Below are 230686 nucleotides of genomic sequence, written 5' to 3'. Positions count from 1 at the left end.
AACGGGCGACGCAGTCGTCCCGAGGCGATGCAGTCGCCGCAATCGAGCAAACCAAGAAGAGAAACAAGGAGTTGGGAACAATGAAGAAACTTGCCATTCTGGCCGGCGTCGCCGGCCTCGCGCTGACCTCCATGCTCGCCGCCACGAGCGCGGGTTCGGCCGACGACAGCAAGCTCGAGCAGTTGAAGACGCAGGGCTTCGCCCGCCTCGCCATCGCCAACGAGCCGCCCTATACGGCGGTGGCCGCCGACGGCAAGGTTTCGGGCGCGGCTCCGGACGTTGCGCGCGAGATCTTCAAGCGGCTCGGCGTCGCGGATGTCGTGGCCTCCATCTCAGAATATGGCGCCATGATCCCCGGCCTGCAGGCGGGCCGCTTCGACGTCGTCACCGCGGGCCTGTTCATGAAGCCGGAGCGCTGCGCGGCGGTCGCCTATTCCGAGCCGGTGCTTTGCGATGCCGAGGCGCTCCTGGTGAAGAAGGGCAATCCGAAGGGTTTCAAGAGCTATGAGGATATCGCCAAGGATACATCGGCGACCGTCGGCGCGCCTGGCGGCGGCACCGAGGAGAAGCTGGCGCTGAATGCCGGCGTGCCGCGCGACCGCGTCATCGTCGTGCCGGACGGCCAGAGCGGCCTGAAGATGGTGCAGGACGGCCGCATCGACGCCTATTCGCTGCCGGTGCTCTCGATCAACGACCTGGTCAAGAAGGCCAACGACCCGAACCTCGACGTGATCGCCCCGGTGGTCGGCGCGCCGGTCTATTGCGACGGCGCCGCCTTCAAGAAGGGCGACGAGGCGCTGCGCGACGCCTATGACGTCGAGCTCGCCAAGATGAAGAAGTCCGGCGAGTTCGCCAAGATCATCGAGCCTTACGGCTTCTCGGCCGCGGCCGCGATGTCGACGACGCGCGAGAAGCTCTGCTCGGCGAAGTAAACGCTCTTTTGCCTTTTCCCCGCCTGCGGGGAGAAGGCGGCTCGAAGAGCCGGACGAGGGGCGGCGCAAGCATTTCAAGGTTAGCGCTGCCCCCAATCCGCCTGCCCGTCCTGCGCAGCAGCTGTGCTGCAGCTACGGAGGGCAAACCGGCATCTTCTCCCCGTTTACGGGGAGAAGGAAGCTAACCGCAAACGTTGGAACCCTATGACCCAGTGGTCCGGCTATCTCGGCCTGATATTGCAGGGAGCGCTTGTCACCATCGAGCTGACGCTGATGGGGTCGGTGCTCGCGCTGATCATGGCCTTCCTTGCCGGCATGGGGCGCGTGTCGCGCTTCTTCATCCTGCGCGCGATCGCCACGGTCTACATTGAATTCTTCCGCGGCACCTCGATCTTCGTGCAGTTGTTCTGGGCCTATTTCGTGTTGCCTTTCGCCGGCCTGTCGCTGACACCGCTGCAGGCGGGCGTGCTGGCGCTGGGCTTGAATGTCGGCGCCTATGCGGCGGAGGTGGTGCGCGGCGCCATCCTGTCGGTCGGCCGCGAGCAATACGAGGCCTGCACGGCGCTCAATCTCGGCCGCTGGCAAGGCATGCGCCACGTGATCCTGCCGCAGGCGCTGCTGGTCATGCTGCCGACCTTCGGCAACAACGCGATCGAACTGCTCAAGGCGACGTCGGTCGTCTCGCTGATCTCGCTCGCCGACCTGACCTTCCAGGCGCAGGTAGTCCGCTCGCAGACCGGCAGCACGCTGATGCCCTTCGTCTGCGTGCTGGTCATCTATTTCGCGCTGGCGCTGATCATCTCCTGGGGCGTTCGCACGCTGGAACGCCGCATGGCGCGCGGGCTTGATGGGGTGCGTGTCTGATGGACTGGGATTGGAACTTCGTCTGGGAGATCATGCCGACCCTGATCCAAGGGGTGAAGATCACCATCCTGGCGACGGTGCTCGGCTCGATCCTGGCCGCGATCGTGGGGCTTGGGATCGCGCTGGCGCGGCGCTCGGAGAACCGGATCGTCGCACGCGGGGTCGGCTGGTTCGCCGAGTTCATCCGCGGCACGCCGCTCCTGGTCCAGCTCTATTTCATCTTCTACGTGCTACCCGACATCGGCATCCTGCTGCCGCCGCTGGTGGCGGGCGTCATCGGGCTTGGCCTGCACTACGGCACGTATACGGCCGAGGTCTATCGCGCCGGGATCGACAATGTGCCGCGCGGCCAGTGGGAGGCGGCCAAGGCCTGCAATCTCAATGGCCGGCACACCTGGACGCATATCATTCTGCCGCAGGCGATCCCGCCGATGATCCCGGCCCTAGCCAACTATTTCATCGCCATGTTCAAGGAGACGCCGCTGCTTTCGGCGATCACGGTGCTGGAACTGATGAACCAGGCCAAGAGCGTCGCCAACACCTATTACCGCTACATCGAACCGATGACGCTGGTCGGCGCCTTCTTCCTCGTCATCAGCCTGTGCTCGGTCGTTCTGCTGCGCTGGCTGGAGCATCGCTATGGCAGGATCGAAAGATGAAAGTCATGAAACCTTTGCCTGAGATCCGCCTCGAAACGGCGCGCCCCGCGCTGGACGCGCGTCCGCTGCAAAAGCGCGTCGGGCTGATTGCGCTTGCGACCGACCACACCAGCGAGGTGGATTTCCGCCGCATGGTGGCGAGCGAGCGCGTCGGCGTCTATGTCGCGCGCATCCCCTACGCCAACCCGACCACGCCGGAGAATTTGCGCAAGATGCAGCCGTCGCTTTCGGCCGGCGCGGCGCTCATCCTGCCGGACGAGCCGCTCGATGCGATCTGCTACTCCTGCACCTCGGCCTCGGTGGTGATCGGCGATGCCGAGATCGAAGCTGCCATCCAGGCGGCCAAGCCCGGCGTTCCCGTCGTCACTCCGCCGATGGCCGGCATGCGCGGCCTGAACGCCTTCGGCGTGAAGCGCATCAGCATCCTCACGCCCTACACCGTCGAGACCAGCCGGCCGATGGCAGCCTATTTCGCGTCACACGGCTTCGACATCCAGAGCTTCTCTTGCCTCGGCTTCGAGGACGACCGCGAGATGGCGCGGATCACGCCGGTGTCCCTCGTCGAGATGGCGCGCAAGGTCATGCATCCCCAGGCCGATGCGCTGTTCGTCTCCTGCACCGCGCTGCGCGCCGCGCTCGCCGTTCCCGGCATGGAAGAGGCGATCGGGCGTCCGGTCGTCACCAGCAACCAGGCCAGCGCCTGGAACTGCCTGCGGCTGTGCGGAGACGACACGCCGCGGCCGGAGTTCGGCCGGCTGTGGACCAAGCCCCTGGCGCAGTGATCGAAATGCCAGTTACGCTTCAGCATATTCGCGCAGCGCGCGAACGCATTGCCGGCAAGATCGAGCGGACACCCTGCGTGCTGTCGCAAAGCCTGTCGGAGCGCACCGGCAGCCCGGTTCATCTCAAGCTGGAACACCACCAGACCACCGGCGCGTTCAAGCTGCGCGGCGCCTCCAACGCCATCGCCGCGTTGAGCCCGCATGAGAAATCGCGCGGCGTCGTCGCTGCCTCGACCGGCAATCATGGTCGCGCGCTGGCCCATGCGGCGAAGCTCGAAGGTATCCGCGCGGTGATCTGCATGTCGAGGCTGGTGCCGCAAAACAAGCTCGACGCCATCCGTCGCCTCGGCGCGGATGTCCGCATCGTCGGCAACAGCCAGGACGACGCCCAGCACGAGGTCGACCGCTTGGTGGCCGAGGAAGGGCTGGTCATGCTGCCGCCCTTCGATCATCCCGATATCGTTGCCGGCCAAGGCACGCTTGGCCTGGAGATCATGGAGCAGGTTCCAGATACCGCGGCGGTGCTGGTGCCGCTCTCCGGCGGCGGGCTGGCGTCCGGCGTCGCGGCGGCGGTCAAGGGGGTGAGTCCAGGCACCAAGGTCATCGGCATCTCGATGGCGCTGGGTGCCGCGATGAAAGCCAGCCTCGATGCCGGCCGCCCGGTGCAGGTCGAGGAACTGCCGACACTGGCGGACTCGCTCGGTGGGGGCATCGGCCTCGACAACCGGCTGACCTTCGCCATGTGCCGGGACCTGCTCGACGACGTCGTCCTGCTTGCCGAGGACGAGATCGCCGCCGGTATCCGCCATGCCTATGAGCATGAGCGCGAGATCGTCGAAGGCGCCGGCGCCGTCGGCATCGGCGCGCTGCTTGCCGGCAAGGTCTCGACGAACGGCCCGACTGTCCTCATCCTCTCCGGCCGCAACATCGACATGGCTCTGCATCGTCGCATTGTCTGCGGCGAGGCGGCCACAGCAACGGAGCGCGCCGCATGAGCCGGACGACAATTCTCAGCGAGAGTGATCTGCGCAAGATCGTGACACTCGACCTCGACGCCGTTGCCTGCGTCGAGAACGCTTTTCGTGTCCTGGCCACGCTGCCGGTGGCGATGCCGCCGATTCTCAGGCTCGACATTCATGAGCATCGCGGCGAGGTCGACGTGAAGTCCGCCTATGTGCCCGGCACAGACGGTTTCGCCGTCAAGATAAGCTCCGGCTTCTTCGACAATCCGGCGCTGGGCCTGCCGAGCGGCGGCGGCATGATGGTGCTGCTTTCGGCCAAGACCGGTGTGGTCGAGGCGTTGCTGCTCGACAACGGCTATCTGACCGATATCCGCACCGCCGCCGCTGGTGCGGTCGCGGCCAGGCATCTGTCGCGCGAAGACTCCAAGGTCGCGGCGATCTTTGGCGCCGGTTTGCAAGCCGGCCTGCAATTGGAAGCGCTGCGGCTCGTGCGGCCGATCGAGGAAGCACGCATCTGGGCGCGCGACGCCGCCAAGGCGGAGGCGACCGCCGCGCGCTTGCGCAAGAAACTGGGCATTGCCGTGCGGGCCGAGCCGGATGCGGCGAACGCGGCAGCCGGCGCCGACATCATCGTCACCACCACGCCGGCGACCGAACCGCTGATCAAGGCCGGTTTCGTCACCGCCGGCCAGCACATCACCGCCATGGGCTCGGACGCCGAGCACAAGAACGAGATCGCGCCGGCGATCCTGCGCATGGCCGATCTCTATGTCGCCGACAGCGCCAAGCAGACGCGGCGCCTGGGCGAACTTCATCACGCCATCGAGGCTGCCGTGATGACGGCCGACGCCGAGGTCACCGAACTCGGCGAGATCATCGCCGGCAGCAAGCCCGGACGGCGCTCGGCCAGCGACATCACCATCGCCGATCTCACCGGCACCGGCGTGCAGGACACGGCAATCGCCACTTTGGCTCGCGACCGTGCGCGCGCCACCAATGCCGGGCTCAATTTCGAAAGTTGATGCTGGCCGCCAGGCCCAACAAACGAGGACAACAAAATGCAGCCAAACCTGAAATTCTCGCGGAGCGAATTTGCCGATCGCCTCGCCAAGACGCGAAAAGCCATGGAGGCTAAAGGCGTCGATCTGCTGATCGTCAGCGATCCTTCCAACATGGCCTGGCTGACAGGCTATGACGGCTGGTCATTCTATGTGCATCAGGCCGTCATCGTGCCGCCTTCCGGCGAGCCGGTCTGGTACGGCCGCGGCCAGGACGCCAACGGCGCCAAGCGCACCGCCTATCTCGCGCATAACAACATCATCGGCTACGCCGACAACTATGTGCAGTCGACCGAGCGGCATCCAATGGATTACCTCGCCAGCGTGCTGGCCGAGCGTGGCTGGGACAAGCTCACCATCGGCGTCGAGATGGACAATTACTGGTTTTCGGCCGCCGCCTTCGCGGCGCTGCAGAAGCATTTGCCCAATGCCCGTTTCTCCGACGCCACCGCGCTGGTCAACTGGCAGCGCGCGGTGAAGAGCCCGACCGAGATCGAGTACATGCGCAACGCCGCCCGGATCGTCGAGGCGATGCACGAGCGTATCGTCGACAAAGTAGAAGTCGGCATGCGCAAATGCGATCTGGTCGCCGAGATATACGATGCCGGCACGCGCGGCGTCCCCGGCATCGGCGGTGACTATCCGGCGATCGTGCCGCTCTTGCCGTCGGGAGCGGACGCCTCGGCGCCGCATCTCACCTGGGACGACAAGCCGATGAAGGTGAACGAAGGCACGTTCTTCGAGATCGCCGGCTGCTACAACCGCTACCACTGCCCGCTGTCGCGCACCGTCTTCCTCGGCAAGCCGACGCAGGAATTCCTCGATGCCGAGAAGGCGACGCTGGAAGGCATGGAAGCAGGCCTTGCCGCCGCCAAGCCCGGCAATGCCTGCGAGGACATCGCCAACGCATTCTTCGCCGTCTTGAAGAAATACGGCATCGTCAAGGACAACCGCACCGGCTACTCGATCGGTCTGTCCTACCCGCCGGATTGGGGCGAGCGCACCATGAGCCTGCGTCCCGGTGACCGCACCGAGCTCAAGCCCGGCATGACCTTCCATTTCATGACGGGCCTGTGGCTGGAGACGATGGGGCTGGAGATCACAGAGTCGATCCTGATCACCGACACCGGCGTCGAATGCCTGGCCAATGTGCCGCGCAAGCTCTTCGTGAAGGACTGAGCCGATGTCCGCTTTGCGTCCGTCGCCGATCGCACCGACCGTCGACTTCGAGCGCGACGGCGTCCAGCACGGCTTCCTGCGCCTGCCCTACAGCCGCGATGATTCCGCCTGGGGCTCGGTGATGATCCCGGTCTGCGTCGTGCGCAACGGCAAGGGGTCGACGGCGCTGCTGACCGGCGGCAATCACGGCGACGAATACGAGGGGCCGTTGGCGCTCTACGAACTCGCCCGCACGCTCGATCCGAGAAACGTCTCCGGCACGGTCATCATCGTGCCGGCGATGAACTATCCTGCGTTCCGGGCCGGCACGCGGACCTCGCCGATCGACAAGGGCAATATGAACCGCTCCTTCCCCGGCCGCCCGGACGGCACGGTGACCGAGAAGATCGCCGACTATTTCCAGCGTAAGCTGCTCCCCCGCGCGGACATCGTCTTCGACTTCCATTCCGGCGGCAAGACGCTGGATTTCGTGCCCTTTTGCGCCGCGCATACGCTGCCAGACAAGGCGCAGGAGAAGAAGGCCTTCGCCGCGGTCGAGGCTTTCTCGGCGCCATTCTCGATGCGCATGACCGAGATCGACGCGGTCGGCATGTACGACACGGCCGCCGAGGAGATGGGCAAGGTCTTCGTCACCACCGAGCTCGGCGGCGGCGGAACGTCTCGCGCCGAGACGGTGCGGATTGCCAGGCGCGGCATTCTCAACGTGCTCCGCCATGCCGGCATCGTCGACGGTGCGGTCGAGAAGAGCAGAACCCAGTGGCTGGACATGCCGTCGGGCGATTGCTTCGCCTTCGCCGAGGATGACGGCATGATCGAGACGATAGTCGATCTCGGCGAGCCCGTGGAGGACGGCCAGGTCGTGGCGCGCATCTATCCGGTCGGGCGCACCGGGCAGGCGCCGCGGGAGATCAGGGCCAGGATGTCGGGGCTGCTCGCCGCGCGTCACTTCCCGGGCCTGGTCAAGGCGGGCGACTGCGTCTCGGTGCTGGGCGTGGCCGTTCGGGGATAATCTTGGCGCGGCGTCGGACGGGCGCCGTGCAGCGGATAGGCCGGCCCGGTTTAACCGGGCCGGCCGCGTGATCAGAATGCCGGTTCGACCGAGCCGACATTGTCCTTGGTGACGACCGTCAGCGGGATCGGCAGCCGGTCCTTGACCTCCTTGCCGTCGATGATCTCGGCCATGGTGTTGATCGCGAGGCGGCCGTCCTCGACCGGCGACTGCACGATGGTCGAGTACATCTCGCCGCTCTTGATCGACTCGAACGCATCCTTCTGACCGTTGATGCCGACGATCGGCGGCGTCGGCTTGGACGGATTGGCTTCCTTCCAGGCGTCGATGAAGCCACGCGCCATGGTGTCGTCATTGGCGTAGACGCCGGTGATCTGGTCGCCGAAGCGGGTGATCAGGTCGCGGCTGACGACCAGCGCCTTCTGCTGGTCGAAGTCGGCGTTGACCGTATCGAGCACCTTGATGTCGGCGTTGGTTTCCTTGAGGCGGTCGGTGAAACCGTTGACGCGGCCGATGGTGGTGCCGTTGCCGGCCTGGCCGGCGATGATGACCACCGAGCCCTTGCCGCCCAGCGCCTTGCTCAGCGAATCCGCCGCCAGCTTGCCTTCCTCATAGACGTCCGGTCCGGTGAAGGACTTGATGAACGGCTTGGCATCGTCGCTCATCGGCGAGTTGATGAGGATCGCCGGGATGTTCGCCTGCTGCGCGCGGGCAAGGCCCGGGATGTAGGCCTGCGGGTCGAGCGGCCACAGGATGATGCCGTCGACCTTGCGCGCCACGCAGGTGTTGAGCTGCTCGGTGCCCTTCTGTACGTCGAAGTCCTGGCTGAGGCTGAGGATCTCGACGCCAAGCTCCTTGGCGCGGGCCTCGAGCGCCTTGTTGGCCGGCGTCGCATAGGCATGCGAATCCGCCGCCGTGACGTAGCAGACGGTCTTGGCGCTGGCCCATCCGGTCGAGGACAAGAGCGCCACGGCGGCGATCTTGAGCATGCTTTTCTTGCCAATCATAGGTTTCCTCCCAATCATACGTTTCCTCCCGATCATACGTTTCCTCCTTGAGTGATTGGTTTGTCGCGAACGAGCGCAGGGCGCGTGCCCGGAGCCCTGCCCTTGGTGGTAACGGCCCGATCGAGCACGACGAGCAGGATCAGGATCAGCCCGGACACGACCTGCTGGACGTATGCGGGTACGGACTGGAACTCCATCGCGATGGTCAGCGAGCCGATCGTCAGCACGCCGCCCAGCGTGCCGAGCGCGGATCCCCTGCCGCCTTCGAGGCGGGTTCCGCCGACGACGACGGCGGCAATAACGGCGACCGTCAGTTCCGAGCCGAAGACGGGCGAACCGGTGTTGGTGACGAGGCTCTGGAGGACGCCCGCGAGGCCGGCCAGCGTGCCGGCGAAGACGAAGCCGAGAAAGACGATGCGGTCCGAGGCGATGCCGCTTTCCTTGGCGGCCGCCGGATTGGAGCCGACGGCAAAGACGTTGCGGCCCGGGATGGTGCGCGTCAGCCAGACATGCAGCAACACGATCAGGACGATGAACAGCGCGCTGCGGATGGTGAATATCTCAAGATAGATCTTGGCCAGCGCCAGCGACAGCATGATGTCGGTGCCGGTCACCGGCTGGCTGTTGGTGACCCAATGCGCGAGCGAGCGGAAGATCAGCATCGTGGCCAGGGTCAGCACCAGCGAATTGACCTTCAGCCCGACGACCAAGGCGCCGTTGATCGCGCCGGCGACGGCGCCGACAAGGATGCCGACGAGCGCCGCGGGCAGAATGCCGATCTCGCGCTGCAGGATGACCGAGACGATGCCGGCCAGCGCGAACACCGCGCCGCCGGAGAGATCGATCTGACCCGCGATCAGAAGCAAGGTCAGGCCGATGGCGATCAGGCCGATGGTCGCGGCCCGGTCGAGGCCGAGGCCGAGCGTCGAAGGCGCCAGATAACCCGGCACGACCAGCGCCGAGACGACAAGCGTCAGACCGAGGATGATGAGAACGCGATATTGCGAGGCAAGGACCAGGAGGCGCATCATGCCACTCCCCGCTTGCGCAGCGCGGCGTCCATGCCGACCGCGCCGACGATCAGGGTGCCCAGCACAAAACCCTGGATCGGCGTGCGCACGCCCTGCAGCACCATGACATTGGTGAGGAGTTGCACGAAGACGAGCCCGGCGATGGCCCTCGGCACCGAGCCGAAGCCGCCGATGATCGAGACGCCGCCGACGACGACCGCCGTGATGGCGCTGAATTCGTAGCCGGAGCCGATCAGCGGCCGCGCGCTCTGCAGGGTCAGGCCAAGCAGGCCGCCACTGATGCCGGACGCGAGCGCGGTGATCACGAAGGCGCCGGCCTTGACCGCCTTGACGGGCACGGCGCTGGCCTCGGCGGCGCTGTAATTGCCGCCGGTCGCCAGCGTCCAGCGTCCCCAGAAGGACCTGGAAAGCGCGAAATGGCCGATCAGCGCGACGGCCAGGAAGATCAGCACCACGACCGGGATGCCGAGCAGCCGGCCCTTGGCGAATTCGGCGGAGGCGGTGTTCGAGCCGTAGACGATGACGCCGCCGACCGCGGCCTGGACGATGCCGAGGCCGATGGTTCCCACGCCAAGCGTGGCGATGATCGGATTGATGCCGACATAGCCGACGAGAACGCCGTTGAGCAGGCCGATCAGCCCGGCCAGCGCCACGGCAAGGACGAAGGCCGGCACGGGGCCGATCTGCGGCTGCAGCCCCAGCGAAAGGATCGCGCCGCAAGCGATGGTGGCGGGCACCGACAGGTCCGCCAGACCGCCGACCACCAGCACGAAGGTCATGCCGACCACGACGATGCCGACGATCGACATCGACGTCAGCACGTTGAGCATATTGCCGGCGGTGAAGAAGGCCGGGCTGGCGAACGAGCCGTAGAGGATGACCGCGAGGATGGCCAGCACAAGGCCGGCCTTCGACAGCAGATCGACGAGCCTGCTGCCTCGCGTAAAACGGTCGTTGCGGTTCACGCCGCTGATCTCCATGGCCGCTTCCGTCACGCCGCTTCCTCGCCGGTCGCGAGCGCCATGATGCGCTCCTCGCTGAGCTCGGCGCGGGTCAGCGGTGACGATGCGCGGCCGTCCCGCATCACCACCACGCGATCGCACACGCCGAGGATTTCAGGCAGTTCCGACGAGATCATCACCACCGCCATGCCGTCGGCGACGAGCTGGCCGATGATGTGATGTATCTCCGCCTTGGCGCCGACGTCGACGCCGCGCGTCGGCTCGTCGAGGATCAGCACGGCGGGCTTTGCCGCGAGCCATTTGGCGATGACCGCCTTCTGCTGGTTGCCGCCCGACAGAAGATTGATGCGCCGCTCGCCATCCGGCGGTGAGATGGAGAATTGCTTGACGTAAAGGGCCGACAAGGAACGGTCGGCGCTGCCCCTGATGCGCCCGAAGCTGGTCAGGCGGCGCAGGATAGGCAGGCTTATGTTCTCGCGCACCGACATGCCGGGCACGATGCCGTCGCCCTTGCGGTCCTCCGGAACGTAGGCGATGCCGGCCCGCACCGCCTCGGACGGCGAGCTGATGACGACCTTGCGGCCATTGACGCTGACGCTTCCCTCGGCCAGACGCGACAGGCCGAAGATGGCGCGCGCGACTTCGCTGCGGCCGGCGCCGACGAGGCCGGTCAAGCCGAGGATCTCGCCTGCCCGCACGTCGAAGCTGATATCGCGGAAGCTCGCGCCGTCGCCGATGCGTTCGACACGCAGCACCGATGTGCCGATCTTGGCCGGGCTCTTGGGAAAGACGTTGCTCACCTCGCGGCCGACCATCAGCCGGATCATCTCGGCCGCGGTGATCCCCTCGATGGGACGCGTCTCGATCATCGAGCCGTCACGCAGCACGGTGACCTCGTCGGCGATCTCGAGCACCTCCTTCAGCCGGTGGCTGATGTAGACGATGGCGATGCCTTCGCCGCGCATCTTGCGCAGGATGCGGAAGAGCGCCGCCGTCTCATGCTCGCTTAGCGACGATGTCGGCTCGTCGAGGACGATGATGCGAGGCTGGGCGGCATAGGCCTTGGCGATCTCGACCAGTTGCTGCTGGCTGATCGAGAGGTTGCCCAGCCGTTCGCGCGGATTGATCGCTGCGCCCAGTTCCTTGAGAACCGCCGCGGCCTTCCTGGCCATCTCGCCCTTGCGCAGCCAGGTCCAGTTGCCGGGCATGCGGCCGAGATAGACGTTCTCTGCTACAGTCAGGTCGGGGACCAGATTGATCTCCTGGTGAACCATGCGGATGCCGAGCGCCTGCGCGTCCGCCGGCTTGCGCATGCGCACCTCATTGCCGCCGACCTTGATCGTGCCGCTGGTCGGCGCGTATGAGCCGTTGAGCACTTTCATGAGGGTCGACTTGCCGGCGCCATTCTCGCCAACGACCGCGTGGACGGTGCCGAATTTCACGGCGAAATTGACGTTCGACAGCGCCTTCACGCCCGGAAACGTCTTGCTGATGCCTCGCATGTCCAGGGCACAATCCGCCACGGCAGTCATTTCTGGCTTGGTCCTCCCTGGCAAGACGGCCGGCGCTCCACGGCACGGGATCATCGGCCGTATCAAGCGCATGGCCGGTCCCTCAAACCGACCAAGAAGGCCTTCGCGCAACCACGCTTGGGCACCCTGAAACGCTTTCGCCACGACGCCGATAATCGCGACGGCGGCACTATTGCACTAATATAACAGTTCTGGCAAGCTGGTTTTCAGAGCGCTTTTTGCAGGGAGGCAACCGGCTTCGCGCATACGTGCATTCCGGTTGGCATTCTAATATAATTTATCCATTGGCGTGGACGAGCGATGGGATTTTCCATGGATCTAGGCCCTTCGACCCTCAATCGGGCCCTGCCGCTGCGCGACCAGATCTACAACAAGATCCGTAACCTGATCGTCGTCGGACAGCTGAAGCCGGGCGAGATCATCAATGAAGTTGCGATTGCCGAGGCGCTCGGCGTATCGCGCACGCCGGTGCGCGAGGCGGTCAAGCGCATCAGCGACGAAGGGCTGGTCAAGATCCTGGCGCAGAGCGGCACCTATGTGGCGCCGATCAGCCGCGCCGATCTCGAGGAAGCCTATGTCATCCGCCGGGCGCTGGAGATGGAAAGCGCCAGGCGTGCCGCGGCCAAGATGACGCCGCAGGCAGCCGAACTCCTTGAAGACAACATGGCCGCTCACAAGCTCGCCATTTCGCGTGGACGCTATGCCGTCGCGATCCAGCTCGACGACGTCTTCCACCGCACCATAGCCGAGATCTGCGGCCTACCGGCGATCTGGCGGGTGGTCGACATCTCCAAGGCGCAGATGGATCGCGGCCGCTATCTCGCGATCCCCAAGCCCGGCTATGGCGAGCAGACGATCGAGCAGCACGAGGCCATTCTCGACGCGCTCAAGCGTCAGGACGCCGAGGGCGCCGCGCAGGCGATGGAGAGCCACTTGGAGACATCCTTCCGCAACACGCTCGAAGTCGCCGCCGAGCTCCTCGGCTAGATCAGGGTGACGTTTCGTTCAATCGCCATCCTGATCCAGCTCTTTGTTGGAGCATGATCTTATCCGAAAACCGATTCCCACTTTTCGGGATCATGCTCTGCAATCCCAGGAAAGGTGAGACGCGGTTTTCCGTCCGGAATTGCGTGACGACAAAAGACGCGGCCAAACAAAGCGAGACCAGTTGATGAAGAGAATGGGGCTTTGCATCGGCCTGAAGGCCGAGGCGATCGAGGAATACAAGCGCGTCCATGCCGCGGTGTGGCCCGACGTGCTCGAGGTCGTCAGCCGCGCCAACATAAGGAACTACTCCATCTTCCTGCGCGAGCCGGAGAACCTGCTGTTCGCCTGTTGGGAATATCACGGCGACGATTTCGCCTCCGATGCCGCGCGGATGGGGGAATCGGCCGCGATGCGCAAATGGTGGGAATTGTGCGACCCCATGCAGCAACCCTTGGCCACCCGCGCGCAAGGCGAGTGGTGGGCGGCGATGGAGGAAGTCTTCCACCTGGACTGAACCGCTCGCGACGCCAACCGGGTCCCGGGTGCGGGGACGGCGCGGGCATGTGAATGATGCCCCACGACAGCGGTTCCGACTGAGCCCAGTGGGTCGCAGCCTTGACCGCCGTCATTCTATTATATTAGTATTCCTAGTCGATGATCTCGTGGCCGGCGCCGGCGAGAATTTTCTTCAGAGTCTTGGGCAATGGCACGCTTCATCAAGCTTTCGCATGCGGACAACATCCTGCTCACGGTCGATCCGCTAGCGACCGGCGAGAAGGCCGGCGGCGTCGCGGCGCGGGCCCGAATCCCGCGCGGACATAAGATGGCCATACGCGACATCGCCGCGGACGAGCCAATCGTGAAGTACGGCCAGACCATCGGCTTCGCGCGCGGAGCGATCGCGGCCGGGGACTGGGTGCACGAGCACAATGTCTACCTGCGCGATTTCGAGCGGGACTACGGCTATGGCACGGACGCCAGGCAAACGGCGATGCTTCCCGACGGCGAACGGGCGACCTTCATGGGGTATCGCAGGCCGAACGGCAAAGTCGGCACGCGCAACTATATCGCCACGCTGACCTCGGTGAACTGCTCGGCCAGCGTCGCGCGCTTCATCGCCGAGGAGGTCAACCGCTCCGGTATCTTGCGCGACTATCCCAATGTCGACGGCATCATCTCGCTCGTCCATGGCACCGGCTGCGGCATCGACACCAAGGGCCCGGCTTACGATCTCCTGAAGCGTACGCAATGGGGGTTCGCCACCAATCCCAATGTCGGCGGCGTGCTGATGGTCGGGTTGGGCTGCGAGGCCTTCCAGATCCCGCGCTGGATGCAGTCCTACGACATCGAGGAGAGCGCCACCTTCCGCACAATGACGATCCAGGAAACCGGCGGCACGCGCAAGACGGTCGATGCCGGCGTGAAGGCGATCGTCGAGATGCTGCCGATCGTCAACGCCGCGCGGCGCACGCCGCAACCGGCCTCCGAACTGGTGCTGGCGCTGCAATGCGGCGGCTCGGACGGCTATTCCGGCATCAGCGCCAATCCGGCGCTCGGCGCGGCGGTGGACCTGCTCGTCGCGCAGGGCGGGACCGCCGTCCTTTCGGAGACACCCGAGATCTACGGCGCGGAACATCTTCTGACCCGCCGCGCCGAAAGCCGGGCGGTCGGTGAAAAGCTGATCGAGCGCATCCGCTGGTGGGAGGATTACACCGCCAGGCACGACATGGAGATGAACAACAATCCCTCGCCCGGCAACAAGCTGGGGGGATTGACGACCATCCTGGAGAAGTCGCTCGGCGCGTCGGCCAAGGGCGGCACCACCAACCTGCGCGCGGTGCTGGAATATGCCGAGCCGATCAACGAGCGCGGCCTCGTCTTCATGGACACGCCAGGCTACGACCCGGTCTCGGCCACCGGCCAGGTCGCCGGCGGCGCCAACATATTGTGCTTCACCACCGGGCGCGGCTCGGCCTTCGGCTGCAAGCCGACACCTTCGATCAAGCTCGCCTCCAACTCGTTCATCTTCGAACAGATGCGCGACGACATGGACATCAACTGCGGCGACATACTGGACGGCGTGACGCTGGCACGGAAGGGCGAGGAAATCTTCGCGGAGATCCTGCGGGTGGCTTCCGGCGGACGCACCAGGTCCGAGGCGCTTGGCTATGGCGACAATGAATTCGTGCCGTGGAGCCTCGGCGCCACCATGTAACGTCGCGACGCCGGATCGGAGGTTCAGGCATTCCGGCTTGTTGCGACCGACTTCCGAAATATCCCCGATAAATCAGACTGGAGGAAACGCCCGATATGAACAGGATCGATCTGGACGGTCAGCACGCGGTGGTGACCGGCGGCGCCCAGGGCCTCGGCTTCGCCATGGCCAAGCGCTTCGTCGCCTCGGGCGCCACGGTCACGCTTTGGGATCTCGACGAGGCGCGCCTCGATGCCGCCAGACAGGAGCTCGGCAAGGCCGCCACGACGCTGGTGGTCGATATCGCCGACTGGGACGCGGTCGATGCAGCCCGCGCCAGGACCGAGGAGATCGCCGACAAGATCTCCATCGTGGTGAACTCCGCCGGCATCGCCGGCCCGGCGGCGCCGCTCGATGTCTATGACGTCGACGTCTGGAAGAAGATCATCGACATTAACGTCAACGGCACATTCTACGTCAACCGCGCCGTCGTGCCCGGCATGAAGGAGCGCAATTACGGCCGCATCGTCAACATCGCTTCGGTGGCCGGCAAGGAAGGCAACCCGAATGCCGCCGCCTATTCGGCCTCGAAGGCAGCTGTCATCGGCCTGACGAAGTCGCTCGGCAAGGAGCTGGCGCAATACGACATCGCCGTGAACTGCATTTCGCCGGCAACCGCGCAGACACGCATCCTCGACCAGCTGACGCCCGAGCATATCGAATACATGCGCTCGCGCATTCCGCGCGGCCGCCTGCTCGAAGTCGACGAAGCCGCCGCGATGGTCGCGTGGCTGGTCTCGAAGGAAAACAGCTTCACCACCGCCTCGACATTCGACCTGTCGGGCGGGCGCACCACCTACTGAGCAATTCCAGGAAAAGTTGCGCTACTGCACCACGCGCTTCTCGAGCTTGCGGGCAAGCGTGCGCCGGTGCAGGCCAAGCCGGCGCGCGGTTTCGGAGATGTTGAAGCCCGTCTCGACCAGCGTTTCGTGGATGCGCTCCCATTCGAGGTTCTTGATCGAGGTGGGGCGGCTGGTGAGCGGCACCGAAACGTCGCCCTCGGCGCGGCCGAAGGCGGCTTCGATGTCATCGGTGTTGGCGGGCTTGGCCAGATAATGGCACGCGCCGAGCTTGATCGCCTCGACAGCCGTGGCGATGCTGGCAAATCCCGTCAGCACGACGATCCGCATCGACGGATTGCGGGCGCTGAGCAACTTGACGCATTCGAGACCCGATCCCGCTCCAAGCTTGAGATCGACGACGGCGTAGGCCGGAACGGCCGTTTCCAACGCGACCAGCAGCGCCTCGCGGTCGTGGCAGACCACGACATCGTAATCGCGCTTTTCGAACGAACGCTTGAGCGTCCGCGCGAAGGTCGCGTCGTCCTCCACGACAAACAAGGATCGATCAGATGTCACGATCGTCTCCATCGGTCAGCGCCGCCAGCGGCAGCGAAAGGGTAACGCGGGCGCCCTCGGCCATGTTGCGCGCCGAAACGTCGCCGCCGAGCTTGCGCACCACATTGAACACCAGGAAGAGCCCCAGGCCGCCGCCTGGCCGCCCCTTGCTCGACATATAGGGCTGGCCGAGCGCGGCCAGAATATCCTTGTCGAAACCCGGTCCGCGATCCTCGACGGAGAGCACCAGCTTCCCATCCTGCCGCTCGGCGGTGATGCCGACCCAATCGTGCGATGCTTCCAGCGCATTGTCGAGCACATTGAAGATCACTTGCTTCAGCGCCGTGTCGGATACGATCTGCTCGTCCGGCTCGAAACCGTTGCTGTAATCCAGCTTGAAAGGCTGGCGGCTGGAACGCCACTCCTGCACGAGGTCATCGAGGAAGCGGCGGATCGTGGTGCGGATCGTGCCCTCGCCCCGCGCCTGGCCGGAGGACATGAGGATGCCCGTGACGATGCTTTTGCAGCGCTCGATCTGCGCCTGCATCTCGGCCACGTCCTCGGAAAGCTCGCGGTTGCGCTTGACGCCCTGCATCTGGCGCCAGTCGGACAGGATGACCGATATGGTCGAGAGCGGCGTACCGAGTTCGTGCGCGGCACCTGAGGCCAGCAGGCCCATGCGCACGATGTGGTCTTCCTCGGCCGAACGCTGGCGCAGGTCGGCGAGGTAGGCGTCGCGTTCGCGCAGATTGCGGTTGATGCGCGTCATGAAGATCACGATCAGGCCGGCCGCGAGCACGAAGCAGATGAACATACCGCGCAGATGCAGCGCCAGGAGGTCGCTGCCGCCATGATGCGGGATCGCGATCGGCTGGAAAACGAAGATGAGGAAGACGAAACAGGCCGAGGCGGCCACCACCAGGATCCAGGTCGACCATGGCGCCAGCAGTGCGGCACCGAGCGTGATCTGCAGCAGATAGAGCGACACGAACGGGTTCGAGGCGCCGCCGCTCAGGTAAAGCTGAGTCGTTAGCGCCGCCATGTCGAAGATCAGCGCGACGAAGAGCTGCGCGTTGGAGATGCGGCGATTGCCGCGCAGGGCGACCAGGCTGAAGATGTTGAGCCCGACGAGGAAAAGCACGACGCCAGCCATCTCGGCGAGCGGCAGCGGGATCGCGAACCAGTATTGCGTCACCAGGACGGTCAGCACCTGCCCCGCCACCGCCAGCCAGCGCAGTTGGATGAGGAGCAGCAGGTTCTTCCTGTTCGTCACGTCGGAATTCGAGGCGGCGCCTCCCTGTCCGGCGGCCGGAACCGTCAGGATCGGTTTGTCGCGATGAAACCGCGCGATCGAGATGTTCATCTTGCCGCGTCTCGCCTCCGACGTCCGACGAAGATCGGCCTGGCGAGGGCGATCGCCAGCATCACTGCCAGGGCAAACCAGGTCAAAGCATAGACCAGATGGCTGTTGCGGAAGGTGACGACGGTGAGCCCGCCGCGCGGCCAGCCAGCTGGCTCGGACGCTCCGGCATCGATGAAATACGGTGCGACATCCGCCAGACCGCGCGCCTTTGCGATGGCGTCGACGTCGCGCGAATACCAGCGATTGGCCGCCGGATCGTTGCTGCGCAGGAAACCGCCGCGCGGTTCGCTAATGCGCAACAGCCCGTCGACCGTCGCCGTCGCGGTGAACCCGCCACCCTCCCGCTCGAACTCGGCCCTGCGTTCCTGCGGGATGAAGCCGCGGTTGACGAGGACCGTGAAACCGCGGTCGCCGCGCATCGGCGTCAGCACCCAATAGCCGCCGCCAAGCACAGTCACCGCCTGCACCAGCGTGTTGGCACCGCCCTCAAAGCGCCCGGTCAACCGCACATGGCGATATTCGTAGTCAGGCGCGCTCAACCCGCTCCAGTCCCGCGGCCCGGGCGCATCGACGACGGGAGCATGGATGCGTTGGTCGACGCGAGCGATCAGGTCGAGCTTCCAGACCCGCCTTTCCAACTGCCAAGTCCCGAGCCCGAGAAACACCACGACGCCGAGAAGCCCAGCCAGCGCAAGCAAGAATCGCGACGCAGAGCCCTTCGAGACGGCATGAGAGCCAGTACTTGTCCGGTCGATCATGTCCTTTGCCTCGACTTTGGCCCTCCCCACGCCCGACACACTCACGCCCGAAACGGGACTCATGGCATCTCCCGCATCTCGTGGAGCCCGGGCATCATGTTGGCGTTGAGGTGGTACATCACCCAGAGCGAGCCGCTGAGCACGATGACGACGAGGATCACCGTGAAGATGAGCGCCAGCATCGACCATCCGCCTTCCGAGGCGGGGTTCATATGCAGGAAGAAGACCATGTGGACCACGATCTGCACCACCGCGAAGGCCATGACGATGATGGCTGTCGCCTGCTTGTTGTCGATGGCGCCCGCCATGACCATCCAGAACGGGATGGCGGTGAGGATCACCGACAGGACGAAGCCGATCAGGTAGCCCTTCAGCGACCCGTGCGCGGCGCCGCCATGGGTGTGGTCGTGATCGGCATGATCATGAGCGCTCATCTGAGCATCCCCATCAGATAGACGAAGGTGAAGACGCCGATCCAGACGACGTCGAGGAAGTGCCAGAACATGGAGAGGCACATCAGCCGGCGACGGTTGGCCTCGATGAGGCCGTATCGCGCCACCTGCACCATCAGCGTCACCATCCAGACGATGCCGAAGGTGACATGCAGGCCGTGCGTGCCGACCAGGGTGAAGAAGGACGACAGGAAGGCGCTGCGCTGCGGCGTCGCGCCCTCATGGATCATATGCGCGAATTCGTAGAGCTCGATGGAGAGGAACGCCAGGCCGAACAGCATGGTCACGGCGAGCCAGGCTTGCGTCGCGCCGACGCGGCCCTTGTCCATGGTCAGCATGGCGAAGCCATAGGTGATCGAGGAGAGCAGCAGCATGGTGGTGTTGACCGCCACCAGGCCGAGATCGAACAGGTCCTTCGGCGCCGGACCCGCCGCGTAATTGCCGCCGAGCACGCCATAGGCCGCGAACAGCATGGCGAAGATCAGGCAGTCGCTCATCAGATAGAGCCAGAAGCCGAGCATGGTGCTGCCGCCTTCGGCGTGCGCATGCTCCTCTTCCAGATGGAAGACCGGTGCGGTATCGGCCGTGATCGCCGTCGATGCCATGCTCAAGCTCTAGCCCCCTGAGCGGTGAGGAGCGTCGTCCTCGCCTCTTCCGTTTGCGCGACCTCGGCAGCCGGGATGTCGAAGTCGCGGTGGTAGTTGAAGGTGTGGCCGATCGCGGTGGCGATGAGGCAGACGAAGCTCAGCGCCGCCAGCCACCACATGTACCAGATCAGGCCGAATCCGAGCGCGACGCTGAAGACAGCGAGGATCACGCCAGTGCCGGTGTTGCTCGGCATGTGGATCGGCTTGAAGCCGGACAGAGGACGCCGGTAGCCCGCCTTCTTCATGTCCCACCAGGCGTCGTTGTCGCGGATGACTGGCGTGAAGGCGAAGTTGTAGGCCGGCGGCGGCGAGGAGGTCGACCATTCGAGCGTGCGTCCGTCCCAGGGATCGCCGGTGACGTCGACCAGTTCCGCGCGTTTGCGGATGGAGACGAAGATCTGGACCAGGAAGGCGGCGATGCCGCAGGCGATCAGCACGGCGCCGAAGGCGGCGATGACGAACCATATCTGCAGCGAGGGATCGTCGAACACGCGCATGCGGCGCGTCACGCCCATCAGGCCGAGGATATAGAGCGGCATGAAGGCGAACCAGAAGCCGAGCACCCAGCACCAGAACGAGACCTTGCCCCAGAACGGATCGAGCTTGAAGCCGAAGGCCTTCGGCCACCAATAGGCGATGCCGGCGAACAGGCCGAACAGCACGCCGCCGATGATGACGTTGTGGAAATGCGCGATCAGGAACAGGCTGTTGTGCAGCACGAAGTCGGCCGGTGGCACGGCAAGCAGCACGCCGGTCATGCCGCCGACGGTGAAGGTGAGCATGAAGGCCACCGTCCACATCATCGGCAGTTCGAAGCGGATGCGGCCGCGATACATGGTGAACAGCCAATTGAATATCTTCGCCCCGGTCGGGATCGAGATGATCATCGTGGTGATGCCGAAGAAGGAATTGACGCTGGCGCCGGAGCCCATGGTGAAGAAATGGTGCAGCCAGACGAGATACGACAGGATGGTGATGACCACCGTGGCGTAGACCATGGAGGTGTAGCCGAACAGGCGCTTGCCGGAGAAGGTCGAGGTGACCTCGGAGAAGACGCCGAACAGCGGCAGGATGAGGATGTAGACCTCCGGGTGACCCCATATCCAGATGAGGTTCACATACATCATCGGGTTGCCGCCGAAGTCGTTGGTGAAGAAGTTGGTGCCGACATAGCGGTCGAGCGCGAGCAGCGTCAGCACGGCCGTCAGCACCGGGAAGGACGCCACGATCAGCACGTTGGTGCAGAGCGAGGTCCAGGTGAAGACGGGCATGCGCATCATCGTCATGCCGGGGGCGCGCATCTTGATGATGGTGCAGATCAGGTTGATGCCGGACAACGTCGTGCCGACGCCGGCGACCTGCAGCGCCCAGATGTAGTAATCGACGCCGACGTCGGGACTGTAGTTGATGCCGGAGAGCGGCGGATAGGCCAGCCAGCCGGTGCGGGCGAATTCGCCGACGAACAGCGAGGCCATGACCAGGATGGCGCCGCCGACCGTCATCCAGAAGCTGAAATTGTTGAGGAAGGGGAAGGAGACGTCGCGCGCGCCGATCTGCAGCGGCACGACGAAGTTCATCAGCCCGGTGACGAAAGGCATCGCCACGAAGAAGATCATGATCACGCCATGGGCGGTAAATATCTGGTCGTAGTGATGGGCGTTGAGGTAGCCCTCGGAACCGTTGAAGGCGATGGCCTGCTGCAGGCGCATCATGATGGCGTCGGAGAAGCCGCGCAGCAGCATGATGAGGCCGAGCGCCATGTACATGACGCCGATCTTCTTGTGGTCCACGCTGGTGAACCACTCGCGCCACAAATAGCCCCAGAGCTTGAAATACGTGATGGCGCCAAGAACAGCGGCACCGCCGAGCGCCACCGCGATGAAGGTGCCGACGACGATCGGCTCGTGCAGCGGCAGCGACTCCAGAGTGAGGCGGCCGAAGATGAATTTGGTCAGCGTCTCAGGCATCCGCCATTCCTCACAATTCGAAGCGCAGCAGCCCGAGCGACGGCGTCTTGGCGTCGGCGCGGCGGCGGCCTGCCCCTGGACTGAGCAGCCCTGCCCCGCGCAATGGCGAAAGATCGCGCACCGGCCAGTATTTCGCGTCGGCATCGCGGGCCGCGCGCGAGGCGGCGGCCGCTTCCTCCGCCGTGCAGATGCTTGCGACATAGGACGGATCGTTGCCGAACACCGCGCCGCGCCGGGCAAGCTTGTCATATTGCAGCGGCAGGGTGTTGCGCACGCCGGCGAGCCCCAAGCCGCCCTTGGCGTCGATCGACATCATCTCGTTCATGCACATCTTGCCGCGCTCGACGCACAAATTGAGGATGGCGCCGAAGAGGTCGGGATCGACGGAGGCGTAGTAGCGGACCGGCTCGTTCTCGCTCGGACGTTCGAGCTCGAGATAACTGTCTCGGTTGAGCGTGGCCTGCGCGCTCTTGGTCTGCGTCACCCAATCGGCGAAGGCCTGGCCGGAGAGGCCGTGAAACACAAAGCGCATGCCGGAGAAGCCGGCGCCGCTGTAGTTGGCCGAGAAGCCGGTATAGGTGCCCGGACGGTTGATGACGGCGTGCAGCTTCGTCTCCATGGCGGGCATGGCGTAGATTTGCCCGGCAAGAGCTGGAATGTAGAAGGAGTTCATCACCGTTGAGGAGGTAATGCGGAAGTCGATCGGCTGGTTGACCGGCGCCGCCAGCTCGTTGACGGAGGCAATGCCGTAATCGGGATAGATGAAGAGCCATTTCCAATCCAGCGCGACGACCTCGACCTTGAGCGGCTTGTGGTTCTGGGTGACCGGCTGTCCTGGTTCGATCCGGTCGATGCGCCGGTAGGGATCGAGCAGATGCGTGCCGAGCCAGGTGAGCGCGCCCAGGCAGATGATGACAAGCAGGGGTGCCGCCCAGATCACCAGTTCCAGCTTGGTCGAATGGTCCCAGTCCGGCGTATAGGCCGCCGTGGTGCTGGACTGCCGGTAGCGCCAGGCAAACAGCACGGTCAGCGCCATGACGGGCACGATGACGAGCAGCATCAGCAGTGTCGAGACGACGAGCAGGTCGCGCTGCTGCACTGCCACATCGCCCGCGGGCGCCAGCACGACCAGATCGCAACCGCTCAGCAGCACGGCGAGCGGAAAAAGAAGCAAGAGTCCGGATCGTCTCATCAAACGCTGCCCTCGATGGCCCTGCAGCAAGATCTTTGCAGGTTGCGATGCGATATGGACCAACGGCTACTGCCGCAGGCACGGCGACGACATTGGACAATTTGTCCAATGCCCAGCCGGTATGGCTTTCGCGAAAGTGTGCACGCATAATGGGATGACGACAACATCGCATCTGGATGACGACAACATCGCATCGGGACGATGACAATCGCGTTCCGAACTTGAGCTCGGTGGCGACGGAAACGATGGCTGAAACTTCAACTGCCGAAACTGACAGCAGGCTGATCGGCTCGCATCACGGCCAGGTCAGCGCGGGCGATATCGCGGTCGGCGTGATCATCGGCAGGACGTCGGAATTCTTCGATTTCTTCGTCTATGCGATCGCTTCCGTGATCGTGTTCCCCAAGCTTGTGTTCCCAACGCACGACCCGCTGGTCGGAACACTCTACTCCTTCGCCATCTTCGCGCTGGCCTTCATCGCGCGCCCGTTCGGCACCGTGCTGTTCATGGCGATCGACCGCGCCTATGGCCGCGGCGCCAAGCTGACGATCGCGCTGTTCCTGCTCGGCACCTCGACGGTGGCCATGGCGTTCCTGCCCTCCTATGAGGATGTCGGCGCGGTCGCCGCCTGGCTGCTGGCGCTCACCCGCTTCCTGCAGGGGCTGGCGCTCGGCGGGACATGGGACGGACTGCCCTCCCTCCTGGCGCTGAACGCGCCGCAGAACCGGCGCGGCATCTATGCTATGATCCCGCAGCTCGGCGCGCCGATCGGGCTCATCGTGGCAAGCTCGCTGTTTGCATTCTTCGTCGCCAACCTCTCGGCCGACGACTTCTTTGCCTGGGGCTGGCGCTATCCCTTCTTCGTCGCCTTCGCCATCAACGTCGTGGCGCTGTTTGCCAGGCTGCGCATCGTGGTCACGCCCGAATTCTCGAAACTCTACGAGAGCGGCGACCTGCAGCCGACGCGCATCAGGGAGATGGTTCGGACTGAAGGACGCAACGTCGTGGTCGGCGCCTTCGCGCCGCTGGCGAGCTTTGCCCTGTTCCATATGGTGACAGTGTTCCCGCTATCCTGGGTGTTCCTGTTCACCAATGAGGGCCCGGAACGTTTCCTGGTCATCGAGGCGGTGAGCGCGCTGTTCGGCATCGCGGCTATCGTCGCATCGGGGCCGCTGGCCGACCGTGTCGGACGGCGTGCCCTGCTCGGCGGCGGTGCCGTCGCCATCGCCGCTTTCAGCGGCTTTGCACCACAGCTTCTCAACGGCGGCACCGTCGGCGAGACGGTGTTCATGGTGCTCGGGTTCATCCTGCTGGGCTTAAGCTTCGGGCAGTCCTCGGGCGTCGTGGCATCGAGCTTCTCGCGCCAGCACCGCTATACCGGCTCGGCGGTGACATCGGACTTGGCCTGGATGTTCGGCGCCGGCTTCGCGCCGCTTGCCGCGCTGCTTTTGGCCGGCAATTTCGGCCTTATCGCCGCCGGCGCTTACCTGCTTTCGGGCGCCGCCTGCACGCTGATCGCGCTCTGGATCGACAGGCAAGCATCCACGGCCGACCGCTAGTACATTGTCGCGGGGGCAGGCGCACAATCAGACCTGGTAGAAATCCCGGTACCATTCCACGAAGCGCGGGACGCCGATCTCGATCGGGATCTTGGGCTTGAAGCCGATCACCTCTTCGAGTGAGGTGACATCGGCGAAAGTCGCCAGAACGTCGCCCGGCTGGAGCGGCATCATGTTGCGGATCGCCTTGCGCCCAAGCGCGTCTTCCAGCACGTCGATGAGCCGGCTGAGCTCGACGGGCGAGCTGTCGCCGACGTTGTGGATCCTGAACGGCGCGGTGCTCGTCGCCGGGTCCGGCGCAGCGCTTTTCCAATCGGGGTTGGGCGTCGCGGGATGCCGCATGACGCGGACCACCCCCTCGACGATGTCGTCGATATAGGTGAAATCCCGCTGCATGTTGCCATGGTTGAAAACGTCGATCGGCTGGCCGGCGAGGATGGCCTTGGTGAAGATGAACAGGGCCATGTCGGGCCGTCCCCACGGACCGTAGACGGTGAAGAAGCGCAGGCCCGTCGTCGGCAGCCCGAACAGATGGCTGTAGGTGTGGGCCATCAGCTCGTTCGCCTTCTTGCTGGCGGCATAGAGGCTGAGGGGATGGTCGGCGGAATCATGCACCGAGAACGGCATGCGCGTGCTGCCGCCGTAGATCGAGCTCGACGAAGCGTAGACGAGATGGTCGACCGAGGCCTGCCGGCACCCTTCCAGGATGTTGAGGAAGCCGTTGAGATTGCTTTGCGCATAGACGTGCGGATTGACCAGCGAATAGCGAACGCCCGCCTGTGCGGCGAGATTGACGACGATCTCCGGCGCGACCGACGCAAAGACCCCCGAGATGCCGTCGCGGTCGGCGAGATCGACATGCTCGAAACGAAAATTCGGGAACGCCTTCAGCCGCTCGAGCCGCGCCTGCTTCAGCGCGACGTCGTAATACTCGTTCATGGAATCGAGGCCGACAACCTGCCGGCCTTCGGCAAGCAGCCTCTGGCAAAGGTGAAAACCTATGAAGCCGGCTGCGCCGGTGATCAGGATCGGCCTGCTCGACGTCAATGCATACCCCTAACGCTGCAGCCTCAACCAGTCGAAAGCCTGCGCCTTTTATGGCAGGCTGGCGACGAATTCAACGATACGCTTTCTTCCGCCGCTCCAACGCAGTCCTGTCATTGCGGCAGTGAGGCCAGCGGCTGCAGCGTCTTCAACATGGCGACCAGCTGGCTCTGCTGATGGGTGCCGGTTTTCTGGAAGACGCGCTCGAGATAGGTCCGGGCGGATTTGACGGTGATGCCGCCACGCGCGGCCGTTTCCGCCAAAGTGAGTCCGGCGGCAAGATCGGCTGCCAGCCGTGCCTCCGACGGCGTCAGATCGAACAAGGCGTTGAGCAGGCTCGCCGAAGGCACAAGCGCGCTCGGCTTGACGGGCGTGGCCATCACAAGGATGTCGGCGTTGCCGAAAATGTCGTGCGCCGAGCGCCGCAGCGGCAACAGATGGACGACGAAGGGCGCCTCGCCGCCGATGCTCGGCACCGGTATCGATCCGACCGAATTGTCGGTGCGGCTCATGCCGGTCACGGCCAGCTGGAACAGCCGGTTGGCGTCGCGGTCGGCGATTGCCAGTCCGCCATAGGCCACGGGCAGGAAGGCCGTATCGAGCCTGTCCAGGTGCGGGTTGGTGGCCATGACGCGCCCATTGGCCGACAACACGGCTGCCGGCAACCCAAGCAGGTCGAGCGCCGAGGTGGCGGCCTCCGCCCGCTCCACCCGCAGCCGGCCGGCGACAAGGCTGGCGCGGGCCAGATGCGGCCGCAGCGCATCGAGCCCGTCGACCTCGCCTTGCGCGAAGCCGCCGTCCCGGATCCATTTCTGGAAGACGAAGGTCGCCAGTTCGCCGGTCGGCATCGGTATCGCGGTGCACAGATGCGCGCCGATGCCGAATTGCCGCAGCATGATACGGGCCGGATCGCGCTCGATCTCATCGGGACTCATAAAGTCGTCGACGCGTACGAAGCTCGCCGGCTGCAAGCCGCACATCTTCTGCACACTGTCGCAGAACTTCCAGAAATCCCTCTTGATGAACTCGTCGAACAGCGGCCGCAGATTGTCGAGCGTCGTTCCGCGCGGCGGGCCGTCGTCGCTGAAGAAGAAGACCTGAGCGCTGGCCGAGTTCGACAGGCCGCCCGCTTTCTGGAGCACCGTGTTCCACCGCTCCGGGACGAAGGCCGCCTCGTAGATGGTTTCAATCAGATCGATCATGGCCGCCATTGAGAACGCTGCCGAGAGAACGAGCGGGTCCGGCCAGGCCCGGTAGACCGCCAGTATCCAACAATGGAAATGCGATCTCAAGCCAATGCTTATATGCGAGCGCGGTCAGCGATTGAACCCTTCCGTGCGAAATGAGATTGCGCGCATGGCCCGGATCGGGGATTTGGTTTTCTTGGTGATCCCCCTTCCTTGGGGCAAACTGCCAGCGGGCTGTCAGGAGGAGAAATGAGAGCACGCGCGGCGACGGTCGGAGATCTGGAAGATGTGTTCCACGGCCTGTCCAAGCGAATGTCGGACGAGTATGTGGCGGCCGGCAAGGACAGCAAAAGCGCCTATGACAATCTGATGATGAACCTGAAGGAAGGACGGGCGCATGCGCTCGTCCAGGACGACAGGACGGTGGCGATCATCGCCTGGCACGAGCATGCGGACGCCGCCGATACGCTCTTTGCCGCGCAGGAGGATTTCTTCAACGCCTCGACGGTCCGCTTCTGCAAGCGCCACATCCGCCATGTCCAGGCGCTCGCCGGCAACCTTCCCGTGCATTCGCGCAGCTGGCTGGACAGGCCCGACGTAGCGAAATGGTTCCGCGTGATCGGCTATATCGACCGAGGGCGCGAGAACGGCGCCCACCTGTTCGAGCTGCTGCCGGCCGCCAACAGCTGACGAAAGCGAGGGCGCCTTACGACACCCGAAAACCGGCGCTTGCGCGAAAATCCGATTGGAAAGATGGTAGGCGCAGGCAGCCGGGCAAGCCGGCACGCCGGATCGGTATGGCTGCCGGAAATCGAGATGTTGCGCTTCTGCCTGGCCATGGTTGCCATCGCTGCCCTGACGAGACCGTCAGAGGCGGAGACACGCGCGTCCCATCTTTTCGATCATCCCGAGCTGTCGGCGGCATATTCGGGCCAATCCGATCTCGTTACCGCATACACGACGGGCATGGCGCGCTACCGGCTTCAATATTCGGGCCATACGGACGAGGCCGGTTTGGCCGCCCCGCTCGAGCCCCGGCTGCTGCGGCCTGAATTCCAACAACGGACATGGCGTTCCTCGGATGGCAGTCTGCTGCAGGGCTTTGCCGGCAAGGGTGGCTTCCGGCTGACCGCAGGCAACTGCGTGACCCGCATCTGCATGGCTAGCGAATGCAGCGAGGCCGGCTGGCCGCTTTACGCCTGCAGCGACGGGCGCAAGCGCAAGATGTCGGTCAAAAGCTTCGTGACGGCAACGTTCGACGGCATCTCCTACCGGCGGTTGAGCGCGCCGCAGGAGTGAAACCGGCGACCCGAACCGGGTAATGGAGCCGCTTGCGCCGATCTCGCCAGGCGTGGCATCGGTTGCAGCGTTTTGAGCAAGTCCGAAGACAGAGACAGTGGCACGCCAACCCGACCGACGATCAGCAACACCAAAGGTCAGCCTCGCCCGAGCGCTTTCCAAGCTTGGCTTCTGCTCACGCACGCAGGCCGAGCGTTTCGTCGCCGAGGGGCGGGTGCGGGTCGGCGGCGTGACGGTGCGCGATGCCTTGCTGCGCATCGATCCCGGCCGCGACCGCATCACCGTCGACGGCGAGCGCGTCGTTGCCGAGCGTAAGGTCTATCTGATGCTCAACAAGCCGCGCGGCCTGGTCACGACCCGCGATGACCCCGAAGGCCGCGGCACCGTCTATGACTGCCTGGAAGGGCTCGACCTGCCCTTCGTGTCGCCCGTTGGCCGCCTCGACAAGGCGAGCGAAGGGCTGCTTTTGATGAGCAACGACACGCGCTGGGCGAACGGTCTGCTCGACCCCGCCTCGCATGTCGCCAAGACCTATCACGTGCAGATCGCGGCCGTGCCCGACGAAGCGATGCTGGAGCGCTTTCGCCAAGGGGCGGTCGTCGACGGCGAGCTGCTCACCGCAAGCTCGATCGCGCTGTTGCGCAGCGGCGGGCGGACGGCGTGGCTGGAGATCGTGCTCGACGAGGGACGCAACCGGCAGATCCGCAGGCTGCTCGGCGCTTTCGACATCGAGGTGCCGCGGCTGATCAGGGTGGCGATCGGCGGATTGCAGCTCGGCGAGCTTGCCAAGGGCAAGGCGCGGCATTTGACCGCGGAGGAACTGGCGATGATGGGAGTCTAGCCGAAACGTCTCAGCTTCGTCATCCACGGGCCAGAGGCACCTGGGCTGCCATCCAGCGGGGCTACTTCTGGTTCCAGCGGCGGATGACCGGCTCGGTCAGGTCGTGCTCGTAGCCGAGGATGCTGAGGCTGGCGGTGTCGAGCACGAAATGCTCGCCGCCTTCCGGCGGCAGGCCGACCCAGCGCGACGCGAACACACGCAGGAAATGCGAGCTGGAGAAGATGAGCACATTGCCGGCAACCGCGCGCAGCCCGGCGATGATGGTATCGGCGCGGGCGCCGACATCGGCCGCCGTCTCGCCGCCCGGGCAGCCGTCGCGAAACAACTGCCAGCCGGGACGCTTGGACAATATCTCCTTGGTCGTCACGCCTTCGTAAGCGCCGTAATCCCATTCCCGCAGGTCGGGCTTCTTGACCGCGCGCTCGCCGAAGCCGGCGAGACGGCAGGTGTCGAAGGCGCGCTGCGACGGGCTCGACCAGACGGCCTGGAAAGTCAGTCCCTCGAGGCGTTCGGCGACGCCGCGCGCGGCCTCCTCGCCTTTCGCGGTCAGGGGCATGTCGGTGCGGCCGGTATGCCTGCCCGAGAGACTCCACTCCGTCTCCCCATGACGGACAAGATAGATCTCGGGATACGCGCTGCTCATCGACCTGCCTCTCGGCTGAATGTTTCGCCGGGAATCCGGCGCGCGCAGCCTATTCGGCGGCCGACAAAATGAACAGGCCGCGGCGATTGCCGCGACCTGTTCGGCATCGGGAGGATGCTGGTTGGCTAGGCAGGCTGCAGGCCGCCCGACAACGCGAGGTCGGCTTCTTCCGGCAACTGGCCGGCCATGGCGGCGGCGAATTTGGTCTGGTCGAGCTCACCTTCCCAGCGCGCCACGACGACGGTCGCGACCGCGTTGCCGACGAAGTTGGTGAGCGCGCGGCATTCCGACATGAAGCGGTCGACGCCGAGGATCAGCGCCATGCCGGCGACCGGCACGGAGGGCACGACCGAGAGCGTTGCGGCCAGTGTGATGAAGCCGGCGCCGGTGATGCCGGCCGCACCCTTCGAGCTCAGCATGGCGACGAGCAAGAGCAGGATCTGGTCGCCGAAGGTGAGCGGCGTGTCGGTCGCCTGGGCGATGAAAAGTGCTGCCAGCGTCATGTAGATGTTGGTGCCGTCGAGGTTGAAGGAATAGCCGGTCGGAATGACCAGGCCGACCACCGAGCGGTTGCAGCCGGCGCGCTCCATCTTGGCCATCAGGCCCGGAAGTGCTGCTTCCGACGACGAGGTGCCGAGCACCAGCAGCAGTTCTTCCTTGATGTAGCGGATCAGCGCGAGGATCGAGAAGCCATTATACCATGCCACAGTGCCGAGCACGACCAGCACGAAGAGCAGCGACGTCAGATAGAAGGTGCCGATCAGCATGGCGAGGTTGGCGATCGAGCCGATGCCGTATTTGCCGACGGTGAAGGCCATGGCGCCGAAGGCGCCGATGGGCGCCGCCTTCATCAGGATGGCGACGAGGCGGAAGACCGGCGAGGTCAGCGCCTGCAGGAAATCGACCACGGGGCGGCCGCGCTCGCCGACCAGCGCCAGCGCTATGCCGAACAGCACCGAGAAGAACAGCACCTGCAGGATGTCGCCCTGGGCGAAGGCGCCGGTGATGGTGTCGGGGATGATGTTCATCAAGAAGCCGACGATGGAAGAGTCATGCGCCTTCTCGGTGAAGGTCGCCACTTTCGAGGGATCGAGGGTCGCCGGGTTGATGTGCATTCCGGCGCCGGGCTGAATGACGTTCGACACGACGAGGCCGACCACGAGCGCCAATGTCGAGAAGAGGAGGAAATAGATCATCGCCTTGCCGGCGACGCGGCCGACCTTGTGCAGGTCGGAGACACCGGCAATGCCGGTCGCCACGGTGAGGAAGATCACCGGCGCGATCACCATCTTGACCAGCTTGATGAAGGCGTCGCCAAGCGGCTTCAGCGATGCGCCCAGGTCGGGGTAGAAATGGCCAAGCAGGATACCGGCGGCAATCGCCACCAGGACCTGTACATAGAGATGCCGGTAAAAGGGAACCTTGCCGCGCGGTTCGGCGGCAGCGATTGCTGTCTGCATGATGTCCTCCGTTCGGCCCCCGATCGAGACGCTCGACCTCCCAGGGGGCTGTTGACCTCCACAGCCTCGCGGCTGCTGCGTATGCATTTGCAACCCGCGTGCCAGATGATGCCCGAAGTCTCGCTTTTATTGATTTTGTTGGATTTTTTGAGCCCGCGACAAGAGCCTTGGAGAAGGCCGGTGCGGTTATCCGCATAGGTCGAATTGCGCTTTGTGCGAAATCATGCACAGATGTGGCATGCTGCAACGCCCGGCCGCTGCCCTCGCCCCAACGCCCGAACTGCTTGCCGGGCGGGCGCGGCGCACCTGGCTGCTGTTTACGGCGGTGGCGCTGCTGATCGTGCTCGCGGCGCTCTACGGCGCCGGGCTTTATGGTCGCTCGGCCGAGATCGAGACCCTGGCCGCGCAAGGGCGCACGGACGCCAACCTCAAAGTCGCGCTGCTGCGCGCGGTGCTGGAAAATCCTCGCGCGCTGCCGCTGCTCCTGTCGGAAGACCAGCAGGTGCATGATGCGCTGACGGAGCGCAACCCCGCATCGATCGACGTGCTCAACCGCAAGCTCGAAGGGCTGGTATCGGGCACCAAGGCCTCGGTGCTCTATGTCACCGGCACGGACGGCCTGGCGATCGCCTCCAGCAATTGGCGCGAGCCGGTGAGCTTCGTCGGCAACGACTATGGTTTTCGCGCCTATTTCTCTGTCGCGATGGAAACCGGCACGGCCGAATATTTCGCGCTCGGCAATGTCAGCAAACGTCCCGGCCTCTACATCTCGCGCCGCGTCGACGGCGCTTCGGGGCCGCTCGGCGTCGTCGTCGTCAAGATGGAGTTCGACCAGCTCGAGGCCGACTGGCACGAGGCGAACCGCCCGGCCTATGTCAGCGATGCGCATGGCGTGGTGCTGATCACGAGCGTGCCCTCTTGGCGTTTCATGACGACGGCGCCGCTGGCCGCTCCGGTTACGGCCGACATCCGCGCCAGCCAGCAATTCGGCGATGCGCCGCTGGTGCCCTTGCCGATCACGAAACCGCAACCGCTCAGCCCCGATGTCGCGCTTGTCCAGGCCATCACGCCCGGCGGCAGCGATGCGGAATATCTGCGGCTTTCCACCGCCGTGCCGTCGACACCCTGGCGCCTCGACTATCTCCTTCCTGCCGAAGCACCGGTCGCGGCGGCGCAGCGCGAGATGCGGCTCCTGGTGCTCGGTGTCCTCGTGCCGCTCATTGCCTTTGCCGCTTATCTGTTGTGGCGCCGGCAATCCGGCCAGATGCGGATTGCCGCCGAACAGGCCGCGCGCGCCGAGCTCGAGCGCCGCGTCATCGAGCGCACGCAGGATCTGAGCCTGGCGCGCGACCGGCTGCAGGCCGAGATCGCGGACCATCGCAGCACCGAAGCCAAGCTGCAGGTGATGCAGCAGGAACTGGTGCAGGCCAACCGGCTTGCCACGCTTGGCCAGGTCGCCGCCGGCGTCGCGCATGAGATCAACCAGCCGGTGGCGACGATCCGCGCCTATGCCGACAATGCGCGCGTCTTCCTCGAACGCAAGCAGAGCGCCTCAGCCGAGGAAAACCTTGGCGCCATCGCTGCGCTGACCGAGCGCATCGGCTCCATCACCGAAGAGCTGAAAGCTTTCGCCCGCAAGGGCCGCACCGCCGCCGAACCAGTCGAACTGCGCGGCGTGATCGAAGGCGCCGTCGTGCTGCTCAGGAGCCGCTTCGCCGGCCGGCTGGATGCGCTGGCGATCACGCTGCCGCCGCCGGCGCTGAAGGTTATGGGCAACCGGCTGAGGCTGGAGCAGGTGCTGATCAACCTTTTCCAGAACGCGCTGGAGGCACTCGATGGCCGCGACGACGCGAAAGTCGAGGTTTCGGCGGCCGAGACCGGCGATGACGTCGCGCTCATCGTCTCGGACAACGGCCCGGGCATTCCGTCCGCGATCCTGAAATCGCTGTTCACGCCCTTCAACACCTCCAAGGAAAAAGGCCTGGGGCTCGGGCTCGTCATCTCCAAGGACATCGTCACCGACTATGGCGGGCGCATCGAGGTTTCGAGCAGCGGCCTGGGAACACGCTTCATCATCCACCTTTCGAAAGCCGGCGCTGCATGACGAAGCACGATCCAGCCCCGGTGATCCTGATCGATGACGATAGCGATCTGCTCAAGGCGACAAGACAGACGCTGGAGCTTGCCGGCTTTGCGGTGTCGGCCCACGCCGTGGCGAAGGAAGCGCTGGCGGCGCTCGACAGGGATTTCGCCGGCGTGGTGGTGTCGGATATCCGCATGCCGGAGATCGACGGGCTGCAACTTTTCGATCGCGTGCTGCGGCTCGACCCCGATATCCCCGTCATCCTGGTCACCGGCCATGGCGATATCGCGATGGCCGTGAAGGCGATCAAGGACGGCGCCTACGACTTCATCACCAAGCCTTTCGCCGCCGACAGGCTGGCGCAGAGCGTGGCCCGCGCCGCCGAAAAGCGGCGCCTGGTGATGGAAAACCGCGCCTTGCGCGAGGCGGCCGAGCAGGCGCAGGAAGGCTTGCCGCTGATCGGCCAGACGCCGGCCATGGAGCGGCTGCGCCGGACATTGCGGCAGATAGCCGACACCGATGTCGACGTTCTGGTGACCGGCGAGACCGGTTCGGGCAAGGAGGTGGTGGCGAGCCTGCTGCATCGCTGGAGCCGCCGCGCCAAAGGCAATTTCGTCGCTCTAAATTGCGGGACGCTGCCGGAGACGGTCATCGAAAGCGAGTTGTTCGGACACGAGGCCGGCGCCTTCACCGGCGCGCAGAAGAAGCGCGTCGGCCGCATCGAGCATTCGAGCGGCGGCACGCTGTTCCTCGACGAGATCGAGAGCATGCCGGCCTCGACGCAGGTGCAGATGCTGCGCGTCTTGGAAATGCGCGAGGTGACGCCGCTCGGCACCAATGAGATCCGGCCGGTCGACCTGCGCGTCGTTGCCGCCGCCAAGGTCGATCTCGGCGACGCCGGCCAGCGCGGCAATTTCCGCGAGGATCTCTATTACCGGCTCAATGTGGTGACGCTTTCGATCCCGCCGCTGCGCGAAAGGCGGGACGACGTGCCGCTGTTGTTCGGTTACTTCGCCGATCGCGCCGCCGCCCGCTTCCGGCGCGCCGTGCCGGCGATCTCCGCCGCGGTTCAGCGCCATCTCGGCGAACATGACTGGCCCGGCAATGTGCGCGAACTCGCCCACTTCGCCGAACGCTTCGTGCTCGGGCTGGACGACGTTGCCCCAGCGTCTTCCCCCACGGCAACGGAGATCGGCACCCCCATGCCCCTGCCGGAACGACTCGATCGTTACGAAGCCGAAATTATCCGCGAGACACTTGGTCGCAATGACGGCGACGTCCGCCGCACCATCGAGGCGCTCGGCATTCCGCGCAAGACCTTCTACGACAAGCTGCAGCGGCACGGCATCGTGCGCAGCGATTTTTCCAGGTAGATCAAACGGGTGGAACCGCAGTGCCGCTGCCTCGTTGAAACCGACCGGGAAACCGTGGCACTCGGGCATCAGCCGGGCGGCGAACGCTTCGCCGTGGCGGCGTTGCCGGGTTGCGCTCGGCAGGCGTTGATGGTTTGTTGCCGCTCAGCGGAGAACGAATAATGCGCGAATCCCTCGGTCAAGACGAATACGGCTCGACCAACCCTTTCGACCCGGACGACCTGCCCAATCTCAATGCGATGGGGCCGGCGATGGGCGGCGGCAATGATTTCGAGAAATACGCGGTCGCCGTCATCATCGTCTTCGGCGCGCTGATCATCGGGGGCCTGATGGCCGCCTCCATGTCCTTCGGCCACCGCAACGGCTTCCTGTTCGCGCTTGGCGGGGCCACAGCGGCCTGGATTTCAGGCAATGCGCTCCTGCTCGACCGGCCGCGCATCTATGCGCTGTTCGTCGCCATTGCCGCAGTGATGCTGATCGCCTCGACCATCACGCTGGTCGTGTAATTTTATCTGAGCATGATCCGTTCCCGCTTTTTGGGATCATGCTTCAATACCCCAAAGCCTCGCCCGCGGCCGCGCGGCTGTCGATGGCGCCGTTGTAGCGCGCGCCGCCGCCCTTCTCGATCTCGCTGAGGCTCTTGCCGCCGACCAGAACGCCGGCGGCTTGCCCCCAGGTCTTGTCGCTCAAGTCCAGGTGATAGCCCATGCCGGCAAGCAGCTTCTCCGTGTCCGGCGAAAGCCCGAACGGTTCGACATAGATGGTGTCCGGCAGCCATTGATGATGGATGCGCGGCGCGTCGATCGCCTGCTGGATGTCCATGCCGTGGTCGATGACATTGACGATCGCCTCGAGCGTGATGGTGATGATGCGCGAACCGCCCGGACTGCCGATGACCATGAACGGCTTGCCGTCTTTGGTCACGATCGTCGGGCTCATCGAGGATAAAGGCGTCTTCTTCGGCTGGATGGCATTCGCCTCTCCCTGCACCAGCCCGTAGAGGTTCGGCACGCCGGGCTTCTGGGTGAAGTCGTCCATCTCGTTGTTGAGCAGGATGCCGGTGCCGTCGGCGAGGACCCCGGCGCCGAAGGAGCCGTTCAGCGTATAGGTGACGGCGACCGCATTGCCGTCATTGTCGATGATCGAATAGTGGGTGGTTTCCTTCGACTCGCCGAAACCCTTGGGCATCAGGTCCTTCGACACGCCGGCGCGGAAGGGATCGATCTTGTCGCGGATGTCCTTGGCATAGTTCTTGTCGAGCAGTTTCGAGACCGGATTGTCTACGAAATCCGGGTCGCCCAGCGCCGAGTTGCGGTCGACATAGGCATGGCGCATGGCCTCGACCATGACATGGACCGTTTCGGCTGATCCGGCGCCGAGATAGGACAGCGGATAGAATTCGAGCACGTTGAGGATTTCGCAAATGATGACGCCGCCCGAGCTCGGCGGCGGCGAGGAGATGATCTCGTAGCCACGATAGGAGCAGGTCACCGGCTTCAGCTCCCGCACGGCATATTGCTCGAAATCGCCCTTGGCAAGAACGCCGCCCTTGGCGCCGCTCGCCTTGACGATGGCGTCCGCGATAGCACCCTTGTAGAAGGCGTCCGGCCCCTTTTCCGAGATCGCCGACAGCGAGGCGGCGAGGTCCGGCTGAACGAGCCTCTCGCCAATCCCGTAAGGCTTGCCATCCGGTTTCAGGAAGACCGCGGCGGCCGCGGGATCCTTTGCCAGACGATCGGCGCCGTCTGCGAACGACGCGGCATCGCCCTGGTTGAGCACGAAGCCGTCCTTGGCGTAGGCAATGGCCGGCGCCATCAGATCCTGCCTGGTGAGCGTGCCGTATTTCTCGCGCGCCATCTCGAAGCCTGCGACCGAGCCCGGCACGCCGACCGCCAGGTAGCCGTCGAGGCTGGCGACTTTCACCGGATTGCCGTCCTTGTCGAGATACATGGTCTTGGTCGCGGCGAGCGGCGCGCGCTCGCGGAAATCGAGGAAGGTCGTGCGGCCGTCCTTCATGCGCACGGTCATGAACCCGCCGCCGCCGATGTTGCCGGCATTGGGATAGACGACGGCGAGCGCATAGCCGACGGCAACAGCGGCATCGACCGCATTGCCGCCCTTTTTCAGCACGTCGACGCCGATCTCGGTCGCCAGATGCTGGGCCGTCACCACCATGCCGTGCTCGCCCTTGGCCGGTTGCGGCGAGGCGGCGAGGACGATGGTCGGCGGCGCGAGGGCAATTGCGAGCGAAAGGGTGACGCCGATCAGCGTCCGACGGGTCAAGGGCATGGCGGTGCTCCTGGCGTTGGGGACGCCCAAGAAAGACCCTGCCGGCGGACCTGTCCACCGCCAATGGCGCTGGACCAGATCAAATCCGATATCTGCCTGTCAGACGATGCCGCCGCCACCGCCGGCGACTGCCGGCCGCTCGGCCGCGACTTTGGCCCGGTAGCCGGCCTCGCGATAGGCCGCGACCGGATCGATCGCGCCGCCAGTGCGCAGTCTGGCCATCGCCAAGATTGGCTCGACGTCGGTGCGGTAGGCGCTTTTAAGTGTCTGCGTCGCCATCAGCGCGTCATTGGCGTCCTGGAAACCTTCCAGCGCCTTGCGGTCGACCAGCAGCGCCTGCGCATAGGCGCGCTGCACCTCGACCGCCGACAGCATCAGGCTTTCGATCGGATCGGTGACGTTGTGGCTCTGGTCGAGCATGTGGGCGGGGTTGAAGCCTTTGGCGCCTGAAAGTTCCGCATCGACCAGCTCGTTGAAGACCAAGAACAGCCGGTAGGGATCGATCGAGCCGGCATCGAGATCGTCGTCGCCATATTTGGAATCGTTGAAATGAAAGCCGCCGAGCTTCCTGAACTGGATCAGCCGCGACACGATCATCTCGATGTTGACGTTGGGCGCATGGTGGCCGAGGTCGACCAAGCAGAAGGCCTTCTCGCCAAGCTCCCTGGCGATGATGTAATTCGTGCCCCAGTCCTGCACGACGGTCGAATAGAAGGCCGGCTCATACATCTTGTGCTCGGTGAACAGCCGCCAGTCGGCCGGCAGGCCGGCATAAATCTCGCGCATGGCGTCGAGATAGCGCTCGAACGCCTTGGCGAAATTGACCTGGCCAGGGAAATTCGAGCCGTCGCCGATCCACACCGTCAGCGCCTTGGAGCCGAGCGTCCTGCCGATCTCGATGCATTCGAGATTGTGCTCGACCGCCTGGCGGCGCGTGCCGGCATCGGCATGCGAGAGCGAGCCGAATTTGTAGGAGAGCTTCTGGTCCTTGGCGTCGGAGAAGGTGTTGGAGTTCATGGCGTCGAACCCGAGGCCGAAGCGGGACGCCGCCTGCTTCAGCCGGTTCGGATCGGCCTTGTCCCACGGGATGTGTAGCGAGACGGTCGGCGTCGCCTGCGTCAGCTGGCTGATGACGGCGCAGTCCTCGATCTTGTCGAAGATGTCGCGCGGCTCGCCGGCGCCGGGGAAACGGGCGAAGCGCGTGCCGCCGGTGCCGACGCCCCAGGACGGGATCGCCACGCCGAATTTCTCGACCTTGTCGCGGATCGCGTCGATGGCGATGCCGCGCCGGTCGAGGCGCTCGCCGAGCGAGGCGTAATCGCGCTCGAGCGCGGCTTTGCGCGCAGCGTTGTCCTTTTCGACGACGTCGGCCGAGATGATCTGTTCGGACACTGCACTTCCTCCCAAGAACGTGTTCTGCCGGCGCTGCCCCTCATCCGCCTGCCGGCACCTTCTCCCCGTTGAACGGGGAGAAGGAAGCTTATCGCGTAAAACTTTGCGCGTTGCCGGCGTCGACGTTGACGATGTTGCCGGTCGATTTGGCCGACATGTCGGAGGCGAAGAAGTAGATCGCCTCGGCAACGTCTTCCGGGAAGACCGAGCGCTTCAGCATCGAGCGCGAGCGGTAATGCTCCTCGAGATCGTCGGTCGACATCTTGTAGGCGGCGGCGCGCTGTTCCTTCCACTCGCCGGTCCAGATTTTCGAGCCGCGCAACACGGCGTCCGGATTGACGACGTTGACCCTGATCTGTGCCTCCGCGCCCTCCAGCGCCAGGCAGCGGGCCAGGTGAATCTCGGCCGCCTTGGCCGTGCAATAGGCGGACGCATTCGGCGATGCGGCAAGGCCGTTCTTGGAGGCGACGAAAACGACGTTGCCGCCGATCTTCTGGGCGCGGAACAGGCGGAAAGCCTCGCGCGAGACGAGGAAATAGCCGGTGGACAGGATGTCCATATTCTTGTTCCACAGCGCCAGCGTCGTCTCCTCGATCGGCGCCGAGGAGGCGAGACCGGCATTGGAGACGAGGATGTCGACGCCGCCGAATTCGACCGCGGTTTCGGCGAAGCCGGAAAGCACTTGTTCCTCGGAGGTGACATCGATGCGCACCGGACGGACGAAGTCTTTTCCGTAGGCCTTCGAGAGCTCGTCATTGGCGCTGGCCAAAGCCGCTTCGTCTATATCGGCGAGCACAACGCAAGCGCCTTCGCGCAGCAGCCGGTTGGCGGTGGCGCGGCCGATGCCGCCGGCGCCGCCGGTGACCAGCGCGATCTGGCCGGCCAGCGCCTTCGGCTTCGGCAGGCGCTGGAGCTTGGCTTCCTCGAGCTGCCAGTATTCGATGTCGAAGGCTTCCTGCGCGGGCAGGCCAACATAGGACGAGACGGTCGAGGCGCCGCGCATGACGTTGATGGCGTTGACATAGAACTCGCCGGATATGCGCGCAGTCGCCTTGTCGCCGGCGAAGGTGAACATGCCGACGCCGGGCATCAGATAGACCACGGCATTGGGATCGCGGATGGCCGGCGAGTCCGGGTGCTTGCAGCTGTCATAATAGGCCTGGTAGCCGACACGATAGGCGGCAATGTCGTCGGCGAGCCGCGCGATGACCGCGTCGACATCGGGCTTTGCCGGATCGAACTCGATCACCAACGGTCGGATCTTGGTGCGCAGGAAGTGATCGGGACATGATGTGCCGAGCGCCGCCAGCGGCCGCAGGTCCTTCGAATTGACGAATTCGAGCACGGCCGGCTGATCGTCGAAATGGCCGAGCTTGTGGCTCTGTTCGGAGATCAGGCCGCGGATCCTCGGCATCAGCTTGGCGGCGATGGCGCGGCGCGCCGGTGCGTCGAGCGACTGGACGGCCTCGCCGCCGAAGATCGCCTTGCCCTGCGACTTGCGCTCGAACCAGTCGATCGCCTGGTTGATCACCGAGATCGTCGTCTCGTAGCATTCCTTCGGCGTGTCGCCCCAGGTGAACAGGCCGTGGCTTTCGAGCACGACGCCCTTGGCATCCGGATTTTCCAGGCAGAATTTCTCCAGCCACAGGCCGAGCTCGAAGCCCGGCCGCTTCCAGGGCAGCCAGCCGATGGCGTCGCCGAAGATCTCCTTGGTGATCGCCCTGGAATCCTTGGCTGCGGCGACCGCGATGATGGCGTCGGGATGCATGTGGTCGACGCAAGCCTTCGGCACATAGGCGTGCAGCGGCGTGTCGATCGAGGCCGCGCGCGGATTGAGGTTGAAGGTGCAGTGGGGCAGGTATCCCACCATCTCGTCCTCGTGCTCGACGCCGCGATAAAGACCTTTGATGGCACGCAGCTTGTCCATGTAAAGCGTGGCGAAACCGTCGAGCCTGATCGAGGCGCTGTCGCCGCCCGAGCCCTTGACCCACAGCACCTCCACCTCCTCGCCGGTGAGCGGATCCTTCTGCCGGACCTTGGACGAGGTGTTGCCGCCACCGTAATTGGTGACGCGCTTGTCGGACCCCAGCGTATTCGAGCGATAGACCAGGAGCTCGGGACCGCTCATCCCTTCGGCTTTTGCATCGTCCCAGAGATTGGCGAGGCGCGAGCCGGAGCGCTTGTCGAGCATAGGTATCCTCCCTTGGAGCGCGAACGCCGCACCCCTCATCTCTCGCCCGGGAATGTCTACGCAAGCGCCGCGCTTGTCAATCACAAACGATCAATATCGATCATATTGCACTGCACAAAGAAAATATTTGATCGGAAATGATTGACACTGCGCGTTTTCTAAGGCCTGATGCTTGGGCAGGGAGGAACCATGCACGAGAAAGAGCGCCACAGGATCATTCTGTCCGCCGTCCAGGAAAAACCCGTGGTGACGGTGCAGGAAATGGTCGAGCTGACGGACTCCTCCGAAGCGACGATCCGGCGCGACATCGCGGCCCTGCATGTCCAGAAACGCTTGCGCCGGGTGCGCGGCGGCGCCGAGGCGATCTCGCCGCCGCAGTTCATCGGCCTTGCCGGCCGGCCCTTCTCGGTCAACGAAACGCTGAACGCCACACAGAAGCGGGCGATCGCGCGGGAAGCGGTGAACCTGTGCAAGGACGGCGAGCCGATCATCATCAATGGCGGCACCACCACCTTCCAGATGGTGCATTTCCTGACCGGCCGCCGCATGCCGATCTTCACCAACTCCTTCCCGATCGCCGAGCATCTGCTCAAGCACTCGAAGAACACGGTGATGCTGTCCGGCGGCACGATCTACCGCGAGCAGAACATCATCCTGTCGCCATTCGACAACGACGTGACGCGCAACTTCTATGCGCGCCGCATGTTCATGGGCGCGCAGGGGCTGGGGCCGCTCGGACTGATGGAAGGCGATCCGCTGCTGATCCAGGCGGAACAGAAGCTGATCGACCAGGCCGACGAGCTGGTGGTGCTGGTCGATTCCTCGAAATTCCGCATGCGCTCCAGCCTGATCCTGTGCGGGCTGTCGCGCATCGCGGCCGTGATCACCGACGACGGCATCGAGGACCGCGAGGCCAAGATGCTGGAAACGGCGGGCGTGGCGCTGATCGTCGCCCGCAGACAGTCAAGCGACAAGGAAGAATCTTCACTGCAGGCCTAAGGGAAACTCACGCCCGCAGCGGCGATGGAATGCAACGCTCAAGGGAGGATATTCGATGAGCTTTTTGAAGAAACTGCTGGTCACGGCGGCCTTTTCAGCCGCCATGTTCGTGAATGCCGCCTATGCCGAGAACGTCAAGATCGCGCTGGTGGTGAAGTCGCTCGGCAATGGCTTCTTCGACGCCGCCAACAAGGGCGCCGAGGAAGCAGCCAAGGAACTGGGCGATGTCGATGTCATCTACACCGGCCCGACCAAGGCGACGGCCGAAGCGCAGATCGAAGTGATCAATTCGCTGATCGCGCAGAAGGTCAATGCGATCGCCGTTTCGGCCAATGACGCCGATGCGCTGGTGCCTGTGCTGAAGAAGGCCATGGAGCGCGGCATCACCGTCATCTCGTGGGATTCGGGCGTCGCCAAGGAAGGCCGCCAGCTCCACCTCAACCCGTCCGACACCGGCCTGATCGGCGAGACGATCATCAAGCTCGCAGCCGACTACCTGCCGGAAGGCGGCGACGTAGCGATCCTCTCGGCTTCCTCGACGGCGACCAACCAGAATGCCTGGATCGAAGCGGCCAAGAAGGTGCTGCCGGAGAAGTTCCCGAAGATCAAGCTGGTCGCCACCGTCTATGGCGATGACGACTCGGCCAAGAGCACCGATGAAGCCAAGGGCCTCTTGAAGTCTTATCCGAACCTCAAGGCGATCATCGCGCCGACCACAGTTGGTGTTGTAGCGGCTGCGCAGGTCGTCACCGACGAGAACCTTATCGGCAAGGTCAACGTCACCGGCCTGGCGCTGCCGTCCGAGTTCAAGAAGTTCATCGACAACGGCGCTTCGCAGGCTGTCGCGCTGTGGAACCCGATCGATCTCGGCTACTCGGCGATCTACCTCGCCCATGACCTGGCGGTGAAGAAGGAAGAGGCCAAGCCCGGCGCTACGCTGTCGATCGGCCGCGTCGGCAAGGTGACGCTCGACGACACCAACTCGGCCGCGATGGCTCCGCCCTTCCAGTTCGACAAGACCAACATCGAGAAGTTCTCCAAGATCTATTGATCCCGGTCGACTTCAAGCTCCTGCGGCGGGACAATTCCCGCCGCATCTTCAAACCGACCTTCTCTCAGGGCCTGATACGGATATGGACACGACAGCCCAGCGCAAAATGGAGACGGAGCGGCCCCAGCCTCCAGGCCCGGCCCAAAGCGCCTCTCCTCGCCTGACGCTCTCAAGCATCTCGAAAAGCTTCCCGGGCGTGCGTGCCCTGCACAATGTCAGCCTGTCGCTCTATCCTGGACAGGTGACGGCGCTGATCGGCGAGAACGGCGCCGGCAAGTCGACGCTGGTCAAGATCATGACCGGCATTTACCAGCCCGACTCGGGCGAGATCGGCATCGACGGCCAGGCCACGACGCTGCCCAGCGCGCATGCCGCCTTCGGCCACGGCATCACCGCCATCCATCAGGAAACCGTGCTTTTCGACGACCTTTCCGTCGCCGAAAACATCTTCCTCGGCCATGCGCCGCGCACCCGCTTCGGCACCATCGACTGGCGCACGATGCGCAAGAATGCGCGCGAGGTGCTGGAGACGATGCGCGCCGGCCATATCGACGCCGATGCACGACTGAGAGATCTCGGCATCGCCAACAAGCACCTTGTCGCCGTTGCCCGCGCCATGTCGATCGATGCGCGCATCGTCATCATGGACGAGCCTACCGCTGCACTTTCGATGAAGGAGATCGAGGAGCTTTTCCTGCTGATCGAATTCCTGAAGAGCGAAGGCAAGGCCGTGCTCTTCATCAGCCACAAGTTCGACGAGATCTATCGCATCGCAGATCGCTACACGGTGTTTCGCGACGGCGAGATGGTGGGCGAAGGCCTGCTCAAGGACACCAGCCAAAACGAGATCGTGCGCATGATGGTCGGGCGCAGCGTCGACCATATCTTTCCACAGCGCGAGCCGAAGATCGGCGCGCCGGTGCTGTCCGTCTCCGGCCTGTCGCATCCGACCGAGTTCGACGACATCGGCTTCGAATTGCGCAAGGGCGAGATCCTCGGCTTCTACGGGCTGGTCGGCGCCGGGCGCAGCGAGGTGATGCAGGCGATCGCCGGCGTCACCCGCACGAGCCGGGGCGCGATTTCACTCGACGGCCGGACGATCGCACCGAAATCGGCTGCGGATTCGATCGAGGCCGGCATCGTCTATGTGCCCGAAGAACGCGGCAAGCAGGGCGTGGTCATCGGCCTGCCGATCTTCCAGAACGTGTCGCTGCCTTCGCTGGCGCGCACCTCGAAATCCGGCGTGCTGCGGCTGGCGGAGGAGTTCGCACTCGCCCGCTCCTACACCGAGCGTCTCGACCTGCGCGCCTCCTCGCTCAGCCAGGATGTCGGCACCCTTTCCGGCGGCAACCAGCAGAAAGTGGTCATCGCCAAATGGCTGGCGACCGCGCCCAAGGTGATCATCCTCGACGAGCCGACCAAGGGCATCGACATCGGCTCCAAGGCCGCCGTGCACGGCTTCATGGCCGAGTTGGTCGCGCAAGGCCTGTCGGTGATCATGGTGTCGTCCGAGCTGCCCGAAATCCTCGGCATGTCCGACCGTGTCGTGGTCATGCGCGAAGGCCGTATCGCGGCGACCTACGACAACAAGGGTCTCGACGCCGAAACGCTGGTTCGGACGGCAGCGGGGATCGCGGCATGAAGAGCTTCCTCAAATATCGCGAGATCTGGCTGCTTGCCGGCATCGTCGTGCTGATCGGCCTGATCTCGACGCGCTTCCACGGCTTCGCCAACCCCGCCAATCTGCGCCAGGTGTTCAACGACACCTCGATCCTGATGATCCTGGCGCTGGGACAGATGGTGGTGATCCTGACGCGCTCGATCGATCTGTCGATGGCCTCCAACCTCTGCTTCACCGGCATGGTGGTGGCCATGCTCAACGCCGCGCATCCGGCGATCCCGATCCCGGCGCTGATCGTCATCGCGCTTCTCGTCGGCCTGGTGCTCGGCGCCATCAACGGTTTCCTGGTGTGGCGGCTGAACATCCCGTCGATCGTGGTGACGCTGGGCACGCTCACCATCTATCGGGGCGCCACCTTCGTCGTCTCCGGCGGCGCCTGGGTCAATGCCGACCAGATGAGCCAGGACTTCATCAACTTCCAGCGCGTTGCCTTCCTCGGCCTGCCGGTGCTGTCCTGGATCGCGATCGTCGTGATTGCGCTGTTCTTCCTGGTGATGACGCGCACCGCGCTCGGCCGCTCGATCTACGCCATCGGCGTCAACCCGACCGCGTCGGTCTATGCCGGCATCGATGTCGGCCGGACGAAATTCATCGTCTTCTGCATCTCGGGCATGATCGGCGGGCTTGCCGGCTATCTGTGGATCTCGCGCTATGTGATCGCCTCGGTCGAGGTCGCCAACGGCTATGAACTCAACATCATCGCCGCCTGCGTCATCGGCGGCATCTCGATCGCCGGCGGCATCGGCTCGGTCGGCGGCGCGGTGCTGGGGGCGCTGTTCCTCGGCATCATCTCCAACGCGCTGCCGGTGATCAACATCTCGCCCTTCTGGCAGATGGCGATCTCGGGCAGCGCCATCATCCTGGCCGTGGTGCTCAACGCGCGCGGCGAGCGCCGGCAGGGCCGCATCATCCTCAGAAGGGCGGAAGCGGCATGACCGACACCCCTGCCCCGCGCCACATCCCCGACCGGCTCGACAAGCCGCTTTCCTCGGCGATCTTCTCCTGGGAAGCGCTGCTGGTCGTCATCGCGGTCGCCATCTTCGCGGTGAACAGCTTCGCCTCGCCCTATTTCCTCGACCCGTGGTCGCTGTCGGACCTGACCTTCAACTTCACCGAAAAGGGGCTGATCGCTGTAGCCATGGCGCTGCTGATCATCTCCGGCGAGATCGATCTCTCGGTTGCCGCGATCGTGGCTTTATCCTCGACGATGATGGGCATGGCCGTGCAGGCCGGCGCCGGCACCCCGGTGCTGGTGGCGATCGGCATCGTCATCGGCCTTGGCTGCGGGGCCTTCAATGGGTTGCTGGTCACCCGCCTCGGCCTGCCTTCCATCGTCGTCACCATCGGCACGATGAGCCTGTTCCGCGGCATCGCCTTCATCATCCTCGGCGACCAGGCCTACAAAGGCTATCCGGAAAGCTTCGCCTTCTTCGGCCAGGGCTATGTCTGGTGGGTCTTCTCGTTTGAGCTGGCGCTGTTCCTGGTCGCGGCGCTGATCTACTGGTTCGTCCTGCACCGCACGAGCTTCGGCCGCCGGGTCTTCGCCATCGGCAACAACCCGGTGGCCTGCCAATTCTCCGGCGTGCGCGTTACCCGCATCAAGTTCATCCTGTTCTGCCTGACCGGGCTGATGTCGGGCATCGCCTCGGTGCTGATCACCTCGCGGCTCGGTTCGACGCGGCCGTCTATCGCGCAGGGCTACGAGCTCGAAGCAATCACGATGGTGGTGCTGGGCGGCGTCTCGATCCTCGGCGGCGCCGGCAGCATTTTGGGTGTCGTGCTCGCCGCCTTCATCATGGGGCTGGTGACGTTCGGCCTCGGACTGCTCAACGTGCCCGGCATCGTCATGTCGATCTTCATCGGCCTGTTGCTGATCATCGTCATCGCACTGCCCCTCGTCTGGCGGCGGCTGCGCGAGGGACGCTTCGCCTGATGGAGAAATACGCCTTCAAGATGAAGCTCAATCCCGGCATGAAGGCCGAGTACCAGCGGCGCCATGACGAGATCTGGCCTGAGCTGGTTGATCTGCTGAAGCAGGCCGGCGTCTCCGACTATTCGATCCATCTCGACGAGGAGACCAACATCCTGTTCGGGGTGCTGTGGCGGCGTGACGACCACGGCATGGCGGACCTTCCGAAGCACCCCGTGATGCAGCGCTGGTGGGCGCATATGGCCGACCTCATGGAAACCAAAACCGACAACGAGCCGGTGGCGGTGCCGCTGCAAACCGTGTTCCATATGGCATGATCGTCGCCGTCATCGATATAGGCAAGACCAACGCCAAGGTGGCGCTGGTCGATCTCGCGACGCTGCGTGAGATTGCACTGCGCCGTATCGCCAATGCTCCTGTGCGGCAGGCGCCCTACCCGCATCACGATGTCGAGGCGCTGTGGACATTCATCCTCGACAGCCTGGCCGATCTCAACCGCGAACAGCGGATCGATGCGATATCGACCACCACGCATGGCGCGACCGGCGCGCTGGTCGACCGATCAGGCGAACTGGTGCTGCCGGTGCTCGACTATGAATTCGACGGCCCGGAACAGCTCGCGGCCGACTACGACGCCGTGCGTCCGGCCTTCGCCGAAACCGGTACGCCGCGGTTGCCGATCGGCCTCAATCTCGGCGCGCAATTCTTCTGGCAGCAGAGACAATTCCCGGCGGAATTCGCCAAGGCCGCCGCGATGCTGATGTATCCGCAATATTGGGCGCTGCGGCTGACCGGTGTTGCGGTCAACGAGGTGACTTCGCTCGGCTGCCACACCGATCTGTGGAATCCCTGGACGTCCGACTATTCCTCGCTGGTCGACAGGATGGGCTGGCGCCGGTTGATGGCGCCGGTGCGGCCAGCCAAGGATCGGCTTGGCCCGATCCTGCCGGAGCTGGCGCAACGCACAGGGCTCGACCCGCAGACGCCCATATTCTGCGGACTGCACGATTCCAACGCCTCGCTGCTGCCGCATCTGTTGTCCGACGCACCGCCCTTCTCGGTCGTCTCGACCGGCACATGGGTGATATCGATGGCGGTAGGCGGCCGGAAGGTCGAGCTCGATGCGGCGCGGGATACGCTGGTCAACGTCAATGCGCTCGGCGATGCCGTGCCGTCGGCGCGTTTCATGGGCGGACGCGAGTTCTCGCTTTTGACCGACGGCCAGCCACAGGAATGGAGCGAAGGCGACGTTGCCGCCGTGCTGGCGCAGAAAGCTCTGCTGCTGCCGTCCACTCAGCAGGGCTCCGGACCGTTTCCGCATCGCGCCGCGCAATGGTGTAACGCCGACGGCCTGAGCTCCGGCCAGGGCTTCGCCGCCATCTCATTCTATCTGGCGCTGATGACCGTGACCTGCCTGGAGCTGATTGGCGGCGACGGGCCGACAACCGTCGAGGGACCGTTCGCGCAGAATCCGCTTTTCATCCACATGCTGGCGGCAGCAACGGGAAGGCCCGTCATTGCATCGGGGACCTCGACCGGCACCAGCATCGGCGCCGCGCTGCTGGCGTCGGATGGCGCCGCCGTCATGGGCAAGGGTGAGCGCACCAAGCCTCCGTCCGAGCGCGCCTGGCGCGATTATGTAAGGGCGTGGCAGTTGGCTGTTCAGACGTAATCGACCACTATCTGACAGTCGGCGCTGCCCCTCATTGCCCTGCCGGGCATTTCTCCCCGTATAGTGACGGGGAGAAAAAAGCTGTGTCGTCGACGGTTTCACCAATCGCCAGCGTTGCAAAATGGATGCCGGCATCGCGGCCAGCTCTCTTCTCCCCGTTCAACGGGGAGAAGGTGCCGGCAGGCGGATGAGGGGCAGCGCCGACCTCGGCAATTAAGGATCCCTCAGCGCGCCGCCCCGTAAAGCAGTCCCCGCGGGTCGATCTGCGGCTTGCGGCCGGCGACGACGTCGGCCAGGAACTGTCCCGAGCCACAGGCCATGGTCCAGCCGACATGGCCGTGGCCGGTGTCGAGATAGAGGTTGCGGTATTTCGCCTGGCCGATCACCGGCACCGAGTTTGGCATCATCGGCCGCAGGCCTGCCCACAGCACGGCCTTCTTCTCGTCGAAGGCGTCCGGGAAAAGGTCCTTTCCGGTTTCCAGGATGGTTCTGAAATCGCCGGGCTTGAAGCTGCGGTCGAAGCCGGTGAATTCGGCCGTCGAGGACATGCGCAGGCGATTGCCGAGCCTCGAATAGCCGATCAGCCGGTCCTCGTCGGCGCCGCCCATGGTCGGCCCCTTGCTTTCGTCTTCGAGGGGAATCGTCGCGGTGTAGCCCTTCACCGGGTAGATCGGCAGGTCGATGCCGTAGCGGCGACCGAGCAGGCCGCTTTCCGGCCCCATGGAGATGACGATGGCGTCGCCGACGAGCGGGCCTGCAGAGGTCACGACGGCGCGCACCCGATCGCCCTCGATGTCGAGGCCCCGGATGGTCGTGCCGAACAGGAATTTGACGCCGAGCTTCTCGGCGGCATAGGCGGCGAGCCTGTCGGTGAACTGCTTGGAATCGCCGGTCTGGTCGATCGGCGAATAGATGCCGCCGGCGATCTTTTCCTTCACGCCGGCAAGGCCCGGCTCCAGCTCGACCAGGCGCTCGCGGCCGACGATCTCGATCGGCAGGCCGTGCTCGCCGAGATAGCGGTAATTGTCGGTGCCGGTGTCGAGGCTCTTTTGCGATCGGAAGAAGTAGAGAATGCCCTTCCTGCGTTCGTCGTAATGGATGCCGGTCGCCTCCGACAGCGCGTTGATGCACGCGCGGGAGTGGAGTGCCAGCCTGAGCTTGATATCGGTATTGGCGCGCAGGCGCTTCACCGTGCATTCGCGCAGGAAACGCAGGCTCCAGGCATAGAAATAGGGATCGAGGCGCAGCCTGACCTTGATGCCGAGGTCGTGGTTCCAGAGCGCGCGCAGGAAGGTCTTCAACGCGGCGGGCGAGGCCCAGGCGGTTGCGTCGCCCGGCGAGACCAGGCCGGCATTCGACTGGCTGGTGCCGCGCGCCGCCGCCTCGTGGCGCTCGATAACCGTCACCTCGTGACCGTCCTTTGCCAGATAATAGGCGGCCGCTGTGCCAACCACGCCCGCGCCGAGAACCAAGATCTTCATGCCGTCCCCTCAGGATCGAACGGGCAGCGCGCCTCCGCGCGCCGCTGCATGAGGCTCAATACCGCGTCCAAACGCGCCGGACGAGCCCTTGGCCCAACAGCTCAGTTTCATTACGCAATTCCGGACGGAAGGCTACGGCGAAGCCGCCGAATCCAACCGCTACACGCTTTTCCTGGAGTTGCTCAGGTCCGAACGGAGTTCTTGGTCGTCAGAATGCGTTCCCATGCCAGCGCATCGTTGACGATCAAGTCGAGATCGTCTCGCTGCGGTGTCCAGCCGAGTTCCTTGCGGGCAAGCTCGGAATTGGCGACCACGGCGGCGGCGTCGCCCGGACGGCGGTCGCCCATGCGCACATCGAAGTCATGGCCGAAGGCGCGGCGCACGCTGTCTATCACCTCGAGCACGGAATAGCCGTGGCTGTAGCCGCAATTGGCGACGAGGCTCTCGCCACCGGCGCGCAGCCGCTGCAGCGCCAGCCGGTGCGCGGCGGCGAGATCGCTGACATGGATGTAATCGCGCATGCAGGTGCCGTCCGGCGTCGGATAGTCATTGCCGAAGACCTGCATGAAGGGGCGCTTGCCGAGCGCGGTCTCGCAGGCGACCTTGATCAGATGCGTGGCGCCGGGCGTCGACTGTCCGGTGCGGCCCTTTGGATCGGCGCCGGCGACGTTGAAATAGCGCAGCGCCGTGTAGCGGATGTCGTGCGCCAGGGCGGCATCGCGCAGCATCCATTCGCTCATCAACTTGGAAAGGCCATAGGGCGATTCCGGCGCAAGGCGGGCATCCTCGCGCACCGGCTCCAGCCCGGCGCCGCCATAGACGGCGGCGGTGGAGGAGAAGATGAAATGCGGCACGCCTTCGCGCACCGCGGTTTCGATCAGCGTGCGGGTCTTGCAGGTGTTGTTCTCGTAGTAACCGAGCGGGTCGGCGACCGATTCCGGCACCACGATCGAACCGGCGAAGTGAATGATGGCATCGACCTTGTTGTCGCGGATGATCCGGCCGACCAGGTCACGATCGGCGACATCGCCGACGACCAGCCTTGCTTCGGGGGCCACCGCCCATTCGAATCCGGTGGAAAGCCGGTCGAGCACCACGACGCCCTCGCCGGCGTCCAGCAACTCCCAGACCATGTGGCTGCCGATATAGCCGGCACCGCCCGTCACCAAAACCGTCATCATCTACCTCGCTGATCAAGATTTATCGGAAACTGTCTCAACAGCCACCGTGCTGGAAACCCCGCCGCAAGCCCGTTAACTCCTATGTCGTTCGCCAAACCGCTGTCCACTTTTGGGCGATATGCATTAGCCTCCCTATAATGTTAACTCCGTAACAGTTCCTCCCGTCCGAGGCATCGTACTGAAACAAGACCGCTTCAAACAGCCGGGAATAGGCCACGATCCGGCATCGTTAGGAACAGGGTAAAGGCGTGGCATTTTGACCGGTTGGGTCCGGTGGACGCGGCATGGGGCAGTGACTATTATCCGCCGCAAAATTGGGAAGTGGACATGAATTACCAGCGGTTCTTCGAAGATGCGATCGATCAGCTCCACGCCGAGCGTCGCTACCGCGTTTTCGCCGACCTTGAGCGCATGGTCGGCAAGTTCCCGCGCGCCATCTGGCGTTCCAACGGCCGTGCCCAGGAAATCACCGTTTGGTGCTCCAACGACTATCTCGGCATGGGCCAGAACGAAGATGTCATCGCCGCCTTCCAGAACGCGGCCGGCCGGATGGGTTCGGGCGCCGGTGGCACCCGCAACATCTCCGGCACGTCCAACCCGCTGGTCGAGCTGGAGCATGAGCTCGCCGACCTGCACGACAAGGAAGCAGCCCTTGTCTTCACCTCGGGCTTCGTCTCCAACGAGGCCTCGATCTCGACCATCGCGCGGCTGCTCCCCAACTGCCTGATCATCTCGGACGAGCTGAACCATGCCTCGATGATCGAAGGCGTGCGGCGCTCGGGCGCGGAAAAGAAGATCTTCCGCCACAACGACGTCACGCATCTGGAAAGCCTGCTGCAGGCGGCCGGGCGCGAACGCGCCAAGCTGATCGTCTTCGAAAGCGTCTATTCGATGGACGGCGACATTGCGCCGATCAAGCAGATCGTCGAGCTCGCCGAGCGCTACAACGCCATGACCTATATCGATGAGGTCCATGCCGTCGGCATGTACGGACCGCGCGGCGGCGGCATCACCGAGCGCGAAGGCCTGGCCGACCGCATCGACATCATCCAGGGCACGCTGGCCAAGGCCTTCGGCACGCTGGGCGGCTACATCACCGGCACCAGCGCGGTGATCGACGCCGTGCGTTCCTATGCGCCTGGCTTCATCTTCACCACCGCGCTGCCGCCGGCCATCGCCGCCGCCACCACCGCCTCGATCCGCCACCTCAAACGCTCGCAGGCCGAGCGGGACGCGCAGCAGCGCCAGGCGGCGCGCACCAAGCAGGTGCTTGCGGCGGCCGGCTTGCCGGTGATGGAATCGGCCACCCATATCGTGCCGGTGCTGGTCGGCGACCCCGAGCTTTGCAAGATGGCCAGCGACCGCCTGCTCGGCGTGCACGGCATCTACATCCAGCCGATCAACTATCCGACCGTGCCGCGCGGCACCGAGCGGCTGCGCATCACGCCGACGCCGTTCCATTCGGACGCGCTGATCGCCGAATTGCAGGACGCGCTGGTCGAGACCTGGGATGCGCTAGGCATTCCCTATGCCAACTCCGGCCGTCCCGCTGTCGCCAAGACCGATCGGATCATTCCGCTCCTGGTGCCGAAGTCAGGCGGGTGACTTGCAACTGTCGGAGCGCTGGCCGCGCTCCGCTTATCACTGTTTCTCGTTCTCCAACGCTGCGCCGCTCCTAAGTCACGGCATGGATCCTAGGGTCTCCGCGACGTCGCTTCGCGACTGCTTCGCCCTAGGATGACGACGTCCATTTTGCCAACCGACAATCGCAAACGTTGGAGATTGTCCGAGGCCGTCCTTCCGTCGTCATTCCAGGGCGAAGCAAGGAGCGAAGCGACGCGCGCAGACCCTGGAATCCATGCCGTCACGTCTGCCCAAGAACGAAGCGGTGCAGAAAAAGGGTTCGCAAACAAACACTTCCCGCCCGACTACGACCTCACACCGTCTTCATCCATTTCGCCAGGCGATGCGCCGCTTCCTCGAGCTGATCGGGGCGACGGTGGAAGCATAGTCGGAGGAAGGCCTCGCCACCGGAGCCGAAGGCGGTGCCGGGCGCCAGGCCGACATTGGCGTTGTCGACGATGTCGAAGGCAGCTTTTCGGGCATCGGTGAGGCCGTCGACCCTGAAGAACAGGTAAAAGGCGCCCTGCGGCACGGTGAAACGCGCCTTGCCGGTTTCGCCCAGAATGCCGCAGACGAGATCGCGGGCGGCACGCGCGCGCTCCACCTGTTCGGTGATGAAGCCGTCGCCCTCGTCAAGGGCTGCGACCGCGCCGCGCTGCATGAATTGGGCGACGCCCGAGGTCGAGTACTGGATCAGGTTTTCGAACACCTGCTGCAAGGCGGGATGGGTCTTGATCCAGCCGACGCGCCAGCCGGTCATCGCCCAGTTCTTGGAGAAACTGTTGACGAACAGGATGCGGTCGTCGAGCGTGGCCACGTCAAGGAAAGACGGCGCGCGGCCATGGCCGTAGTGGAACAACGAATAGATCTCGTCGGCAATGATCCACAGGCCCTTTTGGCGGGCGAGATCGAGGATAGCCTGGAGCGTCTCCTTGTCGGCGGTCCAGCCGGTCGGGTTGGACGGCGTGTTGATGAACAACAGCTTCGTGCGCGGCGTGATCGCGGAGGCGATCTTGTCGACGTCGCAGGACCAGCCATTGCCGGACTGGTCGAGGGTGACCGGCACCGGCACGGCGCCCGCCACGCCGGCGGCCGCGGCGAAATTCGGCCAGGCGGGCGAGAGATAGATCACCTCGTCGCCGCTGCCGGCGATCGCGTCGATGGCCAGCTGGATGGCATGCATGCCGGATCCGGTGACGATGAACTCTTCCTCGGCGAAGGTCCTGCCGAAGTGCCTCGCGTAGTAGCGGGCGAGCGCCTGCCTGAGCGCGGGAATGCCCTTCTGCCAAGTGTAGAACGTCTCGCCGTCCGCCAGTCCTTTGGCGGCGGCATCGCTGATGAAGGCCGGCGTCGGCAGATCGCCCTCACCGGCCCAGAGCGGGATCAGGCCTTCGCGCAGGCGGCCGTGATTAACGACGGCGACGATGCCGCTTTCGGGCGCAGCGCGGGCTTCGGTGCGCAAGGTCTGGATCAGGGTCATGCAAGAATCCGTCCGGTTTTTCGTGACTGCTAGCCCCTTTTACGACAGCCGCAAACAGAAAGCCCCGGCCGCAGGCGACCGGGGTTTTGGTCCAGAGTGCGCGCGTTGCGTTATCTCTTGGCCAGCAGGTCGCGGATTTCGGTCAGAAGCTGCACGTCGGCCGGCGGCGGGGCAGCGGCAGGGGCGGGCTTTTCGCGCTCCAGACGCTTGCGCATATTGTTCACGGCCTTGACCATCAGGAAGATAATAAAGGCAAGGATCAGGAAGTTCAGCACGACCGTGATGAAGCTGCCATAGGCAAAGACCGCGCCCTCTTTCTTGGCATCGACCAGCGCGCTCGAATGGACGTTCGAGGACAGCCCGAAGAAGTAATTGTTGAAGTCCAGCCCGCCGAAGATCGCGCCGACGATCGGCATGATGATGTCGTTGACCAATGAATCGACGATCTTGCCGAATGCAGCGCCGATGATGACACCGACGGCCAAGTCCATGACATTGCCCTTGGAGATGAATTCCTGGAATTCTTTCAGCATTCGTCCCTCCTTGCCGTAACAGGCCGCGCTGCCGCCTCACCAGTGTCCTTCGGCGCCGGCCCGGGCCCACAATAACAAAAACCCCCGGTCGCAAAACCGGAAAAAAGGCGAAAGCACCGGTTTGTGTTTACGCGGCGTCATCAAGCACATATGCGCCAAAAGCCGCGATGGACTCACGGTTGGAGCTGTGATTGCGTTGTAGGAACCGGACAAGGAACCGGACAGGGAGGAAGTGCGGACCGTGTTAGGCTGGTTCGTCGTCATCATCGCGATCGCCTATGTGACGCTGCTTTTTGCCATCGCCAGCGTCGGCGACCGGCGTGCGGCAACAATCGGCCTGGGCCGGGCACGGCCTTTCATCTATGCGCTCAGCCTCGCCATCTATTGCACGTCCTGGACCTTTTTCGGCTCGGTCGGCCTTTCCTCCGAGCGCGGCCTCGAATTCCTCGGCATCTATACAGGCCCGGTGCTGGTCTTCGTGTTCGGCTTCCCGCTGCTCAGCCGCATGATCCGGCTGGCAAAAAGCGAGAAGATCACCTCGATCGCCGACTTCCTCGGCGCCCGCTACGGCAAGAGCTTCACCGTCGCGGCGATCGCGACGCTGATCGCGACCATCGGCGCGGTGCCCTATATCGCGCTGCAGCTGAAGGCGATCTCGGGCTCCGTCAGCCTGATGGTCGAGCACTATACCGGCTCGCCGCCCTCCTTCGATCCGTTCGTCAGCGACATCTCGCTCGTGGTCGCGATGCTTTTGGCGCTGTTCGCGGTGCTGTTCGGCACCCGCCATGCCGACGCCACCGAACATCAGGACGGCCTGGTGCTCGCGGTAGCGGTCGAGACCGTGGTCAAGCTCGCCGCATTCATAGCCATCGGCCTGATGGTGACGTTCCTGATCTTCGGCGGGCCCGGCGACATGTTCGCCAAGCTCGCCGGAAACGGCCAGGTGCGCCAGGCCATGAGCTACAGCACCTCTTTGGCCACCTGGCTGGTGCTGACCGGCCTGAGCGGCTTTGCCGTGCTGATGTTGCCGCGGCAGTTCTACGTCACCATCGTCGAGAACCGCAGCGAGGCGGAGCTGCGCACGGCGACCTGGGTGTTCCCGCTCTATCTCGTGGCGATCAACCTCTTCGTGCTGCCGATCGCCTTTGCCGGGCTGTCGCTGGTCGGCGCCAGGACAAGCAGCGACCTTTACGTGCTGTCGCTGCCGCTGCTCAGCGGGCATGACCTGCTGGCGATGGCCGCCTTCGTCGGCGGCCTGTCGGCGGCGACCGCCATGGTGATCGTCGAGAGCGTCGCGCTGTCGATCATGATCTCCAACGATCTCGTCATCCCGCTGTTCGTGCGCCGCGTGCTCAAGACCAGCTCCTCCGAGAACGAGGACTGGTCGACGCTCATCCTCAATGTGCGCCGCGCCTCGATCTTCATCATGCTGTTCATCGCCTTCCTCTACTATCGCGAGAGCACCAACAGCGCGCGGCTGTCGTCGATCGGACTGATGTCGTTTGCCGCGATCGCGCAATTCGCGCCGGCGCTGATCGGCGGCCTGATCTGGCGCCGCGCCAATGGCCGGGGCGCCGCGCTCGGCATGGTCGCCGGCATTGCCGTCTGGGGTTACACGCTGCTGCTCCCCTCGCTCGTCGGTCCCTCTACCGACATCGTCGTCCACGGCCTGTTCGGCTTCGAGGCACTGAGGCCGCAGGCGCTGTTCGGCACCGTCGGCGAGCCGCTGAACCATGGCGTGCTGTGGAGCCTCTCTGTCAACGCGCTGTTTTTTGTCCTCGGCTCCCTGTCCCGCGCATCCGTGCCGCTGGAGCGCATCCAGGCGGCGATCTTCGTGCCGCGCGAGGCCAGCCCGATGCCGAGCCTCAGACGCTTCCGCACTGCCGTCACCGTCAACGACCTGAAAGATACGATCTCGCGCTATCTCGGCGTCGAGCGCACGGAGCGCTCGTTCCAATCCTTCGAAAGGGACGCGAAAGTCTCCCTGCACGGTACCGAACAGGCCAGCATGGATGTCATCCGCTTCTCGGAGCAATTGCTGGCGAGCGCCGTCGGCTCTTCCTCGGCGCGGCTGATCCTGTCGCTGCTCTTCCGCCGCAACGACCGCGACTCCAAGGATGCCTTCAAGCTGCTCGACGACGCCACCGAGGCGCTGCAGCACAATCGCGACTTGCTTCAGATTGCGCTCGACCAGATGGAGCAAGGCATCACCGTCTTTGATCGCGACTTCCGGTTGATCTGCTGGAACAGGCAATACCGGCTGCTGTTCGACCTGCCGGACGAGATGGGCCAGGTCGGCGTCTCGCTCGACCGGATCCTGCGCCATCTCGCCGAGCGCGGCGATATCCCCGCCGACCAGCGCGTGACGACGCTCAACCGGCTGACCAGTTTCGCCGGCCCGTGGCAGATGGAACTGAAGACCAGCGGCCGCATCCTAGAGCTGCGCTCCAACCCGATGCCCGACGGCGGCATCGTCGCCACCTATGCCGACATTTCCGGCCGCGTCGAGCAAGACCTGGCGCTGAAGCGGGCCAATGAATCGCTGGAGCAGCGGGTCAAGACCCGCACCATCGAGCTCACGCGCGTCAACGAGGAGCTGGCGCAGGCGCAGATGCTGGCCGAGGAAGCCAATCTCGGCAAGACGCGCTTCCTGGCCGCCGCCGGTCACGACATCCTGCAGCCGCTCAACGCCGCCCGGCTCTATTGCTCGTCGCTGATCGAGAAGGCGGGCAAGGGACCGGCCGGCAAGGCCGCGGTCAATATCGAATCCTCGCTGGAATCGGTCGAGACCATCCTCGGCGCCGTGCTCGACATCTCCCGGCTCGACGCCGGCGCCATGAAGCCCGAGAACGCCGCCTTCAACCTCGGCGGACTGCTCGGCCAGATCGGCAACGATTTCCGCCCGCTTGCCGCTGAAAAGAAGCTCGAACTCACGATCATCCCATCCTCGCTCGGCGTCATGACCGACCGCAACCTGCTGCGCCGGCTGATCCAGAACCTCGTCTCCAACGCCATCAAATACACGCGCCAGGGCCGCATCCTGGTTGGAGTGCGGCGACGCGGCGAACTGGCCGAGATCCAGGTGATCGACACCGGCATCGGCATTGCCGGCGACAAGCTCAACACGGTCTTCCACGAGTTCACGCGCCTCGACGAGGGCGTGCGCGAGGCCGAAGGCCTTGGCCTGGGGCTCTCCATCGTCGACCGTATCGCCAGGGTGTTGAGGCTCGAGATCCGCATCTATTCCAACCCCGGCAGGGGCACGCGCTTTTCCGTCATCCTGCCTGTCGCGGCGGTCGCCGCGCCGCCGCGCGAGGCCGGCAAAGCGCCGGCCCGCTCCGCCTCGACGCTTGCCGGGCTCAATGTGCTGTGCATCGACAATGACGCGCGCATCCTCGACGGCATGCGGCTGCTGCTCGAAGGCTGGGGATGCCATGTCGAGACGGCTTCGGGATTAGGCGATCTGCTGAACCCCGGCGCGCCGAAGCCGGACTTGGTGCTTGCCGACTATCATCTCGACGGCGGCACCGGGCTCGATGCGATCGCCGCACTGCGCGCCGCCTACGGACGGGACCTTGCCTGCGTGCTGGTCACCGCCGACCGCTCCAGCGAGGTGCGCTCGGCTGCCGACCGGCTCGACATTCCGGTCATCAACAAGCCGCTGAAGCCGGCGGTGCTGCGCTCGATGATGGCGCGTGTCAGGCCGCTGGCGCCGGCGGCGGAATGATCAGCCGACCGGCTGCAGCGGGTCGCCGCCGATCTTCGACAGCTGGATGACCGCCTGGGTTCGGCTATCGACGCCGAGCTTCTGCAGGATGGCCGAGACATGCGCCTTGATGGTGGCTTCGGAAACGCCGAGCTCATAGGCGATCTGCTTGTTGAGCAGGCCCTCCGCCAGCATGCCGAGCACCCGCGTCTGCTGCGGCGTCAGCGCCTGCAGCCGCTTGATCAGGTCGGAGATTTCGGGATCGCGCTCGACGCCGAGCTCGATGCCCGTGGGTGCCGCGATATCGCCGGCGAGCACCGCCTGCACGGCGGCGTGTATCTCTTCCATGCTCGCCGATTTGGATATGAAGCCGGATGCGCCGAGATCGAGCGCGCGGCGGATGGTGACGGGATCGTCATGCGCCGATACCACCACCAGCGGCACCGCCGGATGGATGCCGCGCAGGGAGATCAGGCCGGACAGGCCGCTGGCGCCCGGCATCGACAGGTCGAGCAGCACCATGTCGACATCCTCGTTGGCAACCACCAGCGCCTTGGCGCTTTCGAAATCCCCAGCCTCATGGATGGCGGCAACGTCGCCGATGCCGGCCAGCGCCTCCTTCAGCGCGCCGCGAAAAAGCGGATGGTCGTCGGCAATGACGAAAGTGTGGCCCGACGGCAAATATTCCTCCCCCGATCCCATCATCGTTGTGTGCTTCTTGCGGGGACCGGAATGATTATGCGGCGACGCGGCGCGTTTTCAAGCGGCAAAGGCCGCATGCGGGGTTTTCCCCAGGACGGCTCGGCCGCGCCCCCGGTTCAGGTCTTCTGATTCAGCTTGGTGCCGCCGTCACCATCGTCCTTGTCCATGTCCTTGACGATGTCCTTGAAGGTCCGGAAGAACTGCTCCATGTAGCCCAGCGACTTGTTGAAATCCTCCTGACTGGGCAGGTTGGATTCCAGCCGGGCGGAGAGCGAATTCTCGAGCTTGGCGACGCGCGCGTCGAGCGCCTTGACCGAATTGTCCAGCCGGTCGATCTCGTCCTGGTAGGCGGCGCGCTCGTCGGCGGCCATCTTGCAGACGAGCTGGCCGGAGCGCTCCTCGCAGATCGACATGGCGCCGGTTCGGGTGTCCATGCGGACATAACCGTCGGCGGACTTCTCCAAGCGGTAGTGGTCGGTCTCCTCGGAATAGGCGGAAGCGGCAACCAGCGAGCAAAGCGCCGCGGGGATCAGGATGTGCTGCAGACGCATGTTGTTCCTCCATGAGCCAGTGAAGGCGGCATATCACAGGTTTGCGCCGGAAATGGGGAAGAGTCGAGCTCGAGCCTTCCCCCTACCTTCGGTTCGGACTATAGCGCGACAATGTCTCAGATTATCTACAAGATCGCGCCCGAGGCGCTTTGGCGCGAAGCCGAGAGAAACGGGCGCTTCACCGGCGCGCCGATCGACATCGCCGACGGCTTCATCCATTTCTCCACCGCCGGTCAGCTGCGCGAGACGGCGGCCAAGCATTTCGCCGGACAGACGGACCTGCTGCTGATCGCCATCGACGGGGCCAAACTGGGGGATGCGCTGAAATACGAGGTGTCGCGCGGCGGTGCCTTGTTCCCGCATCTCTACGCCGCGCTCGCACTTGATGCCGTTCTCTGGGTGAAACCGCTGCCGCACGGCGCCGGCGGCCACGAATTCCCGGCGCTGGAGGGCGAATGAGCGTGCTCGACCGGATCGGCCAGAAACTGCTTTTCTCCTTCGATCCGGAAACCGCGCACGGCCTGTCGATCGCGGCGCTGCGCTGCGGGCTTCCGGTTGGGGCGACGACGCCGCGCGACGCGCGGCTCAAGCTGAGCCTCTGCGGCCTTGACTTCCCCAATCCGCTCGGCATGGCCGCCGGCTACGACAAGAACGCCGAAGTGCCGGATGCGCTGCTGGGGCTTGGCTTCGGCTTCGCCGAGGTCGGCACCGTCACGCCGCTGCCGCAACCCGGCAACCCGAAGCCGCGCATCTTCCGGCTGACGGCGGACGAAGCGGTGATCAACCGGCTGGGCTTCAACAATGAAGGCCATGCGGCGGCCGAAAAACGGCTTGCCGCGCGCAAGGGCCGTCCAGGTATCGTCGGCGTCAACATCGGCGCCAACAAGGACAGCGCCGACCGCATCGCCGACTACGAGCGCGGCGTCGCCCGCTTCGCGCAACATGCCTCCTATCTGACGGTCAACATCTCCTCGCCCAACACGCCAGGCCTGCGCAACATGCAGGCGCGCGAGCAACTCGGGGAACTGCTGTCGCGGGTGATGGCCGCGCGTGCGGCCGCGTCGGCGCAGCCGCCGGTTTTCCTCAAGATCGCGCCGGATCTCGTCGAGGCGGAACTCGAAGACATCGCCGCCGAGGTCGCCGAGAAGAAAATCGACGGCGTCATCGTCTCCAACACGACGCTGGCGCGGACCGGGTTGCGGAGCGCGACCGCGGCCGGTGAAGCCGGCGGCCTTTCGGGCAAGCCGCTGTTCGGGCGTTCCACCGCTGTGCTGGCCCGCATGCGAAAGCTGCTCGGACCCGACATGGCCATTATCGGTGTCGGCGGCGTCGATTCCACCGAGGCCGCATTGGAAAAGATCCGCGCCGGCGCCGACCTCGTCCAGCTGTACACTGGCATGATCTATGCCGGTCCGGCGCTGCCGGGGCGCATCGTTGCCGGCATGGCGCGCTTTGCGGAGAGGGAGCACCTCAAATCCATCGGAGAGCTGCGCGACACCGGCTGCGCAAGATGGTCCGAACAACTCTGAGAGTTCCCACCAATCAGGAGGGCAAACGATGGCCGAAATTCTGGACTCCGTCGTGGACTCGATCGGTGGAACGCCGTTGGTCCGGCTCGACAGGCTGACGGCGCAGGCGGGCGTCGACGGCGCAATCCTCGCCAAGCTGGAATATCTCAATCCAGGCTTTTCCAAGAAGGACCGTGCGGCACTTGGAATAATCGAGGAGGCCGAGGGATCCGGCGCCATCAAGCCGGGTCAAACGGTGGTCGAGCTTACCTCCGGAAACATGGGCACGGGGCTCGCCATCATTTGCGCCGTCAGGGGCTACCCCTTCGTCGCGGTGATGTCGAAGGGCAATTCCGAAGAGCGTGCACGCATGATGACGGCGCTCGGCGCGGAAGTCATCCTCGTGGACCAGCTGCCGGGGTCAGTGCCGGGGCAGGTCTCGGGTGGCGACCTGGCGCTCGTCGAGCAGGCCGCCAAAGCGGTTGCGGCGGAACGTGGCGCGTACCGCGCCGACCAGTTCCATCGCGACGGGAACTGGCTTGCGCATTATCACGGAACCGGACCGGAAATCTGGGACGCCAGCCATGGCGCCGTCGATGCATTCGTCGACTTCATCGGCTCGGGCGGCACATATGCCGGGGTGGCAAGGGCACTGAAGGAACGCGATCCTCTGATCAAGTGCTTCATCGTCGAGCCCGAGGGCGCCGCGGCCGCCGCGGGAGAGACGGTCACCCAGCCCGAACATCCCATTCAAGGCGGCGGTTACGCCATGCCGGACCTGGCATTCCTGAACAACGCGCCCGTCGACGGTTATCTTCAGATTTCCGGCGATGAAGCACGCGAGGCCACGCGCCTGCTCGCGCGCAGCGAAGGTATCTTCGGCGGCTTCTCCTCGGGTGCGAATGTGGCCGCCGCGCTGCGTCTCCTGCGCGGCGATCAATCAGGCAAGACGATCGCTGTCGTGATTTGCGACTCCGGCCTGAAGTACCTCTCGACCGATCTCTGGAGCTGAGAAACGCCGGCACTTAGCCCGGCTGAAACAATCGGCACTAAAATGCCGTGCGTACCCTGAGCCTGAGCACCGCAAGCAAACTCACTCCCCGCACCAGCAGGAAGACATGCAGCGATGCCCATAGGCCGTTGTTGCCGAAGGCCGGGGCCAGGGTGATGAGCGCGGCGCTGAAGACGAGGAACGACAAGAGCATCATGTTGCGCATGTCGCGTGACCAGGTAGCGCCGATGAAGACGCCGTCCATCTGGAAGGCCAGCACGCCGCTCAGCGCCGTGAAGGCCGCCCAGGGCAGATAGGTGTCGGCGACCGCGCGGACTTCTGGAGACGTCGTCACCAGTGCCACCAGACTGGTGCCGGCGGTCAACAGGATGAGCGTGGCGATGCCGGCGAGACAAAAGCCCCAGATCAGCGTCAGCCGGACGGCCTGCCGGAACGGGGCCGGCGCATGCGCGCCGATGGCGCGACCGGCCAGCTGCTCCGCGGCGGTGGCGAAACCGTCGAGGAAATAGCCGGCGATGAGGAAGAAGTTCATCAGCACAGCGTTGGCGGCGAGCGTCACTGTGCCGAATTGCGCGCCCTGCCTGGTGAACAGCGCGAAGGCGGCAAGCAGCGAGAAGGAGCGGATCATGATGTCGCGGTTGAGCGACAGCATGCGCCGGTAGGCCGGGAGGTCGAGGATGCGGCGGCGTGACGGCCGCTCCAGCTTGCGGAAACGGTTGAGCACGATGGCAAGGCCAAGCAGCATGGCCAGGAACTCGCCGGTGACGGTCGCCCAGGCGACGCCGGCGACGCCCCAGCCAAGCTCGAGGCCAAGCAGGAAGCAGAGCGCGATGTTGATGCCGTTGAGCACCGCCTGCAGCATCAGCCCGAGCCCGCCTTCGCCGCGCCCCAGCACGTAGCCGAGTATGGCGTAGTTGATGAGCGAGAAAGGCGCTGCCAGCAGCCTGATGCGAATATAGACCGACATCGCCGCGCTGACGCGCGGCTCGGCGCCCATGAACCATTGGCCGCCGACGGCAAAGAGCGGCGAAAGGGCGGCAAGTATGACGCCCGCGACGACCGCGATCAGCACGGCGCGCCACAGCACCGCCTGTTCCTCCAGCGAATCGCCGCGCCCGAACGCCTGGGCGACGAGGCCGGTGGTGCCGGAGCGCAGGAAATTGAACGTGGTGAAGACGACGTCGAAGACCAGCGATCCCGCCGCCAGGCCGCCAAGCAAGGCCGCGTCGCCGAACTGGCCGACCACCGCCGTGTCGACGATGCCGAGCAGAGGCGTCGTCAGATAGGCAAGCGTCATCGGCACGGCGATCGCCAGCACCGAGCGGTTGGTGACCGCGAAGGATCTGGCGCTGGCTTGGGTTGCGTCCATTGCTGCCTGGCTGATTGCGGCTTGATCGTGAACCCGATGTGCCTCAGTTTGCCGGCGCCACGCAACCACCATCCGCCGAACTGCCAACCGAATTTTCCGCTGGCCTTACGCAATTCCGGACGGAAAACCGTTTCACTTTTTTCCTGGAATTGCCCAGAGCTGGCGCAGGCCTCCCGATCCATGCCGCTGCAGATCGTCCATCACCCCGACTATGACGCCGGCTTCGCCGTCAACCACCGCTTTCCGATGAGCAAATATCCGCTTTTGATGGAAGCCTTGCATATGCGCGGGCTGGCCGCACCGGGCGCGCTCTCGATGCCGGAACCGGCGCCCGCCGCACGGCTGAAGCTCGCGCACGCGGCCGAGTATGTCGACCAGGTAATCGCCTGCCAGGTGCCGGAGGCAATAGAGCGCGAGATCGGCTTTCCGGTCGGTCCGCGCGTGTCGCTGAGGGCGCAGCTTGCCACCGCGGGCACGGTGCTGGCCGCCAGGCTGGCGCTGAGACACGGCATCGCCTGCAACGCGGCCGGCGGCAGCCATCATGCCAGGCGCGCGCAAGGCGCCGGCTTCTGCACCTTCAACGATGTCGCCGTCGCCTCGCTGGCGCTGCTGGCCGAAGGCGCCGTCGAAAATGCGCTGGTGGTCGACCTCGACGTGCATCAGGGCGACGGCACCGCCGACATCCTGAAGGACGAGCCTCGCGCCTTCACCTTTTCCATGCATGGCGAGCGCAATTACCCGGTGCGCAAGATCGCCTCGGACCTCGACGTCGCCTTGCCGGACGGCACCAGCGACGGCGCTTATCTCGAGCGGCTCGCCGCCATCCTGCCGGATCTATCCGGGCAAAGGCGCTGGGACCTCGTCTTCTACAATGCCGGCGTGGATGTCCATGCCGAGGACAGGCTCGGCCGGCTGGCACTGAGCGACGATGGCCTCAGCGCTCGCGAAGACATGGTCATCGGCCATTTCCGTAAACAGGGCGTGCCGTTTTGCGGCGTCATCGGCGGCGGCTACTCGACCGACGTGCCGGCGCTTGCCGCACGGCACGCCATCCTGTTCGAGGTCGCCTCCCGATATGCGTGATGCTGCGCCGAGCTATTTCCTGTAGCTGGCGATCCTGAGCAGGATGAACACGGGCACCACGATCGCCGCGCCGAGCAGGATATAGCCCAGGAAGCGGTCGATGGCGTGGAAGCCGAGATTCCACAGATCGACGAAGAATTGGCGGATGCCATAGAAGACGTCCATCGGCGACCAGCCGAAGGCATGCATGACGAGACCGACGAGGAAGGAGACTACCAGCAGCTTCAGGAACACCCTGAGCGGCGTGTCGCCAAGAAAGCGCGTCATTGCGGACAAGGCCATTCTCCGGTTCGAGCCGCCCGATTCGGCGGCGCGACATCAGAGATACGCACTCGACAGGCCACCATCAAGCAGTACCGCCGCCGGCTCCGCTTTGCCGATTGCTTGAGGCCCCGCCATCATGGTAACGAGGGCTCGCGCGGGTATGATGTAATGGTAGCTTGTCAGCTTCCCAAGCTGAACGCGCGGGTTCGATTCCCGCTACCCGCTCCAGCTTGCGCTGCAAGGGTTCGAGTCAGACCTCACCAAGGGGCCAAATTACGCGACCGATTCGGGTCGACTGCCGGGGATCGCGGGGCGCAATTGCACGGGTCGACCCTCAGGCCGATCAGTTTGCGCGAGGATGAATTCGGCTGTTGTAATGCGAGCGTTTTGGGTCTTGCACACCAACGCAAGACCCAGTCAGCGATTCACCCGGCAGGCCCCGGGCAGGTGGTTGCCATCGACCTAGAGCCGGAGGCCGAGCCAGACGCGGCGGCGCCAACAGCGGACATGGCGCCGGCCATAGCGCCAGTAGCGGCGGCAGACCCGTCTCCAAACGCGCCGACGGCGGCGGCGGTAGTACCGGTCACGGTAATACCGGCGGCGGTAATACTGAGCTGGCTGCAGCAGATCGGCCTGGTCATCCTCCTCGTAGATGGCCGGATCCGGCTTGTCCAATTCATCGAGAATCCCGGTGCCTTTGGGGATGCCGGCAACCGCCTTGGCTGGTCCGGCCAGGCTTGCAAGCGCTGCCGCCCCCGCAACCCCAAGCATTCCGGTCAGAAACAACCGACGTTCCATCGAAACCTCCCGAGCTGTTGAGCATCGGCAGCCTTCCCTCACCCGCAACGGGCTCCAGCGAGCGGCCGATCGGTTTGAACGCACGAGTAGCATTCTCGTTCCATTACCCCACTTCGCGCAGGATGAAGTCGTGCAGCATTTTGGCGGCGGGCGAGAGCACGCGGTTCTTGACCGTGATCAGGCTGTAGGGCCGGACCTCGATGTCGAACTCGGTCTGCACGACATCGATGGCGCCGGCCAGCCCGTCGCCGCCCTGGATGAACTTGGCGACCTGGATCGAGACCGGCGCGATGGCGTCGGACTGCGCCACCATCACCAAGGTGAGCAACAGCGAAGAGGTGTTGAGGATGCGGTCGGGCAGCGGAATGTCGCGGTTCAAGAAGTTGCTTTCCATGGCCTGGCGCAGCGGCGAGCCGCCGGACTGGAACACCCAGTCATAGCCCGCCGTCTCCTCCAGCCGCACCATCCGGCCGCTCGCCAGGGGATGACCACGGCGCACGATGAGGCAGGCCTTCTCGACGCCGATGACGCGCGATTCGAAGAGCCGCGGATTGAGGTCGTCGGGGACACGGGCGATGATGAAGTCGTGACGCGACGCGATCAGCTCGCGAGCAAGCACGTTCGAGGTCTCGACCTGCATGGTGATCTCAATGCGCGGATAGATGCGGCGGATCTCACGGATCGCCGGCACGGCCAATTCGATCGCCGGCGCCGTCACCGCGCCGAGGAAGACCGAGCCGCCCTTGCCGGCCTTGAGCTCGGAGATCTCTCGGTCGGCCTCCCGCATCTCGAGCAAAATGGAGCGGGCACGGCGGGCGAGCGCCTGGCCATAAGGGGTCAGCGTCACGCCGCGCGGCAGCCGTTCGCACAACTTCACGTCGAGCACCGCCTCCATCTCGGCGATCATGCGCGAGGCGGCCGGCTGGGAGATATTCATGACCTGGGCGGCGGCGCTCACCCGTCCGTGATCGTCCAGGGCGGTGATCATGCGCATATGGCGAAGACTGAGGCCGCTGCGCAGCAGCGTCTCGCCATCTCCCGGCAACTTCTCGTAACTCCCTGAAATCGCATCGGGATCGCGCGATGCCGCCATGGTTTCGGTCTCTTATCCGGATTTCTATGAGCTCCTTAAGTTATATCAGTTTCGATATAGCAACCAGCAAAGATCGCATTTGACAGTTATGTCAAAGGGACCCACCCTTCGCGCGTTCCGAGGCGCAACGGTCGGCAACGAGCAAATTCGTATCGATTTAAACTGCGCCGCGGGGCCGATTGGGAGGATACCGGAGATCGATAAAGCCGACAGTGGCGCGCCAGCGCACCTGTTCGGTTGCGCGGCCCGCGAAGCCCCGAGGTGTCGCGTCCATCAACCAGGGAGAGTAATCGTGAAGATCATCAAGACGCTGGCCGCCGTGGCGGCCCTTGGCATCGCCGCCATGACCTATTCGGCGCATGCAGCCGACAAGGGTCTCGTTGGCGTGCTGATGCCGACCAAGACCTCGCAGCGCTGGATCAATGACGGCGACGCCGTCAAGTCCCAGCTCGAAGCGCTCGGCTACACCGTCGACCTGCAATATGCGCAGGACGACATCCCGAACCAGCTCAGCCAGCTGGAAAACGAAATCACCAAGGGCCCGAAGGCGCTGATCATCGCTTCGATCGACGGCACCACCATGGCCGACGCGCTGCAGAAGGCCAATGACGCAGGCGTCGTCGTCGTCGCCTACGACCGCCTGATCAAGAAGACGGGCAATGTCGACTACTACACCACCTTCGACAATTTCGGCGTCGGCGTCATCCAGGCGAACTCGCTGGTCAAGGGCCTCAAGGAGCGTTTCCCGAACACCAAGCCGTGGAACGTCGAGCTGTTCGGCGGCTCGCCGGACGACAACAACGCCTTCTTCTTCTACAACGGCGCCATGTCGGTCCTGCAGCCGCTGATCGACGACGGCTCGATCAAGATCAAGTCCGGCCAGACGGGCATGGACAAGGTCGGCACGCTGCGCTGGCTCGCCGCCACCGCCCAGGCCCGCATGGACAACCTGCTTTCGGCCAACTATTCGGACGGCAGCCGCGTCGATGGCGTTCTGTCGCCCTATGACGGCCTGTCGCGCGGCATCACCGCCTCGCTGCGCGCCGTCGGCTACGGCACGGATGCGCAGCCCTGGCCGATCGTGACGGGTCAGGACGCCGAGACCGCCTCGGTCAAGCTGATCATCTCGGGCGAACAGTATTCGACCGTGTTCAAGGACACCCGCGAACTGGCCAAGGCCACCGTGCAGCTGGTCGACAAGGTGCTCTCCGGCGGCAAGCCGGACGGCCTCGACGAAAAGACCTACAACAACGACGTCAAGGTCGTTCCCTCGATCCTGTTGACGCCGCATGAGGTCGACAAGTCGAACTACCAGGCGCAGGTCGTCGATTCCGGCTACATCAAGGCCGACGAGCTGAAGTAGTCCAGCCTCGAAGGGAGGGGTCCTGCGCAACGCAGGGCCCCTTTCCGTTCAGAGCCGACCCCGGTATTGTTTTTGCCGGCTTCTGCAGCGTCACGCGCCGATCCGCAACGCGAAACCGCCGCAGCATGTTGATTTTGCGCATGAGCCTTTTCCGATCTGGGAGGCGTGCGCCAGGGAGCAGATCCTGATGGCCTCGACGATTTTGGAGATGCGCGACATCACCAAGACGTTTCCCGGCGTGAAGGCGTTGTCGAACGTCAATCTCAGCGTCGAGGAAGGTGAGATCCACGCCGTCGTCGGCGAGAACGGCGCCGGCAAATCGACGCTGATGAAGGTGCTGTCGGGCGTCTATCCATCCGGCACTTATGAAGGCCAGATCATCTTTCGCGGCCAGGAATGCAATTTCAAGGGCATTCACGACAGCGAGCATATCGGCATCGTCATCATCCACCAGGAGCTTGCCCTGGTGCCGATGCTGTCGATCGCGGAAAACATCTTCCTCGGCAACGAGCACGCCAGCTACGGCGTCATCGACTGGGACGCCAACGAGACGCGCACCAGCGCCCTGCTCAAGAAGGTCGGGCTCAACGAAGATCCCAAGACGCTGATCACCAACATCGGCGTCGGCAAGCAGCAGCTGGTCGAGATCGCCAAGGCGCTGAGCAAGGAAGTGAAGCTTCTGATCCTCGACGAGCCGACGGCGTCGCTCAGCGAAAAGGACAGCCAGGCGCTGCTCGACCTTCTGCTCGAGTTCAAGCGCCAGGGCATGACCTCGATCCTGATCTCGCACAAGCTCAACGAGGTGAACCGCGTCGCCGACAAGGTGACGGTGATCCGCGACGGGCGCACCATCGAGACCCTGCCGAGGAAGGACATCTCGGAAGACCGCATCATCACCTCGATGGTCGGCCGCTCGCTCGACGATCGCTACCCGCCGCGCGAGCCAAAGATCGGCGAGGTCATCTTCGAGGTCAAGGACTGGTCGGTCTACCACCCGATCCATGCCGAGCGGCAGGTGATCAAGAACATCAATATCAATGTGCGCAAGGGCGAGGTTGTCGGCATCGCCGGGCTGATGGGCGCTGGCCGCACCGAATTCGCCATGAGCCTGTTCGGCCGCTCCTACGGCCGGCGCATCAGCGGCGAGGTGCTGCTCAGGGGCAAGCCGCTCGATCTTTCGACGGTAAGCAAGGCGGTGGAGAACCGCATCGCCTACGTCACCGAGGACCGCAAGACCTACGGCCTCAACCTCATCGACCATATCAAGCACAATGTGACTTTGGCCAATCTGGGTGGCGTTTCGAGCCGCGGCGTCATCGACGACATGCGCGAGATGAGCGTCGCCAACGACTATCGCAAGAAGACCAACATCCGCGCCTCCAGCGTCTACCAGCTGACCGGCAACCTGTCGGGCGGCAACCAGCAGAAGGTCGTGCTGTCCAAATGGCTGTTCGCCGATCCGGAAATTTTGATCCTGGACGAGCCGACCCGCGGCATCGACGTCGGCGCGAAGTACGAAATCTATACGATCATCGCGCGCCTTGCCGCCGAGGGCAAAGCGATCATCGTCATCTCGTCGGAAATGCCTGAACTGCTCGGTATCTCCGACCGCATCTATGTGATGAATGAAGGGCGTATCGTCGGCGAAATGGCGGCAAGCGACGCAAGCCAGGAAAAAATCATGCGCGCCATCGTTCGCGGAGAAGGAAAAGCATCATGAGCACAGACAGCGCTCCCGCGCCGCAAAGCGGCGTCGCCGAGGACGTCAAGCAGGGACCGCGCGTCGCCGTCTCGGCGCTGACGACGAATCTGCGCGAATACGGCCTGATCATCGCGCTGATCGTCATCATGCTGTTCTTCCAGTACACGACGTCGGGAACGCTGTTCAAACCGGTCAACCTCAGCAATCTGGTGCAGCAGAACTCGTTCATCATCGTGATGGCGCTCGGCATGCTCCTGGTCATCGTCGCCGGCTATATCGACCTCAGCGTGGGATCGGTCGCCGGCTTCATCGGCGCGCTGGCGGCGATGATGATGGTGATCTGGCCGCTCGGGATATTCTCGAATCCGCTGGTGGTCTCGATCGTCTGCCTGATCGTCGGCGGTCTCATAGGCGCGGCGCAAGGCTACTGGATCGCCTATCACCGGATACCGAGCTTCATCGTGACATTGGCGGGCATGCTGATCTTCCGCGGCATCTGCCAGGCGCTGCTTGGCGGAGGCTCCTCGGTCGGCCCGCTGCCGGACAGCTTCAAGGCACTGAGCTCGGGCTTCATCCCGGACGTGATCGGCCCGCTGACGCTGATCCCGCCGACGGTGAATGCCGCCGGCAAGACCATCGTCGGCAGCGGCTTGACGCTGCACATGACGACAATCGTGCTGGGCCTGGTCGCGGTGCTCGCCTACGCCTATTTCGGCTTCAGGACGCGGCGCAAGCGCGAGCGGCATGGCTATGAGGCGGAGCCCTTCCCGCTATTCGTCGTCAAGACGCTGGTCGGCAGCGCGCTGGCGCTGTTCCTGGTCTTCCAGTTCGCGAGCTACAGGGGCCTGCCGGTCGTGCTGCTGGTGATGGGCGTGCTGATCTCGCTGTTCGTCTTCGTCACCAAGCGCATGACCATCGGCCGCCGCATCTACGCCATGGGCGGCAACGCCAAGGCCGCGCAGCTTTCGGGCATCAATACCGAGAGGCTGACGCTGCTGGTCTTCATCAACATGGGCGTGCTTTCGGCGCTGGGCGGCCTGATCATCGCGGCGCGCCTCGGCCAGGCGGTGCCGGCGGCGGGTCTCGGCAGCGAGCTCGACGTCATCGCGGCTGTCTTCATCGGCGGCGCCTCGGCGATGGGCGGCGTCGGACAGGTGATCGGCGCCGTCGTCGGCGGCTTCATCATGGGCGTGATGAACAACGGCATGTCGATCATGGGCGTCAATGTCGACTGGCAGCAGGTGGTCAAGGGCCTGGTGCTGCTCGGCGCCGTGATCTTCGACGTCTACAACAAGAACAAGGCCTGAAGGCCGGAAGCGGATTTAAGGAGGCATACGGGTTTCAGATCGCGAAGCTGCCGGCAACCCGTCGGCGCCAAGGGCCCAGCAAGGACCAGGCTCGCGAACGCAATCCGGACGAAGAGTTTCAACCGTGGCGGGGATTGCTCCGCGCCGCGCCAGTCAAGGCTTGCCCGCGGGCGGCCGGCAAAAATGAGAGAGGATTTCAACATGCTGATCTCCCAGATCCTCGACGACGCCGAGACGATCCGCGTCGTCGCCCGCAACGGCGGCGGCAAGACCAGGATCATCAACGGCGCGCGCAGCGTCTATTCGCTGGCGATGGAGGCCGCGCGCACTGGCACCGGGCTCGAAGCGCTGATCGAGCGCAAGGGCTATGGCGAGACGGTCGATCTCGATGCCGCCTACAAGAGGGGCAGGCTGGTCTCGCCGATCAACCACCCCGATCCCGCGCATCTGCATCTCACCGGCACGGGCCTGACGCATCTCGGCTCCGCGGCGACGCGCGATTCCATGCACAAGAAGCTCAGCGAGGGCGGCGAGGAGGACCTCACCGATTCCATGAAGATGTTCCGCATGGGGCTGGAAGGCGGCAAGCCGGCCAAGGGACAGGTCGGCGTGCAGCCGGAATGGTTCTACAAAGGCAACGGCACGATGGCGGTGGCCCCCGGCGCGCCCCTGATGTCGCCGGCTTTCGCGCAGGACGGCGGCGAGGAGCCGGAGATCGCAGGCATCTATGTCATCGGCGATGACGGCGCGCCGTTCCGCGTCGGCTTCACGCTGTCGAACGAGTTTTCCGACCACGTGACGGAGCGGGTGAACTACCTGTTCCTTGCCCATTCCAAGCTGCGCAACGCCTCGTTCGGCCCCGAGATCCTGATCGGCGACCTGCCGGCCGACATCCGCGGCGCATCGCGCATCTGGCGCGACGGCAAGCTGCTTTGGGAGAAGCCGTTCCTGTCGGGCGAAGCGAACATGTCGCACACCATCGCCAATCTCGAGCATCACCATTTCAAATATTCGGCCTTCCGCCAGCCGGGCGACGTGCATGTGCACATGTTCGGCACGGCGACGCTGTCGTTTGCCGACGGCATCAGGACCGAGGCCGGCGATATGTTCGAGATCGAGGCGCCGGATTTCGGCCTGCCGCTGCGCAATCCGCTGGAGATCGAAAAGCCGGTCAAGGTGGCGGTGAAGGCGTTGTGAGAGCGTGATCTCCCCCAAGGGGAGATCAGCAGCTCAGACCTTAGACTAGCGCGCGGCGCGAAAATGCTTGGAGAGCTTCAGGCCCTGCGCCTGGTAGTTCGAGCCGAGGTCGCTGCCGTAAAGCGCCTGCGGCCGCTGCAGCATGTGCTCGTAGATGAGGCGGCCGACGATCTGGCCGTGATCGAGGATGAACGGCACTTCGTGGCTGCGCACTTCCAGCACCGCCCGGCTGCCGCTGCCGCCGGCGGCGGAGTGGCCGAAGCCCGGGTCGAAGAAGCCGGCATAGTGGACGCGGAATTCACCGACCAGCGGATCGAAAGGCGTCATCTCGGCGGCATAGAGCGGCGGCACATGCACGGCTTCGCGGCTGACCAGTATGTAGAATTCGTCGGGGTCGAGCACGAGTTCGCCGGCGCCGCTCTTGTAGATCGGCTCCCAGAAATCGACGACATCCTGCGCGGCGCGCTTGTCGACATCGACGAGGCCGGTGTGGTGCTTGCCGCGGTAGCCGACAAGGCCGTCCTTGTCGCCGTCGAGGTCGATGGAGAGCGCGATGCCGCCGCCTGAAATATTGGGCGGCTCGGTGGCGACCAGCATCTCGGCGCGGTGAAGGTCGCGCAGCTCGCTCTCCGACAGCACCGCGTTGCCGGTGCGAAAACGGATCTGCGACAACCGCGAGCCGGCCCGCACGACGATCGGGAAGGTGCGCGGGCTGACTTCGAGATAGAGCGGCCCGTGATAGCCGGCGGCGATCTTGTCGAACTCGTGGCCGCGATCGGTCATCACCCGGGTGAAGATGTCGAGCCGCCCGGTCGAGCTCTTGGGATTGGCGGAAGCGGACACATTCGAGGGCAGCGCCAGGCTTTCGAGCAGCGGCACGATGTAGACGCAACCCGTCTCCAGCACCGCGCCCTCGGCGAGGCTGAATTCATGCAACTTCAGCCGCTCGAGCTTGTCGGCTACCCGATGATCGGGGCCGGGCAGGAAGGAGGCGCGCACGCGGAAGGCCGTGTCGCCGAGCCTCAGGTCAAGGCTGGCCGGCTGGATCTGGTTGGTGTCCAGCGCGCGCGGCGACTTCAGCGCGCCGGACTGGAACAGCGCGGAAATATCCTGGTCGGGAAGAATGCCTGTCTGCCGCAAAGTCTTACTCCGCTCTGCTGGTACAAACCTCTTAATGAAGCCGGCAATTGACGCAAGCGCGGCGCGGGTCTAAAGGGTCGTTATCCCGTGGTGATTTGGCCGGTCGGCTTGCAGCCACGTTAAACAAGTCGCTAAAGGACCGTCGAGCCGCAAGGCTATATGGACCGGTTGCGACTTCGCGGCCGGTTTTTTTGTGTCTGGAAGCAGGGCTATGAGCACCAAGAAGCGCAACTGGAAACCTCAGACGGCACTCGTGCATGCCGGAACGCTGCGTTCCGGCTTCGGCGAGACATCCGAGGCGATGTACCTCACCCAGGGCTATGTCTACGAGACGGCGCAAGCCGCGGAAGCCCGCTTCAAGGGCGAGGAGCCCGGTTTCATCTATTCGCGCTACGCCAACCCGACGGTCGACATGTTCGAAAAGCGCATGTGCGCGCTCGAAGGCGCCGAGGATGCCCGCGCTACCGCTTCCGGCATGGCGGCCGTCTCAGCCGCGTTGCTGTGCAGCGCCAAGGCCGGCGACCATATCGTTGCGGCGCGCGCCCTGTTCGGCTCCTGTCGCTGGGTGGTCGAGACGCTGGCGCCGCGCTACGGCATCCAGGCGACGCTGGTCGACGGCACCGACATCGCCAATTGGGAAAAGGCGATAAGGCCGAACACCAAGCTGTTTTTCCTCGAAAGCCCGACCAATCCGACGCTGGAAGTGGTCGACATCGCCGCGGTTGCCAAGCTCGCCAATTCGATCGGCGCGCGCGTGATCGTCGACAATGTCTTCGCCACGCCGCTGCAGCAGAAGCCGCTGCAGCTCGGCGCCCATATTGTCGTCTATTCGGCGACCAAGCACATAGACGGCCAGGGCCGTTGCCTTGGCGGCGTCATCCTGTCCGACAAGAAATGGATCGACGAGAACCTGCACGACTATTTCCGCCACACCGGCCCCAGCCTGTCGCCCTTCAACGCCTGGACGCTGTTGAAAGGCCTGGAGACGCTGCCGCTGCGCGTGCGCCAGCAGACCGAGAGCGCCGGCAAGATCGCGGATTTCCTCGCCGGCCGATCGGAGATCGCCCGCGTCATCTATCCGGGCCGGGCCGACCACCCGCAGGCCGATATCGTCAAGAAGCAGATGTCGGGTGGCTCGACGCTGATCTGCCTCGACGTCAAGGGCGGCAAGCAGGCGGCCTTCGCCTTGCAGAACGCGCTCGACATCGTGCTGATCTCGAACAATCTCGGCGACGCCAAGAGCCTGATCACCCATCCGGCGACGACCACGCACAAGAACCTGAGCGACGACGCGCGGGCCGAACTCGGCATCGGGCCGGGCACGCTCAGGCTCTCCGTCGGCCTGGAGGACGCCGACGATCTGCTGGAGGACATCGAGCAGGCGCTGAAGGCGGCCAAATAAGACCTGTAGCGGCGACCGTCGCTACACAGGACTTCAGGCAAGCTCCTCCAGTTCGGTCATCGCCTTGGTGCGGATGGTCATGGCATTGCCGCGCCATTCGACGGCGCCGCCGAACCAGGCGCGCACCCAGATGGCCGGAAGCATCGCGTCGCGCGTGAGCATCGCGGTGACGCTGCGCGGCGACAGGTACCAGCCTTTTGCCCAGGCAAGCAGGCATTCCGGCAGATAGGCGGCCGCGAGCACGCAGAGCGCCGTGGTCGGCAGGCTGACGCCGGCCGTTGCGGCCGAAATCAGCGCGAGAAGCAGCGGCATCGCGGCGCCGGTCAGGATCTCCGGCGCGAAGAACAGCGGGAAGGTGACGCGGCGCAGCCGCGCCCAGCGCGCCTGGCGTGACCATATCTCGGCGAGCCGGCGCTGGCCGAGCGGCTGCTCGAAAGGCGAAGCGACGAGATTGACGCGCAGGCCCAGGCTGTTGACCAGCTTGGTGGCGGCCGCGTCCTCGGCGATCTCGGCGGCCAAAGCCTGGATACCGCCATTGGCATCGAGCATCGGCTTGTTCCACAGCATGCTCTTGCCTTGGGCGAAGCCGAGCCCAAGCGCCTCGCCGGCATACTGCCAGCGCGCCTGCAGCGTGTTGAGGAAAGCGCATTCGACTTCGGCCCAAAACCTGTCCGGCCGCGAGCCGACCGGCGTCGAGCAGACGAGGCCGGTATCCGGGCGCCATGCCGCCATCAGGTGCTGGACATAGTCCCTCGGCATCAGCACGTTGGAATCGGCGAGGACCACCCAATCGTGCCGCGCAGCCTGCCAGCCCTTTATGCAGTTGTTGAGCTTGGGATTGGCGCTGACGCGGTCGTCACCGATCAGGAGCCGCGCCGGCACCTTCGGATAGCGCGCGATCGCGGCATCGATCAGCTTGACCACCGGGTCTTCGGCATGCGCGACGCAGAAGATCAGCTCGTAGCGCGGCCAATCGAGCGAGAAGGCGCGCTGCAAGGTCTCCTGCGTGAACGGCTCGACGCCGCGCGACGGAACGATGATCGAGACCGGCTGCGCGGCGGCCGGCGGCGCAATGATATGCCGCCGCTTCAGCCGCGACGAGGCGAGCAGGATGCTGGCGAGATTGGAGAAAAGAAGGGCTGACGAAGCCAGGCCGGCTGCGAGAGTCAGTTCCATCGAGATCTGGTCACTCCTGATAGAGAGTTTCACCGTTTCACGGAAGCGGCGAACCACTCTATCTCCCTGTTTTTACGCAATTCCGGACGGAAAACCGCTCACACTTTTCCTGGAATTGCCCTGGGCCGCACGCGGCCGTTTCATCAGTTACACAGCGTCCGAGTCGCCCGGCACGGTTTGTGCACACCAACATTGTCATGTGTCACTTAAATGACATTGTTTTTCGGCACCTGCGCTTACAAGGCTGGCAGGATGGTCGGCGCTACGTCTAACAAGAGCGGAGCGTGACATATATTCCGCAGCGGCAACCGGAGTGGCCCATGTATCGCGCAGTGACGCGCAACATCGAAGTGCTGGTCAGGCCCTTCTTTCTGGAGGACCGCTCCGATCCATCCGAGAACCGCTATGTCTGGGGCTATCAGGTGACGATCGACAACCGCTCCGACGAGTTCGTGCAGCTTGTGTCGCGCTACTGGCACATCACCGATGGTCGGGGCCGGGTCGAGGAGGTGCGCGGCGCTGGCGTCGTCGGCGACCAGCCGGAACTCAATCCCGGCGACAGCTACCAGTACACCTCGGGCTGCCCGCTCTCGACGCCGTCGGGCATCATGGTCGGCCATTACACGATGCGCAACGGCCGCGGCGAGACGTTCGATATCGCCATTCCGGCTTTCTCGCTCGATATGCCGGGGACAAGGCGCACGGTGAATTAAGCGACAGCGTCTTTCTCCCCGTTCACGAGGAGAAATGCCCGGCAGGGCAATGAGGGACAGCGCCGACTTCTCGAGATTGCCTTCGAGCTCGACGAAAGCCTTGAGGTGCCGGCGTAATCTTCTTCGAGGTTGGCGCCGCCCCTCATCCGTCATTTCGTGACACCTTCTCCCCGTGAAACGGGGAGAAGGAAAGGTTCCTACTTCACGAATTCGGCGGGGTCGAAGTCGTATTGCGTCGAGCAGAACTCGCAGGCGACATGGATGCCGCCGTCTTCGGTCGAGTCCTTGATCTCCTCGGCCGAAAAGCCTTCGAGAATGCCGCGGATCTTGTCGCGCGAGCAGGAGCACTGGTCGGCGACAGGCACGCCGCGGAAGACGCGCACGCCGTGTTCGTGGAACAGCCGATAGAGCAACCGCTCGGCGCCCACCGTCGGGTCGATCAACTCGGTCGGCTCGATCGTGCCGAGCAGCGCCAGCAACTCCTGCCAGGAATTGTCGGCCGGGTGGTCCGCGACGTCACGCGGATCGCCGTCGCCACCGGAAATATCGGGGACGCGCATGCGCTCCGGCGATTGCGGCAGGAATTGCGCCAGGATGCCGCCGGCGCGCCACTGCTCGCGCGCGCCGGCCGGGCCGGGCGTGACCAGCTTGGCGACCGACATCTTGATCTCGGTCGGGATCTGCTCCGACTGCCGGAAATAGGTGCGCGCGGCATCCTCCAGCGAGGTGCCGTCGAGCTGGACGATGCCCTGGTAGCGCTGCGTATGCGCGCCCTGGTCGATGGTCAAGGCCAAGACGCCGTCGCCAAGCAGCGTCTGCTGCGAGGTCTCGCCGGCGGCGGTCAGCGCCTGCAGCCGGTCGGCATCGAAGCGCGCGTAGGCGCGCAACGCATGCGGCGTGGTGAAATCAGCCACCAGCATGTCGACCGGACCGTCGGTGCGGGTCTGCAGGATGAACTTGCCTTCGAATTTCAGCGACGTGCCCAGCAGCACGGTGAGCACGCAGGCTTCCGCCAGCAGGCGGGCGACCGGCTCGGGATAATTGTGGCGGCTCAGAATAGCGTCGAGCATCGGCCCGAGCTGCACGGTGCGGCCGCGCACATCGAGCGGCGCGACCTCGTAAGGCACGACGTGATCGTCGCCGGCGAAGCCGAATTCACCGAGTTGGGGTTTATGTTCAGCCAAGATCTGGGTTTCCAACATGACAATACTCCGGGGCGCAGCCATGCCGCCCGGTGAGCCGCATGCGTCGAAGCGCGTTCAATTTACGTGATGGCCCGCAAATAGGCATCACATATCCCCAGATCAAGTTGAGCCCGATCGGGCCGGAAGCGGTCAGCTCGGCCCTTCTCAAGCGCCCAGGCACCAGGCCAGCACCGCCTTCTGGGCGTGCAGCCGGTTCTCGGCCTCGTCGAAGACCACCGAATGCGGCCCGTCGATCACCTCGTCGGTGACCTCCTCGCCGCGATGCGCCGGCAGGCAGTGCATGAACAAAGCATCGGGCCTGGCCTTTGCCATCAGCGCCGCATTGACCTGATAGGGCAGGAAGACGTTGTGGCCGCGGGCGCGATGCTCTTGGCCCATCGAGACCCAGCTGTCGGTGACGACGCAGTCGGCCTTGTCGACGGCCTCCTCGGCGGACCTGGAAAACCGGACTTTGCCGCCATTGGCTTTCGACCAGTCGACATATTTCTCGAAAGGCTCGCTGCCTTCCGGCACAGCGACATTGAGGCTGAAGCGGAACCGCGCCGAGGCTTCCAGGAGCGAATGCAGCACATTGTTGCCGTCGCCGGTCCAGGCGAAGGTCTTGCCGGCCACCGGCCCGCGATGTTCCTCAAAGGTCATGATGTCGGCCATGAGCTGGCAGGGGTGCGTGTCGTCGGTCAGCCCGTTGATCACCGGAACGGTGGCGTTCTCGGTGAGCTCCAGCAGCCGGTCATGCGAGGTGGTGCGGATCATGATGGCGTCGACGTAACGCGACAGCACCTTTGCCGTGTCGGCGATCGTCTCCGACCGGCCGAGCTGCATCTCGGTGCCGGTCAGCATGATGGTCTCGCCGCCGAGCTGGCGCATGCCGACATCAAAGGATACGCGCGTGCGCGTCGACGGCTTGTCGAAGATCATGGCCAGCACCTTGCCATCGAGCGGTTTTGAACGCTCGCCCGCCTTGAGCCTGGTCTTTCGCGCCACCGCGTCGTCCAGCATGATGCGCAGGTCGCCCGCCGAAACGGCGGATAGATCGGTGAAGTGGCGAACGCTCATCGGCAGGTTCCAGAAATTATTTGGCGGCTTCGGCCGCAGTCGCGTCGGTCAGGCCCTTGGCGCCGCCGCGAATGCGCTCCAGCGCCTCGCCGATCTCCTCGTCGGTGACGGTGAGCGGCGGCAGGAGGCGGATGACATTGTCGCCCGCCGGCACGGCAAGCAGGTGCTGGTCGCGCAGCGCCATGTTCACCTTAGTGTTGGGCATGGCGCATTTCAGGCCGAGCATCAGGCCGGTTCCCCTGATGCCCTCGATGACGTCGGGGAATTCATCGGCCACCGCCGCAAGGCCCTGCTTCAGAAGCAGCGCCTTGCACTGCACGTCCTCGAGGAAGCCGTCGGCCAGAACAATGTCGAGCACGGCGTTGCCGACGGCCATCGCCAGCGGATTGCCGCCGAAGGTGGTGCCGTGCACGCCGGCCGTCATGCCGGTCGCCGCCTCGTCGGTGGCAAGGCAGGCGCCCATCGGAAAACCGCCGCCGATGCCCTTGGCGATCGCCATCAGATCGGGCGTGACGCCCGTCCATTCATGCGCGAACAGCTTGCCGGTACGACCGATGCCGCACTGGACCTCGTCGAAGATCAACAGCAGGCCGTGCTTGTCGCAGAGTTGCCGCAGCCGCTTCAAGGACTGCGTCGGCACCGGGCGAATGCCGCCCTCGCCTTGCACCGGCTCGATCAGGATCGCCGCGGTCTCCGGCGTGATCGCCTTTTCCGCGGCGTCGATGTCGTCGAAAGCGACCTGGTCGAACCCCTCGACCTTCGGACCGAAGCCTTCGAGATATTTGTACTGGCCGCCGGCGGCGATCGTCGCCAGCGTGCGGCCGTGAAAGGCACCCTCGAACGTGATGATTCGGAAACGCTCGGGATGGCCCTTGACGAATTGATAGCGCCTGGCCGTCTTGATGGCGCATTCCAGCGCTTCGGCACCGGAATTGGTGAAGAACACCTTGTCTGCAAAGGTCGCTTCGGCCAGCCGCTCGCCCAGCCGGCGCTGCTCCGGGATCTCATAGAGGTTGGAGACGTGCCACAGCTTGGCGGCCTGCTCGGTGAGCGCCGCAACCAGATGCGGATGGCCGTGGCCCAGCGAATTCACCGCGATGCCGCCCGCGAAGTCGAGATATCGCTCGCCCTTGTCGGTGACCAGCCAGGTCCCCTCCCCGCGGTCGAAAGCCAGGGGGGCGCGAGCAAAGGTCTCGTAAAGCGCCGAACCGCTCATTATATGCATCTCCGGAACCGGAAATCAAAAAAGCCGCCAATGCGGCGGCCTTTGCGGCTTATCATGTTTTTCGGCCATGAAGTCAACGAAAACGTCACGCAGAAGCGCGTGGCGATCCTCCGACGCCACGCCGGCTCATAAGTAGACCGGCAAGTTGGGGAAAACCGAAAAAACCGAATCGTGTTGCCCTGGGGACTCTTGTCACCGAGTCAGCGCTTAAGGTATTTGTAGTCGAGAAATAACTAGATTTCGTGCGGCGGACCTAGATCACCCGGTATATGTGGTGTTGTTTGCCCGGCGGAAGCCGGGTCGGGAACGGATTCTGACTACCGCACGCCTCAGCAGGAGCGCGGCCCCATGAACTGGACTGATGAGCGGGTAGAACTTCTCAGGAAACTGTGGTCGGAGGGTCTGAGCGCCAGCCAGATTGCCGCACAGCTTGGCGGAGTGAGCCGCAACGCCGTCATCGGCAAGGTGCATCGCCTGAAGCTGTCGGGCCGCGGCCGCGCGACGTCCGCCCCGGCGCGCCAGAAGAAGGCGACGCAAGGCGCCTCGATGCAGAAATCGGTGGCCCGCGCTTCAAGTGCCGCGCGTCACGTGACCGCCACCATCGGCGCCACCGCGCTGCAGGTGCAGTTCGACGCCGAGCCGGTCGCGCGCCACTATATCCGACCGGTCGAGAACGTGGTCGTGCCGATCTCGCGGCATCTGCAGCTCGTCGAGCTGACCGAACGCACCTGCAAATGGCCGAACGGCGATCCGCTGTCGGAGGACTTCAACTTCTGCGGCAACGACGCCGCCGAAACGGGACCCTATTGCAAGTATCATTCCCGGGTGGCGTTCCAGCCGGCGGGCGAGCGGCGCCGGGCAAGGTAATAGCGAATAGCGAATAGCGAATAGCGAATAGCGAATAGCGAATAGCGAATAGCGAATAGCGAATAGCGAATAGCGAATAGAACGGCTTGGCTTCTGTAACAGGGAGCAAGCCGTTTTTTTCGCTGTTCCCTATTCGCTATTCGCTCTCTTCACAGCCACCCATTCTTCTTGAACCGCCAGTACAGGAACGAGCAGATCGCGGCCATCACCAGCAGGATGATTGGATAACCGTACTCCATCTTCAGTTCCGGCATGTCGGAGAAATTCATGCCGTAGATGCCTGCGAAGGCCGTGGGCACCGCCAGAATGGCGGCCCATGAGGCGAGCTTCTTGGATATTGCGGTTTCCTGGCTCTGGCCGACCAGCAGACTGGCTTCGAAGGCGAAGGCCAGAACCTCGCGCAGCGAGTCGATCTTTTCCTGCACGGTGCGGATGTGGTCGGTCACGTCGCGAAACAGCGGATGCATGGCGGCATGGATCTGCGGCAGGTCGGCGCTGGTCAGCCGACGGCAGACCTCGACCAGCGGCAGCGCCGCATTGCGCAGGCGCAGCAGATCGCGGCGCAGCATGTAAAGCCGCTCGATATCGGAACCTGTCATCGGCTTCAAAAGCACCTTGTCCTCGATCGCCTCCACCTCGTCCTCGATCTGCTCCAGCACCGGCATGTAGTTGTCCACGATGAAATCGAGGATGGCGTAGAGGACGAAATCCTCGCCCTTGGCGAGCGAATGCGGGCAGCTCTCCCAGTGCTGGCGCACGGCGGCGTAAGAGGTCGACGGGCCGTGCCGGACGCTGACGATGTAGCCGGTGCCGACGAACAGATGCGTCTCGCCGAAAGTGACGCGGCCGTCGATCAATTGCGCGGTGCGGGCAACGATGAAGAGGGCGTCGCCATATTGCTCGATCTTCGGGCGCGCATGCGGATGCTCGGCATCCTCGATCGCCAAATCATGCAGGTGGAATTGCGCCTGCACGCGCAGCAGAAGGTTGCGATCGGGCTCGAGCAGGCCGATCCAGACGACATGGCCGGGCTTTGCCGCCCATTCGCCGGCCTGTTCGATGGCGATGTCGGCGATGCGCTTGCCGCCCGAATAGACGCTGGATGCAATGATGCCCGACGTTAGGGCCGGGGTCAGGTTTCGAACTTGTTCCATCGCAAACCTCCCGAGACTGCGACTGACAAAATCGCTGTCCCTGGAACGTTTCACCGTTTCATCGAAACGGCGAACCGCCCAATCTTCTTATTTCACGCAATTCCGGACGGAAAACCGTTTCACACTTTTCCTGGAATTGCTCGGAGGAGCTTAGCCTATATTAGAACGCCGTTCGAGAGGCGCCGGTTCACTTAGCCGATACCATGCCCGGAAGCACAACCTTGTCGGTCTTGTCGCCTTTCGGCCGGTCCGCGGGCATCTGGTCGCCGGTGACGATATAGTAGATGGTCTCGGCGATATTGGTCGCGTGGTCGCCGATGCGCTCGATGTTCTTGGCGCAGAACAGAAGATGCGTGCAGGGCGTGATGTTGCGCGGATCTTCCATCATGTAGGTCAAAAGCTCGCGGAACAGCGAGGTGTACATGGCGTCGATCTGGTCGTCCCGGTCGCGCACGAGGCCAATCCCCTCGACCGAGCGCGAGGCATAGACGTCGAGCACGTCCTTGAGCTGCGTCAGCGCCAGATTGGCAAGGGCCTCCAGGCCGCGGAAAAGACTGTTCGGCTGGCGGCCGTCGACCGAGGCCACGCGCTTGGCGACGTTCTTGCCCAAGTCGCCGACGCGCTCGATATCGGCCGAGATACGGATCGCGCCAACGATCTCGCGCAGGTCCGTGGCCATCGGCTGGCGCCTGGCGATGATGATGATGGCCTTGTCGTCGATCTCGCGCTGTCCTTCGTCGAGGACGAGATCGTCCTGGATGACCTTCTGCGCGAGGCCATGGTCGACGTTCACAAGGGCCGCAACCGCCTGTTCGACCATGCGCTCGGCATGGCCGCCCATCGCAGCGATGCGCTTCGACAGGAACTTCAGCTCTTCATCATAGGCACTGGCGATATGGACGGACTGCATGGATATGCCTTCCCGGTTTATGCCGGCTGGTGCGTTCCCTCAATCCGTCGCTGATACGCGAACCGCATGACAGAAAGAAGAAAATCGCGGTTGGCAACCGATACACGATCAGCGAGCCGGCAAATGAACCGTGAACGCCGCGCCCTTGCCGACTTCCGACTTGATCGACAACCTTGCGTTATGACGGGTCAATATATGCTTGACGATCGAAAGGCCAAGCCCGGTGCCTTTCTGGGTGCGGCTGTTTTCGACATCGACGCGGTAGAAGCGCTCGGTGATACGCGGGATGTGTTCTTCGGCAATGCCCGGACCATAGTCCCTTATCGTGACGTCGAAGCCAGGCTGTTGGCTATCCTCGCCGCCGGCGATCGATACGGTGACGTGCCCGCCTGACTGGCCGTATTTGCAGGCGTTCTCCAGGAGATTCTCGAAAACCTGGAACAGTTCGTCGCGATCGCCGGGAACGACGAGCGGCCCGTTGGCGAATTCCCGCTCGATGACGACGCCGTTCTCACCGGCCAGCGGCCCGAGCGAATCGATGACGCTATCGATCGTCTGGCGAAGATCGACCTCCGTGCCCGGCCTCAGATAGGGTTTCATCTCCAACCGCGACAGCGAGAGCAGATCGTCGATCAGGCGGGCCATGCGGCCGGTCTGGTTCTGCATGATCTGCAGGAACTGGTCGCGCGCCGCCGGATCGTTGCGGGCCGGCCCGCGCAGCGTCTCGATGAAGCCGGCGATCGAGGCGAGCGGCGTGCGCAGTTCATGGCTGGCATTGGCGATGAAATCGGCGCGCATGCGATCGATGCGACGCGTCTCGCTCTGATCCTTGAACACCAGCACGTAAAGGCCGGTGGCATGGCCGACCGTGGACGCGCTGACCCGATATGTCCGCTCCACCGGCAGCTTCTCGGTGTAGTCGACCGCATCGGCGGCGACCTGCCCCGACAGGATGCCGTCGAGCAGCGCCTGCATTTCCGGCGCGCGAAACTTCAATGCCAGCGACATCCCCGGAGCCAGCCCGCCGAAGGCGGCGAAGGCGGCGGCGTTGGCGTGAACCATGGCGGCGGAGCGATCGAATATGATGAGCGGATCGGCGACGGCAGCCGCCAGATACTCGCCGGACAGCCGCTGCAGCCCGCTTGCCTCGATCGCTGCTCCCGTATCGGCTGGCTGGCGTTCGGCATTTGCCGGCAGTATCGCGGCAGCCGCCAGCGCGGCCAGGGCCAGCATCAGCACATAGACGGAGGCGCCGGCGAAAAAATAAACGGCAAGGACCGCGAGAACGCCCGCGCCAAGCAGCCAGCGGTTGCGTGACAGCCGCGCCGCCAAGGCTTGCCCCCTGTTGTTTTGTCCCGCGCCCGTCTCTGCCATAGGCCCGCGCCACCCCGCATCCCGTTCGACCGGCCAGCGGCTCGCTGGACCGACCTGACGCATGGGGCCCTGAAAATCAGGATCGATTTTCGCGAAGGTTCATGCGCAAAATCAAAATGCTACAGCGTTTTTGCGCCCGAATGCGCGCTGCGCTGCACAGGCTCCATAGCATGAGTCCGCAAACTGGAAAGGTTCGTCTGGATGAAAAAGGCCAAGGAAACGGTTGAAGCGGTGCCGGCCACGGCACCGATCAAGATCAAGATCGGCGGCAAGGAGCGCGAGTTCGACATCGACAATCCGGTGCTCCCGGACTGGATCGAGGACAACAAGCTCACCGCCGGCGGCTATCCTTACGACAAGAAGATGAAAGGCGAGGAGTACGAAAACCAGCTCGAGGCTCTGCAGATCGAACTGGTCAAGGCGCAGGCCTGGCTGCAGGCCACCGGCAAGCGGGTGATGGCGCTTTTCGAAGGGCGCGACGCGGCGGGCAAGGGCGGCACGATCTTCGTGCTGCGGCAATATTTGAACCCGCGCACGGCGCGCAACGTCGCCCTGACCAAGCCGACGCCGACCGAGGCGGGGCAGTGGTATTACCAGCGCTATGTCGACCATTTCCCGACCTCGGGCGAGTTCGTCACCTTCGACCGCTCCTGGTACAACCGCGCCGGCGTCGAGCCGGTCATGGGGTTCTGCACGCCGGAGCAGCACGAGAAATTCCTCGACGAGACGCCGCATTTCGAGCGGATGATCTTCAACGAGGGCATCCATTTCTTCAAATTCTGGCTGAACATCGGCCGCGAGACCCAGCTCGAACGGTTCCATGACCGCCGTTGGTCGCCGCTGAAGAACTGGAAGTTCTCACCGATCGACATCGCCGGCGTCGGCAAGTGGGACGACTACACCAAGGCGCGCGACCAGATGATCGAGCGCACGCACAAGGAATTCTCGCCCTGGATCGTCGTGCGGGCCAACGACAAGCGCCGCGCCCGGCTCGCGGTGATCCAGCGTATCCTGTCTTCCCTGCCCTATGACGGCCGCGACCTCGATGCCATCGGCAAGCCCGACAACAAGATCATCGGCGACGGATTGGAATTCCTGAAGGACTAGTGCTTTTCCCCGTTTCATGGGAACGACGAAACGCCTATCTCTTTGTTTTTACGCAATTCCGGACGGAAAACCGCTCACACTTTTCCGGGAACTGCTCTGGTGTTGCCCCGCACCAGGAAGCGCTGGCCTGAGCGATCTGCGTTGCTATGCAGTTCCGGACGAATTACAGCGCCGCGCGCCTTTCGGCTCGCGCGGCGCTGAGGTTTTTAAGCCAGGCGCTCAGGCAGCCAGGCGGGCGATCCGCTGCAGCCGCTTCAGCGTCGTGTCATCCTGAAGCGCCTGCTGGAACAGCGTGATCTCGTGGTCGATGCGGTCGCACAAGACGTCCGTGTCGCCCTTGAGCAGGCTGCGCGTCTGCAGGAGTGCCGCCACAGGCTTCCTGGCCAGCTGTTTTGCCCTCGCCAGCGTCGCTTCCTCGGCGCTGCCTTGCGTCACGATCTCGCCGACCAGGCCGAGCGCCCTGGCGTCTTCGACGCCCAGCGCATCGCCCAGGCAGAAGAAGCGGAAGGCGCCGGCATAGCCGAGCTTCTGGGGGGCCAGGATGCTGGTCGCCGCGTCCGGCACCAGGCCGAAATCGACGAACGGCACCCTGAAGGTGCTGCCCCGGGAAGCGATCACCATGTCGCAATGGAACAGGATGGTGCAGCCGACACCGACGGCGTCGCCGTCGACGCAGGCAAGGACCGGCTTGGGGAAGGTCGCCAACATGCGGAACATGTCGGTGACGGCGGCGATCAACTCTCGGTGCTTGCTGGCATCGAGAAATTCCGAGAAGTCGCCGCCAAGGCAGAAGCATCCGGCAAGGCCGCGCAGCATGACGACACGGACCTCGTCATTGACGGCTGCCTCGTGCAATGTCCTGGCAAGGCTCGCATAGGCATGCCTGTCGAGCACCGGCCGGCCATCATGCGAGGACACGGTAACGACCAGCGTATGGCCGCGCAGTTCCGGTTCGGGATGGAAATTCATGACCGTCTCCATCACGAAGCCTGCTTGAGGCCGAGCAGACCGGGATAACCCCGGTTCAGCACCGGCAGGTGGTGGTTGCGGCGGGCCCGCACGACATCGAGCGTATGCTCGGTGAAGGTGAGCAGCGTCGCCACGACCTGCTGGTTGCCATAGGTGCGCTGGTAGCCGAGCGGCTTTGCCAGGAAGTGCAGTTGCAGCGCCCGCAGCACCCACATCGGCTCGAACTCGATGATGACCTGATTGACGGAGCGCTTGAGGCCCCATTCGACGAAGCCGGCGATCAGTTCGGTGCCGACCGTCGAGACGCCGCGTTTGCCGTCGCGAAAACCCGGAGCCACCGCGTAGCGGGTCAGTTCCCAGACATTCGGCCCCGAGGGGGAAGGTCCCTCGCAGAGATCCGACAGCACGTCGGTGAGCAGATGCGGCCGTGTGGTCGGCAGCATGCGCTGGTAGCCAGCCAGTTCGCCATTGCGGATGACTAGGTGGTGCTCGGCCTCGTCATGATCGAACTGGTCGATCTCGAGCTGGTCCGGACGATCGAGATCGGTCCATCCCATCTCCTCGACGAAGATCTTGTAGCGCAAGCGATGGACCGCCTCCCACAGGTCGGGACGTTCCATCAGTTCCTGAGTGGTAAGGGCAAAAAGCATTAGCCGTCTCCTAGGCTTAAGAGGAAGATACGGCCGTGATGTCCCTTAAAATATTGCGCGAATGCGCAGGCAAGAACTTCTAGGTCGGCACGGCCGACCTAGCTAATATAGCCACGTCTAATCGCCTCCGCGACTGCCTGCACACGGTTGGCTGCGCCCAGTTTGCTCTTGGCGTTAAGAAGATGTTTCTCGGAAGTGTGTTCCGAGATGCCTAAAATTTGAGATATCTCCCATTCGGACTTGCCGACGGCGGCCCATTGCAGACACTCCCGCTCACGCGCCGTCAATTCAATGTGATCGATGACGCTGTCGGCCTTGGTGTGCAGTTGCATGGCGCGGCCGATCGCATAGGTCGAGGCGAGCGACACCATTCCGAATTCCGCATCCGACAATTCCACGGATTCGCCGCCCAGCGAGACCATGACGATCTGGCTATCGAGCGTGACCAGCGGAAATGCCAGGCCGTCGCGCAGCTTGAACTCGCGCGCGTCGCCCATGACTTCGTCGCTGCTCTTGTCGATCAGGGCGTTCTTGGAAGCGTCCCCCCATTGGAACGGGGCCTGAAGCTGCTTCATGTGACTGACGACCGGATCGTGATCGACATAGTTGCGCGCCACATAGCGCTCCAGCCAATCGCCGGGCCAATCGCAAAGCATCACGTGCTGTTTCTGCCGGCCACGCGGCGTGCCCGGCTGCGGCACCGTTCCCGCCATCAATGCGGTCAGGCCGAAGTTCGAGGTGACGCCGAGCAGCCTCTCGCAGACCGCGGCTGCGGTGCCAGCATGCTGCAACTGGTCTATGTATTCCAGAGTTCTGTCAAACAGGCCCATCGCAACATCTACCCCATGTTGCTTCTATTTTTCTCGTTGCCGACGGTAGATGCCCGAACACCCCTTCGCCATCAACCTCGGGTCGCAATTGCCTCAGCAAAGCCGGTAGCTTCCCCCTTCCGGCCCGCAGGTCACTTGCAACGCGCTGAATCATACGCCTAATTCGGCGGCTTGAAATCAAAAACCGTTGTGCCTGCCCCATTTTCATACGAAAAGCCGAGGAAAGGGACAAGCGCGGAGCCATATCGTGATCTTGCGGTGGATATTTCTGGCCCTGATGTCGCTGGTGGGCGGCGCGTTGCCTCTCGCCGATGCGACTCAGGCGGCGGAGCCGCAGGTTCCGGTGCTGTGGGACGCCAAGGAGCGACTGCCGAAGCCCGACCTCTCCGCGCTGCCGCGGCTCAGATTCCTCACCACCACCGATTTTCCGCCCTTCAACTTCCTCGACGGCGCTGGCCGCCTGTCGGGTTTCCATATCGATCTGGCGCGGGCGATCTGCGCGGAACTGGGCGTCGTCGAGAAATGCCAGGTCCAGGCCTTGCCGTGGAGCGAGTTGGAGGATGCTCTCCAGAAAGGCGAAGGCGAAGCGATCATCGCCGGCATCGCCGCGACGCCGGAGAGCCGTGAGAAATACGCCTTCTCGCGCTCCTACATGCAATTCCCGGCGCGCTTCATCATGCCGAAGGCGCAAGCCTTCGCCGAGCCGATCCTCGACAAATTGCGCAGCAAGCGGGTCGGCGTCGTCGCCGGCTCGGCGCATGAGAAAATGCTGCGTGATTACTTCAAGACCGTGCAGGTGGTGACCTTCGACACACCGGAAGACCTCTATGCCGGCCTCAAGGCCGGCAAGATCGACGCCGCCTTCGGCGACGGCATGCGCTTCGCCTTCTGGCTGGGCGGTTCGGACGCCGCCGGCTGCTGCCGCTTCGCCGGCGGTCCGTATCTGGCGCCGGAGTATCTGGGCTCGGGCATGGCGATCGCCACCCGCAAGAGCGACACCGCGCTTGCCGCCGCCTTCGACTACGCGCTGCAGGAAATCTCGATCAAGGGCAGCTTCGCCGAGTTCTACCTGCGCTATTTTCCTGTCAGCTTTTTTTAAGCCCGCAGGCTTCTTCAGGTGAGAGTGCGCAGGCGCGCCTTGGCCGCCCGCGCGATCGCGGCGACGGTCAGCGTATCGAGATCGAGCTTGAGGCGGACGAGCTGCAGCACCCTGACCTCTTCCATACGCATTTCGAGATCGACGGCGGCGACCTCGAAGGCGGCGGCGTAAGCCGTGTCGCGCAACCGCTCGGGCAGTGCCTCGGCGACGCGCGCGAGCACGCCTTCCAGCCCGTCCTTGTCATGCAACGCCTTCTGGCAGGCTCGCGCGACATTGATCAGCCTGTCGTGGTTGAAATCGACGAACACCGGCCATGAGCGGACGACATCGCCGATCCGCGCCAGCTCGACATCCGTCATGTCGCGGTCAGAAGCCGAAGTGATGACCATCAGATAGATCAGGGCTTCGTGCGGCGTCAGTAAAGGCATTCAACACTCCTTGAAAGTGAGGCTCGAACGTAGGAGCGCGATTGTGGCGCCGCAAGGAAAACCGCCGCAAATCGTTGACGCTCCGGTCTCGCACGCCTAGAGACCGGTCGACAAATCCTTATCCGCCGCGAAGACGGCCATGACTGGAACTTTGACATGACGGGATCAAACATCATCGATCTCAATCCCGAGATGCTTGCCGCGGCGGCCGAGAGCAAGGCCTGGCCGTTCGAGGAAGCCAAGAAGATCATCGCCCGCTACAAAGGCAAGGACTTTCCCGAAACCGTGCTGTTCGAGACCGGCTACGGCCCGTCCGGCCTGCCGCATATCGGCACGTTCGGCGAGGTGGCGCGCACGACCATGGTGCGCCACGCCTTCCGCGTGCTGACGCAGGACAAGGTCAAGACCAAGCTTCTGTGCTTCTCCGACGACATGGACGGCATGCGCAAGATCCCGGAGAACGTGCCGGACCGCGCCGCGCTGGAACCCTACCTGCATATGCCGCTGACCTCGGTGCCCAATCCGTTCGTCGGCGACTATGCGAGCTTCGCCGACCACAACAACGCGATGCTGTGCCGTTTCCTCGATACGTTCGGCTTCGACTACGAATTCGCCAGCGCGACGCAGTATTACAAGGCCGGCCGCTTCGACGAGGTGCTGCTGCGCGCCGCGGAGCGCTACGACGAGATCATGGGCGTGATGCTGCCGACGCTCGGGCCGGAGCGCCAGGCGACCTACAGCCCCTTCCTGCCGATCTCGCCGAGGAGCGGCCGCGTGCTCTACGTGCCGATGAAGCAGGTCGACGCCAAGGCCGGCACCATCACCTTCGACGACGAAGGCACCGAGACGACGCTGCCGGTCACCGGCGGCCATGTGAAGCTGCAGTGGAAGCCGGATTTCGGCATGCGCTGGGCGGCGCTCGGCGTCGATTTCGAGATGTTCGGCAAGGACCACCAGACCAATGCGGCAATCTACGACCGCATCTGCAACATCCTCGGCGGACGCGCGCCGGAGCATTTCGTCTACGAACTGTTCCTCGACGAGGAAGGCCAGAAGATTTCGAAGTCGAAGGGCAATGGGCTGACCATCGACGAATGGCTGACCTATGCGCCGACGGAGAGCCTCGGCCTCTATATGTACCAGCGGCCGCGGCAGGCGAAGAAGCTCTATTTCGACGTCATCCCGAAGGCGGTGGACGAGTATTACGCTTTCCTTGGCGCCTATCCGCGCCAGGACTGGAAGGAGCGGCTCGGCAACCCTGTATGGCACATGCATGACGGCAACCCGCCGGCCATCGACCTGCCAGTGCCGTTCGCGCTGCTGCTCAACCTGGTGAGCGCCTCCAACGCGCATGACAAGGCCGTGCTGTGGGGCTTCATCTCGCGGCATGCGCCGGGCGTGACGCCGAAGACGCATCCGGAACTCGACCGGCTGACCGGCTACGCGATCCGCTATTTCGACGATTTCGTGAAGCCGACCAAGGTTTTCCGCGCCGCCGACGAGGTGGAGCGCGAGGCGCTGGCCAAGCTTTCCGACGCGCTCGCCGCGCTGCCGCAGGGCGCCGACGGCGAGGCGATCCAGAACGCGGCGCTCAACGTCGCGCGCAAGATCGAGCGCTACCAGGATCATTCCAAGCTGAGCCCGGAGGGCGGGCCCGGCGTGTCGGTAGCCTTCTTCCAGATGATCTACCAGGTGCTGATCGGCCAGGAGCGCGGGCCGCGCTTCGGTTCCTTCGCGGCGCTCTACGGCATTGCCGAGACACGCGCGCTCATTGAGCGGGCGCTGGCTGGTCAGTTGGCGGCGTAACGTCGCCGCCATCGGCCGGCAGGATCGAATCCGGCGCAACCTGCGCCGGACCTGACGCGGCCGGCAGCGCCGGCAGACCGTCAAGCTTCGGCGCCGACCCGAAAATACCCTTCCTGGCCGTGCGGGCCTTGTTCTCGGCATCGACATAGGGACCGCCTTGCGCGGCGCGTGCCCAGCCATTCTCGACCAGCCACTGGCCGATGTCCTGATTGCCGATATGGCATTCGGCGGAAATGGTGTCGCGGCCGCCCTCGGGCGGCACGGTGCAGGCGACCGCCCGGCCGCGCAGGAAAGCTCGGAAAGCTGTCCTGGCGCGCGCGCCGCAGGCCCAGGTCTTGCCCGCGTCGCTACAGGTTTCGTCGGCTTTGACGACGTCCACGCCGGACACGGCGACCGCATAGCCCTTCGACTCGATCAGCCCGGCGGCGGTGGCGACCGGCTGGAACAGCTTGGTGCCGTTCCAGTCGTCCGGCATCTTCAACTTGGGCGGCTTGGGCGGCCCGGCCAGCGCCAGATCGCTGAGCGGCGCGCGCGGTTCCACCCGTTCGAGTTCGTTGCCCGAGAGAGCGGGCGGCGCCACCACTTGGGGATCGATGGCCCTCGAATGAACAGGTGGCTGCGGAGCGGCGGGCGCGGGAATGGCCGAGGTCGCCGGCTCGTCCGGCGGCGTCTCAGTGCCTGGATCTGCAAGCGCGTCTGGATCGATCTGATCCACCGCGATCGTGCTCTCATGGCCTTTGATTGCACGCCCGCCGGTCACGACGAGCGCCGCCATAACCGGAAGCGCCAGAACCGCCAGGGCTGTTTGAAGAAGCCGCACCGGTCCGGACCTACTGGCTCGCCCAGACGATGCGCGCCACCCATTCGATATCGCGCGTCGGGATGTCACGGTCCGGGTGGGCGGGGTTGAGCGAAACCAGCACGATCGATTTCACCGTTTGCCGGTCGAGCACCTTGGCCATCACCTCGCCGGCGGTGGTCTTGACGACGACGCGGTCGCCCTTGCGGGTCGGTGCGCCAGGCTCGACGATCAGCACGTCGCCGTTGCGGTATAGCGGCAGCATGGAATCGCCCTGGACCTGCAACGCGTAGGACGTCTCGGTCGCCCGCGCCGGAAGCTCGACCAGATCCCAGCCCTGCCCCGCCGGATAGCCGGCATCGTCGAAGAAGCCCCCCGCGCCGGCCTGGGCGAAGCCGAGCAACGGGACCGCGCTGCGATATTGGGCGACGGAGGCCCCGCCGCGTCCTTCGACCAGTCCGGTGAATTCCTCCAGCGAAGCGCCGGTGGCCTCGATGATCTTGGCCAGCGATTCGGTCGAGGGCCAGCGCGGCCGGCCGTCGGAAGACAGGCGCTTCGACTTGTTGAAGGCCGTCGAATCGAGGCCCGCGCGCCGGGCAAGACCGGAAGCCGACAGCGAATAGCGCTCGGCGAGAGCGTCGATTGCGGCCCATACGCGGTCGTGTGAGAGCACGCGCGCTCTCCTTCAGAACAGGAAAAAATACCTCAGTGCTGTCTAGCGCGTGGCCATGTGATTGTCCACCGACACGACCGGCGGAACTCAAGAAAGTCTGACTGCCGGTGCCACGACGGAATGTCGTCGCAACTTCTCGACGTGACGCAGGTGGGCCGACTTGTTGACCCATGCGGCGGAATGACTCTATGGTTCGGTCGCGGTGCAAGCCGCATCCGGGTCCGCGGGAAGGGTTGAACCCACTTGCCTCGATGAACTGGTAGCCAAACCTTTGTGCAGCCGATTTGCGGACCTTCGGCGACAAGCGCACGGAGGTTTTCATGAGCCAACTCCCCAACCGTCCCAATCTCGACATATTGAAGAAGCAGGCGAAGGAACTGCTCGCCGCTTGTAGACGCGGCGACGCAACAGCACTCGCCCGCTTTCGCGAAGCCTTGCCGGCGGCCATGGGCAAGGACGACGCCGCGATCGGCGCACTCGGTCTACGCCTCCATGATGCTCAATCCTGCCTGGCGCGCGAATACGGCTTCCCCTCCTGGACGGAGATGAGCCGCTTCGTCGCGGTGCGTCGCAGCTACGGCGCCGACCGCGCCGGTTCGATCCGCAACTGGGCAGGCCTCGTCTATGCCGGCGACATCAGCGGCAGCACCAACCGGGCGAGCCCGGCCGCTGCCGCCCGCATGGTCGAGGAGCAGCCCGATCTGGTTGGCGGCGACGCCTATCTCGCCTGCGCAATCGGCGACGCGGCCGGGCTGCGCGACATGACGATCCGGGATGCCGGATGGGTCAATCGGCCCGGCGGCCCGCTCAACCTGCCGCCGCTGGTCGCGGTGACGCATTCAAGCCTTGTGCGGCTGCCGCGCTTTCGCGACGCTCTCCACGCCTCGGCCAGGCTGCTGCTCGAAGCCGGTGCCGATCCCGATCAGGCGGCCGGCAGCCGGTGGCCGCCGGACAGTCTTGCAAGGCCGTCGGAGAGTTTCCTGCTTTCCGCGCTTTATGGCGCGGCCGGACAAAACCACGATCCCGCGCTAACGAAGCTGTTGCTCGATGCCGGCGCCAACCCGAACGACGGCGAGTCGCTCTATCATTCGCTGGAGAACCCGGCCTGCACGCGGCTTCTTCTCCAGGCCGGCGCGCGTGTCACCGGCTCCAACGCGCTCTACCGGGTCCTCGATCTCGACAGCATCGAGGCGCTGCGTCTCCTGCTTGCGGCTCCCGATGCCAATCCGAACGAACCGGCCGGGAGTGAGCCCACATCCGATTGGGGGACGCCGCTGCTGTGGTCCATCCGGCGGCGGCGGTCTCCCGCTCATATCGAAGCGCTGCTTGCGGCCGGCGCCGATCCCTCTGTCCGGACACCTGACGGGGTCAGCGGCTACCGGACGGCGCTGCGGTTTGGACTGACCGACGTTGCCGCCTTGCTGAGGCAATGGGACGACGGTCCTCTTCCCGACGACGAGCGCTTCATTGCAGCCTGCGCGGCGAGCGACGAAGCGATGGCGCGAGACATCAAAGCCAGGCGGCCCGACCTGCCGGGCTCCCTGTCGGACCGGCAGTTGCGCCTGCTGCCGGAACTTGCCGCGCAAGGCTGCGCGCAAGCAGTCAAGGTCATGGTCACGCTGGGCTGGCCGATCGCCGTTCGCGGCGGCGACTGGGACGCCTCCGCGCTGAACCACGCCGTGTTTCGCGGTGATGCCAGCCTCACGCGGTTCCTGCTCGACCATGGCGCGGACTGGAGGGAGCGGCATGGCCATGGCGATAATTCGCGCGGAACGCTGGCCTGGGCATCCGTCAACGAGCCCGAGCCGAATGGCGACTGGGTCGGCTGCGCCGAAGCGCTTGCGGCGCATGGGATGCCGACCGGACGCCCCGATCCCGAAGGCACGGGCTGTGTCGTCTTCGAAGACCGCAAGATGCGCTTTTCGGACGAAGTGACCGATTTCCTGCTCGGCGCTTCTGCCTGACGCGACCGACGGACCGTCTTGCGCGATCAGGCCGCCTTGGCCTGTTCGCGCAGGTTGCGGTGCGAGAGCATGAATGCCCGCTCGGCAGGCACCGGAACGCCAGCCGGCTTCATTGCCGACCCGATAGGGGCCACGGCAGGACGCCGTGGCCATCGTGCGCGCCATACGCCCGGAACATAGTATTCGGGGCTGGTCAGGCCGCCTGCTTGACCTCACCCTTCTGGTAGGGGTCGAAGCGCTGGTAGAAGGTCTCGCCCTTCTCGGCCATGTCGAGCAACAGCTTCGGCGCCTTGAACTCGGCGCCGTATCTCTTGTGCAGGCCCTTGGCGATCTTGACGAAACGCTTGGCGCCGATGCCGTCGATGTAGGACAGCGCGCCGCCGGTGAAGGGCGCAAAGCCGAAAGCGAGGATCGAGCCGACATCCGCCTCGCGCGGATCGGTGACGATGTCCTCTTCCATCACGCGCGCCGCTTCCAGCGCGATGGCGACCAGCAGGCGCTGCTTCAGCTCCTCATAGTCGACCTTGTCGGGGTTGAGCTGCGGATAGAGGTCCTTGAGGCCCGGCCACAGCTTCTTCTTCGCCGGCTTGGCCGGATAGTCGTAGAAACCCTTGCCGTTCTTGCGGCCGAAGCGGCCATGCGTGTCGACCATGGTGTCGATCAGCGCCATCTGCCTGGGATCGACGGCCTTCTCGCCCAGATCCCGGATGGTCTGCTTCATGATCTTCTGGGCAAGGTCGACGGCCGTCTCGTCGGTCAGCGCCAGCGGGCCGACCGGCATGCCGGCAGCCTTGGCGGCGTTCTCGATCATTGGCGCGGGCACACCCTCGATCAGCATTTTGTAGGCTTCCGACATGTAGCGCAGCACGCAGCGGTTGACGTAGAAGCCGCGCGTGTCGTTGACGACGATCGGCGTCTTCTTGATGGCGCGCACGAAGTCAAAGGCGACGGCCAAGGCCTTGTCGCCCGTCTTCTTGCCGAGGATGATCTCGACCAGCATCATCTTGTCGACCGGCGAGAAGAAGTGGATGCCGATGAAGTTCTTCGGCCGCGCCGAGTTCTTCGCCAGAGCGGTGATCGGGATCGTCGACGTGTTCGAAGCGAAGATCGCCGACGACTTCAGCACCGCTTCCGCCTTCTCGGTGGCTTCCTTCTTGACGCTTGAATCCTCGAAGACCGCCTCGACGACGAGATCGCAGCCGGCAAGGTCGGCATAATCCGCCGTCGGCGTGATCAGCGACAGCAGCTTGTCCTTGTCTTCCGGCTTGGCGCGGCCCTTCTTGACCTGATCGGCCATCAGGCTGTCGGAATGCGCCTTGCCCTTCTCGGCCGAGGGCAGATCGCGGTCGAGCAGCACCACCGGAATACCGGCGCGTGCGGTGACATAGGCGATGCCGGCGCCCATGAAGCCGGCGCCGAGGATGCCGATCTTCTTGAACTTGGTGTCCGGCACGCCGGCCGGGCGGCGCGCGCCCTTGTTCAGTTCCTGCAGCGACAGGAAGAGCGAGCGGATCATCGCCGCCGCCTCCTTCGACTGCATGATCTCGGTGAAATAGCGCTGTTCGATCCTGAGCGCCGTGTCGAAGGGCACCAGCAGGCCTTCATAGACGCATTTCAGGATCGCGGCCGCGGCCGGATAATTGCCGTAGGTTTCGCGGCGCAGGATGGCGATCGCCGGCGGCCAGAGATTGGCGCCGGCGGCCGAATAGATCGGACCGCCGGGCAGCTTGAAACCCTTCTCGTCCCAGGGAGCGACCGGCTTCAGCCCGTTCTTGATCATCGCCTTGGCGGTCTCGACGAGTTTCGAAGGCTCGGCGATCTCGTGGATCAGGCCCATCGCCTTCGCCTTCTGCGGCGTCAGGGTCTGGCCGGTGGTCAGCATCTGCAGCGCCTGCTGCTGGTCTGTCAGCCGCGGCACGCGCTGGGTGCCGCCTGCACCGGGGAAAATACCGATCTTCACCTCGGGAAGCGCCATCTTCACCTTGTCGGAATCGGCGGCGACGCGGCCGTGGCAGGCAAGCGACATCTCGAAGGCGCCGCCCATGCAAGTCCCGTTGATCGCCGACACAAACGGCTTGCCGCAGGTCTCGAGCTTGCGGAACAGGCCGGTCATGTAGCCGGCGTTTTCGAACAGAGCCCTGGTCGCCTTGTCGAGATCATTCTCCTTCTCGGCAGCGAAGGTCGCCAGCATCTTCTGCAGCATGGTGATATCTGCACCGCCTGAGAAGCTGTCCTTGCCGGAGGTGATGACGGCGCCCTTGATGGCGGCATCGCCGGCCACATGATCGACGATGGCGTTGAGCTCGCGCATCACCTCCTCGGTGAACACGTTCATCGAGCGGTCCGGCATGTTCCAGGTGATCAGCGCAATGCCGTCGGCGTCGGTGTCGAGGGTGAAATTGGTATAGGTCATCTTCTTCTCTCCCCGTCAGACGCGTTCGATGATGGTGGCGGTGCCCATGCCGGCGCCGATGCAGAGCGTGACCAGCGCGGTGTTGAGGTCGCGGCGCTCCAGTTCGTCCAGCACCGTGCCCAGGATCATGGCGCCGGTGGCGCCGAGCGGATGGCCCATGGCGATCGCCCCGCCATTGACGTTGATCTGGTCATGCGGGATGTCGAAGGCCTGCATGTAGCGCAGCACCACGGAAGCGAAAGCCTCGTTGAGCTCGAACAGGTCGATGTCCGACTGCTTCATCTTGGCGCGCTTCAACAGTTTCTCGGTGACGTCGACCGGACCGGTCAGCATCAGCACCGGTTCCGAGCCGATGTTGGCGAAGGCGCGGATGCGCGCGCGCGGCTTCAGTCCCATCGCCTTGCCGGCCTTCTTGGAGCCGAGCAGCACGGCGGCGGCGCCGTCGACGATGCCGGAGGAATTGCCGGCGTGGTGGACGTGATTGACCTCTTCGACTTCCGGGTGCTTCTGGACGGCGACCGCGTCGAAGCCGCCCATTTCGCCCGGCATGACGAAGGACGGGTTGAGCGAGGCCAGAGACTGCATGTCGGTCGAGGGCCGCATGTGCTCGTCATGGTCGAGAATGGTGAGGCCGTTCTGGTCCTTGATCGGGATCACCGAATTCTTGAAACGGCCGTCGGCCCAGGCTTTGGCGGCGCGCTTCTGGCTCTCGACGGCATAGGCGTCGACGTCGTCGCGGGAAAAACCGTATTTGGTGGCGATCAGGTCGGCCGAGATGCCCTGTGGCACGAACCAGCCGGGCAGGCCGACGGAAGGGTCCATGAACCAGGCGCCGCCGGACATGCCCATGCCGACGCGCGACATGGATTCGACGCCGCCCGCAATGACGATCTCGTCCGCGCCTTGCGCGATCTTGGCGGCGCCGAAATTGATGGCGTCGAGGCCGGAGGCGCAGAAGCGCGAGATCTGCATGCCGGGCGCCTTTGTGTCGTAGCCGGCCTCGAAGGCGGCGGCGCGCGGAATGACGGAGCCGGCCTCGCCGACCGGGTCGACGCAGCCGAAGATGATGTCGTCGACAGTGCCGGTGTCGAGCCCGTTGCGGTCGCGCAGCGCCTCGAGCGTCCTGGCGGCGAGCCTGACCGCCGGCACCTCGTGCAGCGAGCCATCCTTCTTGCCCTTGCCGCGCGGCGTGCGCACGGCGTCATAGACGTAAGCCTCAGTCATTTTCGTGCTCCTTGGCTTTGCCGGCCGCCGCGCTCACAGAGAGCGCCCGATCAGCAATTTCATGATTTCGTTGGTGCCGCCGTAGATGCGCTGGACGCGGGCGTCGCGGTACATGCGGGCGATCGGATATTCATTCATGTAGCCATAGCCGCCATGCAGTTGAAGGCATTCATCGACGACTTTGCCCTGCAGGTCGCTGAGCCAGTATTTGGCCATCGAAGCGGTCACCGGATCGAGCCCGCCATCGATGTGGCGGGCGACGCAGTCATTGTAGAAGACGCGGCCGATGGTCGCCTCGGTCTTCAATTCGGCCAGCTTGAACTGCGTGTTCTGGAAATCGATGACGGCCTTGCCGAAGGCCTTGCGTTCCTTGACGTAGTCGATGGTGAGCGCCAGCGCCCGCTCGATCATGGCGATCGCGCCGGTGCCGATCTGCAGGCGTTCCTGCGGCAGTTGCTGCATCAGCTGGACGAAGCCCTTGCCCTCTTCGTGGCCGAGCAGGTTCGAGGTCGGCACGCGCACGTCGTTGAAGAACAGCTCGGAGGTGTCGTTCGACTTCAGCCCAATCTTGTCGAGATTGCGGCCGCGCTCGAAGCCCTCGACCTCGCCGGTTTCGACGACGATCAGCGAGGTGCCCTTGGCGCCCTTGTCGGGGTCGGTCTTGGTGACGACGATGATCAGGTTGGCGAGCTGGCCATTGGTGATGAAGGTTTTCGAGCCGCTGATCTTGTAATGGTTGCCGTCCTTCTCGGCGCGGGTCTTGACGCCCTGCAGGTCGGAGCCGGCGCCGGGCTCCGTCATGGCGATGGCGCCGATCAGCTCGCCGGTCGCGAGCTTGGGCAGCCATTTTTGCTTCTGCTCCTCTGAGCCGTAATGCAGGATGTAGGGTGCCACGATCGAATTGTGCAGGCCGATGCCGAAGCCGTCGACGCCGACATGGCCGATCGCCTCGATGATGGCGCTCTCATGGGCGAAGGTGCCGCCCGAGCCACCGTATTTCTCCGGCATGGAAGCGCAGAGCAGGCCGGCGGCCCCGGCCTTCAGCCAGCTCTCGCGGTCGAACATCTCGTTCTTCTCGAACTCGTCATAGCGCGGCGCGATTTCTTCCGACATGAAGCGGGACGCCATGTCGTAGAGCATGCCGACTTCGTCCGCCGCCCAGGCGGGCTTCGGCAGGCCAAGAATTTCGGCTGGATTTGTCGCCACGATTTCCTCCGCGTTCCGACTTTGGTGGACCGGCGATCCCGGCCCGACAAACCTAGAACGCTTCCGCCGGCAACGCCATTAGCGTGTCCGCGCCACTCGAGATGCGGGCAAGACGCGTCGCCGTCTCCGGCATGACGCGCTCCATGAAGAAGCGTGCGGTCACCAGCTTGGTGTCGTAGAACGCCGAAGCGCCATTGGCGCCTTCGGCTAGCTTCGCCTGCGCCGACTTCGCCATCTGCGCCCACATGTAGCCCAGCGCCACCAGGCCGAAGAGATGCATGTAATCGGTCGAGGCTGCACCGGCATTGTCGGGCTTGGCCATGGCGTTCTGCACCAGCCACATGGTGGCCGCCTGCAAATCGTTGAGACCCTTCTTCAGCGCCTTGGTGAAGGACGCCATCTTTTCGTCGGCGCGGTTTTCCTCGCAAAACTCGCCGACTTCCTTGAAAAAGGCTTGCACGGCGCGGCCGCCATTTTGCGCCAGCTTGCGGCCGACGAGGTCGAGCGCCTGGATGCCGTTGGCGCCTTCATAGATCATGGCGATGCGGGCGTCGCGCACGAACTGGCTCATGCCGTGCTCTTCGATGTAGCCGTGGCCGCCGAACACCTGCTGCGCCATCACCGCATGATCGAAACCCTTATCGGTGAGCACGCCCTTGACCACCGGCGTCATCAAGCCGGTGTAGTCGTCGGCCGCCTGGCGGTCCTTGTCGTCGCCGGAGCGATGCGCGACGTCGGACTTGATCGCCGTCCACAACGCCAGCGCGCGGCCGGCCTCGTTGAACGCCTTCATGGTCATCAGCGAACGGCGGATGTCGGGATGGACGATGATCGGGTCGGCCTTCTTGTCCGGCGCCTTGGCGCCCGACAGCGAGCGGCCCTGCAGGCGATCCTTGGCGTAGGAGACGGCGTTCTGATAGGCGATCTCGGAGACCGAAAGCCCCTGCAGGCCGACACCGAGGCGGGCCTCGTTCATCATCGTGAACATGGCCTTCAGGCCGCCGTTCAATTCGCCGAGCAGCGTGCCCTCCGCCTCGTCATAATTCATGACGCAGGTCGAGTTGCCGTGGATGCCCATCTTCTCCTCGATCGAGCCGCAGGAGAGCGTGTTGCGCTGGCCGGGATTGCCCGAGGCATCGAGCTTGAGCTTCGGCACGATGAACAGCGAGATGCCCTTCACGCCTTCCGGCGCGCCCTCGGCGCGGGCAAGCACCAGATGGACGATATTGTCCGACATGTCGTGCTCGCCGGCGGAGATGAAGATCTTCTGGCCGGAAATCCTGTAGGTGCCGTCGCCGTTGGGAACGGCCTTGGTGCGCAGCAGGCCGAGGTCGGTGCCGCAATGCGGCTCGGTCAGGTTCATGGTGCCGGTCCAGGTGCCCTCGATCAGCCTGGGCAGCCATGTCGCCTTCTGCTCGTCCGTGCCGTGGGTGACGATGGCCGCGATCGCGCCTTGCGTCAGGCCGGGATACATCATCAACGCCATGTTGGCGGAGATCATATATTCGGAGACGGCGGTGTGGACGGCGTAAGGGAGGCCCTGGCCGCCGAACTCGGCAGGCGCTGCAAGCCCCATCCAGCCGCCTTCGCGATACTGGTCGTAAGCGTCCTTGAAACCCTTGGGCGTCGTCACCGAGCCATCGTCATGGCGCACGCAGCCTTCCATGTCGCCGACGCGGTTCAACGGATGCATGACGTTTTCGGCAAGCTTGGCGCCCTCGGCGAGGATCGCCTCGAGCACGTCGGGCGTCGCATCCGAGAAGCCCGGAAGATTGGAATAGCGCTGATAGCCCAGCACGTCGTTGAGAACGAACAGCGTGTCCTGGACCGGCGCCCTGTAGATCGTCATGCCTTCCTCCACCCTTATAGTGCCGGCCGGCCAGCAAGTTCCTTATCCACGTCCTGAACAGGGGGCCGGGCCAATGTCGATGCCTCGATAGCAAATATTGACGTTTGCGTAAACGTCAACTTCGTCGCAGCCCAAAATTTACGTGAGCGGTTCGGCATTGTGGCGACAAAAAAGCCGCGCGGCCATAGCCGCGCGGCTCCCCATTTCTGGGATCGTCGCTATCGAGGGCCTGCGTTAGCCGGCGGCGCTGGCCTGCGGCGCCGCAGTGCGCTCGACAAGCATCTGGCGCACCGCCGTCATCGACGTGCTCAACTCGTTGATGGCGTCGTCGATCAGCGCACGCTGCTTCTGCAGGCGGGCGAGCTGCTTCTCCGATTTGTCGAGGGCCAGCCGCAGCTGCTTGGTGTTGGTGCCGGTCGGATCGTAGAGATCCATCATCTGCTTGACGTCGCGCAGCGAGAACCCGACCTTGCGGCCGAGCAGGATCAGCTTCAGCCGGGCCTTGTCGCGGCGCGTATAGAGACGGGTCGAGCCGTCGCGATGCGGATTGAGCAGGCCCTTGTCTTCATAGAAACGCAGCGTGCGCAGCGTCACACCGTATTTCTTGGCCATCTCGCCTATGCGGACGAATTCCTCGCCGGCTTCGACCGGTATGTCATTGGTATTGGCCGCGGCTTCGCCGGGCGAAACAAGTTTCATGGTCACTGGCTTTCCCCTGGTGGCGTCGCGGTCGCGGACCAAGCGTCGCCTGAATGGAAGCGGGGGCGTGCTTCCAATCGTGGTTGCAACAAGTCAATCGCAAGAGGCACGGCTTCGCACCTTTTACGTTTACGTCAATTCTATATCGACAGCCGCGGGGTGACGCAAGGGCGTTGTCAAAACGGCCCATTATGCCGCACCACCCAAAAGGCGGCACATGATTTATGCGCGTCTTCTTAAGCTTGGTTAACGCCTTGTTTACCACGTTGGGCGAAATGTGCGCATGTCGGTCACCCGTGTTTATCCTGTAGCGAATTTTTCACGGTTTTTCGAAGCGCGGGTGAAAACCCGGGAAGCCCGTCTTCCTCCGCGGCAAAACCGCCCGGCTCGCTTCGTTCCCGACAGGACTTTGGGAAACCGGCCTTTGGCCGGCCATTCTGAACACGGGCGCATCGATGAACAGCAAGCGGTCTTATCTCGATACACTCAACGCCGGCAGGCAACGCCGGCCGCAGCCCTCGCTCGAAGAACTGAACCGCTCGCTCGAAACGCTGGAGCAGCGCCTGGACCGGACGCGCGCCGACATGCCCGATCGCCCCGACCCGCGGCGGCCGCCGGTCGGGCCGCGTTATCCAAGCACGCAGCCTTACGGCCAGCCGCGCTGGTACGAGGATACCTATTCCGCGCAAAGGCCGCTGGACCGGCCGCAGCAGAATCCGGCACCGCAAAATCCCGGCCCGCAGAACCAATGGCCGCAAAATCGCGCCCCGCAAAATCCGACGCCCGCCGCACCCGCCTTCGGCCAGAGCTACCAGGCGATCGCGCGTGACATCGACCGGGTGCGCGGCCAGGAAGACAGCGTCGCCATGGTCGGCAAGATCGCCGTCGAACTGCGCGGCCTGCGCGAGGAACTGCGCCACCAGATGACCGTCGGCCTGCAGCGCGAATTCGAAGCGTTCCGCCAGGACATCGATCGCGCCATGCAGGCCAACAGCCAGGGTGGCGCTCCGTCCAACGGCATGCCCGACAAGAGCAGCGCCGAGCTCGGCCTCGAATTCGAGCGGCTTTCGGGAGCCATCCAGGCGCTCGCCGAAAAAAGCGACGACCGCAGCGTCAACCTGCTGCGGCTGGAACTGGAACAGGTGAAGGGCGCGCTGGACACGCTGGCGCGCGAGGAAAGCCTGCAGAAAGTCGACCGCCGCTGGGACGATTTCGACCGCCGCTGGAGCGCCTTCGAGGACCGCGTCGACGCCGACCAGCGCAAGCGCGCCGAAGGCCCGAGCCTTTCGGTGCTGACCGACCGGCTCGAACAGATCAGCAGCGCCGTCAGCAACCTGCCGGAATCGCTTTCGCTGCGTTCGCTGGAGGAGAAGGTGCGCACGCTTGCCGGCGCGGTCGACCGTTTCGCCGGCCAGCAGACCGCGCGCGGCGGCGAGACGCTCGCCATGATCGACGAGCGGCTGGATGAGATTTCGCGCGCCATCGTCGCGTCGACGGTGGCCGCGCAGGCCAATGCCTTCGATCCCGAAAGCTTCGGCCGGATCGAGAAGCGCATGGCCTCCCTGGCGGTTCAGATCGAAGAGGTCGCACAGTCGCGGCCTGGAGCGGAAGTTCTGGATCGCCTCAGTCTCCTGTCCAGCCGTGTGGATCAGCTGGCCGGCAGGGCGGACCTGCCCGAGCAGGCCATGGAGCGGCTCGGCAAGCAGATCGCCTTGATCACCGACAAGATGGACCGCGCGCCGGCCATGCCAGATGCCGACCACATCTTCCAGGGCCTTGAGCAGCGCTTCGACGCGCTGTCAATGCTGCTTGAGCGCCGCCAGGGCGATGCGATCGAACAGGGCAATATGCTGTTCCGCGATCTCGAGCGTCGGCTGGACGAGGTCGCGGACAGGCTCGACCAGCGCACGCGCCGGGACGAGAGCGCGGGCATCATGGAGGCGATCGACGCCCGCTTCACCGCTTTGGCCGAGCGCATCGAGACGCACACGCCCGATCCCGCCAACGAGATGGCGATCCGCGGGCTGGAACGCCGGCTCGAGGACATTTCCAGTCGGCTGGAATCGTCCGCGCAGCAGGTCGCGGGCATCGATCCGGCGCTGATCCGCAGCCTGGAAGCGCAGGTCGCCGGCCTGTCGGCGCATCTTTCCAAGCCCGGCACGCCGCTGCCCGAGTTCGAAGACATCAGCCCGCGCCTCAACCAGATCGAGAAGTCGCTGGCCGGCACGCGCGATTCCATCCTGAGCGTGGCGCGCGAGGCGGCCGAGAGCGCCGTCAAATCGCTTTCCGACTCGACGTCCAGCACGGCCCAGACCAACGCGACCGCCGTTGCCGGTCTCGCCCAGGACCTGAAGACGCTCGAGGCGCTCACCCGGCGCTCTGACGAGCGCAACTCGCGGACATTCGAGGCGATCCACGACACGCTGCTGAAGATCGTCGACCGGCTGGGCTCGTTGGAAACGAGCGAGGCCAGCGAAGCGGTCAGCGAGCTGGTCGATCCGCAACCGGCCGGCAAGCGCGGCGGTCGCGGCGGCAAGATCGCGGTGCAGGATGCGCCTTCGATGGACATCGATCAGCCGCTGCCGCTCACGGGAGACATGGCCAGCCTGGAAGGCCGCGCCGCGGCGATCATGCGCGATGAGCGCGATGAGCCAGATGCACCGCGCACGCCCGCGGAAGCCGCGGCCGCAGCGGCCATGGCAGCGCTCGGACCGGACGTGATCGGCGACAAGAGCGAGACGGCAGGCCGCAGGAAATCGATGTTCAGCGGCCTGGCGCGCGCCTTCAAGGGCAAGAAGGATGCGGATACGCAGCCGCTTGCCGGCTCGGCGCTGGTGGGCGACGTGCCAAGCGTCGACATCGACGAGCCGCTTGACCCGAAGGCCGCCAACCGGCCATTGGAACCAGGTTCCGGCGCGCCGGACCTCAACGCCATCATGAAGCGCGTGCGCGACGAGCGTGGCGGCCAGCCGACCCGGCGCGCCGAGGGCGACGCCGCCAAGTCCGATTTCATCGCTGCGGCCCGCCGCGCGGCGCAGGCCGCCGCAGCGGAAGCCGACACACTGAAGCGGCAATCGACCATGACCGGCCCGGTGAAGGCGCTGAGGATAGGCGACCTGCTCAAGGCGCGGCGCAAGCCGATCCTGATGGCGGCCGCCGCGATCATGATGGCGCTGGCGGGCCTGCAACTGGGCAAGGCCTTCTTGGCCGATCCCGTCGAAACGGCCAACAACCAGCCCGCACCGATCGTCTCCACGCAGACGATCGATACGGCTTCGCTCGATGCCACAGCCGCACCGAAGGCCGACACGGACACCGCGCAGGCCGAAAGCACCCCAGCCCACCCCGTCAGGCAGGCCGAGCCTGTCAAGGACGCGGCGCCGGCCGCTTCCATCCCCGCAAGTCCTGAAGCCGCCGCCATGCCGGCCGAACCGACGCCCGCGCCAGTGGCGCTTGCCGCTCCTGCCGAGCCGGCGCCGGCCCCGATGGGCTCGGCGACGCCGTCCGAACCTGCCGCAGCCGCCACCGCGACGGACACGGATGGCGACACGCAGCCGATGGCCAAGGCCCCAGAGACGGCCAGCCCCGCCGCCGAGAGCACCCCCGCCGGCGCACCGGCAGCCACCTCCGCCGACACGACAGGCGCCGTGCCGCCTGCGGCAAGCCAGACAGCCGCGGCCAAATTCGACATTCCCTCCGAAATCGGGCCGGTGACGCTGCGCGACGCGGCCGCCGGCGGCGACGCCAAGGCGCTGTTCGAGATCGGCTCGCGCTACGCGGAATCGCGCGGCGTGAAGGAAGACATGAAGGCAGCCGCCAAATGGTATGAGCAGTCAGCCGAGCTCGGCTTCGCGCCGGCCGAATACCGTATCGGCAATTTCTACGAAAAAGGCATCGGCGTCGCGCGCGACATCAAGAAGGCCAAGACCTACTACCAACTCGCCGCCGAACAGGGCAATGCCAGCGCAATGCACAATCTGGCGGTGCTGTTCGCCATGGCGGCGGACGGCGTGACCGACAATGAATCGGCGACGCACTGGTTCCAGGAAGCCGCCGACCTCGGCGTCAAGGACAGCCAGTTCAACCTCGGCATCCTGGCCGCCAAGGGCGTCGGCATGAAGCAGAACCTGGAAGAATCCTACAAATGGTTCGCGCTGGTCGCCAAGACCGGCGACAAGGACGCCGCCGCCAAGCGCGACGAGATCGCCAACGCGCTGCGGCCCGAGCAGCTCGAGCGAGCGCGCGCGGCCGCCGAATTGTGGAAGGCCAAGCCGCTCAACGCGGCCGCCAACTCGGCCGACGTTCCGGAGTCCTGGCAGGACAGCGCGCCGCAGACCACCGCCAGCATCGACATGAAGAAGGCGGTGAAGAACATCCAGCTGATCCTCAACAAGAACGGCTACGATGCCGGCGGCGCCGACGGCGTGATGGGCGGCAAGACCAAGGACGCCATCATGGCCTTCCAGACCGACAACAAGATGAAGCCGACCGGCGAGATCGACGCGCCGCTCGTCAAGGCGCTCCTGGCGAAGAAATAACGGCACGCGCGTCGCATACACGACGCCTTGCCACACATTTGCCTGTTAACTGATTGAGATGGTTTTTGTTTCGGCGCGGCGGCGGGGGTTGAATCCGCCGCCGCGCCGCCGCAAGAAAAAATTGGCTTTTCGGTGCTTTATTGTCCGGGGACGGCACTATGCGCCGACAGACAAAATGATCGAGACAGACGGGTGGGCATCTATCTCCCGATCGCGGAAATTTCCGTCAACGTCTTCGTGCTGCTGGCGATGGGCGCGGCGGTGGGCTTCCTGTCGGGCATGTTCGGGGTCGGCGGCGGCTTCCTGATCACCCCGCTCCTGATCTTCTACAACATCCCGCCGGCGATCGCCGTCGCCACCGGCGCAAACCAGGTCATCGCCTCCTCCTTCTCCGGCGCGCTTTCGCATTTCAAGCGCGGCACGCTCGATTTCAAGCTGGGCGGCGTGCTTTTGGCCGGCGGCATCGTCGGCTCGACGGCCGGCATCTTCGTCTTTGCGCTGTTGCGCCGGCTTGGCCAGTTGGACCTGTTCATCTCGCTGCTTTACGTCGTGCTGCTCGGCACGGTCGGCGGCCTGATGCTGGTCGAAAGCGTCAATGCGCTGCGCGCCAGCCGCAGCGGCGCGGCGCCGGTGCTCAAGAAATCCGGACAGCACAACTGGATCCACCGGCTGCCGTTCAAGATGCGCTTCCGCGCATCGAAGCTGTTCGTCAGCGTCATCCCGGTGCTCGGGCTCGGCGCCGGGATCGGCTTCCTGTCGTCGATCATGGGCGTCGGCGGCGGCTTCATCATGGTGCCGGCGCTGATCTACCTGCTCAAAGTGCCGACCAATGTCGTCATCGGCACCTCGCTGTTCCAGATCATCTTCACCTCGGCCTATACGACGCTGGTGCACGCCACGACCAACCAGACGGTCGACGTGATCCTGGCCTTCCTGCTGATGGCCGGCGGCGTCGCCGGCGCGCAATACGGCGCCAAGGCCGGCCAGAGGCTGCGCGGCGAACAGTTGCGGGCGCTGCTGGCGATGCTGGTGCTGGCCGTCGCCATCCGCCTTGCCGTCGATCTCTTCGTGACGCCGCCGAATCTTTATTCGCTTTCCGCCGCGGGCCTGAACTGATGGCGGGACTGAGAGCATTCGCAGCCGCCGCCTCGTTGTCGATGCTCTTTGCCCTTTCCCCGGCAACCGCGCAAACGCCGCCTGCCGAAAGCATCCAGATCGGCCTGTCGACCGACGCCGTTTCGATCACGGCAGGTTTCTCCGGCGCCGACCTGACCATCTTCGGATCGCTGGAAAATCCCGATCCGCTGGTCGCGCGCCAGGGGCGCTATGACGTGATCGTCGTGCTCGAAGGCCCGCCACGCCCTGTTGTCGTCCGGCGCAAGGACCGGGTGCTCGGCGTCTGGATCAACCTGGACTCGGAGACGTTCGAGAACGTGCCGGTCTCCTATTCCGTCGCGACGACGCGGCCGCTGCAAGATATCGCCGAGCCTGCCAAATACAAGCAGCTCTCGCTCGGCGCGCAGAACCTCTACATGAAGCCCGCCGACGAGACCGACAGCCCGGCAACCATCGAGGAATTCACGGCCGCGCTCCGCGACCGCAAGGCGGCGACAGGCCTCTACAGCGAGAATGTGGGCGGCGTGCAGTTCCTGTCGCAGAACCTGTTTCGCGCCACCGTGCGGCTGGCGCCCAACGTACCCGTTGGGACCCACAAAGCCCGCGCGTTCCTATTCAAGAGCGGCATGTTCATCAAGGAAAGCTCGGCCCAGCTCGAAATCCGCAAGTCCGGTTTCGAGCAATCGATCTTCCGCGTCGCGCACGACTATTCCTTCCTCTACGGAGTGTTCGCGATATCGCTCGCCATGGTGACCGGCTGGCTGGGCCGCCTCATCTTCCGCAAGGATTGATACCCGCGGGAAAAATGGAACCCATTTTCCCTTGAAAAGAGGGTTTCCCTTTTCCCGGTTTTGCGATACATCGCCGCCTCCCAGCCCTAGGGACAAGCACACACATCTCGATTTTCGGCAGAGCGGGCCGGCTTTCCGGACGACGTGCGCTTCGCGTCGTCGACAACCCTGCCCAGGCAACGACAGGAGGCTGCGATGCGATCGGCATTCGGCGGCATCGATTTCGGCACGTCCAATTCCACTGTTGGCGTGATCCGCGACGGCCGGGCGCGACTGGTGGCGCTGGAAGGCGAGCAACCGACCTTGCCAAGCGCCGTGTTCTTCAACTTCGAGGACGGCTACACCTATTTCGGCCGCCGTGCGATCAGCGACTACACCGACAGCATCGAGGGGCGTCTGATGCGCTCGCTGAAGAGCGTGCTCGGCAGTTCGCTCGCCAGCGAGAAAACGCGCATCAAGGCGCGCCAGATCGGCTTCATCGACATCGTCGGCCTGTTTATCGACCATCTCAAGAAGCGACTGGAAGAGGACGCGGGCGGTCCGGTCGAAAGCGTCGTGCTCGGCAGGCCCGTGCAGTTCGTCGACGACGACACGGCCGCCGATGCGAAGGCGCAAGGCGAGCTTGAAAAGGCGGCGCGCGCGCAGGGCTTCAAGCACATCGCCTTCCAGTTCGAGCCGATCGCGGCGGCGCTCGATTACGAGCAGAAGGTCGCGCGCGAGGAGCTGGCGCTGATCGTCGACATGGGCGGCGGCACATCCGACTTTTCGATCGTGCGGGTCTCGCCGGAGCGCGCGCGCTCGACCGACCGAATGGCCGATATCCTGGCCAATCGCGGCGTCCATATCGGCGGCACCGATTTCGACCGGCTGCTCAGCATCGCCCATGTCATGCCCGAGCTCGGCTATCTGACACGGACCAAGGACCACAAGCGCAACCTGCCGGCCGCCTATTTCATCGACCTGGCGACATGGCAGCGCATCAACCTCGTCTACACAACCAGGGCGATGAACGACCTGCGGCAGATCCGCTACGAGGCCGAGCGGGCCGACCTTGTCGACCGCTTCATCCACGTCGTCGAGCATCGCTACGGCCATGCGATGGCGGGCCTGGTCGAAAGGGCGAAGATACTGCTGACTGACCAGTCTTCCGCCGAAGTGAAGGTGTCGCTGCCCGGCGCGCGCTTCGCGGCCGAGATCACGCGCGCAGGCCTCGAAGAGACCATTGCGAGCGATATCGAACGCGTGGCCGCGACGGTCAAACAGACGATCGCCGATGCCGGCGTTGATGCCTCGGCTATCACGGCCGTATTCCTCACCGGCGGCTCGACCGCCATCCCGCTGGCGAAGCGGCAGATTCTTTCCCTGGTGCCGCAGGCCGCCGTCATCGAAGGCGACATGTTCGGCTCGGTCGGCCTTGGGCTGGCGCTCGATGCGCAGCGGAAATACGCGTGAGGGCTGGAGGTTGACTAAGACGCCGGTCGCTTCGTCATCCACGGGCGGAGCAAGGAGCGAAGCGACGCGCGCAGACCCGAGGATCATTCCGTGACGTATAAGCGCCGCTGCGATGCAGAATTCTGCTCCGGTGCACCCCACGTCGAAGGTTACGGAATGGATCCTCGGGTCTACGGTCCGCTTCGCGTCGCTCCGCCCGTGGATGACGACGTTCGGAGGCCTCGGACAATCGCGAACGTTCGCGATGATCAGCATCCCAAGAACATGGTCCGGGTGCCTGGGCTCAGCTGACCCTTCCACCCAGATGCGCCTTCAGCGCCATCTGGGCGAGGCTCGCCTGGCGGTCGCGATGCGTGATCATGGCGAAGTCGCGCTTCGGCAATTCGACCGGCACGGCCCTGAGGCTGCCCTCCGCCAGGGAGCGCGCGACGACGAGCTCCGAGATGATCGTGGCTCCCGCGCCGGCCTCCACGGCCTGACGCACGGCCTCGTTGCTGGGCAGGACGAGGAATATCTGCAATTCCGCCGGCGGAACCCCCCGACTGAGCGCGAAATCCTCCAGCGATTCGCGCGTGCCCGACCCGCCTTCGCGGATGATCCAGCGCAACGCCCTGATGTCGAGGTCCCCCGCCCGCGTCATCGCAATCTCGGGATGCGAGCGCGCCACAACCAACATCGGGCGGTCCTCATCGACTGTGGCGCGGCGCAGGATGTCGGACTCGGTGCGGCCCTCGACCAGGCCGAAATCGGCGCGGCCGTCCAGCACATTGGTCTCGACCTGCCTGGTGTTGCCGATCGTCACGCTCAGCTTCACGGCCGGATAGGCTTCGTGGAAGGCAGCCAGGCGACGCGGCAGCCAATAGCTGGCAATGGTCTGGCTCGCCGCGATCGACAGGCTGCCGGCGACGGTCTGCGAAACATCCGCCAGAACGCCGCGGGCAGCGGCGGCGCGATCCAGGACCGCCTTCGCCTCCGGCAGGAAGCGATGGCCGGTCTGGGCCAGTTCGATGTTGCGGCCGACCCGGTTGAACAGGCGCACGCCATGCTGGCTTTCGAGCGCGCGGATGGCGGCCGACGCCGCCGACTGCGAGATGCCGAGCCGTTCAGCGGCCTTGGTCATGTGGCCGTGCTCGGCGACGGCGACGAAGATGCGCAACTGGTCGAGAGTCATGGTGCAACTAAGAAGCAAAATCGATCGGAATTACAAGAGCTGCTTGTTAGACGCATCAATGGCTTTGTTCTAAGTTTTTGCCCGAAGTTGGAAAAAATTGGTCGCCAGAGACCAAGAGTGGAAAATGGTAGCGCGCTTCAAATCCCTGTTCGCGCATTGGAGTCGCCGGCTGAAGCGGCAGCTCGCCGGTGAGCGTTATCATCCCGAGCTTCATTACATGCGCGGTCCGGGACCCAAGACGAAGGCCAAGACGGCGAACGGCAAGAGCGTTCGCGGGTCATGAGCAAAGCCGCGCCGCGCGGCGCCAATTCCGCCCCCTCGCAGCGGCCGCTGGCCGACAGCCGGGCGCCGGACGAGGGCGACGGCGTCGAGACCTCGCCAAGCGTCTCCGACCGCACCGCCAAGACCACCTGCTACATGTGCGCCTGCCGCTGCGGTATCGACGTCCACATCAAGGACGGCAAGGTCCGCTACATCAACGGCAACAAGGACCATCCGGTGAACCGCGGCGTGATCTGCGGCAAAGGCAGCGCCGGCATCATGCAGCATTATAGCCCGGCGCGGCTGAAGAAGCCGCTGCTGAGGACCGGGCCGCGCGGCTCGGGCGAGTTCCGCGAGATCGAGTGGGACGAAGCGCTGACGATCGCCACCGAAAGGCTGTCGTCGATCCGGCGCACCGACCCGAAAAAACTCGCCTTCTTCACCGGACGCGACCAGTCGCAATCGCTGACCGGCTGGTGGGCCTCGAAATTCGGCACGCCCAATTTCGCCGCGCATGGCGGCTTCTGCTCCGTCAACATGGCGGCCGGCGGGCTCTACACGATCGGCGGCTCGTTCTGGGAATTCGGCGAGCCCGACTGGGACAACACGAAATACTTCATGCTGTTCGGCGTCGCCGAGGACCATGATTCCAACCCGATCAAGATCGGCCTCGGCAAACTCAAGGCGCGCGGCGCCAAGGTGGTTTCGATCAACCCCTGCCGCACCGGCTACAACGCCATCGCCGACGACTGGATCGGTATCCGACCGGGCGCGGATGGCCTGTTCGTGTTGGCGCTGGTCCATGAATTGCTCAAGGCCGGCCGCGTCGATCTCGACTATCTGCTGCGCTACACCAACGCGTCGGTGCTGGTCGTGCAGGAGCCGGGGGCCGCCGATGACGGGCTGTTCGTTCGCGACCTGGACGGCCACCCGCTTGCCTGGGACAGGGCGGCCAAGCAACCGGTCAATGCGGCCGCCCCCGAAGCAAAGCCGGCGCTGACCGGCTGCCATGAGGTCGGCGGACAGCGCTGCGTGCCTGTCTTCCAGCTCATCGCCGAACGCTATCTCGACGAGACGTATTCGCCGGACGCCGTGGCGGAGCGCTGCGGCGTCAGCGCGGAAACGATCCGGCGCATCGCGGCGGAGCTGGCGCATGTCGCCTTCGAGCAGACGATCGAACTGCCGATAGCCTGGACCGACTGGGCGGGCTGGCGGCACGAGACGATCAAGGGACGGCCTGTCTCGATGCATGCCATGCGCGGCATCTCGGCCCATTCCAACGGTTTTCATACCTGCCGCGCCATCCATCTGCTGCAGGTGCTGCTCGGCACCGTCGATGTCCCCGGCGGCTTCCGCTTCAAGCCGCCTTATCCGCGCCCGGCGCCGCCGGGGCCGAAGCCATGCGGAAAAAACGTTCGGCCGATGACGCCGCTCGACGGCATGCCGCTCGGCTTCGTCTGCGGACCGGACGATCTTCTCGTCGACGACGCCGGCCAGCCCACCCGCATCGACAAGGCCTATTCCTGGGAAGCTCCCCTGGCCGCGCATGGGCTGATGCACTCGGTCATCCGCAACGCCTGGGCCGGCGACCCTTATCCGATCGACACACTGTTGATGTATATGTCGAACATGGCGTGGAACTCGTCGATGAACACGGTCGAGACGATTGCCATGCTGACCGACAAGGACGAGGCCGGCGCCTACAAGATCCCCTTCATCATCTATTCCGACGCCTATTATTCCGAGACCGTGCCCTTCGCCGACCTGGTGCTGCCCGACACCACCTATCTCGAGCGGCACGACTGCATCAGCCTGCTCGACCGGCCGATCAGCCATGCCGACGGGGCCGCCGACGCCATCCGCCATCCAGTGGTGCAGCCGGACCGCGACGTGCGGCCGTTCCAGTCGGTGCTGATCGAGCTCGGCGCGCGGCTTGGCTTGCCAGGCTTCGTCGACGAGCACGGTTCGGCCAAATACAGCTGTTATGCCGACTACATCGTCAACCATCAGCGCACGCCCGGCATCGGCCCTTTAGCCGGCTGGCGCGGCAAGAATGGCGGCTCGATCGGCAGGGGCGACGTCAACCCCGACCAGCTGCAGCGCTACATCGACAATGGCGGCTTCTGGCATCACGATTTCTCCGACGACCAGCGCTATTACAAAATGGGCAACCGCGCCTATCTCGACTTCGCCGTCGAGATGGGTTTCATCCCCAAGGCCGAGCCTATTGTCTTCCAGCTCTACTCGGAGCCGATGCAGCGGTTCAGGCTTGCCGCGCGCGGCCATGGCAAGGTGCAGCCACCCGACGCCGAGCGCGGCCGCATCGAAGCCTATATGGACCCGCTGCCATTCTGGTACGCGCCCTTCGAGGACGACGCCGTCGACCTCGAAAAATATCCGCTGCATGCGCTGACGCAGCGGCCGATGCATATGTACCATTCCTGGGGCTCGCAGAATGCGTGGCTGCGGCAGATCACCAGCCAGAACTGGCTGTTCGTCCATCACCAGACGGCCGCCGGTCTCGGCCTTGCCGACGATGACTGGGTATGGATCGAGAGCATCAACGGCCGGGTGAAAGGCCAGATCAAGCTGATCGAGGGCGTGAATCCGGACACGGTGTGGACCTGGAACGCGGTCGGCAAGCGGCGCGGCAGCTGGGGACTGAAGGACGATGCGGCGGAGAGCAATCGCGGCTTCCTGCTCAACCACATCATCGGCGACCAGACCGCGGCCGATGCCAACGGTAAGCGCTATTCCAATTCGGACCCGGTGACCGGCCAGGCGGCGTGGTTCGACGTGCGCGTGCGCATCGTCAAATGCGCGCCGCAGGAAGCCGGCTTTACCGAGCCGCAATTCGAACGTTTCCGCCAGCCGCCGCATTTCGAACGTTCGCCCGAAGTGCTTCGCTTCGGCGCCGCATTTCGCATGAACAGGGAAGCCGCCGAATGACCTGCCTTCCCGCCCGGACCGACAAGAAACTCGGCCTCGTCATCGACCTCGACACCTGCGTGGGCTGCCAGGCCTGCGTCACCGCCTGCAAGGAGTGGAACACCGGCGGCCACATGGCGCCGCTGACCGACATCGATCCCTATGGCGGGCAGGTCGACGGCGTCTGGTTCAACCGCGTGCACGCTTACGAGCACACGACCGAAATGGGCGGCCGCACGGTGAACTTTCCGCGTTCCTGCCTGCATTGCGAGCAGCCGGCCTGCGTCACCGTGTGCCCGACCGGCGCCTCCTACAAGCGCGCCTCGGACGGCATCGTGCTGGTCGACGAGGATAAATGCATCGGCTGCAAATTGTGCAGCTGGGCCTGCCCCTATGGCGCGCGCGAGTTCGACACCGACGTCGGCGTCATGAAGAAATGCACGCTCTGCGTCGACCGCATCTACAATGACAATCTGGCCGAGGAGGATCGCGTGCCCGCCTGCGTTGCCGCTTGCCCGACCAGCGCCCGGCATTTCGGCGATCTCGGCGATCCGGCTTCGGCGATCTCGCAGCTTGTCGAGGAACGTGGCGGCGTCGCGCTGATGCCGGAGCTTGGCTACAAGCCGACCAACAGATATCTGCCGCCGCGTGCCCGCAGCGAGCGGGCGGCGAAGGTGGACGCACCGGCACTGGAGCCGATCAAGGCCGAGGGCGGCTTTCTCGGCTGGATCGACCGCATGCTTTCGAACTGACCGATCATGCATCCCGCCTTTTCCGTCGTGTTCTTCACCACCGCTACCGGCGCCGGTTACGGCCTGCTGGCGCTGCTCGGCCCGCTTGGCGGATTTGGGTTCATCCCAGCCGATTTCTGGCTGGGCTTTGTCGGCATGGGGTTGGCGCTTGGCCTGATCGCGGCCGGATTGCTGTCGTCGACCGGCCATCTCGGCCGACCCGAGCGGGCTTGGCGTGCTTTTTCTCAGTGGCGCAGCTCCTGGCTGTCGCGCGAAGGCGTGGCGTCGGTCACTACCTTCATTCCGGCTTGTATGTTCGGCATCGGCTGGGTGTTTCTCGGCCGCAACGGCAGCTGGGTGGCCGTCGCCGGCCTGCTGGCGGCGGGCGGCGCGGTGACGACAGTCTGCACGACGGGCATGATCTACGCCTCGCTGAAGCCGATCGCCCAATGGCACAGCCAATATACTTTGCCGGCTTATCTCATTCTCGCGGCGATGACCGGAAGTGTTCTCGCCAACGCTTTACTCCAGGGGTTCAAGCTGGGTTCAACGGCGGTGCTGATCGCGGCTCTGCTTGCCACGCTCGCCGGCTGGGCCTGGAAGCTTGCGACCTGGCGCTACAATGACCGGTTGGAGATCCCGACCACGGCCAACACCGCGACTGGCCTCGCCGGCGGCACAGTGCAGTCGATCGAATGGCCGCACACCGAAGAAAACTATCTGCTGAAGGAAATGGGCTTCCGCATCGCCCGCAAGCACAGCGCCAAGCTGCGGCGGATCGCGCAAGGCTTGGCATTTGCCGTGCCAGCGATGCTGCTGGCTATCGCCTTCGCCCTGCCTTGGCCGTTCGCGGCGGTTGCCTCGGTGCTTGCAGCTATTTGCCAGTTAGCAGGCATGCTGGTCGAGCGCTGGCTGTTCTTCGCCGAGGCGAAGCACACGGTCATGCTCTATTACGGCAGGTAGTCGATCTCTTTTGCGCATGTCGTCCCAAAACCGCTGCGCACTTTTGGGCGGCATGCGTCAGCCCGGCCGCAGCATCGAGCCGGAAATGGCGAAGATGCGCTCGGCGCCGAGCATATAGGCAACTAATGTTTCCAGGCGGAACAGGCCGGAATAGGCGCGGTCGAGCACGTTGAGCGAGCCGGTATAGGCGCCGAAGGCCGGCATGATCATGCGGCCGCCGTCGCCGGCGAAGCAGCGCCGCCTGACGGAGCGGCCGCGCTGGACGATGCGCGCGCAAGGGTGGAGATGGCCGGCGATTTCGCCCTCAACCCACGTCTTCGACGGCTCGTGACGGAAGAGCAGCGAGCCGATGGCGAGTTCCTTGACGGTCTCGCCCGGCAGGTCGGCGGGAGCATCCGGATCGTGGTTGCCGGCGACCCAGAACCAGTCGCGACCGGCCATCATTGCTTCCAGGCGCTCGCGGAAGCTCTGGTGCATGCGCCCGGCACCGCCGCCGTCGTGGAAGGAATCGCCCAGGCTGAGGACGATTCGAGGCTGGTAGTCGGCGATGACCGCCTGCAACCGCAGCAAGGTGGCGCCCGTGTCGTAAGGCGGGATCAGCGCGCCGCGCCTGGCAAAGGACGAGCCTTTTTCGAGATGCAGGTCAGAGACGGCGAGCAGCCGCAGATCGGGGAAATAGAGCACGCCGCGCCGGTCGCAGACCGCGCGCTCACCGGCGATGCCGACAAGGTCGGCCTCGCCGACCAGCGTTGCGCGCGACAGCGAAAAATTCATCCCCTCCAGGCCTTCTTTCAGTCCGCCATTTCCGGCCCCATGGCCTCTTCAACGAGGGTGGCGGCATCCATTAGCAGTGTTTCGTCCGCCTCGCCATTCACCGGCATCTTGCCGATTTCAAGCATGATCGGCACGGCCAACGGCGATATCTGCTCGAGATTCTTATGCATGATTCGACCGCGGATGCGCGAGAGCATCTCGGCAAGTCTGCTGACATCGAGCAACCCGGTCGCGGCATCGGTACGGGTGGCCTGCAGCAGAATATGGTCAGGTTCATGGCTGCGCAGCACGTCATAGATCAGGTCTGTCGACACAGTGACCTGGCGACCGCTTTTTTCCTTGCCTGGGTGGCGCTTTTCGATCAGGCCGGAAATCAGCGCGCAGTTCCGGAAGGTGCGCTTCAGCAGCCAGCTGTCGGCGAACCAGGCTTCGAGGTCATCCCCAAGCATGTCCTGATCGAACAGCGTGGCCAGCGACGGTTTCCTGTTCTCGAACATCCAGCCCATGTCGGCCAGCGACCAGATGGCCAGCGCATAATCGGTGGCGACGAAGCCGACCGGCTTGGCTCCCACACGATCGAGCCGTCGCGTGAGCAGCATGCCGAGCGTCTGATGCGCAAGCCTGCCTTCGAACGGATAGGCGACGAGGTAATATCGGTTACCGCGTGGAAAAGTCTCGATCAACAGATCGTCGCGTTTCGGCAGCACCGACTTGTCCGCCTGGAACCGCAGCCAATCCGCAACCTGCTCGGGCAGCTTCTTCCAGCGTTGCGGGTCGTCGAGCATGGCCCGCACCTGCTCGGCCAGGTAAGTCGAAAGCGGGAATTTGCCGCCGCCGTAATAGGGAACTTTCGCATCGCTGCCGGGCGCGTTCGAGACGAAGCACTCGTTCTCGCGGATGCCTTCGAAGCGCAAGATCTTGCCGGCGAACATGAAGGTGTCACCGTGGGTCAAGGTCTCCAGAAACGCTTCCTCGATCTTTCCCAACACCCTGCCGCCGCGCGAGGCCGCTCCCCTGCTGCCGGCCTGGACGTAGCGAACGTTGAGCGCCGGCACTTCGATGATGGTGCCGACATTCAGCCTGTATTGCTGGGCGACACCCGGATTTGAAACCCGCCACAGGCCTTCCTTCGTCTGCCGGATGCGGGCATAGCGCTCGTAATTTCTCAGCGCGTAGCCGCCGGTGGCGACGAAGTCGATGACCCGGTCGAATGTCGGCCTGTCCAGGCTGGCGTATGGTGCGGCCGTCCTCACTTCCTCGAACAGCGTATCGGCATGGAACGGCGCCCCGCAGGCGCAGCCCAGCACATGCTGGGCCAGCACATCGAGCCCGCCATTGACCAGCGGCGGCGTGTCCTGCGCGCCGAGATAATTGGCGTCGAGCGCCGCGCGGCATTCCAGCACCTCGAAGCGGTTGGCAGGAATAAGGATCGCCTTCGACGGCTCGTCCATACGGTGGTTGGCACGGCCGATGCGCTGCGCCAGGCGGCTGGCGCCTTTCGGCGCACCGACATGCACAACCAGATCGACATCGCCCCAGTCGATGCCGAGGTCCAAGGTGGACGTAGCGACGATGGCGCGCAACGCATTTTCGCCCATGGCCTTCTCGACGCGGCGGCGCTGCGCGACATCCAGTGACCCGTGATGGAGCGCGATCGGCAGCGTATCTTCATTGACCCGCCATAGCTCCTGGAACAGCAGTTCAGCCTGGCTGCGCGTGTTGACGAAGAGCAGCGTGGTCTTGTGCCGCTTGATCTCGCGGTAGATCTCAGGCGTAGCGTAGCGGGCGGAGTGCCCGGCCCAGGGCACCCGCTCTTCCGAGTCGAGGATTGATATCTCAGGCTTGGCGCCGCCCGTGACGACGATGAGCTCGGACATGGCGCCGGGAGAAGCCTGACTGACCAGCCAACGCCGCAACTCGTCCGGCTCGGCCACGGTGGCCGACAGGCCTATGGTCTGCAACCCGGGGACAAAGGCGCGCAACCGCGCCAGGCCAAGTGCCAGCAGATGGCCGCGCTTGGAGGTGACCAGCGAGTGCAGTTCGTCGAGCACGACATAGCGCAAATCCTCGAAGAAGCGCCTTGCGTCGTTTGAAGCGATCAGCAAGGCGAGTTGCTCGGGCGTGGTGAGCAGGATGTCGGGCGGCGCGAGTTTCTGTCGCTGGCGCTTGTGCGAAGGCGTGTCGCCGGTGCGCGTTTCGATGGTGACGGGCAGTCCGATCTCCTCGACCGGCTTGCCGAGATTGCGCTCGATGTCGACGGCCAAAGCCTTGAGCGGCGAGATGTAGAGCGTGTGGATGCCGCGATGCGCCTGGCCCGGCTTTCGCTTGGGACGGTTGGCGAGCTCGGTCAGCGAAGGCAGGAAGCCGGCCAGCGTCTTGCCGGCGCCGGTCGGCGCGATCAACAGCACCGATTGGCCGCTTTGAGCCTTCGCCAGCAACTCGAGCTGATGGGCGCGCGGCGACCAGCCCTTTTCGCCGAACCATCTGACGAATGGCTCAGGCAGCAGGACAGCGGCATTCTGCTCGGCAAGGCGCGGCTGCTCGGTCACGCGCAAGAGGTAGCGCGGCGGCGCGCAATCGCCAAGGAAAATCGGAACAAAAGGGGATCATGGTTCCTCGTCCCGTTTACGGGGAGAGGATGCCGGCAGGCAGGTGAGGGGCTGCACCAACGTTCAGAGGTCGGCTTGGTCAGCGCGAGCAAATCGCAGGTTCGCGCTGCCCCTCATCCGCCCTTCGGGCTCCTTCTCCCCGTGAACGGGAGAAGAAAAGATCAGGGCCTGCGAAACCCCGTCGGGCCGCCATAGAGGTAGCCGATGCGATCGACCGCCGCTTTCAGCCCCTCGCGCGAGACCAGCATGGTGTGGCCGTTGGCGTGGATCATGTCCTTTTCGTCGGTCATGATCGCGACGTGGCCTTTCCAGAAGACGAGGTCGCCGCGTTGAAGTCCGGCAAAGTCCGGACCCGGCTCGAACGGCGTGCCGATGCTCGCCGCCTGCATGTCGGAATCGCGCAGCACATTCTCGCCGGTCATGCGCATTGCCAACTGCACAAGCCCGGAACAGTCGATGCCGAAGCCGGAGACGCCACCCCAAAGATAAGGGGTCCCCAGGAAGGTTTCTGCGACGGTGACGTAGTCCTCGGCCCGCTCGGCGATCGGCCGCAGATGGCCGGCGATGATCGCCTGGCCTGATGGCAGCAGCGCATAGTGCGTGCCGCGCGTTTCGGCCGAGCCGGTCACTGTCACGGTCGAACTCATCGACAGCTGTCCGCTGATCGGAAAGCGCAGATCCGGTCCCGGATAGAGGAAAGTGCGCGGCACGGAGACGACGTGCGTCGGCGCATGTTCACGCGCGCCAAGAAGATTATCGGCCACATAGCCGACATAGCCGTCGCGTTCGGCCTGCACCCAAGCCCAGCCTTCGGCATCCTCGAACACCAGCACGTCGTCGCCGAACAGCGCCTGTGTGTTCACGCCGGCATCGGGGCGCGGCGCCTTGCGCAGATCGGCGACCGGCACCGTGACCCGCGCCGGGCGGCCGGTGACGAAGCGGTCGGCGGCGACCTCGCCCTTCAGCCTCGCATCGGCAAGGTCGGAGCGGAAGACATGAAGGCGGGCATCCCTGGCGGTCAAATCGATAAATCCAGTGGTCGGCAGTGAGGTCAGATGGGCAGTTCGTGCGCCCTGGCGACGATACCATCGCCGAAGCGCTCTACAAAGAGCGCGCCTTCCACCGTGCGCCGGATCAGCACGTTGCGCTTGTCGAGTTCATCGCGATGGCGCGAGACCAGCTTCAGCGCTCCCATCGTATCCAGGGCGCGGGTGATGACCGGCTTGGTGACGTGGAGCTTGGCGGCCAGCCCGCGCACCGTATGGGGCGGCGGATCGAGGTAGATGGTGAACAGGATCGCCGTCTGGCGCATGGTGAGATCCGGCACGCCGTCGCGCACCTGGACCAGCATCACCTGCTGCCACAGTCGCAAGGCCTGGCTCGGGCGCATCGAGATCGACATCGCCCAAGCATGCCGGCAAATTGTTTCGGTTCCGTTTCAGTGACGGCGTTTTGCCGCTTACGCTCCAAAACGCCCGGCGATGACCCGCTCCAGCGCGCGAATCCCTTGCGCCTCGCCGCCGGTCAGGCCGTAGGGGCGGTCGGCCGGGTTCCAGGCGAAGATGTCGAAATGCGCCCAACTGTGGGTCTTCTCGACGAAGCGCTTGAGGAAAAGGGCCGCGGTGATCGATCCGGCAAAACCGTCCGTCGTCACATTGTTGATGTCGGCGATCCTCGAGGAAAGCTTTGCATCGTAGGGGCGCCACAAAGGCATGCGCCACAGCGGATCCTCGACCGCGACCGATGCCTGGGCCAGATCGGCGGCAAGCGTCTCGTCAACGGTGTAGAAAGGCGGCAAATCAGGCCCCAGAGCGACGCGGGCGGCACCGGTCAGCGTCGCCATGTCGATCAGCAACGCGGGCTCCTCCTCATCGGCCAGCGCCAGCGCGTCGGCCAGGATCAGCCTGCCTTCGGCGTCCGTGTTGCCGATCTCGACCGTGATGCCCTTGCGGCTGCGCAACACGTCGCCGGGCCGGAAGGCATTGCCGGCGATCGAATTCTCGACGGCGGGGATCAGCACGCGCAGCCGGACATTGAGTTTCGCCGCCATGATCATGGAGGCGAGGCCCAGCACGTTGGCGGCGCCGCCCATGTCCTTCTTCATCAGAAGCATGCCCGACGACGGCTTGATGTCGAGGCCGCCGGTATCGAAGCAGACGCCCTTGCCGACCAGCGTCACCTTCGGCGCGTCGCCCGGCCCCCAGCTCATGTCGATCAGCCGCGGCGCGCCGGTCGAGGCCCGGCCCACGGCGTGGATCATCGGGAAGTTCCGCGCCAGGAGATCGTCGCCATGGATCACCGCGATATCGGCGCCATGGGCGCCCGCCAGCTTTCGGGCGGCTTCTTCCAGCTCGACCGGACCGAGGTCGCTGGTCGGCGTGTTGACGAGGTCGCGCGCCAGGAACACGCTGTCGGCGACGCGGCGGACATGCGCGGCGTCGACGCCCTCGGGAAGCGCGAAGCGCAGAGCCTTGCCGGGCTTCTTGCCGTAGCGTGTAAAGACATAGCCGCCCAGGACAAGCGCGAGCGCCGCGAGTTCAGGCTGCGCCGGGTCCGACGCGAAATGCCAGTCGCCTTCCGGCAGCGCCCTTGCGAGCGCGCCGAGGGCAAGGGCGCTGTCGCCGTCGCCGATACCGAACAGCGCGCCGGCAAGGCCGCCGCCCTCGCCCGGCAGGGCCAGCGTGCGCCCTGCCTCGCCGGAAAAACCGTTGGCCTTCGCCCACGCGATAGCGGGCGGCGGCAACGCCGAGGCTTCAAGGGCGTCCTTTGCCACCAGATAGACAGGCAAGGCGGCTTCCGGCTTCTGCTCGACGAGTTCGACAGGCATGCAATGATCTCCGGCCGAACTGCTGAGTCGGCGCTTCTTAACGGTCCGTTAGGGTTAACAGAATATTTCTGCGGGAGGGAAGACGGCCAGCCAATGGCCGCACAGGAATGGAGACCGGGCGCCGATGCCTACCAAAGCGTTGAACCTTACAGCCAAGCGTCTGATCACCACGGCTTTCATGGCGGCGCTGGCGGCCAGCGTGGCCGGTTGCGGCAGCACCAGCAAGTTCACCACGGGTTCCATCTCCCGGTCCGACAGCAGGCCGCTGGAAACGATGTCGTCCAGCGAATTGCGTACCGCCACGTCCAGGCTCGGCCAATCCTACGCCCGCAGTCCGAACGACAAGCGCATCGCGATGAACTTCGCGGCGGCGCTGCAGATGGACGGCGACGCCGACCAGTCGCTGGCGGTGATGCGCAAGCTGGCGATCGCCTATCCCAAGGATCGCGAGGTGCTTGCGGCCTATGGCAAGGCGCTTGCCGCCAACGGCCAGTTCGAGCCGGCCCTCGATGCCGTGCGGCGCGCGCAGACGCCCGAATATCCGGACTGGAAGCTGGTCTCGGCGGAAGCCGCCATCCTTGACCAGATGGGACAGAAGGATGAAGCGCGGCAGGACTATCGCAAGGCGCTGGAACTGAAGCCGAACGAGCCCTCGGTGCTGTCCAATCTCGGCATGTCCTATGTGCTCGAAGGCGACCTGCGCACGGCGGAAACCTATATGCGCTCGGCCGCGCAGCAGCCCGGCGCCGACAGCAGGGTGCGGCAGAACCTCGCGCTGGTCGTCGGACTGCAGGGCCGCTTCGACGAGGCCGAGAAGATCGCCTCGCAGGAACTGTCGCCCGAACAGGCGCAGGCCAACGTCGCCTATCTGCGCCAGATGCTCGCCCAGCAGAATGCCTGGAGCCAGCTGAAGGATCAGGACAAGGACAAGGCGAAAGTCGCCACGAACTGACGGACGCTGCCAAGCGCCGACCGCTTCGACAAAAAAAGCCGCGCGGGGTCCGCGCGGCTTTTTTCATTGATGCGAACGGCCCGCCTACTGGCTGGAGGAGCTGTGCTGGTCGCCGAAGATGCCGCGCTGGCTGACCTGGATGCCGGCCGGACCCAGGATGATGGCGAACAGAACCGGCAGGAAGAACAGGATCATCGGCACGGTGAGCTTTGGCGGAAGTGCGGCGGCCTTCTTCTCGGCGGCGTTCATGCGCATGTCGCGGCTTTCCGAGGCGAGCACGCGCAGCGCGTGCGCCACCGGCGTGCCGTAGCGTTCGGCCTGGACCAGGGCCTGCGACACCGACTTCACCGATTCCAGGCCGGTGCGGCTTGCCAGGTTTTCATAGGCGATCTTGCGATCCTGCAGATAGGACAGCTCTGCATTGGTGAGCACGAATTCCTCGGCAAGCGCCACCGACTGCGTGCCGATTTCGTCGGCAACCCTGCGCAAGGCCGCTTCCACCGACATGCCGGATTCCACGCAGATCAGCATCAGGTCGAGCGCGTCCGGCCAGGCCAGCTGGATCGACTGCTTGCGCTTGGTCGCGCGGTTGTTGACGTAGAGGATCGGCGTGTAGAAGCCGCCATAGGCGACAACGACACAGACGAACAGCTTGATGAAAGCCGGTTGCTGCGGCAGGCCGCCGAGCACGAACAGATAGATGGCCGCCAAGGCAAAACCGACGAATGGCAGGACCAGGCGAAAGAAGAGAAAACGCGTCAGCGGGTTCTGGCCGCGGAAGCCCGCGACCTTCAGCTTCTGGATCGTGCTTTCATCGGCAAGCGCGCGCCTCAGATCCAGGCGGTCGACGATGTTGCGCATGCCGATGGACTGTTCCTCGCGCAGGCCCTTGCGGCGGCGGTCGGCCTCGTTGGCCAGTCGCGTACGCTGCTCGGCGCGCAATTTGTCGCGTTCGAGCGCCACGCTCTTCATGCGCGACTTTAGCGACGTGCCGCCGAACGCCGGCATGAGCGTGAAGACGGTCGCGAACACGGCAATGCCGACCAGCATCGCGATCAGGAAGGAAGGGTCGGTGAGTGTTTTGACGACCTGCTCTGTCACTGGATCCGCGCCCCTAGACTTCGAAGTTCATCATCTTGCGCATCACCAGGATGCCGATCGACATCCACACACCCGAGCAGCCGAGGATCAGGTTGCCGACGTTGGTGGTGAACAGCGGCATGATGTAGTTCGGGCTCGACAGATAGACGAGGAAGGCGACGACGAAGGGCAAGGCGCCGATGATGACGGCCGATGCCTTGGCTTCCATCGACAGCGCCTGGACCTTGGCCTTCATCTTCTTGCGGTCGCGCAGGACGCGCGAAAGATTGCCCAGCGCCTCGGACAGATTGCCGCCGGCCTGCGACTGGATCTGGATGACGATGCCGAAGAAGCCGGCCTCGCTGCATGGCATGGTCTCGGACATGCGCATGGCGGCGTCGGGCACCGACATGCCCATCTGCTGGGAATCGACGATGCGGCGGAATTCGGACCGGACCGGTTCGGGCGATTCGTTGGCGATCAGGCGGATCGCATCGTTGAGCGGCAGGCCGGACTTGACCGCGCGCACGATGATGTCGAGTGCGTTCGGAAATTCTTCCAGGAAGGCCTTGACGCGACGTGTGCGGCGAAACGACACGAACCAGCGCGGCAGGCCGAGGCCGCCCACCAGCAGGGCACCGGGCAGAGCCCATAGAGGCGCGCCGAGGAAAAAGAGAACGGCCGTCAGGATGATCCCGCAGACAGCGGAATAGATATAGAAACGCTCGATCGGAACCTGCATGCCGGCTTGGCGGATCTGAGCCTTCAGCGGCGGTTTCTTGACGTTGCGATCGTTGGTCTTCTGTTTCTCGTCGAGCTGCTTCAGCGAGTCCTGGACGTTTTTTCGCCGCTTGACCGCTTCCGCTGCGCGGTCGCGCGTCGCTTTCACCACCGACCGGTCGGTTTCGGCTGTCTTGACGGTCTGAAGCCGCTTGCCGGCCTGCTTCTCGTTGTCGATGCGCGTGAACAGAAAAGCATAGGCCACCGCGCCGGCGCTGAAGCCGGCAAGCGCGATGAAAGCCAGTACGGTGGTGTCAATTCCGAACATCGACCTGGATCCCCAGGGCATTTCGCCGTTTCAAAGAAACGGCGAACCGACCTATCTCTTTGTTTAGACGCAATTCCGGGCGGAAAACCGCTTCACACTTTTCCTGGAATTGCTTCAGACCTCCAGCTGCATCAGTCAGCGCGTTTCTCCATCGCCTCGAGCGCGTTGGCGAGGCGCTGTTCCTCGCCATAGTAACGGGCGCGGTCCCAGAAATGCGGACGGCCGATGCCTGTCGACACATGCTCGCCGACCAGCCGGCCGCCGGCGTCTTCACCCTTGATGTTGTAGAGCACAAGATCCTGGGTGATGATGACGTCGCCTTCCATGCCGACCACCTCGGTGATGTGGGTGATGCGGCGCGAGCCGTCGCGCAGGCGGGCCGCCTGGATGATCACGTCGATCGAGCCGACGATGATCTCGCGCACCGTGCGCTGCGGCAGTGAATAACCGCCCATGGCGATCATCGATTCCATACGGTTGAGGCATTCGCGCGGGCTGTTCGAGTGGATCGTTCCCATCGAGCCGTCGTGACCGGTGTTCATCGCCTGCAGCAGGTCGAACACTTCCGGTCCGCGCACCTCGCCGACGATGATCCGCTCCGGCCGCATGCGCAGGCAGTTCTTGACCAGATCGCGCATGGTCACCTCGCCCTCGCCCTCGAGATTGGGCGGCCGGGTTTCGAGACGGACCACATGCGGCTGCTGCAGCTGCAGTTCCGCCGAATCCTCGCAGGTGATGACACGCTCCTCGCGGTCGATATAGTTGGTCAGGCAGTTGAGCAGCGTTGTCTTGCCGGAGCCTGTGCCGCCCGAGATGACGATGTTGCAGCGGACACGCCCGATAATCTTGAGAACCTCCGCGCCTTGCGGCGAGATGGCGCCGAACTTGACCAACTGGTCCAGCGTCAGCTTGTCCTTCTTGAATTTGCGGATGGTGAGCGCAGTGCCGTCGATCGAGAGCGGCGGCGCGATGACGTTGACGCGCGAGCCGTCGGGAAGGCGCGCGTCGCAGATCGGGCTCGATTCATCGACCCGGCGGCCGACCTGGCTGACGATGCGCTGGCAGATGTTGAGCAGCTGCTGGTTGTCGCGGAAGCGGACGCCGGTCTGCTCGACCCTGCCGTTGACTTCGATGTAGACGTTCTTGGAGCCGTTGACCATGATGTCGGCTATGTCGTCGCGGGCAAGCAGCGGCTCCAGCGGTCCATAGCCCAGAACGTCGTTGCAGATGTCCTCAAGCAGCTCTTCCTGCTCGGAAATCGACATTGCGAAGTTCTTGATCGCGATGATGTCGTTGACGATGTCGCGGATTTCCTCGCGTGCGCTCTCGGGATCGAGCTTGGCGAGCTGCGACAGGTCGATCGTGTCGATGAGCGCGGAGAAAACCTGGCTCTTGGTGTCGTAATAGGTTTCCGAGCGCTCGCGCTGGACTTTTCTTGGCGGCTCCAGCGCCATAGGCGGCGGCTCGACGGGACGGCGCGCCGGCGCGGCGGAGGGCGGGCTGGAGGTCGGCGCAGCCGGCCGCTCGGCCGTCATCGTCCCCGCCGAAGCGGGCGCGGCGGAAGCAGCTGCAGGCGGACGGAATTCGGGCGTTGCCCGGCTGCCGTCGTCTTTGCCTCTTTTACCAAACATGATCGACTACCCGATGCCGCTCAATCAGCGTCACTTCTTGTTGCGCGAGAGCTTGCCGAGGATCGAGCCCAGGCCTGCCTTCTTCTTTGCCTTGATTTCGCTGCGCCCGGTCAGCACATGCGCTATTTCATTGATGGTGGTGACGACCGGGCTCTTTGCATCCATCTCGCTGAGCATACGGCCGTTGTTGGCGGCATTGCCGAACAGCAGCGGTTCGAAGTTGATCACGGCCATCGGCGTGATGCCGAGCGGTTCGGCGAAATCGGACGCCGCGATCTCGGGCCGTTTCGGTACCCCCGCCTGGTTGATGATCAGCTTCGGCGGCGGATCGTTCGGACGCAGCCGCTTCAGCATGTCAACCATGTTCTTGGTGTTGCGCAGATTTGCGAGCTCGGGCGTGGCCGTGATGACGATCTCGTCCGCCTTGATCAGCGTGCTCTTCGTCCACCCGCTCCAGACGTGAGGGACATCGAGGACCAGCAGAGGCGCGCTGCGCTGCGCTGTCTCTATGATCTGGGAGAAGGCCTCTGAATCGAAATCGTAGACGCGCTCGAGCGTGGAGGGAGCCGCGAGCAGCGACAGATGCTCGGCGCATTGCGCAAGCAGACGGTCGAGATAGACCTCGTCGACCCGCTCGGGCGAAAACACCGCCTCGGCGATGCCTTGCGCCGGATCCTGATCGAAATTGATGTTGGCGGTGCCGAAGGCGAGATCGAGATCGGCAATGACGACTTCGGACTTGAACAGCGAAGACATGGCCCAGGCGACATTGTGAGCGATGGTCGACGAGCCGACGCCGCCCTTGGCGCCGATGAACGCGATCGACCGGCCGATCGGCTCCGATTCCGGATCGACGAAGATCGACGACACGACGCTGACGATGTCGGTCATCGAGACCGGCGCGATGACATATTCGGAAATGCCGGACCGGATAAGCTCGCGATAGAGCCCGACATCATTGTAGTGGCCGATGACCACGACCTTGGAGGACGGATCGCAATATTCCGCGAGCTGGCCGAGTTGTTCGAGCAACTGCTGCGGTTCGCTGCGCGATTCCAGCAGGATGAGGTTCGGTGTCGGCGCGGACTGGTAGAACTCGATCGCGGTCGGGATGCCGCCCATATGGACCTTGAGATGAGCCTTGGCCATCCGGCGATCCTCGCCGGCGCGCTCGACGGGATTGGCGACCCCCTCGGTCTCGCAGAAAGCCTGGATCGAAATGCGCGGCACGGGACGCAGCGCCTGCATGGCGGCGATGTCCTGCTGCGAAAGGTCGCCGGTTTCCGCGGGCGTGTCGTAGGCAAGATTGCTCATCGTCATGCTCTTTCCGAGACTGTTTTCTTCGTCGTCCGGGCGCGACTCAGTAGGTTACTTCCGAATTGCCGAGGAACTCGTCCGAGATGCCCCTCTCGCGGTATTTGTCGATCACCGCGCCGCGATTTTCAGCGTCGATGTCGGACTGCTTGCGCGGCCCGATCAGATCGTTGGGGTTGGCCACCTGGGCCGCGAGGTTGTTCTGATAGGAGCAGCCGAAGTCGGCATAGTGCTTGTTCTCCGACGTCTCCAGAATGTCGTCGGGCCAACGCCCGCATTTGTCGGTCTGGGCCCGCACCGCGACGAAGGCGACGCGCACCGGGGCGGACGCCTCGGGCACTGCCGACTGATAGGACGTCATGACGATGCGGTTGCGCTTGACGCCTGCCGCCATGGCGAGCCTGGCAAAATCGCGGCCGGCCGATCGGGCGGCGACCTCGTTGGCCGACCCGGCCGGCATTGCGATCGTCAGCGCCGGCGCGGCGCTCTTGTCGTAGCCGCCGAGAAAGCCGAGCAGCGTATCGCGCTGCGCGCCGGTCATGCCGCGATCGCCGGCGCCGACCGGCAGGTCGATCTTCTGGTTCTTCTCTGCGATGACGATCGGATGGGTCGTGCGATAATCGTCCGGTATCGACCCGACCGTAACGCTGTCGCGGTGCCAGTTGGCGCAGCCGGTGAGCGACGCTGCAAGCATGACCGCCAGCGCCGGGACCACCTGCCGACGGATCCTTGCGATACCGGATGCTGTCCGGACCGTCATGACCTTCGATGATGACTTGGACATATCCGCATTCCCACTCATTTGTAGATGAAGCCCACGACACCGTGATAGCGGCCGGCTGGCCTGTCGGTCTGCATGGTGCCGTAGACGCGGTTGACGCGGCCGAGGAACATGCCGGCGCCGTCGCTCGCAGGATTGAAATTGTCATCCGGCTTCGCCAGATCGTTGCGTGCAACAGGCTTGACCAGGTAAGGCGTGATGATGATGACGAGCTCGCTTTCGTTGCGCACGAAATCGCGGCTGCGAAATAGAGCGCCGAGGACCGGTATCTTTGTCAGGCCGGGCATGCCGTTGAGGGCCTGGCGCACATCATCGCGAACAAGTCCGGCGATCATCATCGATCCTCCGGAAGGCAGCTCCACGGTCGTATCCGCCAAGCGCTTGCGCAGCGATATGATGTTGGTATCGCCAAATGCAACGGAGCCTTCCGTCGTCGGCTCCGACACCGCGGTTCTTACTTTCAGGCTGATACGGCCAGCCGACAGGACCACCGGTTGGAATTCCAGTCCGATGCCATAGTCGACCTTCGATGACGTCCAGGTTCTGTCGGCATTCTGATTGTCTGCCGATTTGTTGCTGGTGACGGCGGTCACTATGTTGTATTCGCCGCCGACCTTGAACGTCGCCTTCTCACCGGAGACCGCCGTTAACGTTGGTTCCGCCAGTGTCTTCATGGCACCAGACTGCTCCATGGCGTTGATGGTGCCTTGCAGGGATGAAGTGGCGAAGCTCAAGCCTGAGGTGGATAGTGGCTTGCCCAGACCCGGGAAAGTATCGCTGATCGCACCATAGCTGATGCCATTGCTGCCACCGCGGCCAACCATGTTAACGCCGAGTTGCTTCATCACCGAGCGGCTGACTTCAGCGACGGTCACCTTGAGCGTCACCTGATCGTCGCCGATGATCTGCAGGAGGTTGACGATCTTGGAGGTCCGGCGCTCCTGGTCGGGATTGTTGATATCGACGCCGCCGTTGACCGAGCCGCCGGCGGCGGTCTGCGAATATTGACCCGTCGTCGCTTCACCGCCGGACACGAAAATGGTTGCAAGGTCGACGGCGCGCTTGGAATCGAGCGGCGTGTCGACCATGCCCGTCAGGACGACGTTGTCGTTGAGAAGCTCGACCTTGATCTGCGAGGACGGGATGAAGCGCTTGAGATAGTCTTCCAGCCCTGCGACGTCGCGCTCGACTGCCAGATCCAGGCTGACGATCTGCTCGCCATTGGGGCCGAAAACGAAGATGTTGGTTTCGCCGACCGCCTTGCCGAACAGGTAGATGCGCCGCGCCGTGCGGGTCACGGCATCGGCAACCGCCGGATTGGCGACGAGGATATCGTAGGCGTCGCTCGGCAAGTCGATGACCACGGATTTGTTGAGGCCGAGCTTGACGCGCTGCGTAGCGACGGAAGCCGAGACGCCGGCGCCCGCGGCTTTGGCTTCGGCCAGTCCCGGGGCGCCGGTGCCGAGCAGGAGAAAACCGATCGCCGCGGCGGCCAGGAAGGGCAGCAGTCTACCGTTTGGCCTCATTTCCTTGCTCCCACCTCGGAAACCTCGCCGGACTTGATCAGCCGCACGGTTCCGCGTCGGCCGTTGCCGTTGACCAGATAGTCGGCTTCGTCCGTATTCTTTTCATGGATGTCGGTGATCGGGCGCAGCGCCAGCGTCAGGCGGTCCGCCATCTGCTGCGCCACGGTGATGATCTCGGCCTGCTGCGGCGTCAGCTCAAGCGTCGCGGTCTGGCCGACCCTGGTCTTCTTGCCTTCCTCATCTTCCTGGATGGTCTGGTCGATGGCCAGCACGCGGATGTTCTTGAGGATGGTCTCGGTGTTGAAGCCGCTGCCGCCGTTGCCGGTGTCGGCGCGGCGGGTCATGATGACGTCGACGAAGTCGTTGGGCAGGATGAAGCCGCCGGCGGACGTGTCGGCCGATATCGCGGTCGCGACGGCGCGCGTGCCGGAAGGCAGGATCGACGACATGAAGCTCTGCCCCTCGCCGACCAGCTTGGAGCGGCGCAACGGCTCGCCAGTATACATGGCCACGCGGGCGACCGAGCCCTTGAGCTTTTCGACCGCGTCAGGCTCGGCGGCGCGCGTGATGAAGTTGGCGTTGACGCCATCGGCCGGCCATTCTTCCCAGCTGATGTTGGTGCCGAGCTGGCTGCCCATCGACACGTCACCGGAAAGCACCAGCACATCCTGCAATGCGATCGCCGGCTGTCTGGGCGCATCGATAACGACCTGAGGCGGCGGCGCCACGACCATGTTCTTCGCCACGTAGCCCGCGCCACCCGCCGCGACCGCAGCCACGCCCAGAATAATCAATCGGGATGCTGGCATTCGTCCGAAACCCTTCGCCTCGTGGCAAACCACCTCGCCAGGCCGGACTTTGCAGCTGCAATCGTCAAAACAAGGTTAATGTAATACTTACGATCGTGATTAATTTAAGGTTTACTCAAATTGGATGGAACGGCCCGCCGTTAACAAAAAAGGCGGCTGGGCCGCCTCGGGATCGCCGACATCTATATCGCCAGAGGCCTAAGGCGCGTGGCGGAATTCAGACCGCGCGCGTCAAACCTTTGCTTGATGCACGTCGTTGTCGCTGAACCGCTGCGCACTTCTGGGCGACATGCATTCAGGTCGTGAGCCTCTCCAGCGCCCAGACCATCAGCGGCGAATCCGGGAAAGTGATCAGTCCACCCGCGCCAAGCGCGATGCCATAGGGGATGCCAACGCTCTCGTCCGCGAAATGGCGAAGAAATCGGCTGTGGCCGGTGTACATGACGAGCGGCGATTTCCGGTAAGCAAGGATTGCGAGGGTAAGCAGGCCGCCGATGAAAGCCGACGTCATCAGATAGCCGATCAGGTTGATGTTGAGGCCCATCCATAGCGCGGTCGCGGCCAGAAGCTTGGCGTCGCCGCCGCCCATGCCGCCGAGCGCAAAAAGGCCGAAGGTCGTGGCAAGTACGAGGGCGCCGGCAGCGAAGTGCCAGCCATAGGTTGCCCAGTCCATGCCGGTGAGCGGCGCGACAACCGCGAATGTCGCCACCAACAACACGGGAACACGGTTGGCGATCGTCATCGACAAGGCATCCGAGACCGCAGCGAACAGCATGCAGAAAGGAAAGACGACGAAGATCACGGCTTCAAGCATGGATGCGGCGTGCCTGTGGCATGTTTTCAGCGTCATCCTAGGCGCGCTGGATTAACGATCGATGAGGCCGGACGATCAAAATCGGCCGACTGCATGACAAAAGGGCCGCCAGTTGGCGGCCCTTTCCTTTCTGTCGAAAAGGCGCGATACGCGGCCTTGTTACGGAGCCGTGGCGCCGTTGAGGGTGGCGGCGATGTTGGCGAACTTGGCGTTCAGCGCGCCGCCGAGCTGGGTAGCGCCAACCATGATGGCGAGCGCGATGAGAGCGGCGATCAAACCGTATTCGATGGCGGTCGCGCCGGATTCGTCCTTCACGAAACGTGCAATGAGATTAGACATTCGAGAGCTCCTACTCCACGTGTTACAGCACTTCCGTCAACTTTTCTCTTGCGGTTGATCGGATGCTGCAAATCTAGGGAGAAGCCGTTTCGATCGGCTTAATAAACAGCCTTACCGATTCCTTTCCGGTGGCGGACGCGCTGTGTGGTTAACCGTGGCCTAAGCATCGCCAGCCAGCTCGGCCTCCCAGAAACCGGCGCTTGTGCAATATTCCTAAAACAGTAAGCACCACCGACGCATGACGCGCCAGGCGAGCCGATCCTTAGTCATGGCCGGGCCCGGCTTAACCGTTGGTTCACCAATCTCGTTCATGTTCCGTTGAAGAATCTGCCCGCCGGGAGCGCTTCAATGACGTTGTCGAGATCGCTGTTTCCAGTCGCCGCGCTGCTGGCAACTGCCGCCTTGGTCATGCCGGCCAGGGCCGGCGCGGGTATAGAAGTCACCATGAACCAGGCCAAGATCGTCAAATTGTCACGCGCGGCCGACACGGTCGTCATCGGCAATCCGGCGATCGCCGACGCCTCCGTGCAGGATGCCTCGACCATCGTCCTCACTGGCAAGGGCTTCGGTGTCACCAATATGGTCGTGCTCGATTCGGATGGCAGCCCGATCATCGATGAACAGGTGACCGTCGTGCGACAAGCCGCCTCCTCGGTGCGCATCTACAGACGCGCTGAAGTCCAGACCATGTCCTGCACGCCCTATTGCGAGAGCGCGTTCAAGAGCGAGGCCGAGAAGGCTTCCGAAGCCGAAATGAGCGCCGGGCACTGAGCGCTGCGAGCGCGAATCCACGGGCATTAAAGACAGCTTAAAGCTTGCCCGACGAATTTAACGATCATCCAAACTGGAACTCAATGGGTTATCGCTAACCTTGCCACCGGTACCGCAAAAGGGATCGGCAGGAACTTCAAGATGAGCAAGGATGCCACATCCGGCAACGGCATGGACGGCAAGGCGCGCGCCAGAGCCCGCCCCGGTTTCTTCAGCGACAGGCGCGGCAGCACGGCGATGGAATTCGCGATGCTGGCTATCCCGTTCGCGCTTCTCGTCTTCGCCATTCTCGAAAGCTGCATTTCGTTCGCCGGCCAGGAGGTGATGGCCAACGTCACCGACGATGTCGCCCGCCAGTTGCGGACCGGGCAGCTTCAGCAGAACAACGTCACCGAAGCCTCGATCAAGCAACTGATCTGCAATCGCCTGCAGATCATGGTTTCCAACAACTGCACCGATACCGGGCCAAATGCTCCACTGCTGGTCGATCTGCGCGAATATTCGAGCTTCGCGGACGCCGCGACGGCGGGTTTCAAGATCGTGAGCGGCGATATCGTGCTGACGCAGGGCGCGAACACGATGTCTCCTACCGTCTCGCCCGGACTGGCGGAATCCATCAACATGCTGCGGGTGTTCTACAAATGGCCGGTGATGACCGATTTCCTGGCCAAATCGATGGCAAATCTGAAGGACAGCAAAACGCTGCATTTCGCGTCCGTGACCTGGCAGAACGAACCGTTCGACGACAATTGAGACTGCTCGACAGCTAAGCCGCGGGCGTGGAGGACGATATGCATAGTGCGGGGGCACTCCGGAGGATTTTGGCGAGGATGGAGCGGTTTTGCCGCGATCGCCGCGGCGTCGCGGCGATCGAGTTCGCGTTCATCGTGCCGGTGCTCCTCATCATGTATTTCATCACGATGGAAGCCTCGCAGGCCATCGAGACCAGCAAGAAGGTCAGCCGCATCGGCAGCATGGTCGCGGACCTCGTCACCCAGCAGCAGACCGTCGTGAAGGCGAATCTCGATGCAATGATGAAGATCGGCACATCGACGCTGCAGCCTTACAACCGTTCATTGCCGACGATCATCATCACAGGCATACAGATCACGGACGAAGCATCACCGAGGGTGCAGGTTGCATGGTCGCGCAAGGTGGTGGGCACCACCTACAGCGCCGATGCGGCCGTCAACGCGACCACCACGGTGCCGGCGACGCTGATAATCCGCAACACCTTCCTGGTCCGCGTGGAGAGCGACCTCGGCTACAAGCCGATCATCACCTGGTCCGCCAGCAATTCGCAGACGCTCGGGCTGACCTCTGCCTTCAACAACATATCGATGAGCGAAACCTATTATCTACGGCCGCGCCGGAGTCCGACGATTCCCTGCAGCGACTGCTGACACGCTATTCCTGCCCTGCCGTTTCCTGCCGCACGATCGCCACGGCCATCGCATAGTCCTTCCGCGCGGCCGGCCTGAAACCGCCGGAATGCACGCCCTCCAGCAGGTCGTACACATCGGGCGTCTGAGACTTGAGATTGGTCAGGAAGACCGTCAGTCGCCGCTTTGCCTCCGGATCGAGATCGCTGCGGACGGCGTGCGGGCCATAGCGCAATAGGCCCGAGGTCCATAACACCCGAAGCGACGCCTCGGGGATGCCGGCAGCCTCCAGCCGCGCGACGGTGCCCTCGGAACGGGCGGACCGGCCATCGGCATCGGCCGGTTCCCAGCCGAACAGCGCGTCCGCTTCGCCGCCGCTCAGCATCGTTTCGGCCGCGGTGGCCGAAGCCGCACGCGCCAGGAAGGGCGAATCCCGCGCGATCTTGACGCCTTCGGCCGACAGCGCCGCCGTCGGCAGCAGCGTGCCGCCGACATTCTCGACCGGCGCGATCGCGATCCGGTGCGAAGCGATCGCCGCAAGGTCCGGAAGCCTGCCGTCGCGTGTCACCAGAACGGAACGGATGCCGACGGCGCCGTCGGCATCGACCGGCGCCACCAGCGGTTCGACGCAGCCGCAGCGTTCCGAGGCCGTGGCATAGGCAAGAGCCGAATAGACCGCATATTGCACGCGCCCGCTCGCCTGCGCCTCGATCAGCGCCACGTAGTCGCGCGCAACGACGAACTCGACCTTCATGCCGAGCGCATTGGCATAGGCGTCGGTCAGACGCGCGAGCCCGGGGACGGTGTTGCCGCCGCCCGGTTCGGCAACGACGCCGATGCGGAACGTGCCGATGTCGTCACGCCAGTCGGCGCGTGCCGGCCCGGCGGCGGCGCCGAACGCCGCGAGAGCGGCCGCGCACATTCTCACGGCCTGCCTTGCCGCGGTTCCGCCGCGCCTTGCCATACCTGCTTCGCTCCCGCCGCATCCGCGTCTCGCCGCAACTATGGCGCCAAGCAGTTGCGGTTTGGTTTCCGATTTGCCAAGGCCGCCGGGGAACCTTATGTCTGGCAGCCAGGACTGACAACAAAGATACCCATGGCGCGCGCGTTCCTGTTCGTTCTCGATTCTTTCGGCATCGGCGGCGCGGCCGACGCAGAACGTTATGGCGATGCCGGGGCCGACACGTTCGGACATATTTTTCAGGCCTGCGCCGATGGTCGCGCCGATCGGGAAGGTTTGCGCAACGGGCCGCTGGCCGTGCCCAACATGATGTCGCTCGGTCTTGGCCGAGCGGCACAGACGGCGACCGGGCTCACGTTCGACGTCGATACGCCGTTGCTTGCCTCGTCCTTCCACGGGGCCGCCCAGGAAGTGTCGAGCGGCAAGGATACGCCCTCCGGCCACTGGGAAATCGCCGGCCTGCCGGTGCGCTTCGACTGGGGCTATTTCCCCGACACCGTGCCTGCCTTTCCGGCCGAACTGACCGAAGCGATCATCCGCGAAGGCAAGGTGCCGGGAATCCTCGGCAATTGCCATGCACCCGGAACCGAGATCATCGAACGGCTCGGCGAAGAGCATATCCGCACCGGCAAACCGATCTGCTACACGTCGGTCGATTCCGTGCTGCAGATCGCCGCGCATGAAACGCATTTCGGCCTGGAGCGGCTTTATGAGCTTTGCCTCACCGTGCGTCGGCTGGTCGATCCGCTCAAGATCGGGCGCGTGATCGCGCGGCCTTTCGTGGGCGAGACGCCCGTCACCTTCCAGCGCACCCACAACCGCCGCGACTATGCGGTGCCGCCGCCGGAGCCGACCCTGCTCGACAGGCTGACCGGCCGCGGCAGCAAGGTCACCGCCGTCGGCAAGATCGGCGACATCTTCGCCCATCGCGGCATTTCGGATGTGCGCAAGGCCGGCGGCAACATGGCGATGTTCGACGAGGCGCTCGGCGCGATGGACGATGCCGGCGACGGCGACCTGGTCTTTGCCAATTTCGTCGATTTCGACACCGACTTCGGTCACCGGCGCGACGTCGCCGGCTATGCCGGAGCGCTCGAGGCGTTCGACCGTCGGCTGCCGGAGGCGCTGTCGCGCATCAGGCCGGGCGACCTTCTGATCCTTACCGCCGACCATGGCAACGACCCGACCTGGCGCGGCACAGATCATACGCGTGAATGCGTTCCGGTGATCGGCACGGGGCCGGGGCTGACGGGCGGCGACATCGGGCTCAGGCCGACCTTCGCCGATATCGGTGAAACCATCGCGCACCACCTCGGCCTGGCGGCCGGTCGCCACGGAACATCCTTCCTCGCAACGATAGGCGGCCATGCCTGAGCTGCCCGAAGTCGAAACCGTCCGGCGCGGGCTGCAGCCGGTCTTGGAAGGGGCGCGGCTCGTCAAGGTCGAGGCGCGCAGGCCCGACCTTCGCTTTCCTTTTCCCGAGCGCTTTTCGGAACGGCTTACCGGCAAGACGGTGACGGCGCTTGGCCGGCGCGCCAAATACCTGACGATGCATATCGAGAACGGCCCGGTTCTGATCTGTCATCTCGGCATGTCGGGATCGTTCCGGGTCGAAGCCGCCGCGGGCAGCGACGTCCCCGGCGTCTTCCACCGCGAGCGCTCGAAAAGCGCCGCGCACGACCATGTCGTCTTCGACGTCGTCTCGCCGAAGCACGAGCGCTCCCGCGTCATCTTCAACGACCCGCGCCGCTTCGGCTTCATGTTGTTTGCCGAAGGGGCGCCGGACACGCATCCGATGCTGGCGGGGCGCGGCATCGAGCCGACCGGCAACGCGCTCGATGGCCCCCTGCTCGCCTCGCTGCTGAAGGATCGCAGATCGCCGCTCAAGGCAGCACTGCTCGATCAGCGTCTGATCGCCGGACTCGGCAATATATATGTGGCGGAGGCCTTGTGGCGCGCCGGCCTCTCGCCGCTGCGCGAAGCCGGCACCATCGCCGGGTCGGCCAAGAAAGCGGAAGAGCAAAGCGCGCGCCTTGCCGAGGCGATCCGCTCGGTCATCGCCGACGCGATCGCCGCCGGCGGTTCCTCGCTGCGCGACTATGTCCAGGCCGACGGATCGCTCGGCTATTTCCAGCATTCCTTCGCGGTCTACGATCGCGAGGGCGAGCCATGTCCGAAGCCGGGCTGCCGCGGCCACATCGAGCGCATCGTGCAAAGCGGCCGCTCGACCTTCTATTGCCGGACCTGTCAGCGGTGAGCTAGGAACGGTATCGATCATCCCACTGCCGCGGAAGGAAGCGAACCATGGCCTATGAAACCATTATCGTCGAGACGCACGGCAAGGTCGGGCTGATCACGCTGAACCGGTCCAAGGCGCTCAATGCGCTGAATTCGCAAGTCCTTGCGGAGGTCGTGGCGGCGGCGAGCGCGTTCAATGCCGATCCCGGGATCGGCGCGATGGTGCTTACCGGCTCGGAAAAGGCGTTTGCCGCCGGCGCCGACATCAAGGAAATGCAGGCGATATCCTTCGCCGACGCCTACACGCAGGACTTCTTCGTCGGCTGGGAGGAATTCACGCGCACGCGCAAGCCAATCATCGCGGCGGTTGCGGGCTATGCGCTCGGCGGCGGCTGCGAATTGGCCATGATGTGCGACTTCATCATCGCCGGCGACAACGCCAAGTTCGGCCAACCCGAAATCACGCTTGGCGTCATGCCGGGCATGGGCGGATCGCAGCGGCTTACTCGTTTCGTCGGCAAGTCGAAGGCGATGGACATGTGCCTGACCGGGCGGATGATGGATGCGGCCGAAGCCGAGCGCAGCGGGCTCGTATCGCGCGTGGTGCCGGTCGCCGAACTGCTCGACGAGGCGCTGAAGGCGGCGGCCAAGATCGCCGAGTTCTCGCTGCCGTCGGTCATGATGACCAAGGAGGCCGTCAACCGCGCCTACGAGACGACGCTCGCCGAAGGGCTGCGCTTCGAGCGCCGCCTGTTCCATTCGCTGTTCGCGCTCGATGATCAGAAGGAAGGCATGGCCGCCTTCGTCGAGAAGCGGAAGCCGAATTTCACCAACCACTAGGGCTCGTTGCCGAATGACTGAAGGCGGGTCGTGGCGTGATGCGCTTTCAGTCTCCAAAAAGACCGCCAAGTGGCGTTGACGCGCCGGAAAAGCTGAACTATAAGCCGCACCAACCGAGGCGGCCTGTGGCTGCCCGTTTGTTTTTTGCGCCCTGCGGCACCCCGCTGGCGCCCACCAGATCGGAAGAGAGGCATCATGGCCAATACGTCTTCGGCCAAAAAGGCAACGCGCAAGATCGCCCGCCGCGCGGCGGTCAACAAGAACCGTCGCTCGCGTGTCCGCACCTATGTGCGCCAGGTCGAAGAGGCGCTGGCCGCCGGCGACAAGGCCGCGGCGGTGGCAGCCTTCAAGGCGGCGGAGCCGGAATTGATGCGCGCCGCCACCAAGGGTGTCGTCCATAAGAACACAGCTTCCCGCAAGGTTTCGCGGCTTGCCCAGCGGGTCAAGACGCTGTCGGCCTGACCGACTTAATCCTAAGTCCATCGATGTTGAACCCGGTCGCACAGGCCGGGTTTTTTCGTTTGCCGGCAAGTACTTAAAAAAATTGCTCGCAAGCAACGCTTGCGACGCGATTCCAATGCCAGTAATGTTTTGCCGGCATATTCAACGTCGCTGATACCGGCACGCCCTCCCTGCGGCAACTGCCCAAATTTGCCTGGCAAAAAACCTGTAGTTTTTTCAAAGACTTACAGCCGGTCATCCACAGCTTGTTCAACTCAAGATCGAGCGACGGGGGAGAAGTAGCTGTCAAGAGAATTATTTCAGAATATTTCGTTTCGGGCGGCCTTTTTCATATTCGCCGGAAAAGGGTTTGAATCACAATGGCTTTGTCAAAATGTGCCGTCGCAGCACCCGATTTCAAGCCCCGTCCGGTAACCAGATTCGTTAAAAAACCGTTAGATGTGGCCTTGCCCTATCCACAGCGATTTCGGTAATGTCCATCCATCGAAGGGACGGGCTGTAGCCCCCGACCCAGCCTGAATCGGCCAGCACAAAATGGCAGAATTCATGACGTGGAGCAATTCCGCGTGCGGCTTGGTTTGCCTCTTCGGTGCGGGTAGGGGACTGGCGTAATTGTACATGGCAGTCGATGTCTCGCCGGCGTTTTCGCCGGAGGGCGATGTATTGCCTTGTCGTTGTCGGCGGCCGGCGTGCGGAGCCGGCAGCTGGTCCCTTGCGCGAGTTGCGACGATCGTTGCCGGCGGCGGCAGCGGCATCGCGGCGAAATAAGGTCGCTGGACCAAGGATGCAGGAGGCGCATCCCCGGCGGGAAAAGGGTACGAGAAGACAAGGAACTTTGATCATGCAAAGCGGCATCGAGAGGGAGCTAGCGGGCGAGCTTCCATTTCCAGCAACTTTTGTCGGAGGGGGCGACGTGGCGGCATCCAGCGACGCGGAACAGAAGTTCGAACGGGTCAAGACCCAGCTGAAGGCGCGTCTTGGGGCCGAGGTCTATTCGAGCTGGTTCGGCCGCATGAAGGTCGCCGAGGCCTCCCGCGGCATTATCCGCATCTCGGTGCCCACGGCCTTCCTGAGGTCCTGGATCAACGGCCATTATCTCGAGCTTATTACGGAGCTGTGGCGGCATGAGGATCCGGACATCCTCAAGATCGAGATCGTCGTGCGCACCGCGACGCGGCAGGGGCGCAACCATGTCGAGCCCGAAATCGCGCCGGCGCGCAAGATGACCAAGCAAACGCATACCGCGCTCGCCAACGGCACCGCGAGCGCCGGGCGCGTGGAACAACGGGTGCCGGCGCCCCGCCAGGGCGCGTCCGCGGAACCGGAGTTCCGCCACAATGTGCTGGGATCGCCGCTTGACCCGCGTTACACGTTCGCCTCCTTCATCGAAGGGCCGTCGAACAGGGTGGCCTTCGCCGCGGCCAGGGCGGTGGCGGAATCGCAGTCGAGCGCGGTGCGTTTCAACCCGCTTTTCCTGCATGCGACCGTCGGGCTCGGCAAGACGCACCTCCTGCAAGCGATCGCCGCGGAATCGCTGCGGCACAACCCGAAGTCGCGCGTCGTCTATCTGACGGCCGAATATTTCATGTGGCGCTTCGCCACCGCGATCCGCGACAACAACGCGCTGACGCTGAAGGAGCAGCTGCGCGACATCGATCTCTTGATCATCGACGACATGCAGTTCCTGCAGGGCAAGTCGATCCAGCACGAATTCTGCCACCTCATCAACATGCTGCTCGACAGCGCCAAGCAGGTGGTGGTCGCGGCCGACCGGCCACCCTCGGAACTGGAATCGCTGGAGCCGCGCGTGCGTTCGCGCCTCAATGGCGGCGTGGCGCTGGAAATGTCGGCGCCGGATTTCGCGATGCGGCTCGGCATGCTGAAACTGCGCCGCGCCGCCACCAAGACCGATGACACATCGCTCGACATCTCGGACGAGATCCTGGAGCATGTCGCGCGCACGGTGACCGGCAGCGGGCGCGAGCTCGAAGGCGCCTTCAACCAGCTTCTGTTCCGCCAGTCCTTCGAGCCGCAGATCACCATCGACCGCATCGACGAGATCCTCGGCCACATCTACCGCTCCGGCGAGCCGAAGCGGGTGCGCATCGAGGACATCCAGCGCATCGTGGCGCGCCACTACAACGTGTCGAAGACGGAGCTTCTGTCCAACCGGCGCACGCGCACGATCGTCAAGCCGAGGCAGGTGGCGATGTATCTGTCGAAAGTGATGACGCCGCGCTCATTGCCGGAGATCGGGCGCCGCTTCGGCGGCCGCGACCACACGACCGTGCTGCATGCCGTGCGCAAGATCGAGGACCTTTCGGGCGGGGACAACACGTTGGCGCAGGAACTCGAACTGCTCAGAAGGCTGATCAACGACCAGGCCTGAAGGGGCGCAGAAATAATCGGCGGCGCGCTTCGCCGGCTTTATCCCCAGAAAGCCCGCGCTACCGGCCGGAACCGGTAGCGCGGGCTTGCGTTCGCAGGCTTTTTACTGTCAGCTTACGCAGATTCTGAAAGCCTTTCAGGGCTTTCGCGGGATGCTGCCTGCCGGTGACCCGTTCATTCATTGAAGCGAGCCTGTTTCGTCATGCGTGTTATCCTGGAACGGTCAAATCTCTTGAAGTCCCTCAACCACGTCCACCGCGTGGTCGAGCGGCGCAACACCATACCGATCCTGTCCAACGTGCTGCTCAGCGCCGAGGGCGCCAGCCTCGAGATGAAGGCCACCGACCTCGACCTTGAGGTGACGGAAGCGACGCCCGCCAAGGTCGAGCGCGGCGGCGCAACGACGGTGCCGGCGCATCTGCTCTACGACATCGTGCGCAAGCTTTCCGACGGCGCCGAGGTGATGCTGAAGACGGACGAGGACGGCAACGCGATGACGATCACCTCCGGTCGTTCGAGCTTCCGTCTGCAGTGCCTGCCGCAATCCGACTTCCCGGAGCTTTCGGCCGGTTCGTTCTCGCATATCTTCCGGCTGGAATCGGCGGCGCTCAAGGGCCTGATCGACAAGACCCAATTCGCCATCTCCACCGAGGAGACGCGCTATTATCTCAACGGCATCTTCCTGCACACGCACGAGATGGGCGGCAAATTGAAACTGCGCTCTGTGGCGACCGACGGGCATCGCCTGGCGCGGGCGGAGATCGACGCGCCGGCAGGCTCGGAAGGCATGCCCGGCATCATCATTCCGCGCAAGACGGTGAGCGAGCTGCAGAAGCTGGTCGACGACCCCGACGTGGCTGTGACCACGGAGCTGTCGGACACCAAGATCCGCTTCACCATCGGCAGCGTCGTTTTGACCTCGAAGCTGATCGACGGCACCTTCCCCGACTATCAGCGCGTCATTCCGACCGGCAACGACAAGAAGCTGATCATCGACCGGCAGAGCTTCGCCGCGGCGGTAGACCGCGTTTCGACCATTTCCTCCGAACGCGGCCGAGCGGTGAAGCTTTCGATCAATGACGGCCAGGTGACGCTCGCGGTCAACAATCCGGATTCGGGCAGCGCCACGGAAGAATTGGCGGCGGACTACTCGTCGGACCCGATCGAGATCGGCTTCAACGCCAAATACCTGCTCGACGTCGCGGCCCAGCTCACGGGTTCGGAAGCCAAGTTCATGCTGGCCGATGCCGGCTCGCCGACGCTGATCCATGATATGGCCGACGAAACGGCGCTCTACGTGCTGATGCCGATGCGGGTCTAGGTTCGGCACGGACATATATGTCGTCGTGACCGCGGATGCGAAACAGCTTCGGCAACAGAGCCATTTAAGTAAGCTAACACTTACAAATTTCCGTAATTACGCAGCGCTCTCGCTTGAACTTGCGCCCGGCGCGGTGGTTCTGTCGGGCGACAATGGCGCCGGCAAGACCAATCTGCTGGAAGCGATCTCGTTCCTAACGCCGGGCCGTGGCCTGCGCCGCGCGCCGTATGGCGATGTGGCGCGCGAAGACGGCGACGGTGGCTTCGCCTTGCATGCTCGCATCGAGGGACCCGAGGGACAGGTGGAGATCGGCACCGGAATTTCGGGCGGTGACGCCGCCGGTGAAGGCGGCAGGAAGGTGCGGATCAACGGCGCACCGGCGCGATCGGCCGAGGATATGCTGGAATGGCTGCGGGTCGTGTGGCTGACGCCGGCGATGGACGGGCTGTTTCCCGGACCAGCGGCCGACCGCCGCCGCTTCCTCGACCGGCTGGTGCTGGCGATCGACCCCGGCCATGGCCAGCGCGCGCTCGACTATGAGAAAGCCATGCGCAGCCGTAACCGGTTGCTTACCGAAGGTTCCCGCGACAGCGCCTGGTTCGACGCGATCGAGACGCAGATGGCCGAGACCGGGGTGGCAATCGCCGCCGCGCGGGCCGAGCTGGTGCGTCTGCTTGCCGCCATGATCGACAGGTTGCCTGGCAGCGGGCCGTTTCCGCAGGCCGGCATCAGCCTTGCCGGTGATCTGGAGAGCGAAGTCGCCGTCGCGCCGGCCGTCGATGTCGAAGAGCACTTCCGTCGGGCGCTTGCCAATGGCCGCGAGCGCGACCGCGCCGCCGGCCGCACGCTGGACGGCCCGCATCGTTCCGACCTCGTGGTCCGGCATCGGCCGAAGTCGATGCCGGCAGAGCTCTGTTCGACCGGCGAGCAGAAGGCGCTGCTGGTCGGCATCGTGCTGTCGCATGCCAGGCTGACCGGCGAGATGTCGGGCTTGACGCCAATCCTTCTCCTGGACGAGATCGCCGCGCATCTCGACGCGGGCCGGCGCGCGGCGCTGTTCTCCATCCTCGAGGAATTGAACTGCCAGGCCTTCATGACAGGCACGGATGCCGCGCTGTTTTCCAGCCTTGAGGGCCGAGCGCAGTTCCTGACGGTCGATCACGGCAGCGTCGGCGTGACCGGGTGATCTCTCGAAGACCCTGGCGGGTGCTTGCGCTTGCGTTGCGGGACAAGGCTTCGGCTTGCCCGTAAATGCCCCGCGGGACAACGCTTCGCCTTGCCCGTACATGCCCGCGGGACAAGGCTTCGCCTTGCCCGTACATGACAAGGCTCTGCGCCGACGATATGGTTCGACCATGACCGATGCCGCGCTGACCGACGAAGAGCTCGAACGCTACGCCCGCCACATCGTGCTGCCCGAGATCGGCGGCCCCGGCCAACAGAAGCTGAAACGGGCGCGGGTGCTGGTGATCGGCGCCGGCGGGCTTGGCGCGCCGGTGCTCGAATATCTTGCCGCCGCCGGCGTCGGCACGCTCGGCATCGTCGATGACGACACGGTCTCGCTGTCCAACCTGCAGCGGCAGGTGATCCACGGGACAAACGCGATCGGCATGGCCAAGACCGACAGCGCACGGGAAGCGATCATGCGCATCAACCCCAACGTCGCGGTGGTATCGCATCGCCTCAGGCTGACGGAGGCGAACGCCCCTGCCCTCGTCGCCCGCTACGATATCGTCGTCGACGGCTCCGACAATTTCGAAACGCGATACGCGGTCGCCGATGCCTGCGCCAGCGAGAAGAAGCCCCTCGTCACCGCCGCCGTCGGGCGCTTCGACGGCTCGGTGACGGTGCTGAAGCCGTTCGAGGCCGGCGCCGACGGCAAGCGCAATCCGAGCTATCGCGACCTGTTCCCGGAAGCGCCGCCCGAAGGGCTGGTGCCATCCTGCGCCGTTGCCGGCATCGTCGGCGCGCTGACGGGCGTCATCGGCACGCTGGAGGCGATGGAGGCGATCAAGCTGATCACCGGCATAGGCGAGCCGCTCATCGGCCGGCTGCTGCTCTATGACGGGCTTACAGCCCGCTTCGACACCATCCGCTACAAGGCCGTGTGAGCGCATGGACCAGAGCGGCGGCATCTCCATAGTCGGCCTTCCAGCGGATTTCGACCAATGGGGCGACTTGCTCGCGCTGATCCGGCGCGCTTTTGCCTATATGGACGGGGTCATCGACCCGCCGTCATCCGCGCACCGGATGACGGCGGAAAACCTGCGGCGCAAGGCAAGGCAGGAGACGGCGTTCCTGGCGGTGGAGAACGGCCGGATCGTCGGCTGCGTGTTCGCGCTGGAGAGGGCGAATGACTTCTATGTCGGCAAGCTTGCCGTCGAGCCCGGTATTCAGGGGCGCGGCATCGGCGGCCTGCTGATGCTGGCCGTGGAGGATTTTGCCCGCAAGCGCGGCAAGGACGCGATCGAGCTTCAGACCCGTATCGAACTGACCGCAAACCATGCGGCCTTCGCCCGGTTCGGCTTTCGCGAGACCGAGCGCACGGCGCATGACGGCTATGACAGGCCAACTTCCGTCACCATGCGCAAGGTGCTGTCTTGAGCCTCGCCCTTAGCCCGCAAGAACAGGCGATCGCCGCCAGCCAGGACGGCGCGGGCATGGCGATGCGCATCGTCGCCGAAAGCGCCCGCCTGCTCGGCGCGCCGCGGCTCATCCCGATCGCTTCCACCCATATCGACGGGGCGCTTTACCACGGCGATTCCGGTACCTTGTTCGCCGAGCGGCTGGTCGAAGGCGGCGCGAAGGTCGCGGTGCGCTCGACGCTCAATGTCGGAGCGCTCGACCTTATGGGATGCTCGCGCATCCGCCTGGAAGAGCCGCGGCGCGGCATGGCGCGGCGGATGATGGAGGCCTATCGCAAGCTCGGCTGCGAGCAGAGCTGGACCTGCGCCCCCTACCAGGCCGGGCACAGGCCGGCACAGGGCAGCGACGTGGCCTGGGGCGAGTCCAACGCGGTCGTCTTCTGCAATTCGGTGCTGGGCGCGCGCACCAACCGCTATGGCGACTTTCTGGACATTGCCTGCGCGATTGTCGGCCGCGCGCCGGATTATGGCCTGCACCGGCCTGATAACCGCCGGGCGCGGCTCATTTTCGACGTTTCGGGCCTGTCGCCTTCTTTCCTGGGCTCGGAGATCGCCTGGCCTGTCCTGGGCAGCCTCTATGGCCGCGAGATAGGCAACGCGATCGCTGTCGTCAGAGGCGTGACCGTTCATCCCGGCGAGGACGCGTTGAAGGCCTTCGGCGCGGCGGCCGCGTCGTCCGGCGCGGTCGGCCTGTTCCACATTGCCGGCGTGACGCCCGAGGCTCCCGATGTCGAAACCATCCTGGCCGGGCCGGAGCCGGAAGCGGTGATCCGCGTGACGCCCGACATGGTGGCGAAGGCGCGCGCCGGCCTGTCGACCGCGGCAGCGCCAAAAACCATCGACGCGGTGGCGATCGGCAGCCCGCATCTGTCGCACGCCGAGTTCGACAGCCTGGAACGGCTGATCGCCGGGCGGCGGCTCGCGGTGCCGATCTACGCCTGCACCGGCCGCCATGCGCTTGCCCTGCTGGAGCAGAATGGCCGGCGGAAGCGGCTCGAAGCCAGCGGCGTCGTCATCGTCGCCGACACCTGCGTGGTGGTGACGCCGATCATGCCGGAGCTCGGCAACGGCGTTTTGATGACCAATTCGGGCAAGTTCGCGCATTACGCGCCGGGCAACACCGGCTATGCGGTGCTCTACGCCTCGCTTGCCGACTGCGTCGAAAGCGCGGTCCTCGGCAAGCCGGTCTTCACGGAGATCGCCGCATGAGCATAGCAGCCGAAATCCTCGTGCCGGGCAAGGCGGGCGAAGGCGACGCGCTGGTGCTGACGGCGCCGATCAGCTTCTGGGGCGGCGTCGATCCGAAGACAGGCCGCATCGCCGATGTCCGCCACCCGCAGCATGGCGAAGTCATTGCCGGCCGGGTGCTGTTCCTGCCGGGCACGATCGGCTCGTCATCCGCTTCGGCGGTGCTGATGGAACTCGTCCACAACGGCCGCGCGCCGGCCGCCCTGGTGCTGCACGAGCCGGACGCCATCCTGCTGCTCGGCCTGATCGTCGCCCGGGAAATGGGCTGGGAAACGCCGATGGCGGTGCGGCTCGAACGCGGCGCGTTCGACAGCTACCGCGGAGCCACCGTCACGGTCGCCTCGGACGGCGCAGTGACCGCCGCCGTTTAAATCTTTTCAGGTCCTGAGCGGCAGGACGCGGTCCGGCGGACGGTGGCCGTCAAAGAAGGCGCGGATGTTGATGATCACCTTCTCGCCCATGTCGATGCGGCCCTCGAGCGTGGCCGAGCCCATGTGCGGCAAAAGCACCACCTTGCCCTTGGCGGCAAGCTTCATGAGCTTGGTGTTCAGCGCCGGCTCGTGCTCGTAGACATCGAGGCCGGCGCCGGCGATCTTGCCCTCATGGATGAGCTTGACCAGCGATTCCTCGTCGATGATATCGCCGCGCGCGGTGTTGACGAGGTAGGCCGAAGGCTGCATCAGCGCGAGGCGACGACCCGACAGCAGGTGGAACGTCGCCGGCGTCGACGGGCAGTTGACCGAGATGATGTCCATACGGGCCAGCATCTGGTCGAGGCTTTCCCAGTAGGTCGCCTCCAGTTCCTCCTCGACCGCCGGCAGCACGCGGTGCCGGTTGTGGTAATGGATCGAAAGGCCAAAGGCCTTGGCCCGCCTGGCGACGGCCGTGCCGATGCGGCCCATGCCGACGATGCCGAGACGTTTGCCCCAGATGCGCCGGCCGAGCATCCAGGTCGGCGACCAGCCAGCCCATTTCTTCTCGCCGGTCAGCACATTGGCGCCCTCGGCGAGCCTGCGCGGCACGGCGAGCATCAGCGCCATGGTCATGTCGGCGGTGTCTTCGGTCAGCACGTTCGGCGTGTTGGTGACGGTGATGCCTTTCTTGGCGGCGGCGGCGACGTCGATCTTGTCGACGCCGTTGCCGAAGTTCGCGATCAGCTTGAGGTTCTCGCCGGCCTGGGCGATCAGCGCGGCGTCGATATGGTCGGTGATGGTGGGGACCAGCACATCGGCTTCCTTGACCGCCGCGACCAGCTCCGGCTGCGTCATCGGCCGGTCCTCGACATTCAGGCGCGCGTCGAACAGCTCGCGCATGCGGGTTTCGACCGGGTCTGGCAGCTTGCGCGTGATGACGACGAGGGGCCGTTTTTTGCCTGCCATTTTATCCCCAAAGCTTCCTCGAAACCGATCTCGTTGAGACCTCTTTAACCAAGACCGGCGAAACTTGCAGCCAATCGCGGCACCAGCCCACTCCTGTAACAAGCGGTGCCGCCGAAGACAAAGAAAAAGGGGCGCCCGTCCCGACGGGCCGGCGCCGAAAGGAACGAAAGTGTCTGGTTTCGCGTCGCTTCGCCTGGCCTTCAGCGCAGCCCTTCTTGGCGCCCTGCTTTGCGCGCCGCAGGCGTTCGCCCAGAGTGCCGCCGCTCCCGCGCAGGCCATAACGCTCGGCCCGAGCGGCCTGCCGCTGCCGCGCTTCGTCAGCCTGAAGCCGGCCCGCGTCAACTCGCGCGTCGGGCCCGGCGCCAATTATTCCGTCAACTGGATGTATCTGAAGGCCGGCCTGCCGATGGAAGTCATCCAGGAATTCGACACCTGGCGCCGCGTGCGCGATGCCGACGGCTCGGAAGGTTGGATCAACCAGTCGCTGCTCTCCGGCCGCCGCACCGCCATCGTCGCACCCTGGCAGCGCGGCAAGGGCGGGCGAATCAACCTGCTCAACGAGCCCGACAAGGACGCCGGTGTCGTCGCCATCATCGAGCCGGGCGTGATCGGCTCGATCAAGAAATGCGACGGCCAGTGGTGCGAGATGACCTTCGACGGCCATACCGGCTGGATGGCCCAGTCACAGGTGTGGGGCGCTTATCCGGGCGAGAAGGTCAAGAACTAGGGCGTGCCGATATTCAGGTGACGCCGGCCTGACCTGAATCTCGGCACGCCCCTATTGGGCCGCGCGAGGACGCTCGCGGCCGATGCGGCCGAGATGCGTATCCTGAAAACCGGTAGGCAGCTTGAGGCCGTAGCCGAGGGCACGGTCGATGGCGATGTGCGCGATCCAGATGAGCGCCACGGCGGTCGTGATCGAGCCGGCGAGCAACGCGCCCGCAAGCAGAAGGACGAGCGGGGCAATCAGGATATGCAAGGCGTTGTAGATGACGGCGCCGACGCCTGGCCCGGCGAGGTAGCCCAGCATCGACAGGTCCGGCGCAAGGATGAGCAGCGCAAACAGCCACCAGGAAAAGCCGGACATTGCGTAGCAAACGATAGCCAACGCGGCGACGGCGACCCATTCAAACCGGACAATCAGGTCGACGGCCCGCATCGCCACGGGATCAATCGCAGCGTTTGGGACGCAGTCTCACCACGATGTCGACATTGGCGATCTCCATGCCTTCCGGCGGCGCCGGCAGGTTGGAGACGGTGACCGGTCCGCTCTCGATGTCGAAAATCCGGTTCTCGCCCTCGACGTAGAAGTGATGATGGTCGGAGGTATTGGTATCGAAATAGGTCTTCGAGCCTTCCACCGCCAGGATGCGCAACAGGCCGGCCTGGGTGAATTGGTGGAGCGCGTTGTACACCGTCGCCAGCGAAACCGGCACGCCGGCGGCAATCGCCTCTTCGTGCAGTTCCTCGGCGGAAAGGTGGCGATCGCCCTTGGCGAACAGCAGGTCGGCCAGCGCAATGCGCTGACGCGTCGGCCTCAGGCCGGCTTCGCGAACCCGCTTGTCCACAGCGACATTTTCCTTCCGATAGCCCGAATCCATCTTCACGTCGAAGCTTTGTTGCCCAGCCCATCAACAGGTCCAGCATGGCTAAAAGACGTCAAAAGCCAAAACCGGACATCAGCCGACATATATTCTGTAGTCCGAATGCGATCAATAGCGCGCATTGACCCGGGCAGGCGCACGGGTTAAGCGCAAACGCCGGTTTCCGGCCGCAAACAGAGTGTGTTAGGAAACCGACGACAAGGGCGCCCTGCCGCCCGCGAAGAACACGGGGACAGAAATTTGATGGCGGGTCAAAAGTCCAGCTACGATTACGAGGAACTGCTCGCCTGCGCCCGCGGCGACCTGTTCGGGCCGGGCAATGCCCAGCTGCCCTACCCACCGATGCTGATGTTCGACCGCATCACCGAGATCAGCGAGACCGGCGGCGCTTTCGACAAGGGCTTCATCCGCGCCGAATTCGATATCAAGCCGGATCTGTGGTTCTTCGCCTGCCACTTCATCGGTAACCCGATCATGCCAGGCTGCCTCGGCCTCGACGCCATGTGGCAACTGACCGGTTTCTATCTCGGCTGGCTGGGCGAACCAGGCAAGGGCATGGCGCTGTCGACCGGCGAGGTGAAGTTCAAGGGCATGGTGACGCCATCGGTGAAGAAGGTCGAATACGGCATCGACTTCAAGCGCGTGATGCGCGGCCGCCTGGTGCTCGGCATCGCCGATGGCTGGCTCAAGGCGGATGGCGAACCCATATATGCGGCTACGGATCTGAAGGTCGGCCTGTCCAAGCAGTCGGCCGCCTGACCGTTTTCCGCCACGGCGCCCGCATAGCCAATGGACGCCACGTCAGTTTATTTGCGTATGATCAAGGGGAAAACCGGCTAGGTCTTTCGCCCGAATACGCGGGAAGGAGTTGCGAATGAGACGGGTCGTAGTGACAGGGCTCGGCATTGTGTCGTCGATCGGCAACAATGCCAATGAGGTGCAGAGCTCGCTTTACGATGCCAAATCAGGCATCAGCTTTTCCAATTCCTTCGCCGAACACGGCTTCCGCTGCCAGGTCTGGGGCGCGCCGACGCTCGATCCCACGCCGATGATCGACCGCCGCGCCATGCGCTTCCTCAGCCAAGGCGCTGCCTGGAACCACGTCGCCATGGACCAGGCGATCGCCGATGCCGGCTTAAGCGAAGGCGACGTCACCAATGAGCGGACCGGCATCGTGATGGGTTCCGGCGGGCCGTCGACCCGCACCATCGTCGAAGCGGCCGAAACCACGCTCAAGAACAACAGCCCCAAGCGTATCGGCCCGTTCGCCGTGCCGAAGGCGATGTCGTCGACGGCGTCGGCCACCCTGGCCACATGGTTCAAGATCCACGGCGTCAACTATTCGATCTCGTCGGCCTGCTCGACCTCGGCGCACTGCATCGGCAATGCGTATGAGCTCATCCAATGGGGCAAGCAGGACGTGATGTTCGCCGGCGGCCACGAGGACCTCGACTGGACCATGTCGGACCTGTTCGACGCCATGGGCGCCATGTCGTCGAAATTCAACGACAACGCGGCGACCGCCTCGCGCGCCTACGACGTCAACCGCGACGGTTTCGTCATCGCCGGCGGCGCCGGCGTGCTGGTGTTGGAAGAGCTGGAACACGCCAAGGCGCGCGGCGCCAAGATCTACGCCGAGATCGTCGGCTACGGCGCGACTTCCGACGGCTACGACATGGTTGCGCCTTCAGGGGAAGGCGCGATGCGCTGCATGCGCCAGGCGCTTGCCACGGTGTCTTCGCCGGTCGACTACATCAACACCCACGGCACCTCGACGCCGGTCGGCGATTCCAAGGAAATGGGCGCCATTCGCGAGGTGTTCGGCGACAAGATGCCTTACATCACCTCGACCAAGTCGCTCACCGGCCATTCGCTGGGGGCGGCCGGCGTGCAGGAATCGATCTATTCGATCCTGATGATGCAGGGCGGTTTCATCGGCGAGAGCGCCCATATCGAGGAGCTCGATCCGGAATTCGAGGGCATGCCGATCGTGCGCAAGCGTATCGACGACGCCAGGATCGACACCGTTCTGTCCAACTCTTTCGGTTTCGGCGGCACCAACGCAACGCTGATTTTCCAGCGCTATTCCGCGTAAGACCAGCGTTTTTCATAAGGATTGCCAAGGCATGGAAGGGTTGATGAAGGGCAAGCGCGGGCTTGTCATGGGTGTCGCCAACGACCATTCGATTGCCTGGGGCATCGCCAAGAAGCTGTCGGAACACGGGGCCGAACTCGCTTTTACCTACCAGGGCGACGCCTTCGGGCGGCGGGTCAAGCCGCTCGCCGAGAAGGTAGGGGCTTCGCTGATCGTGCCCTGCGATGTCGAGGACAGCGCCTCGGTCACCGCGACCTTCGAGACCCTCGGCAAGGCCTGGGGCGGGCTGGATTTCGTGGTGCACGCCATCGGTTTTTCCGACAAGAACGAGCTGAAGGGCCTTTATGCCGACACCAGCCGCGACAATTTCGTGCGCACAATGGTGATCTCCTGCTATTCCTTCACCGAGATCGCCCGCAACGCCGCCGCGCTGATGGGCAATGGCGGCTCGATGATCACGCTCACCTATGCCGGCTCGGTCAGGGTGATGCCGAACTACAACGTCATGGGCGTCGCCAAGGCCGGGCTGGAGGCCAGCGTGCGCTACCTTGCCAACGACTACGGCCCACGCGGTATCAGGGTGAACGGCATCTCGGCCGGGCCGGTGCGGACGTTGGCCGGCTCCGGTGTGTCCGATGCCCGCCACATGTTCTCCTACCAGCAGCGCAACTCGCCTTTGCGGCGCACCGTGACCATCGACGAAGTCGGCGGCTCGGCGCTCTACCTGCTCTCCGACTTGTCGTCGGGCGTCACCGGTGAAATCCACTATGTCGATTCCGGCTATCACATCGTTTCGATGCCGGCACTGGAGGAACTGAAGCAGAACGACGGCGCGCGCGAATAGTTTGCAGTCGCGACAGTAGCGTTCCAGTAAAATTGGATGCATTGGCGGAAACTCATTTTAAGGAGATATCCGCTATAAGGTCCCCTAATCTAGGGACAATGCATGCCTGCAGTCAGCAATCCGAAACGGACTCCGCTGTTCCGGCTGATCACCATCGCCAGCTCGGGCATGGGCAGTTTCATCCTTGGACTATGGGGCCTGCGGTTCGGCTTCGGCGACGGCATGGCCGGCATGCCAGCCGAAACGATGGCCGGCGTCATCGCCGCGCTCTGCGCTTTGGCCGCCGGCGGTGCCGCCCTGTCGTTCTTCGCGGGCGTCGATGAATCGGCGGCCTATGTTTTCAAGGAAACCCATTTCGACAAGCTGACCGGCCTTTTGTCGCGCCAGGCCATGGTCGGCAAGATCGCCGAGGCCGCCTCCGGGACGATCCGAACCGGCGAGCCGGTGTTCCTCATCGACATCGATATCGACCGCTTCAAGCAGATCAACGACGCCATCGGCTACAGCCAGGGCGACGAACTGATCCGCGCCTTCACCAGCAGGCTGAAGGACAACATGCCGAAGAACGCGGTGATCGGGCGCACCGGCGCCGGCGAATTCGGCGTGCTGCTGCCGGATCGCGACATCAGGGGCTCGATCGAGCGGCTCATCGAGAAGCTCATCAACGAGATGATGGAACCCTATCAGCTGCAGAGCCATCTGCAGTCGGTCAGCCTGTCGGTCGGCATCGTGGCGATGCCGAAGGACGGCGTCGACCCAGTGCTCATCCTGCGCCGCTCGAACCTGGCGTTGCAGAATGCGCGCGCCAGCGGCGTCGGCAACTGGTCTGTCTTCCACGCCGACATGGGCCGCGTGGCCGACTACCGGCAATGGATCGAGTCTGAGTTGAAGACCGCCTTCGACCGCGGCGACTTCAGCCTTCACTATCAGCCGCAGCTCAACCTGCCGAGCGGCCGCATCGTCGGCTATGAGGCGCTGATCCGCTGGAAGCATCCGGAGCGCGGCATGATCCCGCCGATGGAGTTCATTCCGATCGCCGAGGAAACCGGCATGATCAATCCGATCGGCGAGTGGGTGCTGCGCAAGGCCTGCAGCGACGCCCGCTACCTGCCGGAGGACTGCTTCGTCGCCGTCAACATCTCCCCGGTCCAGTTCATGACCAGGGATTTCGTCGGCATCGTGCGGGAAGTGATGGAATCGACCGGCATCAAGCCGTCGCGGCTGGAGCTCGAGGTCACCGAGACGGCGATGATGCAGGACCGCGACCGCGCTGCGGCGATCCTGGAGCAGCTTGCCGAGATGGGCATCTCCGTGGCCGTCGACGATTTCGGAACGGGCTATTCCAATTTGAGCTACCTGATCGATTTCTCCTTCGGCAAGCTGAAGATCGACCGTTCCTTCGTCAGCCGCATCGACACCGACTCCAGCTCCGGCGCGATCGTTTCGACCATTGTCGGCCTGTCACGGGCGCTGGGCGTCGGCATCATCGCCGAAGGCGTGGAGACCGAGAACCAGGCCACCCTGCTCCGAGCGGCCGGCTGCGAGGTCGTGCAGGGCTATCTGTTCGGCCGGCCGGCGCCGCTCAAGGTCGAGCTTGGCGAAGCGCGGTCCGCCTTCGGCACGCACGAACCCGCCCGCATCGTCAGCGTGCAATAAGGCACGTCGCAGTTTTCCTGACGCAATTCCGGACGGAAACCGCTCCACACTTTTCCTGGAATTGCTTTTTCCTGACGACGCAATTCCGGACGGAAAACCGCTTCACACTTTTCCTGGACTTGCTTGTTCCTGACGACGCAATTCCGGACGGGAAACCGCTTCACACTCTTCCTGGAATTGCTTCAGCGGCGTGCCGAAAACACCTTGAACATCCCGTCGCGCGCGATCTCGGTGTGGCTGGCAAAGGCCGCCGACAGCATCTGTTCGTAAGGAAGCTGGCGATTGGCGACCATGAACAGGCGGCCGCCCGGCTTCAAGGCTTTCGACGCGGCGCGGATCATGCCGGCGCCAATGCCGGGTTCAGCCGCACGCCCACTGTGGAAGGGTGGGTTCATGACGATCACATCGTAGCGGTGCTCGACCGTCTCGGTGAGCAGATCGGTCCAGAAGAAACGGGGCTCGATGGCGCCATGGACGTTCAGCCTGGCCGCTTCCAGGGCTTCGAAATCGGCTTCGTAGAGATCAATGGCCGTGAGGGCGTGCGAGCGCTGCAGGACCTCGGCCGCCAAATAGCCCCAGCCGGCGCAGAAATCGGCGAGATTGCCCTTGAGATCGCCAGGCAGGTGGGCGGCCAGCAATTTCGATCCCGCATCGACACGGTCGAAAGAGAACATGCCAGGCTTGGTCTTGAAGCCGCCGTCGACGACAAGATCGGGGTTGCCGGCGCGCAGGGTCGCGGCCGCCTCCGTACCGGTTCGCCTGAACCAGAAAGCGACGCCGTGGTGCTTCGGCAGATGGCCTTCCAGCGGCGCCAGCGCGTTGATTCGCTTGCGCAGGCTGTCGATGCCGTCCTCCTTGCTACCCGCGACCGCGATCAGCCCGCCCGGCACGGTGCGTTCGATGGCGTCGGCGATGCGCAACTCATTTTGCCCACGATGACGGCCCGCAAGCACCAGCGCCAGGTCGAAGCCGGTACCCTCGGCGCACGGCGTGACCGCGTAGCCAGACGCCTGCAGCGTTCGAAAATGTGGCCGAAAGCACTGCACGAGATGCAGTGCCGCGTCGAAGCCGGCAGGCAAACGGAAGCCGGGCTCGGCGCCGAGAAACAGGACGCGGGCATCCTTTCGCGGCAGGGGCAGCGCCTCGGCCTCGAACGGGTAGAACAGCGTCTTAAGCGGCTCCGCGGCCATTCACCTAGCTCCGTAGAACTTTTTGTTCGGACGCAATTCCGGACGGAAAACCGGTTCCCGCTTGTCCTGGAATTGCCCCGAAACAAAACGGGCGCGACCTCGCGGCGCGCCCGTCTTGGATTATACGGTAAAACCGATCAGGCGGCGTCTTCCTCGCCGTCCGACTTCTTCTTTTCCTGGACGATTTCCTTGCCGGTCGCCTGGTCGACGACCTTCATCGACAGGCGGACCTTGCCGCGCTCGTCGAAGCCCATCAGCTTGACCCAGACCTTATCGCCTTCCTTGACGACGTCGGAGGTCTTGGCGACGCGCTCATTGGCGAGCTGCGAGATGTGGACGAGACCGTCGCGCGGGCCGAAGAAGTTGACGAACGCGCCGAAGTCGGCCGTCTTGACGACGGTGCCTTCGTAGATCTCGCCGACTTCCGGCTCGGCGACAATGGTGTGGATCCACTTCTTCGCCGCCTCGATCTCCTTGGCGTTCGCCGAAGCGATCTTGACCGTGCCATCGTCCTCGATGTTGATCTTGGCGCCGGTCTTCTCGACGATCTCGCGGATCACCTTGCCGCCGGAGCCGATGACGTCGCGGATCTTGTCGGTCGGGATATGCATGACCTCGATGCGCGGCGCGAATTCGCCGAGCTCGGCGCGGGCGCCCGACAGCGCATGCGCCATTTCGCCGAGGATATGCAGGCGGCCGTCCTTTGCCTGGGCCAGGGCGATACCCATGATCTCCTCGGTGATGCCATCGATCTTGATGTCCATCTGCAGCGAGGTGACGCCATTGGCGGTGCCGGCGACCTTGAAGTCCATGTCGCCGAGGTGGTCCTCGTCGCCGAGGATGTCGGAGAGCACCGCGAAGCGCTCGCCTTCCTTGATCAGGCCCATGGCGATGCCGGCGACCGGCTTTGCCAGCGGCACGCCGGCATCCATCAGCGCCAGCGAGGTGCCGCACACGGTCGCCATCGAGGACGAGCCGTTGGACTCGGTGATCTCCGAAACGACGCGCAGCGTGTAGGGGAACTGGTCCGCGCTCGGCAGCATCGGGCGGATGGCGCGCCAGGCGAGCTTGCCGTGGCCGATTTCGCGGCGACCCGGCGAACCCATGCGGCCGGTTTCGCCGACGGAATAGGGCGGGAAGTTGTAGTGAAGGAGGAACTTCTCCTTGTACATGCCGGTCAGCGAATCGACATACTGCTCGTCCTCGCCGGTGCCGAGCGTGGCAACGACCAGCGCCTGGGTCTCGCCGCGCGTGAACAGCGCCGAACCATGGGTGCGCGCCAGGACGCCGACTTCGGAGACGATCTTGCGGACCGTCTTCAGGTCGCGGCCATCAATGCGCGAGCCGGTGTCGAGGATGTTCCAGCGCACGACCTTGGCCTGGAGTTCCTTGAACACCGAGCCGATCTGCTCGGAGGTGTGTTTGGCCTCTTCGCCTTCGGCCGGCGCAAACGCTGCCTTGACCTTCGCCTTGACGGCGTCGACGGCGGCATAGCGCTTCTGCTTGTCGGTGATCTTGTAGGCTTCGCGAAGCTCGTCGCCGACGATCTTCAGCATCTCGCCTTCGAGCGCGGAATGATCCGGCGCGGTGAAGTCGCGCGGCTCCTTGGCGGCGACCTCGGCCAGCTTGATGATCGCGTCGATCACAGGCTGGAAGCCCTTGTGGCCGAACACGACGGCGCCGAGCATCAGGTCCTCGGAGAGTTCCTTGGCCTCGGATTCGACCATAAGCACAGCGTCGCCGGTGCCGGCAACCACGAGGTCGAGCTTGGATTCCTGCATTTCGTCGATATGCGGGTTGAGCACATATTCGCCGTTGATGTAGCCGACGCGGGCGCCGCCGATCGGGCCCATGAAGGGCACGCCCGAAAGGGTCAGCGCGGCGGAGGTGGCGACGATCGACAGGATGTCCGGATCGTTCTCGAGATCATGCTGGACGACGGTGACGACGATCTGGGTGTCGTTCTTGTAGCCGTCGGCGAAAAGCGGGCGGATCGGACGGTCGATCAGGCGGGAAACCAGCGTTTCCTTTTCGCTCGGACGGCCCTCACGCTTGAAGTAGCCGCCCGGGATCTTGCCGGCGGCATAGGTCTTTTCCTGGTAGTTGACGGTAAGCGGGAAGAAATCGAGGCCGGGCTTCGGCTCCTTCATCGAAACGACGGTGGCGAGAACGACCGTCTCGCCATAGGTGGCGAGCACCGCACCGTCAGCCTGGCGCGCGATCTTGCCGGTCTCGAGGATGAGCGGACGGCCGCCCCATTCGATTTCCACTTTGTGTTGATTGAACATGTCTTGTCCTTCATATGCGGAAAGGGCCGCGCCGTCCTAACGGTCACGGGTTCTCCCTTTCTTGGCTTCCTTCGGGCAGCCACGGGCAAGACAACGGGAGGCTCGTAGGTTCGGCTCATAAGCCAAGCGAGCATCCTGCAATCCTGCCCCATGACCGTCCATGGGCGGTTCCGAATGGCCCTCTGCGCGTCCGGAACCGTGTTTGGCCGGCCGATCGGCCGGCTTGCGCATGACGCCGGAAACCGCTGTTTCCGGAACCCGCCCTGCGCGAATGCGAATTTCAAGAGCGCGTCACGCTCCGCCATTATCGCACCGTATCGACCGATGCGCCAATGCGCGACCGGCGGGCCCTCCGGGGAGGGCCCGCCGGTCAATTCGTCAGCGACGGAGACCGAGCTTGTCGATCAGCGTCTGATAGCGCGCGTCATCCTTGCGCTTGAGGTAGTCAAGCAGGCTGCGGCGCTGGGAGACCAGAGCAAGCAGGCCACGGCGGGAATGGTTATCCTTCTTGTGGTCCTTGAAGTGCTCGGTCAGGTTCTTGATGCGCTCGGAAAGAATGGCAACCTGGACTTCCGGAGATCCGGTGTCGCCCTTGGTGGTTGCGAATTCGGTCATCAATTCGTTCTTGCGGTCGGCAGTAATCGACATCGTGCTTTTCCTTATCTGTTGGAGGAAACGGGACGCCCACAGCCGGGATGTCGTCCAGCAGGGGCCAGTGCAAGCGACGCGTCAGGGCGCGAAGCTGCGGCGCATATAGTGCAATTCCGGAAAAAACACCAGCCCAAATATCAAGCCGGCTTGTCGCAGGTCTTGCCATGAAAACAAAGGCTTCAGCGGCTATAGCCACTTCTTCCATTTGAAGAAGAAGATCAGTCCGGCAGCGACAAGCGCCATGAACAGAATTGCCGCCGGATAACCGTAATAGGTTTTCAGCTCCGGCATGTTCCAGGGCGAGCTTTCCGGATCGAAATTCATTCCCCAAACGCCGACCAGGAAGGTCAGCGGCATGAAGATCACCGAGACGATCGTCAGGTAGGAGATGACGTCGTTGGTGCGGGCCTGGGTCAGCGAGACATGCATCTCGATCAGGCCGGTGAGCATGTCGCGCTGGTTCTCGACCAGCTCGATCAGGCGCAGCGAATGGTCGAGCGTGTCGTTGAAGAAGATCTTGGTCTCCGCCTTCACGAAGGCCACGTCGTTGCGGATCAGCGTCGCCAGCGCGTCGCGCATCGGCCACAGCACGCCTTTGAGCACGTTGGCGTCGCGCCTGAGTTCATGCAGCTGCTGCATCTGGTGCTTGTGCGGCTTGTTCAGCATCTCGTCCTCGATGCCGTCGACCGCTTCGCTCGCCGCCTCGATCGGCGGGAAATAGCTGTCGACGATGGCATCGATCAGCGTATAGGCCAGATAATCGGCGCCGCGCGAGCGCAGGCGGTTGGGCATCGCGCCCGCAATGCGTTTGCGCACCGGATCGAACGGGTCGCCCTCGCGCTCCTGGAAGGTGACGACGAAATTCCCGCCGAAGAACAGCGACATCTGCTCGTAACGATGCGAGGTGACATCGTCGATCATGCGCATGACGACGAAGGCGTGGTCCTCGAAGAAATCCACCTTGGGCCGCTGGCCGGTGTTGACGACATCTTCCAGCGCCAGCGGGTGCAAATTGAAGATGCGGCCGATCTCCTCGATCAGCGGGATATTGGCAAGTCCGGTGCAATCCAGCCAGACGACGGGCCATTTCTCGCAATGGGCGTTGAGATCGTCTATCGAGGCATTGTCGATGGTTTTGTATTTCTCGGGCGAGATCAGCGTCAGCCGAAGCTCGCTGCGTCGCGCCGCCGGATCGGCGATAAGCGTGCCGGGCGACGCCCCGACCGGTGGCCGGCGGGTTTTCAGCGATGCCCGCTTCTTGCCTGCATCAGCCTTGGCCATGAGATACCCTCGGGACTCAGCATTCGGCCGAGATTAGAGCAATTTCAGGAAAAGTGCGCAGCGGTTTTCTGTCCGGAATTGCGTAAATAACAAACACTTAGTGCATGTCGCCCAGAAGTGCGCAGCGGTTCTGGGACAACGACATGCATCAAAACAAAGACTTAAAGCGCGTCGCCTGAATCCGTTTCAGCGCGTCGCACTTTAGACCGGATTCACCCGACAAAGACCCGCTTGGGCTTGAACATGCCCTGCTCGATGGCGCCGATGGCGACGAGCTTGCCGCGCGCTGTGGCGCAGGCCTCCTCGGCTTCGACCGGTGCGTCGCGGCCGCGAATGATGACGGGATTGCCGAGGCGGATCTTCGTCGCCGCATCGTCGCTGACCGCGACCTGCGGCAAGCAGTCGAGCGCCACCGCCGTTTCGACGAGCAGCGCATCGATGGCACTGAAATCGATCGGGGCATCCATTTCGTCCGATTTGTCGTCATTCTTTTCGCCAAGGCGGGCCGCTTCCAGCTCGGCGACCGTGACGAAATCATCCGGCGTGAACGGCTCGACTTCGACGCGGCGCAATTCGGCGATGTGGCCGAAGCAGCCGAGGTCGCGGCCCATGTCGCGGGCCAGCGAGCGCACATAGGTGCCCTTGCCGCATTCGACCTCGAAAACAGTCTTGTCGGCACCGTGCTCGATGATGTCGAGGCGACCGATCTCGATCTCGCGCGCTGGTATCTCGACCGTCTCGCCTTCACGGGCAAGGTCATAGGCGCGTTCACCGGCGATCTTGATGGCCGAGAATTGCGGCGGTGTCTGCATGATGACGCCGGTGTATTTCGGCAGCAGCGCCCTCACCTCCGCCTCGTCCGGTCGACGGTCGGAACTGTTGGTCACCGGGCCTTCGAGGTCGTCGGTCGAGCGCTCCTGCCCCCAAGCGACGGTGAAGCGGTAGACCTTAGCGCCGTCCTGCACGTAAGGAACAGTCTTGGTCGCCTCGCCGAGCGCGATCGGCAGCATGCCGGAGGCCAGTGGATCGAGCGTGCCGGCATGGCCCGCCTTGTCGGCCTGGAACAGCCATTTGATCTTGGAGACCGCTTCGGTCGAACCCATGCCGACCGGCTTGTCCAGCACCACCCAGCCGGAGATCGGCCGCCCCTTCTTCTTGCCGCGACGCGCCACCTATTCCTCGTCCTTATCGTTGTTCTTGCCGTCACCGAGATCGCGCGCGACTTCGGGCGATTTCAGCAGTTCATTGATCTTCGCGAAATTGTCGAACGAAGTGTCGAGCCTAAAACGAAACTCCGGCATGTACTTCATCTGCCTGAGCGCGCCGGAGACACGGCCGCGGATGAACTTCGCGTGCCTGTTGAGCGCCTCGATCACGGCGCCGTCGTCGCCCGCGCCAAGCGGCGAGACGAAGGCGGTGGCGATCTTGAGGTCGGGCGACATGCGCACCTCGGACACCGAGACAACGCTGTTCTCGATCACCGGATCGATGATTTCGCCGCGCTGCAAGGTCTCGGAAAGGGCATGGCGCACCTGCTCGCCGACGCGCAGCATGCGCTGGGAGGGGCCTGACGGTGTCGAACGGGGCATTTTTCTCTGGTCCTGAAATCGTGAAGCGCGGGATGGGACCGCGCCACATGTCTCAACATGCATAGGGGTCTGAGCGGCAGCCTTTCGGCTGCCGCCCGTTATTATTCGGCAAGTATACCTGAATTAGAGCGTTCTGGTTACCATCTCGATGCGGAAGCACTCGATGACGTCGCCGACACGCATGTCCTCGTAGTTCTGGAAGGCCATGCCGCATTCCTGGCCGCCCGGCACTTCCGAAACCTCGTCCTTGAAGCGCTTCAGCGTCTTCAGCGTGCCTTCGTGGATCACGACGTTGTCGCGGATCAGGCGAACACCCGCGCCACGCTCGACCTTGCCTTCGGTGACACGGCAGCCGGCGATCTTGCCGATCTTGGAGATGTCGAAGATCTCGAGGATCTCGGCATTGCCGATGAAGGTCTCGCGCCGCTCCGGCGAAAGCATGCCGGAAAGCGCTGCCTTCACGTCATCGACGAGGTTGTAGATGATCGAGTAGTAGCGGATCTCGATGCCGGCCGCGGCCGCGGCCGCACGCGCCTGCGCATTGGCACGGACGTTGAAGCCGATGATCGCCGCTCCGGACGTCTCGGCGAGCGAGACGTCGCTTTCGGTGATGCCGCCGGCACCGGCATGGACGATGCGCGCGCGCACCTCGTCATTGCCGAGCTTTTCAAGTGCGGCATTGATCGCCTCGATCGAACCCTGCACGTCGCCCTTGATGACCAGCGGGAATTCCTTCAATCCGCTCGTCTGCAGCTGCGACATCATCTGCTCGAGCGAGCCGCGCTGGCCGGCATGCCTGGCCACCGCCTTGTCGCGCGCCAGGCGCTGGCGGTATTCGGTGATCTCACGAGCGCGCGCCTCGTTGTTGACGACGGCGAAGCGGTCGCCCGCCTGCGGCGTGCCCTGGAGGCCGAGCACCTCGACCGGCATTGCCGGCGGCGCTTCCGGAACGTGCTCGCCGCGGTCGTTGACGAGCGCGCGCACACGGCCCCACTCGTTGCCGGCGACGATGATGTCGCCCGGCATCAGCGTGCCGGTCTGCACCAGCACGGTGGCGACAGGCCCGCGTCCCTTGTCCAGCTGCGCCTCGATGACCGCGCCTTCGGCGGTGCGGTCGGGATTGGCCTTGAGGTCGAGGACTTCGGCCTGGAGCAGGATCGCTTCCAGCAGCTTATCGAGATTGGTGCCCTTGGTCGCCGAAACCTCGACGTCCAACACCTCACCGCCCATCGATTCCACGAACACTTCATGGCGCAGCAGTTCGGTCCGCACCTTCTGCGGGTCGGCGTCATGCTTGTCGATCTTGTTGATGGCCACGATGATCGGCACGCCGGCCGCCTTGGCGTGACTGATCGATTCGATCGTCTGCGGCATTACGCTGTCGTCGGCCGCCACCACCAGCACGGCGACGTCGGTGACCTGCGCGCCACGGGCGCGCATGGCCGTGAAGGCCGCGTGGCCGGGCGTGTCGATGAAGGTGATCTTCTGACCGTTCTTCTCGATCTGGTAGGCACCGATATGCTGGGTGATGCCGCCGGCCTCGCCGGAGACGACATTGGCGTTGCGGATGGCGTCGAGCAGCGAGGTCTTGCCGTGGTCGACATGGCCCATGATGGTCACGACCGGCGGACGCGACACAAGGTCTTCCGGGCGGTCGGCGATGTTGAACAGGCCTTCCTCGATGTCGGACTCGGCGACGCGGCGGACCGTGTGGCCGAATTCGGAGGCTACCAGTTCGGCCGTGTCGGCGTCGATGACGTCGCCCGGCTTGAGGATCTGGCCCTGCTTCATGAAGAACTTGACCACGTCCACGGCGCGCTCGGACATACGCTGCGCCAATTCCTGGATGGTAATGGTTTCGGGCAGGATCACTTCGCGCATGACTTTCTCGCGCGGCTCGTTGTGCATCGCGCGTTTGAATTTTTCCTGGCGGCGACGCATCGACGACAGCGAGCGGGCGCGCGCGTCGTCATCCGACAGAGCCGAGTTCAGCGTCAGCTTGCCACGGCGGCGATCTTCCTCGCCCTTTGTCGGCTTGGCCGGCCGCGCCACTTCCGGCGTCGCAAGACGGCGCGGCGGCGCACTCGCCCCGGCGCCGGCACCGGTACGCCTCGGCTTGGCCTCTTCCTCGTCCTCGGCGGTGACGACATCCGCCGCCAGCGGCGCGCGGCGGCGAGCCTCTTCCTCGGCGCGCCGGCGGGCCTCGGCCTCAGTCTGCAGGCGTGCCTCCTCCTCGGCCTGACGGCGCGCGGATTCGTCACGCTCGCGCTTGCGGCGTTCTTCTTCCTCGGTGCGGCGCTTGGCATCTTCCTGAGCGCGCTGGCGATCCTCAGCCTCACGGACCTTGGAACCTTCCAGCGCCTTGCGACGCGCTTCCATCTCGCCGCGCGAGAGTTCGTTCAGAACCATGCCGGAACGCTCCGGCGGCGGAGGCGGCGCCTTCGGCGCTTCCTGCACGACAGGGGCGGCGGCAACAGGGGCAGGGGCGGGCTTCGGCGTGAAGACGGACGCAGCCACCGGCTCCGGCTTGTCGCCGGGCAGCGAGAACTTGCGCTTCTTGGTCTCGACCACGACCGACTTGGTGCGGCCATGCGAGAAATTCTGGCGCACGGTGCCCTGCTCGAGGCCGGGGCGCTTCAGCGTCAAGGTCTTCTTCGGCGTAACGCTCAACGTCTTGTCGTCGCCCGATTTCGTATCGTTCATTCCATATCCTCTGCGGCATCATCTTCGTCAGCAACGACCGCAAGCATTGCCAGATCGTTCGGGGTACCGCCCCGATATCGGTCGAGCGCAACAACGCGCTTCTCAACCGCCTGTCCCGCGTCCTGCGCGAGGACGGCAGCATGTATCACATTTGTACCCCCCAATGCCAAGCTCAACTCGGCCTCGGAGAAAAGTTTGTAGGCAAGGGTGGCGGGACCGCCGAGATGGACGGTCGCCCGCCGCGCCTGACTGATCTTGCGGACACCGTCGTCCGAAGCCTCGGTCGCATGCAGCACAAGCAACGCCTGCCCGTCGCGTACCGCGCCCTCGACCTTGGCGGCTCCAAGAACGACAGCGCCAGCCTTGCGGGCAAGGCCAAGCATACCCAGAGCGGATCTGGAGAGCAGCCCGTCAACCATGCCGCCAAGATCGGTCGGCATGGTCACCTGCGCCTTGAAGGCGCGGGCAAACAGGTTCTTCGCCGCTGCCTTCTCGATATGTAGGCGGTCAGCGCTCACCCAACAACCACGGCCGGGCAGGTTTCTCTTGATGTCCGGGACGACGGCCGAATCCGGGCCGACGACGAAGCGGATCAGTTCATCCGGTTCGGCCTGCCTGCGCGTAACGATGCAAGTGCGATCGTTCATCTCGTCCTGGGGCGGGTTGTGTGCGATGCGGGTTCACCTCACGCACCAACGGCTTCGTCAGCCGATGCTTCTTCGGCCGCAAGCTCGTCTTCGGTGATCCAGCCGGCCTTCTTGCGCGCCGCGAGCACCATCTGCTCTGCATCGGCGCGCGAGACGCCGTGGCTGGCGAGCACGCCAGGATAAACCTTGGTCTCGCCGTCCTTGCGCTCTTTCCAGCCGGTCAGGTCGTCGGCGGCATAGCCGGCGAAGTCCTCGATCGACTTCACGCCGTCCTCGCCGAGCGTCACCATCATGGCGGTGGTCACGCCGGGGATCTCGCGCAGCTCGTCCTGGACGCCGAGCGCCTTGCGCTTCTCGTCGTGCTCGGCCTCGATCTTCTCCAGATATTCGCGGGCGCGGGTCTGGATTTCCGAAGCGGTGTCCTCGTCGAAGCCATCGATCGAGGCGATCTCGCCCGAGTCGACATAAGCGACCTCCTCGACGCTGGTGAAGCCTTCGGAGGCGAGCACCTGGCCGACCATCTCGTCGACGTCGAGAGCTTCCATGAAGAGTGCGGAACGCTCGACGAATTCCTTCTGGCGACGCTCGCTCTCCTCCTGCTCGGTCAGGATGTCGATATCCCAGCCGGTGAGCTGCGAGGCAAGCCGCACGTTCTGGCCGCGACGGCCGATCGCCAGCGACAATTGATCGTCCGGCACCACCACCTCGATGCGCTCGGCATCCTCGTCGAGCACCACCTTGGCGACCTCGGCCGGCTGCAGCGCGTTGACGATGAAGGACGCGGCCGATGGCGACCACGGAATGATGTCGATCTTCTCGCCCTGCAATTCGCCGACCACCGCCTGGACGCGGCTGCCGCGCATACCGACGCAGGCGCCGACCGGATCGATCGAACTGTCGCGCGAGATGACGGCAATCTTGGCGCGCGAGCCCGGATCGCGGGCGACCGACTTGATCTCGATGATGCCGTCGTAGATTTCCGGCACTTCCATGGTGAAGAGCTTGGCCATGAACTGCGGATGCGTGCGCGACAGGAAAATCTGCGGCCCGCGCTGCTCGCGGCGCACGTCATAGACATAGGCCCTTACGCGGTCGCCATATTTGTAGTTCTCGCGCGGGATCAGTTCGTCGCGGCGAATGATCGCCTCGCCACGGCCGAGATCGACGATGACGTTGCCGTATTCGACGCGCTTGACGGTGCCGTTGACGATCTCGCCGATGCGATCCTTGTATTCGTCATACTGGCGATCGCGCTCAGCCTCACGCACCTTCTGCACGATGACCTGCTTGGCCGACTGGGCGGCGATGCGGCCGAAATCCATCGGCGGCAGCTGCTCGGCGATGAAGTCGCCGACCTGGGCATCGGGATTGCGCTCGCGGGCCGTGGAAAGCGCGATCTGCGTCGCGTAGTCCTCGACCGCCTCGACCACCTCCATCAGCCGCTGCAGCTTCATCTCGCCGGTGTTCGGGTTGATGTCGGCGCGGATGTTGGTCTCCTGGCCGTAACGAGAGCGCGCCGCCTTCTGGATCGCATCGGCCATGGCGGCGATGACGATTTGCTTGTCGATCGACTTTTCACGCGCGACCGCATCGGCGATCTGCAGCAGTTCAAGCCTGTTGGCGCTTACAACCATTGTCTTTCTCCCGATTTCGCGCCGGGCATGCAGCCCGGCTACTCAATCAACTTTCCTGTTCGGTTTCATTTTCCTCGCCGGCGGCGGCGTCTTCCGCTTCGCCGCGGCGCTTCCTGGCTTCCTTGCGCGCCCGGTTGTCCTTCGACAAGGCATCGCGGATGAGATCGTCGGTCAGCACCAGCCGGGCCTCTGCGATCGCGTCGTAAGGCACGCGCACCGTCGGCTCTTCGCCATAGGCCGCCTTGTCGCGCTCGATCAGGATGCCATCGGCATCCGCCTCGGCGATCTTGCCCTTGAAACGCTTGCGATCGCTGACAAGAACCGATGTCTCCAGCTTGACCAGATGGCCGGTCCAGGCGGTGAAATCCGACTTGCGCACCAGCGGCCGGTCGATGCCTGGCGACGAAACTTCGAGATGATACGCTTTTTCGATCGGATCATCGACATCGAGCGCCGGCGATACGGCGCGGCTGACCTCTTCGCAATCCTCGACGGTCATGGTGCCATCTTCGCGTTCGGCCATGATCTGCAGCGTCAGCCCGTTCTGGCCGGTCAGTTGCACCCGCACGAGACGGAAGCCGATGGCCTTGAGCACCGGCTGCACGATCAGCGCAATGCGCGCATCGATGCCGCTTTCGCGGATGATACGGTCGTCGGCCTCGCTTGCCGCTGCAGTCATCAGATCCCTGTCGCTTTTCACTTCCGGCCGGCAGGTAATAAAAAAGAGCGGGACCGGGTGGACCCACTCTTCGTCATACCGACCAAGAATTTGAGGTTGATATAGACGATCCCGAATTGTGTTTCAAGTCTGCAGGCAAAGGCTTGAGGCACGCAGCGTGGCGGCACGATCGATCATCGCCACGTCCGCTTCCGGCAGGCGCATCGAGATCGGGTATCCTTACGCTCCACCGGGGCGGCCATAGCTGTCTCCGGCCTGCAATGCAGCGATCTGTAGCTCTATATGCAATACAGATCGCCCGATTACTTCCGGATGAACGTCAGATAGGCGGGCCGCCGCCCCTCGCGGATGGCCTTGGCCTCATAGCGCGTGCCGGGCCAACCTTCATAGGGCCGGTGCCAATCGGCGGCATCCCGCACCTGCCATTCAAAGGCGCCACTGGCGCGGCAGGCCAGCAGCGTCCAGTTCACATAGCTGTCGATGTCGGAGGCGAAGCGGAACCTGCCGCCCGATTTCAGCACCCGGGCGAAGCGGCCGAGATTGGCGGCGCCGACGAAGCGTCGCTTCCAATGCTTCTTCTTGGGCCATGGATCGGGATAGAGCAGATCGATGCCGTCGAGCGAGGCTTCCGGCAGCCAGTCGAGCAGGCGCGTGGCGTCGTCGTCATAGACTCTCAGATTGGCAAGCGGCGTCTTGCCAAGCGCCGTCATCATCTTGGCCATGCCGTTGACGAAGGGTTCGACGCCGATGAAGCCGGTTGCCGGCGCTTCCGCGGCGCGATGCAACAAATGCTCACCGCCGCCGAAGCCGATTTCCAGCTGGAGCGCCGAAACCTGTGCCTTGAACAAGGTCCTGAGATCAGCCGGCGCTTCCGCCGTCAGGTCGACCCGGTATTCGCGCAGGCCGCCTTCGAGGGCGATCGCCTGCTGCGGGCGTATAGTCTTGCCGTGCCGGCGGCCGAAGAAGCCTTCGGTCGCCCGGCTCGGCCTGTCCTTTGCGTCCGCTGTCGTCAGGCTGCGACGGCGTCCTTGAGCGCCTTGGCGAGATCGGTCTTCTCCCAGGAGAAGGAGCCGTCGCGACCGGCCTTGCGGCCGAAATGGCCGTAGGACGAGGTTTTTGCATAGATCGGCTTGTTGAGATCGAGATGACGGCGGATGCCCGACGGCGACAGGTCCATGACCTTGCGCAGCGCATCCTCGAGCTTCGATTCGTCCACCTTGCCGGTCCCGTGCAGGTCGACATAGACCGACAGCGGCTGGGCGACACCGATGGCGTAGGAGAGCTGGATGGTGCAGCGGTCGGCAAGCTTGGCCGCCACCACGTTCTTGGCAAGGTAGCGCGCCGCATAGGCGGCCGAGCGGTCGACCTTGGTGGTGTCCTTACCCGAGAAGGCGCCGCCGCCGTGGGGCGCCGCGCCACCATAGGTGTCGACGATGATCTTGCGGCCGGTGAGGCCGGCATCGCCGTCAGGCCCGCCAATGACGAACTTGCCGGTCGGGTTGATGTACCAGTTGCAGTCCTCGGCGATCCTCAGGTCGCCAAGCGCCTCGCGGATATAGGGCTCGACCACCTTGCGGACCTTCCTGGAGTCCCAGCTCGCATCGAGATGCTGGGTGGAGAGCACGATCTGCGTGACTTCCGCCGCCTTGCCGTCGGCATAGCGCACGGTGACCTGGCTCTTGGCGTCCGGGCCGAGCTTGCCGGCATCGCCGTTGCCTTCATGGCGCGCGGCCGCCAGCAATTCGAGAATCTTGTGACTGTAATAAATCGGCGCCGGCATGAGGTCGGGCGTCTCGCGGCAGGCGTAACCGAACATGATGCCCTGGTCGCCCGCGCCTTCCTCGCCCTGGCGGTCGGCGGCATTGTCGACGCCCTGGCCGATGTCGGGCGACTGGCCATGCAGCAGCACGTCGATCTTGGCGGTCTTCCAATGGAAGCCGGACTGCTCGTAGCCGATCTCGCGGATCGCCTTGCGGGCAACCGACTTGAATTTGGCCGGGTTGACCACAGGGTGGCCGGACGCATCCTTGAGGACGTTGCCCGCCTTGTCCTTCTTCAAAAGCGTGTCGGGGACGCGCACCTCGCCGGCGATGACGACGCGGTTGGTGGTGGCCAGCGTTTCGCAGGCAACGCGCACCTTCCACGGATCCATGCCCGTCTTCTTGGCTTCGCGATAGACCAGATCGACGATCTCGTCGGAGATGCGGTCACAGACTTTGTCGGGATGACCCTCGGAGACGGATTCCGAGGTGAAGAGATAATTCTGCCGCGTCACGGGTGTCCCCTCTTGAAAAGATCGGCAGGCTGCCGATTTTGGCGCGCCACGTGTTAGCGGTGCCGGGCGCCGCTCGTCAAGCGGCGCGACGGATCTGGCATGAATGTAGGTAAGGCCGGCTATGCCACCGGCGGCAGAGCGCCGCCAGTGGCATCGGTAAAATCAATCGGCGTCTTCCGCGGAGAGCGCCTTGACCAGATCGATGATCCGGCGGCGCACCTTGACGTCGCCGATCTTGACGAAAGCCCGGTTGAGCTGAAGCCCTTCGGGACTGCCGCAGAATTCGATGGCGAACGCCATCGAGGAGTCTTCCGCAAATCCTCGATTGCCGCCGCCGGTCTCCTCGCCCGGGGCATCCTCGAAGAAGAAGGCGACAGGAACGCTCAGGATGGAGGCGATCGCCTGCAGACGGCTGGCGCCAACCCTGTTCGTGCCCTTTTCGTACTTCTGGATCTGCTGAAAGGTGATGCCGAGATTTTCACCCAGCTTTTCCTGGCTCATTCCAAGCATGTTGCGTCGCAGCCGGATGCGACTCCCGACATGGATGTCGATCGGATTCGGCTTCTTCTTGTTCTCTTCTGTCATTTTTTCCTCGCCGAATTTTTCCGGCTTTTTCTATTTTGTTCCGCCCATATGAAGCCGGAGCCACCTGCCCCAACAGAACCCTCCAACCGACTTCGAGAAAATTTTAGGCGTTACAGTATGAGTTTCTAATGTGCTGACTGTCAATTCACCCGTAGCCGCTGCCTTACATTCAATGTGAAGGCAATCAGCGCAAACAGCAACATGATCAGCAATCCGTTAATGCGCCGCTGTTTCGCAGACAGGAGAGCGCGCCCAGAAACCGGCACATGCGCGTCGATGGCGCCGCGCGCGTCGACGGCAAGCGCGTCGATAATGCGCCCGCGCGAATCGACGACTGCGGAGATGCCATTGTTGGCCGCGCGCAGCAGCGGCAATCCATTTTCCACCGCCCGAATCTGCGCCTGCCTGAAGTGCTGATACGGGCCTGGCGTGTCGCCAAACCAAGCGTCGTTGGTGACGTTCACAATTACGTCAGATGACGCAGAGTCGGCGGCGACGAGATCGGGAAAGATAACCTCGTAGCAGATGAACGGCGCGGCGCGCAGGCCGCCCGGCACGGCGATCGGATGGCGCTCGTTGCCGGCGGCGAAATTCATCGGCCCGGCGACGAGCTGGCCTATACCGAAGCGTTCGAACAGATCGGCGAAGGGCAGATATTCGCCGAAGGGCACCAGATGCACCTTGTCGACGGCATCGACGATCTCGCCCTTGTCGTTGATCGCCACCACGGAATTGTAATAACGGCTGCCGGCATTCGCCGATCCGCCCTCCTCGCGCACGACACCGGCAATCAGCATCTGGCCGTCGGCCAGCATGTCGCCCAGTGCCGTCAGCGCGTCCGGACGCTCAGTGAAGAGAAACGGCACCGATGTCTCCGGCCACAGAATGAGCTGGGGCTTGGCGTGACTTTCTTCGGGTGCTTTCCCCGATATCCCCAGCAAAGTCGCGAAGATGCGGTCGCGCACCGAGGCATCCCATTTTTCGCTGAGGTCGACCGCGGGCTGGACGATGCGGACGTCGATGGATCGTGTCGCCGGCTCGGCGGGCATGGCGAGCCTGAAATAGCCGAAGCTGACATGGGCGGCGGCGAGGACGACGAACAGGGCAACGCCCAGCCTCAGATGCCGGCGCGCCGCCACCAGCGCGGGCAGCGAAAACAGGAAGACCGCGAGCGCGTTCATGCCGATCATGCCGGTCACCGACACGCTCTGCATCAGAAGCGGCACAGGCATCGCCGCGTAGCCGACGGCGTTCCAGGGAAAGCCGGTGAAGAGGAAGTCGCGCAACCATTCGGCAAGGCCGAACGCGAAGGCGAGGGCGGCGATGCGGCCGATATCGCTGCTCCAGAACAGCCGCGCCACCACGGCGGCAAAGCCATAGAAGAAGGCCAACGCGAAGGGGATGCCGACAACGGCGAAGGGCAAGGCCCAGGCGAAATTGTCGGCCTCGACCAGCAAGGCCTGGCCGATCCACCAGAGACCGGCGAGGAAGTAGCCGAAGCCGAACCACCAGCCTGTTGCGAAAGCCGGCCGCAGGCGCCGGAACCAGCCATCGGAAGCCTCGCCAGTGGCGCCGTCGAGCAGCCAGACGAGGACCGGGAACGAAACGAAGCAGACGGCGAAGAAATCGTAAGGCGCCTGGGCAAGCACCGCCAGCGCTCCGGCGGCAAACGCCACCAGCGCCCGCCGCCACCCCCACAGCAGAATTATCCGGCCGGCAAAGCGCAGCATCCAGCTTCCCAAGTCGCGCGAATCAGGGAGCTAGAGGTTTAACAGGCTGGGCCCGGCGTTCCAAACCCAGATAAGCGCGGCCCGACACACGGTCGCGCCATCGCGGGAATCCCGCGATAGCTCATTGTTTAGCCGCGTTTCCGCAACGCCAAGCGGTTCCGCCTGGTTGCAAAAAGCTCAGCGGTGCCAGCCCTCGATGCGCAGGCCACTCAATCGCTCAGCCTCGTCCTTGGGTACAACGCGCACGGTGCGGGTGAATGTCCAGACATGGCCTTCGAGGTCACGGGCGCGGTATTGGCGCTCGCCGTAGAAATGGTCGGCGGGCTCCTCGACGATCTTCGCGCCCGCCGCGCGCGCTTGCTCGCAATGCGCGTCGATATCTTGCTGCAGACGCACATAAACGGCTTGCGTGTTCTTGCCGCCGACGGAGGCCGGGCTGGCGATATGCTCATCCCATTCGGAATCGACGATGATGTAGCCGTCGCCAAAACGCATTTCGGCATGCACCAGCCGACCGTCGGCATCGCTGACCAGCATGCTCGGCTGGAAGCCGAAGGCCGCCTGCAGCCAGGCCAGGGCCGCGCGCGGGTCGCGATAGAAGACGCCTGAACCAAAGGTGGCGTGCTTGAACGGATCGTCGATCGGCATGCCGCTCCAAGTCTTTGCCTTTGCCCAATTCCGGACGGAAAACCGCTGCGTACTTTTCCTGGAATTGCTGCAGATCAGGCCTGTTCGGTGCGGGCCGCGCGGCGGCGCTGGCGCTCGCCCTTCGGGCTCTGCACGATGCGTACGCGCTTGACGCGGCGCGGGTCGGCGTCGAGCACGTGGAACTCGAAGCCGGGAATGGCCTGTACGACTTCGCCCCTGGCCGGGACGCGGCCGAGCGTGTTGAAGATCATGCCGCCGATCGTATCGACATATTCGCCATGCTCGCCGGCGGTAAAATCCTCGCCGATCATCTTGGCGACCTCGTCGATCTCGGCCTTGCCGTCGACGACGAAGACGCCGTCGCCGGTCTGCGTGATCATCGGCTCGTCGTCGTCATGCTCGTCCTCGATGTCGCCGACCACCATCTCGACGATATCCTCCAGCGAGGCGAGGCCATCGGTGCCGCCATATTCGTCGATGACCAGCGCCATCTGCGTGCGGTTCGTCTGCATGCGCCCCATCAGGTCGGAGGCAAGCATGGAGGGCGGCACGAACAGCACCGGGCGGATCAGGCTGAGATCACCGATGGTACGCGCAAGGTCGACCTGGGCAAGGTCGAGCGCGGTCGACGCCGGCGTCTTCGCTCTGCTGCGGCCCTTCTTGACGCGAGCGAGTTTGGTGATGTGGGCGAGCACGTCGCGGATGTGGACCATGCCGCGCGGATCGTCCAGCGTCTCGGAATACACCGGCATGCGCGAATGGCCGGACTGCTCGAACAGGCCGAGCAGGTCGCCAAGCGTCGTGTTGATCTCGACCGCCTCGATATCGGCGCGCGGCACCATGACATCCTCGACCCGCACTTCGCGCAAGCGAAGGATGTTGTTGAGCATGGCGCGTTCGCCGGGCGAGAAGGCGCCGGCGTCGGTCGCCGTTTCGGCGAGCGCGCCGGCAATCTCTTCGCGCAGGCTGGTGCCGTTGCGGTGCCGGAACAGGCCGAGCACGCGGTCGAAGAGCGAAGGACCGGCATGCGTGGACTCCGCGGCCGCGCTGCCGGCGGGAATACTCGGACTGGAGCCCTCTTCCGTCTTTTCGGAAGGCTTGGCAGCACTGCCGGCGTCCGGACGGGCGGCAGTTTCTGGTGTGTCGTTCATCGCCATCGGGTCAATTGAGCTTTTTTGTTACGCGTAGGGATCGGGAATGGCAAGCCTCGCAAGCGCCGCGCGCTCGATCGCTTCCATCTCCTCCGCCTCGGCGTCGGTCTCGTGATCATGGCCCAAAAGATGCAGCAGGCCATGGATAACGAGATGGGTGATATGGTTTTCAATCGGCTTGTCTTCCAGGGCGGCCTCGCGCGCCACCGTCTCGGAAGCCAGCACGATGTCGCCCAGCATCGGCGGCAGCGCGCCGCCTTTCGGAAAGGAAAAAGCCGGGAAAGACAAGACGTTGGTTGGCTTGTCCTTGCCGCGCCACTCGGCGTTGAGCGTTCGGATATGGGCATCGTCGGAAAAGACGACGCTGAGCTCGGAAGCGCCGCCCGCGCCGGTCTCGGCAAAAGCGGCCGCAACGGCGCGATCGACGAGGCGTGTCAATTCGGCTTCCGCGGGCCAAGCACCTACCTCGACGAAAATATCGATATCGACCGGCGCTTCGCCGCCAAATTCCGGATTTTGAGCCATAGGGCCTATAATCAGCTTTCGGCGCCCAAGCCTCGCGCCAGCTTGCCGTCGCGGTCATAGGCCTTGACGATCTCGGCGACCAGCGGGTGGCGCACCACATCGCCCTCGTTGAAGCGGACGGTGACGATACCAGGCACCCCGTCGAGGACGCGCAGCGCTTCGACCAGGCCAGACTTGGTGTTGGGCGGAAGGTCGATCTGGGTCGGATCGCCGGTGACGATCATGCGCGAATTCTCGCCGAGACGGGTCAGGAACATCTTCATCTGCATCGGCGTGGTGTTCTGCGCCTCGTCGAGGATCACCGCCGCATGCGCCAGCGTGCGGCCGCGCATGAAGGCCAAGGGCGCGATCTCGATGACCTCGGCCGCGATCGCCCGCTCGACCTTGTCGGCCGGCATCATGTCGTAGAGCGCGTCGTAGAGAGGCCTGAGATACGGGTCCACCTTCTCCTTCATGTCGCCGGGCAGGAAGCCAAGCCGCTCGCCGGCCTCTACGGCCGGACGCGACAGGATGATGCGCTCGACCATGCCGCGTTCTAGCAGCATCGCCGCATGCGCCACCGCCAGATAGGTCTTGCCGGTGCCGGCGGGACCGATGCCGAACACCATTTCGGAACGCTCCAGCGCCCGCATATAGGCGTCCTGGTTGAGCGAGCGGGCGTAGATCGTCTTCTTGCGCGTCGCGATCTGGGCGGCCGAAACCTTGCCCTTGCGCTCCATCGTCGGCAGGGTCAGCTGGTCGTCGGCGGCAATCGCCATGCGCACGGCGCCGTCGACATCCGACTGGCCAATGTCGACGCCCTTCTGCAGGATGCCGTAGAGGGTGTCCAGCGCCCGGCGCGCCTGTTCGGCGGCGGCGGCGGAGCCCTTGATCGTCAGCTGATTGCCGCGCGAGCGGATGTCGACGCCGAGCTTCTGCTCGAGCCGGGCGAGGTTCTCATCGAACTGGCCGTAAAGGGCGCTGGCTAGCTTGTTGTTGTCGAAGGTCAGTACGATGTGCGCCATATCGGAGGCCCCGGACGCCTGGCTCTGGGGCGGATTCTTCAGTTCAGCAGCGCTCAACCGTCTCTCCTCATCTGCCGAGGTCGTCAGACCAATTCGGCGAACAGGCTGTTGTAGCCCGTCCTTGTGATTCGTACGTCGATAATGTCACCGATTCCGCCGGCCTTGTCGTCAACAATAACCGGCTGCAGCCACGGAGAACGGCCTACTATCTGGCCGGCCTGCCGGCCAGGCTTCTCGATCAGCGTGCCGATGGTCTTGCCGACCAGGCTCAAGCCGAAATCCTGCTGCTGCTTCAAAAGTAGGGCCTGCAGCCGCTGTAGCCGCTCGTCCTTGACCGCTTCGGCCACATGGTCGCTCATCTCAGCGCCAGGCGTGCCGGGACGCGGCGAATATTTGAACGAAAAGGCTGAGGCATAGTTCACCTCGCGCACCAGTTGCAGCGTCGCCTCGAAATCTTCCTCCGTCTCGCCGGGGAAGCCGACGATGAAGTCGCCGGACAAAGCGATGTCGGTTCGGGCGGCGCGGATGCGCTCGATAAGCGCCAGATAGTCGCGCGCCGTATGCCGGCGGTTCATCGCCTTGAGAATGCGATCCGAGCCGGACTGCACGGGCAGATGCAGATAGGGCATCAGCGCCGGCAGATCGCGGTGCGCGGCGATCAACTCGTCGTCCATGTCGCGCGGATGGCTGGTGGTGTAGCGCAGCCGCGCCAGTCCAGGAATTTCCGCCAGACGGAACAGCAGGCGGCCGAGGCCCCATTCCTCGCCATTTCCGCCGACGCCGTGCCAGGCGTTGACGTTCTGGCCGAGCAAGGTCACCTCGCGCACGCCGGCCTCGGCCAGGCGCTCGGCCTCGGCGACGATCTGCGCCACCGGCCGCGAAACCTCGGAGCCGCGCGTATAAGGCACGACGCAGAAGGTGCAGAACTTGTCGCACCCCTCCTGCACTGTCAGGAAGGCGGTGACGCCGCGCTTTGCCAATTCGGCGCGCTTGGGCTGCGGCAGATGCTCGAACTTGTCCTCGACGGCGTATTCGGTCTCGACGATCTTTTCGCCGCCACGGACGCGCGCCAGCACGTCGGGCAGCCGGTGATAGGTCTGCGGGCCGATGACCAGATCGACCGCCGGCGCACGGCGGATGATCTCGGCGCCTTCGGCCTGCGCCACGCAGCCGGCGACGCCGATCAGGAGCACGCGGCCGGCCGCGGCGCGTTCGGCTTTCATGTCGCGGATGCGGCCAAGCTCGGAATAGACCTTTTCCGCCGCCTTTTCGCGGATATGGCAGGTGTTGAGCAGCACCAAATCGGCCTCTTCGACGGCGTCGGTGGCGACATAACCGTCGGCGGCCAGCGCATCGGTCATGCGCTGGGAATCGTAGACATTCATCTGGCAGCCATAGGTCTTGACGAAGACCTTTTTCGCCGTGCGGTCAGTGCCGGCCAAGTGCTCGGCCGCAGTGCCGATGCCGTGGCTTTCAATCGTGTTCAATTCCATCGGGCGGCTTCTAGCGCCTTTCCGTGACAAAAAACAGACGATTCTGCCCGCGGCGCGTCGCGCCGCCTTGTTCCAAAATCGCTACAGGCCTTTGGGGGACATACCGATCAGCGGCTCTTTGCCGGGTTGGCGAGGATGGCCTGCATCATCTCGCGCACCTTGGCTTCCATCAACCTTGCCGTCTCCTTGCGGTTCGAACCCTTGGAGAACGGCACCGGCTCGCCGAAATGCACCTCGGCATCGATCGCCCCTTCGGCAAGCAAGGTTTTCAGGTGCGGCATCAGATCCTGGTCGCCGATCCAGGCGGTCATCGGCCGATGGCGGCGCCCCATAGGCATGCCGTGCAGGCGCGTGTAGGCGATCGCCACGGGCTGGATGAAGACCTGTTCGGCCGCCCCTTCCGAAATCGCCATGGAGGCCGCGCCGAACAGCGTGCTCTTGAACGGCATCACGAGGTTGCCGTCGCCGGTCGAGCCTTCGGCGAACAGCACCATGGCATCGCCCTTGGCCATGCGCCTGGCAATCTGGCTTGCCTGGTCGCCGGAAGTGCGCTTGCGCTCGCGCTCGATGTAGACGGTGCGCTGCAGCTTGGACAGCATGCCGATCAGCGGCCAGCCCTCCATGTCGGCCCTGGCGATGAATTTCACATCGACAAAGGAGCCGAGCACCATGATGTCGGTCCAGGAAATGTGGTTGGCCGCCACCAGCAGCGGACGTTCCCTGGCCAGCGCGCCCTTCACATGCACCCGCATGCCGAGCGCCCGAAGGATCATACCGTGCCAGATCCTCAGGATGAACGTTTCGGGCCACAGCCCCGTCTTCATCGACAGCATCTGCAGCGGTACCAGCACCAGTGAGCAGACGACGACATAGAAGAGCGCCAGGGAAATCCGCAATTTCTTGATCATTCGCTCCGCCCCAACCGGCCCGTGGCTAGCGAAGATCGCGGCGCATGACAAGCGCGCCGGTCGGACCGTGCTCGGTCGAACGATAATAGTTCGGACGGTGGCCAACCTGGCGGAAGCCCAGCCTGCGGTAAAGCCCGATCGCCGGCGCATTGGTCTCGTCGACCTCGAGGAAGAGTGCGTCGGCGCGCTGCGCATGCAATTCGCGCAGCACCGCGTCCATCAATTGCCAGCCAAGGCCCTGGCGGCGATGCGTGCGGGCGACGGCCACGGTCAGGATCTCGCCCTCGCCGGCCGCCAGCCTCGCGAGCACGAAGCCGACCGGCGGCTTGGAGCCTTGGCCGGTCTCACGCGCGGCATAGCCGAAGACCGTGTCCTGCTCGAGCAGTGCTGCGAATTCGCCATCGGTCCAGGGCCGCACGAAATCCTCGCGATGCAGCACCGAAACAGCGGCGCTGTCGGCGACTGTCAGCGGTTCCAGCGCATAGTCCCTGCGGCGCGGCTGAAAGAATGGTATGCGCATCAGGAATCGTTTCCCTTGTCCTGCCTTGGCAGAATGAAACCCGCCTGCGGCTTGGCGTCAGCGCCGCGCAGATAAAGCGGTTTCGGCTTTTCGCCCGTCTCCCTGGCCGAGGCCAGCCTGGCATAGGTCGCGATGTCGGCTGTGGCGGCCACCGGACCGGTTTCGAAGGCACGCCCCGCCGCCTCGGCAATCTGCGGCGCGGCGGTCCCGACCAGGACCGCGTCGGCGCCGATGGCCATGGTCACTGCCTCGGAAAGCGCAGCGACGGAAGGTCCGTAAGTCTCGACTAACATTTTGTCATAGAGCGCGGCGTGGATCTCCTCGCGGCCGGCATCGAGCGCGGCAAGCACCGCGCGCCCGGGAAAGGCATTCGCACCCTCCGCCGCCAGGGCTTGCAGCGTCGTCACGCCGATCGCCGGGATTTTCAGCGCCAGCGCCAGGCCGCGCGCTGCCGAGACGCCGACGCGCAGGCCGGTGAAGGAGCCGGGTCCGATCGAGACGGCAACGGCGTCGAGGTCCGGGTAACCGATCCCGCCGGCTTGCAGGGCCGTCTCGATGACGGCCATCAGATGCTCGGCATGGCCTTTGCCGAGGTCGCGCACCTCACGGCCAAGCTCCTTCCCCGCGCCCGCGTCATAGGCGCAGGCGGCGCAGAGATTGGCGGCACAGTCGATGGCGAGCACCTTCATACGGGCAGCTTCATATCGCCGGTTAAAGAACTGGATCGAAACACAATTCCCTCTGCCCGGCATGGGCCGCGGCCGCAAGGGCCAGGACGGAGAAATGTTAAGCGGCTTTGCTCCCTGGGGCCTCGATTATCAAGCCGAGACTGCGATGCGCAGCATGTGGTTGTCCCAGACATAGTCAGGCTCGGAACGGGTGGCGCCGGCGCCGCCGACGATCTCGCCGGCGCCGGTCGTCGCCATGAAGCCGGTGCCGTCGGGGGCGAGGCCGCAGACCTCGACCAGCGACCTAGTGGCGACCACGCGCCCGCTGGCGGCGTCGAGAACGGCCAGCGAATTGCCTTCCGGCGAAGTGACGGCGACCGTGCCTGCGGCGGCGTTGGCGGCGACCGAGCCGATATAGTTGCGGAAGCCGGAGAGCACGTCCTGCGGCATCTCCAAGAGCTCGATATCCTTACCGCGCGCGGCGCGCCCGACCAGCGCCGGGCGGTCGGTCGCCGGCCCGCGATATTGGCAGCCGAACCAGACCGTGCCCGCCCGGTCGCGATCCATGTGGCGGATCGACAGCTGATGCAGCGCCGGGGGCAATTCATGCTTTTCGATGAGGTCTCCGGTGAAGCGGTCGACCAGCGTGTAGGACGGCTGCATCGTCGCGATGTTGAGCTCGGCCCGGCCATAGTCGGGATGGGTTTCGATGCCGCCATTGGCGATGGCTAAAGTGCGGCCATCGCCGAGCAGGAGCAATTCATGCGGCCCCATGCCATAGGTCGGGAACTCGCCGATGCGATTGAATTTCTCCCGCGCATCGTAGACACCGACGACACCTGCCGCGTTGTCGAAGTCGTTCTCGGTCGCATAGAGCAAGGCGCCGTCGGGCGAGAACACGCCATGGCCGAAGAAATGCCGGCCGGCGATGCTGGCGATGGTCAATGGCTTGTCGCGGCCGGCTTGGTCGAAGACAAGCGCGAAGGTGCCGGGCTGACGGGCGAAGACCACCGAACGCTTCGACACCGGATCGAAGGCGACGTCATGGCCGCGATCCGGCAGATCGACCGTGTGCAGGATTTTTCCCGCCTCGGAGAGCACGGCGGCGCCGAAGCTGCCGTCACGTTTGACGAAGGCTGTGGCAAAGACGGCGTCCGCGGCCAGCATTTCGGCCCAAGCGCGCGGCGCCATGGCGGCGGCAAAGCCCGCGCCCGCGGCCCGCAGGAAATCGCGGCGATCGATGAGCTTTGTACGTGTCCTCGCCATCGATCAGTCTCCGTCCAGCGACGAGAAGCCCGCGGTCAGGCCGAATTCGGCGGTCATCCTGGTGCCGATCAAGGTCGACAAGCTCGACGTGATCAGCGCGAAATGCTCGAGCTTGCCGCGCAGCGCCGGATCGGCGAGCGCCTTGTCGATCGGACCGGCGGTCGACTTCGCCGTTGACACGCCGTTGCTGAGCTGGATGTGGATGGATTCGGCCATCCATTGCGCATCGGCGGGCAGCGCATCGCCGAGCTTGGAAGCCTGGAACAGTTGGTCGATGCCGGACAGGTTTGCGGCCAGCGAAGCCGTCGTGTACTGCGAGCGCCAGTAGATCGCCTGCTTCGGCTTGGCGGCATCCGGCCTGGTGCCGAGAAAACCCTTGAGCCGTACGTCGCGGATCATATCCAGCTCGTTGATGAAGACACCGACCAGTTCCGTCACCGCTTCGTTGCCGTCTCGGTAGAGCGGGTTTTTCGGCCCCGGATTGGCCCAGAGCGACGCAAAGCCGTCGGGCTTTTGCCAGGCATCGCGCACCTCGCCGGCGATCGCTTCGATATTGCCGGCAACCGTCTCACCATAGGCGCAGCGGTAAGGATCGTCTTTCCCGGCAAGCGTTTCGGCGCCGTCGCCGTAAAGCACATATTCGAGCGCGCCGAGGCCCTGCATGGCGACGCTCTTTTGCGCCAGTTGCGTCGGATCGGTGGCTGACGCGTCCTTGGACGCCAGCGTGGCCTGCACTTGCCTCAGGCCGATGCTCTTGCGGTCCGGCCAATAGAGCATGCGCTCCAGCCGGTTGTTCTCCTTGATCGGCCCGAAGCCGATAATCTCGGCCACCGACCAGGCCTCCACCGTGCCTGAAAACGCCGCGCGCGCCGCTTCGAGATTCTTTTCGGACGGCGCTTCGCAAAGCTGGTGCATCGCCTTGGTCAGGCCCGCCGCATGCTCGTCGAGGCTGACATAGGCCGGGCGGACGAAACCATCGATCGCGCGGCCGATGACATCGGAGGCCTCGATCGCGGCCGATGCCGGCGGGGAGATGGCCAGAAAAAACGGAAGGGCAAGGGCGGCGGCCACGCGTTTCGACATCAAAGCGACTCCAGGAATTTAATCAGCGCGTCACGATCGGCCGCGGCGGCCCCGGCAAAACGATCGCGCGCCTTCTGGCCTTCGCCGCCATGCCACAGGATCGCCTCGGCAAGCGTGCGGGCGCGGCCGTCGTGCAGATAAAAAGCATTGCCGTTGACTGTCGCGGTGAGCCCAATACCCCAGAGCGGCGGGGTGCGCCACTCGCTGCCGCTCGCTTCGCCGACCCGTTGCCCGTCGGCAAGGCCCTCGCCCATGTCGTGCAGCAGGAAGTCGGAATAGGGCCAGATCAGTTGGAAGGCCTGCGCCTTGTTGGGCGTGCCGCGCAAGGTGACGAATTTCGGCGTGTGGCAGGAAATGCAGCCCATCTCGTAGAACTGCTTCTTGCCGGCGAGCACTTGCGGTGTGGCGATGTCGCGCCGCGCCGGCACGGCCAGATTCTGCGAATAGAAGGTGACGAGGTCCATTACCGGCGGCGGCGCCTCGGCCGTGCCGAGGCGTTGCTGCACGCCGTCCGGCATGGCAAGGCAATCCGTTTGCGCCTTGGTGCAATCGCCCCAATGCTTCGGCATTTCCGGCGTGGAGATGCCGATATCGCCGGCAAAGGCATCGGCCGCCTGCTGGCGGATCGAGGCGGTCTGCGCCTTCCAGCCGAAGCGGCCCAAGGTCACCGCGCCGCTCAGCTCGTCGCGCACGATGTTCGGCCTGCCCGAAATGCCGTCGCCGTCGCGGTCATCCGCATCGGCATGGGCAAGGATATCGGCTGGCGCAATCTGCTCGATCAAGCCGAGCCCGATCATCGGCGGCGTCAGCCGAGGCGAGAGCGTGGTGCGCGGATCGAGCGGGCCGTAACCGGGATTTTCGACGAAATAGCGCGGCTTGCGTAGCGAAACCACGGCACCGTCGCCGAGCGCGACCTTTTCCTCGGAGTATTCAACGCGCATGCGGCCCTCACCCCTGAGCCCGGGCACCGCAAGATCCTGCAGTTGCGTGCCATAGACGGAGTCGGGAAAGTTCAGCACCTTGTGGTCGGCAAGCGCGGCCTTTTCCTCGGCGCTGGCGGCGTCGCGGGCCAGCCGGAGGAACATCGACGTCGATCCGGCATCGCCTTCCGGAGGACGCCCGCGGCCGTCCTTCAAATGGCAATTCTGGCAGGCGCGCTCGTTGAACAGCGGGCCGAGCCCGTCCGAAGCCTGGGTCGAGGACGGCGACGACACCCAGTTCTTTCGGAACAGCGCGTTGCCGAGCTTGAAGCTGCCCTCTTCCTCAAAGGTGATGTTGGCGGAGGATTGCGAGAAGGCATCGCGGTTGACGTCCTTGCGCGACGTGCCGGCGCCGCCCTGCATCAGCTCGAACGGCTCGGGCCTGGTAAAGTCGATCGTTGGCCTGGTGACTGCCAGAACTCGCGCCTGATCCTTCGGCGTCAGGTCGGTGGGGCTCGTCGGGAGAGCGGCTGGCTCACCGGCCATGGCGGGCGCGGAAAGCATGACCGCCAGCAAAAGCGACGCCCCGCTGCCGATCCGGTATCGTGGGGTCTTCCGAAGCGGCAGGCCGTCGATTGCGGCCCGCAGCGCGCGGCGCGAAAAATGATCTACGGGGCGCCGCATTCCCGCATGTCCTTACTCCGCCTCGTTGGCCGGGTCGGCGTTGAGCTGGCCGTACTTTTCCTCGCCGATCGAGGCAAGCAGGTCGAGCTGCGTTTCCAGGAAGTCGATATGTCCTTCCTCGTCGGTCAAAAGGTCCTCGAACAGCTTCATCGAGACGAAATCGCCTTCCTCGTGGCAGATCTCGCGCGAGCGTTTGTAAGCGGTGCGCGCGTCATATTCGCCGGCCAGATCGGATTCGAGCACTTCCTTGACGTTCTGGCCGATGCGCAACGGCGCGACGGACTGCAGATTGGGATGGCCTTCGAGGAAGATGATGCGCGCGATCAGCCTGTCGGCGTGATGCATTTCCTCTATCGATTCCGCCCGCTCCTTCTTTGCCAGCTTGGTGTAGCCCCAATCCTCGAGCAGACGATAATGCACCCAGTACTGGTTGACGGCTCCAAGCTCCAGAAACAGAGCTTCATTAAGCCGCTCGATGACCTGCGGTTCGCCCTTCATGGGTTCTGCTCCCGTATTGGACGCGCAAGCTTCGCACGCGATCCAGGTGTGAAACGATGTCCACGCCGCCCACCTCTGAGCGGGCGTGGTAGTTCTCGGTGACCCGAATGATCGTTTCCACCACATTTGGGAAACAGCCGCAACAGCGCCCGCGCTTGCGCATCGCATGGTAGACCTTCGCCGGCACGATCAACTGCCAGGGATCCTCATCCAGCAGATCGACGATCATCTGCTCGATCTCCTTCTCGGTGATGATGTTGCAATGGCAGATCAACATTCACTTGCTCTGGCTGGTGGCGCCGGCCACGGCGCCGCTTGGCTTACTTGTCAGTCGGGCATGACCTCGTCCAAAAACCGGTATCCACTTTTTGGGATCATGCCTGTTTCCTAGTCGGGCATGATCTCGTCCAAAAACCGGTATCCACTTTTTGGGATCATGCCTTGGACCTTACTTGAACACCTTGTCGGGAGCGTCCAGGCTGTCGGAGCCCTCGAAGGCGATCTGGTTCAGCTTGAGCGAGCCGACGGCGCGCTCGATCGACTTGGTCTGGTCGATCAAGGCGTCGATTGCCGCCTGGACGGTAGCGTTGCCTTCGGTGTTGCCTTCGGCAATCTGCTGGTCATAGGCCTCGCCGGCCAGCGCGCGCGCCTGGATGGCCTCCATCTTGGCGACGGTGGTGTCCAGCTTGCCCGACAACTCCTTGTCGATCGCCGGATCGGCGGCCTTCACCATGTCGGACACCGACGGACCCGAAACCACGGAGCCGTCGAGCCGCTTGTAGCTGGCACGGTAGGCGTCGCGGATGCCGACCGCGTCATAGAGATGCGAGATGTAGGTGTTGTCGGAGAAGCAGTCGTGCTCTTCTTCCGGATCGTGCAGCAAAAGGCCGAGCTTCATGCGCTCGCCGGCCAGCTCGCCATAGGAGAGCGAGCCCATGCCGGTGAAGATGGTGGAGATGCTGGCATTCGCCTCGCCGTCGGTCAGGTTCTTGCGCGCGGCGCCGTCCTCCTTCCAGTTGCCGACCATTTCCTGCAGGTCGGACACCAGAAGATCGCTCGCCGACTTCAGATATTCGGCGCGACGGTCGCAATTGCCATTGCTGCAATTCTTGAGATCGTAGTCGGTAAAGGGCCGCTCGCCCGCGCCCGGGCCTGTGCCGTGCAGGTCCTGGCCCCAGAGCATGAATTCGATGGCGTGATAACCGGTCGCGACATTGGCTTCGACGCCGCCGGCCTCCTGCAGCGTGCCCGAAAGGAACTCGGGCGTCAGCTTCGAGGCGTCGACCTTCTTGCCGTTGATCTCGATTTCCTTGTTGGCGATGACGTTGGCCGTATAGAGCGCGTTTTCGTCCGACTCGCTGCCATAGCTCTTGGCGACGTAATCGATCAGGCCCTCATCCAGCGGCCACGAATTCACCTTGCCTTCCCAGTCGTCGACGATCTTGTTGCCGAAGCGGTAAACTTCGGTCTGCTGGTAGGGAATGCGCGCCGCCTTCCAGGCTTCGCGCGCGGCGTTCAACGTGTCGGCCGAGGGGCTGGCGATGAGTGCGTCCACCGCCTTGTCCAGCGCCTGCGCGGTGGTCAGCGAATCCTCGTATTTGGCTAAAGCGATGTCGGCATAGGTCTTGATCACCGCCTTCGCGTCTGTCTCGGCTTTCGCCGGCAACACGAACACCGCCGCCGTCAGTGCAGCCGTGGCGCAGATCGCAGCCAGCCTGCCGCCGTTACGTGCCGTCATTATCCTTCTCCAGTTGCTTGGAAATTCAACAATAGGCGCATGTGTCCACCCGCGCCGAGGCATGAGCATGCCGGGAAAAATGGTCGCCGCGTCGATGCGCGGTTCGCGAAAAAAAGACACCCACTTGCCTCCAATCGAAAGGGTTCAAGGCCCAGACATCAAAGGGATGCGCTTCGCGCGCAGCTCTCCATAAAGCGATGGAGAGGCGGGGAGTCAACTGGTGTGGCAGAAAAAAATCAATTGAAACAATAGTTTAGAATTATTCTAAACTAGGATTATCAACTTTAAGACGATCGCCCGACCGGGAGACAGGATTGACAGGCGGCCGTTCTGGGTGCGACCCGGACGCCTGCCCTTGCGGCGGCGGCAGACAATCGCCACTTGGCGCAAGAGCCTAGATTTCCAAGACAAAAGGATTGCGATGACGAACGGGGTTGTGATTGTCGGTGCCGGCCATGCCGGCGTGCAGGCCGCAGCCAGCCTGCGCGATGAGGGCTATGAAGGGCCTGTCGTCCTGATCGGCGACGAGAAGGAACTGCCCTATCACAAGCCGCCGCTGTCCAAGACCTTCATCAAGGACACGGAGGCCAAGCCGCAGCCCCTGCGCGGCGAAGCGTTCTACACTGGCCACAACATCGATTACCGGCCGGGCGTGCGCATCGCGAGCATCGACGCCCGCGCGGGCCAGTTGAATGTCGCGGGCAATGGAACGCTCGGCTTCGACCGGCTGGTGCTTGCAACCGGCTCGCGGCCGCGCCTGCTCAAGCTCGACGGCACCGGCCTTGCCGGCGTGGTCTCGCTGCGCTCGCTGGCGGACGCGCGGGCGATCCGCGAGCTCAGCGCGCAAACCGAGGACGTGGTCATTCTCGGCGGCGGCTTCATCGGCCTGGAGATAGCGGCGACGCTGAGAGCCGCCGGCCGCAACGTCACCGTCGTCGAGGCCGTCGACCGGCTGCTTGGCCGCGCCGTGGCGCCTGTCATCGCCGCGCATGTTCGCCAGCGCCTAGAAGCGATCGACGTGCGCATCCTGACCGGCACCACCATCGCCCGCCTGGAGGGCGAAAACGGCCGCGTCTCGGCCGCGATCACGTCCGGCGGCGAGCGCCTGCCGGCGCAGATGGTCATCATCGGCATCGGCGTGGTGCCCAATGTCGAACTGGCGGAAGCCGCCGGCCTGGCCATCGGCAACGGCATCCGCGTCGACCAGCATATGCAAAGCTCTGTTCCCGAAATCCTCGCCATCGGCGACGCGGCCTCCTATCGCCATTGGTTCACCGGCGGCGACGTTCGGCTGGAATCGGTGCAGAACGCCACCGACCAGGCCAGGCTTGCCGCCCGTACCATCCTCGGCCATGCCGAGCCGTTCTCGGCCGTGCCGTGGTTCTGGTCGGATATCGGCGACATGAAATTGCAGATGGTCGGCCTGACGCAAGGCGGCGATCACCATGTCGTCCTTGGCGATCTCGCCGACAACAAGTTCTCGATCTATCATTATGCCGGCAGCCGGCTGCTCGGCATCGAATCCGTCAACCGCCCTGCCGACCACATGCTCGGCCGCAAGATGCTCGGCGTCGGCTTCTCGCCGACGCCGCAAACGGTCGCGGGCGGCCCGGATGCGCTGAAGGCGGCGCTTGCGGACTTCAGTCAGGACGAACCGACCAGGGCGACGGGCTAGGACGCGCCCGATCAGGCGGCCCGCGCGTCGCGGATCGAGGTCTCCAGGATTTCCAGGGCCTCGGTCATGACGCCGTCCTGGATGGTGATCGGCGACAGGAAGCGGATGACGTTGGCGTAGACGCCGCAGGTGAGCAGGATGAGGCCCTTGTCCAGCGCCTTCAGCCTGACCGCATTGGCGAACTCCGCCGAGGGCAGGCCCTTCTTCACGTCGTTGAATTCGACGGCGTTCATGAACCCCGGGCCGCGGATGTCGACGATCTCGGGCACGTCTTCGCGGATCGAGTCCAGCCGCTGCTTCAGCCTGGCGCCGAGGGCATTGGCGCGGTCGCAAAGCTTCTCCTCGTCGATCACGTCGAGCACGGCGTGCGCGGCGGCGACGCCGATCGGGCTGCCGCCATAGGTGCCGCCGAGCCCGCCGGGGCCGGGCGCGTCCATGATCTCGGCGCGGCCGGTGACGGCCGAGAGCGGAAAGCCGCCGGCGAGGCTCTTGGCCATGGTGGTGAGATCGGGCGCCACGTCATGATGATCCATGGCAAACATCTTGCCGGTGCGGGCAAAGCCGGTCTGCACCTCGTCGGCTACAAGCAGGATGCCATGCTGGTCGCAGATCTTGCGCAGCGCCGTCATGAAGTCGCGCGGCGCTTCGTAGAAGCCGCCCTCGCCCTGCACCGGCTCGACGATGATGGCCGCGACGCGGCCTGGATCGACATCGGCCTTGAACAGCTTATCGAGCGCGGCGAGCGAATCGGCGACCGAAACGCCGTGCAGCGCGACCGGGAACGGCGCATGGAAGACATCGGCCGGCATGGCGCCGAAGCCGACCTTGTAGGGCACGACCTTGCCGGTCAGCGCCATGCCCATGAAGGTGCGGCCGTGGAAGCCGCCGGAAAAGGCGATGACCGCCTGGCGGCCGGTGGCGTTGCGGGCGATCTTGATGGCGTTCTCGACCGCCTCGGCGCCGGTGGTGACGAAGACCGTCTTCTTGTCGAACTTGCCGGGCAGCATGCCGTTCAGCCGCTCGGCGAGATGCACATAGCTCTCGTAAGGCACGACCTGGTGGCAGGTGTGGGTGAAGCGGTCGAGCTGGGCCTTCACGGCCTCGATCACCTTCGGATGGCGGTGGCCGGTGTTGACCACGGCTATGCCGGAAGAGAAGTCGATGTAGCGGCGGCCCTCGACATCCCAGATTTCCGAATTCTCGGCGCGATCGGCATAGATCTGCGTCGTCATGCCGACGCCGCGCGAGATCGACTGGTTCTTGCGTTCGGAAATGGCTGAATTCTTCATCTCATCCCTCAATCGGGCCATCCTTCATCGACTGGCCCGTTCTTGTTGGTGCCGCTGCAGGCCTCTTCTGACCTTATTTCACGTTTTGCTCAAGTCGGCACCATGGCACAGTCGATTGGGCCTGCCGGCGGGCGATCTTAACCAGAGTGACGATGCGCGCCGCGGAAATAGTTTCCTTTTCCCGCCGATCGATTAATCTCGTTTCATCGGCGACGTGCCGCCGTCAGGAGCGGCTCCCGCGGGCTGAGGGGAACCATGAGCAGGAACGCGACCGCCTTGCCGTCATCGCCGCTCCGCCCTTTGCCTCGTCCAAACGTGTTGTTGCTGCTGGCCTGCTTCGCCGCCGCGTTCTCAGCCGCCGGTTGCCAGAAGCAGCAGGCGGCCGAAAAGAAATTGCCGGTGGTGGTGACCACCCAGACGGTCGCGCTCGCCGATTATGCACCACGAACCTCGCTGACCGGCGTGATCGCGGCCCGTACGCTCAACAATCTTTCCTTCCGCGTCGGCGGCCGCATCGCCGAGCGGCTTGTCGATGTCGGCCAGCATGTCGACCAGGGCACGGTGCTCGCCCGCATCGATCCGCAGGAACAGGAATCGGATCTGCGTTCAGCACAGGCCGATCTCGACGCGGCACAAGCGCAACTCACGCAGGCAGCGGCCACTTATCAACGGCAAAAGACGCTGCTTTCGCAAGGGTTTACGACGAGACGGGAATTCGACACCGCCAACCAGACGCTGAAAGTGGCGCAGGGCAGCGTCGATGCCGCGCAAAGCGCTTTGGCCAACGCCAAGGAGAATCTGTCCTACACCGAGCTCAAGGCGGGCGCCGCCGGCGTCATCACTGCACGCCAGGTCGAGGCCGGGCAGGTGGTGCAGGCGGCGCAGACGGTGTTCACCATCGCCGAGGATGGGGACCGCGACGCGGTCTTCAACGTGCATGAAACGCTGGTTGCCCAGACGCCGCCGTCGCCCGCGGTAACGATCACGCTGCTGTCGGACCCGCAGGTCCGGGCGGTCGGCAAGGTGCGCGAAATCTCGCCGGCGGTCGATACCCGGTCAGGATCGATCCGGGTCAAGGTCGGCATTCCCGGCACGCCTGCCGGCATGCCGCTGGGCGCGGCGGTGATCGGCACGGTCAGCGCCAGGTCGGTCAAAGCCATCCTGTTGCCCTGGCAGGCGCTGACCTCGACCGCCGGCAAGCCCGCCGTCTGGATCGTTGATCCGTCGAGCAAGGCTGTGACGCCGGCGCCGGTCGAGGTGCTCGCCTTCGATTCCGGCATTGTCGTCGTCGACAAGGGTTTGCAGGAAGGCCAGAGCGTCGTCACCGCCGGCGGGCAGTTGCTCAGCCCCGGACAGACGATCGAGGTGGCGGGGGCGAGCCAATGAACCGGTTGCCGCGCCTCGCTTCCCTGTTGATCCTTGCGGCGCTTGCCGCCTGCTCACGCTCGCAAGAGAAGCCGCCGGAGATCATCCGGCCGGTCCTATCGATGGTGGTCGAACCGAAGACGGTCGAAACCTTCGGCTTCGCCGGTTCGGTCGAGCCGCAATACAGCGCCGACCTTGCTTTCCGCCTGCTCGGCCGCGTCGTCTCGCGCGACGTCAAGGTCGGCGACCTCGTCACCAAGGGCACGACCATCGCGGCGCTCGATCCGACGGCGCTGGAGCTTGCCGTCCAGGCATCGAAAGCCGACCTGTCGAATGCGCAGGCGCAGTTCACCAATACCGCCGCCAGCGAGGATCGACAGCGCCAGTTGCTCGCCTCGGCGAACACGTCGCAAGCCACATTCGATGCCGCGAAACAAGCGCGGCAGGCGGCGGAAGCCGGCGTGGAGCGCGCCAACGCCGCTTTGGCCAAGTCGCAGGAGCAGCTCGGCTATGCCCGGCTGTTCTCGGATTTCGACGGCGTCGTCACTGCCACAGGCGCCGAGGTCGGCCAGACCGTTTCGGCCGGGCAGACAGTCGTCACCGTGGCGCGCACGGACCCGCGCGAGGCGGTGGTCGACATCCCCGACCAGTTGACCGGCGACCTCACTGTCGGCATGCCCTTCGAGATCGTCCTGCAGTCGGTGCCGACCATCAAAACCGACGCCAAGCTGCGCGAGGTCGCGCCGCAGTCGGAAGGCACAACCCGCACACGGCGCGTAAAGCTGACGCTGGTCAATCCGCCGACGGCGTTCCGGCTCGGTTCGACGATCACGGCGACGCGCATGACCAAGGTCGCGCCGACGATCGAACTGCCGATATCGGCGCTGCTCGAAAAGGACGGCTCTGAAAAAGTGTGGATCGTCGATCCGCAATCCTCCAGCGTGAGCACGCGCGAGATCAAGATCGCCTCCAAGAGCGGTGGCAGCTTCACGGTAGCGGAGGGGCTCGAGGCCGGCATGCGCGTCGTCACCGCGGGCGTGCACAGCCTGAGCGAAGGACAGAAGGTCAAAGTGCCGGAGGGCGGGGTCTGATGAAGGGCTTCAATCTCTCCGACTGGGCGCTCAGCCACCGTTCGCTGGTCTGGTATTTCATGCTGGTCTTCGTGGTGGCCGGCATCTTCTCCTATCTCAATCTCGGCCGCGAGGAAGACCCCGCCTTCACCATCAAGACCATGATCATCCAGGCCAACTGGCCCGGCGCCTCGGTCAAGGAAACGGTGCAGCAGGTGACCGACCGCATCGAGAAGAAGCTTGAGGAACTCGACAGCCTCGACTTCACCCGATCCGTCACCACCGCCGGCCAGACCGTCATCTTCGTCAACCTGAAGGACACCACCAAGGCGCGCGACGTCGTGCCGAACTGGCTTCAGGTGCGCAACAGGGTCAACGACATCAAGGCGCAGTTCCCGCAAGGCGTGCAGGGGCCATTCTTCAACGACCGCTTCGGCGACGTCTACGGCAACATCTATGCCTTCACCGCCGACGGGCTGACGCCGCGCCAATTGCGCGACTATGTCGAGGATGTGCGGACCAAGATCCTGACTGTGCCGAACGCCGGCAAGGTCGACCTGGTCGGCGCGCAGGACGAGGCCATCTATCTCGAATTCTCGACGCGCCAGATCGCGGCGCTCGGCCTCAACCAGCAGGCGATCGTCGCCAGCCTGCAGGCGCAGAACGCGATCACGCCTTCCGGCGTCATCCAGTCCGGGCCGGAGCGCATCAGCGTGCGGGTCGGCGGCCAGTTCACCTCCGAGGAGAGCCTGCGGGCCATCAACCTGCGCGTCAACGACCGCTTCTTCCGGCTGAGCGATGTGGCGACGATCCGGCGCGGCTATGTCGACCCGCCGACGGCCCTGTTCCGCTTCAACGGCCAGGACGCGATCGGGCTCGCCATCGGCATGAAGCCCAACGCCAATCTGCTGAAATTCGGCGAGGCGTTGCACGAGGAGATGCAGAAGGTGCTGGCCGACCTGCCGGTCGGCGTGGGCGTGCATCTGGTCGCCGACCAGCCGGTCATCGTCGAGGAAGCGGTCTCGGGCTTCACGCGGGCGCTGTTCGAGGCAGTGGCCATCGTGCTTGCGGTGTCCTTCATCAGTCTCGGCATGCGCGCCGGCTTCGTCGTCGCGCTGTCGATCCCGCTGGTTCTGGCCATCACCTTCACCGTGATGGAGTATCTCGGCATATCGCTTCAGCGCATTTCGCTCGGTGCGCTGATCATCGCGCTAGGCCTCCTGGTCGACGACGCGATGATCGCGGTCGAGATGATGGTGGCGCGGCTGGAGGTCGGCGACAATCTGCGCAAGGCGGCGACTTACGTCTATACCTCGACCGCCTTCCCGATGCTGACCGGCACTCTGGTGACGGTCGCCGGCTTCATCCCGATCGGCCTCAATTCGAGCGCTGCCGGCGAATACACCTTCACGCTGTTCGTCGTGATCGCCGTGTCGCTGCTGGTGTCATGGATCGTGGCGGTGCTGTTCGCGCCGCTGCTCGGCGTCACCATCCTGCCGGCAACGATGAAGGAGAAGCATCACGACCAGCCTGGACGCTTCACCTTGCTGTTCAGGCGCGTGCTCATCTTTTCCGTTCGCCGCCATTGGCTGACGATCATCGTGACGGTGCTTCTGTTCGCCGGCTCGATCGCCGGCTTTGGGCTCGTGCAGCAGCAGTTCTTTCCGCCTTCCGACCGGCCGGAGCTGATCGTCGACTGGAACCTGCCGCAGAACTCCTCGATCACGGAAACGCGCGACCAGATGGAACGCTTCGAAGAGCGGGCGCTGGTCGGCAATCCCGACATCGATCATTTCTCTTCCTATGTCGGCCAAGGCGCGGTGCGCTTCGTACTCGCCTATGACGTGCAGCCGGCCAACCCCTATTTCGGCCAGACGGTGATCGTCACCAAGAGCATCGAGGCGCGCAACAGGGTGAAGCCGGCGCTGGAAAAACTGCTGCGCGCGGAGTTCGTCGGCACCGATGCCTTCGTCAAGCCGCTCGAGCTCGGCCCGCCGGTCGGGCGTCCGGTGCAATACCGCGTCGGCGGTCCCGATATCCAGACGGTGCGCGAGCTGGCGCAGCAATTCGCCGGCTTGATCTCGGCCAATCCGAAGCTCGCCGCGCCGACTTTCGACTGGAACGAGCCGCAGCGCGTGCTGAGGGTCGACGTGTTGCAGGACAAGGCGCGCCAGCTCGGCATCACCTCGTCCGACATCGCCAGCGCACTGAACAGCACCGTGGGCGGCTCCACGATCACGCAGGTACGCGATGCGACATATCTCATCAATGTCGTGGCGCGCTCGCGCGAGGCCGAACGCGGCTCGATCGAGACGCTGCAGAACATGCAGCTGCCGACCGGCAATGGCGAAGCAATCCCGCTCGCCGCCGTCGCCAATTTCCGCTACGACCTCGAACAGCCAACCGTGTGGCGGCGCAACCGGACGCCGACCATCACCGTGCGCGCCGGCCTGGCCGGCGACGTGCTCCCGGCGACCGTCGTCAACGAGCTGAAACCGTCGGTCGAGGCCTTCATCGCCAAGCTGCCGCCTGGCTATTCGGTCGAGACGGCGGGCTCCGTCGAGGAAAGCGCCAAGAGCCAGGGACCGATCGCCGCCGTGGTGCCGCTGATGCTGTTCATCATGGCGACCATCCTGATGGTGCAGCTGCAAAGCTTCCAACGCCTGTTCCTGGTGGTGGCGGTGGCGCCGCTCGGCCTGATCGGCGTGGTGGCCGCCCTGGTGCCCAGCGGCGCGCCGCTCGGCTTCGTAGCCATCCTCGGCGTGCTGGCGCTGATCGGCATCCTGATCCGCAACTCGGTCATCCTGATCGTGCAGATCGAGGACCTCGTCAAAGAAGGCAAGGACCGCTGGGCGGCCGTGATCGAGGCGACGGAGCATCGCATGCGGCCGATCGCGCTGACGGCGGCCGCGGCGAGCCTCGCGCTGATCCCGATCGCGCGCGAAGTGTTCTGGGGCCCGATGGCCTACGCCATGATGGGCGGCATCATCGCCGGCACAGCGATCACGTTGCTGTTCCTGCCGGCGCTCTATGTGACGTGGTTCCGGATCAAGGAGCCGAAAGGCGAGGAAAGCCCGCCTGCCTCAGGTACCTGAGAATTTGTGCAGCATCAGAGCTAAGACATTCATTCGTTGTCTTTGGCGGGTGGGGTGAGACTTGGCGCGCTGCCACGGCGCTGACTTTGAGTTGCGCCAAGCATGCCAACCTTTTGGCAAATCGGCCAATGCCAGGATGCTCTCGTCCCGCGCGATCACCTCTTGCAGGCCAACGAGCATTATGTCGCTTTCATCCCGATCTCGAGTGTCGCTGCTGTAGAACTGCCAACTGCCACCTTCATCATCGTCGTCGTCATCATTGTCATCCTCACGCAAAACGTATGCGATCCAGTCGCCACGTTTGAATATGCTCTTGTCTGACAACACCGCGACGTTGGGTGGATCCTCGAACTTCCAATCTTTCATCAGGACTTTCCAAATATCGTTGCTCGTGCGCAAGGGAGTACTCATTCAAGCCGTTCTCACAAACCCTTCGCTGGCCCTGAGCAGATTGCGCGTATAATCCGCGCTCACGCGATGGCCGATCAGCTGGCTCGCGGTCAGCGTCTCCACCGCCTCGCCGTTCTGCATCACCATCAGCCGCTCGCACATATGGGTGATGATGGCGAGGTCGTGGCTGACCATCAGGAAGGTGAGCTTGCGACGGCGGCGCACCTCTTCCAGAAGATTCAGCACCTCCGCCTGCACGGACGCGTCGAGCGCCGAGGTCGGCTCGTCGAGCAAAAGGATCGAGGGTTCCAGAATCAGCGCCCGGGCTATCGCCACGCGCTGGCGCTGGCCGCCGGACAGTTGGTGCGCGTAGCGGAAACGGAAGCCGGTGCCGAGGCCGACCTCGTCCAGCGCGCGCTCGATGCGCTTCTCGCCGTCGGCAATGCCATGGATGGCCAAAGGTTCCTGCAGCAGGCGGTCGACCGTCTGGCGCGGATGCAGCGAGCCGTAGGGGTCCTGGAAGACCATCTGCACGTCGCGATAGAAGGTCTTGTCACGGGTCTTGCCGAGCCTCTTGCCGTTCACGGTAATGGCGCCCGAGGCGACCGGCGCGAGGCCGGTGATGGCCCTCAGCAGCGTCGACTTGCCCGAACCGCTCTCCCCGACCAGCCCATAGGATTCGCCTTCCCTCACTTCGAGGCTCACGCCCTTCAGCGCGCGAAAACGGTCGAAGACCACTTCCAGTCCTTCGACAGCGATGGAGGCCGTCATGCCGCCCACTCCGGCTTGCGGTCGAGCACCGGCAGCGGATGCCGCTCGAAGCCGATTCTCGGCATGCAGTTGAGCAGGCCGCGCGTGTAGGGGTGCCGGGCATCGCGCAGTTCGGAAGCCTTGATCTGCTCGACCACCTTGCCGGCATACATGACGACGACGCGGTCGCAAAAGGAGGAGACCAGGCGCAGGTCGTGCGAGATGAAGATCAGGCCCATGCCGCGCTCGGCGACGAGCTTGTCGAGGATCCTGAGCACGTCGAGCTGCACGGTGACGTCGAGCGCCGAGGTCGGCTCATCGGCGATCATCAGCTCGGGTCCGGTGACCAGCATCATGGCGATCATGGCGCGCTGGCCCATGCCGCCCGAGACCTCGTGCGGGTAAAGGTCGAAAACGCGGACTGGATCGCGGATCTGCACCGCCCGCAGCATCTCCAGCGCGCGATCGCGCGCCTCGGCCCTGGAGACCTTTTCGTGCGTGCGCAGCGTCTCGACGATCTGGCGGCCGATGGTCATCACCGGGTCGAGCGAATATTTGGGATCCTGCAGGATCATGGCGATGCGGTTTCCCCGCAACGAGCGGCGCTGGCGGGGCGATATGGACAGCAGATCGATACCGTCGAAGGTGAGCTTCTTCGCCGAAACCTCGGCCTGCGGCGGGGTGAGGCCCATGATGGCGCGGCCGGTCTGCGATTTGCCGGAGCCGCTCTCGCCGACGATGCCCAGCCGCTCGCGGCCGAGCGAGAACGAGACGCCGCGCACGGCCTGCACGAGGCCGGTGCGGGTCGGGAAGGTGACACGCAGGTCGTCGACGTCGAGGAGCGTGTCGCCGCTCATTGGTCGCCGCTCCGGGGATCGAGCGCGTCGCGTAGGCCGTCGCCGAGCAGGTTGAAGCCGAGGCTGACGATGAGGATGGCCGCGCCTGGCGCCGCTGCCACCCACCATTGGTCGAGGATGAAGCGGCGGCCCGACGCGATCATCGCGCCCCATTCGGGCAGCGGCGGCTGCGCGCCGAGACCGAGAAAGCCGAGACCTGCGGCAGTCAGGATGATGCCCGCCATATCGAGCGTCACGCGGATAATCAGCGAGGAAATGCAGAGCGGCATGATGTGGCGCAGCACGATGCGGAAGGGCGAAGCGCCCATCAGCTGCACCGCCTTGATGTAGTCGGAGTTGCGCACCGTCAGCGTTTCCGCACGAGCAATACGCGCGTAAGGCGGCCAGGAGGTGATGGCGATCGCGATTACCGCGTTCTCGATGCCGGGACCGAGCGCCGCGACGAAGGCGAGCGCCAGCACCAGCTTCGGAAAGGCGAGGAAGATATCGGTGATGCGCATCAGGATCGTGTCGGTCCAGCCGCCGGCATAACCGGCGATCGTGCCGACCAGCAGGCCGATGGGCGCGGCGATGACGGCGACGAGGATCACCACATAAAGCGTCCAGCGCGCGCCATAAACGATGCGCGAAAAGATGTCGCGGCCAAGGTCGTCGGTGCCGAACCAATGCGCGGCGCTGGGCGGCAGCAGGCGGGCGTTCTTGAGATCGCCGACGGTCGGCGAATAGGGCGCCAGCACATCGGCAAAGGCGGCGACCACCAGCAGCGCGATGATGATCAGCATGCCGACCAGCGCCAGCCGATTGGCGGAGAAGCGCCGCCAGGCGATATAGGAGCGGCCGAGCCTTGCCTGGAGGCGCGAGGCCGGCCGGTCGCTGAGCAGCCACGCGCGCCTGGATTGGATGGTTCCAGCGCTCATCCAACCCTCGTCCTTGGATCGAGCAGCCGGTAGAGCAGATCGGACAGAAGGTTGATGGCGATGAAGACCGAGCCGATGGCGATGGTGCCGCCGAGCACCGCGTTCATGTCGGCGTTCTGCAGCGAATTGGTGATGTAGAGGCCGATACCCGGCCAAGAGAAGACGGTCTCGGTCAATACCGAGCCTTCGAGCAGGTTGGCGTAGGAAAGCGCGATCACCGTCACCATCGGCACGGCGGCGTTGCGCAGCGCGTGGCCCCAGATGATGCGACCTTCCGACAGGCCCTTGGCGCGCGCCGCGACGATGTATTCCTGCGCCAGCTCGTTCAGCATGAAGGAGCGGGTCATGCGGCTGATATAGGCGAGCGACAGATAGCCAAGCAGCGCGGCCGGCAGGACGATGTGGCGCCAGGCGTCGTAGAAGACGTCCCACTGCCCCTGGATCGCGGCATCGAGCAGGTAGAAGCCGGTGATCGGCGTGAATGTGTATTCGTAGACGACGTCGAGCCGCGCCGGAAAGGCGATCCATTGCAGCTTGGCGTAGAACAGCACCAGCCCGAGCAGCCCGAGCCAGAAGATCGGCACCGAATAGCCTATGAGGCCGACGACGCGCGCGACCTGGTCGATCAGGCTGCCGCGTTTGACGGCGGCCAGCACGCCGAGCGGCACGCCGATGACGGCGCCGATGATCGTGCCCAGCGTCGCCAGTTCGATGGTCGCCGGGAAGACGCGGCGGATATCGGACATCACCGGATTGGTGGTCAGCACCGAAGTGCCGAAGTCGCCGCTCAGCGCATTTTTGACATAGATGTAGAACTGTTCGATCCAGGGCAGGTCGAGGCCCATTTCGCGACGCGTGCGCTCGACGACGGCCGTGGGAGCCCGATCGCCGAGGACGGCCAGGACCGGATCGATCGGGATGACGCGGCCGATGAAGAAGGTCACCGCGAGAAGACCGAGATAGGTCGTCACCGCGATGACCAAGAAGCGGCCGAGCGACGATAGGAGGGCGACGGCGCGGGCGCTGCCGCGCCCCGCCGCCACCTGATTGTCAGCTACGCTCACGCGGCGGATCCGCCGACGCTATTCCTTGGAAACCGCGCCGACAAAATTGGTGTCGAAGCTCGGGCCGAGCGCAAAGCCCTTGAGGTTCTTGCGCAGCCCGGCCACTTCCAGCTGCTGATGGATGATGACGAAGGGGCTGGTGTCGAGGATCTTCTGCTGCAGGTCCTTGTACATATCGGCGCGCTTGCCCGAATCCTTCTCCAGCAGCGCCGCCTCGGTTTCCTTGGTCAGGTCCGGGATGTCCCAGGCATTGCGCCAGGCCAGCGTCTTGATCTTGGCGTCGTCGGAATTGTCCGGGTTCGAGGCGAACGTCTGGGCGTTGGAGTTCGGATCGAAATAGTCCTGGCCCCACTGGCCGATATAGATGTCGTGGTTGCGGGCGCGGTATTTGGTCAGCGTCTGCTTACCATCGCCGGGAATGATCTCCAGTTGGATGCCGCCCTGGCCGAGCGTCTGCTGGATCGATTCCGCCATGCCCGTGGTCGGCTGTCCGGTGCGCACGTCCATGGTCACCTTGAAGCCATCCGGCACGCCCGCCTTGGCGAGCAATTCCTTGGCCTTGGCGACATCGAACTTGAAGGGATTGTCATCCATTGCGCCGAGGTCGCCCTTGGGCAGGAAGGACTGGTGGATTTCGCCGATGCCCTTGAGGATGGTCGAGCCCAGCGCATCGTAGTCGACCAGATATTTGAACGCCTGCCGCACCTCCGGCTTGGCAAGCGTCGGGTTCTTCTGGTTGAGGCTGATGTAATAGACCGTGCCCTTCGGCGCGCTGGTGGTGGTGAGATCGGCGTTCTTGGCGATGGCGTCGAGATCGTTCGGCTCGAGGTTGCGGGCGACGTCGATATCGCCGGCCTCGAGCGCCAGGCGCTGCGCCGAGCTTTCCTTCATGTTGCGATAGATGACGCGGGCGAGCTCGGCCTTCTCGCCGTTGTAATTGTCGTTGCGTTCCATGACGACGGCCTCGTTGGCGCGCCACTCGCGCAGCTTGTACCGGCCCGAGCCAGCGTAGCCGGTCTTCAGCCAGGCATTGCCGAAGTCGTTGTCCCATTTGTAGTCGGCGCTCGGCGTGACGGCGGCGACATGTTCCTTGACCAGCTTGGCGTCGACGATCGAGGCGACCGTGGCCGACAGGCAGTTCAGCACGAAGCTCGGTGCGTAGGGTTTGTCGACGACGAACTGGAAGGTGGTGTCGTCGACGGCCTTGGCTTTCTCGGTGACATTGTCGCCGGTGATGCCGAACTGGTTGATGATGAAAGCCGGGCTCTTGTCGAGCTTGATGGCGCGTTCAAAGGAATAGGCGACATCGGCCGCGGTGATCGGATTGCCGGACGCGAACTTCATGCCGGGCTTGAGCTTGAATGTGTAGGTCAGGCCGTCGTCGGAAACGGTCCAGCTCTCGGCAAGGTCGCCCTTGACCTTGGATGTGTCGCTGAGGTCGAGGCGGACCAGGAGATCATAGGTGTTGCCGGTGACTTCGGCCGTCGACAGCTCGAACGCTTCGCCCGGGTCCATCGAGATGATGTCGTCGATGGCAAAGCCCTCGACCAGCGTATCGGCGGGCGTGACCGCGAAGGCGGGCGCGACGAGCAGGGCGGACAGCGCGGCGCCCGCAAGCAAGGCGCGAGAGCGGAGAGCAAACTTTTCCAGCATCATGGTGATCGTTCCCTGTCTTGTTGACCTGAGTTCCCGGCTCAGGGCTGTATTGTTCTTTGCAAGGCCAGCAGCGGCTTTGGCCGCTTACCGTCGTGTTTTTTGTCCAGTTGGTCAACTCCCTATTCGACGGCACAATCAAAGCGGCAACACGCATTTGCGAGACACCGTATCGGACCAGACGGGCCGCCATGAATCGACCCATGCGCCAGCCGATTGAAGCCGCCGATCCGCAAAAATCTGCCAGGGGTCGTGCTCTCGGGAGACAGCCGCTATTTCAGCTGCGCGACCAGTGCGGCATCGGGAAAGCAGGTGGCGGGCCTGCCGTTCTTTGCCTGCCAGATGCCGATCGAGCGGCGGGTCTTGAAGCCGGGCAGGCCGTCGGCGCTGCCGACATCGTAGCCCTTGGCCTCCAGCGCCCGCTGCAGGGCGGCGATATCGGAGCGATGGAGATCGCCGACCGCCCCCCAGGTGCCGGCAAAGGCGGCGTCGCCTCTGGCGATGCGGTCGGCGGCATGGCCGATGAACAGGCCATAGAGATCGCTGTTGTTGTATTGCTTGATCACATAGAAGTTCGGCGTGACGATGAAGGCCGGGCCACTGCGCCCGGCCGGCATCAGCAGGAAACCCTCGGCCTTCAATTCGCTCGCCGGAAACGCCTTGCCGTCGACGTGCCGGATGCCCATCGCCACCCAGTCGGAGATCTTCTTGCCCTGGTCGGGTCCTTCCTGCGAGCAAGAGACATTTGCCGGAACCGTCACCTCGGTCCCCCAGCCGCGCCCCCTCACCCAGCCATAATGGACAAGGTAGTTGGCGATCGAGGCGAGCACGTCGGGCGTCGAGTTCCAGATGTCGGGCCGGCCGTCGCCGTCGAAGTCGACGGCGTGCTTCAAGAACGAGGTCGGCATGAATTGCGGCTGGCCGAGTGCGCCGGCCCAGGACGACTTCATCGCATTGACCGGCGCCAGCCCGCGCTCGACGATTTCGAGCGCCGCCAGCACCTCGGTGCGGAAGAAGTCCTTCTTGGTCGACATGAACGCCTTGGTGCCCAGCACCTCGAACGCGTCGTAAGGCATCTTGGCCGCGCCGAAGCCGGTCTCGCGGCCCCAGATCGCCAGCACGATCTCGCCCGGAACGCCGTAGCGCTTCTCGATCAGCCCGAGCGTCCGGGCGTTGGCGCTCTCGCGCGTCCTTCCGCCCGACGTGACGGCCCGAATGATCTTCTCGGCGAAATAGTTGGCGGGCGGGCCGAACTCGGCCTGGTGCTGTTTCTCAGGCGTGGTCGGGGTCTCGCCGGGAAGGACGAGGTCGGAAAGCTTGAGGTTCGGCTTCACGCCGAGGAAGGCGGCGTCGAAGGTCTTTTTCGAGATGCCTTTGGACTTGGCTTCGGGCCAGAGGTCGTTCTGCAGCCAGGCCCGGAACTGGTCGTCGATGGCGGCGGCGTGAGTGGGGGAGGCGAAAAGCCCGATCAACGCGACCAGCAGGAATGCGAGAGCAAGCATGCAAAAGCCGCGTTCTGTCGCGCGACAGAATGCTGTCATTTCCAAGGTCCCCTCACCGCCAACTTCAAAACGCCGTCCTCGATCGCAGCGCGGCCGCCAGCGTGCCTTCGTCGAGGTAATCGAGCTCGCCGCCGACCGGCACACCATGCGCGAGCCGCGTCACCTTCACATCGAAGCCCGACAGCTGATCCGTCACATAATGCGCGGTCGTCTGCCCCTCGACGGTGGCGTTGACGGCAAGGATGACCTCCTTCACCTCGCCGCCGGCGACACGGTCGACCAGCGAGCGGATGTTGAGCTGGTCCGGACCGATGCCGTCGAGCGGCGACAACGTGCCGCCAAGCACGTGGTAGCGCACGTTCATGGCCGCGGCGCGCTCCAGCGCCCAGAGGTCCGAGACGTCCTCGACGACGATCAGCGTGCCGGCGTCGCGACGCGGGTCGGTGCAGATCATGCAGGGGTCGGATGTATCGACATTGCCGCAGGTCGAGCAGATGCGCACCTTGTCGACTGCCTCGCCCATCGCGGCGGCCAGAGGCTCGAGCAGCTGTTCCTTCTTCTTGATGAGATGAAGCGCGGCGCGCCTGGCCGAGCGCGGCCCAAGCCCCGGCACCTTGGCCAGGAGCTGGATCAGGCGTTCGATTTCCGGACCGGCGATTCTCTTCGACATCGCCTTGATCTAGGATTTTTCACGACAGCCAGCAACGGCACAAGGCCCGCCATGCTGCCATGGCGGGCCTTGCGTTGGATGCAATCGGGTTCAGTTGGCTTCGAGCGGCCGGTCCTGGCTGACGATCATCGCGCCGATGGCGTCGGTGTTCTCAGGCGTCGACTGGAAGCCCATCGCCGCTTCCTGCGGCGCATTGGGCACCGAAGTGATGTAGCGGCCCTTGAGGGCGCCGCCGAAACGCGAGGCGTCCGGTTCGGCCATCGGCTCCTGCATCGCCACGACCAACTGCTTCTGCGCCAGACGGCCGGACTTGGCAGAAGGCGCAACAGAAGCCGTCACATAGGTCTGTTCGGCGGAAGCGTCTTCGGTCCGCGCGGCCGCGGCCAATGCGGCCTGCTTTGCCGGGTCCGGACGGACGATCGTCTTGACGATCGGCTCGGCGGAAGCCACGAGCATCGGAGCGTCGGCCGCGGGTTTCTGCCGGTCAGACCTCTGCTGGTCGCCCACGTTCATGGCGACCATCGGCTCGTCCGGCAGCGGTTGCCAGTTGCGGCCGCGCTTCTCATAGAAGGCGTTGCCGCCGGCAACCATGGTGTAATGCATGTTCTTGTAGGGGAAGCGCAGGCCGGCGGTGTGGAAATACATCGTGTTCTTGAGCTTGGCCTTGCGTTCGCCTCTCAGCACCGCATCGGCCGCCTCCTCGACATCCGGCAGGGCCTTCGAGTTCATCGGCCGAGTCATGACGCCCGGAGCAAACTGGCCCGGCTCGCCGACAACCTGACAGATGGTGTTGCCGTGCTGGCCCGAGCGAAGCCGGTTCATGACGACCGTGCCGACCGCGATCATGCCGTCGCGGCTCGACCGGTTGGACTCGAAGAACATTGCCCTTTGCAAGCATTCCTTGTCCTTCAGCGAATGGCTGGAGGAACGCGTCAGGAAGCTCGGCGTAAGGGCATCGGTCAGACCCGACACCGACATGCCATGGGAGGAAGTGGTCTGGCTGCAGCCGGCCAGGAGCAAGGGGGAAGTGACGATGCCGATAAGCAGCAGCGGCGTCTTCCATCGCGTCGCGATCACCAAAAAAGCCTCATGTCCAGATGCCAGCCCGCCCCGAGATGTGGCAAGAATGAGACTCTTTCGGGCAAAAAGATGGCTAGAAGGTTAGCAACTTCTGGACTTGGGTAAAACTTTATGAATGTCGCGAAATGTGCCCGTGAGCATTGCCGGCAAAATGGTTAATATTGCAGCCCGGACTCAATTTCCGTTCATAATCAATTAACTGGCGGACACGATCTCAGAACGGCAATTTCATTCCGGGCGGAATCGGCAAGCCTGCCGTGAGCGCCTTGGTCTTCTCTTGCATGATCTGCTCGACCTTATTTTTGGCGTCATTGTGGGCGGCCAGGATGAGGTCCTCGAGGATTTCGGCTTCGTCCGCCTTGATCAAAGACGGATCGATCTTCAGCGTCTTCATTTCGAACTTGCCGGAAAGCGTGATGCTGACCAGACCGCCGCCGGCCTGGCCGGTGGCTTCAAGCGTGGCGATCTCGTCTTGCATGGCCTGGAACTTGGCCTGCATTTCCTTTGCCTTGCCCATAAGGCCGAGAAGATCTTTCATCGGGTGGTCCTCTAAAAATGTTTCAGGTCTCGTCGTCATCGGCCGCCGGTTCGACCGGCAGGTCGGCCTCGGCCTCTTCCACGTCCGGCACGTCCGGGATGCGCACGTCGATGATCTTGGCGCCAGGGAAACGGGCGAGTATGGCCGCGACAGTCGGGTCGCTCCTGGCGTCGGAGAAGGCGTTCTCGCGCTTCGTCGTCTCCATTTCGGCCAATGTCTGGCCACCCTCTTCCTTCGACAGCGACACCAGCCAGTTGCGGCCGGTCCAGGCGCGCAGCTTGGCGGTGAGGTCGTTGAGCAGCATCTTCGGCGCGTCGTCGGTCAAGGTGACGTCGAGACGGCCGGGTTCGATGCGGACCGGCCGCACGCAGCGTTTCAGCAGCACCTTGAAGGCCATGTCGCGATTGGCGTCGGCAAGCGCGACGATGTCGGCCAGCGATTTGACCGGAACGACGGGCGCCTCGTCGACCGGCTCCGGCGCCGGAACGAAGGCGGCGGGCGCGGGCTGCGTTTCGACCAGGCGCATCGTCTGGGCACCGCCACCGGTGGAAGCAGGCATCCGGGTCTGCGCGACGGGGCTCGCGCCGCCGGCATTGCCGGCCGGCGCTGCGTTGGCGCGCGGTGCACCATTCGGCAGCGGGCCCGCGCCCTCCAGCGATTTCAGCGCCTCGTCCAGCGTCGGCAGGTCGGCGGCGTGCGCCAGCCTGATCAACACCATTTCGCCGGCGCTGACCGGGCGGTTGGAGGACTGCACCTCGGGAATGCCCTTGAGCAGCATCTGCCAGGTCCGCGACAGCACGCGCACCGAGAGCGTGCCGGCGAATTCGGCGCCGCGCCGGCGCTCGTCCTCGGAAAGCGACGCATCGTCGGCGGCTGCCGGCACGAAGCGCAGGCGGGTGACGAGGTGGTTGAACTCGGCAAGATCGGTAAGCACGGCGGCCGGATCGGCGCCGGTGTCGTATTGCGCGCGGAACTCGGCGAGCGCGGCCGCCACGTCGCCCTTCATGACATACTCGAACAGGTCGATGATGCGGGCGCGGTCGGCAAGGCCGAGCATGGCGCGCACGGCCTCGGCGCTGACCTTGCCGCTGCCATGGGCGATCGCCTGGTCGAGGATGGAGAGCGAATCGCGCGCCGAGCCTTCGGCGGCCCGCGCGATCATCGCCAGCGCCTCGTCGTCGACGGCAACGCCTTCCTTGGCCGCGATCGAGGACAGATGCCCGACCAGCGCGCTGGCATCGATGCGCCTCAGGTCGAAGCGCTGGCAGCGCGACAGCACCGTTATCGGCACCTTGCGGATCTCGGTGGTGGCAAAGATGAATTTGACGTGCGGCGGCGGCTCTTCCAGCGTCTTCAGGAGGCCGTTGAAGGCCTGCGTGGAGAGCATGTGCACTTCGTCGATGATGTAGACCTTGTAGCGTACCGAGACCGGCGCGTAGCGGACGCGGTCGATGATGTCCCTGATGTCGTCGATGCCGGTGTGAGAGGCGGCATCCATCTCGATGACGTCGACATGGCGGCCTTCCATGATCGCCTGGCAATGCTCGCCGGGGATCGAAAGGTCGACTGAGGGCTGATCGACGGTCGCCGTTTTGTAGTTCAGTGCCCGCGCCAGGATGCGCGCGGTCGTCGTCTTGCCGACACCGCGCACGCCGGTCAGCATCCAGGCCTGGGCGATACGGCCGGTGGCGAACGCATTGGTCAGCGTGCGGACCATCGGCTCCTGGCCGATCAGCTCGGAGAAATTCGATGGGCGATATTTGCGCGCCAGGACGCGATAAGCGGCGGCCTTACCTGTTTCCAGGCTTTCTGGCCCCAAATTTCCGGCTTCGCTCATTCGCCGTCAAAAGCTCCCAGGACCGCGACGGAAGGCGGCCGATTCCTGCGCATAGTCTCACCCGCACGGCTCGGGGCCGTCAATGTCGCGGGAGAAAGGCGAAGAGGTGGGAGGCTGGAACAATGACCCGTTCCGGGCTCGTTAGGGCTGCTTCCTTCCGGACCTGACCCGGTTGGCGAGTGGATCGTCCACCACCAACCTCCCGCGCTCCATATCGGCAATTCGGCGGCGAAATGCAAGAGCCGAGCCAGAACCCGTAGCCACATCGAAGGCGGAAAGTCCTCCAAATCGATGGCGGCGGTCAATGAATCGCTTGCAGCCACCTTGCCGCCGCTCTAGCGTCCCTGGTTTGGAAAATGCTTACAAATAACAAAAGTGAAGGAAACGCCCATGCTGCCTGGCCTCAAGGCCGGATTCACGCTGGACGCCCGGCTGGAGGCGGATAGCGAGCAGCTTATGTGGCTTGGCCTTTGTGAGCTCAGGCTGATGAACGACCGCCGCTGGCCATGGCTGGTGCTGGTGCCGCAGCGGCCGGGTGTCGAGGAAATCCACGAAATGACGCCGCTCGACCAGGCGATGCTCACTTTCGAGACCAATATGGTGGCGCAAGCGCTGAAGCGGGTGACCGGCTGCACCAAGATCAACACCGGCGCTTTGGGCAACATCGTGCGCCAGTTGCATGTCCATGTCGTCGCCCGCTCCGAGGGCGATCCCGGCTGGCCGGGACCGGTCTGGGGGCACGGCATGCGCGAGCCCTACCAGCGCTCCGATATCAGGCGGTTTGCCGAAACGATCAAGGCGGCGCTATAAGCTGACCAGTGTCCATTCCGCACCCCCGAGTCCTTAGCCCACCCGAGTCCCCATGAGCTTTCGCCTGTTCGACGCGCCCTTGCGCGAGCCCAGTCAATTCGTCGGTTTCGCCGGCAACCGGATCGACCGGCAGTCCGAGAACCGTGCCGACGACGCGGTCGAAAAAGCGCTGGCCGACCGGACCGCGCGGTTGATGCTGATGCATGCCGGGCGGTTGTATCTCAAACTCGACGTCGGCACGTTCGACCCGTGGTTCAAGGCGGATGAAAGCCAGGCCTTCGAGGTTTCGCTCGGCCAAGGCGTACTGCTCGGCTTTTCCGAGGAAGGTCCTGTGCTGGCGGCGCCCGCCGGCGTCGAGCCGGAAAAGCTGCCCGAGACGATCAAGGCGATCGACTACCGCTCCGTCTATATGCAGGGGTTGGTCGACGAGGCGGCGGCCGGCGCGCTGGCGCAAGGCGCGGCGCTGCTCGCCTGGCACGCCAGCCACGCCTTCTGCTCGAAATGCGGCAACCGCTCGGAAATGCGGGCCGGTGGCTACCGGCGGCATTGCCCGGCCTGCGGCACCGACCATTTCCCGCGTACCGACCCGGTGGCGATCATGCTGACGGTGACGCACGAAAAATGCCTGCTCGGGCGCGGCAAGCATTTCGCGCCGGGCATGTATTCCGCGCTTGCCGGCTTCATCGAGCCGGGCGAGACGATCGAGGCGGCGGTGCGGCGCGAGACGCTTGAAGAGGCGGGCATCCGGCTCGGCCGCGTGGTCTATCACGCCAGCCAGCCCTGGCCGTTCCCCTATTCGCTGATGATCGGCTGCTTCGGCGAGCCGCTCAACGAGGATATCCAGGCCGACCTCAACGAGCTGGAGGACTGCCGCTGGTTTTTCCGCGACGAGGTGCGCACGATGCTGGACAGGTCGCACGCCGACGGCTTGATTACACCGCCGAAAGGGGCGATCGCCCATCACCTCATCCGCGCCTGGGTCGACAGCGAATAGGAGCAGAAGAATGATCCGTCACACCGTCGTGTTCACGCTGAAGCACCCGCTGCAGTCGCTGGAGACGAAGCGCTTCCTCCACGACGCGAAGAAGATCCTGACCGGGATCAAGGGCGTCGCGCATTTCGAGCAGTTGCGGCAGGTGAGCCCGAAGAACGACTACCAGTTCGGCTTCTCGATGGAGTTCGCCGACCAGGCGGCCTACACGCGCTACAACGAGCACCCGGACCATGTCGCCTTCGTGCGAGACCGCTGGGTGCCCGAGGTCGAGACGTTCATGGAGATCGACTACGTGCCGTTGGGATTTGGCTGAGAATGGGTTGAACGCAAACGTCGGAGGTTAGCGCGGAACCTCTATCGGGCTCGTCATTCTAGGGCGTAGCGGAGGCCCTGGAATCCATGCCGGGACTTTAGTGAGGAGCGCAACGGAGCAGGATTCTGCAACGTTGGGCAGCGCTCCAGCGTAACGGAATGGATCCTCGGGTCTGCGCGCGTCGCTTCGCTCCTTGCTCCGCCCGTGGATGACGAAGCATGAAGGCCTCCGCCAATCCCCGAAGGGTGGTCGCGCCCTTTGAACCTATCCGTTGACTGACCGAAGACCGTTCAGTCCGCCACCTTCCACTCGTCGCGCGAGGCGCTGGCCGGATAGACGCCGAGGATGCGCATTTCGCGCGAGAAGAAGCGCAGCTCGTCGAGCGCCAGCTTGACCAGCGGATCGTCCGGGTGGCCTTCGATGTCGGCGTAAAACAACGTCGCGGTGAAGGCGCCGAGCTGGTAGCTCTCGAGCTTGGTCATGTTGATGCCGTTGGTGGCGAAGCCGCCCATCGCCTTGTAGAGCGCGGCCGGCACGTTGCGGACGCGGAAGATGAAGGTGGTCATCATCTTGGCGTCCGGCGCGGGGCGTTCGATCCATTGCTTGTTCTTGGTCAGCACGACGAAGCGAGTGACGTTGGAGTCGGTGTCCTCGACATTCTTCTCGATGATATCGAGCCCATAGAGCTCGGCGGCCAAAGCCGGCGCCAGCGAGGCCATGGTGCGGTCCCGCACCTCCGAGACCATCTTGGCCGAACCCGCCGTGTCGCCGGCGATCACCGGCTTCCAGCCGTTCTTGCGGATATATTTGCGGCACTGGCCGAGCGCATGGATGTGGCTGTGCACGGTCTTGATCTCTTCGCGCTTCACCCCCGGCAGCACCATGAGCTGGAAGTGGATCGGCAGGAAATACTCGCCGACGATGTGCAGCCTCGATTCCGGCAACAGGTGGTGGATGTCGGCGACGCGCCCGGCGATCGTGTTCTCAATAGGGATCATGGCGAGCTCGGCCTTACCGGTCTCGACCGCGTTGAAGGCGTCCTCGAAGGTCGGGCAAGGCAACGGTTCCATCGACGGGAACATGTTGCGGCAGGCCGTGTCGGAATTGGCGCCTGGCTCGCCCTGGAAGGAAATTCTGTTGGTCTTTTCAGCCATCACGGATGTCTCAGTTTGAGAGGATTTTTCGCGCCCGCTCGAGGTCGTCGGGGGTGTCGACGCCAAGCGGCAGCGATTTGACGATCTCGGCGTCGATGCGCATGCCGGCTTCCAGCGCGCGCAGCTGCTCCAGCCGTTCGCGCCGCTCCAGCGGCGACGGCTTGAGCGCCACGAAGCGTTCCAGCGCCGCACGGCGATAGGCGTAGAGGCCGATGTGGTGGTAGAGCGGTCCCTGGCCCCAGGGCGCGGTAGCGCGGGTGAAATAGAGCGCTCTCAACCGTGTCGCGGAAAGCGGCGAGCCTACGATCTTGACCACGTTCTGGTTGGTCTTCTCCTCGTCGCGCACGATCTCGACGCCCAGCGTAGCGATATCGACCGATTTGTCCTCAAACGGCCGCAGCGACGCGCCAATGATCTCGGGATCGATGGTCGGCAGGTCGCCCTGGACGTTGACGATCGTTTCCACCTGCTTTTCGGGGTCGAGGGCCGTCAGCGCCTCGAAGATGCGGTCGGAGCCCGATTCGTGATCCGCGCGGGTCATGACAGCCTCGAAGCCATGCGCCCGCACAGCTTGCGCGACGGCTTCGGTATCGGTCGCCACCACCACGCGGCCAAGCCCGGCCTCGGCGGACCGGCGGGCGACATGGACGATCATCGGCGCGCCCGCAATGTCGGCCAGCGGCTTGCCCGGCAGACGCGTCGAGGCCATGCGGGCGGGGATCAGGATCAAGGTTGACATCGGATTTCAGGGCGGTCGAAAAAAGCGGATGGAAAAGTGGCAAAAGGTCTCACTGGAAGCGCCCTTATAGGTGTTGCAACGCCTGAGCAAAAGACCTAGTTTCCGCCCGATTTGACTGGCCTTTCGAGGCAGTTCGCGATACCGACGGACGGAGTGGACGGGACGGTCCGCCGGAAAAGGGAGCAAGGGGCGTATGGATTCCAACGAAGTCAACAAGCTGCTCGGCGGATTTCTGGGAACCTGCTTCCTCGTCTTTTCGATAGGCCTCGTCTCGGACGGATTGTTCGCCTCGCCGGCGCCCGAAAAGCCCGGCTTCGCCATCGAAGCGCAGGAACCGGCCGAAGGCGGTCCGGCTGCTCCCGCGGCGGAAGCCAAGCCGATCGCCGACCTGCTCGCCACCGCCAATGCCGAGGCTGGCGCCGCGATCTTCAAGAAATGCCAGGCCTGCCATTCCGGCGAAAAGGGCGGTCCGAACAAGGTCGGCCCGGATCTCTGGGATATCGTCGACCGCCCCGTCGCCGAGCATGAAGGCTTCGCCTATTCGGCCGGCATGAAGGATTTTTCGAAAGGCGGCCAGGAGCACTGGACCTACGACAATCTCAACCACTTCATCACCTCGCCGAAGAAGTTCGTGAAGGGCACGGCGATGGGCTTCGCCGGTCTGCCGAAGGATGAAGACCGGGCCAATGTGATCGCCTATCTGCGCACGCTGTCGGACAATCCGAAGCCGCTGCCGCAGCCGGGCGCTTCGGCCGAAGCCAAGCCCGCCGAAGGCGCCAAGCCGGCGGAAGGCGCCGCACCCGCGAAGCCCGCGGAAGGCGCCGCGCCGGCCCAGCCGGCCGAGGGAGCCGCTCCGGCCAAGCCCGCGGCGCCCGCTCAATAAACAATTTGTCGCAGAGACTTCCTTGGAAAAGCCGGGTTCGTCCCGGCTTTTCTGTTGGGAAAGCTGCATGGCCGGCGACAAAGGCGGTACTTGCGGTTCCCACCGGCGTCAAATGATCTAGATTGCGGGTGGTCAGGGTAATTCCAGGACAGCGGGAACCCGGTTTCCATCCGGAATTGCGCTTAGACTAGGCGATAGGGCGGCCGTCGTTTTTTCGTGAAACGATGAACGCTCCGGGGTCCGCGACGAGGAGAACGCATGAAGGTTGGCCGCTTCCGCACGCTTTTCGCATCGGCGTTCGCGCTCGCCTTCGCCGCCAGCCTGCAGGCCGGCTTCGCCGATGAGTGGCACACGACGTCGTCGCTGATCGGGCCTTCAAAATACGGCGAGAATTTCCAACGTTACGACTACGTCAATCCCGATGCGCCGAAAGGCGGGACCTACAACTCCGTCGTCACCGGTACGTTCGACAGCTTCAACCCCTATATCGTGCAGGGATCGCCGGCCGCGGGGCTGGTCGGCTTCGGTGGCGGGCTGCTCTACGACACGCTGATGGACCAGGCGACCGACGAGGGCAGCGTCAGCCACCCGCTGGTCGCCGATGCCTACAAATACCCTTCCGACTATTCGTCCGCCACCTACCGGCTCGATCCGCGGGCAAAATGGCATGACGGCCAGCCAATCACCGTCGATGACGTGATCTGGTCCTTCCAGGTGCTCAAGGCCAACAGCCCACAATACAACCGCTATTTCGAGAACGTCACCGAGGCCGTCGCGATCTCGGACCGCGAGGTCGAATTCCATTTCAACCAGAAGGGCAATCGCGAGCTGCCCAAGATCCTCGGCGATCTCGTCGTCCTACCGAAGCACTGGTGGGAGGGCACCGACCCCAGCGGCAAGAAGCGCGACATCACCAGGCCGACGCTGGAGCCGCCGCTGGGCTCGGCCGCCTACAAGATCGCCAGCTTCAAGCCGGGCTCGGAGATCGTCTGGCAGCGCGTGCCGGATTATTGGGGCGCCAAGCTGCCGGTGAAGGTCGGCCGCGAGAATTTCGACACCCAGCGCTTTACCTACATACTGGACGACAACGCCGCCTGGCAGGCCTTCACCAAGGGCGGGCTGGACGACATCAAGCCGGAAAACAGCTCGAGACGTTGGGCCACGGCCTATAATTTTCCCGCCGTCGGCGCCGGCGACGTGATCAAAAAGGATTTCAAGACCACCTCGCCGGAGCCGATGCAGGCTTTCATGCTCAACCAGCGCCGGCCGCTGTTCCAGGATCGCCGCGTGCGCGAGGCGCTGACCTATCCCTACGATTTCGAGACGATGAACCGCACGCTGTTCTTCAATTCCAACACGCGCACGACAAGTTATTTCCAGGGCACGGAACTCGCGTCGAGCGGGCTGCCGCAAGGCAAGGAGCTTGAGATCCTGGAGAAGTATCGAGACAAGCTGCCGCCTGAATTGTTCACCCAGGAATTCAAGCTGCCGGTCTATGACTCGCCGCAGGCGGAACGGAAATACCTGAAGCAGGCGGTCGATCTCTTCGCCCAGGCGGGCTGGGTGATCAAGGGCGGCAAGATGGTGAACGCCAAGACCGGCGCGCCGTTCAAATTCGAGATCCTCGGCACGTCCGACACGGACCAGATCCTCTCAGGCAATTATATCGCCAACCTGCGCAAGATCGGCGTCGATGCGACGCTGCGGATCATCGATCCCAGCCAATACGTCAACCGCGTCAATAATTTCGACTACGACGTCGTCACCAACCTGCTGCAGCAGTCGGAATCGCCGGGCAACGAACAGCGCGATTTCTGGAGCTCGAAGGCCGCCGACGCGCCCGGATCGCGCAACTATTCCGGCATCAAGGACCCGGTTGTCGACGCATTGGTCGACCGCATCATCTTCGCCACCGATCGCGACGACCTCGTCGCGGCCACCCACGCGCTCGATCGGGTGCTGTTGTGGAACTACTATGTAGTCCCGCAATTCTACCGCGCGGTGGTGTGGCTTGCCTATTGGAACAAGTTCGGCATGCCGGAAAAGCAGCCAAGCTATCGCGGCGCCGATATCGATTCCTGGTGGATCGACCCCGAGAAGGAAAAGGCGCTGGCCGCCAAGTACAAGGGCCTCAATTGATGGGGCGGCGGAGTTTGCTTCCTCGCCGCGACTTCCTGGCGCTCGGCGCGGCGGCCACGGCCGCCGCATTGCTGCCCGGCCGCGCCTTTGCCGATACCCCGACCGGCGTCAAATTGCATGGCCTGTCGGCCTTCGGCGACCTGAAATACAAGCCCGATTTCACGCATTTCGACTATGTCGATGTCGATGCGCCGCAAGGCGGCATCTTCAACTTCTCGCCACCGAACTGGGGCGCCAACCAGAGCCCGCAGACCTTCAACACGCTGAATTCGTTCGTCCCCAAGGGCGATTCCCCGCAGCGCATGGAAATGTGCTTCGATTCGCTGATGGTGCGGGCGCTCGACGAGCCGGACGCGGTCTATGGGCTGATCGCCGAGAGCGCCACGATTTCGGACGACCGCAACGGCTTCACCTTCTCGCTGCGCCCGCAGGCGCGCTTCCATGACGGCACGCCGCTCACCGCCGACGATGTCGCCTTCACCTTCAAGCTGCTGAAAGACAAAGGGCATCCGGACTACGCGCTGTCGCTGACGCATCTGGATGACGCGGTGGCGAAGGACACCCATACGGTCGAGCTCAAATTCTCCGGCAAGCAGTCGGCCCGCACTATCCTTAACGTGGTCGGGTTCCCGATCCTTTCGAAGGCCTTCTTCACGGCCAACCCGTTCGATTCCTCGCAGCTCAACCCGCCGCTTGGCTCCAGCGCTTATAGGGTCGGGCGCTGGTCGGCGGGCGCCTGGGTCGAATATGAGCGCGTGGCCGATTATTGGGGCAACGACCTGCCGGTCAATCGCGGCCAGAACAATTTCGGGCGCATCCGCATCGAATTCTACCAGGATCGCACGGCCGGGTTCGAGGCCTTCAAGAAGGGCGAGATCCTCTACCGCGAGGAATTCACGTCGCGCGTCTGGGCGACGGCCTATGACTTTCCGGCCTTCACCGCCGGCAAGGTGATCAAGCATGAGTTCCCCGCCGAAACCACGCCTTCCATGCAGGCCACCGCGGTCAACCAGCGGCGGGAGCAATTCAAGGACCCGCGCGTGCGGCAGGCGATCGCGCTCTGCTTCGATTTCGAATGGACGCGGCGCAACTTCTTCTATGGTTCCTACGAGCGCTCGCAATCCTGCTTCGAGAAATCCGACTTCCGGGCCTCGGGTATGCCAACGCCGCAGGAGCTGGCGCTGCTGGAGCCGCTGCGCGACCGGTTGCCGCCGGAGACCTTCGGCGAGGCCGTGACACAGCCGCCGTCGGACGGTTCAGGGCGGGACCGCAAGCAACTGAGCGCGGCGCTGAAGCTGCTCGCCGAGGCCGGCTGGAAACGCTCCGGCGATTTCGCGGTCAACGACAAGGGCGGGCGGCTCTCCGCCGAATTCCTGGTCGATGACGAGACATTCGTGCAGGTCTATTCGCCCTGGGTCGCCAACATGAAAGCCATCGGCATCGATGCCTCGATCCGCCTGGTGGATTCGGCACAGTACCAGCTCAGGCAATCGACATTCGATTTCGACCTGCTGTCGGCGGCCTTCAGTTTCAGCGCCACGCCGACCCGCGACGATCTGGAGATCTTCTTCCACTCGCGCAGCGCCGCCGTATCGGGCTCGCGCAACCTGTCGGGCATTGCAAGCCCCGCAGTCGACGCGCTGATCGATGCCGTCGGCGCCGCCAAGGACCGTGAAGGCCTGACCACCGCCATGCGCGCCTTGGACCGGGCCTTGCGCGCGCGGCGCGATTGGATTCCAAGTTGGTATCTGGCGAATCACCGAAGCGCCTATTGGGACATGTTCGGGTTCCCCGAGCAGAAACCCGATTTCGGCTTTCCGGTCGAGGCGCTGTGGTGGGTCGACAAGGGCAAGGCGGCAAAGATTGGCAAAGCCTAACATCACTGTTCGCGCGGGACCCGTCGCCTGATGGGCGCCTATATCCTGCGCCGCATTCTTCTCATGATCCCGACGCTGTTCGGCATCATGGCGATCTCCTTCGCGGTCATCCAGTTCGCGCCGGGCGGCCCGGTCGAGCAGGTGATTGCCCGGCTGACCAACCAGGGCGGCAACGATCGCCTCGGCAGCGGTGGCGGCGACGCCGGTGGCGGCGGCAATTTCGACGTTGCCGGCGATGTCGGCTCGAAATATCGCGGCGCGCAGGGGCTCGATCCCGAATTCATCAAGAAGCTGGAAAAGCAGTTCGGCTTCGACAAGCCGCCGCTCGAGCGCTTCGGCATGATGCTGTGGAACTATAGCCGCTTCGATTTCGGCGACAGCTATTTCCGCGATATCTCGGTGCTGAACCTGATCCTGGAGAAGATGCCCGTCTCCATCTCCATCGGCCTGTGGATCACGCTTTTATCCTACCTGATCTCAATCCCGCTCGGTATCCGCAAGGCGGTGAAGGACGGCTCGACCTTCGACGTATGGACCAGCGGCGTCGTCATCGTCGGCTATGCCATTCCCGGCTTCCTGTTCGGCATCATGCTCATGGTGCTGTTTGCGGGCGGTTCGTTCTGGGACTGGTTTCCGCTGCGCGGCATCGTTTCGGACAATTGGGACCAGCTGTCCTGGCCGGGCAAGATCGCCGACTATTTCTGGCACATGACGCTGCCGCTGACGGCGCTCGTGCTTTCGGCTTTCGCGACGACCACCCTGCTCACCAAGAACTCCTTCCTTGAAGAAATCCGCAAGCAATACGTGGTGACGGCGCGCGCCAAGGGGTTGTCGGAGCACAAGGTGCTCTACGGCCATGTCTTCCGAAACGCCATGCTGATCGTGATTGCCGGCTTTCCCGGCGCCTTCATCTCGGCCTTCTTCACCGGCTCGCTGCTGATCGAGAACATCTTCTCGCTCGACGGCCTCGGGCTGCTCGGCTTCAAGTCGGTGATCGACCGCGACTATCCGGTGGTGTTCGCCACCCTCTACATCTTCTCGCTGCTTGGCCTGTTCGTCGGACTTTTGTCAGACCTGATCTACACCTGGGTCGATCCGCGCATCGACTTCGAGCGGAGAGACATCTGATGGCCGAGGCCGCGATCGAAAGCGCGCCGGCGCGGCCTCGCAGGCCATTTCTGTCGCCGCTCAACCAGAGGCGGTTGCAGAATTTCAAGGCCAACCGGCGCGGCTACTGGTCGCTCTGGATCTTCCTTTTTCTGTTCGTGCTGTCGCTGTTTTCCGAGTTGATCGCCAACGACAAGCCGATCATCGTCTCATACAAGGGCGAGATTCTGTTTCCGGTTCTGGTCGCCTATCCGGAAGAGAAGTTCGGCGGTTTCTACGCCGTCACCGACTATCGCGATCCGGTGATCCAGGACGAGATCAACTCCAATGGCTGGATGATCTGGCCACTGGTTCGCTATTCCTATCAGACGGTCAACAACGCCATTCCGGAACCGGCACCGGCAAAGCCGTCCTGGCTTTACGACAAGAGCAAGCGTTGCAGTCAGCACCCGAAGGGAGAGGCCGACGAGAACTGCGTCGTCGGCAACTGGAACTGGCTGGGCACGGACGACCAGGCGCGCGACGTGCTGGCGCGCGTGCTCTACGGCTTCCGCATCTCGGTTCTGTTCGGCCTGATCCTGACGCTCGGCTCGTCGCTGATCGGCGTCGCGGCCGGCGCGGTGCAAGGTTATTTCGGCGGTTGGACCGACCTTCTCTTCCAGCGTTTTATCGAAATCTGGTCGGCGATCCCGGTGCTCTACCTCCTGCTGATCGTCTCGGCGATCCTGCCGCCCGGCTTCTTCATCCTGCTCAGCCTGATGCTGCTGTTCTCCTGGGTGGCGCTGGTCGGCGTGGTGCGCGCCGAATTCCTGCGCGCCCGCAATTTCGAATATGTCAACGCGGCGCGGGCGCTCGGCGTGCCGAACCTCACCATCATGTTCCGGCACCTGTTGCCGAACGCCATGGTGGCGACGCTGACCTTCCTGCCCTTCCTGCTCTCGGGCTCCATCTCGACGCTGACATCGCTCGACTATCTCGGCTTCGGCCTGCCGCCCGGCTCGGCCTCGCTCGGCGAATTGCTGAAACAGGCGCAGCGCAATCTCAACGCGCCCTGGCTCGGCATCTCCGGCTTCATCGTCATTTCGCTCATGCTGTCACTGCTGGTCTTCATCGGCGAGGCGACACGCGATGCCTTCGATCCGCGCAAGACGTTCAAATGAGCGAAGCCCTGCTGTCCGTCCAAGATCTGAGCGTCGCCTTCGCGCAGGGCGGCAAGCAATCGATCGCCGTCGACCATATCTCATTCGACATCGCCAAGGGCGAGACGGTTGCCTTGGTCGGCGAATCCGGGTCGGGCAAATCGGTCTCGGCGCTGTCGGTGCTGAAGCTCCTGCCCTATCCCGCCGCCAGCCATCCCTCGGGCAAGATCCTGTTCAGCGGCGCCGACCTGCTTGCCATGAACGAGAAGGCGTTGCGCGGCGTGCGCGGCAACAAGATCACCATGATCTTCCAGGAGCCGATGACCTCGCTCAACCCGCTGCATACGATCGAGCAGCAGATCGTCGAGGTGCTGCAGCTGCATCAGGGCATGCGCGATCAAGCTGCCCGCGCCCGCACGCTGGAGCTGCTCAACGAGGTCGGCATCCGCGATCCGCAGAAACGCCTCGACGCCTATCCGCACCAGCTCTCCGGCGGCCAGCGCCAGCGCGTCATGATCGCCATGGCCTTGGCCAACGAGCCGGAGCTTTTGATCGCCGACGAACCGACGACGGCGCTCGACGTCACCGTGCAGGCGCAGATCCTCGAATTGCTGGCGAAGCTCAAAGCCCGCAAGGGCATGTCGCTCCTGTTCATCACGCACGATCTCGGCATCGTGCGCAGGATCGCCGACCGCGTCTGCGTCATGACCAAGGGCAAGATCGTCGAGAGCGGCCCGACCGGGGAAATCTTCGCCAATCCGCGGCATGACTATACAAAGCATCTGCTGGCGGCTGAGCCGAAGGGTAAGCCGCCCGCGGCCGACCCGGGCGCCAAATCCGTCATGACCGGCAGGGACATCAAGGTCTGGTTCCCGATCAGACGAGGTTTCTTCCGCAAGACCGTCGACCATGTGAAGGCCGTGGACGGCATCGACGTCACGGTGCGCGCCGGCCAGACGCTTGGTGTCGTCGGCGAATCCGGCTCGGGCAAGACGACGCTCGGGCTGGCGCTCGCCCGGATGATCTCCTCGACCGGCACGATCAATTTCAACGGACGCGACATCAACCAGCTCTCCTTCAGCGCCATGCGGCCGCTGCGGCGCGAACTGCAGATCGTCTTCCAGGATCCGTTCGGATCGCTCAGCCCGCGCCTGTCGGTCTCGGAGATCATCGAGGAAGGGTTGAAGATCCACGAGCCGAAGCTTTCGGCCGACCAGCGCGACGACAAGGTGGTCGCCGTGCTGAAGGAGGTCGGCCTCGATCCCGAGACGCGCCACCGCTACCCGCACGAGTTTTCCGGGGGCCAGCGCCAGCGCGTCGCCATCGCCCGCGCCATGGTGCTCAACCCGCGCTTCGTCATGCTCGACGAGCCGACCTCGGCGCTCGACATGAGCGTGCAGGCGCAAGTGGTCGACCTTCTGCGCGGCCTTCAGGCCAAGCACAATCTCGCCTATCTCTTCATCAGCCACGATCTCAAGGTGGTCCGCGCACTTGCCAATGACGTCATCGTCATGCGCAATGGCCAGATCGTCGAGGCGGGACCTTCCGCGCAGATTTTCAGCAGCCCGCAAACCGACTATACGCGGGCGCTGATGGCGGCGGCCTTCAAGATCGAGACGGCACCGACCGGCGTGGTCAGCGAGTAATCGGACCGGCACCGGGACAACAGGGAAACATCCGAAAATGGAAAAAGGCAAAGTTCTGCTTGCCCTCACCGGCTTTCACCCGCAGCGCTGGCATGAGCTGCTAGCCGCCGAGCGCGAGGTCGTGCTGGAACCGGACGGTCCGAACGATCCGTCGATCGCCTATGCGGTGGTGTGGAAGCAGAAGCCCAACCTTCTCAAGTCGCTGCCCAATCTGCGCGTCATCTTTTCGATCGGCGCCGGCGTCGACCACATCTTTGCCGATCCCGGCCTGCCCGACGTGCCGATCGTCAGGATCGTCGCCGACAATCTCACCCAATACATGACCGAATATGTGGTGTGGCGGGTGCTCGACCATCACCGCCAGAGCATGCTCTACCGCAGCCAACAGGCGAAGAAGACCTGGCACGAGCCGCCGCAACGGCCGGCCGGCGACATCTCCGTCGGCATCATGGGCCTCGGCCATCTCGGCCGCGCCGCGGCATCGGTGCTGCTTTCGCTCGGTTTCGCCGTCAATGGCTGGTCGCGCAGCGAGCATCCGACGAAGGGCGTTTCGACCTATTCGGGGGAAGCGGGGCTGATCCCGTTCCTCAATGCCACCGACATCCTCGTCGTGCTGTTGCCGCTCACGCCGCAAACCCAGGGCATCGTCAATTACGGGCTGCTCAAGGAACTGCGCCGGCGCAACGGGCTTGGCGGCGCCGTGCTGATCAATGCCGGGCGCGGACGCCTGCAGAAGGACGCCGACATCGTGCGCGCGCTGGACGACGGCACGCTGAAGGAAGCAAGCCTCGACGTGTTCGAAGTCGAGCCGCTGCCGAAGACCAGCCCATTATGGAGCCATCCGAAAGTGTTCGTCACGCCGCATGCGGCGGCGACCTCGGACCCGGCCCATCTGGTGCCGATCATGCTTCGCCAGATGGCCGCCTTCGAGCGCGGCGAAAAGCTGGACAACCTGGTCGACCGCGAAGCGGGTTACTAGTCGGGTGTCAAACCCCAGTCCCTAAAGCACTGCTTGATCGCCCCCGGCGAAGACAGCCGCAGCTTCGGCAGCTCGAGCTCCTCGAACATCGCCTGGTATTTCTTGCGGTTTCGCGGCGTGGTGACGGCGATGTGGTGGATCATGTCCCATTTGACGCTGTCGCGCCCACCTTCGAGGGCGCCAAGCCTGGCGGTCTCGAACAGCGTTCGCCGAAAGTAGCGCAGCAGGCTCATGGGCGTGGAGATATCCAGCAGAATAAGGCCGGTTGCCCGCCGGAAGCGTTGCGGCATGCAAACTGAATAATTTCCGTCCATCACCCAGCGCTCGCCGGCGATTGCGGCGTCGTGCACGGCAATGAATTCGCTCTTTGGACGCGGCTCCCAGTCCGTGTTGGGCAGATGGTGCAGCACATCGAGGTGAATAGGCTCCAGGCCGCGCTTGCGGGCGATCGCATTGGCAAGAGTGGACTTGCCGCTGTTGGACGGTCCCAGGATGCAGATGCGATTGCCGAGATCCGAGAGATTCATGGCGGCCTTCAGACACGAAAGCTCGACGACCCGACCGATCGCAAAGCAGAATATCGAATATCGGATACTCAGGAAGGCTTCGAGCCGGGCAGCCCGAGCGTCTCCTTCTTCTTCGGCTTACCGCAGTCGCGGCGGTCGATCGAGCGGTTCATGGCGTCGATCTCGCCGCTCGCCTTGTTGCTGTCGCGCCGCGCCTTGGAGCGCGTGTCAGGTATGAACGGGCCGAAGCCCATGGCCGGATTGGAAAAGCTCGGCTTGGCGGTGACGGGCAGATTGTTCTGCCGCGCCAGTTGATTGCGCTGCGCCAGCAATTGGTCGCAAGGCACATCGTCATATTGCAATGAGGATTGGACATCCTCGTCCTGACGCTCGGCCATCGATGTGCCGCCGACACAGCCGGCAACGGTCAGGCAAGATGCCAATGCAACCATGGTCCAGCGCATGGATATCTCCTCATGGTATCCGCCCCGCGCAACCCGGACCATGCCATTCAGGCTTTTTCGCAGCAAGGTCGACCTCATGCCGTTGCCGGATTCCCCGCCTCGGTAGTTGTAGCAGGGAAGCCAGCCACGATGGCCAGGCCCTCGACCGGGTCACGCCGGTCGTGCCGGATAATCATGCTTTCCAGCGACAGGACCGCAAGCCCGTTGGCACAAAGCGCGCGCCGCGCATAGGCCTCGGAATGAGCATAACGCCTTGACGGCAAAAGGGCGAAATCGCCGCCGCCGACAAGCGTCTCGAGCGAAAAGGCGAATATGCCGCCATCGGCAAGCATGTTCGCAACCGCGCCGACGATACGGTCGAGCGCGCCGACATAGATGAACACGTCGGCCGCGACCACGAGGTCGGCTCTGTCGCCGGTGCGGGAGAAATGCTGAAGGTCGGCCTTGGCCAGCAGGTCGTAGATGCCCTTGCCCCTCGCCTTCCTCAGCATGCCGGCCGAGATGTCGTAGCCCTCAAGCCGGTCGACGAAAGGGCGCAGCCTTTCGCCCATCAGGCCGGTGCCGCAGCCAAGGTCGAGGGCCAGCCGGAACCGGCCGGGCCTTGCCTTGCCAATGGCGTGCCCGAGAAAATCCGGCAGCCCGTAGCCGAGTTTCCCGACAAGCGATTCCTCGAAACTGTCGGCGTAGTGGTCGAACAAGGTCTCGACAAAGGCGCTGGGCGGCGCCGCCGCGGCGGCCGCCTTGCCGATCAGCTGAAGCTTGAGCGCGGCGCCAAGGCGATCCGCGGGCTCCAGCTTCAGCGCCATGGCCCAGGCTTGCGCGGCCTGGTCGGGCAGGCCGGCCGCTTCCTGCATCTCGCCGAGGCGAAACCAGCCGGCGGCCCAGCGCGGCGCCAGCTCCAGCGCGCCAAGCAGAAGCTCCGCCGCCCGCGCAGGCTCGCCCGAGGCGAGAAGCATCTCGGCGAAATCGGCGCGACGGTCGGCGTTCAAATCGCCCGACGAGGCCTGGAGCGGTTTCATTCGTGAAGGATCCCACCGGCGAGGCGGGCCGGCGGCCGGCTCCATAGCATGATCCCGAACCGAAGGTCAGGAAGCAAAAAGTGGGAACCGGTTTTCGGAGAGAGGTCATGTTCCAACAAAGAGCCGGATCGTGATGGCGTTTCAACGAAACGCGATTGCGATCCAGGACGAGTCAGCAGTCTCTTGCAGCGGGCTTCCCGCGGCAAATTTAGCTACTATGTTCAAAGCCATGCGCGCCAGCGACCTGCTCAAATCCCGGCCGGAGGGCCTCTACTGCCCGCCCGGCGATTTCTTCATCGATCCGGTGCGGCCCGTCGAGCGGGCTCTGATCACGCACGGCCATTCCGACCATGCGCGATCCGGGCACCGCTCGGTGCTTGCGACGCAAGAGACGCTCGACATCATGGGACTGCGCTATGGCGAGGATTTCGCCGGAACGACGCAAGCGGCAACTCCCGGTCAGACGATCGACATCAACGGCGTCGCCGTCACCTTCCATCCGGCCGGGCATGTGCTGGGCTCGGCGCAGATCGCCGTCGAGCACCGGGGCATGCGCATCGTGGCCTCCGGCGACTACAAGCGGCAGAAGGACGCGACCTGCCTGCCGTTCGAGCCTGTCCGATGCGACGTCTTCATCACCGAAGCGACCTTCGGCCTGCCGGTGTTCCGGCATCCGCCCGACCATGAGGAGATCGCGCGCGTGCTCAAATCGGCGGCGCAGTTTCCCGAGCGCTCGCATCTGATCGGCGCCTATGCGCTCGGCAAGGCGCAGCGCGTGATGCGGCTGCTGCGCGACACCGGCTATGACAGGCCGATCTATATCCACGGCGCGCTGGCCAAGCTCAGCGAATATTATCAAAGCCAGGGCATCGATCTCGGCAAGCTCGAGCCGGCGACCGTCGAAAGCGGCGGCAAGGCCGATTTCGCCGGCGCGATCGTCGTCGGGCCGCCATCGGCCTTCGCCGACCGCTGGGCGCGACGTTTTCCGGACCCGATTTCCTGCTTCGCCTCAGGCTGGATGCGCATCCGCCAGCGCGCCAAGCAGGGCGGCGTCGAGCTGCCGCTGATCATTTCCGACCATGCCGACTGGGACGAGCTGATCATCACCATCAAGGAAACCGGCGCGGAGGAAATCTGGGTAACGCATGGCCGCGAGGAGGCCCTGGTGCGCTGGTGCGAGCTGGAGGGCATCGCGGCGCGGCCGCTGCATCTCGTGGGGTATGAGGACGAGGGCGATTGATGGCGTACGCGCATAGGAAAATCGCCACCGCCGCGCTCTACGGCGCCCCCCTCTGTCCTGCCGGACATCTCCCCCTCAAGGGGGGAGATCAGACGTCACGCCGACTTTCGCCAATCATCGACATTGCAGGATGTGCGGCAGGGCCGAAACTGCCAATCTCTCCCCGTGCGGGGGAGATGTCCGGCAGGACAGAGGGGGGTGCCTCGCGCCGGCTTTCGCCATTGGCGGGGCGCACATCCCCATGAACCGCTTCGCCGAGCTCCTCGACCGTCTGGTGCTGACGCCGTCGCGCAACGGCAAGCTGACGCTGCTCACCGATTATTTCCGCAGCGTCGAGGACCCCGATCGCGGGCTGGCGCTGGCGGCGATCACGGGTGATCTTTCGATCGCGGCGGTGAAGCCGGCGATGCTGCGCGCGCTGGTGGTCGAGCGCATGGACCCGGTGCTGTTCGGCTACTCCTACGACTATGTCGGCGACCTTGCCGAGACCGTGTCGCTGGTCTGGCCGCAGCCGCAAGGGCATATCCCCAATCATGTGCCGACGCTTGCCGAGGTGGTCGGCAGGCTGCAGGCGGCGAGCCGTTCTGACGGGCCGAAGGTGCTGTCACGGTTGCTCGACGACGCCAGCATCTCGGCGCGCTTCGCCATCATCAAGCTGGTCACCGGCGGCCTGCGCATCGGTGTGTCGGCGCGGCTCGCCAAGCAGGCGCTGGCCGACCTCGGCCAAGTTGACGTCGCCGAGATCGAGGAGCTCTGGCACGGTCTGGCGGCGCCCTACAGCGAGCTGTTCGCCTGGCTGGAGGGCCGGGCGGAAAAGCCGAGGAGCGCAGCGCTCGCGCTGTTCCGGCCGGTGATGCTTTCCAATGCCGTTGGCGACAACGACCTCGAAAAGCTCGATCCGGCCGATTATGCGGCGGAATGGAAGTGGGACGGCATCCGCGTGCAGGCGGTGTGCGAAGGCGGCGTGCGCCGGCTCTATTCACGCACCGGCGACGACGTGTCGGGCGCCTTCCCGGACCTCGCCGCGGCCATGAATTTCGAGGCGGCGCTGGACGGCGAGCTGCTGGTCGGCGACCCGCGCGAGGCGACCGGAACCTTTTCCGACCTGCAGCAACGGCTGAACCGCAAGAGCGTCTCGCCAAAGATCCAGCAGCAATATCCGGCATTCATGCGCTGCTACGACGCGCTGCAGATCGATGGCGAGGATCTGCGCGCGCTGCCCTTCGGCGAGCGCCGCAAGCGCCTTGAGGCCTTTGTCGGGACGCTCGATCCCAGCCGCTTCGATCTCTCGCCCTTTGTCGCGTTCTCCGACTGGGAGCCGCTGGAGCGGCTGCGCCAGGCGCCGCCGCATCCGATCATCGAAGGGGTGATGCTGAAGCGCTGGGATTCGCCCTACCTCGCCGGCCGGCCAAAAGGGCCCTGGTTCAAGTGGAAGCGCGATCCGCACACCATCGACGCGGTGCTGATGTATGCGCAGCGCGGCCACGGCAAGCGCTCCAGCTTCTATTCCGACTACACGTTCGGTGTCTGGTCCGGCCCCGAGGGTTCGGAAGAACTGGTCCCCGTCGGCAAGGCCTATTTCGGATTCACCGACGAGGAGCTGAGAGAGATCGACAAATATGTGCGCGACAACACGATCGAGCGTTTCGGGCCGGTGCGCTCGGTGCGCGCCGACCGCGGGAACGGCCTGGTGCTGGAGGTGGCGTTCGAAGGCCTCAACCGCTCGACCCGCCACAAATCGGGCGTCGCGATGCGCTTTCCCCGCATCTCGCGGCTGCGCTGGGACAAGCCGGCCGCGGAAGCCGATCGCATCGAAACGTTGCAGGCGCTGCTGGACGGCTAGGGACGCCGGCGCGCCGGCGCCGGCAGATAGAGCGGCGCGATCACTCGGCGATCGAAACGCGGATCTCGTAGATATCGACGGACTTGCCCTTCTGGTCGAAGTCGGAGTTGACGGCGATGGTGCCGGCGGCGCCCGGATGCTTGTCGGGGAACTGCACGTCGAACAGATATTCGTTGCGCTCGTGGCCGACCGCGTAGCGTTTGCGGCCGCAATCGCCGAAATCGCCGAAATTGCAGTCGACCGAAATCTGCGTCTCCTTGCCCTCTTCCGAGCGGGCGACGATGTCGAACATGGCATGTTTGCCGGCAAGCTTCTCCAGCACGCCCTGACCGACATCGAAGGCAATGGCCGAACCGGACGCGCCCGAGCGGATGCGCAGGAACTGGCCGGTGTCGTCCTTCATCACCTCGGCGGCGGCGTCGGACGGCGTGCTGACACGGGTCGGATCGGCCGGCGAGAAGACGTTGATCCAGTTCTTCGACTGGTCGGCCTCGCCCGGCTTCTGCGGCGAGCCGGGTTCGGCCGGCGGCGAGGAGTCCTCGTCGTCCAGCGTCGGCGTCGGTTCCGGCGGGCCGGTGTCGAGCTCTGCCGCCGTCTTGAAGACGCCGGTCTGCTTGGCGAAATAGAGGCCGATGCCGGCGGCCGCGAGCAGCGTCGCGACGACGAAGATCGCGGTCAGCGGCAGGCGCCGCCCCCTGATGCGCCGCTCGTCGCGGTCGGGCGCGACCTCAGCGCCGTTGCCGACGGGAGCGCCCGGCGAATCGTCGAGCGACGGCGCGTCGGGAAGCGCGGTCTCGTCGGGCATGATGTCGGGCACGCGCGGCAGCACGCGTGAGCGCGGCTGGTCCGAAGCATCGGGCTGCACCGGGCCGTCGACGGTGATCGAGGGCGAGGGCGCGGATTGCGACGGCGGCAGCGGCGCGTCGACCGACGGCGCGGCCGACACGGCCGGCGCTTCGACGCGGGGATCCGGCGCGCCATTGCCGGCCGACGCGATGTTTTCCGGCGGCAACGTCACATCGGGCACGGCCGGCAGGAATTCCGATTCGATCTCGGCGATCTTGGCTTGCACCGCCTTGCGGCGGCTGATGGCGGCCTCGACCGTGACGTTCGGATTGGCCTGCAGGACGCGGTCGAGCGCGGCAAAGGCCGATCGATAGACCTTCTCGCGGAACGCCCGGTCCTCGGCATTGCCTTTCTCGAAGGCATTGCGGATCGCTTTCTCGATTGGGTCCAAGCGAGCTCCCTCTGCGCGTTCGCTCACGGTTGTCTGATCGTCGGCCACAGGCGACCAATCGATCAACGGCGAGCGGCTGCCTTGCCGGCCAAAGGCATTTCGGCATTTTTTGTTTAAGAATCAACATTTTTCGTCACCACCGGCGCGGTCGCGCCGGCCAGCCAGGTGCGAAGGACGTGCGGCCCGCACGCCGCCACGGGCCGCGCCTGCGCCCGTGGCGCGGTAACCCTAGATCGGAATTGCCGCCGACGAGGCCGGAATTCACCGCTGCCCATCTTGAATTAGCGAGCGGTTGAGTCTATCACCCAGCCCATTCTGGAAGCCTGACGCTTCCCGGGCCGCTTTAGCTCAGTTGGTAGAGCACATCATTCGTAATGATGGGGTCGCGTGTTCGAGTCACGCAAGCGGCACCAAAATTTCTCCGCGGGAACCAAACTGTTGCTGAAGGCCGAGCGTTTGAGCGGTCTGCTCGTTAACCGTGGGCAATGGGGGCAGGTAACAAAAGACCGCCGGCGGGCAAGCTGCCCCAACGGAATAAGGGGCTATATCTTTGGTCCTTTCGGACCAATGCGTTTGGCAGGACGGACCTCGGTCGATTGTGGGCTGGCAGGCAAATCAGACAGTCTCGCGATCGCGCCGGCTGATAACCCCAAGCCCCCCGCCCATCGGTCGGCGCATAGCCCGGCTTGCTGACCTCAAATCCTAACCACAAAAAGCGAGCCGGGCTTCCACCTGTGCGCCCATGCCGAAATTGTCGGAAGAAAGGTCCATGATCGTCCTCCCGGGCGGAGAAGGCAGCCAATCAGTGGAGCTCAAAAGCCTTGATATGACAGTGCTGCCTCGCGGATCACGCTAGCGGCACCAGTTTTCCACGCCTTCCCGCCTGCACCACGTCATCGGCGCATCTCGGCCATTGTCGGGAATCGCTGTTGGTGGGAAACTCGCCTTGTCAGCATGGGAGGTCGAAATGCCCAACAGTTTCAAGACCGGAGACGTCGTCAGGCTGAAATCCGGAGGCCCGGAAATGACAATCAGCGACGGCGCGGCCTCCGGCACGTGTCTGTGCCACTGGTTCAACCGCGAAGGCGACGTCTGGACCCCGCAGCATGCCGGCTTCAAGCCGGACCAGCTGGTGGCCGTCGACCACCCGAGATAGTCGTCGCTTTCGGTCCTTCAGGGACGATTCGGTCCGGCCGGGCTGGATCCCGGGGACGTTTTGTCCGGTCGAAAAAGGACCGACGGATTTTGCTTTGCCTCGCGTTCAATGGCTGAAGCGTGGCCGCCAATGGCCGCGCCCCACCGGAGACGAGAGCATGATCCGCCAAACGATATTCGTCGTTGCCCTTGGCCTGCAGACCGCGGTCGCCCAGACAACGACGCCGCCCCCTGCCCCGGCCCAGACGGCGCCGAGCACCTCGGCTCCGGCCACCAAGTCTGACCAAACCAAGTCCGGCCTGACACTGGAAAAGTTCGAGGCGCGCCGGGAAAAGGCGTTCATGAGGGCCGATACGGACAATGACGGCAAGGTCAGCCTCGCCGAATGGACCGCTTTCCAGACCGCCCGCAAGGCCAAGGGCGATCCGGCCAAATCCTTCGCGCGCATCGACACCAACAAGGACGGCTTCGTCGACAAGGGCGAGCTCGACGCCTTCCTCGCCAAGCGCTTCGCCAAGCTCGACAAGAACGGCGACGGCGTGCTTGGCGCCGACGAGAGGCCGGGCCACAAATCCGCTCCCAATCAGGAGCAATGACCAAGAGGCTATGCCGCACAATGACAGTCGCGAGCGCCCGGGTTGATGGGCGCCGATCCGGACGAGGAACTGGTACGCCGCATCGGCGCCGGCGACCCCGGCGCCGTGCAGGCGATGGTGGCGCGCAAGCTGCCGCGCATCCTGGCCCTGGCCGCAAGGATGCTCGGCGACGCGGCGGAGGCCGAGGACGTCGCCCAGGAAACCTTCGTGCGCATCTGGCGCCACGCCTCGGGCTGGCGCCAAGGGCAGGCTCGCTTCGACACCTGGATCCACCGCGTCGCGCTCAATCTCTGCTACGACCGGCTGCGGCGCCGGCGCGAATGGACGACGGACGAGCTGCCAGAGGTGGCCGATGAAGCGCCGCTTCCCGATGCAATGGCGGGCGACGAAGAGCGCAGGGTCAACCAGGCGCTGCAGCGCATCGCGCCGCGCCAGCGCGAAGCGATCGTGCTGGTGTATTATCAGGAGCTGTCCAACATCGAGGCCGCCGGCGCCATGCAGGTCAGCGTCGACGCGCTGGAAAGCCTGCTCGCGCGCGGCCGGCGCGCTCTGCAGGCCATGCTCGCGGGAGACGGCGATGACTGAGACTTCGAAGGGACTGCGAATTTTGAGGACTGCGGCGTGGGGGGCCACGTCAAAACGGTGGAAGGGGGAACGAGATGGCTGAGAAGACCGCAAACGGGCCGATGGATGCCGGGCGCTTCGCCGCGCTTGCGGATGCCTATGGCGGCGCATTGCACCGCTGGCCGCCGGCCGAACATGCCGCCGCGATGCTGTTTGCCGGAACCGACGAGGGCCGAGCCATCCTGGCGCGCGCCGGCAGGCTCGACGCCATGCTCGACCGGCATCGCGTCGAAGCACCCGGCCCGGCGCTCCATCGCGCCATTGTCGCCCGCGCCGCGACCGAGGTCAGGCAGGGCCGCCACCGCCGGTTCTGGTGGCTGGGCTTCGGGCTTGCGGGTATCGGCCTGGCCGGCGCCGTGGCCGGGCTGGCGCTAGTGACCATCGTCAACCCGGATACGCAGCCCGACCATTATGTCATGGACGCCAACGCGACGTCGTTCGGCGACGCCGGCCCCGACGCCGATCCTTACGAGGAAGACCTATGAGCCCCCGTCTTGTCGCGGCATCGCTGGTACTCAACGTCTTTCTGATCGGCGCGCTCGCCGGCGGGACGGGTTGGCTGATCGGCAAGTCCAATCCGGGCTTTTCGCTGGAATCGGCCGGCGGCAGGCTGCCGGCCGCCGACCGCAAGGTCTTCCGTCAGGCGCTGCGCGAGGTGCGCCGCGAGTCCCGCGACGTGATCCTCGAGGGCCAGGCCGCTCGGCGCGAGGCGGCGAACCTTCTGCAGCAGCCGACGCTCGACAGCAACGCGCTTGCGGCGGCGCTCGAACGCGCGCGCAAGGCCGATGTCACCGTGCGCACCCGGCTCGAGCAACGCATCATCGAATTCGCCGCATCGGGATCGGCGGAAGATCGCCAGCTGCTGGCGGACGCCCTGATGCGGCGCGCCGGCAGGCAGCCGCCGGCGCCTGCAAAAAAATCGCCGTAGGCAGCGACGGAAAGAGCGGACACGCCCCGTTCAAGGAAAAGAGGGATAGGCCTGTGACCGCCTTCGGCGGCGGGCAGGTTCTCTTCAACCTCGAAACTTTCGGGAGTATCCCATGAACAGTCTGACGAAATATTCGATCGCGGCAGCGCTCGCCATCGGCGGGATGGCCGCCGCAAGCGCCGCCTCGGCGATGCCGATCGCACCGGCTGCGCCGGCGCCGGCGCTTATCGAGCGTGTCGCCTGGGGCTGCGGTCCGGGCTGGCATCCCAACCACTGGGGCCGCTGCGTGCCCAATCGCCGCGTGATCTATCCCGGCTATTATTACTGGGGCGGACCGCGCGTCTATATCGGCCCGGTCTGGCATCCCTACCATCGCTGGCACCACTGGCGCCGCTGGTGACGGCGCGCTCATGACGCCGGGGCTGCGGCCGGCGTCGTGAGCGCCCTTCCCGATCCATGCAACATGCCGGCCGAAGTGTCGGTTCGGAACGGAGGCTTCATTGGCCGCCCCAGTCTCAAACTCCGTCTCGCCGGACCCCGCCCTGGTCGCGCTCAACCGCTTCGGCCTCGGCGCAAAACCTGGCGACAACCTCGGCAAGATCGCCGTCGATCCACGCGGCTACCTCAAGGCCGAGCTCAAACAGCAAGACATCGCGCTCATTCCCCCCGACGATCCGAGGAATGCCGGGCTGCTGGACAGCACCGCGGCGATCCAGGCCAGCATGGCGGCGACCATGGAACGCAAGACGGCGCGGGATGAGAGGGCAGCGGCCGCCATGCAGCCGACAGCCGCGGAAGACCCGGCCGGCCCGGCCGTGACAAAAGCCAAACCAGCGGTGCCGCGCGTCGAGGCCGATATCTACCGCGACGAAGCGCAGGCCCGCTTCGACAAGGCGCTCGCCGCGACACCGGGCTTCGTCGAGAGGCTGGTCGGCTTCTGGTCGAACCATTTCTGCGTTTCCGTCGCCAAGGCGCCGGTCGTGCGGGCATGCGCCGGCGCTTTCGAGCGCGAGGCGATCCGCCCCTTCGTGCTCGGCCGCTTCGCCGACATGCTTTTGGCAGTCGAGCACCACCCGGCCATGCTGTTGTATCTCGACAACCAGCAGTCCATTGGCCCCGATTCCCGAGCCGGCAAGCGACGCGGACGCGGCCTCAACGAGAACCTCGCCCGCGAGATCCTGGAATTGCACACGCTGGGCGTCGGCAGCGGCTATGCCCAAGCCGACGTCACCAGTTTCGCCGGCATGCTGACCGGCTGGATGATGGCTGGACGCGAGGGGCGGCTGGGAGAGCCGGGAAGCTTCGTCTTCAACGCCAATGCGCATCAGCCGGGCAAGGCCGTGCTGCTCGGCAAGACCTATCCCGACGGCGGCATGGGCCAGGCGGAGGCGGCGCTCAACGACATTGCCCGCCATCCGGCCACCGCGCGGCACATCGCCACCAAGCTTGCGCGCCATTTCATCGCGGACGATCCGCCGCCGGCGGCTGTCGCCCGCCTGGCCTCGGTCTTCACCAAGACCGATGGCGACCTGCGCTCGATCGCATTGACGCTGGTCGACATGCCCGAAGCCTGGTCGACGCCGCTCACGAAGCTGCGCTCGCCATTGGACTATGTCGTCGCGCTGCGGCGAGCGGTCGGCGCCACCGCCGGCAACGAACCGCAACGATCGCTTCGCTGGCTGAGCATGCTCGGCCAACCGCTATGGCAGCCGCCGGGGCCGAACGGCTTTCCCGACCGGACGGATGCATGGGCTTCCGCCGAGGGCCTCAAGACGCGGCTGGACATCGCCTGGCAGGCCGCGAAGCAGGCGGACGACATCGGCGACCCCGACGAGACGCTGGCGTCGCTGATCGGTGCGTCCGTCTCGGCCGAGACTCGGCAGGCAATTGCGCGGGCGGAGTCCAGGCAGCAGGGCCTGGCGCTGCTGTTGATGGCGCCGGAATTCCAGCGCCGGTGACCTAGCAACGGAGATGAACCCATGAGCCTTCTCTGCGAAACTCCCAACCTGTCCCGCCGTGCCGTCTTGATGACCGGCGGCGCGCTGTTCGCCTGGGCCTACCTGCCGCGCTTTGCCCGAGCGGCCGACAATCGCGACCCACGCCTGATCGTCTTCGTGCTGCGCGGCGCGCTCGACGGGCTGTCGACGGTCGGGCCGGTCGGCGATCCGGACTATGCCGGCCTGCATGGCGACATCGCGCTTTCGCTCTCAGGCGCCAACCCGGCATTGCCGCTCGACGGTTTCTTCGCCGTCAACCCGGCAATGCCGGTCTTTGCGCGCCTGTTCAAAGCAGGCCAAGCGGCGGTGGTGCACGCGGCCGCGACCGGCTACCGCGACCGCTCGCATTTTGACGGCCAGGACGTCCTGGAAAGCGGCCTGCCCGGCCCCGGCAATGCTACGACGGGTTGGCTCAACCGGGCGCTCGCCAGCCTGCCGGCCGGCGACGGAATCGCGAAAGCCGGGGGGCTCGCCGTGGGTCCTTCGACGCCGCTGGTGATCCGCGGCGCGGCGCCCGTGCTCGGCTGGGCGCCGCAGGTCTTGCCGGCGCCCGGCGATGCGCTGGCGGAGCGCGTTCTCGATCTCTACAATCATCGCGACCCGGTGCTGGCGGCCGCGCTCCAGAAAGGGCTCGACGCCGACCGCATGGCGATGAGCGACCAGCTCGACGGCAAGACGATGAAGCCGAGAGGCGGCCTCGGCAATGCCGCCGGCATGCGCCAGTCGGCGCAAGGCGCGGCGCGGCTGTTGGCTGCCGATGACGGGCCGCGTATCGCGGCACTCGCCTTCGACGGCTGGGACACGCATGTCAATGAAGGCGGCGCCACGGGGCGGCTGGCCAATCTGCTCGGAGGCCTCGACGGCGCCTTCGAGGAGTTCGAGACGGGGCTCGGCGCGCGCTGGCAGGACACGGCGATCGTCGCCATCACGGAGTTCGGGCGCACGGCGCGCATCAACGGCACTGTCGGCACCGACCACGGCACCGGTACGGTGGTGCTGCTTGCCGGCGGCGCGATCAAGGGCGGACGCGTCATCGCCAACTGGCCGGGACTGAAGCCGAACCAGCTCTACGAGCAACGCGATCTCGCCCCGACCAGCGACGTGCGGGCAGTGCTGAAGGGCCTGCTCGCCGAACAGTTCGGGCTTTCCGCCGCGGTGCTTGGCGATAAGGTGTTTCCGGAGTCTGCGGCGGTGAAGCCGATGCGCGATCTGGTGGCGTGAGCCTCGGCTATGCCCATCGGTGAGAGGTGCGGGATTTGCTGTCATCGTCATTCTAGGGCGGAGCAAGGGGCAAAGCGACGCGCGCAGACCCTAGAATCCTGTGTGTTGGTTCTGGTGTATGGTTTGAAGTGGGAAGGAGACCGAATGAATCCTGGTCG

At 64.4% G+C, this 230686-nt stretch carries 207 protein-coding genes, 2 tRNA genes, 1 other RNA gene and 1 riboswitch; of the genes, 96 read left to right on the top strand and 114 right to left on the bottom strand.

Going from position 1 to position 230686, the window contains the following annotated elements; translation table 11 throughout:
- Positions 1-80: 80 nt before the first annotated feature.
- From ehuB to doeB, 8 genes are all read left to right on the top strand, one after another.
- Positions 81-932, top strand: a complete 852-nt coding sequence (gene ehuB / locus FJ957_RS19280) for an ectoine/hydroxyectoine ABC transporter substrate-binding protein EhuB (protein WP_140834085.1) — start codon at positions 81-83, stop codon at positions 930-932.
- A gap of 204 nt (positions 933-1136) precedes the next feature.
- Positions 1137-1796 (top strand): ectoine/hydroxyectoine ABC transporter permease subunit EhuC, encoded by a 660-nt coding sequence (gene ehuC, locus FJ957_RS19275; protein ID WP_140834083.1) that lies wholly within the window; start codon positions 1137-1139, stop codon positions 1794-1796.
- Positions 1796-2455 carry an ectoine/hydroxyectoine ABC transporter permease subunit EhuD gene (ehuD, locus tag FJ957_RS19270; RefSeq protein WP_140706240.1) on the top strand — a complete coding sequence of 220 codons (660 nt, stop codon included), beginning with the start codon at positions 1796-1798 and terminating at the stop codon, positions 2453-2455. The genes ehuC and ehuD overlap by 1 nt, the downstream gene beginning before the upstream one ends.
- A 5-nt stretch (positions 2456-2460) precedes the next feature.
- Positions 2461-3237, top strand: coding sequence for an ectoine utilization protein EutA (eutA, locus tag FJ957_RS19265; protein ID WP_140834245.1), 777 nt, complete (start codon positions 2461-2463; stop codon positions 3235-3237).
- A 5-nt stretch (positions 3238-3242) separates the two neighbouring features.
- Complete coding sequence (eutB, locus tag FJ957_RS19260; RefSeq protein WP_181180617.1) at positions 3243-4232, top strand: hydroxyectoine utilization dehydratase EutB; 990 nt, start codon at positions 3243-3245, stop codon at positions 4230-4232.
- Positions 4229-5221 carry a cyclodeaminase gene (locus tag FJ957_RS19255; protein ID WP_140834081.1) on the top strand — a complete coding sequence of 331 codons (993 nt, stop codon included), beginning with the start codon at positions 4229-4231 and terminating at the stop codon, positions 5219-5221. The genes eutB and FJ957_RS19255 overlap by 4 nt, the downstream gene beginning before the upstream one ends.
- 36 nt (positions 5222-5257) lie before the next feature.
- A complete protein-coding gene (gene doeA, locus FJ957_RS19250) occupies positions 5258-6436 on the top strand; it encodes an ectoine hydrolase DoeA (RefSeq protein WP_140834079.1) in 1179 nt (392 codons plus the stop codon).
- 4 nt (positions 6437-6440) lie between these two features.
- Positions 6441-7445 carry a N(2)-acetyl-L-2,4-diaminobutanoate deacetylase DoeB gene (gene doeB, locus FJ957_RS19245; RefSeq protein WP_140834077.1) on the top strand — a complete coding sequence of 335 codons (1005 nt, stop codon included), beginning with the start codon at positions 6441-6443 and terminating at the stop codon, positions 7443-7445.
- Positions 7446-7516: 71 nt separating this feature from the next.
- Here doeB and FJ957_RS19240 read toward each other — a convergent pair whose 3' ends face one another.
- The 4 genes from FJ957_RS19240 to FJ957_RS19225 are packed head-to-tail and all read right to left on the bottom strand — an operon-like array spanning position 7517 to position 11947.
- Positions 7517-8452, bottom strand: a complete 936-nt coding sequence (locus FJ957_RS19240) for a sugar ABC transporter substrate-binding protein (RefSeq protein WP_140706248.1) — start codon at positions 8450-8452, stop codon at positions 7517-7519.
- Between the two features lie 32 nt (positions 8453-8484).
- Positions 8485-9483 carry an ABC transporter permease gene (locus tag FJ957_RS19235; RefSeq protein ID WP_246677255.1) on the bottom strand — a complete coding sequence of 333 codons (999 nt, stop codon included), beginning with the start codon at positions 9481-9483 and terminating at the stop codon, positions 8485-8487.
- Positions 9480-10478, bottom strand: a complete 999-nt coding sequence (locus tag FJ957_RS19230; protein ID WP_246685885.1) for an ABC transporter permease — start codon at positions 10476-10478, stop codon at positions 9480-9482. The genes FJ957_RS19235 and FJ957_RS19230 overlap by 4 nt, the downstream gene beginning before the upstream one ends.
- Positions 10475-11947, bottom strand: coding sequence for a sugar ABC transporter ATP-binding protein (locus FJ957_RS19225; protein WP_246685884.1), 1473 nt, complete (start codon positions 11945-11947; stop codon positions 10475-10477). The genes FJ957_RS19230 and FJ957_RS19225 overlap by 4 nt, the downstream gene beginning before the upstream one ends.
- Positions 11948-12289: 342 nt before the next feature.
- On the opposite strand from FJ957_RS19225, the gene FJ957_RS19220 reads away from it, so the two are divergent.
- From FJ957_RS19220 to FJ957_RS19205, 4 genes are all read left to right on the top strand, one after another.
- Positions 12290-12964: a GntR family transcriptional regulator gene (locus FJ957_RS19220; protein ID WP_140834074.1), complete on the top strand. Its 675-nt coding sequence runs from the start codon at positions 12290-12292 to the stop codon at positions 12962-12964.
- Positions 12965-13148: 184 nt separating this feature from the next.
- A complete protein-coding gene (locus tag FJ957_RS19215) occupies positions 13149-13478 on the top strand; it encodes an L-rhamnose mutarotase (RefSeq protein ID WP_140643269.1) in 330 nt (109 codons plus the stop codon).
- Between the two features lie 189 nt (positions 13479-13667).
- Positions 13668-15179 (top strand): altronate dehydratase family protein, encoded by a 1512-nt coding sequence (locus FJ957_RS19210; RefSeq protein WP_140834072.1) that lies wholly within the window; start codon positions 13668-13670, stop codon positions 15177-15179.
- A gap of 95 nt (positions 15180-15274) precedes the next feature.
- On the top strand, positions 15275-16021 hold the full coding sequence (locus FJ957_RS19205; protein WP_140654656.1) for an SDR family NAD(P)-dependent oxidoreductase: 747 nt from the start codon (positions 15275-15277) through the stop codon (positions 16019-16021).
- A 21-nt stretch (positions 16022-16042) separates the two neighbouring features.
- On the opposite strand, the gene FJ957_RS19200 is transcribed toward FJ957_RS19205, so the two are convergent.
- From FJ957_RS19200 to cyoA, 7 genes are read right to left on the bottom strand one after another with little or no spacing between them, the layout of a single operon-like run.
- Positions 16043-16576: a response regulator transcription factor gene (locus tag FJ957_RS19200; protein WP_181180616.1), complete on the bottom strand. Its 534-nt coding sequence runs from the start codon at positions 16574-16576 to the stop codon at positions 16043-16045.
- Positions 16566-17918 carry an ATP-binding protein gene (locus FJ957_RS19195; RefSeq protein WP_140834070.1) on the bottom strand — a complete coding sequence of 451 codons (1353 nt, stop codon included), beginning with the start codon at positions 17916-17918 and terminating at the stop codon, positions 16566-16568. The genes FJ957_RS19200 and FJ957_RS19195 overlap by 11 nt, the downstream gene beginning before the upstream one ends.
- A complete protein-coding gene (locus tag FJ957_RS19190) occupies positions 17915-18676 on the bottom strand; it encodes an SURF1 family protein (protein ID WP_140834240.1) in 762 nt (253 codons plus the stop codon). The genes FJ957_RS19195 and FJ957_RS19190 overlap by 4 nt, the downstream gene beginning before the upstream one ends.
- A gap of 59 nt (positions 18677-18735) precedes the next feature.
- Positions 18736-19110, bottom strand: coding sequence for a cytochrome o ubiquinol oxidase subunit IV (gene cyoD, locus FJ957_RS19185; RefSeq protein ID WP_140834065.1), 375 nt, complete (start codon positions 19108-19110; stop codon positions 18736-18738).
- Positions 19107-19733 carry a cytochrome o ubiquinol oxidase subunit III gene (cyoC, locus tag FJ957_RS19180; RefSeq protein WP_181177405.1) on the bottom strand — a complete coding sequence of 209 codons (627 nt, stop codon included), beginning with the start codon at positions 19731-19733 and terminating at the stop codon, positions 19107-19109. Before cyoC ends, cyoD begins: the two co-directional genes overlap by 4 nt.
- A gap of 2 nt (positions 19734-19735) precedes the next feature.
- On the bottom strand, positions 19736-21742 hold the full coding sequence (gene cyoB / locus FJ957_RS19175; RefSeq protein ID WP_140834052.1) for a cytochrome o ubiquinol oxidase subunit I: 2007 nt from the start codon (positions 21740-21742) through the stop codon (positions 19736-19738).
- A 10-nt stretch (positions 21743-21752) separates the two neighbouring features.
- Positions 21753-22934, bottom strand: a complete 1182-nt coding sequence (gene cyoA, locus FJ957_RS19170) for a ubiquinol oxidase subunit II (RefSeq protein WP_140834045.1) — start codon at positions 22932-22934, stop codon at positions 21753-21755.
- Positions 22935-23179: 245 nt separating this feature from the next.
- Here cyoA and FJ957_RS19165 point away from each other — a divergent pair, with 245 nt between their 5' ends.
- On the top strand, positions 23180-24493 hold the full coding sequence (locus FJ957_RS19165) for an MFS transporter (protein ID WP_140834041.1): 1314 nt from the start codon (positions 23180-23182) through the stop codon (positions 24491-24493).
- A 27-nt stretch (positions 24494-24520) separates the two neighbouring features.
- Here the strand turns inward: FJ957_RS19165 and FJ957_RS19160 are convergent, their stop codons facing one another.
- Positions 24521-25540 (bottom strand): NAD-dependent epimerase, encoded by a 1020-nt coding sequence (locus FJ957_RS19160; RefSeq protein ID WP_140834039.1) that lies wholly within the window; start codon positions 25538-25540, stop codon positions 24521-24523.
- A gap of 110 nt (positions 25541-25650) precedes the next feature.
- Positions 25651-26739, bottom strand: coding sequence for a helix-turn-helix transcriptional regulator (locus FJ957_RS19155; RefSeq protein ID WP_140834034.1), 1089 nt, complete (start codon positions 26737-26739; stop codon positions 25651-25653).
- 234 nt (positions 26740-26973) lie between these two features.
- Here FJ957_RS19155 and FJ957_RS19150 point away from each other — a divergent pair, with 234 nt between their 5' ends.
- The 3 genes from FJ957_RS19150 (at position 26974) to FJ957_RS19140 (ending at position 28864) form a co-directional block, all read left to right on the top strand.
- Positions 26974-27414: a hypothetical protein gene (locus tag FJ957_RS19150; RefSeq protein ID WP_140834029.1), complete on the top strand. Its 441-nt coding sequence runs from the start codon at positions 26974-26976 to the stop codon at positions 27412-27414.
- Between the two features lie 126 nt (positions 27415-27540).
- On the top strand, positions 27541-28023 hold the full coding sequence (locus FJ957_RS19145; protein ID WP_246685883.1) for a hypothetical protein: 483 nt from the start codon (positions 27541-27543) through the stop codon (positions 28021-28023).
- Between the two features lie 97 nt (positions 28024-28120).
- Positions 28121-28864 (top strand): pseudouridine synthase, encoded by a 744-nt coding sequence (locus FJ957_RS19140; protein WP_140834027.1) that lies wholly within the window; start codon positions 28121-28123, stop codon positions 28862-28864.
- Between the two features lie 61 nt (positions 28865-28925).
- On the opposite strand, the gene FJ957_RS19135 is transcribed toward FJ957_RS19140, so the two are convergent.
- Together FJ957_RS19135 and FJ957_RS19130 are read right to left on the bottom strand one after the other, a co-directional pair.
- Positions 28926-29507 carry a histidine phosphatase family protein gene (locus FJ957_RS19135; RefSeq protein ID WP_140834025.1) on the bottom strand — a complete coding sequence of 194 codons (582 nt, stop codon included), beginning with the start codon at positions 29505-29507 and terminating at the stop codon, positions 28926-28928.
- Positions 29508-29632: 125 nt separating this feature from the next.
- The gene (locus tag FJ957_RS19130; RefSeq protein WP_140834021.1) at positions 29633-30967 is read right to left on the bottom strand and encodes a dicarboxylate/amino acid:cation symporter; all 1335 of its coding nucleotides are present in this window, start codon (positions 30965-30967) and stop codon (positions 29633-29635) included.
- 238 nt (positions 30968-31205) lie between these two features.
- On the opposite strand from FJ957_RS19130, the gene FJ957_RS19125 reads away from it, so the two are divergent.
- From FJ957_RS19125 to FJ957_RS19115, 3 genes are all read left to right on the top strand, one after another.
- Positions 31206-33071, top strand: coding sequence for a sensor histidine kinase (locus tag FJ957_RS19125; RefSeq protein WP_140834018.1), 1866 nt, complete (start codon positions 31206-31208; stop codon positions 33069-33071).
- Positions 33068-34423 carry a sigma-54 dependent transcriptional regulator gene (locus tag FJ957_RS19120; RefSeq protein WP_140834015.1) on the top strand — a complete coding sequence of 452 codons (1356 nt, stop codon included), beginning with the start codon at positions 33068-33070 and terminating at the stop codon, positions 34421-34423. The genes FJ957_RS19125 and FJ957_RS19120 overlap by 4 nt, the downstream gene beginning before the upstream one ends.
- Before the next feature lie 161 nt (positions 34424-34584).
- Positions 34585-34929 (top strand): hypothetical protein, encoded by a 345-nt coding sequence (locus tag FJ957_RS19115; protein WP_140647415.1) that lies wholly within the window; start codon positions 34585-34587, stop codon positions 34927-34929.
- Between the two features lie 43 nt (positions 34930-34972).
- Here FJ957_RS19115 and ggt read toward each other — a convergent pair whose 3' ends face one another.
- The 3 genes from ggt to FJ957_RS19100 all read right to left on the bottom strand — a co-directional run bounded on the left by ggt (position 34973) and on the right by FJ957_RS19100 (position 40295).
- Positions 34973-36712, bottom strand: a complete 1740-nt coding sequence (ggt, locus tag FJ957_RS19110; RefSeq protein WP_140834013.1) for a gamma-glutamyltransferase — start codon at positions 36710-36712, stop codon at positions 34973-34975.
- A gap of 99 nt (positions 36713-36811) precedes the next feature.
- Positions 36812-38104 carry an L-rhamnose catabolism isomerase gene (gene rhaI / locus FJ957_RS19105; protein ID WP_140834011.1) on the bottom strand — a complete coding sequence of 431 codons (1293 nt, stop codon included), beginning with the start codon at positions 38102-38104 and terminating at the stop codon, positions 36812-36814.
- 88 nt (positions 38105-38192) lie between these two features.
- Positions 38193-40295, bottom strand: coding sequence for a bifunctional rhamnulose-1-phosphate aldolase/short-chain dehydrogenase (locus tag FJ957_RS19100; protein WP_140834009.1), 2103 nt, complete (start codon positions 40293-40295; stop codon positions 38193-38195).
- A 189-nt stretch (positions 40296-40484) separates the two neighbouring features.
- Here FJ957_RS19100 and FJ957_RS19095 point away from each other — a divergent pair, with 189 nt between their 5' ends.
- The 7 genes from FJ957_RS19095 to FJ957_RS19065 all read left to right on the top strand — a co-directional run bounded on the left by FJ957_RS19095 (position 40485) and on the right by FJ957_RS19065 (position 47628).
- Positions 40485-41294 (top strand): DeoR/GlpR family DNA-binding transcription regulator, encoded by an 810-nt coding sequence (locus FJ957_RS19095; protein WP_140834006.1) that lies wholly within the window; start codon positions 40485-40487, stop codon positions 41292-41294.
- Between the two features lie 55 nt (positions 41295-41349).
- Positions 41350-42345 carry a rhamnose ABC transporter substrate-binding protein gene (rhaS, locus tag FJ957_RS19090; protein ID WP_140647400.1) on the top strand — a complete coding sequence of 332 codons (996 nt, stop codon included), beginning with the start codon at positions 41350-41352 and terminating at the stop codon, positions 42343-42345.
- 106 nt (positions 42346-42451) lie between these two features.
- A complete protein-coding gene (locus tag FJ957_RS19085; protein WP_181180627.1) occupies positions 42452-43987 on the top strand; it encodes a sugar ABC transporter ATP-binding protein in 1536 nt (511 codons plus the stop codon).
- Entirely contained in the window at positions 43984-44961 is a 978-nt protein-coding gene (locus FJ957_RS19080) for an ABC transporter permease (RefSeq protein WP_140833998.1), read from the top strand. Before FJ957_RS19085 ends, FJ957_RS19080 begins: the two co-directional genes overlap by 4 nt.
- A complete protein-coding gene (locus tag FJ957_RS19075) occupies positions 44958-45959 on the top strand; it encodes an ABC transporter permease (protein WP_140833994.1) in 1002 nt (333 codons plus the stop codon). The genes FJ957_RS19080 and FJ957_RS19075 overlap by 4 nt, the downstream gene beginning before the upstream one ends.
- Positions 45959-46273 (top strand): L-rhamnose mutarotase, encoded by a 315-nt coding sequence (gene rhaM / locus FJ957_RS19070; RefSeq protein WP_181180614.1) that lies wholly within the window; start codon positions 45959-45961, stop codon positions 46271-46273. The genes FJ957_RS19075 and rhaM overlap by 1 nt, the downstream gene beginning before the upstream one ends.
- Complete coding sequence (locus FJ957_RS19065) at positions 46270-47628, top strand: FGGY-family carbohydrate kinase (RefSeq protein WP_140833989.1); 1359 nt, start codon at positions 46270-46272, stop codon at positions 47626-47628. Before rhaM ends, FJ957_RS19065 begins: the two co-directional genes overlap by 4 nt.
- A gap of 224 nt (positions 47629-47852) precedes the next feature.
- Here the strand turns inward: FJ957_RS19065 and FJ957_RS19055 are convergent, their stop codons facing one another.
- Positions 47853-49109, bottom strand: a complete 1257-nt coding sequence (locus FJ957_RS19055) for a D-amino acid dehydrogenase (protein ID WP_140833986.1) — start codon at positions 49107-49109, stop codon at positions 47853-47855.
- A 182-nt stretch (positions 49110-49291) separates the two neighbouring features.
- Positions 49292-50287 carry a UDP-glucose 4-epimerase GalE gene (gene galE, locus FJ957_RS19050; RefSeq protein WP_140833984.1) on the bottom strand — a complete coding sequence of 332 codons (996 nt, stop codon included), beginning with the start codon at positions 50285-50287 and terminating at the stop codon, positions 49292-49294.
- A 330-nt stretch (positions 50288-50617) separates the two neighbouring features.
- Here galE and hemA point away from each other — a divergent pair, with 330 nt between their 5' ends.
- Positions 50618-51895, top strand: coding sequence for a 5-aminolevulinate synthase (hemA, locus tag FJ957_RS19045; RefSeq protein ID WP_140833982.1), 1278 nt, complete (start codon positions 50618-50620; stop codon positions 51893-51895).
- Positions 51896-52226: 331 nt separating this feature from the next.
- Here the strand turns inward: hemA and FJ957_RS19040 are convergent, their stop codons facing one another.
- Positions 52227-53393: a pyridoxal phosphate-dependent aminotransferase gene (locus tag FJ957_RS19040; RefSeq protein ID WP_140833979.1), complete on the bottom strand. Its 1167-nt coding sequence runs from the start codon at positions 53391-53393 to the stop codon at positions 52227-52229.
- A gap of 110 nt (positions 53394-53503) precedes the next feature.
- The gene (gene mscL / locus FJ957_RS19035) at positions 53504-53926 is read right to left on the bottom strand and encodes a large conductance mechanosensitive channel protein MscL (protein ID WP_140833977.1); all 423 of its coding nucleotides are present in this window, start codon (positions 53924-53926) and stop codon (positions 53504-53506) included.
- Positions 53927-54167: 241 nt separating this feature from the next.
- Here mscL and FJ957_RS19030 point away from each other — a divergent pair, with 241 nt between their 5' ends.
- Positions 54168-57653, top strand: coding sequence for a PAS-domain containing protein (locus FJ957_RS19030; protein WP_140833974.1), 3486 nt, complete (start codon positions 54168-54170; stop codon positions 57651-57653).
- Here FJ957_RS19030 and FJ957_RS19025 read toward each other — a convergent pair whose 3' ends face one another.
- Both FJ957_RS19025 and FJ957_RS19020 read right to left on the bottom strand, forming a co-directional pair.
- Positions 57654-58313, bottom strand: coding sequence for a response regulator transcription factor (locus FJ957_RS19025; protein ID WP_140834236.1), 660 nt, complete (start codon positions 58311-58313; stop codon positions 57654-57656). It abuts the gene before it with no gap.
- A 137-nt stretch (positions 58314-58450) separates the two neighbouring features.
- Positions 58451-58885 (bottom strand): hypothetical protein, encoded by a 435-nt coding sequence (locus FJ957_RS19020; RefSeq protein WP_140647389.1) that lies wholly within the window; start codon positions 58883-58885, stop codon positions 58451-58453.
- Positions 58886-58996: 111 nt separating this feature from the next.
- Here FJ957_RS19020 and FJ957_RS19015 point away from each other — a divergent pair, with 111 nt between their 5' ends.
- From FJ957_RS19015 to FJ957_RS19005, 3 genes are read left to right on the top strand one after another with little or no spacing between them, the layout of a single operon-like run.
- Positions 58997-59344: a DUF952 domain-containing protein gene (locus tag FJ957_RS19015; RefSeq protein WP_140833972.1), complete on the top strand. Its 348-nt coding sequence runs from the start codon at positions 58997-58999 to the stop codon at positions 59342-59344.
- Positions 59341-60414 (top strand): quinone-dependent dihydroorotate dehydrogenase, encoded by a 1074-nt coding sequence (locus FJ957_RS19010; protein ID WP_140833970.1) that lies wholly within the window; start codon positions 59341-59343, stop codon positions 60412-60414. The genes FJ957_RS19015 and FJ957_RS19010 overlap by 4 nt, the downstream gene beginning before the upstream one ends.
- 28 nt (positions 60415-60442) lie before the next feature.
- Positions 60443-61405, top strand: coding sequence for a cysteine synthase family protein (locus tag FJ957_RS19005; protein ID WP_140833968.1), 963 nt, complete (start codon positions 60443-60445; stop codon positions 61403-61405).
- A 37-nt stretch (positions 61406-61442) separates the two neighbouring features.
- On the opposite strand, the gene FJ957_RS19000 is transcribed toward FJ957_RS19005, so the two are convergent.
- Complete coding sequence (locus FJ957_RS19000) at positions 61443-62774, bottom strand: MATE family efflux transporter (protein WP_140833966.1); 1332 nt, start codon at positions 62772-62774, stop codon at positions 61443-61445.
- A gap of 180 nt (positions 62775-62954) precedes the next feature.
- Here FJ957_RS19000 and FJ957_RS18995 point away from each other — a divergent pair, with 180 nt between their 5' ends.
- Positions 62955-63857, top strand: coding sequence for a histone deacetylase (locus FJ957_RS18995; protein WP_140833963.1), 903 nt, complete (start codon positions 62955-62957; stop codon positions 63855-63857).
- 12 nt (positions 63858-63869) lie between these two features.
- Here FJ957_RS18995 and FJ957_RS18990 read toward each other — a convergent pair whose 3' ends face one another.
- Positions 63870-64139, bottom strand: a complete 270-nt coding sequence (locus FJ957_RS18990) for a DUF6460 domain-containing protein (RefSeq protein WP_246674098.1) — start codon at positions 64137-64139, stop codon at positions 63870-63872.
- Positions 64140-64275: 136 nt separating this feature from the next.
- Here FJ957_RS18990 and FJ957_RS18985 point away from each other — a divergent pair.
- A tRNA-Gly gene (locus FJ957_RS18985) sits at positions 64276-64349 on the top strand.
- Between the two features lie 234 nt (positions 64350-64583).
- Here FJ957_RS18985 and FJ957_RS18980 read toward each other — a convergent pair.
- Together FJ957_RS18980 and FJ957_RS18975 are read right to left on the bottom strand one after the other, a co-directional pair.
- Positions 64584-64919, bottom strand: a complete 336-nt coding sequence (locus tag FJ957_RS18980; protein WP_140833959.1) for a protamine-2 (modular protein) — start codon at positions 64917-64919, stop codon at positions 64584-64586.
- A 103-nt stretch (positions 64920-65022) separates the two neighbouring features.
- On the bottom strand, positions 65023-66012 hold the full coding sequence (locus FJ957_RS18975) for a LysR substrate-binding domain-containing protein (protein WP_140833957.1): 990 nt from the start codon (positions 66010-66012) through the stop codon (positions 65023-65025).
- Between the two features lie 292 nt (positions 66013-66304).
- Here FJ957_RS18975 and chvE point away from each other — a divergent pair, with 292 nt between their 5' ends.
- The 4 genes from chvE (at position 66305) to araD1 (ending at position 71581) form a co-directional block, all read left to right on the top strand.
- Complete coding sequence (gene chvE, locus FJ957_RS18970) at positions 66305-67375, top strand: multiple monosaccharide ABC transporter substrate-binding protein (protein ID WP_140673347.1); 1071 nt, start codon at positions 66305-66307, stop codon at positions 67373-67375.
- A 187-nt stretch (positions 67376-67562) separates the two neighbouring features.
- Entirely contained in the window at positions 67563-69095 is a 1533-nt protein-coding gene (mmsA, locus tag FJ957_RS18965; RefSeq protein WP_140833955.1) for a multiple monosaccharide ABC transporter ATP-binding protein, read from the top strand.
- Positions 69092-70384, top strand: coding sequence for a multiple monosaccharide ABC transporter permease (gene mmsB / locus FJ957_RS18960; protein ID WP_140833953.1), 1293 nt, complete (start codon positions 69092-69094; stop codon positions 70382-70384). Before mmsA ends, mmsB begins: the two co-directional genes overlap by 4 nt.
- A 201-nt stretch (positions 70385-70585) precedes the next feature.
- Positions 70586-71581, top strand: a complete 996-nt coding sequence (gene araD1, locus FJ957_RS18955) for an AraD1 family protein (protein ID WP_140833949.1) — start codon at positions 70586-70588, stop codon at positions 71579-71581.
- A gap of 45 nt (positions 71582-71626) precedes the next feature.
- Here the strand turns inward: araD1 and FJ957_RS18950 are convergent, their stop codons facing one another.
- Positions 71627-72721, bottom strand: coding sequence for a 2'-deoxycytidine 5'-triphosphate deaminase (locus FJ957_RS18950; RefSeq protein WP_140833944.1), 1095 nt, complete (start codon positions 72719-72721; stop codon positions 71627-71629).
- 77 nt (positions 72722-72798) lie between these two features.
- A riboswitch (SAM riboswitch) is annotated at positions 72799-72876 on the top strand.
- A gap of 56 nt (positions 72877-72932) precedes the next feature.
- Here FJ957_RS18950 and FJ957_RS18945 point away from each other — a divergent pair.
- Positions 72933-74123, top strand: coding sequence for an O-succinylhomoserine sulfhydrylase (locus tag FJ957_RS18945; protein ID WP_140833942.1), 1191 nt, complete (start codon positions 72933-72935; stop codon positions 74121-74123).
- A 33-nt stretch (positions 74124-74156) separates the two neighbouring features.
- Here FJ957_RS18945 and FJ957_RS18940 read toward each other — a convergent pair whose 3' ends face one another.
- Positions 74157-75299 (bottom strand): ceramide glucosyltransferase, encoded by a 1143-nt coding sequence (locus FJ957_RS18940; RefSeq protein ID WP_140833940.1) that lies wholly within the window; start codon positions 75297-75299, stop codon positions 74157-74159.
- A gap of 320 nt (positions 75300-75619) precedes the next feature.
- On the opposite strand from FJ957_RS18940, the gene apaG reads away from it, so the two are divergent.
- The gene (gene apaG, locus FJ957_RS18935; RefSeq protein ID WP_140833938.1) at positions 75620-76012 is read left to right on the top strand and encodes a Co2+/Mg2+ efflux protein ApaG; all 393 of its coding nucleotides are present in this window, start codon (positions 75620-75622) and stop codon (positions 76010-76012) included.
- A 197-nt stretch (positions 76013-76209) separates the two neighbouring features.
- On the opposite strand, the gene FJ957_RS18930 is transcribed toward apaG, so the two are convergent.
- The 3 genes from FJ957_RS18930 to FJ957_RS18920 form a co-directional block, all read right to left on the bottom strand.
- Entirely contained in the window at positions 76210-77238 is a 1029-nt protein-coding gene (locus tag FJ957_RS18930; protein WP_140833936.1) for an Hsp33 family molecular chaperone, read from the bottom strand.
- Between the two features lie 123 nt (positions 77239-77361).
- Entirely contained in the window at positions 77362-78273 is a 912-nt protein-coding gene (gene argF, locus FJ957_RS18925; RefSeq protein ID WP_140833934.1) for an ornithine carbamoyltransferase, read from the bottom strand.
- Positions 78274-78289: 16 nt separating this feature from the next.
- Positions 78290-79489 (bottom strand): aspartate aminotransferase family protein, encoded by a 1200-nt coding sequence (locus tag FJ957_RS18920; protein ID WP_140833932.1) that lies wholly within the window; start codon positions 79487-79489, stop codon positions 78290-78292.
- A 357-nt stretch (positions 79490-79846) separates the two neighbouring features.
- On the opposite strand from FJ957_RS18920, the gene FJ957_RS18915 reads away from it, so the two are divergent.
- The gene (locus FJ957_RS18915) at positions 79847-80365 is read left to right on the top strand and encodes a GcrA family cell cycle regulator (protein WP_140833930.1); all 519 of its coding nucleotides are present in this window, start codon (positions 79847-79849) and stop codon (positions 80363-80365) included.
- Between the two features lie 149 nt (positions 80366-80514).
- On the opposite strand, the gene FJ957_RS18910 is transcribed toward FJ957_RS18915, so the two are convergent.
- The 3 genes from FJ957_RS18910 to FJ957_RS18900 all read right to left on the bottom strand — a co-directional run bounded on the left by FJ957_RS18910 (position 80515) and on the right by FJ957_RS18900 (position 83803).
- Complete coding sequence (locus tag FJ957_RS18910; protein WP_140833928.1) at positions 80515-81519, bottom strand: magnesium and cobalt transport protein CorA; 1005 nt, start codon at positions 81517-81519, stop codon at positions 80515-80517.
- Between the two features lie 187 nt (positions 81520-81706).
- The gene (gene phoU, locus FJ957_RS18905) at positions 81707-82429 is read right to left on the bottom strand and encodes a phosphate signaling complex protein PhoU (RefSeq protein WP_140833926.1); all 723 of its coding nucleotides are present in this window, start codon (positions 82427-82429) and stop codon (positions 81707-81709) included.
- A 108-nt stretch (positions 82430-82537) separates the two neighbouring features.
- Complete coding sequence (locus FJ957_RS18900) at positions 82538-83803, bottom strand: ATP-binding protein (protein WP_140833924.1); 1266 nt, start codon at positions 83801-83803, stop codon at positions 82538-82540.
- 201 nt (positions 83804-84004) lie between these two features.
- On the opposite strand from FJ957_RS18900, the gene ppk2 reads away from it, so the two are divergent.
- Complete coding sequence (ppk2, locus tag FJ957_RS18895; RefSeq protein WP_140833921.1) at positions 84005-84910, top strand: polyphosphate kinase 2; 906 nt, start codon at positions 84005-84007, stop codon at positions 84908-84910.
- A gap of 219 nt (positions 84911-85129) precedes the next feature.
- Here ppk2 and FJ957_RS18890 read toward each other — a convergent pair whose 3' ends face one another.
- The 3 genes from FJ957_RS18890 to FJ957_RS18880 form a co-directional block, all read right to left on the bottom strand.
- Entirely contained in the window at positions 85130-85879 is a 750-nt protein-coding gene (locus FJ957_RS18890) for an enoyl-CoA hydratase-related protein (RefSeq protein WP_140833919.1), read from the bottom strand.
- An 11-nt stretch (positions 85880-85890) separates the two neighbouring features.
- Complete coding sequence (locus FJ957_RS18885; protein WP_140645276.1) at positions 85891-86529, bottom strand: acyl-homoserine-lactone synthase; 639 nt, start codon at positions 86527-86529, stop codon at positions 85891-85893.
- Between the two features lie 98 nt (positions 86530-86627).
- The gene (locus FJ957_RS18880) at positions 86628-87359 is read right to left on the bottom strand and encodes a LuxR family transcriptional regulator (RefSeq protein WP_140833917.1); all 732 of its coding nucleotides are present in this window, start codon (positions 87357-87359) and stop codon (positions 86628-86630) included.
- Positions 87360-87636: 277 nt separating this feature from the next.
- Between FJ957_RS18880 and FJ957_RS18875 the strand changes: the two genes are divergently transcribed.
- The gene (locus tag FJ957_RS18875) at positions 87637-88458 is read left to right on the top strand and encodes a transporter substrate-binding domain-containing protein (protein WP_140834235.1); all 822 of its coding nucleotides are present in this window, start codon (positions 87637-87639) and stop codon (positions 88456-88458) included.
- A 14-nt stretch (positions 88459-88472) separates the two neighbouring features.
- Here FJ957_RS18875 and FJ957_RS18870 read toward each other — a convergent pair whose 3' ends face one another.
- Complete coding sequence (locus tag FJ957_RS18870) at positions 88473-88886, bottom strand: tellurite resistance TerB family protein (RefSeq protein WP_140833915.1); 414 nt, start codon at positions 88884-88886, stop codon at positions 88473-88475.
- 156 nt (positions 88887-89042) lie between these two features.
- Here FJ957_RS18870 and FJ957_RS18865 point away from each other — a divergent pair, with 156 nt between their 5' ends.
- Complete coding sequence (locus tag FJ957_RS18865) at positions 89043-90692, top strand: lysine--tRNA ligase (protein ID WP_140833913.1); 1650 nt, start codon at positions 89043-89045, stop codon at positions 90690-90692.
- Here FJ957_RS18865 and FJ957_RS18860 read toward each other — a convergent pair.
- Both FJ957_RS18860 and FJ957_RS18855 read right to left on the bottom strand, forming a co-directional pair.
- Positions 90655-91512: a thermonuclease family protein gene (locus tag FJ957_RS18860; RefSeq protein WP_348642562.1), complete on the bottom strand. Its 858-nt coding sequence runs from the start codon at positions 91510-91512 to the stop codon at positions 90655-90657. The two genes, FJ957_RS18865 and FJ957_RS18860, sit on opposite strands and share 38 nt — an antisense overlap.
- A 10-nt stretch (positions 91513-91522) precedes the next feature.
- A complete protein-coding gene (locus FJ957_RS18855) occupies positions 91523-92164 on the bottom strand; it encodes a helix-turn-helix transcriptional regulator (protein ID WP_140833909.1) in 642 nt (213 codons plus the stop codon).
- A 320-nt stretch (positions 92165-92484) separates the two neighbouring features.
- Between FJ957_RS18855 and FJ957_RS18850 the strand changes: the two genes are divergently transcribed.
- Positions 92485-94128, top strand: coding sequence for a hypothetical protein (locus tag FJ957_RS18850; RefSeq protein WP_140833907.1), 1644 nt, complete (start codon positions 92485-92487; stop codon positions 94126-94128).
- A 193-nt stretch (positions 94129-94321) separates the two neighbouring features.
- On the opposite strand, the gene FJ957_RS18845 is transcribed toward FJ957_RS18850, so the two are convergent.
- The 5 genes from FJ957_RS18845 to FJ957_RS18825 form a co-directional block, all read right to left on the bottom strand.
- Positions 94322-96541, bottom strand: coding sequence for a 3-hydroxyacyl-CoA dehydrogenase NAD-binding domain-containing protein (locus FJ957_RS18845; RefSeq protein WP_140833905.1), 2220 nt, complete (start codon positions 96539-96541; stop codon positions 94322-94324).
- 15 nt (positions 96542-96556) lie between these two features.
- The gene (locus tag FJ957_RS18840; protein ID WP_140645285.1) at positions 96557-97765 is read right to left on the bottom strand and encodes an acetyl-CoA C-acetyltransferase; all 1209 of its coding nucleotides are present in this window, start codon (positions 97763-97765) and stop codon (positions 96557-96559) included.
- Positions 97766-97798: 33 nt separating this feature from the next.
- On the bottom strand, positions 97799-98971 hold the full coding sequence (locus tag FJ957_RS18835; RefSeq protein ID WP_140833903.1) for an acyl-CoA dehydrogenase family protein: 1173 nt from the start codon (positions 98969-98971) through the stop codon (positions 97799-97801).
- A gap of 52 nt (positions 98972-99023) precedes the next feature.
- On the bottom strand, positions 99024-100820 hold the full coding sequence (locus FJ957_RS18830; RefSeq protein ID WP_140833901.1) for an acyl-CoA dehydrogenase: 1797 nt from the start codon (positions 100818-100820) through the stop codon (positions 99024-99026).
- Between the two features lie 234 nt (positions 100821-101054).
- A complete protein-coding gene (locus FJ957_RS18825) occupies positions 101055-101519 on the bottom strand; it encodes a MerR family DNA-binding transcriptional regulator (RefSeq protein WP_140673427.1) in 465 nt (154 codons plus the stop codon).
- A gap of 455 nt (positions 101520-101974) precedes the next feature.
- Between FJ957_RS18825 and FJ957_RS18820 the strand changes: the two genes are divergently transcribed.
- The 4 genes from FJ957_RS18820 (at position 101975) to FJ957_RS18805 (ending at position 109416) form a co-directional block, all read left to right on the top strand.
- The gene (locus FJ957_RS18820) at positions 101975-106057 is read left to right on the top strand and encodes an SEL1-like repeat protein (RefSeq protein WP_140833899.1); all 4083 of its coding nucleotides are present in this window, start codon (positions 101975-101977) and stop codon (positions 106055-106057) included.
- A 192-nt stretch (positions 106058-106249) separates the two neighbouring features.
- Complete coding sequence (locus FJ957_RS18815) at positions 106250-107173, top strand: sulfite exporter TauE/SafE family protein (RefSeq protein ID WP_027169296.1); 924 nt, start codon at positions 106250-106252, stop codon at positions 107171-107173.
- A complete protein-coding gene (locus FJ957_RS18810) occupies positions 107173-107964 on the top strand; it encodes a TIGR02186 family protein (protein ID WP_140833897.1) in 792 nt (263 codons plus the stop codon). Before FJ957_RS18815 ends, FJ957_RS18810 begins: the two co-directional genes overlap by 1 nt.
- Before the next feature lie 195 nt (positions 107965-108159).
- Entirely contained in the window at positions 108160-109416 is a 1257-nt protein-coding gene (locus tag FJ957_RS18805; protein WP_140833895.1) for an Hsp70 family protein, read from the top strand.
- A 283-nt stretch (positions 109417-109699) separates the two neighbouring features.
- Here FJ957_RS18805 and FJ957_RS18800 read toward each other — a convergent pair whose 3' ends face one another.
- Positions 109700-110587 (bottom strand): LysR family transcriptional regulator, encoded by an 888-nt coding sequence (locus FJ957_RS18800; RefSeq protein ID WP_140833893.1) that lies wholly within the window; start codon positions 110585-110587, stop codon positions 109700-109702.
- Between the two features lie 55 nt (positions 110588-110642).
- Positions 110643-110789: a hypothetical protein gene (locus tag FJ957_RS31850; protein WP_181177398.1), complete on the bottom strand. Its 147-nt coding sequence runs from the start codon at positions 110787-110789 to the stop codon at positions 110643-110645.
- A gap of 77 nt (positions 110790-110866) precedes the next feature.
- On the opposite strand from FJ957_RS31850, the gene FJ957_RS18795 reads away from it, so the two are divergent.
- Genes FJ957_RS18795 through FJ957_RS18785 form a run of 3 tightly spaced genes read left to right on the top strand, consistent with a single transcriptional unit; the run spans position 110867 to position 115470 of the window.
- Positions 110867-113797 carry a molybdopterin oxidoreductase family protein gene (locus tag FJ957_RS18795; protein ID WP_140833891.1) on the top strand — a complete coding sequence of 977 codons (2931 nt, stop codon included), beginning with the start codon at positions 110867-110869 and terminating at the stop codon, positions 113795-113797.
- On the top strand, positions 113794-114528 hold the full coding sequence (locus FJ957_RS18790; RefSeq protein ID WP_140833890.1) for a 4Fe-4S dicluster domain-containing protein: 735 nt from the start codon (positions 113794-113796) through the stop codon (positions 114526-114528). The genes FJ957_RS18795 and FJ957_RS18790 overlap by 4 nt, the downstream gene beginning before the upstream one ends.
- A gap of 6 nt (positions 114529-114534) precedes the next feature.
- A complete protein-coding gene (locus FJ957_RS18785; protein ID WP_140833888.1) occupies positions 114535-115470 on the top strand; it encodes a DmsC/YnfH family molybdoenzyme membrane anchor subunit in 936 nt (311 codons plus the stop codon).
- Positions 115471-115527: 57 nt separating this feature from the next.
- Here the strand turns inward: FJ957_RS18785 and pdeM are convergent, their stop codons facing one another.
- The 5 genes from pdeM to FJ957_RS18760 all read right to left on the bottom strand — a co-directional run bounded on the left by pdeM (position 115528) and on the right by FJ957_RS18760 (position 121680).
- Positions 115528-116244 (bottom strand): ligase-associated DNA damage response endonuclease PdeM, encoded by a 717-nt coding sequence (gene pdeM / locus FJ957_RS18780; RefSeq protein WP_140833886.1) that lies wholly within the window; start codon positions 116242-116244, stop codon positions 115528-115530.
- A gap of 17 nt (positions 116245-116261) precedes the next feature.
- Positions 116262-118793, bottom strand: a complete 2532-nt coding sequence (locus FJ957_RS18775; protein WP_140833885.1) for a ligase-associated DNA damage response DEXH box helicase — start codon at positions 118791-118793, stop codon at positions 116262-116264.
- Positions 118794-119014: 221 nt separating this feature from the next.
- Positions 119015-119875: an NlpC/P60 family protein gene (locus FJ957_RS18770; protein ID WP_140833883.1), complete on the bottom strand. Its 861-nt coding sequence runs from the start codon at positions 119873-119875 to the stop codon at positions 119015-119017.
- Positions 119876-119904: 29 nt separating this feature from the next.
- Positions 119905-120255: a MarR family winged helix-turn-helix transcriptional regulator gene (locus FJ957_RS18765; RefSeq protein WP_140833881.1), complete on the bottom strand. Its 351-nt coding sequence runs from the start codon at positions 120253-120255 to the stop codon at positions 119905-119907.
- Positions 120256-120312: 57 nt separating this feature from the next.
- Positions 120313-121680 (bottom strand): leucyl aminopeptidase family protein, encoded by a 1368-nt coding sequence (locus tag FJ957_RS18760; RefSeq protein WP_140833879.1) that lies wholly within the window; start codon positions 121678-121680, stop codon positions 120313-120315.
- 124 nt (positions 121681-121804) lie between these two features.
- On the opposite strand from FJ957_RS18760, the gene FJ957_RS18755 reads away from it, so the two are divergent.
- Positions 121805-122632 carry a tetratricopeptide repeat protein gene (locus tag FJ957_RS18755; protein WP_140656286.1) on the top strand — a complete coding sequence of 276 codons (828 nt, stop codon included), beginning with the start codon at positions 121805-121807 and terminating at the stop codon, positions 122630-122632.
- Positions 122633-122716: 84 nt separating this feature from the next.
- Here the strand turns inward: FJ957_RS18755 and FJ957_RS18750 are convergent, their stop codons facing one another.
- The 9 genes from FJ957_RS18750 to FJ957_RS18705 all read right to left on the bottom strand — a co-directional run bounded on the left by FJ957_RS18750 (position 122717) and on the right by FJ957_RS18705 (position 131974).
- Positions 122717-123733 (bottom strand): type II secretion system F family protein, encoded by a 1017-nt coding sequence (locus tag FJ957_RS18750; protein WP_140645301.1) that lies wholly within the window; start codon positions 123731-123733, stop codon positions 122717-122719.
- Positions 123734-123746: 13 nt separating this feature from the next.
- Positions 123747-124760, bottom strand: a complete 1014-nt coding sequence (locus tag FJ957_RS18745) for a type II secretion system F family protein (RefSeq protein WP_140833877.1) — start codon at positions 124758-124760, stop codon at positions 123747-123749.
- A gap of 131 nt (positions 124761-124891) precedes the next feature.
- The gene (locus tag FJ957_RS18735; protein ID WP_140833874.1) at positions 124892-126391 is read right to left on the bottom strand and encodes a CpaF family protein; all 1500 of its coding nucleotides are present in this window, start codon (positions 126389-126391) and stop codon (positions 124892-124894) included.
- A 30-nt stretch (positions 126392-126421) separates the two neighbouring features.
- Positions 126422-127705, bottom strand: a complete 1284-nt coding sequence (locus tag FJ957_RS18730) for a CpaE family protein (protein WP_181175225.1) — start codon at positions 127703-127705, stop codon at positions 126422-126424.
- 46 nt (positions 127706-127751) lie between these two features.
- Entirely contained in the window at positions 127752-128489 is a 738-nt protein-coding gene (locus FJ957_RS18725) for a CpaD family pilus assembly protein (RefSeq protein WP_140833873.1), read from the bottom strand.
- A gap of 14 nt (positions 128490-128503) precedes the next feature.
- Positions 128504-130012, bottom strand: a complete 1509-nt coding sequence (locus FJ957_RS18720; RefSeq protein WP_140833871.1) for a type II and III secretion system protein family protein — start codon at positions 130010-130012, stop codon at positions 128504-128506.
- Entirely contained in the window at positions 130009-130821 is an 813-nt protein-coding gene (gene cpaB, locus FJ957_RS18715; RefSeq protein ID WP_140833869.1) for a Flp pilus assembly protein CpaB, read from the bottom strand. Before cpaB ends, FJ957_RS18720 begins: the two co-directional genes overlap by 4 nt.
- A 295-nt stretch (positions 130822-131116) precedes the next feature.
- On the bottom strand, positions 131117-131635 hold the full coding sequence (locus tag FJ957_RS18710; protein WP_140833867.1) for a prepilin peptidase: 519 nt from the start codon (positions 131633-131635) through the stop codon (positions 131117-131119).
- A gap of 159 nt (positions 131636-131794) precedes the next feature.
- Complete coding sequence (locus FJ957_RS18705; RefSeq protein WP_095765933.1) at positions 131795-131974, bottom strand: Flp family type IVb pilin; 180 nt, start codon at positions 131972-131974, stop codon at positions 131795-131797.
- A gap of 348 nt (positions 131975-132322) precedes the next feature.
- Here FJ957_RS18705 and FJ957_RS18700 point away from each other — a divergent pair, with 348 nt between their 5' ends.
- The 3 genes from FJ957_RS18700 (at position 132323) to FJ957_RS18690 (ending at position 134148) form a co-directional block, all read left to right on the top strand.
- On the top strand, positions 132323-132745 hold the full coding sequence (locus FJ957_RS18700) for a pilus assembly protein N-terminal domain-containing protein (RefSeq protein WP_041007433.1): 423 nt from the start codon (positions 132323-132325) through the stop codon (positions 132743-132745).
- Between the two features lie 171 nt (positions 132746-132916).
- A complete protein-coding gene (locus FJ957_RS18695; RefSeq protein ID WP_246685890.1) occupies positions 132917-133498 on the top strand; it encodes a TadE/TadG family type IV pilus assembly protein in 582 nt (193 codons plus the stop codon).
- Between the two features lie 77 nt (positions 133499-133575).
- Positions 133576-134148 (top strand): TadE/TadG family type IV pilus assembly protein, encoded by a 573-nt coding sequence (locus FJ957_RS18690; protein ID WP_246672412.1) that lies wholly within the window; start codon positions 133576-133578, stop codon positions 134146-134148.
- 4 nt (positions 134149-134152) lie between these two features.
- Here FJ957_RS18690 and FJ957_RS18685 read toward each other — a convergent pair whose 3' ends face one another.
- Positions 134153-135049: a PhnD/SsuA/transferrin family substrate-binding protein gene (locus FJ957_RS18685; RefSeq protein ID WP_140833863.1), complete on the bottom strand. Its 897-nt coding sequence runs from the start codon at positions 135047-135049 to the stop codon at positions 134153-134155.
- A 174-nt stretch (positions 135050-135223) separates the two neighbouring features.
- On the opposite strand from FJ957_RS18685, the gene FJ957_RS18680 reads away from it, so the two are divergent.
- The 11 genes from FJ957_RS18680 to FJ957_RS18630 all read left to right on the top strand — a co-directional run bounded on the left by FJ957_RS18680 (position 135224) and on the right by FJ957_RS18630 (position 146601).
- A complete protein-coding gene (locus FJ957_RS18680) occupies positions 135224-136462 on the top strand; it encodes a phosphopentomutase (protein WP_140833861.1) in 1239 nt (412 codons plus the stop codon).
- A complete protein-coding gene (mutM, locus tag FJ957_RS18675) occupies positions 136455-137345 on the top strand; it encodes a bifunctional DNA-formamidopyrimidine glycosylase/DNA-(apurinic or apyrimidinic site) lyase (RefSeq protein WP_140833859.1) in 891 nt (296 codons plus the stop codon). The genes FJ957_RS18680 and mutM overlap by 8 nt, the downstream gene beginning before the upstream one ends.
- A 47-nt stretch (positions 137346-137392) precedes the next feature.
- Positions 137393-138166, top strand: a complete 774-nt coding sequence (locus FJ957_RS18670; protein ID WP_140833857.1) for an enoyl-CoA hydratase — start codon at positions 137393-137395, stop codon at positions 138164-138166.
- Positions 138167-138361: 195 nt separating this feature from the next.
- The gene (rpsT, locus tag FJ957_RS18665; protein WP_140645317.1) at positions 138362-138628 is read left to right on the top strand and encodes a 30S ribosomal protein S20; all 267 of its coding nucleotides are present in this window, start codon (positions 138362-138364) and stop codon (positions 138626-138628) included.
- A gap of 841 nt (positions 138629-139469) precedes the next feature.
- Positions 139470-141017: a chromosomal replication initiator protein DnaA gene (dnaA, locus tag FJ957_RS18660; RefSeq protein ID WP_140833856.1), complete on the top strand. Its 1548-nt coding sequence runs from the start codon at positions 139470-139472 to the stop codon at positions 141015-141017.
- A gap of 201 nt (positions 141018-141218) precedes the next feature.
- The gene (gene dnaN, locus FJ957_RS18655; protein ID WP_140833854.1) at positions 141219-142337 is read left to right on the top strand and encodes a DNA polymerase III subunit beta; all 1119 of its coding nucleotides are present in this window, start codon (positions 141219-141221) and stop codon (positions 142335-142337) included.
- Positions 142338-142362: 25 nt separating this feature from the next.
- Positions 142363-143523, top strand: coding sequence for a DNA replication/repair protein RecF (gene recF, locus FJ957_RS18650; protein WP_140833852.1), 1161 nt, complete (start codon positions 142363-142365; stop codon positions 143521-143523).
- 169 nt (positions 143524-143692) lie between these two features.
- The gene (locus FJ957_RS18645) at positions 143693-144448 is read left to right on the top strand and encodes a molybdopterin-synthase adenylyltransferase MoeB (RefSeq protein ID WP_140833850.1); all 756 of its coding nucleotides are present in this window, start codon (positions 143693-143695) and stop codon (positions 144446-144448) included.
- 4 nt (positions 144449-144452) lie between these two features.
- Positions 144453-144941, top strand: coding sequence for a GNAT family N-acetyltransferase (locus FJ957_RS18640; protein WP_140833849.1), 489 nt, complete (start codon positions 144453-144455; stop codon positions 144939-144941).
- Entirely contained in the window at positions 144938-146191 is a 1254-nt protein-coding gene (locus FJ957_RS18635; RefSeq protein WP_140833847.1) for an aconitase X catalytic domain-containing protein, read from the top strand. The genes FJ957_RS18640 and FJ957_RS18635 overlap by 4 nt, the downstream gene beginning before the upstream one ends.
- Positions 146188-146601: a DUF126 domain-containing protein gene (locus FJ957_RS18630; protein ID WP_140833846.1), complete on the top strand. Its 414-nt coding sequence runs from the start codon at positions 146188-146190 to the stop codon at positions 146599-146601. Before FJ957_RS18635 ends, FJ957_RS18630 begins: the two co-directional genes overlap by 4 nt.
- A 6-nt stretch (positions 146602-146607) precedes the next feature.
- On the opposite strand, the gene FJ957_RS18625 is transcribed toward FJ957_RS18630, so the two are convergent.
- A complete protein-coding gene (locus FJ957_RS18625) occupies positions 146608-147609 on the bottom strand; it encodes a D-glycerate dehydrogenase (RefSeq protein WP_140833844.1) in 1002 nt (333 codons plus the stop codon).
- A 169-nt stretch (positions 147610-147778) separates the two neighbouring features.
- Between FJ957_RS18625 and FJ957_RS18620 the strand changes: the two genes are divergently transcribed.
- Positions 147779-148336 carry an SH3 domain-containing protein gene (locus FJ957_RS18620; protein ID WP_140833842.1) on the top strand — a complete coding sequence of 186 codons (558 nt, stop codon included), beginning with the start codon at positions 147779-147781 and terminating at the stop codon, positions 148334-148336.
- A gap of 51 nt (positions 148337-148387) precedes the next feature.
- On the opposite strand, the gene FJ957_RS18615 is transcribed toward FJ957_RS18620, so the two are convergent.
- Together FJ957_RS18615 and irrA are read right to left on the bottom strand one after the other, a co-directional pair.
- A complete protein-coding gene (locus FJ957_RS18615) occupies positions 148388-148768 on the bottom strand; it encodes a DUF4260 domain-containing protein (protein ID WP_140834233.1) in 381 nt (126 codons plus the stop codon).
- Positions 148769-148778: 10 nt separating this feature from the next.
- Complete coding sequence (irrA, locus tag FJ957_RS18610; protein WP_140645394.1) at positions 148779-149210, bottom strand: iron response transcriptional regulator IrrA; 432 nt, start codon at positions 149208-149210, stop codon at positions 148779-148781.
- A 246-nt stretch (positions 149211-149456) separates the two neighbouring features.
- On the opposite strand from irrA, the gene fabA reads away from it, so the two are divergent.
- The 4 genes from fabA (at position 149457) to FJ957_RS18590 (ending at position 153808) form a co-directional block, all read left to right on the top strand.
- Positions 149457-149972, top strand: coding sequence for a 3-hydroxyacyl-[acyl-carrier-protein] dehydratase FabA (gene fabA / locus FJ957_RS18605; RefSeq protein ID WP_140645328.1), 516 nt, complete (start codon positions 149457-149459; stop codon positions 149970-149972).
- Between the two features lie 115 nt (positions 149973-150087).
- Positions 150088-151308, top strand: a complete 1221-nt coding sequence (fabB, locus tag FJ957_RS18600) for a beta-ketoacyl-ACP synthase I (protein ID WP_140833841.1) — start codon at positions 150088-150090, stop codon at positions 151306-151308.
- 31 nt (positions 151309-151339) lie between these two features.
- The gene (gene fabI, locus FJ957_RS18595; RefSeq protein ID WP_140833839.1) at positions 151340-152152 is read left to right on the top strand and encodes an enoyl-ACP reductase FabI; all 813 of its coding nucleotides are present in this window, start codon (positions 151340-151342) and stop codon (positions 152150-152152) included.
- A 102-nt stretch (positions 152153-152254) separates the two neighbouring features.
- Positions 152255-153808 carry a bifunctional diguanylate cyclase/phosphodiesterase gene (locus tag FJ957_RS18590; protein ID WP_140833837.1) on the top strand — a complete coding sequence of 518 codons (1554 nt, stop codon included), beginning with the start codon at positions 152255-152257 and terminating at the stop codon, positions 153806-153808.
- Positions 153809-153990: 182 nt separating this feature from the next.
- Here FJ957_RS18590 and FJ957_RS18585 read toward each other — a convergent pair whose 3' ends face one another.
- From FJ957_RS18585 to FJ957_RS18450, 28 genes are all read right to left on the bottom strand, one after another.
- Positions 153991-154998 carry a class I SAM-dependent methyltransferase gene (locus FJ957_RS18585; protein ID WP_140833835.1) on the bottom strand — a complete coding sequence of 336 codons (1008 nt, stop codon included), beginning with the start codon at positions 154996-154998 and terminating at the stop codon, positions 153991-153993.
- Between the two features lie 137 nt (positions 154999-155135).
- Complete coding sequence (gene pnp / locus FJ957_RS18580) at positions 155136-157286, bottom strand: polyribonucleotide nucleotidyltransferase (RefSeq protein WP_140833834.1); 2151 nt, start codon at positions 157284-157286, stop codon at positions 155136-155138.
- 378 nt (positions 157287-157664) lie between these two features.
- Positions 157665-157976 carry a 30S ribosomal protein S15 gene (rpsO, locus tag FJ957_RS18575; RefSeq protein ID WP_281405110.1) on the bottom strand — a complete coding sequence of 104 codons (312 nt, stop codon included), beginning with the start codon at positions 157974-157976 and terminating at the stop codon, positions 157665-157667.
- A gap of 147 nt (positions 157977-158123) precedes the next feature.
- On the bottom strand, positions 158124-159218 hold the full coding sequence (gene corA / locus FJ957_RS18570; RefSeq protein ID WP_140833831.1) for a magnesium/cobalt transporter CorA: 1095 nt from the start codon (positions 159216-159218) through the stop codon (positions 158124-158126).
- Between the two features lie 212 nt (positions 159219-159430).
- Positions 159431-160390, bottom strand: coding sequence for a tRNA pseudouridine(55) synthase TruB (gene truB, locus FJ957_RS18565; RefSeq protein ID WP_140833827.1), 960 nt, complete (start codon positions 160388-160390; stop codon positions 159431-159433).
- Positions 160391-160807, bottom strand: coding sequence for a 30S ribosome-binding factor RbfA (gene rbfA, locus FJ957_RS18560; RefSeq protein ID WP_095765961.1), 417 nt, complete (start codon positions 160805-160807; stop codon positions 160391-160393). It lies immediately after the preceding gene.
- Positions 160808-160930: 123 nt separating this feature from the next.
- Positions 160931-163510, bottom strand: coding sequence for a translation initiation factor IF-2 (infB, locus tag FJ957_RS18555; protein ID WP_140833825.1), 2580 nt, complete (start codon positions 163508-163510; stop codon positions 160931-160933).
- Positions 163507-164157 (bottom strand): RNA-binding protein, encoded by a 651-nt coding sequence (locus FJ957_RS18550; RefSeq protein WP_140833823.1) that lies wholly within the window; start codon positions 164155-164157, stop codon positions 163507-163509. Before FJ957_RS18550 ends, infB begins: the two co-directional genes overlap by 4 nt.
- 38 nt (positions 164158-164195) lie before the next feature.
- Positions 164196-165791, bottom strand: a complete 1596-nt coding sequence (gene nusA / locus FJ957_RS18545) for a transcription termination factor NusA (RefSeq protein ID WP_140833821.1) — start codon at positions 165789-165791, stop codon at positions 164196-164198.
- Between the two features lie 46 nt (positions 165792-165837).
- Positions 165838-166470, bottom strand: a complete 633-nt coding sequence (rimP, locus tag FJ957_RS18540) for a ribosome maturation factor RimP (protein ID WP_140702753.1) — start codon at positions 166468-166470, stop codon at positions 165838-165840.
- 302 nt (positions 166471-166772) lie between these two features.
- Entirely contained in the window at positions 166773-167483 is a 711-nt protein-coding gene (locus FJ957_RS18535) for a tRNA (guanine(46)-N(7))-methyltransferase TrmB (RefSeq protein ID WP_140833819.1), read from the bottom strand.
- Positions 167480-168745: a methionine adenosyltransferase gene (gene metK / locus FJ957_RS18530; RefSeq protein WP_140833817.1), complete on the bottom strand. Its 1266-nt coding sequence runs from the start codon at positions 168743-168745 to the stop codon at positions 167480-167482. The genes FJ957_RS18535 and metK overlap by 4 nt, the downstream gene beginning before the upstream one ends.
- A gap of 162 nt (positions 168746-168907) precedes the next feature.
- On the bottom strand, positions 168908-169330 hold the full coding sequence (locus FJ957_RS18525) for a helix-turn-helix transcriptional regulator (RefSeq protein ID WP_095819313.1): 423 nt from the start codon (positions 169328-169330) through the stop codon (positions 168908-168910).
- Between the two features lie 140 nt (positions 169331-169470).
- Positions 169471-171060 (bottom strand): apolipoprotein N-acyltransferase, encoded by a 1590-nt coding sequence (gene lnt / locus FJ957_RS18520; RefSeq protein ID WP_140833816.1) that lies wholly within the window; start codon positions 171058-171060, stop codon positions 169471-169473.
- 177 nt (positions 171061-171237) lie between these two features.
- Positions 171238-171708: a VOC family protein gene (locus FJ957_RS18515; RefSeq protein WP_140833814.1), complete on the bottom strand. Its 471-nt coding sequence runs from the start codon at positions 171706-171708 to the stop codon at positions 171238-171240.
- A 74-nt stretch (positions 171709-171782) separates the two neighbouring features.
- Complete coding sequence (locus FJ957_RS18510; protein ID WP_140833812.1) at positions 171783-172859, bottom strand: hemolysin family protein; 1077 nt, start codon at positions 172857-172859, stop codon at positions 171783-171785.
- A 27-nt stretch (positions 172860-172886) separates the two neighbouring features.
- Positions 172887-173384, bottom strand: a complete 498-nt coding sequence (ybeY, locus tag FJ957_RS18505) for an rRNA maturation RNase YbeY (protein ID WP_140833811.1) — start codon at positions 173382-173384, stop codon at positions 172887-172889.
- Between the two features lie 11 nt (positions 173385-173395).
- A complete protein-coding gene (locus FJ957_RS18500) occupies positions 173396-174388 on the bottom strand; it encodes a PhoH family protein (RefSeq protein ID WP_226892268.1) in 993 nt (330 codons plus the stop codon).
- A gap of 83 nt (positions 174389-174471) precedes the next feature.
- Positions 174472-175881, bottom strand: a complete 1410-nt coding sequence (gene miaB / locus FJ957_RS18495; protein ID WP_140833807.1) for a tRNA (N6-isopentenyl adenosine(37)-C2)-methylthiotransferase MiaB — start codon at positions 175879-175881, stop codon at positions 174472-174474.
- Between the two features lie 107 nt (positions 175882-175988).
- Positions 175989-176789: a lysophospholipid acyltransferase family protein gene (locus FJ957_RS18490; RefSeq protein ID WP_140833806.1), complete on the bottom strand. Its 801-nt coding sequence runs from the start codon at positions 176787-176789 to the stop codon at positions 175989-175991.
- A 25-nt stretch (positions 176790-176814) separates the two neighbouring features.
- Positions 176815-177309, bottom strand: coding sequence for an N-acetyltransferase (locus FJ957_RS18485; protein WP_140833804.1), 495 nt, complete (start codon positions 177307-177309; stop codon positions 176815-176817).
- Positions 177309-177998: a tRNA (adenosine(37)-N6)-threonylcarbamoyltransferase complex dimerization subunit type 1 TsaB gene (gene tsaB / locus FJ957_RS18480; RefSeq protein ID WP_140833803.1), complete on the bottom strand. Its 690-nt coding sequence runs from the start codon at positions 177996-177998 to the stop codon at positions 177309-177311. Before tsaB ends, FJ957_RS18485 begins: the two co-directional genes overlap by 1 nt.
- Before the next feature lie 129 nt (positions 177999-178127).
- Positions 178128-179243: a DUF1513 domain-containing protein gene (locus tag FJ957_RS18475; protein WP_140833801.1), complete on the bottom strand. Its 1116-nt coding sequence runs from the start codon at positions 179241-179243 to the stop codon at positions 178128-178130.
- Between the two features lie 3 nt (positions 179244-179246).
- Positions 179247-180326, bottom strand: coding sequence for an imelysin family protein (locus FJ957_RS18470; RefSeq protein WP_140833799.1), 1080 nt, complete (start codon positions 180324-180326; stop codon positions 179247-179249).
- A complete protein-coding gene (locus tag FJ957_RS18465) occupies positions 180326-181930 on the bottom strand; it encodes a di-heme oxidoredictase family protein (RefSeq protein WP_140833797.1) in 1605 nt (534 codons plus the stop codon). The genes FJ957_RS18470 and FJ957_RS18465 overlap by 1 nt, the downstream gene beginning before the upstream one ends.
- 12 nt (positions 181931-181942) lie before the next feature.
- Positions 181943-182428: a bacterioferritin gene (bfr, locus tag FJ957_RS18460; RefSeq protein WP_140833795.1), complete on the bottom strand. Its 486-nt coding sequence runs from the start codon at positions 182426-182428 to the stop codon at positions 181943-181945.
- The gene (locus FJ957_RS18455) at positions 182394-182705 is read right to left on the bottom strand and encodes a (2Fe-2S)-binding protein (protein WP_140833794.1); all 312 of its coding nucleotides are present in this window, start codon (positions 182703-182705) and stop codon (positions 182394-182396) included. The genes bfr and FJ957_RS18455 overlap by 35 nt, the downstream gene beginning before the upstream one ends.
- Positions 182706-182876: 171 nt before the next feature.
- Positions 182877-184166 carry an imelysin family protein gene (locus tag FJ957_RS18450; RefSeq protein ID WP_140833792.1) on the bottom strand — a complete coding sequence of 430 codons (1290 nt, stop codon included), beginning with the start codon at positions 184164-184166 and terminating at the stop codon, positions 182877-182879.
- A gap of 421 nt (positions 184167-184587) precedes the next feature.
- Here FJ957_RS18450 and FJ957_RS18445 point away from each other — a divergent pair, with 421 nt between their 5' ends.
- Positions 184588-185841, top strand: a complete 1254-nt coding sequence (locus tag FJ957_RS18445; RefSeq protein WP_140833790.1) for an FAD-dependent oxidoreductase — start codon at positions 184588-184590, stop codon at positions 185839-185841.
- An 11-nt stretch (positions 185842-185852) separates the two neighbouring features.
- Here the strand turns inward: FJ957_RS18445 and FJ957_RS18440 are convergent, their stop codons facing one another.
- A complete protein-coding gene (locus FJ957_RS18440) occupies positions 185853-187130 on the bottom strand; it encodes a 4-aminobutyrate--2-oxoglutarate transaminase (protein WP_140833788.1) in 1278 nt (425 codons plus the stop codon).
- Positions 187131-187385: 255 nt separating this feature from the next.
- Between FJ957_RS18440 and FJ957_RS18435 the strand changes: the two genes are divergently transcribed.
- The 3 genes from FJ957_RS18435 to FJ957_RS18425 are packed head-to-tail and all read left to right on the top strand — an operon-like array spanning position 187386 to position 192660.
- Complete coding sequence (locus FJ957_RS18435) at positions 187386-188516, top strand: efflux RND transporter periplasmic adaptor subunit (RefSeq protein ID WP_140833787.1); 1131 nt, start codon at positions 187386-187388, stop codon at positions 188514-188516.
- Positions 188513-189586 carry an efflux RND transporter periplasmic adaptor subunit gene (locus tag FJ957_RS18430; protein ID WP_140833785.1) on the top strand — a complete coding sequence of 358 codons (1074 nt, stop codon included), beginning with the start codon at positions 188513-188515 and terminating at the stop codon, positions 189584-189586. Before FJ957_RS18435 ends, FJ957_RS18430 begins: the two co-directional genes overlap by 4 nt.
- Positions 189586-192660, top strand: a complete 3075-nt coding sequence (locus FJ957_RS18425; RefSeq protein ID WP_140833783.1) for an efflux RND transporter permease subunit — start codon at positions 189586-189588, stop codon at positions 192658-192660. The genes FJ957_RS18430 and FJ957_RS18425 overlap by 1 nt, the downstream gene beginning before the upstream one ends.
- On the opposite strand, the gene FJ957_RS18420 is transcribed toward FJ957_RS18425, so the two are convergent.
- The 12 genes from FJ957_RS18420 to ffs all read right to left on the bottom strand — a co-directional run bounded on the left by FJ957_RS18420 (position 192649) and on the right by ffs (position 204121).
- A complete protein-coding gene (locus FJ957_RS18420) occupies positions 192649-193026 on the bottom strand; it encodes a DUF2185 domain-containing protein (protein WP_140833781.1) in 378 nt (125 codons plus the stop codon). The genes FJ957_RS18425 and FJ957_RS18420 overlap by 12 nt on opposite strands.
- A 45-nt stretch (positions 193027-193071) precedes the next feature.
- Positions 193072-193821, bottom strand: a complete 750-nt coding sequence (locus FJ957_RS18415; protein ID WP_140833779.1) for an ABC transporter ATP-binding protein — start codon at positions 193819-193821, stop codon at positions 193072-193074.
- Positions 193818-194657, bottom strand: a complete 840-nt coding sequence (locus FJ957_RS18410; RefSeq protein ID WP_140833777.1) for an ABC transporter ATP-binding protein — start codon at positions 194655-194657, stop codon at positions 193818-193820. The genes FJ957_RS18415 and FJ957_RS18410 overlap by 4 nt, the downstream gene beginning before the upstream one ends.
- Positions 194654-195574 carry a nickel transporter permease gene (gene nikC / locus FJ957_RS18405; RefSeq protein ID WP_140833775.1) on the bottom strand — a complete coding sequence of 307 codons (921 nt, stop codon included), beginning with the start codon at positions 195572-195574 and terminating at the stop codon, positions 194654-194656. The genes FJ957_RS18410 and nikC overlap by 4 nt, the downstream gene beginning before the upstream one ends.
- Positions 195571-196638, bottom strand: coding sequence for an ABC transporter permease (locus FJ957_RS18400; protein ID WP_140833774.1), 1068 nt, complete (start codon positions 196636-196638; stop codon positions 195571-195573). Before FJ957_RS18400 ends, nikC begins: the two co-directional genes overlap by 4 nt.
- Positions 196639-196656: 18 nt before the next feature.
- On the bottom strand, positions 196657-198291 hold the full coding sequence (locus tag FJ957_RS18395; RefSeq protein ID WP_181180624.1) for an ABC transporter substrate-binding protein: 1635 nt from the start codon (positions 198289-198291) through the stop codon (positions 196657-196659).
- 272 nt (positions 198292-198563) lie between these two features.
- Positions 198564-199793: a lytic murein transglycosylase gene (locus FJ957_RS18390; protein WP_246685882.1), complete on the bottom strand. Its 1230-nt coding sequence runs from the start codon at positions 199791-199793 to the stop codon at positions 198564-198566.
- A 64-nt stretch (positions 199794-199857) separates the two neighbouring features.
- Positions 199858-200463, bottom strand: coding sequence for a recombination mediator RecR (recR, locus tag FJ957_RS18385; RefSeq protein WP_140833769.1), 606 nt, complete (start codon positions 200461-200463; stop codon positions 199858-199860).
- A gap of 90 nt (positions 200464-200553) precedes the next feature.
- Complete coding sequence (locus FJ957_RS18380) at positions 200554-201540, bottom strand: cell wall hydrolase (protein ID WP_140833767.1); 987 nt, start codon at positions 201538-201540, stop codon at positions 200554-200556.
- Positions 201541-201757: 217 nt separating this feature from the next.
- Positions 201758-202081 (bottom strand): YbaB/EbfC family nucleoid-associated protein, encoded by a 324-nt coding sequence (locus FJ957_RS18375; RefSeq protein WP_140702714.1) that lies wholly within the window; start codon positions 202079-202081, stop codon positions 201758-201760.
- A gap of 22 nt (positions 202082-202103) precedes the next feature.
- Positions 202104-203918 carry a DNA polymerase III subunit gamma/tau gene (locus FJ957_RS18370; protein WP_140833765.1) on the bottom strand — a complete coding sequence of 605 codons (1815 nt, stop codon included), beginning with the start codon at positions 203916-203918 and terminating at the stop codon, positions 202104-202106.
- 106 nt (positions 203919-204024) lie between these two features.
- An RNA gene (gene ffs / locus FJ957_RS18365) (signal recognition particle sRNA small type) lies at positions 204025-204121 on the bottom strand.
- Between the two features lie 187 nt (positions 204122-204308).
- Here ffs and FJ957_RS18360 point away from each other — a divergent pair.
- From FJ957_RS18360 to FJ957_RS18350, 3 genes are read left to right on the top strand one after another with little or no spacing between them, the layout of a single operon-like run.
- Entirely contained in the window at positions 204309-204728 is a 420-nt protein-coding gene (locus FJ957_RS18360; RefSeq protein WP_040985997.1) for an HIT family protein, read from the top strand.
- 52 nt (positions 204729-204780) lie between these two features.
- The gene (gene nudC / locus FJ957_RS18355) at positions 204781-205722 is read left to right on the top strand and encodes an NAD(+) diphosphatase (RefSeq protein WP_140833764.1); all 942 of its coding nucleotides are present in this window, start codon (positions 204781-204783) and stop codon (positions 205720-205722) included.
- 10 nt (positions 205723-205732) lie between these two features.
- Positions 205733-206035, top strand: coding sequence for a Dabb family protein (locus tag FJ957_RS18350; RefSeq protein WP_140833762.1), 303 nt, complete (start codon positions 205733-205735; stop codon positions 206033-206035).
- A gap of 290 nt (positions 206036-206325) precedes the next feature.
- Here the strand turns inward: FJ957_RS18350 and FJ957_RS18345 are convergent, their stop codons facing one another.
- Together FJ957_RS18345 and FJ957_RS18340 are read right to left on the bottom strand one after the other, a co-directional pair.
- The gene (locus FJ957_RS18345; RefSeq protein WP_140833760.1) at positions 206326-207189 is read right to left on the bottom strand and encodes a prephenate dehydratase; all 864 of its coding nucleotides are present in this window, start codon (positions 207187-207189) and stop codon (positions 206326-206328) included.
- Positions 207190-207199: 10 nt separating this feature from the next.
- Positions 207200-207928, bottom strand: a complete 729-nt coding sequence (locus FJ957_RS18340) for a 3-deoxy-manno-octulosonate cytidylyltransferase (RefSeq protein WP_140833758.1) — start codon at positions 207926-207928, stop codon at positions 207200-207202.
- A gap of 193 nt (positions 207929-208121) precedes the next feature.
- Between FJ957_RS18340 and FJ957_RS18335 the strand changes: the two genes are divergently transcribed.
- From FJ957_RS18335 to FJ957_RS18305, 7 genes are all read left to right on the top strand, one after another.
- On the top strand, positions 208122-208811 hold the full coding sequence (locus tag FJ957_RS18335; RefSeq protein WP_140833756.1) for a cytochrome c family protein: 690 nt from the start codon (positions 208122-208124) through the stop codon (positions 208809-208811).
- A 258-nt stretch (positions 208812-209069) separates the two neighbouring features.
- Positions 209070-210950 (top strand): extracellular solute-binding protein, encoded by a 1881-nt coding sequence (locus tag FJ957_RS18330; RefSeq protein WP_140833755.1) that lies wholly within the window; start codon positions 209070-209072, stop codon positions 210948-210950.
- Entirely contained in the window at positions 210950-212827 is a 1878-nt protein-coding gene (locus FJ957_RS18325) for an extracellular solute-binding protein (protein WP_140833753.1), read from the top strand. Before FJ957_RS18330 ends, FJ957_RS18325 begins: the two co-directional genes overlap by 1 nt.
- Before the next feature lie 30 nt (positions 212828-212857).
- Positions 212858-213955, top strand: coding sequence for a microcin C ABC transporter permease YejB (locus FJ957_RS18320; protein ID WP_140833752.1), 1098 nt, complete (start codon positions 212858-212860; stop codon positions 213953-213955).
- Positions 213955-215094, top strand: coding sequence for an ABC transporter permease (locus FJ957_RS18315; RefSeq protein WP_140833750.1), 1140 nt, complete (start codon positions 213955-213957; stop codon positions 215092-215094). Before FJ957_RS18320 ends, FJ957_RS18315 begins: the two co-directional genes overlap by 1 nt.
- Entirely contained in the window at positions 215091-216719 is a 1629-nt protein-coding gene (locus FJ957_RS18310) for an ABC transporter ATP-binding protein (protein ID WP_140833748.1), read from the top strand. Before FJ957_RS18315 ends, FJ957_RS18310 begins: the two co-directional genes overlap by 4 nt.
- A 37-nt stretch (positions 216720-216756) precedes the next feature.
- Positions 216757-217698: a glyoxylate/hydroxypyruvate reductase A gene (locus FJ957_RS18305; protein WP_140833746.1), complete on the top strand. Its 942-nt coding sequence runs from the start codon at positions 216757-216759 to the stop codon at positions 217696-217698.
- Here FJ957_RS18305 and FJ957_RS18300 read toward each other — a convergent pair.
- The 3 genes from FJ957_RS18300 to FJ957_RS18290 form a co-directional block, all read right to left on the bottom strand.
- Positions 217695-218225: an AAA family ATPase gene (locus FJ957_RS18300; RefSeq protein ID WP_140833744.1), complete on the bottom strand. Its 531-nt coding sequence runs from the start codon at positions 218223-218225 to the stop codon at positions 217695-217697. The genes FJ957_RS18305 and FJ957_RS18300 overlap by 4 nt on opposite strands.
- 68 nt (positions 218226-218293) lie before the next feature.
- On the bottom strand, positions 218294-218668 hold the full coding sequence (locus FJ957_RS18295) for a hypothetical protein (RefSeq protein ID WP_140833743.1): 375 nt from the start codon (positions 218666-218668) through the stop codon (positions 218294-218296).
- A gap of 74 nt (positions 218669-218742) precedes the next feature.
- A complete protein-coding gene (locus FJ957_RS18290) occupies positions 218743-219687 on the bottom strand; it encodes a methyltransferase domain-containing protein (protein WP_140833741.1) in 945 nt (314 codons plus the stop codon).
- Positions 219688-219916: 229 nt separating this feature from the next.
- Here FJ957_RS18290 and FJ957_RS18285 point away from each other — a divergent pair, with 229 nt between their 5' ends.
- Positions 219917-220927: a ligase-associated DNA damage response exonuclease gene (locus FJ957_RS18285; RefSeq protein WP_140834231.1), complete on the top strand. Its 1011-nt coding sequence runs from the start codon at positions 219917-219919 to the stop codon at positions 220925-220927.
- Between the two features lie 241 nt (positions 220928-221168).
- Entirely contained in the window at positions 221169-222770 is a 1602-nt protein-coding gene (locus FJ957_RS18275; RefSeq protein ID WP_140833738.1) for a cisplatin damage response ATP-dependent DNA ligase, read from the top strand.
- 40 nt (positions 222771-222810) lie between these two features.
- On the opposite strand, the gene FJ957_RS18270 is transcribed toward FJ957_RS18275, so the two are convergent.
- Positions 222811-224007 carry a hypothetical protein gene (locus FJ957_RS18270; RefSeq protein ID WP_140833736.1) on the bottom strand — a complete coding sequence of 399 codons (1197 nt, stop codon included), beginning with the start codon at positions 224005-224007 and terminating at the stop codon, positions 222811-222813.
- Between the two features lie 337 nt (positions 224008-224344).
- On the opposite strand from FJ957_RS18270, the gene FJ957_RS18265 reads away from it, so the two are divergent.
- From FJ957_RS18265 to FJ957_RS18225, 9 genes are all read left to right on the top strand, one after another.
- Positions 224345-224420: transfer RNA gene (locus FJ957_RS18265), tRNA-Thr, on the top strand.
- A gap of 554 nt (positions 224421-224974) precedes the next feature.
- Positions 224975-225163 (top strand): DUF2158 domain-containing protein, encoded by a 189-nt coding sequence (locus FJ957_RS18260; RefSeq protein ID WP_140833734.1) that lies wholly within the window; start codon positions 224975-224977, stop codon positions 225161-225163.
- A 157-nt stretch (positions 225164-225320) separates the two neighbouring features.
- Positions 225321-225758 (top strand): acid-shock protein, encoded by a 438-nt coding sequence (locus tag FJ957_RS18255; RefSeq protein WP_140833732.1) that lies wholly within the window; start codon positions 225321-225323, stop codon positions 225756-225758.
- A 45-nt stretch (positions 225759-225803) separates the two neighbouring features.
- Positions 225804-226343 (top strand): RNA polymerase sigma factor, encoded by a 540-nt coding sequence (locus FJ957_RS18250; RefSeq protein ID WP_140833731.1) that lies wholly within the window; start codon positions 225804-225806, stop codon positions 226341-226343.
- Positions 226344-226417: 74 nt separating this feature from the next.
- Positions 226418-226867 carry a hypothetical protein gene (locus tag FJ957_RS18245; RefSeq protein WP_140833726.1) on the top strand — a complete coding sequence of 150 codons (450 nt, stop codon included), beginning with the start codon at positions 226418-226420 and terminating at the stop codon, positions 226865-226867.
- The gene (locus FJ957_RS18240; RefSeq protein WP_140833720.1) at positions 226864-227310 is read left to right on the top strand and encodes a periplasmic heavy metal sensor; all 447 of its coding nucleotides are present in this window, start codon (positions 226864-226866) and stop codon (positions 227308-227310) included. Before FJ957_RS18245 ends, FJ957_RS18240 begins: the two co-directional genes overlap by 4 nt.
- A 112-nt stretch (positions 227311-227422) precedes the next feature.
- Positions 227423-227710 (top strand): hypothetical protein, encoded by a 288-nt coding sequence (locus tag FJ957_RS18235; protein ID WP_140833716.1) that lies wholly within the window; start codon positions 227423-227425, stop codon positions 227708-227710.
- A gap of 100 nt (positions 227711-227810) precedes the next feature.
- Positions 227811-229268, top strand: a complete 1458-nt coding sequence (locus FJ957_RS18230) for a DUF1800 family protein (protein WP_140833714.1) — start codon at positions 227811-227813, stop codon at positions 229266-229268.
- A gap of 21 nt (positions 229269-229289) precedes the next feature.
- Positions 229290-230528 carry a DUF1501 domain-containing protein gene (locus FJ957_RS18225; RefSeq protein ID WP_140833712.1) on the top strand — a complete coding sequence of 413 codons (1239 nt, stop codon included), beginning with the start codon at positions 229290-229292 and terminating at the stop codon, positions 230526-230528.
- Positions 230529-230686: the final 158 nt, after the last annotated feature.

The sequence above is a fragment of the Mesorhizobium sp. B2-4-6 genome, assembly GCF_006442775.1.
Lineage (GTDB): Bacteria > Pseudomonadota > Alphaproteobacteria > Rhizobiales > Rhizobiaceae > Mesorhizobium.
The sequence above is the reverse complement of the archived record's forward strand: the minus strand, read 5'-3'. Positions and strand labels throughout refer to the sequence as shown.

Coding starts and splice junctions, on each gene's coding strand:
- ehuB (WP_140834085.1), top strand. CDS start 81: ATGAAGAAACTTGCCATTCTGGCCGGCGTCGCCGGCCTCGCGCTGACC.
- ehuC (WP_140834083.1), top strand. CDS start 1,137: ATGACCCAGTGGTCCGGCTATCTCGGCCTGATATTGCAGGGAGCGCTT.
- ehuD (WP_140706240.1), top strand. CDS start 1,796: ATGGACTGGGATTGGAACTTCGTCTGGGAGATCATGCCGACCCTGATC.
- eutA (WP_140834245.1), top strand. CDS start 2,461: ATGAAACCTTTGCCTGAGATCCGCCTCGAAACGGCGCGCCCCGCGCTG.
- eutB (WP_181180617.1), top strand. CDS start 3,243: ATGCCAGTTACGCTTCAGCATATTCGCGCAGCGCGCGAACGCATTGCC.
- FJ957_RS19255 (WP_140834081.1), top strand. CDS start 4,229: ATGAGCCGGACGACAATTCTCAGCGAGAGTGATCTGCGCAAGATCGTG.
- doeA (WP_140834079.1), top strand. CDS start 5,258: ATGCAGCCAAACCTGAAATTCTCGCGGAGCGAATTTGCCGATCGCCTC.
- doeB (WP_140834077.1), top strand. CDS start 6,441: ATGTCCGCTTTGCGTCCGTCGCCGATCGCACCGACCGTCGACTTCGAG.
- FJ957_RS19240 (WP_140706248.1), bottom strand. CDS start 8,452: ATGATTGGCAAGAAAAGCATGCTCAAGATCGCCGCCGTGGCGCTCTTG.
- FJ957_RS19235 (WP_246677255.1), bottom strand. CDS start 9,483: ATGATGCGCCTCCTGGTCCTTGCCTCGCAATATCGCGTTCTCATCATC.
- FJ957_RS19225 (WP_246685884.1), bottom strand. CDS start 11,947: ATGCGAGGCATCAGCAAGACGTTTCCGGGCGTGAAGGCGCTGTCGAAC.
- FJ957_RS19220 (WP_140834074.1), top strand. CDS start 12,290: ATGGATCTAGGCCCTTCGACCCTCAATCGGGCCCTGCCGCTGCGCGAC.
- FJ957_RS19215 (WP_140643269.1), top strand. CDS start 13,149: ATGAAGAGAATGGGGCTTTGCATCGGCCTGAAGGCCGAGGCGATCGAG.
- FJ957_RS19210 (WP_140834072.1), top strand. CDS start 13,668: ATGGCACGCTTCATCAAGCTTTCGCATGCGGACAACATCCTGCTCACG.
- FJ957_RS19205 (WP_140654656.1), top strand. CDS start 15,275: ATGAACAGGATCGATCTGGACGGTCAGCACGCGGTGGTGACCGGCGGC.
- FJ957_RS19195 (WP_140834070.1), bottom strand. CDS start 17,918: ATGAACATCTCGATCGCGCGGTTTCATCGCGACAAACCGATCCTGACG.
- FJ957_RS19190 (WP_140834240.1), bottom strand. CDS start 18,676: ATGATCGACCGGACAAGTACTGGCTCTCATGCCGTCTCGAAGGGCTCT.
- cyoD (WP_140834065.1), bottom strand. CDS start 19,110: ATGAGCGCTCATGATCATGCCGATCACGACCACACCCATGGCGGCGCC.
- cyoC (WP_181177405.1), bottom strand. CDS start 19,733: ATGGCATCGACGGCGATCACGGCCGATACCGCACCGGTCTTCCATCTG.
- cyoB (WP_140834052.1), bottom strand. CDS start 21,742: ATGCCTGAGACGCTGACCAAATTCATCTTCGGCCGCCTCACTCTGGAG.
- cyoA (WP_140834045.1), bottom strand. CDS start 22,934: ATGAGACGATCCGGACTCTTGCTTCTTTTTCCGCTCGCCGTGCTGCTG.
- FJ957_RS19165 (WP_140834041.1), top strand. CDS start 23,180: ATGGCTGAAACTTCAACTGCCGAAACTGACAGCAGGCTGATCGGCTCG.
- FJ957_RS19155 (WP_140834034.1), bottom strand. CDS start 26,739: ATGATCGATCTGATTGAAACCATCTACGAGGCGGCCTTCGTCCCGGAG.
- FJ957_RS19150 (WP_140834029.1), top strand. CDS start 26,974: ATGAGAGCACGCGCGGCGACGGTCGGAGATCTGGAAGATGTGTTCCAC.
- FJ957_RS19145 (WP_246685883.1), top strand. CDS start 27,541: ATGTTGCGCTTCTGCCTGGCCATGGTTGCCATCGCTGCCCTGACGAGA.
- FJ957_RS19135 (WP_140834025.1), bottom strand. CDS start 29,507: ATGAGCAGCGCGTATCCCGAGATCTATCTTGTCCGTCATGGGGAGACG.
- FJ957_RS19130 (WP_140834021.1), bottom strand. CDS start 30,967: ATGCAGACAGCAATCGCTGCCGCCGAACCGCGCGGCAAGGTTCCCTTT.
- FJ957_RS19125 (WP_140834018.1), top strand. CDS start 31,206: ATGCTGCAACGCCCGGCCGCTGCCCTCGCCCCAACGCCCGAACTGCTT.
- FJ957_RS19120 (WP_140834015.1), top strand. CDS start 33,068: ATGACGAAGCACGATCCAGCCCCGGTGATCCTGATCGATGACGATAGC.
- FJ957_RS19115 (WP_140647415.1), top strand. CDS start 34,585: ATGCGCGAATCCCTCGGTCAAGACGAATACGGCTCGACCAACCCTTTC.
- ggt (WP_140834013.1), bottom strand. CDS start 36,712: ATGCCCTTGACCCGTCGGACGCTGATCGGCGTCACCCTTTCGCTCGCA.
- FJ957_RS19100 (WP_140834009.1), bottom strand. CDS start 40,295: ATGCTCGACAAGCGCTCCGGCTCGCGCCTCGCCAATCTCTGGGACGAT.
- FJ957_RS19095 (WP_140834006.1), top strand. CDS start 40,485: ATGCACGAGAAAGAGCGCCACAGGATCATTCTGTCCGCCGTCCAGGAA.
- rhaS (WP_140647400.1), top strand. CDS start 41,350: ATGAGCTTTTTGAAGAAACTGCTGGTCACGGCGGCCTTTTCAGCCGCC.
- FJ957_RS19085 (WP_181180627.1), top strand. CDS start 42,452: ATGGAGACGGAGCGGCCCCAGCCTCCAGGCCCGGCCCAAAGCGCCTCT.
- FJ957_RS19080 (WP_140833998.1), top strand. CDS start 43,984: ATGAAGAGCTTCCTCAAATATCGCGAGATCTGGCTGCTTGCCGGCATC.
- FJ957_RS19075 (WP_140833994.1), top strand. CDS start 44,958: ATGACCGACACCCCTGCCCCGCGCCACATCCCCGACCGGCTCGACAAG.
- rhaM (WP_181180614.1), top strand. CDS start 45,959: ATGGAGAAATACGCCTTCAAGATGAAGCTCAATCCCGGCATGAAGGCC.
- FJ957_RS19065 (WP_140833989.1), top strand. CDS start 46,270: ATGATCGTCGCCGTCATCGATATAGGCAAGACCAACGCCAAGGTGGCG.
- FJ957_RS19055 (WP_140833986.1), bottom strand. CDS start 49,109: ATGAAGATCTTGGTTCTCGGCGCGGGCGTGGTTGGCACAGCGGCCGCC.
- galE (WP_140833984.1), bottom strand. CDS start 50,287: ATGACGGTTTTGGTGACGGGCGGTGCCGGCTATATCGGCAGCCACATG.
- hemA (WP_140833982.1), top strand. CDS start 50,618: ATGAATTACCAGCGGTTCTTCGAAGATGCGATCGATCAGCTCCACGCC.
- FJ957_RS19040 (WP_140833979.1), bottom strand. CDS start 53,393: ATGACCCTGATCCAGACCTTGCGCACCGAAGCCCGCGCTGCGCCCGAA.
- mscL (WP_140833977.1), bottom strand. CDS start 53,926: ATGCTGAAAGAATTCCAGGAATTCATCTCCAAGGGCAATGTCATGGAC.
- FJ957_RS19020 (WP_140647389.1), bottom strand. CDS start 58,885: ATGCGTCTGCAGCACATCCTGATCCCCGCGGCGCTTTGCTCGCTGGTT.
- FJ957_RS19015 (WP_140833972.1), top strand. CDS start 58,997: ATGTCTCAGATTATCTACAAGATCGCGCCCGAGGCGCTTTGGCGCGAA.
- FJ957_RS19010 (WP_140833970.1), top strand. CDS start 59,341: ATGAGCGTGCTCGACCGGATCGGCCAGAAACTGCTTTTCTCCTTCGAT.
- FJ957_RS19005 (WP_140833968.1), top strand. CDS start 60,443: ATGGCCGAAATTCTGGACTCCGTCGTGGACTCGATCGGTGGAACGCCG.
- FJ957_RS19000 (WP_140833966.1), bottom strand. CDS start 62,774: ATGGACGCAACCCAAGCCAGCGCCAGATCCTTCGCGGTCACCAACCGC.
- FJ957_RS18995 (WP_140833963.1), top strand. CDS start 62,955: ATGCCGCTGCAGATCGTCCATCACCCCGACTATGACGCCGGCTTCGCC.
- FJ957_RS18990 (WP_246674098.1), bottom strand. CDS start 64,139: ATGGCCTTGTCCGCAATGACGCGCTTTCTTGGCGACACGCCGCTCAGG.
- FJ957_RS18980 (WP_140833959.1), bottom strand. CDS start 64,919: ATGGAACGTCGGTTGTTTCTGACCGGAATGCTTGGGGTTGCGGGGGCG.
- FJ957_RS18975 (WP_140833957.1), bottom strand. CDS start 66,012: ATGGCGGCATCGCGCGATCCCGATGCGATTTCAGGGAGTTACGAGAAG.
- mmsA (WP_140833955.1), top strand. CDS start 67,563: ATGGCCTCGACGATTTTGGAGATGCGCGACATCACCAAGACGTTTCCC.
- mmsB (WP_140833953.1), top strand. CDS start 69,092: ATGAGCACAGACAGCGCTCCCGCGCCGCAAAGCGGCGTCGCCGAGGAC.
- araD1 (WP_140833949.1), top strand. CDS start 70,586: ATGCTGATCTCCCAGATCCTCGACGACGCCGAGACGATCCGCGTCGTC.
- FJ957_RS18945 (WP_140833942.1), top strand. CDS start 72,933: ATGAGCACCAAGAAGCGCAACTGGAAACCTCAGACGGCACTCGTGCAT.
- FJ957_RS18940 (WP_140833940.1), bottom strand. CDS start 75,299: ATGGAACTGACTCTCGCAGCCGGCCTGGCTTCGTCAGCCCTTCTTTTC.
- apaG (WP_140833938.1), top strand. CDS start 75,620: ATGTATCGCGCAGTGACGCGCAACATCGAAGTGCTGGTCAGGCCCTTC.
- FJ957_RS18930 (WP_140833936.1), bottom strand. CDS start 77,238: ATGGCTGCGCCCCGGAGTATTGTCATGTTGGAAACCCAGATCTTGGCT.
- argF (WP_140833934.1), bottom strand. CDS start 78,273: ATGAGCGTTCGCCACTTCACCGATCTATCCGCCGTTTCGGCGGGCGAC.
- FJ957_RS18920 (WP_140833932.1), bottom strand. CDS start 79,489: ATGAGCGGTTCGGCGCTTTACGAGACCTTTGCTCGCGCCCCCCTGGCT.
- FJ957_RS18915 (WP_140833930.1), top strand. CDS start 79,847: ATGAACTGGACTGATGAGCGGGTAGAACTTCTCAGGAAACTGTGGTCG.
- FJ957_RS18910 (WP_140833928.1), bottom strand. CDS start 81,519: ATGGAACAAGTTCGAAACCTGACCCCGGCCCTAACGTCGGGCATCATT.
- phoU (WP_140833926.1), bottom strand. CDS start 82,429: ATGCAGTCCGTCCATATCGCCAGTGCCTATGATGAAGAGCTGAAGTTC.
- FJ957_RS18900 (WP_140833924.1), bottom strand. CDS start 83,803: ATGGCAGAGACGGGCGCGGGACAAAACAACAGGGGGCAAGCCTTGGCG.
- ppk2 (WP_140833921.1), top strand. CDS start 84,005: ATGAAAAAGGCCAAGGAAACGGTTGAAGCGGTGCCGGCCACGGCACCG.
- FJ957_RS18890 (WP_140833919.1), bottom strand. CDS start 85,879: ATGAATTTCCATCCCGAACCGGAACTGCGCGGCCATACGCTGGTCGTT.
- FJ957_RS18885 (WP_140645276.1), bottom strand. CDS start 86,529: ATGCTTTTTGCCCTTACCACTCAGGAACTGATGGAACGTCCCGACCTG.
- FJ957_RS18880 (WP_140833917.1), bottom strand. CDS start 87,359: ATGGGCCTGTTTGACAGAACTCTGGAATACATAGACCAGTTGCAGCAT.
- FJ957_RS18875 (WP_140834235.1), top strand. CDS start 87,637: ATGTCGCTGGTGGGCGGCGCGTTGCCTCTCGCCGATGCGACTCAGGCG.
- FJ957_RS18870 (WP_140833915.1), bottom strand. CDS start 88,886: ATGCCTTTACTGACGCCGCACGAAGCCCTGATCTATCTGATGGTCATC.
- FJ957_RS18865 (WP_140833913.1), top strand. CDS start 89,043: ATGACGGGATCAAACATCATCGATCTCAATCCCGAGATGCTTGCCGCG.
- FJ957_RS18850 (WP_140833907.1), top strand. CDS start 92,485: ATGAGCCAACTCCCCAACCGTCCCAATCTCGACATATTGAAGAAGCAG.
- FJ957_RS18845 (WP_140833905.1), bottom strand. CDS start 96,541: ATGACCTATACCAATTTCACCCTCGACACCGACGCCGACGGCATTGCG.
- FJ957_RS18840 (WP_140645285.1), bottom strand. CDS start 97,765: ATGACTGAGGCTTACGTCTATGACGCCGTGCGCACGCCGCGCGGCAAG.
- FJ957_RS18830 (WP_140833901.1), bottom strand. CDS start 100,820: ATGACGATCTACAGGGCGCCGGTCCAGGACACGCTGTTCGTTCTCAAC.
- FJ957_RS18825 (WP_140673427.1), bottom strand. CDS start 101,519: ATGAAACTTGTTTCGCCCGGCGAAGCCGCGGCCAATACCAATGACATA.
- FJ957_RS18820 (WP_140833899.1), top strand. CDS start 101,975: ATGAACAGCAAGCGGTCTTATCTCGATACACTCAACGCCGGCAGGCAA.
- FJ957_RS18810 (WP_140833897.1), top strand. CDS start 107,173: ATGGCGGGACTGAGAGCATTCGCAGCCGCCGCCTCGTTGTCGATGCTC.
- FJ957_RS18805 (WP_140833895.1), top strand. CDS start 108,160: ATGCGATCGGCATTCGGCGGCATCGATTTCGGCACGTCCAATTCCACT.
- FJ957_RS18800 (WP_140833893.1), bottom strand. CDS start 110,587: ATGACTCTCGACCAGTTGCGCATCTTCGTCGCCGTCGCCGAGCACGGC.
- FJ957_RS31850 (WP_181177398.1), bottom strand. CDS start 110,789: ATGATAACGCTCACCGGCGAGCTGCCGCTTCAGCCGGCGACTCCAATG.
- FJ957_RS18795 (WP_140833891.1), top strand. CDS start 110,867: ATGAGCAAAGCCGCGCCGCGCGGCGCCAATTCCGCCCCCTCGCAGCGG.
- FJ957_RS18790 (WP_140833890.1), top strand. CDS start 113,794: ATGACCTGCCTTCCCGCCCGGACCGACAAGAAACTCGGCCTCGTCATC.
- FJ957_RS18785 (WP_140833888.1), top strand. CDS start 114,535: ATGCATCCCGCCTTTTCCGTCGTGTTCTTCACCACCGCTACCGGCGCC.
- pdeM (WP_140833886.1), bottom strand. CDS start 116,244: ATGAATTTTTCGCTGTCGCGCGCAACGCTGGTCGGCGAGGCCGACCTT.
- FJ957_RS18765 (WP_140833881.1), bottom strand. CDS start 120,255: ATGTCGATCTCGATGCGCCCGAGCCAGGCCTTGCGACTGTGGCAGCAG.
- FJ957_RS18760 (WP_140833879.1), bottom strand. CDS start 121,680: ATGCCTGTCGAACTCGTCGAGCAGAAGCCGGAAGCCGCCTTGCCTGTC.
- FJ957_RS18755 (WP_140656286.1), top strand. CDS start 121,805: ATGCCTACCAAAGCGTTGAACCTTACAGCCAAGCGTCTGATCACCACG.
- FJ957_RS18745 (WP_140833877.1), bottom strand. CDS start 124,760: ATGTTCGGAATTGACACCACCGTACTGGCTTTCATCGCGCTTGCCGGC.
- FJ957_RS18735 (WP_140833874.1), bottom strand. CDS start 126,391: ATGTTTGGTAAAAGAGGCAAAGACGACGGCAGCCGGGCAACGCCCGAA.
- FJ957_RS18730 (WP_181175225.1), bottom strand. CDS start 127,705: ATGAGCAATCTTGCCTACGACACGCCCGCGGAAACCGGCGACCTTTCG.
- FJ957_RS18725 (WP_140833873.1), bottom strand. CDS start 128,489: ATGTCCAAGTCATCATCGAAGGTCATGACGGTCCGGACAGCATCCGGT.
- FJ957_RS18720 (WP_140833871.1), bottom strand. CDS start 130,012: ATGAGGCCAAACGGTAGACTGCTGCCCTTCCTGGCCGCCGCGGCGATC.
- cpaB (WP_140833869.1), bottom strand. CDS start 130,821: ATGCCAGCATCCCGATTGATTATTCTGGGCGTGGCTGCGGTCGCGGCG.
- FJ957_RS18710 (WP_140833867.1), bottom strand. CDS start 131,635: ATGCTTGAAGCCGTGATCTTCGTCGTCTTTCCTTTCTGCATGCTGTTC.
- FJ957_RS18705 (WP_095765933.1), bottom strand. CDS start 131,974: ATGTCTAATCTCATTGCACGTTTCGTGAAGGACGAATCCGGCGCGACC.
- FJ957_RS18700 (WP_041007433.1), top strand. CDS start 132,323: ATGACGTTGTCGAGATCGCTGTTTCCAGTCGCCGCGCTGCTGGCAACT.
- FJ957_RS18695 (WP_246685890.1), top strand. CDS start 132,917: ATGGACGGCAAGGCGCGCGCCAGAGCCCGCCCCGGTTTCTTCAGCGAC.
- FJ957_RS18690 (WP_246672412.1), top strand. CDS start 133,576: ATGGAGCGGTTTTGCCGCGATCGCCGCGGCGTCGCGGCGATCGAGTTC.
- FJ957_RS18685 (WP_140833863.1), bottom strand. CDS start 135,049: ATGTGCGCGGCCGCTCTCGCGGCGTTCGGCGCCGCCGCCGGGCCGGCA.
- FJ957_RS18680 (WP_140833861.1), top strand. CDS start 135,224: ATGGCGCGCGCGTTCCTGTTCGTTCTCGATTCTTTCGGCATCGGCGGC.
- mutM (WP_140833859.1), top strand. CDS start 136,455: ATGCCTGAGCTGCCCGAAGTCGAAACCGTCCGGCGCGGGCTGCAGCCG.
- FJ957_RS18670 (WP_140833857.1), top strand. CDS start 137,393: ATGGCCTATGAAACCATTATCGTCGAGACGCACGGCAAGGTCGGGCTG.
- rpsT (WP_140645317.1), top strand. CDS start 138,362: ATGGCCAATACGTCTTCGGCCAAAAAGGCAACGCGCAAGATCGCCCGC.
- dnaA (WP_140833856.1), top strand. CDS start 139,470: ATGCAAAGCGGCATCGAGAGGGAGCTAGCGGGCGAGCTTCCATTTCCA.
- dnaN (WP_140833854.1), top strand. CDS start 141,219: ATGCGTGTTATCCTGGAACGGTCAAATCTCTTGAAGTCCCTCAACCAC.
- FJ957_RS18645 (WP_140833850.1), top strand. CDS start 143,693: ATGACCGATGCCGCGCTGACCGACGAAGAGCTCGAACGCTACGCCCGC.
- FJ957_RS18640 (WP_140833849.1), top strand. CDS start 144,453: ATGGACCAGAGCGGCGGCATCTCCATAGTCGGCCTTCCAGCGGATTTC.
- FJ957_RS18630 (WP_140833846.1), top strand. CDS start 146,188: ATGAGCATAGCAGCCGAAATCCTCGTGCCGGGCAAGGCGGGCGAAGGC.
- FJ957_RS18625 (WP_140833844.1), bottom strand. CDS start 147,609: ATGGCAGGCAAAAAACGGCCCCTCGTCGTCATCACGCGCAAGCTGCCA.
- FJ957_RS18615 (WP_140834233.1), bottom strand. CDS start 148,768: ATGCGGGCCGTCGACCTGATTGTCCGGTTTGAATGGGTCGCCGTCGCC.
- irrA (WP_140645394.1), bottom strand. CDS start 149,210: ATGGATTCGGGCTATCGGAAGGAAAATGTCGCTGTGGACAAGCGGGTT.
- fabA (WP_140645328.1), top strand. CDS start 149,457: ATGGCGGGTCAAAAGTCCAGCTACGATTACGAGGAACTGCTCGCCTGC.
- fabB (WP_140833841.1), top strand. CDS start 150,088: ATGAGACGGGTCGTAGTGACAGGGCTCGGCATTGTGTCGTCGATCGGC.
- fabI (WP_140833839.1), top strand. CDS start 151,340: ATGGAAGGGTTGATGAAGGGCAAGCGCGGGCTTGTCATGGGTGTCGCC.
- FJ957_RS18590 (WP_140833837.1), top strand. CDS start 152,255: ATGCCTGCAGTCAGCAATCCGAAACGGACTCCGCTGTTCCGGCTGATC.
- FJ957_RS18585 (WP_140833835.1), bottom strand. CDS start 154,998: ATGGCCGCGGAGCCGCTTAAGACGCTGTTCTACCCGTTCGAGGCCGAG.
- pnp (WP_140833834.1), bottom strand. CDS start 157,286: ATGTTCAATCAACACAAAGTGGAAATCGAATGGGGCGGCCGTCCGCTC.
- corA (WP_140833831.1), bottom strand. CDS start 159,218: ATGGCCAAGGCTGATGCAGGCAAGAAGCGGGCATCGCTGAAAACCCGC.
- rbfA (WP_095765961.1), bottom strand. CDS start 160,807: ATGCCCCGTTCGACACCGTCAGGCCCCTCCCAGCGCATGCTGCGCGTC.
- infB (WP_140833825.1), bottom strand. CDS start 163,510: ATGAACGATACGAAATCGGGCGACGACAAGACGTTGAGCGTTACGCCG.
- FJ957_RS18550 (WP_140833823.1), bottom strand. CDS start 164,157: ATGAACGATCGCACTTGCATCGTTACGCGCAGGCAGGCCGAACCGGAT.
- nusA (WP_140833821.1), bottom strand. CDS start 165,791: ATGGTTGTAAGCGCCAACAGGCTTGAACTGCTGCAGATCGCCGATGCG.
- rimP (WP_140702753.1), bottom strand. CDS start 166,470: ATGACTGCAGCGGCAAGCGAGGCCGACGACCGTATCATCCGCGAAAGC.
- FJ957_RS18525 (WP_095819313.1), bottom strand. CDS start 169,330: ATGACAGAAGAGAACAAGAAGAAGCCGAATCCGATCGACATCCATGTC.
- lnt (WP_140833816.1), bottom strand. CDS start 171,060: ATGCTGCGCTTTGCCGGCCGGATAATTCTGCTGTGGGGGTGGCGGCGG.
- FJ957_RS18515 (WP_140833814.1), bottom strand. CDS start 171,708: ATGCCGATCGACGATCCGTTCAAGCACGCCACCTTTGGTTCAGGCGTC.
- FJ957_RS18510 (WP_140833812.1), bottom strand. CDS start 172,859: ATGAACGACACACCAGAAACTGCCGCCCGTCCGGACGCCGGCAGTGCT.
- ybeY (WP_140833811.1), bottom strand. CDS start 173,384: ATGGCTCAAAATCCGGAATTTGGCGGCGAAGCGCCGGTCGATATCGAT.
- FJ957_RS18500 (WP_226892268.1), bottom strand. CDS start 174,388: ATGGCGCACATCGTACTGACCTTCGACAACAACAAGCTAGCCAGCGCC.
- miaB (WP_140833807.1), bottom strand. CDS start 175,881: ATGGAATTGAACACGATTGAAAGCCACGGCATCGGCACTGCGGCCGAG.
- FJ957_RS18490 (WP_140833806.1), bottom strand. CDS start 176,789: ATGATCAAGAAATTGCGGATTTCCCTGGCGCTCTTCTATGTCGTCGTC.
- FJ957_RS18485 (WP_140833804.1), bottom strand. CDS start 177,309: ATGCGCATACCATTCTTTCAGCCGCGCCGCAGGGACTATGCGCTGGAA.
- tsaB (WP_140833803.1), bottom strand. CDS start 177,998: ATGAAGGTGCTCGCCATCGACTGTGCCGCCAATCTCTGCGCCGCCTGC.
- FJ957_RS18475 (WP_140833801.1), bottom strand. CDS start 179,243: ATGGCGAGGACACGTACAAAGCTCATCGATCGCCGCGATTTCCTGCGG.
- FJ957_RS18470 (WP_140833799.1), bottom strand. CDS start 180,326: ATGTCGAAACGCGTGGCCGCCGCCCTTGCCCTTCCGTTTTTTCTGGCC.
- FJ957_RS18465 (WP_140833797.1), bottom strand. CDS start 181,930: ATGCGGCGCCCCGTAGATCATTTTTCGCGCCGCGCGCTGCGGGCCGCA.
- bfr (WP_140833795.1), bottom strand. CDS start 182,428: ATGAAGGGCGAACCGCAGGTCATCGAGCGGCTTAATGAAGCTCTGTTT.
- FJ957_RS18455 (WP_140833794.1), bottom strand. CDS start 182,705: ATGTTGATCTGCCATTGCAACATCATCACCGAGAAGGAGATCGAGCAG.
- FJ957_RS18450 (WP_140833792.1), bottom strand. CDS start 184,166: ATGACGGCACGTAACGGCGGCAGGCTGGCTGCGATCTGCGCCACGGCT.
- FJ957_RS18445 (WP_140833790.1), top strand. CDS start 184,588: ATGACGAACGGGGTTGTGATTGTCGGTGCCGGCCATGCCGGCGTGCAG.
- FJ957_RS18440 (WP_140833788.1), bottom strand. CDS start 187,130: ATGAAGAATTCAGCCATTTCCGAACGCAAGAACCAGTCGATCTCGCGC.
- FJ957_RS18435 (WP_140833787.1), top strand. CDS start 187,386: ATGAGCAGGAACGCGACCGCCTTGCCGTCATCGCCGCTCCGCCCTTTG.
- FJ957_RS18430 (WP_140833785.1), top strand. CDS start 188,513: ATGAACCGGTTGCCGCGCCTCGCTTCCCTGTTGATCCTTGCGGCGCTT.
- FJ957_RS18425 (WP_140833783.1), top strand. CDS start 189,586: ATGAAGGGCTTCAATCTCTCCGACTGGGCGCTCAGCCACCGTTCGCTG.
- FJ957_RS18420 (WP_140833781.1), bottom strand. CDS start 193,026: ATGAAAGATTGGAAGTTCGAGGATCCACCCAACGTCGCGGTGTTGTCA.
- FJ957_RS18415 (WP_140833779.1), bottom strand. CDS start 193,821: ATGACGGCCTCCATCGCTGTCGAAGGACTGGAAGTGGTCTTCGACCGT.
- FJ957_RS18410 (WP_140833777.1), bottom strand. CDS start 194,657: ATGAGCGGCGACACGCTCCTCGACGTCGACGACCTGCGTGTCACCTTC.
- nikC (WP_140833775.1), bottom strand. CDS start 195,574: ATGAGCGCTGGAACCATCCAATCCAGGCGCGCGTGGCTGCTCAGCGAC.
- FJ957_RS18395 (WP_181180624.1), bottom strand. CDS start 198,291: ATGCTGGAAAAGTTTGCTCTCCGCTCTCGCGCCTTGCTTGCGGGCGCC.
- FJ957_RS18390 (WP_246685882.1), bottom strand. CDS start 199,793: ATGCTTGCTCTCGCATTCCTGCTGGTCGCGTTGATCGGGCTTTTCGCC.
- recR (WP_140833769.1), bottom strand. CDS start 200,463: ATGTCGAAGAGAATCGCCGGTCCGGAAATCGAACGCCTGATCCAGCTC.
- FJ957_RS18375 (WP_140702714.1), bottom strand. CDS start 202,081: ATGAAAGATCTTCTCGGCCTTATGGGCAAGGCAAAGGAAATGCAGGCC.
- FJ957_RS18370 (WP_140833765.1), bottom strand. CDS start 203,918: ATGAGCGAAGCCGGAAATTTGGGGCCAGAAAGCCTGGAAACAGGTAAG.
- FJ957_RS18360 (WP_040985997.1), top strand. CDS start 204,309: ATGCTGCCTGGCCTCAAGGCCGGATTCACGCTGGACGCCCGGCTGGAG.
- nudC (WP_140833764.1), top strand. CDS start 204,781: ATGAGCTTTCGCCTGTTCGACGCGCCCTTGCGCGAGCCCAGTCAATTC.
- FJ957_RS18350 (WP_140833762.1), top strand. CDS start 205,733: ATGATCCGTCACACCGTCGTGTTCACGCTGAAGCACCCGCTGCAGTCG.
- FJ957_RS18345 (WP_140833760.1), bottom strand. CDS start 207,189: ATGGCTGAAAAGACCAACAGAATTTCCTTCCAGGGCGAGCCAGGCGCC.
- FJ957_RS18340 (WP_140833758.1), bottom strand. CDS start 207,928: ATGTCAACCTTGATCCTGATCCCCGCCCGCATGGCCTCGACGCGTCTG.
- FJ957_RS18335 (WP_140833756.1), top strand. CDS start 208,122: ATGGATTCCAACGAAGTCAACAAGCTGCTCGGCGGATTTCTGGGAACC.
- FJ957_RS18330 (WP_140833755.1), top strand. CDS start 209,070: ATGAAGGTTGGCCGCTTCCGCACGCTTTTCGCATCGGCGTTCGCGCTC.
- FJ957_RS18325 (WP_140833753.1), top strand. CDS start 210,950: ATGGGGCGGCGGAGTTTGCTTCCTCGCCGCGACTTCCTGGCGCTCGGC.
- FJ957_RS18320 (WP_140833752.1), top strand. CDS start 212,858: ATGGGCGCCTATATCCTGCGCCGCATTCTTCTCATGATCCCGACGCTG.
- FJ957_RS18315 (WP_140833750.1), top strand. CDS start 213,955: ATGGCCGAGGCCGCGATCGAAAGCGCGCCGGCGCGGCCTCGCAGGCCA.
- FJ957_RS18310 (WP_140833748.1), top strand. CDS start 215,091: ATGAGCGAAGCCCTGCTGTCCGTCCAAGATCTGAGCGTCGCCTTCGCG.
- FJ957_RS18305 (WP_140833746.1), top strand. CDS start 216,757: ATGGAAAAAGGCAAAGTTCTGCTTGCCCTCACCGGCTTTCACCCGCAG.
- FJ957_RS18300 (WP_140833744.1), bottom strand. CDS start 218,225: ATGAATCTCTCGGATCTCGGCAATCGCATCTGCATCCTGGGACCGTCC.
- FJ957_RS18295 (WP_140833743.1), bottom strand. CDS start 218,668: ATGCGCTGGACCATGGTTGCATTGGCATCTTGCCTGACCGTTGCCGGC.
- FJ957_RS18290 (WP_140833741.1), bottom strand. CDS start 219,687: ATGAAACCGCTCCAGGCCTCGTCGGGCGATTTGAACGCCGACCGTCGC.
- FJ957_RS18285 (WP_140834231.1), top strand. CDS start 219,917: ATGCGCGCCAGCGACCTGCTCAAATCCCGGCCGGAGGGCCTCTACTGC.
- FJ957_RS18275 (WP_140833738.1), top strand. CDS start 221,169: ATGAACCGCTTCGCCGAGCTCCTCGACCGTCTGGTGCTGACGCCGTCG.
- FJ957_RS18260 (WP_140833734.1), top strand. CDS start 224,975: ATGCCCAACAGTTTCAAGACCGGAGACGTCGTCAGGCTGAAATCCGGA.
- FJ957_RS18255 (WP_140833732.1), top strand. CDS start 225,321: ATGATCCGCCAAACGATATTCGTCGTTGCCCTTGGCCTGCAGACCGCG.
- FJ957_RS18250 (WP_140833731.1), top strand. CDS start 225,804: ATGGGCGCCGATCCGGACGAGGAACTGGTACGCCGCATCGGCGCCGGC.
- FJ957_RS18245 (WP_140833726.1), top strand. CDS start 226,418: ATGGCTGAGAAGACCGCAAACGGGCCGATGGATGCCGGGCGCTTCGCC.
- FJ957_RS18240 (WP_140833720.1), top strand. CDS start 226,864: ATGAGCCCCCGTCTTGTCGCGGCATCGCTGGTACTCAACGTCTTTCTG.
- FJ957_RS18235 (WP_140833716.1), top strand. CDS start 227,423: ATGAACAGTCTGACGAAATATTCGATCGCGGCAGCGCTCGCCATCGGC.
- FJ957_RS18225 (WP_140833712.1), top strand. CDS start 229,290: ATGAGCCTTCTCTGCGAAACTCCCAACCTGTCCCGCCGTGCCGTCTTG.